Annotated in this window: 139 protein-coding genes, 7 tRNA genes, 2 rRNA genes and 1 riboswitch (2 of these 149 only partly in view); of the genes, 119 read left to right on the top strand and 29 right to left on the bottom strand. The window is 59.7% G+C overall.

The genetic code is table 11. The features are described 5' to 3' along the window. Together FFV09_RS03925 and rrf are read left to right on the top strand one after the other, a co-directional pair. Nucleotides 1-148, top strand: a 23S ribosomal RNA gene (locus FFV09_RS03925); it begins 2786 nt to the left of the window's first position. A gap of 212 nt (nucleotides 149-360) precedes the next feature. Further along, nucleotides 361-477: ribosomal RNA gene (gene rrf / locus FFV09_RS03920) — 5S ribosomal RNA — on the top strand. A 325-nt stretch (nucleotides 478-802) separates the two neighbouring features. Here the strand turns inward: rrf and FFV09_RS03915 are convergent. Further along, a complete protein-coding gene (locus FFV09_RS03915) occupies nucleotides 803-1783 on the bottom strand; it encodes a ketoacyl-ACP synthase III (protein ID WP_170314927.1) in 981 nt (326 codons plus the stop codon). Between the two features lie 215 nt (nucleotides 1784-1998). Here FFV09_RS03915 and FFV09_RS03910 point away from each other — a divergent pair, with 215 nt between their 5' ends. The 23 genes from FFV09_RS03910 (at nucleotide 1999) to FFV09_RS03800 (ending at nucleotide 21716) form a co-directional block, all read left to right on the top strand. Further along, on the top strand, nucleotides 1999-2868 hold the full coding sequence (locus tag FFV09_RS03910; RefSeq protein WP_141450320.1) for an NAD(P)-dependent oxidoreductase: 870 nt from the start codon (nucleotides 1999-2001) through the stop codon (nucleotides 2866-2868). Between the two features lie 290 nt (nucleotides 2869-3158). After that, nucleotides 3159-3230 (top strand) — tRNA-Glu (locus FFV09_RS03905). Nucleotides 3231-3236: 6 nt separating this feature from the next. After that, nucleotides 3237-3312: transfer RNA gene (locus tag FFV09_RS03900), tRNA-Val, on the top strand. A gap of 46 nt (nucleotides 3313-3358) precedes the next feature. Next, nucleotides 3359-3432: transfer RNA gene (locus FFV09_RS03895), tRNA-Met, on the top strand. 19 nt (nucleotides 3433-3451) lie between these two features. Next, nucleotides 3452-3527, top strand: a tRNA-Asp gene (locus tag FFV09_RS03890). A gap of 20 nt (nucleotides 3528-3547) precedes the next feature. After that, nucleotides 3548-3622, top strand: a tRNA-Gly gene (locus tag FFV09_RS03885). 9 nt (nucleotides 3623-3631) lie between these two features. Beyond that, a tRNA-Arg gene (locus FFV09_RS03880) sits at nucleotides 3632-3708 on the top strand. A gap of 305 nt (nucleotides 3709-4013) precedes the next feature. Further along, the gene (gene ruvC, locus FFV09_RS03875) at nucleotides 4014-4517 is read left to right on the top strand and encodes a crossover junction endodeoxyribonuclease RuvC (RefSeq protein ID WP_141446464.1); all 504 of its coding nucleotides are present in this window, start codon (nucleotides 4014-4016) and stop codon (nucleotides 4515-4517) included. Beyond that, nucleotides 4514-5134 carry a Holliday junction branch migration protein RuvA gene (ruvA, locus tag FFV09_RS03870; protein WP_141446463.1) on the top strand — a complete coding sequence of 207 codons (621 nt, stop codon included), beginning with the start codon at nucleotides 4514-4516 and terminating at the stop codon, nucleotides 5132-5134. Before ruvC ends, ruvA begins: the two co-directional genes overlap by 4 nt. Nucleotides 5135-5171: 37 nt before the next feature. After that, nucleotides 5172-6179 (top strand): Holliday junction branch migration DNA helicase RuvB, encoded by a 1008-nt coding sequence (gene ruvB / locus FFV09_RS03865; RefSeq protein WP_141446462.1) that lies wholly within the window; start codon nucleotides 5172-5174, stop codon nucleotides 6177-6179. Nucleotides 6180-6228: 49 nt separating this feature from the next. Then, entirely contained in the window at nucleotides 6229-8343 is a 2115-nt protein-coding gene (locus FFV09_RS03860) for a SpoIID/LytB domain-containing protein (RefSeq protein ID WP_170314926.1), read from the top strand. Nucleotides 8344-8350: 7 nt separating this feature from the next. After that, entirely contained in the window at nucleotides 8351-9385 is a 1035-nt protein-coding gene (gene queA, locus FFV09_RS03855) for a tRNA preQ1(34) S-adenosylmethionine ribosyltransferase-isomerase QueA (protein WP_141446460.1), read from the top strand. A 24-nt stretch (nucleotides 9386-9409) separates the two neighbouring features. After that, complete coding sequence (tgt, locus tag FFV09_RS03850; protein WP_141446459.1) at nucleotides 9410-10549, top strand: tRNA guanosine(34) transglycosylase Tgt; 1140 nt, start codon at nucleotides 9410-9412, stop codon at nucleotides 10547-10549. 61 nt (nucleotides 10550-10610) lie between these two features. Further along, nucleotides 10611-10940, top strand: coding sequence for a preprotein translocase subunit YajC (gene yajC / locus FFV09_RS03845; protein WP_141446458.1), 330 nt, complete (start codon nucleotides 10611-10613; stop codon nucleotides 10938-10940). Between the two features lie 276 nt (nucleotides 10941-11216). Next, entirely contained in the window at nucleotides 11217-12533 is a 1317-nt protein-coding gene (locus tag FFV09_RS03840) for an ArsB/NhaD family transporter (protein WP_141446457.1), read from the top strand. Nucleotides 12534-12672: 139 nt separating this feature from the next. Continuing rightward, on the top strand, nucleotides 12673-12960 hold the full coding sequence (locus FFV09_RS03835; protein ID WP_141446456.1) for a post-transcriptional regulator: 288 nt from the start codon (nucleotides 12673-12675) through the stop codon (nucleotides 12958-12960). Nucleotides 12961-13049: 89 nt separating this feature from the next. Then, nucleotides 13050-14582, top strand: coding sequence for a protein translocase subunit SecD (gene secD / locus FFV09_RS03830; protein WP_141446455.1), 1533 nt, complete (start codon nucleotides 13050-13052; stop codon nucleotides 14580-14582). A 61-nt stretch (nucleotides 14583-14643) separates the two neighbouring features. After that, nucleotides 14644-15501 (top strand): protein translocase subunit SecF, encoded by an 858-nt coding sequence (gene secF, locus FFV09_RS03825; protein ID WP_246098463.1) that lies wholly within the window; start codon nucleotides 14644-14646, stop codon nucleotides 15499-15501. Nucleotides 15502-15620: 119 nt separating this feature from the next. Beyond that, nucleotides 15621-16529 carry a cation diffusion facilitator family transporter gene (locus FFV09_RS03820; RefSeq protein ID WP_170314925.1) on the top strand — a complete coding sequence of 303 codons (909 nt, stop codon included), beginning with the start codon at nucleotides 15621-15623 and terminating at the stop codon, nucleotides 16527-16529. Nucleotides 16530-16694: 165 nt separating this feature from the next. Then, nucleotides 16695-19142: a single-stranded-DNA-specific exonuclease RecJ gene (gene recJ / locus FFV09_RS03815; RefSeq protein WP_141446452.1), complete on the top strand. Its 2448-nt coding sequence runs from the start codon at nucleotides 16695-16697 to the stop codon at nucleotides 19140-19142. A 61-nt stretch (nucleotides 19143-19203) separates the two neighbouring features. Beyond that, a complete protein-coding gene (locus tag FFV09_RS03810; RefSeq protein WP_141446451.1) occupies nucleotides 19204-19716 on the top strand; it encodes an adenine phosphoribosyltransferase in 513 nt (170 codons plus the stop codon). Nucleotides 19717-20001: 285 nt separating this feature from the next. Beyond that, a complete protein-coding gene (locus FFV09_RS03805) occupies nucleotides 20002-20499 on the top strand; it encodes a cation:proton antiporter regulatory subunit (RefSeq protein ID WP_141446450.1) in 498 nt (165 codons plus the stop codon). Further along, complete coding sequence (locus tag FFV09_RS03800; RefSeq protein WP_141446449.1) at nucleotides 20499-21716, top strand: cation:proton antiporter; 1218 nt, start codon at nucleotides 20499-20501, stop codon at nucleotides 21714-21716. Before FFV09_RS03805 ends, FFV09_RS03800 begins: the two co-directional genes overlap by 1 nt. Nucleotides 21717-21970: 254 nt before the next feature. Here FFV09_RS03800 and uraA read toward each other — a convergent pair whose 3' ends face one another. Then, on the bottom strand, nucleotides 21971-23293 hold the full coding sequence (gene uraA / locus FFV09_RS03795; protein ID WP_141446448.1) for a uracil permease: 1323 nt from the start codon (nucleotides 23291-23293) through the stop codon (nucleotides 21971-21973). Between the two features lie 405 nt (nucleotides 23294-23698). Between uraA and FFV09_RS03790 the strand changes: the two genes are divergently transcribed. The 8 genes from FFV09_RS03790 (at nucleotide 23699) to FFV09_RS03755 (ending at nucleotide 34700) form a co-directional block, all read left to right on the top strand. Further along, nucleotides 23699-25888, top strand: coding sequence for a RelA/SpoT family protein (locus FFV09_RS03790; RefSeq protein WP_141446447.1), 2190 nt, complete (start codon nucleotides 23699-23701; stop codon nucleotides 25886-25888). Between the two features lie 51 nt (nucleotides 25889-25939). Further along, on the top strand, nucleotides 25940-26383 hold the full coding sequence (gene dtd / locus FFV09_RS03785; RefSeq protein WP_141446446.1) for a D-aminoacyl-tRNA deacylase: 444 nt from the start codon (nucleotides 25940-25942) through the stop codon (nucleotides 26381-26383). Between the two features lie 153 nt (nucleotides 26384-26536). Continuing rightward, nucleotides 26537-27046, top strand: coding sequence for a type 1 glutamine amidotransferase domain-containing protein (locus tag FFV09_RS03780; RefSeq protein ID WP_141446445.1), 510 nt, complete (start codon nucleotides 26537-26539; stop codon nucleotides 27044-27046). 114 nt (nucleotides 27047-27160) lie between these two features. Continuing rightward, entirely contained in the window at nucleotides 27161-27622 is a 462-nt protein-coding gene (locus FFV09_RS03775) for a hypothetical protein (RefSeq protein WP_141446444.1), read from the top strand. Nucleotides 27623-28342: 720 nt separating this feature from the next. Next, complete coding sequence (gene hisS, locus FFV09_RS03770; protein ID WP_141446443.1) at nucleotides 28343-29602, top strand: histidine--tRNA ligase; 1260 nt, start codon at nucleotides 28343-28345, stop codon at nucleotides 29600-29602. A 68-nt stretch (nucleotides 29603-29670) separates the two neighbouring features. Next, nucleotides 29671-31470: an aspartate--tRNA ligase gene (gene aspS, locus FFV09_RS03765; protein ID WP_141450319.1), complete on the top strand. Its 1800-nt coding sequence runs from the start codon at nucleotides 29671-29673 to the stop codon at nucleotides 31468-31470. Between the two features lie 27 nt (nucleotides 31471-31497). Beyond that, nucleotides 31498-32265, top strand: a complete 768-nt coding sequence (locus FFV09_RS03760; RefSeq protein WP_141446442.1) for a tRNA threonylcarbamoyladenosine dehydratase — start codon at nucleotides 31498-31500, stop codon at nucleotides 32263-32265. Nucleotides 32266-32495: 230 nt separating this feature from the next. Next, nucleotides 32496-34700 (top strand): HelD family protein, encoded by a 2205-nt coding sequence (locus FFV09_RS03755; RefSeq protein WP_141446441.1) that lies wholly within the window; start codon nucleotides 32496-32498, stop codon nucleotides 34698-34700. A 122-nt stretch (nucleotides 34701-34822) separates the two neighbouring features. Here the strand turns inward: FFV09_RS03755 and FFV09_RS03750 are convergent, their stop codons facing one another. Continuing rightward, complete coding sequence (locus FFV09_RS03750; RefSeq protein ID WP_141446440.1) at nucleotides 34823-36637, bottom strand: sensor domain-containing diguanylate cyclase; 1815 nt, start codon at nucleotides 36635-36637, stop codon at nucleotides 34823-34825. Between the two features lie 274 nt (nucleotides 36638-36911). On the opposite strand from FFV09_RS03750, the gene FFV09_RS03745 reads away from it, so the two are divergent. Beyond that, nucleotides 36912-38228 (top strand): replication-associated recombination protein A, encoded by a 1317-nt coding sequence (locus tag FFV09_RS03745; protein WP_141446439.1) that lies wholly within the window; start codon nucleotides 36912-36914, stop codon nucleotides 38226-38228. Nucleotides 38229-38510: 282 nt separating this feature from the next. Further along, entirely contained in the window at nucleotides 38511-39647 is a 1137-nt protein-coding gene (locus FFV09_RS03740) for an LCP family protein (RefSeq protein ID WP_141446438.1), read from the top strand. Nucleotides 39648-39898: 251 nt separating this feature from the next. Here FFV09_RS03740 and mnmA read toward each other — a convergent pair whose 3' ends face one another. Continuing rightward, the gene (gene mnmA / locus FFV09_RS03735) at nucleotides 39899-41038 is read right to left on the bottom strand and encodes a tRNA 2-thiouridine(34) synthase MnmA (RefSeq protein WP_141446437.1); all 1140 of its coding nucleotides are present in this window, start codon (nucleotides 41036-41038) and stop codon (nucleotides 39899-39901) included. A gap of 436 nt (nucleotides 41039-41474) precedes the next feature. Here mnmA and cymR point away from each other — a divergent pair, with 436 nt between their 5' ends. The 12 genes from cymR (at nucleotide 41475) to FFV09_RS03675 (ending at nucleotide 54303) form a co-directional block, all read left to right on the top strand. Continuing rightward, complete coding sequence (gene cymR / locus FFV09_RS03730) at nucleotides 41475-41894, top strand: cysteine metabolism transcriptional regulator CymR (protein WP_141446436.1); 420 nt, start codon at nucleotides 41475-41477, stop codon at nucleotides 41892-41894. A 16-nt stretch (nucleotides 41895-41910) separates the two neighbouring features. After that, nucleotides 41911-43062 carry a cysteine desulfurase family protein gene (locus FFV09_RS03725; protein ID WP_141446435.1) on the top strand — a complete coding sequence of 384 codons (1152 nt, stop codon included), beginning with the start codon at nucleotides 41911-41913 and terminating at the stop codon, nucleotides 43060-43062. 172 nt (nucleotides 43063-43234) lie between these two features. Next, nucleotides 43235-43441 carry a hypothetical protein gene (locus FFV09_RS03720; protein WP_141446434.1) on the top strand — a complete coding sequence of 69 codons (207 nt, stop codon included), beginning with the start codon at nucleotides 43235-43237 and terminating at the stop codon, nucleotides 43439-43441. A 556-nt stretch (nucleotides 43442-43997) separates the two neighbouring features. Beyond that, the gene (alaS, locus tag FFV09_RS03715) at nucleotides 43998-46637 is read left to right on the top strand and encodes an alanine--tRNA ligase (protein WP_141446433.1); all 2640 of its coding nucleotides are present in this window, start codon (nucleotides 43998-44000) and stop codon (nucleotides 46635-46637) included. 136 nt (nucleotides 46638-46773) lie between these two features. Beyond that, complete coding sequence (locus FFV09_RS03710) at nucleotides 46774-47031, top strand: IreB family regulatory phosphoprotein (protein ID WP_141446432.1); 258 nt, start codon at nucleotides 46774-46776, stop codon at nucleotides 47029-47031. Between the two features lie 12 nt (nucleotides 47032-47043). Then, complete coding sequence (gene ruvX, locus FFV09_RS03705) at nucleotides 47044-47460, top strand: Holliday junction resolvase RuvX (protein WP_141446431.1); 417 nt, start codon at nucleotides 47044-47046, stop codon at nucleotides 47458-47460. A gap of 13 nt (nucleotides 47461-47473) precedes the next feature. Then, nucleotides 47474-47773, top strand: coding sequence for a DUF1292 domain-containing protein (locus FFV09_RS03700; protein ID WP_141446430.1), 300 nt, complete (start codon nucleotides 47474-47476; stop codon nucleotides 47771-47773). A gap of 5 nt (nucleotides 47774-47778) precedes the next feature. Continuing rightward, entirely contained in the window at nucleotides 47779-48087 is a 309-nt protein-coding gene (locus FFV09_RS03695; RefSeq protein ID WP_141446429.1) for a DUF1292 domain-containing protein, read from the top strand. Between the two features lie 126 nt (nucleotides 48088-48213). Further along, nucleotides 48214-49278 (top strand): endolytic transglycosylase MltG, encoded by a 1065-nt coding sequence (gene mltG, locus FFV09_RS03690; RefSeq protein WP_246098462.1) that lies wholly within the window; start codon nucleotides 48214-48216, stop codon nucleotides 49276-49278. A gap of 144 nt (nucleotides 49279-49422) precedes the next feature. Continuing rightward, on the top strand, nucleotides 49423-50355 hold the full coding sequence (locus FFV09_RS03685; protein WP_141446427.1) for a peptidase U32 family protein: 933 nt from the start codon (nucleotides 49423-49425) through the stop codon (nucleotides 50353-50355). Between the two features lie 22 nt (nucleotides 50356-50377). Next, nucleotides 50378-51697 carry a peptidase U32 family protein gene (locus FFV09_RS03680; RefSeq protein ID WP_141450318.1) on the top strand — a complete coding sequence of 440 codons (1320 nt, stop codon included), beginning with the start codon at nucleotides 50378-50380 and terminating at the stop codon, nucleotides 51695-51697. Nucleotides 51698-52173: 476 nt separating this feature from the next. Then, nucleotides 52174-54303, top strand: a complete 2130-nt coding sequence (locus FFV09_RS03675) for a methyl-accepting chemotaxis protein (protein ID WP_170314924.1) — start codon at nucleotides 52174-52176, stop codon at nucleotides 54301-54303. 92 nt (nucleotides 54304-54395) lie between these two features. Here FFV09_RS03675 and FFV09_RS03670 read toward each other — a convergent pair whose 3' ends face one another. Together FFV09_RS03670 and FFV09_RS03665 are read right to left on the bottom strand one after the other, a co-directional pair. Then, nucleotides 54396-56270, bottom strand: a complete 1875-nt coding sequence (locus FFV09_RS03670; RefSeq protein ID WP_141446425.1) for an IucA/IucC family protein — start codon at nucleotides 56268-56270, stop codon at nucleotides 54396-54398. A 96-nt stretch (nucleotides 56271-56366) separates the two neighbouring features. Next, on the bottom strand, nucleotides 56367-57647 hold the full coding sequence (locus FFV09_RS03665) for an MFS transporter (protein ID WP_141446424.1): 1281 nt from the start codon (nucleotides 57645-57647) through the stop codon (nucleotides 56367-56369). A 233-nt stretch (nucleotides 57648-57880) separates the two neighbouring features. On the opposite strand from FFV09_RS03665, the gene sbnA reads away from it, so the two are divergent. The 9 genes from sbnA to FFV09_RS03620 all read left to right on the top strand — a co-directional run bounded on the left by sbnA (nucleotide 57881) and on the right by FFV09_RS03620 (nucleotide 70135). Further along, nucleotides 57881-58897 (top strand): 2,3-diaminopropionate biosynthesis protein SbnA, encoded by a 1017-nt coding sequence (sbnA, locus tag FFV09_RS03660; RefSeq protein ID WP_141446423.1) that lies wholly within the window; start codon nucleotides 57881-57883, stop codon nucleotides 58895-58897. Nucleotides 58898-58953: 56 nt separating this feature from the next. Further along, nucleotides 58954-59973 carry a 2,3-diaminopropionate biosynthesis protein SbnB gene (sbnB, locus tag FFV09_RS03655; protein WP_141446422.1) on the top strand — a complete coding sequence of 340 codons (1020 nt, stop codon included), beginning with the start codon at nucleotides 58954-58956 and terminating at the stop codon, nucleotides 59971-59973. Nucleotides 59974-60056: 83 nt separating this feature from the next. Next, nucleotides 60057-61346, top strand: coding sequence for a type III PLP-dependent enzyme (locus FFV09_RS03650; protein ID WP_141446421.1), 1290 nt, complete (start codon nucleotides 60057-60059; stop codon nucleotides 61344-61346). 58 nt (nucleotides 61347-61404) lie between these two features. Then, a complete protein-coding gene (locus FFV09_RS03645) occupies nucleotides 61405-63255 on the top strand; it encodes an IucA/IucC family protein (protein WP_170314923.1) in 1851 nt (616 codons plus the stop codon). Next, nucleotides 63252-65240, top strand: coding sequence for an IucA/IucC family protein (locus FFV09_RS03640; RefSeq protein WP_141446419.1), 1989 nt, complete (start codon nucleotides 63252-63254; stop codon nucleotides 65238-65240). Before FFV09_RS03645 ends, FFV09_RS03640 begins: the two co-directional genes overlap by 4 nt. Before the next feature lie 119 nt (nucleotides 65241-65359). Continuing rightward, a complete protein-coding gene (locus FFV09_RS03635; RefSeq protein ID WP_141446418.1) occupies nucleotides 65360-66352 on the top strand; it encodes an ABC transporter substrate-binding protein in 993 nt (330 codons plus the stop codon). A gap of 151 nt (nucleotides 66353-66503) precedes the next feature. Next, a complete protein-coding gene (locus FFV09_RS03630) occupies nucleotides 66504-67496 on the top strand; it encodes a FecCD family ABC transporter permease (RefSeq protein ID WP_141446417.1) in 993 nt (330 codons plus the stop codon). Next, complete coding sequence (locus FFV09_RS03625) at nucleotides 67493-68497, top strand: FecCD family ABC transporter permease (protein WP_141446416.1); 1005 nt, start codon at nucleotides 67493-67495, stop codon at nucleotides 68495-68497. The genes FFV09_RS03630 and FFV09_RS03625 overlap by 4 nt, the downstream gene beginning before the upstream one ends. 42 nt (nucleotides 68498-68539) lie before the next feature. Continuing rightward, nucleotides 68540-70135 (top strand): helix-turn-helix domain-containing protein, encoded by a 1596-nt coding sequence (locus FFV09_RS03620; RefSeq protein WP_141446415.1) that lies wholly within the window; start codon nucleotides 68540-68542, stop codon nucleotides 70133-70135. A gap of 116 nt (nucleotides 70136-70251) precedes the next feature. Here the strand turns inward: FFV09_RS03620 and FFV09_RS03615 are convergent, their stop codons facing one another. Continuing rightward, nucleotides 70252-71844, bottom strand: coding sequence for a catalase (locus FFV09_RS03615; RefSeq protein ID WP_141446414.1), 1593 nt, complete (start codon nucleotides 71842-71844; stop codon nucleotides 70252-70254). Between the two features lie 310 nt (nucleotides 71845-72154). Here FFV09_RS03615 and FFV09_RS03610 point away from each other — a divergent pair, with 310 nt between their 5' ends. Further along, the gene (locus FFV09_RS03610; RefSeq protein WP_141446413.1) at nucleotides 72155-73606 is read left to right on the top strand and encodes a polysaccharide deacetylase family protein; all 1452 of its coding nucleotides are present in this window, start codon (nucleotides 72155-72157) and stop codon (nucleotides 73604-73606) included. 200 nt (nucleotides 73607-73806) lie between these two features. On the opposite strand, the gene ilvD is transcribed toward FFV09_RS03610, so the two are convergent. Then, the gene (gene ilvD, locus FFV09_RS03605; protein ID WP_141446412.1) at nucleotides 73807-75492 is read right to left on the bottom strand and encodes a dihydroxy-acid dehydratase; all 1686 of its coding nucleotides are present in this window, start codon (nucleotides 75490-75492) and stop codon (nucleotides 73807-73809) included. 328 nt (nucleotides 75493-75820) lie between these two features. After that, nucleotides 75821-76072, bottom strand: coding sequence for a KGG domain-containing protein (locus FFV09_RS03600; RefSeq protein WP_141446411.1), 252 nt, complete (start codon nucleotides 76070-76072; stop codon nucleotides 75821-75823). 25 nt (nucleotides 76073-76097) lie between these two features. Here FFV09_RS03600 and FFV09_RS23945 point away from each other — a divergent pair, with 25 nt between their 5' ends. The 6 genes from FFV09_RS23945 to mgrA all read left to right on the top strand — a co-directional run bounded on the left by FFV09_RS23945 (nucleotide 76098) and on the right by mgrA (nucleotide 81037). Beyond that, the gene (locus FFV09_RS23945; protein ID WP_141446410.1) at nucleotides 76098-76388 is read left to right on the top strand and encodes a hypothetical protein; all 291 of its coding nucleotides are present in this window, start codon (nucleotides 76098-76100) and stop codon (nucleotides 76386-76388) included. Nucleotides 76389-76444: 56 nt separating this feature from the next. Further along, a complete protein-coding gene (locus FFV09_RS03590) occupies nucleotides 76445-77113 on the top strand; it encodes a bifunctional 2-keto-4-hydroxyglutarate aldolase/2-keto-3-deoxy-6-phosphogluconate aldolase (RefSeq protein ID WP_141446409.1) in 669 nt (222 codons plus the stop codon). Nucleotides 77114-77283: 170 nt separating this feature from the next. After that, nucleotides 77284-78141: an alpha/beta fold hydrolase gene (locus FFV09_RS03585; protein WP_141446408.1), complete on the top strand. Its 858-nt coding sequence runs from the start codon at nucleotides 77284-77286 to the stop codon at nucleotides 78139-78141. A gap of 185 nt (nucleotides 78142-78326) precedes the next feature. Continuing rightward, on the top strand, nucleotides 78327-79100 hold the full coding sequence (locus tag FFV09_RS03580) for an HAD family hydrolase (RefSeq protein ID WP_141446407.1): 774 nt from the start codon (nucleotides 78327-78329) through the stop codon (nucleotides 79098-79100). Between the two features lie 83 nt (nucleotides 79101-79183). Continuing rightward, a complete protein-coding gene (locus FFV09_RS03575) occupies nucleotides 79184-79936 on the top strand; it encodes an NAD-dependent protein deacylase (RefSeq protein WP_141446406.1) in 753 nt (250 codons plus the stop codon). A 96-nt stretch (nucleotides 79937-80032) separates the two neighbouring features. Continuing rightward, nucleotides 80033-81037: an L-glyceraldehyde 3-phosphate reductase gene (gene mgrA, locus FFV09_RS03570; RefSeq protein WP_141446405.1), complete on the top strand. Its 1005-nt coding sequence runs from the start codon at nucleotides 80033-80035 to the stop codon at nucleotides 81035-81037. Nucleotides 81038-81552: 515 nt separating this feature from the next. On the opposite strand, the gene FFV09_RS03565 is transcribed toward mgrA, so the two are convergent. Further along, nucleotides 81553-82437 (bottom strand): AraC family transcriptional regulator, encoded by an 885-nt coding sequence (locus FFV09_RS03565; RefSeq protein ID WP_141446404.1) that lies wholly within the window; start codon nucleotides 82435-82437, stop codon nucleotides 81553-81555. A gap of 168 nt (nucleotides 82438-82605) precedes the next feature. On the opposite strand from FFV09_RS03565, the gene FFV09_RS03560 reads away from it, so the two are divergent. From FFV09_RS03560 to ptsP, 11 genes are all read left to right on the top strand, one after another. Beyond that, nucleotides 82606-83781: a galactokinase gene (locus tag FFV09_RS03560; RefSeq protein ID WP_141446403.1), complete on the top strand. Its 1176-nt coding sequence runs from the start codon at nucleotides 82606-82608 to the stop codon at nucleotides 83779-83781. Nucleotides 83782-83852: 71 nt separating this feature from the next. Further along, nucleotides 83853-84839: a UDP-glucose 4-epimerase GalE gene (gene galE / locus FFV09_RS03555; RefSeq protein ID WP_141446402.1), complete on the top strand. Its 987-nt coding sequence runs from the start codon at nucleotides 83853-83855 to the stop codon at nucleotides 84837-84839. A gap of 31 nt (nucleotides 84840-84870) precedes the next feature. Beyond that, complete coding sequence (locus FFV09_RS03550) at nucleotides 84871-86556, top strand: UDP-glucose--hexose-1-phosphate uridylyltransferase (protein WP_141446401.1); 1686 nt, start codon at nucleotides 84871-84873, stop codon at nucleotides 86554-86556. Between the two features lie 148 nt (nucleotides 86557-86704). Further along, nucleotides 86705-87868: an iron-containing alcohol dehydrogenase gene (locus tag FFV09_RS03545; RefSeq protein ID WP_141446400.1), complete on the top strand. Its 1164-nt coding sequence runs from the start codon at nucleotides 86705-86707 to the stop codon at nucleotides 87866-87868. A 313-nt stretch (nucleotides 87869-88181) separates the two neighbouring features. Beyond that, nucleotides 88182-88721 (top strand): NfeD family protein, encoded by a 540-nt coding sequence (locus tag FFV09_RS03540; protein ID WP_141446399.1) that lies wholly within the window; start codon nucleotides 88182-88184, stop codon nucleotides 88719-88721. Between the two features lies 1 nt (nucleotide 88722). Further along, nucleotides 88723-90297, top strand: a complete 1575-nt coding sequence (locus tag FFV09_RS03535) for a flotillin lipid rafts scaffold protein FloT (RefSeq protein ID WP_170314922.1) — start codon at nucleotides 88723-88725, stop codon at nucleotides 90295-90297. 251 nt (nucleotides 90298-90548) lie between these two features. Continuing rightward, nucleotides 90549-91400 carry a YitT family protein gene (locus FFV09_RS03530; RefSeq protein WP_141446398.1) on the top strand — a complete coding sequence of 284 codons (852 nt, stop codon included), beginning with the start codon at nucleotides 90549-90551 and terminating at the stop codon, nucleotides 91398-91400. 70 nt (nucleotides 91401-91470) lie between these two features. Further along, a complete protein-coding gene (gene glcT / locus FFV09_RS03525; RefSeq protein WP_141446397.1) occupies nucleotides 91471-92316 on the top strand; it encodes a glucose PTS transporter transcription antiterminator GlcT in 846 nt (281 codons plus the stop codon). A gap of 298 nt (nucleotides 92317-92614) precedes the next feature. Then, nucleotides 92615-94672 carry a glucose-specific PTS transporter subunit IIBC gene (gene ptsG / locus FFV09_RS03520; RefSeq protein ID WP_141446396.1) on the top strand — a complete coding sequence of 686 codons (2058 nt, stop codon included), beginning with the start codon at nucleotides 92615-92617 and terminating at the stop codon, nucleotides 94670-94672. A 114-nt stretch (nucleotides 94673-94786) separates the two neighbouring features. After that, nucleotides 94787-95062, top strand: coding sequence for an HPr family phosphocarrier protein (locus FFV09_RS03515; RefSeq protein WP_141446395.1), 276 nt, complete (start codon nucleotides 94787-94789; stop codon nucleotides 95060-95062). Then, nucleotides 95055-96767 (top strand): phosphoenolpyruvate--protein phosphotransferase, encoded by a 1713-nt coding sequence (ptsP, locus tag FFV09_RS03510; RefSeq protein WP_141446394.1) that lies wholly within the window; start codon nucleotides 95055-95057, stop codon nucleotides 96765-96767. Before FFV09_RS03515 ends, ptsP begins: the two co-directional genes overlap by 8 nt. A 209-nt stretch (nucleotides 96768-96976) precedes the next feature. Here the strand turns inward: ptsP and def are convergent, their stop codons facing one another. From def to gcvT, 4 genes are all read right to left on the bottom strand, one after another. Continuing rightward, nucleotides 96977-97576, bottom strand: a complete 600-nt coding sequence (gene def / locus FFV09_RS03505) for a peptide deformylase (protein WP_141446393.1) — start codon at nucleotides 97574-97576, stop codon at nucleotides 96977-96979. Between the two features lie 197 nt (nucleotides 97577-97773). Beyond that, nucleotides 97774-99282 (bottom strand): aminomethyl-transferring glycine dehydrogenase subunit GcvPB, encoded by a 1509-nt coding sequence (gene gcvPB, locus FFV09_RS03500; RefSeq protein WP_141446392.1) that lies wholly within the window; start codon nucleotides 99280-99282, stop codon nucleotides 97774-97776. Then, the gene (gcvPA, locus tag FFV09_RS03495) at nucleotides 99279-100634 is read right to left on the bottom strand and encodes an aminomethyl-transferring glycine dehydrogenase subunit GcvPA (protein WP_281288472.1); all 1356 of its coding nucleotides are present in this window, start codon (nucleotides 100632-100634) and stop codon (nucleotides 99279-99281) included. Before gcvPA ends, gcvPB begins: the two co-directional genes overlap by 4 nt. Then, on the bottom strand, nucleotides 100631-101803 hold the full coding sequence (gene gcvT, locus FFV09_RS03490; RefSeq protein WP_141446391.1) for a glycine cleavage system aminomethyltransferase GcvT: 1173 nt from the start codon (nucleotides 101801-101803) through the stop codon (nucleotides 100631-100633). The genes gcvPA and gcvT overlap by 4 nt, the downstream gene beginning before the upstream one ends. Before the next feature lie 257 nt (nucleotides 101804-102060). Next, a riboswitch (glycine riboswitch) is annotated at nucleotides 102061-102200 on the bottom strand. A gap of 244 nt (nucleotides 102201-102444) precedes the next feature. Between gcvT and gcvH the strand changes: the two genes are divergently transcribed. The 5 genes from gcvH (at nucleotide 102445) to pulA (ending at nucleotide 109125) form a co-directional block, all read left to right on the top strand. Then, a complete protein-coding gene (gene gcvH / locus FFV09_RS03485; RefSeq protein WP_141446390.1) occupies nucleotides 102445-102837 on the top strand; it encodes a glycine cleavage system protein GcvH in 393 nt (130 codons plus the stop codon). 6 nt (nucleotides 102838-102843) lie between these two features. Then, nucleotides 102844-103266, top strand: a complete 423-nt coding sequence (locus FFV09_RS03480) for an SMI1/KNR4 family protein (protein WP_141446389.1) — start codon at nucleotides 102844-102846, stop codon at nucleotides 103264-103266. Between the two features lie 141 nt (nucleotides 103267-103407). Beyond that, nucleotides 103408-104250 carry an SDR family oxidoreductase gene (locus tag FFV09_RS03475; protein WP_141446388.1) on the top strand — a complete coding sequence of 281 codons (843 nt, stop codon included), beginning with the start codon at nucleotides 103408-103410 and terminating at the stop codon, nucleotides 104248-104250. A gap of 190 nt (nucleotides 104251-104440) precedes the next feature. Further along, nucleotides 104441-105031: a GNAT family N-acetyltransferase gene (locus tag FFV09_RS03470; protein WP_246098461.1), complete on the top strand. Its 591-nt coding sequence runs from the start codon at nucleotides 104441-104443 to the stop codon at nucleotides 105029-105031. A gap of 221 nt (nucleotides 105032-105252) precedes the next feature. Continuing rightward, the gene (gene pulA, locus FFV09_RS03465) at nucleotides 105253-109125 is read left to right on the top strand and encodes a type I pullulanase (protein WP_246098460.1); all 3873 of its coding nucleotides are present in this window, start codon (nucleotides 105253-105255) and stop codon (nucleotides 109123-109125) included. 818 nt (nucleotides 109126-109943) lie between these two features. Here the strand turns inward: pulA and FFV09_RS03460 are convergent. Genes FFV09_RS03460 through FFV09_RS03450 form a run of 3 tightly spaced genes read right to left on the bottom strand, consistent with a single transcriptional unit; the run spans nucleotide 109944 to nucleotide 113040 of the window. Further along, nucleotides 109944-111038, bottom strand: a complete 1095-nt coding sequence (locus tag FFV09_RS03460; RefSeq protein WP_141446387.1) for a Gfo/Idh/MocA family protein — start codon at nucleotides 111036-111038, stop codon at nucleotides 109944-109946. Further along, nucleotides 111022-112038: a helix-turn-helix domain-containing protein gene (locus tag FFV09_RS03455; RefSeq protein WP_141446386.1), complete on the bottom strand. Its 1017-nt coding sequence runs from the start codon at nucleotides 112036-112038 to the stop codon at nucleotides 111022-111024. Before FFV09_RS03455 ends, FFV09_RS03460 begins: the two co-directional genes overlap by 17 nt. Continuing rightward, nucleotides 112039-113040 carry a Gfo/Idh/MocA family protein gene (locus FFV09_RS03450; RefSeq protein ID WP_141446385.1) on the bottom strand — a complete coding sequence of 334 codons (1002 nt, stop codon included), beginning with the start codon at nucleotides 113038-113040 and terminating at the stop codon, nucleotides 112039-112041. 272 nt (nucleotides 113041-113312) lie between these two features. Between FFV09_RS03450 and FFV09_RS03445 the strand changes: the two genes are divergently transcribed. Further along, the gene (locus FFV09_RS03445; RefSeq protein ID WP_141446384.1) at nucleotides 113313-115139 is read left to right on the top strand and encodes a glycoside hydrolase family 13 protein; all 1827 of its coding nucleotides are present in this window, start codon (nucleotides 113313-113315) and stop codon (nucleotides 115137-115139) included. A gap of 141 nt (nucleotides 115140-115280) precedes the next feature. Here FFV09_RS03445 and FFV09_RS03440 read toward each other — a convergent pair whose 3' ends face one another. Then, a complete protein-coding gene (locus FFV09_RS03440; RefSeq protein WP_202111955.1) occupies nucleotides 115281-115418 on the bottom strand; it encodes a DUF1540 domain-containing protein in 138 nt (45 codons plus the stop codon). A gap of 454 nt (nucleotides 115419-115872) precedes the next feature. Between FFV09_RS03440 and FFV09_RS03435 the strand changes: the two genes are divergently transcribed. After that, the gene (locus FFV09_RS03435) at nucleotides 115873-116658 is read left to right on the top strand and encodes an SDR family oxidoreductase (RefSeq protein WP_141446382.1); all 786 of its coding nucleotides are present in this window, start codon (nucleotides 115873-115875) and stop codon (nucleotides 116656-116658) included. Nucleotides 116659-116686: 28 nt separating this feature from the next. On the opposite strand, the gene FFV09_RS03430 is transcribed toward FFV09_RS03435, so the two are convergent. The 3 genes from FFV09_RS03430 to FFV09_RS03420 form a co-directional block, all read right to left on the bottom strand. Further along, entirely contained in the window at nucleotides 116687-117421 is a 735-nt protein-coding gene (locus FFV09_RS03430) for a YwaF family protein (RefSeq protein ID WP_141446381.1), read from the bottom strand. Nucleotides 117422-117605: 184 nt separating this feature from the next. After that, nucleotides 117606-117866: a helix-turn-helix domain-containing protein gene (locus FFV09_RS03425; protein WP_141446380.1), complete on the bottom strand. Its 261-nt coding sequence runs from the start codon at nucleotides 117864-117866 to the stop codon at nucleotides 117606-117608. A 120-nt stretch (nucleotides 117867-117986) separates the two neighbouring features. Next, nucleotides 117987-119060, bottom strand: coding sequence for a M42 family metallopeptidase (locus tag FFV09_RS03420; protein WP_141446379.1), 1074 nt, complete (start codon nucleotides 119058-119060; stop codon nucleotides 117987-117989). Between the two features lie 239 nt (nucleotides 119061-119299). On the opposite strand from FFV09_RS03420, the gene FFV09_RS03415 reads away from it, so the two are divergent. The 12 genes from FFV09_RS03415 to FFV09_RS03360 all read left to right on the top strand — a co-directional run bounded on the left by FFV09_RS03415 (nucleotide 119300) and on the right by FFV09_RS03360 (nucleotide 130202). Then, on the top strand, nucleotides 119300-120256 hold the full coding sequence (locus FFV09_RS03415) for an AAA family ATPase (protein ID WP_141446378.1): 957 nt from the start codon (nucleotides 119300-119302) through the stop codon (nucleotides 120254-120256). Between the two features lie 3 nt (nucleotides 120257-120259). Further along, nucleotides 120260-121519 carry a DUF58 domain-containing protein gene (locus FFV09_RS03410; RefSeq protein ID WP_141446377.1) on the top strand — a complete coding sequence of 420 codons (1260 nt, stop codon included), beginning with the start codon at nucleotides 120260-120262 and terminating at the stop codon, nucleotides 121517-121519. Next, the gene (locus FFV09_RS03405) at nucleotides 121516-123756 is read left to right on the top strand and encodes a transglutaminase TgpA family protein (RefSeq protein ID WP_141446376.1); all 2241 of its coding nucleotides are present in this window, start codon (nucleotides 121516-121518) and stop codon (nucleotides 123754-123756) included. Before FFV09_RS03410 ends, FFV09_RS03405 begins: the two co-directional genes overlap by 4 nt. A 110-nt stretch (nucleotides 123757-123866) precedes the next feature. Next, nucleotides 123867-124394 carry a YqeG family HAD IIIA-type phosphatase gene (locus FFV09_RS03400; RefSeq protein WP_141446375.1) on the top strand — a complete coding sequence of 176 codons (528 nt, stop codon included), beginning with the start codon at nucleotides 123867-123869 and terminating at the stop codon, nucleotides 124392-124394. Next, nucleotides 124391-125515: a ribosome biogenesis GTPase YqeH gene (gene yqeH, locus FFV09_RS03395; RefSeq protein WP_141446374.1), complete on the top strand. Its 1125-nt coding sequence runs from the start codon at nucleotides 124391-124393 to the stop codon at nucleotides 125513-125515. The genes FFV09_RS03400 and yqeH overlap by 4 nt, the downstream gene beginning before the upstream one ends. A gap of 30 nt (nucleotides 125516-125545) precedes the next feature. Then, nucleotides 125546-126391 carry a shikimate dehydrogenase gene (locus FFV09_RS03390; protein WP_141446373.1) on the top strand — a complete coding sequence of 282 codons (846 nt, stop codon included), beginning with the start codon at nucleotides 125546-125548 and terminating at the stop codon, nucleotides 126389-126391. Nucleotides 126392-126490: 99 nt separating this feature from the next. Further along, nucleotides 126491-126781, top strand: coding sequence for a ribosome assembly RNA-binding protein YhbY (yhbY, locus tag FFV09_RS03385; RefSeq protein WP_141446372.1), 291 nt, complete (start codon nucleotides 126491-126493; stop codon nucleotides 126779-126781). Nucleotides 126782-126836: 55 nt separating this feature from the next. Continuing rightward, nucleotides 126837-127439: a nicotinate-nucleotide adenylyltransferase gene (locus FFV09_RS03380; protein WP_141446371.1), complete on the top strand. Its 603-nt coding sequence runs from the start codon at nucleotides 126837-126839 to the stop codon at nucleotides 127437-127439. After that, nucleotides 127411-128031 carry a bis(5'-nucleosyl)-tetraphosphatase (symmetrical) YqeK gene (yqeK, locus tag FFV09_RS03375; RefSeq protein WP_141446370.1) on the top strand — a complete coding sequence of 207 codons (621 nt, stop codon included), beginning with the start codon at nucleotides 127411-127413 and terminating at the stop codon, nucleotides 128029-128031. The genes FFV09_RS03380 and yqeK overlap by 29 nt, the downstream gene beginning before the upstream one ends. Before the next feature lie 3 nt (nucleotides 128032-128034). Next, nucleotides 128035-128382 (top strand): ribosome silencing factor, encoded by a 348-nt coding sequence (rsfS, locus tag FFV09_RS03370; protein ID WP_141446369.1) that lies wholly within the window; start codon nucleotides 128035-128037, stop codon nucleotides 128380-128382. Next, nucleotides 128379-129323 (top strand): CvfB family protein, encoded by a 945-nt coding sequence (locus FFV09_RS03365; RefSeq protein WP_141446368.1) that lies wholly within the window; start codon nucleotides 128379-128381, stop codon nucleotides 129321-129323. Before rsfS ends, FFV09_RS03365 begins: the two co-directional genes overlap by 4 nt. A gap of 102 nt (nucleotides 129324-129425) precedes the next feature. Beyond that, nucleotides 129426-130202, top strand: coding sequence for a class I SAM-dependent DNA methyltransferase (locus tag FFV09_RS03360; RefSeq protein WP_141446367.1), 777 nt, complete (start codon nucleotides 129426-129428; stop codon nucleotides 130200-130202). Nucleotides 130203-130354: 152 nt separating this feature from the next. Here the strand turns inward: FFV09_RS03360 and FFV09_RS03355 are convergent, their stop codons facing one another. Next, entirely contained in the window at nucleotides 130355-130558 is a 204-nt protein-coding gene (locus FFV09_RS03355; RefSeq protein ID WP_141446366.1) for a DUF6199 family natural product biosynthesis protein, read from the bottom strand. 141 nt (nucleotides 130559-130699) lie between these two features. Then, a complete protein-coding gene (locus FFV09_RS03350; RefSeq protein ID WP_141446365.1) occupies nucleotides 130700-131563 on the bottom strand; it encodes an AraC family transcriptional regulator in 864 nt (287 codons plus the stop codon). A gap of 322 nt (nucleotides 131564-131885) precedes the next feature. Here FFV09_RS03350 and FFV09_RS03345 point away from each other — a divergent pair, with 322 nt between their 5' ends. The 3 genes from FFV09_RS03345 to FFV09_RS03335 all read left to right on the top strand — a co-directional run bounded on the left by FFV09_RS03345 (nucleotide 131886) and on the right by FFV09_RS03335 (nucleotide 135500). Beyond that, the gene (locus tag FFV09_RS03345) at nucleotides 131886-133505 is read left to right on the top strand and encodes an extracellular solute-binding protein (RefSeq protein ID WP_141446364.1); all 1620 of its coding nucleotides are present in this window, start codon (nucleotides 131886-131888) and stop codon (nucleotides 133503-133505) included. Nucleotides 133506-133580: 75 nt separating this feature from the next. Then, nucleotides 133581-134543, top strand: a complete 963-nt coding sequence (locus FFV09_RS03340) for an ABC transporter permease (RefSeq protein ID WP_141446363.1) — start codon at nucleotides 133581-133583, stop codon at nucleotides 134541-134543. A 36-nt stretch (nucleotides 134544-134579) separates the two neighbouring features. After that, complete coding sequence (locus FFV09_RS03335) at nucleotides 134580-135500, top strand: carbohydrate ABC transporter permease (protein ID WP_141446362.1); 921 nt, start codon at nucleotides 134580-134582, stop codon at nucleotides 135498-135500. A 121-nt stretch (nucleotides 135501-135621) separates the two neighbouring features. On the opposite strand, the gene FFV09_RS03330 is transcribed toward FFV09_RS03335, so the two are convergent. Beyond that, nucleotides 135622-136581, bottom strand: coding sequence for an ArsR/SmtB family transcription factor (locus tag FFV09_RS03330; RefSeq protein ID WP_141446361.1), 960 nt, complete (start codon nucleotides 136579-136581; stop codon nucleotides 135622-135624). 419 nt (nucleotides 136582-137000) lie between these two features. Between FFV09_RS03330 and FFV09_RS03325 the strand changes: the two genes are divergently transcribed. The 4 genes from FFV09_RS03325 to FFV09_RS03310 all read left to right on the top strand — a co-directional run bounded on the left by FFV09_RS03325 (nucleotide 137001) and on the right by FFV09_RS03310 (nucleotide 141273). Then, complete coding sequence (locus FFV09_RS03325) at nucleotides 137001-138332, top strand: ABC transporter substrate-binding protein (RefSeq protein WP_141450314.1); 1332 nt, start codon at nucleotides 137001-137003, stop codon at nucleotides 138330-138332. 132 nt (nucleotides 138333-138464) lie between these two features. After that, nucleotides 138465-139358: a carbohydrate ABC transporter permease gene (locus tag FFV09_RS03320; protein WP_141446360.1), complete on the top strand. Its 894-nt coding sequence runs from the start codon at nucleotides 138465-138467 to the stop codon at nucleotides 139356-139358. A gap of 25 nt (nucleotides 139359-139383) precedes the next feature. After that, a complete protein-coding gene (locus FFV09_RS03315; protein ID WP_141450313.1) occupies nucleotides 139384-140241 on the top strand; it encodes a carbohydrate ABC transporter permease in 858 nt (285 codons plus the stop codon). A 39-nt stretch (nucleotides 140242-140280) separates the two neighbouring features. After that, nucleotides 140281-141273, top strand: coding sequence for a glycoside hydrolase family 43 protein (locus tag FFV09_RS03310; protein ID WP_141446359.1), 993 nt, complete (start codon nucleotides 140281-140283; stop codon nucleotides 141271-141273). A gap of 336 nt (nucleotides 141274-141609) precedes the next feature. Here FFV09_RS03310 and FFV09_RS03305 read toward each other — a convergent pair whose 3' ends face one another. Both FFV09_RS03305 and FFV09_RS03300 read right to left on the bottom strand, forming a co-directional pair. Then, on the bottom strand, nucleotides 141610-144201 hold the full coding sequence (locus FFV09_RS03305; protein WP_141446358.1) for a beta-L-arabinofuranosidase domain-containing protein: 2592 nt from the start codon (nucleotides 144199-144201) through the stop codon (nucleotides 141610-141612). A gap of 449 nt (nucleotides 144202-144650) precedes the next feature. Next, nucleotides 144651-146648, bottom strand: coding sequence for a glycoside hydrolase family 127 protein (locus FFV09_RS03300; RefSeq protein WP_141446357.1), 1998 nt, complete (start codon nucleotides 146646-146648; stop codon nucleotides 144651-144653). 161 nt (nucleotides 146649-146809) lie between these two features. Here FFV09_RS03300 and FFV09_RS03295 point away from each other — a divergent pair, with 161 nt between their 5' ends. After that, nucleotides 146810-147688, top strand: a complete 879-nt coding sequence (locus FFV09_RS03295) for a helix-turn-helix transcriptional regulator (protein ID WP_141450312.1) — start codon at nucleotides 146810-146812, stop codon at nucleotides 147686-147688. 13 nt (nucleotides 147689-147701) lie between these two features. Here the strand turns inward: FFV09_RS03295 and FFV09_RS03290 are convergent, their stop codons facing one another. Beyond that, on the bottom strand, nucleotides 147702-148892 hold the full coding sequence (locus FFV09_RS03290; protein WP_246098459.1) for an ROK family protein: 1191 nt from the start codon (nucleotides 148890-148892) through the stop codon (nucleotides 147702-147704). A gap of 265 nt (nucleotides 148893-149157) precedes the next feature. Here FFV09_RS03290 and FFV09_RS03285 point away from each other — a divergent pair, with 265 nt between their 5' ends. From FFV09_RS03285 to FFV09_RS03220, 13 genes are all read left to right on the top strand, one after another. Next, nucleotides 149158-149799: a chromate transporter gene (locus tag FFV09_RS03285; protein WP_141446356.1), complete on the top strand. Its 642-nt coding sequence runs from the start codon at nucleotides 149158-149160 to the stop codon at nucleotides 149797-149799. Nucleotides 149800-149864: 65 nt separating this feature from the next. Then, a complete protein-coding gene (locus tag FFV09_RS03280; protein WP_141446355.1) occupies nucleotides 149865-150401 on the top strand; it encodes a chromate transporter in 537 nt (178 codons plus the stop codon). A gap of 206 nt (nucleotides 150402-150607) precedes the next feature. After that, complete coding sequence (locus FFV09_RS03275) at nucleotides 150608-151741, top strand: PP2C family protein-serine/threonine phosphatase (protein ID WP_141446354.1); 1134 nt, start codon at nucleotides 150608-150610, stop codon at nucleotides 151739-151741. A gap of 60 nt (nucleotides 151742-151801) precedes the next feature. Further along, entirely contained in the window at nucleotides 151802-153877 is a 2076-nt protein-coding gene (locus FFV09_RS03270) for a FapA family protein (protein WP_141446353.1), read from the top strand. Nucleotides 153878-153897: 20 nt separating this feature from the next. Further along, complete coding sequence (locus tag FFV09_RS03265; RefSeq protein WP_141446352.1) at nucleotides 153898-154209, top strand: STAS domain-containing protein; 312 nt, start codon at nucleotides 153898-153900, stop codon at nucleotides 154207-154209. 95 nt (nucleotides 154210-154304) lie between these two features. Further along, nucleotides 154305-156497 carry an HD domain-containing phosphohydrolase gene (locus tag FFV09_RS03260; RefSeq protein WP_170314920.1) on the top strand — a complete coding sequence of 731 codons (2193 nt, stop codon included), beginning with the start codon at nucleotides 154305-154307 and terminating at the stop codon, nucleotides 156495-156497. A gap of 262 nt (nucleotides 156498-156759) precedes the next feature. Next, a complete protein-coding gene (locus FFV09_RS03255) occupies nucleotides 156760-157287 on the top strand; it encodes a GNAT family N-acetyltransferase (protein ID WP_141446350.1) in 528 nt (175 codons plus the stop codon). A gap of 6 nt (nucleotides 157288-157293) precedes the next feature. Next, complete coding sequence (locus FFV09_RS03250) at nucleotides 157294-158163, top strand: transporter substrate-binding domain-containing protein (protein WP_170314919.1); 870 nt, start codon at nucleotides 157294-157296, stop codon at nucleotides 158161-158163. A gap of 70 nt (nucleotides 158164-158233) precedes the next feature. After that, nucleotides 158234-159016: an amino acid ABC transporter permease gene (locus FFV09_RS03245; RefSeq protein ID WP_141446349.1), complete on the top strand. Its 783-nt coding sequence runs from the start codon at nucleotides 158234-158236 to the stop codon at nucleotides 159014-159016. After that, a complete protein-coding gene (locus FFV09_RS03240) occupies nucleotides 159016-159726 on the top strand; it encodes an amino acid ABC transporter permease (protein ID WP_141446348.1) in 711 nt (236 codons plus the stop codon). The genes FFV09_RS03245 and FFV09_RS03240 overlap by 1 nt, the downstream gene beginning before the upstream one ends. Then, nucleotides 159723-160475 (top strand): amino acid ABC transporter ATP-binding protein, encoded by a 753-nt coding sequence (locus FFV09_RS03235; RefSeq protein WP_141446347.1) that lies wholly within the window; start codon nucleotides 159723-159725, stop codon nucleotides 160473-160475. Before FFV09_RS03240 ends, FFV09_RS03235 begins: the two co-directional genes overlap by 4 nt. A gap of 207 nt (nucleotides 160476-160682) precedes the next feature. Continuing rightward, nucleotides 160683-161846, top strand: a complete 1164-nt coding sequence (locus FFV09_RS03230; RefSeq protein ID WP_425472302.1) for an amidohydrolase — start codon at nucleotides 160683-160685, stop codon at nucleotides 161844-161846. A 328-nt stretch (nucleotides 161847-162174) separates the two neighbouring features. Next, complete coding sequence (locus FFV09_RS03220) at nucleotides 162175-162672, top strand: DinB family protein (RefSeq protein WP_141446344.1); 498 nt, start codon at nucleotides 162175-162177, stop codon at nucleotides 162670-162672. 84 nt (nucleotides 162673-162756) lie between these two features. Here FFV09_RS03220 and FFV09_RS03215 read toward each other — a convergent pair. Together FFV09_RS03215 and FFV09_RS03210 are read right to left on the bottom strand one after the other, a co-directional pair. Further along, nucleotides 162757-162830, bottom strand: a tRNA-Pro gene (locus FFV09_RS03215). Nucleotides 162831-163686: 856 nt separating this feature from the next. After that, nucleotides 163687-164640: a glycoside hydrolase family 43 protein gene (locus FFV09_RS03210; RefSeq protein ID WP_141446343.1), complete on the bottom strand. Its 954-nt coding sequence runs from the start codon at nucleotides 164638-164640 to the stop codon at nucleotides 163687-163689. 123 nt (nucleotides 164641-164763) lie between these two features. Between FFV09_RS03210 and FFV09_RS03205 the strand changes: the two genes are divergently transcribed. From FFV09_RS03205 to FFV09_RS03185, 5 genes are all read left to right on the top strand, one after another. Beyond that, entirely contained in the window at nucleotides 164764-165546 is a 783-nt protein-coding gene (locus FFV09_RS03205) for a helix-turn-helix domain-containing protein (RefSeq protein WP_141446342.1), read from the top strand. Between the two features lie 160 nt (nucleotides 165547-165706). After that, complete coding sequence (locus FFV09_RS03200) at nucleotides 165707-166783, top strand: LacI family DNA-binding transcriptional regulator (protein WP_342782084.1); 1077 nt, start codon at nucleotides 165707-165709, stop codon at nucleotides 166781-166783. Between the two features lie 292 nt (nucleotides 166784-167075). Beyond that, nucleotides 167076-168020: an ABC transporter permease gene (locus FFV09_RS03195; RefSeq protein WP_141450308.1), complete on the top strand. Its 945-nt coding sequence runs from the start codon at nucleotides 167076-167078 to the stop codon at nucleotides 168018-168020. Nucleotides 168021-168047: 27 nt separating this feature from the next. Continuing rightward, on the top strand, nucleotides 168048-168959 hold the full coding sequence (locus FFV09_RS03190) for a carbohydrate ABC transporter permease (RefSeq protein ID WP_141450307.1): 912 nt from the start codon (nucleotides 168048-168050) through the stop codon (nucleotides 168957-168959). 76 nt (nucleotides 168960-169035) lie between these two features. After that, nucleotides 169036-170314, top strand: partial view of an ABC transporter substrate-binding protein gene (locus FFV09_RS03185; RefSeq protein WP_141446341.1) — the 5' portion only. The gene runs 296 nt beyond the window's last position; the window shows 1279 of its 1575 coding nt (coding positions 1-1279); the start codon lies at nucleotides 169036-169038; the stop codon falls past the right edge of the window.

The following is a 170314-nucleotide window of genomic DNA, read 5'->3' as shown; positions in this document are numbered from 1 at the left end:
AGCATCTAAGCGTGAAGCCCCCCTCAAGATGAGATTTCCCACACGCAAGTGGTAAGACCCCTTGGAGACGACGAGGTAGATAGGCAGGAGGTCGAAGCGTAGCAATACGTGTAGCTGACCTGTACTAATCGGTCGAGGGCTTATCCTATAGACTGGCGCAGCCAGGCTCTTCGGAAGCCTCTGCTTCGGTTGAGCACACTGCGCAGGCAAACACTTCATGACGCGAAGTGGATCGTTTCGGATCCGGTTTTCAAGGTGCAAACCTTGAGTTACAAAACAGAGCTGATTTGAATTGCTCGTGCCCGAAGGGGTTCGGCAATCCAAATAAAAACCTGTTCCGGCTTACTTCGTAAGCCTAGGTTTGGTGGTGATGGCAGAGGGGTTCCACACGTTCCCATCTCGAACACGACCGTTAAGCCCTCTAGCGCCGATGGTACTTGGACCGCAGGGTCCTGGGAGAGTAGGAAGCCGCCAAGCCAAAGAGAAAAAGCCTTTACCACTTACTCGGTAAAGGCTTTTTTGTTGTTTAAAGAGTATTTCATCCCTTGCCCTTAATTTTGCGCCCTTGCAGCCGGCGAAGCCGCTGCCTCTTCCCTGCGGCGTATAACAGCCCGCTTGACCGTACAGCATTCCCGCTTGCCTCTCAAGCGCCTGGAGGGTTGAGAGGCCTTCTCCCACCCAGGAGCGGGCCCGTTTCGAACCGGAGCGCCTTTGTCCTTCCCCTTTTTCCACCAGATGCTTTAATTCCAATCGAGAAAAGGGGGAGGGCAACGAAGCGCAGGTCGAAACGGGCCCGCGGCCCTCACCATCGAACAACAAGCCCCAAATGGGTCAGTCCCGCTCCGAATCCGTACATCGCAAGCAGGTCGCCCCGTTTGACTTTGCCCGCGTCGATACCGAGCTGAAGAGCCAAAGGAATCGATGCGGCTGAAGTGTTTCCGTAATATTCGGCGCTTGTTAGCGTTTTGTCTTTGGTAAAGCCCGCTTTTTCGGAGATCGAATCGATCATTTTCAGGTTGGCGCTGTGGGGAATGAACCAGTCAACCGCCGGCGTGCCTTCCGGCAGGGAGGCATGCAGCTGTTGAACGCCTTCCGGAACGGTGCGAACGGCCCATTTGTACACTTCGCGTCCGTTTTGCACGACTTTCCCGTTGCCGTCCAAAGGCTGTCCGTTCAACGTATCGGACATACCGGCGCGGTACACATGCAGGCCTCCGCTCCCGTCGCTGCCCATGTGGGCCGCGAGAAAGGCGCCTTCTTCGCTGTATTCGACGACTGCCGCGCCGGCTCCGTCGCCGAACAGGATGCAGGTGCTGCGGTCGGTGTAATCGATCGTTTTGCTCATGCATTCTCCGGCTACGACGAGCACTTTGCGATGCATACGCGAGGTGATCATTCCGTTGGCCAGATGGAGCGCGTACGTAAAGCCGGTGCAGGCCGCGCTCAGATCCAGCGTACCGGCGTTGGGCAGCTTAAACGCATCCTGGATGAGGCAGGAGACGGTAGGAAAAGGGTAGTCGGGCGTTGTCGTGGCGGCCAACACCAGATCGACGCCTTCGAGCGCGCCCGGATAACGCCGCAGCAAATCTTCCACAGCTCTTATGCAGAGATGCGAAGTGAATTCGTCCTCGCCGGCGATCCGTCTTTCCCGAATGCCGGTTCGCTGAACGATCCATTCGTCGTTGGTCTCGACCAGCGCTTCCAGGTCGTCGTTGGTCAGTCTGCGCTCGGGAACGTAAGTGCCGAGAGCGGCGATGCGTGCAGTCGAATGAATTTGGGTCATTACGCAGGTCAGCTCCTTTAGCACTTTACATTAGTACCTGGTACTAATATAAAAGGGTTACCTATTTTTTGCAAGTTTTTAACGAAACAAATTTGCCGGGTATGCTAAAGTTGAGAAGAGGCGAAGCCGTTCGAGTCGGGCATTTCGCCGCAAGCTCGCTGCTGAGCGACATTTTATCGAGAAAGAAAGGGTGGATAGATTTGGATTCCGCAAAAATGATCGTCGGATTCGCCGGTATCGGAGTCATGGGCAAAAGCATGGCCGGCCATATTTTGGACAAAGGTTACGAGGTGCACGTGTACAATCGGACCCCGTCAAAAGCGCAGGAGCTGATTGACCGCGGGGCGGTCTGGCAGGATTCGCCGGGGCAGCTGGCTGCGGCTTGCGACGTGATCGTCACGATGCTCGGTTATCCGCAGGACGTGGAACAGGTCTATACGGGCGAGGACGGCCTGATTCCCCATGCCAAAGCAGGCAGCTACCTGATCGACATGACGACCTCCAGCCCGCTGCTCGCGCGCCGTCTGGCCGAGCAGGGACAAGGCAAAGGGCTGCATGTGCTGGACGCGCCGGTCTCCGGCGGAGACGTGGGCGCCAAGAATGCCAAACTGTCGATCATGGTCGGCGGGGAACAGGCGGATTTCGAAGCGGTGCTTCCGCTGTTGGAGATTCTCGGCAGCAATATCGTGCTTCAGGGAGGGCCGGGAGCCGGACAAAACACCAAGATGTGCAACCAGATCGCGATTGCGTCCAATATGATAGGCGTCACCGAAGCGATCGTATATGCCGAGAAGGCAGGGCTTGATCCGAAAAAGGTGCTGAAAAGTATCGAGACCGGAGCCGCCGGCAGTTTTTCGCTCAGCAATCTCGTGCCGCGTATGCTTGACGGCGACTTCGAGCCGGGGTTCTACGTCAAGCATTTCATTAAAGACATGGGCATCGCCCTCGAATCGGCCGCCGAGATGAAGCTGGAGCTGCCCGGCTTGAAGCTGGCGGAATCGCTTTACCGCAAGCTGGCCGATGCCGGTTATGCCGACAAAGGGACCCAGGCGCTGTACAAGCTGTGGGCCGATCCCAAGGACTGACCCTAGCGAGAAGAACGGATAGCATGCAATCGTTCGGATCGGGCTGTACAAACGGCCTGGAAAGCTCCCGGCAGACCGGGGGCTTTTTTTGCGCCGCAGCGTTTGGACAGGGCTGTATGACGGGTAAAAAAGGGCACGGCTGCAAGCTTTACAGAGGCGTTTTTAAATTCTTTTAAGTTTTTTATCAAAAAGGGTTGACGGTTCTAATGCCTGCATGGTATATTATTTCTTGTCGCCGCGGACGAAACGCTGAAACGAGCGAGACGCCTGCAGGAAGCGAATGACAATGAGGCCCGTTGGTCAAGGGGTTAAGACACCTCCCTTTCACGGAGGTAACAGGGGTTCGAATCCCCTACGGGTCATAACATGGAGGCTTAGCTCAGCTGGGAGAGCATCTGCCTTACAAGCAGAGGGTCGGGGGTTCGAGCCCCTCAGCCTCCACCATGAAGACTTTAGTGACGAAGTCGGATATAGTAAGTATACACTCTGACGCGGGGTGGAGCAGCTCGGTAGCTCGTCGGGCTCATAACCCGAAGGTCGCAGGTTCAAATCCTGCCCCCGCAATTGTTTCACCTTTTGGCCTGGAACCGTGGTGTAGGGGTTAACATGCCTGCCTGTCACGCAGGAGATCGCGGGTTCAAATCCCGTCGGTTCCGCCATTTTAATTAAATAATGTTTTGCGGACGTGGCTCAGCGGTAGAGCATCGCCTTGCCAAGGCGAGGGTCGCGGGTTCGATTCCCGTCGTCCGCTCCATTGTTTTTTGCGCCCTTAGCTCAGCTGGATAGAGCGTTTGACTACGAATCAAAAGGCCGGGAGTTCGAATCTCTCAGGGCGCGCCATTTTATTTTCAACAAGCGTCTTTTCTGACGCGGATAAGAAAGACTGCTTTTCAGGCGGAAATTTCCGGCTCGAAAGCAGTCTTTTTTTGTTGTGGTCTGAACGATCAAAGATTTTGCCGCCGGGATGCCGAAATTGAAGAAGCGGACTTCCTTTTTGGGTGTCTCCTTTTTTCATCTTTTGCTATAATGAAAAGACGGATACATATGTTCGGTGGAATGTATGGGCCGGACTGGACAAGACGCGCAGCGGATAGCCTGCAAGGCGATGCCGTCGTTTGCTTTTTCGGGGAAAAGGAGAGATCAACTTGCGGATATTGGGAATCGACCCGGGGATTGCGATCGTCGGCTTCGGATTTATCGACAAAGAGGGAAGCAAATGCGTTCCCGTTCAATACGGATGTATTCAGACCGAGGCGCACACGCCCGACGAAGAACGGCTGCTGCATGTCTACGAAGCGATGGTGCAGCTGATCGATAAATACAAACCGGACGAAGTGGCGTTCGAGAAACTGTTTTTCAACCGGAACGTGTCAACGGCGATGCCGGTCAGCCAGGCTCGCGGCGTGCTCATTTTGGCGGCGCATCAGAAAGGCCTGCCGATCGGCGAATACACACCGATGCAGGTGAAGCAGGCGATTGTCGGATACGGCAAAGCCGAAAAGCGGCAGGTACAGGAGATGGTACGCATGTTCCTCAAGCTGCAGGCCATTCCGAAGCCGGACGACGTGGCGGACGCTTTGGCGGTCGCCATCTGCCACGCGCATTCGTCCACACTAAATTCCAAACTGAATGAGGTATTGCGAAAATGATCGATTTTGTGCGAGGGCAAGTGGCTCATCTGGAAACGGAATATATCGTCGTGGACGTGCAGGGCGTCGGGTACCGGGTCTTTTGCCCGAACCCTTACGCTTTTGCCGCCAAGGGAGAAGAACCGGTAACGGTCTACACCCATCATAGCGTGCGGGAAGATGCCATTTTGCTGTACGGCTTTTCCACGCGGGAAGAACAAAAGCTGTTCCGCCGCCTGATCGAAGTATCGGGCATCGGACCGCGAGTCGCGTTGGGCATTTTGGCGGGGGGAACCCCGGAGAAAGTCGTCTCGGCGATCCAGCAGGAGAACCTCACGTTCCTGATCAAACTGCCGGGCATCGGGAAAAAGACGGCGCAGCGCATGGTGCTCGATCTCAAAGATCGGCTGGACGGATTCGCGGCGCCCGCGCTCGGCGGATTGTTCGACAACAACGCCGCGGCCGAAGCGGAACTCGACGGCGGCGGCTGGAGAGAAGCCCGCGAAGGTCTCGAAGCGCTCGGATATACGGAAGCGGAATTGGATAAAGTCTGGATGCACCTCAAAGAAGACCTGCAGCCGGGGGAACCGGTCGATCTGCTCATGAAACGGGCTTTGAAGGTTCTTTACAAAGGCTAAATGCGGTACAGTATAAACGGGGAGGAACGGTGGACTTATGGATGACCGGATCATATCGGCCAATCTGATGATGGAAGACCAGGCGGTGGAACTGAGTCTGCGTCCCCGCTATTTATCGGAATATATCGGTCAGAATCAGGTCAAGGAAAACCTGAAAGTATATATCGAAGCGGCCAAAATGCGGGGGGAAGCGCTCGATCACGTGCTGCTGTACGGACCTCCGGGACTCGGCAAAACGACGCTCGCGAACATTATCGCGAACGAGCTCGGCGTGAACCTGCGCACGACGTCGGGACCGGCGATCGAACGTCCCGGTGATTTGGCGGCGCTGCTGACGAATCTGCAGGAAGGCGACGTGCTGTTTATCGACGAGATTCACCGGCTGCACCGGACCGTCGAAGAAGTGATGTACCCGGCGATGGAAGATTCCGCGCTCGATATTATGATCGGCAAAGGTCCGAGCGCGCGTTCCGTGCGGCTCGATCTGCCGCCGTTCACGCTGATCGGCGCGACGACGCGCGCGGGACTGCTGTCCGCGCCGCTGCGCGATCGCTTCGGCGTCGTGAGCCGGCTCGAATTCTACGGCGTCGAAGACCTCGCCTTTATCGTCTCGCGCAACGCTGATACGCTGAACGTCGAGATCATCGGCGATGCGGCCGAAGAGATCGCGCTGCGCGCCCGGGGAACGCCGCGGATCGCGAACCGGCTGCTCAAGCGCGTGCGGGACTTCGCTCAGGTGCGCGGAGACGGGATTATTACGCCCGAGATCGCGGCCGAGGCGCTGTCGCGCTTGCAGGTCGATCCGCGCGGACTCGACAGCATCGACCATAAGATGCTGCGCTCGATGATTCAAAGTTTTCGCGGGGGACCGGTCGGGCTTGATACGATCGCCGCGACGATCGGCGAGGAGAGCCAGACCATCGAAGACGTGTATGAGCCTTATTTGCTGCAAAGCGGATTCATCCAGCGCACGCCGAGAGGCCGCGTTGTGACTGCCCAGGCTTACGCCCATCTGGGACTGCCGATGCCGGAAGACGGAAAATAATTCGCCTCGACCGATGAAGAGGCCCCGATCCACAAGGAGGAACGCAAGCATGATCAAGCAACGCTCGAACGCCAAGCCCCTCAAATGGGGGAAACCGCTGCTGGCAGCGGCCGTCGCCCTATCCTGCCTGCCGCTGAGCGCACCGGCCCATGCGGCCGAAGCCGATAACGCGGTACGGGTAGGATTGTTCCTGAATTTGGGGAGCACGTACAAGCAAACGACGCAGAAGATTACCCTTACGCCGGAAAGCACCGTGGCATTCGGACTGAGAACAGGCAACGGGTACGCCAAAGGGTTCTCGATCGCAGCCGGCAGCGCAGCGGCTTTCGCGCTTGACGGCGCCAAAGTCAAACTGGGCGAAAGCTCCGATCTTCAGGCGGTCTCTTCGGTTGCGTCCAAGCTGAAGTCCGGTTCCGACAAAGTGTCCGTCTACAAGATCAGCCGCGGCGGACGGGACGTGTATCAGCTGTACGCCGGTCCGTACGCAAGCGACAAAGCGGCAGCCGACGCGGCGGCGCGCCTGTCCGCTAGTCCGGCCGTCAAGGGGATCGCCGGACTCTCGCCCAAAGCGACCGGTTCCTTCTCGCTGAACGCGGGCAGTTACGCATCCCTCGGCGCAGCTGCCCCGGCGCTGCAAAAAGCGCTGGATGCCGGCTTGGACGGAGTCGTCGCCGTATCGAGCGACGCCGCCGGCAAAGCCGTCTACAGCGTCCGCATCGGCGAAGAAACGTCGTCGGCCGCTCTCGACGCGATCAAAGCCGCGGCTTCCGGCGCACTCGGCGGCGCGCTGCCGGCTGCGCCGGACTCCGCTTCGGCGTCGATCGCGCTGCGCAGCGACGCTACGGCGGGCCTTGCGGCCGGCACGGCTTCCCCGCTGTATCTGTTGACGCTCGGGGAAAAAGACCGGTTGTGGGTCGACGGCACGGCGGAGAGCGGCATCCGCGTCGAAGAGCGTTCGAAGCGTTCTTACCGCGGCGGCCTCGAAATCGGCGTCTACGGCAGCCAGCTGTACCTGGTGAACGAGCTGCCGATGGAGCAGTATCTCTATTCGGTCGTCGGTTCGGAAGTTCCGGCTTCGTGGCCGGCGGAATCGCTCAAGGCGCAGGCCGTGGCGGCGCGCAGCTACGCGACGGTGCAGACGCAGACGACGACCAAGTTCAAAGTGGCCGACGTCGTCGACTCCACGTTGAGCCAGGCGTATAACGGCATCGCTTCCGAGAGCAAGACGGTCAACGCGGCCGTCGACGCGACGAACGGCGAGATTCTCGAGCAGAACGGCAAGCCGGTCGAAGCGCTGTTTTCTTCCAATGCGGGCGGCGTCACTTCCGATCCGGTCGAAGTATGGAACAGCGGGGGCGGCAGCCTGTTCTCCAGCGTTCCGTCCGAATCGGACAGCGCGGCGGCGGCCAATCTCAAAAAATGGTATCACGTCGCCCTGGCCAACGGAACGGTCGGCTACGTGCGCGAAGATAACGTCAAAGACAAAGGGACCGACGCGACCGGCTTCCGCAAAATGACGGTGACGGCCCCGAGCACGAAAGTGCGTCCGCTGCCGATGATTCAGAGCAGCGTGTCGGAACTGTCGAAAATGAATCCGGGCGACGAAGCGCTCGTGCTGGAAGTCGTTAGCGAATCGAATACGTACGAATGGATTCGCGGGCCGTATACGTCGTCCCAACTGCTGACTTCGCTCAAAGGGCGCACGACGACGAAGCTGCCGACGACGATCCAGACGATTCAGGTCAGCCAGCGCGGCCCTTCGGGCCGGGCGACGGAAGTGAAAGTGAACGGTACCAAAGTCGACGTGAAATATCCGGACATGTTCCGGACCGCGTTCAGCGGGCTGCCGAGCACGCTGTTCGACGTCGTGTCGGCGGATGCCTACACGGCGATCACTTCGGCGACGGCTTCCGGCAGCTCAAGATCGGCGCAGCTCAAGATCGGCGCTTCCGCGAAAACGGGCACGATCAGCCGCAGCCTCGCGGCGGTCGGCAGCAATACGTCCGCGGTGACGTCGGGCACCGGATTCTTTTTCGTCGGCCGCGGCAACGGCCACGGTCTCGGCCTCTCCCAATGGGGAGCGAAAGGACTGGCCGACCAGGGACAAAGTTACGAAGACATCCTGCTTCGCTATTACAATAACGTAGAACTCGTTAAGGACTGAAGACTCCATGAATGTAGAAGATTACGATTTTGAACTGCCCGAGCGCCTGATCGCGCAGACGCCGCTCGCCGAGCGGTCGTCTTCGCGGCTGCTGACGCTGGACAAACGTACGGGCGAGATGGCGCATGCGCATTTTTACGATATATTGGACATGCTGCATCCGGGCGATACGCTGATCCTTAACGACACCCGCGTCATGCCGGCGCGCCTGCACGGGATCAAGCCGGAGACGGGAGCGCGGATCGAACTGCTGCTGCTCAAAAATATCGAAGGCGACCGGTGGGAGACGCTGGCGAAGCCCGGCAAAAAAGCGAAAGTCGGTTCGGTGCTGCGTTTCGGCGACGAACTGGAAGCGGTCGTGCTGGAAGAAGGCGATATGGGCGCCCGGATCATCGAGTTCCGTTATGAAGGCATCTTCCAGGAAATTCTCGACCGTCTCGGCGAAATGCCGCTTCCGCCTTATATCAAGGAACGGTTGGACGACCGGGAACGCTATCAGACGGTCTATGCCAAGCACGAAGGCTCGGCCGCGGCTCCGACGGCCGGCCTGCATTTTACCGAAGAACTGCTGGATCGGCTGCGCGCCAAAGGCGTGGAGATCGGCTTCGTGACGCTGCACGTGGGACTGGGCACTTTCCGTCCGGTCTCGGTGGAGAACGTCGAAGAACATGTCATGCACGAAGAATATTACGAACTTTCGGCGGAAACGGCCGAATTGATCAACCGGACCCGCGCACGCGGCGGCCGGGTGATCTCGGTCGGCACCACGTCGACGCGGACGCTCGAATCGGCGGCAAGGCGCACCCTGGACGACCAGGGACGCCTCGGCGCCGACAGCGGATGGACGCAGATCTTCCTGTATCCGGGCCAGGACTTCAAAATCGTCGACGCGCTCATCACGAATTTCCATCTGCCCAAGTCGACGCTTGTCATGCTCGTCAGCGCGCTTGCCGGACGGGACCGCGTACTTGCGGCCTACCGGGAAGCGGTAGAGCGGGAGTACCGCTTTTTCAGCTTCGGCGACGCCATGTTTATCTATTAAATTTTCTTGCAAAGGAACGATCCGATGACATCAGCAATCCGTTACGAACCTATCAAAACCTGCAAGCAGTCGGGCGCGCGGCTCGGCCGCGTGCACACGCCGCACGGCATCATCGATACGCCGACGTTCATGCCGGTCGGCACGTTGGCCACCGTCAAAACGATGAGCCCGGAAGAACTCAAGCAAATGGACGCGCACATCATTCTGAGCAACACGTATCACCTGTTCCTGCGTCCGGGACACGACATTATCCGCGAAGCCGGCGGCCTGCACAAATTCATGAATTGGGATCGCCCGATTCTGACGGACAGCGGCGGCTTCCAGGTGTTCAGCCTGGCGGAGATGCGCAAGATTACCGAAGAAGGCGTCAACTTCCGTTCCCACATTAACGGAGACAAGCTGTTCCTGTCGCCGGAAGTGGCGATGAACATTCAGAACGCGCTCGGTTCGGACATCATGATGGCGTTCGACGAATGCCCGCCTTACCCGGCGGAACATGCGTATCTCAAACGTTCGCTCGAACGGACGTCGAGATGGGCGGAACGCTGCCTCGAAGCTCATGCGCGTCCGCAGGATCAAGGCCTGTTCGCGATCGTTCAGGGCGGCATGCACGAAGATCTGCGGCGCCAGAGCGCGGCTGATTTGACTTCGATGGATTTCCCGGGGTATGCTATTGGTGGACTGAGTGTGGGAGAACCGAAACATCTGATGTATGAAGTGCTGGAGTATACGGTACCGCTGCTCCCGGCGAACAAACCCCGTTATTTGATGGGCGTCGGTTCGCCGGATGCTCTGCTCGAAGGCGCCATTCGCGGAGTCGACATGTTCGACTGCGTGCTGCCTACGCGCATAGCGCGTAACGGAACGACGATGACAAGCCAGGGCCGGGTAGTTGTACGCAATGCCCAGTACGCGAGAGACTTCGGTCCTCTCGATCCGAACTGCGATTGCTATACCTGCCGGAACTATTCCCGGGCGTACCTGCGTCACCTGATCAAGGCGGACGAGACGTTCGGCCTCCGGCTGACCACTTATCACAACCTCCACTTCCTGCTCGAATTGATGCGCGGCGTTCGGCAAGCGATCCGCGAAGACCGTCTGTTGGATTTCCGCGACGAATTTTTCGAGCAGTACGGCATGCACGCTAATGATAAAGGGTTCTAAACGCCCCACGGGTCCAGTACGATTCGTCGTACGGCCATTCGCACAATAAGGGGGATTCACCATGTTTCCATCTACAACGCTTACGGCTGCTGCCGGATCGGGCGGCGGACTGCTCATGACCATCGTGCCTTTCGTGTTCATGATCGCCATCTTCTACTTCCTGCTGATCCGTCCGCAGCAGAAAAAACAAAAACAGCGCAACGCCATGCTCGGCCAGCTCAAAAAAGGCGACAAGATCGTCACGATCGGCGGCCTGCACGGCACGATCCTCGAAATCACCAGCGATATCGCGGTCGTTCGCGTAAACGACGTCACGAAGCTGACTTTCGATCGCAGCGCGATCAGCCATGTCACGACTGCGGGTTCCGGCCTCAGCCTCGACAAAAAGTAAGCTAAGAAAAAAGTAAGTTAAGAGAAAAGTAAGCTAAGAAAAAAGTAAGCTTAATCGAACAAGGAAGCGCCGGCGGGGGTGGACCGCTTCGGCCTTTCCCCGCAGCTGCCGCCGAACGGATCACTCCGTTCTCCGGCAGTTTCTTTTTTTGAGAACCTTTAAATTGCCGGCCGGACCGAAACCTTCCCGCGCAGATACACTCTATATAGATAGCGGGACAAGATCGGGTCCGATCCAACCCGAGGCTCAAGGCAAAGCTCGAAAGGAAGTGAACGCATGATTTCCGCATTCGATACCGCATTTTGGCCGGTCTATACGGCGGCAGCCGTGTTCGCGATCGTCTATGTGCTGGTCGTAACGGAAAAGATAAACGGGAGTTTGGCGGCCGGTGTCGGCGCGCTTCTGCTGTTGGTCATGGGCATCGTCGACTGGAATGCCGCGCTGACGCATCATATTCTATGGAATGCCCTGCTGCTGCTTCTGGGCATGACCGTGACCGCAGCGGCGGCCGACCGCAGCGGAATCGTGCAGTTTGCGGCGCTCAAGCTGATCCGCTTGTGCCGCGGCAGCCTGCCGGCGATTCTGGCGGCGGTCACGCTGTCGGCCGCGGCTGCTTCCGCGCTGCTGGGCAGCGGTCCGGCCCTGCTGCTGCTCGCGCCGCTGATCCTGCGGCTCGGGCGCACGCTGCGGATCGGTCCGGTGCCGCTGCTGATCATGAGCGTGATCGCCTGCAATCTGGGCGGGATGACGACGCTTGTCGGCAGCGTGCCGAATATGATGATCGGTTCCGCCGCGGAGCTCGATACGCGGGCGTTCGCCGCGCACTTGTGGATCCCCGGGCTGTCGCTGCTGTTCGTGCATCTCGTGCTGCTGATGGTCATCTTTCGCCGGGAAATGCGCGGCGGAGCAAGCCGTAGAGCCGAGATTCAAGCGATGGAACCGTCGCTTGATGTGAGTGATCGTCCCCGGGCGCTGCTGTCGCTGGGCGTACTGATCCTGTTGGTCGCCGGACTGCTGGGGCAGGAGCATTTGCGCTTGAGCAGCGGAGCGATCGCCGTATACGCGGCCCTGCTCATGCTGCTCGTCAATGTGCGCTCCGCGGGCGAAGCCCGGCAGATCCGCGAACGGATGGATTTCAAAACGCCCGGCGTGCTGATCGGTTTCTACATATTGGCCGGCGGCCTGGTCGAGACGGGGATTACGGGCGAGATCGCGACGCGGCTATTGGAGCTGACGAACGAGAACAAATCGTTGACGGCGCTTGTGCTGTTCGCGGTGTCGGGTCTGCTGTCGGCCGTGCTCGACCCCGTTCCGCTGACGGCCGCGGCCATTCCGCTCGTGCAGACGATCGGGCTGCAAATGGAAGTGGTGCGGCCGTCCGATCTGAATCCGCTGTGGTGGGCGCTTGCGCTCGGCTGCGGCATCGGTTCGAGCGGTACGCTGGTCGGTTCGGTCGCGGGTGTACTGGCGGCGGGACTCGCGCAGAAAGAAGGATACCGCTTCTCCTATTTCTCCTACTTGGTCGTCGCGTTCCCGCTCACGCTGCTGGCGCTCGGGGCGGGAGGCTGGTATCTGTACGCTCATATCCTGTAAGGCCTGCGCTTCTTTTGCCCGTCTGCGGCAGGAAAGGGGAAGGTCGGCGTCGAAAGAAGCATAGACGCCGACCGCCCGAGTTCGGGCGCGGCAAGCGCGTATCCTGTTCGGCGAAAGACCGTACACAAGGAGGACATTCATGACAGACGAGCAGTTGAACCGGCAGGAGCCCCCGGCGGAAGAACTGACCGGAGAAGACTTGACGGAAGCCGTAATCGAGCTTTGCCGGCGCAAAGCCGACGAATTTCATTTCCTCGGATACGAACGGGCGACCTGGGAAGACGTGTGGCGCTGCGTCAATAAAAGGTATGCGGGCAAGGTCGATCCGCCGCTGCATCAGATCGTGAACGACATTCTGACGCTCCGTGTAGACGGGCTGATGAACCACCTAACGATGGCGGCGCTGAAAGAGGCTCCCTTTTCCTAAAGGAGAGTCTTTAATTTTGCTTCATTGACTCCATTTTCCGGCGTCGCTATAATGGGAATATTGAGAAAAAAGGGGGAACCAGAAACGGCATGAAGAGAATTGTCAGTTTCATTGTGATCGTGCTCGTCTCGATCGGGGTCATGGTCTGGAGTACGCCTAACCTGTTGAATTCGGTTCGACTGGGACTGGACTTAAAAGGCGGCTTCGAGATTCTGTACGAGGCGTCGCCAATGACGGGCGGAGCAGAAGTCACCCGAGAGTCCCTGACCGAAACGGCCAAGAGTCTTGAAAAACGCGTAGACGCCCTTGGGGGAAGCGAGCCCGAGATTACGACCGAAGGCACGAACCGGATCCGTCTCAGAATCGCCGGCGTCACGGACGAAATGGCCGTGAGGGAACGCATCAAAGAACCCGCCAACCTGACGTTCCGCAGTATGGGCAACGCTTCGGAGACCGGCGCGGCGGGTGACACCGGCGCGGCAGCCGAAGACGAAGCCGCTTTGGAAAAGACCGATCCCGCGGATGCGGCAGCCGGTACGGACAAAGCGGCTCCGGCCGAGGAAGACACGAAGACCGATGCCGCCGCAGGAACCGGTACGGACGAAACGACCGGTACCGACAAAGCGGCCGGCACGGACGAAACGACCGGTACCGACAAGGCAGCCGGTACGGACGAAGCGACGGGTACCGACAAAGCAGCCGGCACTGAGACCGACGCTGCGAAAGCCGATCCGTTCCAGGGGTACGACAAGATCGAGCTGACCGGCCAGGACTTCAAGCCGAACGGCGCTTCGGTCCAGTACACTTCGTTGAACGAACCGATGATTTCGATCGAACTCAACGACCCGGACAAGTTTGCGGAAGTGACCGGCAGATTGATCGGACAGCCTATGGCGATCTTCCTGGACGACGAACTGTTGTCGGCTCCGGTCGTGCGGGATCGCATCACCGGCGGAACGGCGCAAATCTCGGGTGATTATTCGCGCGAAGAAGCGCAGAACCTGCGTGATACGATCAACCTGGGCGCGCTGCCGCTGCAGCTGACCGAGAAATACTCCCAGAGCGTGGGAGCGACGCTCGGACAGATGTCGCTGGACCAGACGCTTCGGGCCGGCATCGTCGGTTCGATCATCATCTTGATCTTCATGATGTTCATGTACCGGATTCCGGGTCTGATTGCGGCATTCTGCCTGATCATTCATACATGGGGCACGATTCTGGTCTTTATCTGGGCCGATATTACGCTGACCCTCCCGGGCATCGCGGCCTTCATATTGGGGATCGGGATGGCAGTCGACGCCAACGTCATCACCTATGAACGGATCAAGGAAGAACTGCGCAGCGGAAAAAGCATTTTGTCGGCGTTCCGCGCCGGCAGCAAAAGTTCGTTCCGCACCGTCATGGATGCCCAGATTACAACCTTGATTGCAGGCGCCGTCATGTTCTGGCTCGGTACGGGATCGGTTCGGGGCTTCGCGCTCGTCCTGATGATCGATATCGTGACCAGCATCATTACGAACGTCTTCCTGTCCCGATTCCTGCTCTCTCTGCTCGTTAAGGCGAAATCCTTGAAGAAGCCGGGGTATTTCGGAGTGAAGGGGAGTGAAATTCGTGAGCTCTAAAAATCAATCGAACCATTCGAACTGGAATTTCAACTTTGTAAAAAAGAGCAAATTTTTCTATATGTTCTCTTTGATTGTGACGCTCGCCGGCATTATCAGTCTTTCGGTGTTCGGCTTGAACTACGGCGTCGATTTCCGTTCCGGCTCGAACGTGGATATTGCGGTATCCAAAGTCGTTAGCCAGGCAGAAGTCGAGAAAGTCGTCAGCGACGCCAAACTCGATGCGGAAGCGACCATTACCGCGGGCAGCGATCGCGTCAATATCCGTTTCCCGGAAGTGCTGACGGACGACCAGGTCAAATCTTTGCAATCCACATTCAACAGCCAGATCGATCCTAAAGCATCTTACGAAATCAACACGGTCGATACGGAAATGGCGAAGGAACTGGAGCGCAATGCGCTGCTGGCGATCGCCGTAGCCAGTATCGGCATCATGATTTACGTCACGATCCGTTTCGAGTGGCGCTTTGCCTTGTCGGCGATCGTGGCTCTGCTGCATGATGCTTTTCTCGTTATCAGCGTGTTCTCGATCCTGCGGCTTGAAGTCAACCTGACGTTCATCGTGGCGATCCTGACCATCATCGGTTTCTCGATCAACGATACGATCGTTATTTTTGACCGAATCCGGGAAAACCTGCGCTTTGCCAAAAAGCAGACGCGCGGCGATCTGGAAGAACTCGTCAACCGAAGCATTTCGCAGACGATGATCCGCTCGCTCGGTACCGTATTCACCGTCTTCATCGCGGCATTTGCCCTGCTCGTCATGGGCAGCGAGTCGATTCGCATGTTCTCGCTGGCGATGGTCATCGGCCTGCTGTTCGGTACGTATTCTTCGATCTTTATCGCAAGCCCGCTGTGGCTGGCGCTCAGAAGCAAGAAGAAGCCGTCCGCGGCCGCTCCATCCAAAGCGACGAACTAAGATTGTTACGGCAGTGCCGTAAAGCCGCGTCCCGTATTCGAGGCGCGGCTTTTCTTGTGTAACAGGCTCCGCACAGATCGGCGCGGCTGTGTCCGATTCAATACGAGAGGGGAATGCTTATGGCGGTCCGTCAACAACGCGGCGGGAAAGCTTCAGGTTGGACCGATGCCTGCATACTGGGTGCCGCGGCACTGATCAAAGGCATCGGGGGATGGATGGGAGGAAGCCCGGCGCTGCTGGCCGACGCGCTGAACTCCGCTTCCGACGCCGTGCGCAGCCCGCGCGGAGGAAAAGGCTTGTCGGTGCCGGTCGTGCGCATCCTGTTCGCCGCGCTGATTCTGGTCGGGGCGATCGAAGTATCGATTTCGGGCTTCGACGATCTGGCGGCCAGTGTACCGCAGTCACCCGGCGCGCGTGCGTTTGCCGCCTTTTTCGTCGCGGTGATCATCGGGCAGGGCCTATTCGTGCATCGCTATCGACGTCTCGCGGCCCAGGACCGTCCGGCGGCCCGCCGCTTCGCGGCCGAACACCGCTTTTCCCTGTACGCTTCGATGGTCGTGGCCGCGGGCATGGCGCTGTCGATCACGGGCAGCCTGTACGACAGGCCGCAGCTGATGTACGCGGATTCGGCGGCTTCGATTGCGGTCGCGTTCGTGGCGATCGTCAAAGCGCTTCGCCTGATGCTGCGGGTGCTGGAACAATCGCCGGCCGCGGTCAAAAAGGTCGAAGAAAATCCGAAGCCTTTTGTGGAAACGGTCCAGCGCGTTCGCGGCGTAATCGAAGTGCGCGAACTGACAGCGGTCCGGTCGCTGGAAACGGTCCGCATCGAGCTGGTGCTGAGCGTCAATCCGCGCATGACGGTCAAGGAAGCGGAAGAGATCGCCCAGCGGTCCCGCGATCTGCTCATGCACCGCTTCGTGCAGGTAATCGAAGTCGATGTGCGGGTCGAACCGTATCATACGGGTTATCCGTACAAGTCGAACGAAGAACTGCTCAGCAGCGGCGAAGAACCGACGATCGTGCAATGAATATTCAGCATCTATTCGAACGCGGAGCAATCCGCGTTTGTTCGATTTGAAGCCCGAACTGAATTCTGATTGAAGCCCGAACTGAAGTATGAACTGAAGCCCGAAGCCGGTCGGGGCTCTAACGCTATCGATATCTATTCAAAAAAAGAAAAGGCAGGTGAGCTTGTGCTGCATTCGCAATATCAATGGAAAATCGCAAGTCCGGAGCGCGAGGCGGTAAAGCGTCTCGGCGAAGAACTGAACCTGTCCCCGCTGCTGTCGTCGCTGCTCGCGAACCGGGGGTACACGGAGCCGGCATCGGCGGCCGAGTTCCTGGACGGAGACGAAGACTTGTCCGGGCTGCACGATCCGTATCTGCTGCACGGCATGCAGGCGGCGGTGCAGCGTATACGCGCCGCCCTGGACGGCGAAGAACGGATCTGGATCTACGGCGACTACGACGCCGACGGGGTGTCGAGCACCGCGCTCATGATCCGGCTGATGAAGCGGCTCGGCGCCGACTTCGGAACGTATATCCCGCATCGTTCCAAAGAAGGATACGGCCTGCACCGCCATGCGATCGACGAAGCGGCGGCCGAAGGCGTCAAGCTGATCGTGACCGTCGATACGGGGATCAGCGCCGTCGATCAGATCGCTTACGCGGCGGAGCTCGGCATCGACGTCGTCGTGACCGACCACCACGAACCGCCGGCCGTGCTGCCGCAGGCATTCGCCCTCGTCAATCCGAAGCTGCCGCTGTGCGAATATCCGTACAAAGGCCTGGCCGGAGTCGGGGTCGCGTTCAAGCTGGCCCATGCGCTTCTGGGAGAGGCGCCGGAGGAATGGATGGACCTGACGGCGATCGGCACGGTCGCGGATCTGATGCCGCTGACCGGCGAGAACCGGCTGCTCGTCTCGCGGGGCATCGAAGCGATGCGGCGAAATCCGTCGCCGGGCGTGGAAGCGCTGCTGGCTGTTGCCGGCAGCGCGCCGGACCAGCTGACTTCGGTCGGCATCGCGTTTGCGATCGCGCCGCGCATCAACGCGAGCGGCCGGCTGGATCACGCCAACCGCGCGGTCGACCTGCTCATTACCGAAGAGCGCGACCGGGCGGAACATCTGTCGTCCGTGCTGGATCTGCTTAACAAAGAGCGGCAGAAAAACGTCGAAGACATCGTCGGCGAAGCGGTCGTCCTGCTGGAGAAGAAAATCGCGGACGCGGGCGAGGTGCCGAACGTGATCGTGCTGGCGGGCGAAGGCTGGAACGTCGGCGTCGTCGGCATTGTAGCTTCCAAAATTCTCGAACGGTATTACCGTCCGACGATCATTCTCGGGATCGACGCGGACAAAGGAACGTGCAAAGGCTCCGCGCGTTCGATCGCCGGCTTCGACATCTACGAAGCGCTGCTGTCGGTTGAAGAGACGATGGACCATTTCGGCGGCCATCCCGCGGCGGCGGGCATGAGCCTGGGCAGCGGCCGGATCGGCGAGTTCGAAGCCGGGCTGAACGCTTACGCGGCGAACGTGCTGAAGCCGGAACATCTGGTGCCGGTCATCGAAGCGGAGACGGAGTGCTCGCTGGCCGATATTCCGCTGCCGGTCATCGAAGAACTGGACCGGATGGCTCCGTTTGGCATGAGCAACCCGACTCCCCAGCTCGTATTCCGGGGCGTCAAAGTGCAGCGCGTGCTGACGATGGGCAAGACGAACACGCATCTCAAACTCGTGGTCGAGCAGGACGGCTGCGTCGTCGAAGCGGTCGCCTTCGGCAAAGGTGCCCTGGCCGAGTACGTGGTCGAAGGCGACCGGCTCGATCTGCTGGCCGAACCGGGGATCAACGAATGGCGCGGCAGCCGCAAGCCGCAGCTGATGGTGCGCGATCTTGCGCTTCCGGCGTTCCAGGTATTCGATCGCCGCTCGGCGACGGCGTCGGCGGAAGACGTCGAACGCTTCCGCAAAAAAGCCGAATCCGTGCTTGCCTGCGGGCCGGATCAGATCGCGGCAGCCGTTCGGCCGGAGACGCTAAAAGTTTCGCATAAGACTCTGGCGCAACTGCCGGTTTGGCTGTATGATAAATATTCCGGGATTGAAGAAACGGAAAGCGGCCATGCGGAAGCGGACCCGGCCAAGACGCGCACGCTGTTCGTTCTGGATCTGCCGGACACGGCGGAACCGTTCGAACGGATGCTGGCGCAATTCCCAGCTCTGGAAAACATCGTGTTGATGTATCCGGCAGGCGGCCCTTCGGCCGAACGCCTGAGTGACCCGAGCCGGGAGCGGATCAAGACCATCTACGTCGAGCTGCGCAAAGCCGCGGCCGAGCCCGTGGACGGTCGGCAGTTGGTCCAGCGGCTGTGCCGGACGTCCGGCTGTTCGCCGCGCATGATTCGCATGACGCTGGACGTCTTCGAAGAACTGCGGTTCATCGTCCGGGCCGAAGGTTCCGTGACCGCGAATCCGAGCCCGCCCAAGGCGGCGCTCGATTCGGCCGCGGCCTATCGCACGCTGCAGGAAGCCGAAGCGCTGGAACGCCGGCTGCTCGGTCCGGGCGAGGACATCGGCATCTGGCTTGCGCAGCGGATGCAGGCGGTCCGTGCCGCAAATCCGGACGCGGCTTTATCTTTTTCGGTGTAAGAGGGCGGAAGCCGTTCTTTCGCCGTCCCATCCGGGAAACCAGACTTAGGAGGAGATTGATTTGGATTTTAACGAACATATTCGCGTGATTCCCGATTTTCCGAAACCGGGCATCAGCTTTAAAGACATCACGACCCTGCTCGGCAACGGACCGGCGTATCGCGAGGCGATCGACGCTCTGAAGAAACAGGTCGAACATCTGCAAATCGACCTGATCGCCGGACCGGAAGCACGCGGATTCGTCGTCGGCGCGCCGCTGGCTTACGCGCTCGGCGTCGGCTTCGTGCCGATTCGCAAAGTCGGCAAACTGCCTTACCAGACCGTTGAAATCGAATACGATCTCGAATACGGCAAAGACACGCTCGCTATGCATATCGACGCTGTCAAAGAAGGGCAAAACGTTCTGATCGCGGACGATCTGCTCGCGACCGGCGGCACGATCGCCACGTCCGTCAGCCTCGTTCGCCAGCTCGGCGGCAACGTTGTCGGCGCGGCTTTCCTGATCGAACTGGAAGAGCTGAACGGCCGCGGCCGCCTGGAAGACGTCGAAGTGTTCAACCTGATCAAAGGCTGATAAGCGTCCGCAAGCCGGCTCGATGTCGTTCCGATTTTATTAAATAAGAGCTTAAAGACCCGTTATTTGACATCCTGCGCAGCAAGCGGGAGCAAATGACGGGTTTTGTTTATGTTTAGTGCTTTTTAAGCCCAAAAGAACAAAAAACGAAAATAAATCGCCTTTTTTTGAAACCTTTTCGATTGCGGGCCGTAGAGTAGGGGGAGACTCGGAAAAAGAGCCTCTTTTCGTTTTGGGCGGTTCTTTTTACCCGGTCCGCATTTTACAGGTTAAGGAGGGGATACCATGTCCGTCATTAGAGAAACCGACCTTCCGGGAATCGGGCGTAAATTCCTGATCGACACCGAAGAAGGCGACCGCTTCATCGTGATTTTGCATGAAGACGGCAAGCGCGAACTGTTCTGTCCGTCGCCGGAGGATCCGGAGGAGTTGATGAGCGTCATGACGCTGACCGACACCGAAGCCCGCCAGTTGGGCGGCATCGTGGGCGGTATGAACTACCAGCCGACAGCGCTCGAGAAAGTCGAGCATACGCTGGACCAGCTGTCGATCGAATGGTACAAGCTCAAAAAAGGCATGAAAGCGATCGGGCGTTCGATCGGCGATTTGAAGATCCGGGAAAATACCGGAACGATCGTGATCGCGGCTATCGAAACGTCGCACAAGCAGACCGTAAGTCCGGGACCGGAATACGTGCTGGCCGAAGGCATGACGCTCGTCGTGGCCGGAGAACGCCAAAACATTCAGACGTTGAAAAGGATGCTGGAAGCAGGTGAGGCGTAATGGACCATATGGTATTCGAAGTCGGGATCGCGGTACTGCTTATCGCGCTCGCCGGGTTCCTGTCCGTTAAGCTCCGCTTCTCCGTCGTTCCGTTCTACATTCTCGCCGGCATGGCCGTCGGGCCGCATGCGCCGCATTTCGGGTTGATCGACCTGCGCTTTATCGAAAGCGCGGAGCTGATCAACTTCATGGGCCGGCTCGGCGTCATCTTCCTGCTGTTCTATCTGGGACTCGAATTTTCGGTCGGACGCCTGGCCAAAGCCGGCAAGTCGATCGCAATCGGCGGTTCCATTTATATCGGCATCAATTTCACGCTCGGACTGCTGTACGGCTTTATCTGCGGTTTTCCGATTCTCGAAACGCTCGTTATCGCGGGGGTTACGACCATTTCGTCCAGCGCCATCGTGGCCAAGGTTCTCGTCGACCTGAGACGGACGGCCAACCCGGAGACGGAAATGATTCTGGGCATCATCATGTTCGAGGACGTGTTCCTCGCCGTGTACCTGTCCATCTTGTCCGGTCTTCTGCTCAGCGGAGCGACCACGCTCGGCGGCATCCTGCTGTCCGCGGGCATCGCGCTCGGATACATGCTGCTCGTGCTGGTCGTCGGCAGACTGCTCGTGCCGGTGCTGAACAAACTGCTCGGCATTTCTTCGAACGAAGTCTTTTTGACGACGGTGTTCGCGATGCTGTTCCTCGTAGCCGGCTTCTCCGAAACGATCCACGTGGCGGAAGCGATCGGCGCCCTGCTCGTCGGCCTCGTATTGGCGGAGACGAAGCATATGCACCGGATCGAAAAAGCGATTCTGCCGTTCCGCGATTTCTTCGGCGCTTTGTTCTTCTTCAGCTTCGGCTTGACGATCGATCCGCTCAGCCTCAAAGGCAGCGCGGTATGGCTTGCGATCGGCGCGGTCATTCTGACGATCATCGGCAACTACACGGCGGGCATGCTGGCTGGGCGCACGGGCAATTTGTCGCCCAAAGCTTCGTCCAACGTCGGCTTAACGATCGTATCGCGCGGCGAATTTTCCATTATCATGGCGAATCTGGGCGCGGCCGGCGGATTGATGGCGATTCTTCAGCCTTTCGCGGCGATTTACGTTTTGATCCTGGCCGTACTCGGACCTTTCCTGACCAAGGAATCGGCGATGGTGCACAAGTTCGTCACGAAGATCATTCCGATGAAATCGAAGCCCGGCGGAGACAAGCTTCAGTAGAGGCAGACTGCAATAAAGACAAGCTTCAATAAAGGGAGGTTCGAATCGGAAGTTTGGCAAAAAGCGCTTAGGGCAGGTAAGGCCCAGCGTCACATGAATTATTTTCCTATAACATGGAGCGGCAGCGATTCTTCTCCACAACTCCGTATCATGGGAAAATAACTCGTGCAGCCTACACAAAAAAGGCCGTGTTCTCCTTCCTCGGAAGGGGCGCACGGCCTTTTTTCTTTTTTTACCCGACTTGCAGCGTTCGATTACAGATCCGGCGTTTTCGTTTCCGTCGAAGGCTCTTCTTTTTCGTTGGAAAGTCCGACCAGCACGATCAAGCGGAACACGACGTTCACGACGATGCCGACGATCGTCGCAAGCGCCATGCCCTTGAGCGAGACGCTGCCGATCGTAAGGGTGATGCCGCTGAGTCCGACGCCCAGAATGAGCGCGGCGAGCAGCATGTTGACCGATTTGGAGAAATCGACTTTTTGCTCGACCAGAATGCGCAGGCCCGATACGGCGATGACGCCGAACAGCAGCAGCGACACGCCGCCCATAACCGGTCCCGGGATGTTGGCGATTGCTGAGGAGAACGTGCCGGAGAACGACAGCAAGATGGCGATAACGGCCGCTCCGCCTACGACGAACACGGAGTAGACGCGCGTGAGTGCCATGACGCCGATATTCTCGCCGTACGTCGTGTTCGGCGTCGAGCCGACGAAGCCCGACAGGACGGTCGAGATGCCGTTGCCCAGCAGCGAACGGTGCAGGCCGGGATCTTTGGACAGGTCTTTGCCGACGATGTTGCTCGTGACCAGCAGGTGGCCGACATGCTCGACAATGACGACGAGCGCGGCCGGCAGAATGGTCAGGATCGCCGCAACGTCCCAACTCGGCGTCGTGAAGTCCGGCCAGGAGAGGAAGTCGGCCTGGGCCACGGCCGCCGTATTCACTTCGCCCATGAGGTAAGCGACGATATAGCCGACCGCGATACCGATCAGGATATGGATGATTTTCGGGAAGCCGCGGAACAGCACGGCTCCGAGCACGGTGACGCTCAGCGTGATGATCGAGATCCAGATCGCGTTGGCGTTGTAGGCGACGGCTCCGGTGACGGCGTCCTTCGTGCCGAGCAGGCCGGCCAGGTCCGCCGCGACCGGCAGCAGTTCAAGGCCGATCAGGGCGACGACGCAGCCCATGACGACGGGCGGGAACAGGAAGTCGATCCAGGCCGTGCCGGCGACTTTGACGAGCAGGGCGACGAGCACGAAGACGATCCCGATTACGATGAAGGCGCCCAGCGCTTTGGAGTAATTGTCCATGTGGTCGCCGGACCAGGCCAGCACGACGCCGACCGGGCCGAGAAACGCGAAGCTCGAACCGAGGTAAGCCGGAATCTTGCCTTTGCAGATCAGGATGTAGAGCAGGGTGCCGATCCCGTTCATCAGCAGGATGACGCTCGGGTCCACGCCGAACAGGTTCGGGACGAGGACGGTACTGCCGAACATGGCGAACAGATGCTGCAAACTGAGCAGCAGGCCCGGACCGAAGCCCGGCCTTTCGTTGACTTGAATTTCACGCTGCAAAGACGCTCACTCCTTAGGGCATAGGTTGGAGCCGCTCCGGTCGATCGGAGAGCGGCTCAAGGCGGATGAGAAAAACGGGTAACAATCCGGCATAAAGCGTAAGCCGAAGCGGCAAAATCCGTACGCGCTTGATCATCTTAACTAGATTATAGAGGTTTTTGTTTTTTTTCAATAACATTTTCGCCAAAATACGCAATAACTTTCGGGTTTAGCACATTTCCCGTCAAAAAGCCCGTCCCGTCCCGCAGCGATGAGCTTTTGGTGAAGAAAGCAACAATTTCCGTGCACGCATTGACGGCGATACACCTAAAAGGCATAATGAAAGGAAAACCCTATCGATACGCCTGAATGCGAATTCCGCAAGCAGGCTTCATTTTCTTATAGAAAGGAATCGGAAAGGACTCAATGGGCATTGAACGATTACTTGAAAAGGCGTCCGTTTATATCCGTGAATCGGACCTCCCCCGCATTCGGGAAGCCTACGAATTCGCCGATCAGGCCCATTCCGGGCAGGTCCGAAAATCCGGCGAGCCGTATATTCTGCACCCGCTGGCGGTTGCAGATATTGTCGTGGGCATGCAGATGGACACCACGTCTATCGAAGCGGCCCTCCTGCACGACGTAGTCGAAGATACGACCGTATCGCTCGACGAGATCCGCGAGCACTTCGGCGAGACGTGCGCCATGCTCGTCGACGGATTGACCAAGCTCGAACGAATCAAATTCCGATCCAAGGAAGAACAGCAGAACGAAAATTACCGCAAGATGTTTATCGCCATGGCGCAGGATATTCGCGTCATCGTGATCAAGCTGGCCGACCGGCTGCACAATATGCGCACGCTCAAGCACCAGTCGGAAGAAGGACAGCGGCGGATCGCCTACGAGACGCTGGAAATTTTCTGTCCCGTCGCCGACCGGCTCGGTATTTCGGCGATCAAATGGGAGATGGAAGATATCGCGCTGCGGTACCTGAATCCCCAGCAGTATTACCGGATCGCCAACCTGATGCACAAAAAGCGCGCCGAGCGCGAGCAGTTCATCTCCGACGTCATCGGACGGATCAACGAAAAGTTGGACGAAATGGGCGTGGAAGCCGATCTGTCGGGACGCCCGAAGCATATTTATAGCGTATACAAAAAAATGACGAGCAAAAACAAGCAGTTCAACGAAATTTACGATCTGCTGGCGATCCGCGTGCTCGTCGACAACGTCAAAGACTGTTACGCCACGCTCGGCATCATCCATACGCTGTGGAAGCCGATGCCCGGACGGTTCAAAGATTATATCGCCATGCCTAAAGCGAACATGTATCAATCGCTGCATACGACGGTCGTCGGCCCGAACGGGGAACCGACCGAAGTGCAGATCCGCACCTGGGACATGCACCGCACGGCGGAATTCGGCATCGCGGCCCACTGGGCCTACAAAGAAGGCACGACGGCGACAGGCGGCGGGATCGAGAACAAAATGCCGTTTTTCAAAGAAATCATCGAGCTGCAAAACGAAGCCAAAGACGCGTCGGAATTTGTCGAATCGCTCAAGATGGATTTCTTCTCCGATCTCGTCTTCGTGTTCACGCCCAAAGGACAGGTCATCGAGCTTCCGACCGGTTCGGGACCGCTCGATTTCGCTTACCGCATCCATACGGAAATCGGCAACCGGACGATCGGCTCCAAAGTGAACGGGCGGATCGTCCCGCTCGACCACAAACTCAAAACCGGCGATATCGTGGAGATTTTGACATCCAAACATTCGTACGGACCGAGTCAGGATTGGGTCAAAATCGCTCAATCCTCGCATGCGCGCAGTAAAATTAAACAGTGGTTTAAAAAAGAACGGCGCGAAGAAAATGTCGAAAAAGGCCGGGACGGTCTGGAGCGCGAGATCAAAAAGCTCGGGCTCGAAGTCTCGGAATGGCTGACCGACGACAAGCTGCTTGAAGTGGCCAACAAATTCGCGTTCAACGATACCGACGACATGCTGTCCGCGATCGGCTTCAACGGCATCACCGCTTCGCAGGTCATCACCCGACTGACGGAAAAATGGCGCCGCGAGCAGGAAGAAAGCAGCAACCATCTGGAATTGACCAACGAGGTGCGCGAAGTCAAAGCGGCCCCGGCGGACAAAGAGAAGAAGCGTCCGACCAACGGCGTCAAAGTCAAAGGTGCAAGCAATCTGCTCGTTCGCTTCGCGCGCTGCTGCAATCCGGTGCCGGGCGACGACATCGTCGGCTATATTACCCGCGGGCGCGGCGTGTCTGTCCACCGCTCCGACTGTACGAACATTCCGGGCGCGAACGACGGCCAGGAAGCGGCGCGCGTCATCGAAGTCGAATGGGAAGACGCGGTGGAATCGAACTTCAGCGTCGATATCGAGATTACGGGACTCGACCGCCGCGATTTCCTGAACGAAGTGCTGCAGGCCGTGTCGGAAAGCAAAACGAATATGACCGCCGTCTCGGGACGCGCGGACAAAAACAAAATGGCGCTGGTGCATATTACGATTCTGATCCGCAACACCGAGCATCTGCAATCGGTCGTGGAACGGATCAAGCGTGTGCGCGACGTGTACACGGTTCACCGGATCATGCAATAAACGGGCGGCGGCCTTCAGGCCGCGCCCGGTGAAGAAGGAGTTCGAGCTTCCATGAGACTCGTGATTCAACGCTGCAAACGGGCGTCCGTCGAAGTCGACGGGCAGGTCGTCGGCCGGATCGACGCGGGCTTGACGGTGCTCGTGGGCGTGACGGGCGACGATACGGAAAAAGACGCGCAGTACCTGGCCGACAAAACGGCCGGGCTGCGCATTTTCGAAGACGGGGACGGCCGGATGAACTACAGCGTCCAGGATATCGGCGGAGCGGTGTTGTCGGTGTCCCAGTTCACGCTGTACGGCGACTGCCGCAAAGGCCGGCGTCCCAACTTCATGGCCGCCGCGCGCCCGGAACCGGCGTTGGCGCTCTACGAAGCGTTCAACGAAGCGCTGCGGGCCAAAGGACTGACGGTCGAGACCGGCACGTTCGGCGCCATGATGGACGTCTCGCTCGTCAACTGGGGACCGGTCACGTTGATCGTCGACAGCCGCGATTGATCGCCTCAACATTGCAAGCCGCTTCGGCCGCCTTCACGGGCAGCCGGGGCGGCTTTTCTTTTTCGGCGTTTGTTTTGAATTCCAAGTCGGCAGGGTAATAAGAAAGCGAGAACAGCTTACATCACGGAGGATAGAGAGGAGTTCTGAACCGATATGAGTAAAGTCGCATTTTTGCTAGCCAACGAATTCGAAGATTCCGAAATGCAGGTTCCGTACGACGAGTTGAAAAAAGCCGGTCATACGGCGGATATCATCGGACTCCAGGCCGGAGAAACGGTCAAAGGCAAACTGGGAAAAGCCGAATATACGACGGACAAGGCGATCTCCGAAGCGAAAGCGTCGGACTACGACGCCGTCGTCATTCCGGGCGGTTCCTCGCCGGAGAATCTGCGCCTCGATCCGCATGTGCTCCAATTCGTCAAAGACGTGAACGCAGCGAAGAAGCCGATCGCGTCGATCTGCCACGGCCCGCAAATTTTGGCCAGCGCCGATCTGCTGCAAGGCCGCACGATCACTTCGTATCCGCCTCTGCAGGACGATATGGTCAATGCCGGCGCACAGTTCAAAGACGAAGAGGTCGTGGTGGACGGGAACTTCATTACGTCCCGCACACCGGATGACGAACCGGCCTTCGTACGCGAAATCCTGAAAGTGCTGTCCTGAAGGTTCGGTAAAGCCGGCTCTGCCGGTTTTGCTTCCTCATAGACTCCCAAGAATCCGACCCGACGGAACCACCGATCGTTTTGACGAATGCCCATTCCAAAGGAGGGAATTACAATGTCCAAACATATCCAAGCTTATTTCAAAACCGAAAGCGAAGCGGAAGGCGCAAGAATGAGTCTGATGACGTTCACCACCGAGCAGCTCGAAGTCGGAGAACTGCAGGGCGGCGTCGGATACGGCGGAAATAACGGCGGCACCGGACGCGTCGTCGTTCCATTGGTTCCATTGTCCGGCACGACGAACGCGGGCTTCAACGGCGGCGCAGTCGGTTCCGGCAGCGCGGGCAGCATGATCGGCGATCAGGCCGTTCCGGTTCCGGCCCACAGCGAGTCGGGCGATATCGGCGGTCAGCCGATCGACAAAAAGGACGTTGACGAAGACAATTATGATGACGCTTCCGACAAGGATCTGCGCGATTTGTCTTACACGCTTTCCGTCAAAGTCAAAGACGAAGACTACAAAGACGTCGTACGCAAGCTGCGCAACAACAACGGCTACGTGCACGTATACGATTGATCCGAGCTTCGCGGGCAAGTTGTCATACAACCGTAATGTACGGTTCATCTTTCCTTAACAAGAAGCGGTTATATTAAACGTATGACCCCCTTAGATATATTTGGAAGGCCCCAGGCATCTGCCTGAGGGCCCTTTTTTTGCGCACAGATTCACCAAGTAAGCGCAACCATGTGCAGGGAACCGATTTTGCGCAGACCAAACGGTTGACTTTAATCATGTACTTGATTACAATCATAAAATATAACAAGCGCAGTAAGTATTTTCTGGCCGGTCCGGCAGGAAGCTTGCGGCGAATATCAGGATTCGATGACGGGAAAAAGTAGTCCGATCCCAAGGCGCACAAGAGAGGAATTCCATGGCTGGAAGAATTCCGCGCGGCGGCCGGACCAAAGACCTCCCCGAGAACGCACGGCGAACGACGGAAAAAGCGGCGGATTTCGTATCCGGCTTCGCTTTTTGGAGTTCAAGTAGCCGATGCGCGAGATCAGGCGGGCGTTAACCGTCTTCAATGAAGCGGGTTGTGACTGTAAGGGATGCGGGGAATATCCGGCATGCCAAGCAGAAGACCCGAAATGTGGGTGGCACCACGGGAGATTCGTTTATACGGTCCCTCGTCCCTGTACTATGCGTAAGATAGCGGCATAGACGGCGGACGTGGGGCTTTTTGGTATGTTATAAAAAGAACCCGGACGCGCAGGCCGGAAAGGAAGGGAAAACAACATGGATTTTCAAAAGCCAAAAGGCACGCTCGATTTTCTGCCGGGTACGGTAGAAAAATGGCAGTACGTGGAGAATAAAGCCCGCGACTTGTCCAGACGTTTCAACTATCGCGAAATTCGCACGCCGATCTTCGAATACACGCAGCTGTTCCAGCGCGGCGTAGGCGAGACGACGGATATTGTGCAAAAAGAAATGTTCTCGTTCCAGGATATGGGAGGGCGCGGCATGACGCTGCGGCCGGAAGGTACGGCAGGCGTCGTGCGGGCCTACGTGGAGAACAAAATCTACGGCGAGCCCGACGTATCCAAGCTGTTCTACATCGGCCCGATGTTCCGCCAGGAACGGCCGCAGGCGGGACGCTACCGCCAGTTCCACCAATTCGGCATCGAAGCGATCGGCTCGGTCGATCCCGCGATCGACGCCGAAGTCATCGCGTTCGGCATGCAGTTCTTCGAAGACATCGGCCTCAAAGGCACGAGCGTCGAGATCAACTCGGTCGGCAACGCGGCGTCGCGCGCCGAGTATAACGAACGGCTGCTGGCGTTCCTCAATCCGATGCGCGATACGCTGTGCAAAGACTGCCAGAGCCGGATCGACCGCAATCCGCTGCGAGTGCTCGACTGCAAAGTCGATCAGGACAAGTTCACGGACGCGCCGTCGATCCTCGACAGCCTGGACGAAGAAAGCCGCGTGCACTTCGAAGCCGTGCAAAGCCATCTGGCGGCGATGGGCGTTCCGTACAAAATCAATCAGCGCCTCGTACGCGGACTCGATTATTACACGCTGACGGCGTTCGAGTTCAAAACGGAAAGCGGCATCGGCGCGATCGATACGATCGGCGGCGGCGGACGCTACAACAAGCTGGTCGCCGAAGTCGGCGGACCGGACCAGCCGGGCATCGGCATGGCGATCGGCATGGAACGCCTGCAGCTGCTGCTGGCGGACCAGCAGACGGAGATCGAAGCCGAACCGCCGCTGGACATTTACCTGATCGCCCTTGGCGACAAAGCCAATGCGGAGATCACGAAGCAGCTGCACAAGCTGCGCCGCCTCGGCTTCTCGGCCGAGCGGGATTACCAGGGCCGCAAGATGAAAGCCCAGATGAAGTCGGCCGACCGGCTGCAGGCGCGCTACACGGCGATCCTCGGCGACGACGAACTGGAACGCGGCGAGATTGCCGTCAAATCGATGGAGACGCGCGAGCAGGTCACGGTGCCGCTCGGCGAGCTGGAATCGGTGTTGAAATCGCGTACGACCTAGAATCACCCACACCCGGACAACGCCGGCTCCGGCCGGTCGTGTCCGAACCAAAGGAGAATGACCTTATGATGCTCAGAACTCATCACTGCGGACAGATCACTTCCGCGCAAATCGGCGAAACGGTTACATTGAACGGCTGGGTCCAGACCCGCCGCGACCTCGGGGGCGTCCTGTTCATCGATCTCCGCGACCGCAGCGGCATCGTGCAGGCCGTCTTCAACCCGGCTTACTCGGGCGAAGCGCTGCAAACGGCGGAACGCGTACGGACGGAATACGTCCTGGCCATCAAAGGCACAGTCGTCAAACGCGAAGAAGAGACGGTCAACAAAAACCTGCCGACCGGCGAACTTGAAGTGCGCGTAACCGAGATCGAAGTGCTGAACGCGGCCAAAACGACGCCTTTCTTCATCGAAGACGGCATCGAAGTCGACGAAGCGCTGCGCCTGAAATACCGCTACCTCGACCTGCGCCGCCCGGAAATGCAAAAGACGCTCATGCTGCGTTCGCAGTCGGCCAAAATCTTCCGCAACTATCTCGACGAACAGGGCTTCGTGGAAGTCGAAACGCCGATTCTGACCAAAAGCACGCCGGAAGGCGCGCGCGATTACCTCGTGCCGAGCCGCGTGCACGAAGGCGAATTCTTCGCCCTGCCGCAGTCGCCGCAGATCTTCAAGCAGCTGCTGATGGTCAGCGGCCTGGAACGCTATTACCAGATCGCGCGCTGTTTCCGCGACGAAGACCTTCGGGCCGACCGTCAGCCGGAATTCACGCAGGTCGACCTTGAGCTGTCGTTCGTCTCGCGCGACGAAATTCTCGGCCTGATCGAACAATTGATGGCGAAGCTGTTCCGCGAGACGATCGGCGTCGAAGTTCAATTGCCGTTCCAGCGTCTGACGCACGCGGAAGCGATGAGCAAATACGGCTCCGACAAGCCGGACCTGCGCTTCGGCATGGAACTGGTCGATGTCGGCGACATCGTCGAGACGAGCGAAGTCAAAGTGTTCGCTTCCGTGATCGGCAGCGGCGGGCAGGTCAAAGTGCTGAACGCCAAAGGCTGCGGCACGTGGACGCGCAAAGAGATCGACGATCTCGGTCCTTACGCCGCCCGTTACGGCGCGAAAGGCCTGGCCTGGATTCAGGTCAAGGAAGACGGCTTTAAAGGCCCGATCGTCAAGTTCATGAGCGAAGAAGTCATTCAGGCGCTGCGCGAGCGCACGGACGCCGAAGTGGGCGACCTGCTGCTGTTCTCCGCGGACAAAAAACAGGTCGTGGCCGACGTGCTCGGCGCGCTGCGTCTCAAAATCGGCCGTCAGCTCGGCCTGATCGACGACAGCATCTACAAATTCGCCTGGGTACTGGAATTCCCGCTGCTCAGCTACGACGAAGAATCGAAGCGCTACGTGGCGGAACACCATCCCTTCACCCGTCCGCTCGAAGAAGATCTGGAACTGTTCGAGACCGACCCGGGTGCGGTGCGCGCGCAGGCTTACGACCTCGTGCTGAACGGCTACGAAGTCGGCGGCGGTTCGCTGCGGATCTTCGAACACGACCTGCAGCAGAAAATGTTCAGACTGCTCGGCATTTCCGAAGAAACGGCGCAGGAGCAGTTCGGCTTCCTGCTGGACGCGTTCCAGTACGGCACGCCTCCGCACGGCGGCTTCGCGTTCGGCTTCGACCGCCTGGTCATGCTGCTCACGCAGCGCACGAACCTGCGCGAGACGATCGCGTTCCCGAAAACGGCAAGCGCGACCGACCTGCTGATGAACGCGCCGTCCGCGGTCGATCAGGGGCAGCTCGAACAGCTGCATATCAAGCTGGCTCCGAAACCGGCCAAAAAGCCGGCGGCAGCCGAAAGCGAACAAGCCTAAACGTACGCAGGAGGAGGTTGTTGGACGATGCTGCATGCTTTTTCCAGAACGGAACTCGCGATCGGCCCCGGCGGGCTCGAAGCGCTTAAAAACAGCACGGTAGCGGTACTCGGTATCGGCGGCGTCGGCGCCATGGCGGCCGAAGCGCTGGCCCGCTCCGGCGTGGGCACGCTGATCCTGATCGACAAAGACGTCGTGGACATTACGAACATCAATCGTCAGATCCATGCGCTGACGACGACGGTCGGCCAGCAGAAGACGGAACTGATGGCCGAGCGGGTCAAATTGATCAATCCCGACATCCGGACGATCGTGCTGAATATGTTTTACACGGAAGAAACGTACGAAACGCTGTTCGAACACCACATCGACTACGTGATCGACGCTTCCGACACGATCGTCTACAAGATCCATATTATCAAGGAGTGTCTCGAACGCGGCATTCCGATCATCTCCAGCATGGGCGCGGCGAACAAAATGGACCCGTCGCGCTTCCAGGTGGCGGACATTTCCAAAACGAAAATGGACCCGATCGCGCGGATCATCCGCAAAAAGCTGCGCAAAGAGAGCGGGATCAAAAAAGGGGTCAAAGTCGTCTTTTCGACCGAAAAGCCGATCAAGCCGCGCGCGGACGTGACCGAGCAGATCGCTCCGGCCGGCGCCAAGATCCGCAAAGCGAAGCAGCCTCCGGCCAGCAACGCTTTCGTGCCTCCGGTGGCCGGGCTGATCATGGTCAGCGAAGCCATCAAAGACCTGCTGATCATCGGCGGCCATCCGATGCTCGATCAGACTTAATTTCATACCGAATTCGTAAAAGGCGCTTCCGCCAGGAAGCGCCTTTTGCTGCGCGCGCCGAAAAAATTAAGGTGCTTTGCACGGGAATATGCTATGCTGGTAATCCTTTTGCATTTTCGTCCCCGAATCCGGCGGGCGAAAATGCCGATTGATTTCGGCATTTTGTGCGGCCAAGTTCGCCGGTTCGAGAGAACCTCTGTACAAAATGCTCATCTTAGGAGGTAACTGAAATGAGCGACAATCTTCAAAGTGCCTATCAAGAAGAGCAACACAAGCTGGATTCCGTTCTGCAAGAAATCGGAACGCAGCTTGCGCGCCTTCGGGCCGTGCCGGTCTATACCGGGCACGATTTTACCGAGCAGGTGCTTGAGGCGGGACGCGAAGAGCGCCGCCAACGGCTGATCAAGTCGGAACCCGAGCCGTATTTCGGACGGATGGACTTCGAGGAAGAAGGCCGCGCCGCGCCGGCGCCGCTCTATATCGGCAAGACCGGGCTCGACGGACGCGATCCCGCCAGTCTGCCGATCGTCGTCGATTGGCGGGCGCCGGTCGCGAGTTTGTTCTATTCGTTTACCGGGGGAGAAGAACGGGTCGAGTACGAAGCGCCGGAAGGGCTGATCGGAGGCGCGGTGCATCTCAAACGCAATATTATGGTGCGCCGCTCCGAACTCGAACGCGTCGTCGACACCTACACGCGCGGCGGCGAAGAACCGGCCGTCTCGGACGAGTTTTTGCTGTACCGGCTGGGCGAGAACAAAGACAACCGGCTGCGCGATATCGTCTCGACGATCCAGGCCGAGCAGGACCGGATCATCCGGGCGGAGAAAAACACGGCGCTGATCATTCAGGGCGTCGCGGGCAGCGGCAAGACGACTGTCGCGCTGCACCGGCTCGCGTTCCTGCTGTATCAGTACAAAGAGCAGGTATCGGCGGAGAAAATGATCATTTTCGCGCCGAACGGCATGTTCCTCGATTATATTTCCGGCGTCCTGCCGGAACTCGGCGTAGGCGATATCCAGCAGCGTACGTTCACCGATTGGGCGGTCAAACAGCTGGACGCGGAATCGATGCTGGCCGATCCGGCCGAGACGCTGGACTTCTGGTTCGGCCGCTCCGCCGGGGAAGCCCCGGGCGACGATGCGCCGGGACGTTTCAAAGGCTCGGACCTGTTCCGGGGCATGCTCGACGCCGCGGCGGCCGCGCTCGAAAGTTCCGGCGCGCCGGACCTTGAATTTTCGCCGTGGGAAGGCAAAGTGCTGCCGTACGAAACGATCCTGCACTGGTACGCGGACGAGTACAGGCATTATTCGGCGGCCGGCCGCAAAGAACGCGTGCTGGCGAGAATCCATCGCTGGATCGAAATGGAACTCAAGCCGGTCAAGCCGGAGACGCTGCGCAAAGAGTTCAAAAAGAAAGCGGCCCAGCGCGAAAAAGCGTACGCCAAAAAATGGCCCGATTTCAGTCCGCTGACGCTGTACAAGCAGATGTTCGGAGCAGCCAAAGACGCCCGCGGCATCCTGCCGCAGGAGAAGCTCGCCGGCATTCCCGCCGCCGTGCTGAAGTCGACGCGCAAAGATCTCAAAGAAAACCGGCTGCGCGAAGAAGACCTGCCGGCGCTGCTCTATTTGCATCTGCTGCTGAACGGGATCGAAGGGTCGGAACGGTTCGACCATATCGTCATCGACGAAGCGCAGGATTTTTCGCCGCTGCAGGTGACGGTGCTCGACCGGTTCGTGCGCGGCCATTCGTTCACCATTCTGGGCGATCTGTCGCAGGGCATCCATGCGTACAAAGGCGTGCAGGCATGGGAGGAAATGAGCGGTCTGTTCGGCACCGGGGAGACTTCGTATCACGCGCTGACGCGAAGCTACCGTTCGACGATGGAGATCATCGGGTTTGCCAATACGATTCTGGCCGGCGGCGTGGCGAACGCGATCGAAGCGGTGCCGGTGTTCCGGAGCGGCAACCCCGTGCGGCTGATCGATTTCGGGCTTGAAGCCGAAGCCGGCGATGCCGAAGCAGCCGGCGCGGCTGCCGCGTCCGCTGCGGCCAAAGCGCTGAGAGCGCTCTGGGGACGGGAGCACAAAACGGTGTCGCTGCTCACCCGGACGCAGTCGCAGGCCCGGGCACTGCATGCGGCGCTGCAGCCGGAGTTCCCCGAGCTGAACCTGATCGACGGCAGCATGACGCAGTACGAAGGCGGCTTGTCCGTGCTGCCGCTGCATCTGTCCAAAGGACTGGAATTCGACGCGGTCGTCGTTGCGGACGCGGGAGCGAGCCGGTACGGAGACAGCGAATGGGACGCCAAGATGCTGTACGTCGGCTGCACGCGGGCGCTGCACGAACTTTGGGTGCTGCACGGCGGCGCGACGCCGGCTTTTCTGGACGCTTCCGGCGAGTGGAGCGTACCCGGCTGGCCGGACGGCGAAGCTTGAGCGCTTCGGCCCGTCCTTGTTGACGCGTGACTTATCTTTTTAAAAAAGAGCAAAACAAAAGGACGGCCCGCGGGCCGTCCTTTTGCGTATAATCATGACCGGAGATCGCTCGCAACCGCGTCTCAGGCGGAATCGTTCAGATCTTCGCCGTGAATGCAGACCCGGTTGCGGCCCGCGGCTTTGGCCCGGTACAGCGCGGAATCGGCCGTGCGGATCAGCTCCTGCGCATTTTGCCGCGCCTGAAGCTCCGCGACGCCGAAGCTTGCGGTGACGACGTAATCCGGCGAAGGCGAATCGAATTCGATCAGCCTGCGCAGCCGTTCGGCGACGTCCGCCGCTTCTTCGATCGGCGTATCGGGCAGCAGCACGGCGAATTCTTCGCCTCCGAAGCGGACAGGCAGATCGCCGAAGCGGCTGTACGCCCGAAGCAGCAGGCCGATATGCTTCAGCACCGTATCGCCTTCCTGGTGGCCGCGGGTATCGTTGAGCCGTTTGAAATGGTCTACGTCCAGCAGAATCAGGCTGAGCGGGTGCGCGTTCGGATTGTGCTTGGGGAACGTCTCGTTATGCAGCTTGACGAGCGAATCTTCGAAATACCGGCGATTCCAGAGGCCGGTCAAGCCGTCGCGCATCGCGAGCGACTGGATCTGCCCGGTCTGCCGCACGTTCTCGATCGAGGTGACGATCAGCGGAACGAGCTTTTCCAGACGCTGCTTTTTGACCGCGGTAAAAAAGAAAGGCTGCGCGGACATCAGGTTCAGGACGCCGACGATCCGTTTGTCTTTGCGCAGCAGCAGTTGGACGGACGAGCGAATCCCGCTCCCGTACAGCCGGTCGGCCAGCTCGCCGCGGGGCCTGCGCATGTCCCAATCTTCATGCAGCACCGACACGCCGCCGCGGATCAGCTCCCATAACTGTGCCTGCTCGCCGGGCAGCAGCGCTTCTTTGGGTTTGAGGTGTTCGCCCTGCAGTACCGTTTTGAAATAAAAGCGCCGGTCCGCGTTTTGCATAATCAGGCTGACTTTGTCGCATTGAACGAGCGCGCGCATATGCACCAGCGTCTCCCGGTAGACGTCCTGCAGCGAAGCGGCCTGATTGAGCGCGTTGATCATTTTGTACGTGTCTTCGAGCTGCTCGCTTTCGCGCCGCATGTCTTCGCCCATCCGGTTGAAAGCGCCGACGAGCCGGCCCAATTCGCCGGAAGACGTATAATCGGTCCGTTCCGGCTCGCATCGGCTTCCTTCATAGAAGGAGATGGCGCGATCGAGCGCCGCCAGCGGATCGATCAACCTGCGAATATGTTTAATGATAAAGAAGACGTACAGGCCGAGCGCCAGCAGCGCGGCGGTGCCGGCCAGCGCAAGCGTCAGGCTGATCCGACTGAGCAGCCGTTCGCGTTCGAGATCGCGCTGTACGACGATGCGCGACAGGACGTCGTCGAATTCGGCGCTCAGCGCAAGAAACGCGGCCTCGTCGATTTTGAGCTGCGTCGCGCTGGCCGAGCGGCCCAGCAGCGATTGGTCAAACAAAGCCCGGATATGCCGGTTTTCCCAACGCTGAATATCGGACAGCAGCGACTCGATATCGGTTTCGAAAAGAGGCGTCAAAAAAGCGCGGTCCCGGAGATTTTGCACGAGCTGTTCGTAGTCCGCAGTGCCGCGGTTATACGCATCGAGAAACGACTGTTCGCCGGTCATGCTATAGCCGCGCTGGCCGCTTTCCTGCTCGACCAGCGCTTTTTCCAGCAGGTCGAGATTTTCGGTCAGCAGAGCCAGATCGCGAACCTGAAGGTAACTGCTTTTGATAAAATGGTTCTGAAACAGGTAGGCGCCCCCCAACAGCAGGGCGAATACGGCCAGGAAAGCGAGGCTGAACCGGACCAGCAGTGCGCCCAGCTTCGTTTCGTTTCGGTGCCGTTCACGGCTTGGCGAAATCATCTTCGTCACTCCCTCGGATTGGGCGGGTTTTGTGCGGAGTTACCCGATTCGGCGACCCGTCGTTGCATACAAAGCATATATCGGCAAATGGAAGCTAACTTGTAAGCGATTTTGCGCCAAAACGAACCTGCCGCTTCGATTCGGCGCCGAATGTTCGATTTTCGTGCGGGATCGTACGGAATTGGGCGTTTTTTGGAAGTTTGGAGACGGTTTTGATTTGCGTTCCGGGCAGATGCCCTCTATATTGGATAAAGAACGAAAGGACGTGACAAGCTTGGATCTGTTTTCTTACGGAGGCGACTCGGACGCGCAGACGGGCAGCGGCCTACTGGCCGACCGCATGCGACCGCTGACGCTGGACGAATATATCGGCCAGGAAGACATCGTTGGGCCGGGCAGGCTGCTGCGCCGCGCGATCGAGGCCGACAAAGTTGGTTCGATCGTGCTGTACGGACCGCCGGGATGCGGCAAGACGACGCTGGCCCACATCATATCGAATCATACGCAGGGCAAGTTCGTGCGCCTGAACGCGGTGGACGCCACGGTCAAGGACGTGCGCGAAGTCATCCGGCAGGCGGCCGACGACAAAGCGCTGCACGGCAGCAAGACAATCTTGTTCCTCGACGAAGTCCACCGCTTCAACAGCTCGCGCCAGGATGCCCTGCTGCCGGCGGTGGAGAAAGGCACGATCATCTTTATCGGCGCGACGACGGAGAATCCGTTTCACTACGTCAACGGAGCCCTCATGAGCCGCTCGACGCTGTTCCAGCTGGAGCCGCTCACGGCGGAGCATGCGTTGATCGCGATGCGCCGCGCGTTGGCCGACCCGCAGCGCGGTCTCGGCTACATGGACCTGCGCGCCGACGAAGAAGCGCTGGACCATATCGCGGCGATGTCGGGCGGCGATATCCGCCGCGCGCTCAACGCGCTGGAACTTGCGGCGCTGACCACGCCGCCCCAGCCGGACGGCAGCGTCGTCATCTCGCGCGAAGCGGCCGAAGAATCGGTGCGCCGCCCGATCGCGCGCGCCGACGAGTCGACGCAGTACGACGTCCTGTCGGCGTTCCACAAATCGATTCGCGGCTCCAGCGACGCCGCGCTGTACTGGTTCCTCTATGCCGTCGAGAAGCTCGGCATGGACCCGATGACGTTTATCCGCCGCCTGATCGCGGCGAGCAGCGAAGATATCGGGCTCGCCAACCCGCAGGCGATGGTGCAGGCCGTATCGGCGCTGGAAGCCTACCGCAACAACGGCTGGCCCGAAGCGAAGCTCAATATCGCCCAGGCGATCCTGTTCGCCGTCGAAAGCCCCAAGTCCAACGCCGTGTATACCGCGATTTCCCGGGCCGAAGCCGCGTTCGGCCGCACCGCGACGACGGAAGTTCCGCTTCATCTGCGGGACACCCATTACAAGGGAGCCGAGCAGCTCGGGCACGAAGGCTACAAATATCCGCACAACTTTCCGAATCATTACGTGGAGCAGGCGTATCTGCCCGCCGAACTGCAGGGTACCGTCTTTTACGAAGCGACCGAACAGGGCAACGAGTCGAAAATCCGCCTGAATCAACAGCGACGCCGCGATAAAGGCTGAACGGGGCGGCCAAACGGCCGGATCTCTCGAAATTTGCGCCGTACGGTCCGCAAACGCGATTCGTATGTTAGAATTGTCAGAACAATACGAAATGTAGTAATCTAAGAGATGTCTTGAACTTCGGGCACCCGCCCGAAGACGGTTTGCCCTGCACGCGCTTTTATTTTAGCTTCCATAAGGGATTATAAGGTCCGTAGTACGCTGACTGCGTTACAGGTTCGCAAGAGCCCGGTCAACGTGGCAAGCCGACGACTTTTGTGGAGAGAGAAAGGTACGAACAAAATGGATAAAAACCAGCCGGCCGAGGCTCGCGTTCTCACAAGAGCACAGAGGCATCGCAAGAAAAAGACGAAGAAAAACAAAGGCAGAGCCTGGCTGATCGCACTGGGCGTAGTGCTGGTGCTGGGGCTCGGAGGATTTATTTTCCGCAAAGAATTGATGGTGCTCGCGTTCGATACGTTCCTGGCCGATACCGTCAAAAACACGCTCGACGATTCTTTCGTTCCGCTGGATCAGCCGCCCAAAGGCGGAGGCGCGGAAGAACTGACCGTCGCCGAACTCACCAAAGAACCTTTTTCTGTGCTGCTGCTCGGAACCGACCAACGGGACGACGAACTGGCCCGGACCGATTCCATTATCTATTCGGTCGTACGGCCGGTGGACAACAAAGTGCTGCTGATCTCTATCCCGCGCGACTCCTACGTGGACATGGTCGGTACGCCGACGATCAAAGGCACGCGTTCGAAAACGAAAATCAATGCGGCTTACGCTTACGGCGGCGCGCAGATGAGCGTCGATACCGTGGAGGCGCTGCTTGACCACGACGTCGATTATTACGCGACGATCAACTTCAACGGACTGAAGGACGTCGTCAATGCGCTCGGAGGCGTGGAACTGCCGATTACCGAGACGATCGAGAACAAGCAGGCCGACCACGAGAAATTTACGATCGAAGCCAACAAGCCGATCTACGACGGGACGGAAGCGCTCAATTACGTCCGTTACCGCGAAGATTCGGACTTCAAGCGGACCGAGCGTCACCGCATCTTCCTCAAGCAGGTACTGGATCGGTTGAAAAGCGTCGAGAATCTGACCCAGATCCCGAAACTGATCGGGATTGCCGGACAGAACTTTAAGACGAACATGAATTCCGAATTCATGCTGTCGCTGGCCAAAACGGTCATTCTGAACGATTCGACGCCGACGATCAGCAGCCATATGCTCCAGGGCGAAGGCGTATCGCGCGATGCGTGGTATTACGAGCTGGACGACGAAGATCTGGAAGAAACGATCGAGTCGATCAACAAATGGCTCGACCCGAATTCCGCGCCGGCCGATCTGATCGTGGACGACACCGACGAAGGCGGCGATTCGCATACGGATCAGGAAGGCCAGCCTGCCGGAGACGTCGGCCAATAACGTCATCACGCAATAACGCCGCGTCCCGGCTTTGGCCCAGTGGACGATGAGTGCCGGCGCGAACGTCCCGCTTTATCGGCGGAGTGCTCACGCCGCGCCGTATAACGAAAAGCCCGCTTTTCCCCGTCAGACGGGGGAAGCGGGCTTTTTCGTTTTTTACACGATTCGTTTTTTATACGGTTCGCTTTTATGAGATTCGCTTTTACAAGGTACGCATGTTCGCGATTTTTGAATACCGCGCTGCATACCGCTTAAAGGCTGAGCGTTTGCTGCGGCTGTTCGGCCGGCACTTTCTCGACCGTCTCGATCGTTCCGCCGCCGAGGCAGACGTCGCCGTCGTAGAAGACGACCGCCTGGCCGGGCGTGATCGCTTTTTGGCGCTCGTCGAACGCCACATGGACCGAGCCGTCCGCAAGAGCGGTCAGCGTAACGCCCTGATCGGGCTGGCGGTAGCGGAATTTGGCTGTGCACGACTTCGGTCCCGCCGCCAGTTCGTCGCGTCCCGAAGCGAACGTCACGCCGCTTGCGACGAGCGCGGTAGAGTACAGGCTGTGGTGCTTGTCGCCCTGCACGACGTACAAAATATTGCGTTCGAGGTCTTTGTCGGCGACGAACCACGGTTCGCCGGAACCGGAGCCGCCGATGCCGAGACCCTGGCGCTGCCCGAGCGTGTAGTACATCAGCCCGTCGTGGCGGCCTTTCGATTCGCCGGTGGCGATATCGATCATCTCGCCGGACTTGGCCGGCAGGTAGCCGCTCAGAAATTCGCGGAAGTTGCGTTCGCCGATAAAGCAGACGCCGGTGCTGTCTTTTTTGCGCGCGGTGGCGAGGCCCGCTTCTTCGGCTATGCGGCGCACTTCCGGCTTCGGCAGATGGCCGATCGGGAACATCGTCTTGGACAGCTGGTACGGATTCAGCGCATTGAGGAAATACGTCTGGTCCTTGTTGGCGTCCACGCCGCGCAGCAGCTTGAATTCGCCGTCTTCTTCGACGACGCGGGCATAATGGCCGGTCGCGACGTAGTCGGCGCCGAGATCGAGCGCCTTGTTCAGGAACTCGCCGAACTTGATCTCGCGGTTGCACATGACGTCCGGATTCGGCGTGCGGCCGCGCTTGTATTCGTCGAGGAAGTACGTGAACACTTTATCGAAATATTCTTTTTCAAAATTGACCGTATAATAAGGGATGCCGATCTTCTCGCAGACCCGGCGCACGTCTTCGGCGTCGTCTTCCGCGGTGCAGTGGCCGAACTCGTCGGTATCGTCCCAGTTTTTCATAAAGATGCCGATTACGTCGTATCCCTGCTCCTTGAGCAGCAGCGCCGTGACCGAAGAGTCTACGCCTCCGGACATGCCGACGACGACCCGGGTCTCCTGTGGAGATTTATTCATGAATATCACCGTCTTCTATTGAGGTATGGGCAAAAATGGGGAAGGTGGGCAGATCAATAGACGCGCCCCGCGCGTCTGACTGCATTTTACCACAAAAACGGTCGCCTTACGACTGCCGCACGCTTTTTCCGCAGCGGCTATTTCCACCTTACGCGGACATTTTCCGTCTGTGCACGCATTGCGTAGTGCATCCGGTTCCGCGCCTTACGCGGACATTTTCCATCTGTACACGCATTGTGTAGTGCATCCGGTTCCGCGCCTTACGCGGACATTTTCCGTCTGTGCACGCATTGCGTAGTGCATCCGGTTCCGCGCCTTACGCGGACATTTTCCGTCTGTGCACGCATTGCGTAGTGCATCCGGCTCCGCGAGTATGGTACGATAGTCTGAGTATACACAGGCCATAACCCCGAATGAACCGAAAGAGGTGCCTCTATTGAAAATATCGACTAAAGGCCGTTACGGCTTGACCATTATGATGGAATTGGCAGGAAGATACGGCGAAGGCCCGACTTCCCTCAAAAGCATTGCCGAGAAAAATTCGCTGTCCGAACATTACCTGGAGCAGTTGATCGCGCCGCTCCGCAACGGTGGACTCGTCAAAAGTGTCCGCGGCGCCTACGGTGGCTACATTTTGTCGCGCGACCCGGACACGGTGACCGCCGGCGAGATCATCCGCGTGCTGGAAGGACCGATCTCCGTCGTGGACTTTACGGAAGAAGACGACCCGGCCAAGCGCGACCTGTGGAAAAGAATCCGCGACGCGATCGCCGACGTAATCGATTCGACGACGCTCGGCGAACTGATCACGTACCGCGAAAAAGGCGAGCCGGACAGTTACATGTTCTATATCTAACCGAGGTGAATCCAGCATGAACAAAATTTATATGGATCACGCCGCGTCGACGCCCGTGCATCCGCTCGTCGCCGAAGAGATGCTGCGGGTCATGACGGGCACGTACGGCAACGCGTCGAGCGTGCACGCGTTCGGGCGCGACGCCAAGCGGATCGTCAGTTCCGCGCGCGAGCAGATCGCCGCCGCGATCGGCGCCAAGCCGGCCGACCTCGTGTTTACGTCGGGCGGCACCGAGAGCGACAATGCCGCGCTGTTTGGCGCGGCTGCCGCGCGCGCGGAGCACGGACGGCATCTGCTCGTCTCCGAGGTCGAGCATCATGCGGTGCTGCATGCCGCGGAGAGCCTGGCGGAGCAGGGCTTCGAAGTGGAATACATTCCGGTCGATACGCTCGGACGCGTCAGCGTCGACTGGATTCGCGAACATACCCGCCCGGACACGGCGCTGATCAGCGTCATGCTCGCCAACAACGAAGTCGGCACGATCCAGCCGGTACGCGAGATCGGGGCGTTCGCGCGCGAGCGCGGCGTCTGGTTCCATACGGACGCCGTGCAGGCGCTCGGCTCGCTGCCGATTGATTGTGCGGACCTGAACGCCGACCTGATCAGCTTCTCCGCGCACAAGATCAACGGGCCGCAGGGAATCGGGGCGCTGTACGTGGCGCCGGGCATCAAGCTGCCGGCGCTGCTGCGCGGCGGCAACCAGGAACGCAAGCGCCGGGCGGGGACGGAGAACCTGGCCGGCATGGCGGGCTTCGCGGCGGCGGTCGAACTGGCCGTATCCGATCCGCAGGCGCGCCGGGCGCGGACGCTTGCGCTGCGCGCGCAGCTGCTGGACGGCCTGTCGGCGGCGATCGGCGAATCTTCTTTTGTAGTCAACGGCGATCCGGACCATCATCTGGACCATATCGTGAACGTCAGCTTTCCGGCGGTGGGGACCGAGACAATGCTGATGAACCTCGATATGGCCGGTATTGCGGTCGCCAGCGGATCGGCGTGTACGTCGGGGTCCCTTGAGACTTCGCATGTGCTGCGCGCCATGAATCTTCCTGAAAATGTTTTGAATTCCGCGATTCGATTCAGCTTCGGATTGGGTAATAATTCGGAGGAAATCGAGACGGTCGTCAAAACTATTGAAACGATTATGAACCGCGTACGTATGAAGCGTTGAGCGCTCCGCAAGGACGCTGTTCGCTCGGTAGGGCAGAGTTCTTCCGCCTTCATGCGGACACTGTTCGACGGGCCGATTGCCTGGGTCTTATCTTGTGAATAATCATTCAATCGGAAGAGATACGCATTTCTTCGCGACTTTCAAATAAGCGGACGGATAGGTGATCCCCATAATGAAATGTCCAAATTGCAGTTCCAAAGATATCGGCAAGATCGGCTCGCACCAGTTCTACTGCTGGAGCTGCTTTATCGAACTGACGGTCAATGGCGGCAGGATGTCGGTATTCCAGGTCGAAAAAGACGGTACGCTCAGCTCGCTGGACGATCTGTTCTGCCTGGAAGAAGCCGAGTCGTTGTCGCAGCTTCAGGCAACCTCCTAAAGCGGACTGCTTGCAGACGGCCGGACAGTCCGGCGCCGCGCCTTTACGGGCCGTGCGCCGGACTGTCCGGTTTTTTTGCGTGGAAAAAAGACCGGCATCTGCCCTTCGTCGAAGCGCCGCCGCGCCCGTCGCCTGTCCCTGCCGGGCTCGCGATCCGTCGGTGCATTGACAGAAAATCGGGCGCCCGATATACTGGGAAGGCATTGAAGATAACCGACAAATCGATGATGGAATGAAGTACGTCCCGAAGCGACGCCTTCTCAGCGAACAGGCTCCTTGCGCGATCCGCGCCTGGGTGGAAGAGCCTGGAAGGCCGACGGACCGAAAGCTGATTCCGGAGTGCCGCGAACTTTCGCCAAGCGAAGGCCGCGGCCGACTCGTCCCCGTTAACGGACTCAACGAGGCGATCGTTTTTTTCGCGGCTCCGCTTCTGCGACAGGCAGAAGGCAGCGCGGTACAAACGGTAACCAGGGTGGTACCGCGAGCAATCGTCCCTGAATTTTTTCAGGGGCGTTTTTTATGTTTTTTACTATTCCCAAACGGAGGTCTCCCAACCATGAACGCTAGTGAAATCCGCTCCAAATGGCTGCAATTTTTCGAACAAAAAGGCCATCACATCGAGCCGAGCGCTCCGCTCGTGCCGCACAACGATCCGTCCCTGCTGTGGATCAACGCCGGCATGGCGCCCCTGAAAGCTTACTTCGACGGCCGGGTCAAACCGGAAAATCCGAGAATCGCCAATTCGCAAAAGTGTATTCGCACGAACGATATCGAGAACGTGGGCAAAACCCGCCGCCACCATACGTTTTTCGAGATGCTGGGCAACTTCTCCATCGGGGACTATTTTAAGGAAGAAGCGATTACCTGGGCCTGGGAATTCCTGACCGGACCGGAATGGATCGGCTTCGATCCCGAGCGGATCAGCGTCACCGTGTACGCGGAAGACGAAGAAGCGTTCAAGCTCTGGAACGAAAAAGTCGGCCTGCCTGCGGAACGCATCATCAAGCTGGGCGACGAGAACTTCTGGGATATCGGCGAAGGCCCGTGCGGTCCGTGCAGCGAAATTTTCTACGACCGCGGCGACGCTTACGGCACGCTCGACCCGAACGATCCGGAGATGTACCCGGGCGGCGAAAACGAACGTTTCCTCGAAGTGTGGAATCTCGTCTTCTCGCAGTTCAACCATAACAAGGACGGCAGCTACACGCCGCTTCCGAACAAAAACATCGATACCGGTGCCGGTCTCGAACGTCTCGCTTCCATCTTGCAGGAAGTGAACTCCAACTTCGATACCGACCTGTTCCAGCCGATGATCCAGCGCACCGCCCAAATGGCCGGCATCCAGTACGGCGTGAGCGAAGAGCATGACGTAGCGCTCAAAGTGATCGCCGACCACGTGCGCACGGTGACGTTCGCCGTCGGCGACGGCGTGCAGCCTTCGAACGAAGGCCGCGGTTACGTCATCCGCCGCCTGCTGCGCCGCGCGGTCCGTTACGGACGCGTATTGGGACTCGACCGTCCGTTCCTGCACGAGCTGGTCGCCACGGTCGGCGACGTCATGGGCGTCTACTACAGCCAGGTTCTGGACAGCCGCGAACTGATCGAGCGCGTGATCCGTCTGGAAGAAGAACGGTTCCTCAAAACGCTGTCCGACGGTCTCGCGATTCTGACCGAGACGGCCGAGCGCGCCAAAGCGGCGGGCCAGAGCCTGATCGGCGGCGAAGACGCGTTCAAAATGTACGACACGTACGGCTTCCCGCTCGACCTGACCGAAGACTTCGCGCACGAGCACGGCATGACCGTCGATCGCGAAGGCTTCGAGGCGGCGATGCAGCAGCAGCGCACACGGGCACGCGAAGCGCACAAAAAAGGCGGCGGCATGAATATTCAGGGCGGCGCCTTGTCCGAACTGCAAGCCGGCAGCGAATTCGTCGGCTACGGCCAGACGTCCGTCGAAACCAAAATCGCCGTGCTGATCCGCGACGGCGAAGTCGTCGATTCGGTCGGCGAAGGCGATACGGCGCTGGTCGTGCTCGACCAAACGCCGTTCTACGCGGAAAGCGGCGGCCAGGTCAGCGACGTCGGCACGATCTCTTCGTTCACGGGCACGCTGAACGTCGAAGGATTGGTCAAAGCGCCGAGCGGCCAGCACGTGCACCAGGTCACGGTACAATCGGGCGAGCTGCATGTCGGCGACGAAGTCCGGGCGAGCGTGGAGCGCGATTCGCGCGCGGCGATCGAGAAAAACCATACCGCGACGCATCTGCTGCACAAAGCGCTCAAAGAAGTGCTCGGCACCCATGTCAATCAGGCGGGATCGCTCGTCGAGCCGCAGCGTCTGCGGTTCGACTTCTCCCACTTCGGCAGCATCACGCCGGAAGAACTGGCGGACGTGGAACGCCGCGTGAACGAGCAGATCTGGAGAGGCGTCAACGTCCAGATCGAACTCAAAGGCATCGAGGAAGCGAAAGCGATGGGCGCGATGGCGCTGTTCGGCGAAAAATACGGCGATATCGTACGCGTCGTCGAGATCGGCGATTACAGCCTTGAGCTGTGCGGCGGCTGCCACGTGCGCAACACGGCCGAGATCGGCCTGTTCAAGCTCGTGGGCGAGAGCGGGATCGGCTCCGGCGTACGCCGGATCGAAGCGCTGACCGGCCGCGGCGCGTATCTGTACCTCGACGGGCAGCTCGATCTGCTGAAGCAGTCGGCCGCGGCGCTCAAGACGCCGGTGACCGAAGTGCCGAAACGGATCGACGGCATGAACAAGCAGCTCAAAGACGCCGAGCGCGAGATCGAATCGCTGCGCGGCAAGCTGGGCGCGATCGAAGCGGGCCAACTGACGGACCGCGCGCGCACCGTGGGCGACGTGCAGGTGCTGGCCGAAGCGGTGTCGGCTTCGGGCATGGACGCGCTGCGTTCGCTCGCCGACGAACTGAAAACGAAGCTGCCGCAGGCGGTGCTCGTGCTCGGGGCGGTAGACGGCGAGAAAGTCAACTTCGTCGTGGCCGTTCCCCAGGAACTGACCAAGCGCGGGCTGCATGCCGGCAAGCTGGTCAAAGAAGCGGCTTCCGTCTGCGGCGGCGGCGGCGGCGGGCGCCCGGATATGGCGCAGGCCGGCGGCAAAGACGCGTCGAAGCTGCAGGAAGCGCTCGGAGCGGCCGTCTCCATGCTCGAACAATCGCTGAACGGCTGATCCGGATTGCCGATCTTCGCCCGATTGCCCGTTTCTTGATCGGGCGAAAGTGTGATATGATGAATAAGATACAATACTAAGGCGTCAAGGCGCGCCGCGCGCACGCGGATGCCTTGTGAAGCGAGGTGTAATCCTTATGGATTCCATGGACAAAACTGTAAAGTTCAACGTGAAGGGCGACGAAGAGACCTCCGCGCAGGAGATTCTGCTTACCGTGTACGACGCGCTTGTGGAAAAAGAGTACAATCCGATCAATCAGATTGTAGGCTACCTGCTGTCCGGCGATCCGGCTTACATCCCGAGACACAACAACGCACGAAGCCTGATTCGCAAAAAAGAGCGCGACGAGCTGATCGAAGAACTGGTTCGTTCTTATTTGTCCAAGCTTCGATAGGAGATACGAACAATGAAATTGCTGGGCCTCGATTATGGGGATCGCCGGATCGGCGTCGCGGTTAGCGACGTCTTCGGCTGGACCGCTCAAGGGATCGAAGTGGTCCAACGACGCGAAGACGATTCTCACCTGCGGCGCATCGCGGAACTCGCGGAGCTGCACGAGATCGGGGAAGTGGTCGTCGGTCTCCCCAAAAACATGAACGGCACGATCGGCCCGCGCGGCGAACTGTGCATCGAATTCGCCGAGTCGCTGCGCGAACGGCTGGGTCTGCCCGTTCACCTCTGGGATGAACGTCTGACGACGGTGTCCGCCGAGCGTACGCTGCTCGAAGCCGATGTCAGCCGCAAGAAGCGCAAGCAGGTCGTCGACAAAATTGCCGCGGGTCTGATCTTGCAAAATTATCTCGATTCCATATCAAACCGGTGAAAGGGTGACGGGCATGACAAATGATTCTAATCTCGTAGGCGAAGAGCCGGAAATTATCTATATCCCCGATGAAGAAGGCCAGGAAGAAGGCTTCGAAGTCATCATGAAGTTTGAAGTGGACGGTTCCGAGAGCAAGTACATGATGGTCGTTCCGCTCGATTCCGAAGACGAAGAGACGGACGAAGTGTACGCTTTCCGTTACGAAGAAGAGAACGACGATCTCAAGCTGTACGTGATCGAGGACGAAGCGGAGTGGCAGATCGTCGAAGAGACTTTCAATACGCTGGTTGCCGAACTGGACGGGGAGGAATAGAAGCGATGACGGAATTTTCCGCAAGTCAGGTCGTATACACGAACAAGCTGGAACAGGTGTACGGATTGGAAGTCGAGTTGATCGACGAGAATGCCGAATCGGTCACGTACCGGATCTTGAAAGAGTTCGAAGTGGGCGGCGGCGCTTACGCGGTTCTCCAGAACGAGACCGCCGGAGCCGAGGACGATGTGCAAATTCTCAAGATCGAGACTTCCCCGGAAGGCGAAGTTCAGCTGGCGACGATCGACGATGATGACGAGTGGGAAAACGTGGCCGAACTGTTCGACGAACTCACGTTCCCGGAAGAAATGTAAGGGAATCGGTAAAGCAAGCGGACCCGGCTAGCCTGGTCCGTTTTGCCGTGCGCAAAAATAAAAGACGACGGGATTTCCCGACAGGGAGTGCCCGCGATTCAAGTCCGACAAAGGATGTGCGCCGTAGTGATCCAAAAGAGAAAAAGATCGAAAGCCCCGCTCGTCCTGCTGTTGATCGTGCTGCTGCTGATCGCTTCGATTTCGACTTTCGTGTATGCCTCGATGCGTCCGGTGGCCTCTTCCGACGAGCCGGTCACGTTCGAAGTGGCCGAAGGCAGCGGAAGAGCGGAGATCGCCGATCGCCTGCAGGAGCAAGGGCTGATTCGCAGCGCCCTGTTGTATAAGGTATACCTCAAAATGGAAAAAGAAGGCGGAGCGTTCAAAGCCGGCACGTATCGGCTGCTGCCGGGTTCCGATTATGCCGCGGTTACGGCCGCGCTGAACGGAACCGGGGAAGTCGAACGCGAAGCGGTAGTCAAAGTGACGATTCCGGAAGGGCTGACGATCAAGCAGATCGCAGACCGCCTGAACGAGCTGGGCGGCTGGGATGCCAAGACTGTTCGCCAACTGGCGCGGGAACCGCAGAAATTCGCGGACGATCTGCCCGCCGGGATTCCGGCCGAAGCCGGCATCACCTATCCGCTCGAAGGGTATCTGTTTCCCGATACGTACGAGTTCGCCGCTTCCGCCACGGAAGAAGACGTCGTCCGCCGCCTCGTGCAGGAGACGAAGCGCAAGCTCGAATCGATCCCGAACTTCGACGCGCTGCTCAAAGAACGGGGATTGAGCGTGCATGAGCTGCTGACGCTGTCTTCGCTCGTGGAGCGGGAAGCCGTCGTCGATTCGGAGCGTCCGATCATCGCCGGCGTCATCTATAACCGGCTGAACGATCCGATGAAGCTGCAAATCGACGCGACGGTCCAATACGCGCTCGGCAAGCAGAAAGACCGGCTGCTGTATTCGGATCTCGAGATCGACAGTCCGTACAACACGTACAAATACGACGGCCTGCCGCCCGGTCCGATCGCGGCGCCAAGCCTCAAGTCGATCGAAGCCGCGCTGCAGCCGGAGAAGACCGATTATTTCTTCTACGTAACCAAAAAGGACGGGTCCGGCGAGCATCTGTTTGCCGAGACGTTCGCGCAGCACGAACAAAACATCGAAGCGAGCAAGGCCGGCGGTACTCCGTAAGGAAGACGTCGAGCCGCCTAGGCTTCATGGCCGGGCTCGCTTGAATGGAACGCAGCGAAAGTTCCGCATCATCGCAACAAAGGCCGCGCGTCTCTAAGCCAAGAGGACGCGGCGCAAACGAAGTCGAAGAAGGGAGTGGCCGTTTTGGGAAAAAAGCCCGAACTGTTGGCAACTTGCGGCACACTGGATGAATTGAAGGCGCTGGCGGAAGCCGGCTGCGACGCTTTTTTATTGGGGGAAGAACGATACGGCATGCGCCTGCCGGGGGAATTCACGCCGGAGATGATCGGGGAAGCGGTGAACTTCGCGCATCCGCGCGGTATCAAAATCTACGCGGCCGTCAACAATCTGATGGACAACGAGAAGCTGCCGCTTCTGCCGGAGTACTTGAAGCGTATGGGAGAGCTCGGCGTGGACGGCATCGAGTTCGGCGATCCGTCCGTGCTTATGCAGGCCCGAAGCCTGCTGCCGGGACTGCCGCTGCACTGGAACGCCGAGATGACGTCGACCAACCACGGGACGGCGAACTACTGGGGACGCCGGGGGGCGACCCGGGTCGTGCTCGCGCGCGAGCTGAACATGGACGAAGTGACCGGCATGATGCCGTCGCTCGAAGTGGAAGCCCAGGTGCAGGTGCACGGGATGACGAACATTTATCATTCCAAGCGCAGCCTCGTGCACAGCTACATGGCGAATCAGGGCCGGCCGGTCGAAGACGATAACGTCGGTCTGACCCGCGGTCTGTACCTGATCGAAGCGGAACGCCGCGACGAACGGTTCCCGATCTACGAAGACGCGAACGGCACGCATATTATGAGTTCGGGCGATATCTGCATTCTGGAAGATTTGCATCTGCTGATGGAGGCGGGCGTGCAGAGCTTCAAGATCGAAGGTATCCTGCAAAGCGCGGCGTACAACGTCGCGGCCGCCCGCGCCTATCGCCGGGCGATCGATTTGTTCGCCGAAGATCCGGCCGGGTACGCGTTCGACGAGACGTGGCTGGACGAGATTCGGGCGCTTCAGGACCCGGAGCGCGAGCTGTCGTTCGGATTTTTCTATAAGGAACAGGTGTATTGAGAAAGGGGATCGCATCGTGGAAATGACACAAACGCCGGTTCAGGCCAAGCCGCAGCACAAAGGCAAGCGGTACCGGCTGGACAAACCGGAGCTGCTGGCTCCGGCCGGCAATCTGGAAAAGTTGAAGTTCGCCGTGCATTACGGCGCGGATGCCGTCTATATCGGCGGGCAGAAATACGGCCTGCGCTCGGGCGCGGACAACTTCACTTTCGAAGAAATGAAGGAAGGCGTGGAGTTCGCCGCCAAATACGGCGCGAAAGTGTTCGTCGCCACGAATATTTACGCGCATGAAGAAGACCTGGACGGCATCGCCGAATACCTGCGCAATTTGCAGGAAGCGGGCATCGCCGCGATCATTACGGCCGATCCGATCATCGTGGAGACGGCCAAAACGGCGGCTCCGCGTATCGAAGTGCATCTGAGCACGCAGCAGTCGACGCTGAACTGGCAGGCGGTGCAGTTCTGGAAAGAAGAAGGACTGCCGCGCGTCGTGCTGGGCCGCGAGACAAGTCTCGAAGAGATCGCCGAGATCAAAAAGCATGTCGACGTCGAAATCGAATCGTTTGTACACGGCGCGATGTGTTCGTCGTATTCGGGGCGCTGCGTCCTGTCGAACCATTTTACCGACCGCGATTCCAACCGGGGCGGCTGCTGCCAGTCCTGCCGCTGGAAATACGACCTGTTCGAGAGTCCTTCCGCTGAAGGCGAATGGGTCTCCGAAGAACAGCAGGCCGAAGCCGGCGAAGGCAGTCCGCTGTTCCGTTCCGAAGACAATGCGTTCACGATGGGTTCCAAAGACCTGTGCATGCTGGGTTCTATTCCCGACCTGATCGAAGTCGGCATCGACAGCTTCAAGGTCGAAGGCCGAATGAAGTCGATCCATTACGTGGCGACCGTCATCAACGTCTATCGCCAGGCGATCGACGCGTACATGGCTGACCCGGAGCATTATGTGTTGAAGCCGGAGTGGATGGAAGAGCTGGGCAAAGCTGCCAACCGTCCGCTCAATACCGGTTTCTTCTATGATACGCCGGATCATGAAGACCATATTTACGAGCCGGAACAAAAATCGGTCCCTTACGACTTCGCCGGACTCGTGCTCGATTACGACGCAGCGACGGAGATGGCGACGATCCAGCAGCGCAACCATTTCAAACCCGGCACGGAGATCGAATTTTTCGGTCCCGGCGGCACGTTTTTCAAACAAACGGTCGGCACGATCTGGGACGAGGACGGCAATGAGCTCGACGCGGCCCGCCATCCGATGCAGCGCGTGAAGTTCAAAGTTGAGCGTCCGCTGCGTTATTTCGACATGATGCGCAAAAAGAACGTCAAAAAGTAGGAGACTTACGTCGTAGGTCTTGGGAAACCCTTCAATTCCTTCAAAGGAGTTGAAGGGTTTTCTTTTCATGTCAAATTTTTTTGGAAAAAGACTGATTTTGCTGTTCATTTTGCTTGCTTGGGCCGATAATAGAGATAACCAGCATTTTGTAATCCCGGGCTTTTTAAGAAGAAAGTAGGTACATAGGCAAGTGAGAGAGCGCTTTCTAAACTCCGGTGTTGCAGCGCTGATTCTAAAGACTGGCGGGTGGGAGCATGAGTATGATGAAGAAAAAAGGGGATAACGGGGGAAATCCGATCCTTGAATCGGAGAGCGGACAAGCGGAAGGAAAAGGGAAACCTTCGCTGAACCTTTTGAGAAAAAATAAAGAACCGAAAAAGGTCCGGGAGAAAAAGCCAAAGCTGCCGAAGGTCGTTCCGGGGACATTTAGAAATGGTTCTGAAGGTACTGGACGAAATGAGAACGCTTTAAAGGGTATGGCTGCGCGGCTGCTGCCCGGCCTCGGCTCGAAAAAAGGCGGCCGTTCCAATCTGCCGAAACGTTCCGCGCGCGAGTGGGGAAGCGCGATGGGCGGAGCGCTCAAAAACTGGCGCGTGCTCGATCCGGGCAAGTCGGTAGGCGTTCGCCTGTTTCTTATCTTCCTCGTGAGCATGGTCGTCTTCGTGTCTTCGCTCGGCATTTTCTCGTACGTCAAAGCCCGCGACACGATCAAGGCAAACGCCGCGACGGCCAACGAGCAGACGATTATCCAGACTTCGGAGAAGCTGGACATCATTTTGCAGCGCTACATGGATTCGTCGACGCAGATCTTTTTCAATCCGGAAATTCAGGACGCGATCAACAACTTGCAGCGGGCGACGAGCGATTTCGACCGTTTGCAGGCTTATCGCGAGATCAACGAATCGCTGAGCAATCAGGTTAACGTCACAAGCGGGCTGCAGTCGGTCTTCTTCCTGTCGACCGACGAAGCCTCGAACGATTTATTCACGGCGGGCAACCGCCTTCCGACGGCGGAAGAAATCCGCGGCACGGCCTGGTACAAAGAGCTGACGACGAGCAAGACGAACGTGAAGTGGATTCCGACCGACGTCGAACGCAGCAGTTATTCGCTGGTCCGGCTCATGTCCACGACGAACGGCAGCGGAGCGAAGTTCGTCATCGGCCTGCAGCTTGACGTCCAGACGCTGGAAGAACAGCTGGCCTCTGTCCAGTTCGGGGAAGGCAGCCATATCGAACTCGTCTCGGCCGACGGCACGAACGTCGCTTCCGACAAGGAAGGATCGGCGGGCCAGCCGAGCACTTACGTGTTCGACCAGGACCAGCTCGGCGAGAGCGGCAAGTTCGAAGCGAAGCAGTTCGGCACCACGGTGCTGGCCGCGTACAATACGATGGAGTCCTCCGGCTGGAAGCTGATCGGAACGGTTCCGGTCAAAGTGCTGCTCGAAGGCGCGTCCGGCATCCTGATCCTGATCGTGATTTTCGTTGCGGTGGCCGTGCTCGTGGCGATCGCGATCGGCATCTGGATGGTCCGTATGATCGGCCGTCCGCTCGGCCACCTCAAAGGCTTGATGCAGGAAGGCGCGACAGGCAATCTGAGCGTGCGCACCGATTACCGTTCGAGAGACGAGATCGGCGAACTGTCGACCGCGTTCAACCAGATGATGGACCGCATTACCGACCTCGTTCGCCAGACGACGGATACGGCGCAGCAGGTGCTTGATACGGCCGGCGAACTGGAGACCGCTTCGAAGCAGACGGCGTCTTCGGCCCGCGAGATCGCGATCGCGACGGAAGAAATCGCGAACGGAGCGTCGAGCCTGGCGCAGGAAGCGGAGAAGAGCACGGAGTTGACCGAGCGAATCGGCGAACGGATGGAAAACGTCGTCTCCGCCAACCGCGAAATGGACGCTTCGGCGCGGGAAGTCCAGACGGCGAGCCGTCAGGGAACGGTCCATCTGGACAAGCTGCTGACCCAGACCGGCAGCACGGAGAATATGGTGCGTTCGCTCGTGACGCGGGTCGACGCGCTCAAGGAAAGCACGGCTTCGGTCATGAAAGTGCTCGACGTCATGCAGAACATTACGAAGCAGACCAATATTCTGTCGCTGAACGCGACGATCGAAGCGGCCCGCGCGGGAGCGGCGGGGCAGGGCTTCATGGTCGTCGCCGGCGAAATCCGGCAGTTGGCCAGCCGTTCGCGCGAATCGATCGACATGGTCGGCGAGATTACCGACAATATCCAGTCCGAGATGGACGAGACGGTGCGTACGCTGTCGACCGTCTACCCGATGTTCCAGGAGCAGGTGCAGTCCGTGAAGCAGACGAGCGGCATCTTCGACTCGGTGCAGGATCAGATGCAGCAGTTCTCCGGCAAGCTGGACGGCGTAACAGCGTCGATCGGCGAACTGGGCAGTGCCCAGAAGACGATGGCCGAAGCGATGACGAGCGTCAGCGCCGTCGCCGAGCAGTCTTCCGCCACGTCGGAAGAAGTCGCTTCGCTCAGCAGCGAGCAGCAGAATGTCGGCGTGCGGTTGGTCGAACTGTCGGCCAAGCTCAGCAACGCTTCGAACGAATTGAAAGATTCGATTTCAAAATTCACGATCTGATCGGAGCGGGAATGAGTTCGTCGGATTAACCGTCCCGCAAGCCGGTTGAGTATAAGCAAAAAGCCTGTTCCTCCACGGAACAGGCTTTTTGCTTATCTTTTTTTCGGAAGGATCGGGTTCGGGATATCGACGTACAGCGGCGTCTCGCCGCGCTGGTGGAAGCGGCTGAGCAGATTGGCTTTGGCCGGCAGCGTCGGCGACGTCAACAGGTCGTGTGCGACGGCGCGAAGCCGCGCGTCCGAAGGGTCTTCGGCCAGCGTCGCAAGCGTCTGCCGCACGACGGTCCAGAAGAGAGGCTCCGCCTGCCCGGAATAATAAGCGAGCCGCTGCACCACGTGACTGAGATGATTGACGAAAAAGTAATATTTCAATCGGTGCAGCGCTTCTTCGCCCGAGTACAGGACGGGGCTGTCCGCGCGGACCAGCGTGCCGATCCAGCCGTGGCTCTGCGCAAGGGTGCGATCGACGCTGATGCCTTCCAGGTCGCGCACGAGCAGCGCCGAAGGCCGGCCGTTTTCGAGGCGCAGCATCGAATTTTGCACATGCGCTTCCAGGCTGATGCCGAACCGGGCATACAGCCGGAGGATCGGTACGATCGACACATCCGCATAGTCGCGGAACCAGCCGATCCAGCCGCTCCAGCCGCTCGCGTGGTTCCGGTCGCTTTCCGTGCCGGAGCGGCCTGCCGGCTGATCGGCCGGCTGATCGCGTCCAGAGGCGTCCGGCGTGTTCGGGCTGCCCGGGCCGCTTGTGCTGCGCCGGTTTTCGCGCACGGCGCGGAACAGCAGCGGCTCCGCTTCGCCGGGCAGCACTTCCAGCAGCGAAGCCAGCACGTACGGTACGCTGCGTGAAGAGTCCGACAGATCCGGCGCTTCGCGCACGATCATCGAAAAGCCGGACATGAGCGTCTCCCGCTCGGCCGCTTCCGTATCCGGAAGCGACAGCGTCCGGTAGCCGGTCTCCAGCAGGAGACCAAACCGCGGGGAATCGTTCTCCCGCTGCACGGCAGCCGCGATCCGGGAAGCGTCCAGCGTGCGAAGCAGCTGTTCTTCGCTGTTCTCGCGTATAAAATTGGTGATGCGAATATGCAGCGACAGCTTGTAGAAGCATTGTTCTGTCGGGTTCCATACGGTTCGGACCGAAGAAGTGGGCACGACCCGCGGGCCGATCGGGCCCAGATCGACAAGGTCGCCCGCGGCCAGCAGCCGCTGCACGCTGTCGAGCGAGCGAAGATAGCGGGCCTGCCAAGGATGGCAGGGAAGAATCCGGTACGGCCTGCCCCGCGGCGGCAGCAGCCGAGAAGCGGCTTCCCGCATTTCGGCGGGAACCCACGCCGCGTCGGGATCGCCGCCGCCGGCTTCGAGCCAGTCTTCGGCGATCAGTTCCGGGGCGGCGGCGAAGCCGTGCAGCGCGAAGTCGACGCCGTATTCCGGCGAATACGCGAGCGAATCGGAAGGGCTGAAGCCTTCCAGACTTTTGGGCGTGGGATGAAACGGATGGCCGCACAGAAGCGACTGCTCGGCGCGGCGGAAATCGAGCGCGGCCGGAGCGCCGGCAGGCGACGCATGCCGCAGATACGCGGTCATGCGATGCAGGCTGTTGCCGATCGCCTCTTCCAGTTGTCTCCGCTTCAAGTCGGCCGAAACGGGACCCAGCGCATTCGGGCCAAGCTGCGCGGCCGCCGCAATCTCGCTCAGCAGCCGCTCGATGACCTGCTCGAAAGCAAGCGGCTGCCAGTCGTCGACCGGCCGCGCTTCGATCTCGATCCCGTACAGCCGATCGCCGTATTCATGATGGCCGGCATCGGAACGATGCCGCAGCGTGCCGTAGATGCGCTGCCCGGTAGCGGGCAGCAAGGCCGCAAGCGACAGACCCGGCAGGGAAGGGTCGTCGATGAAGGGATCGGTCTGCCCCGTTTCGCGCAAATAGGCATTGAGAATCCGGGTTAGCGTCTCGCGCTGCGCCAAGGCGGAAGCGGCTTCGCCGGTCCCCGCGGATTCGGGGCGGACAAGCGGGCCGGACGCGGCATATGCGGCGTCTGTATGTTGAATATCGATAAGAATTCACCCTTTCTTCGTAGATTGGAGCGGCAGCCGTTCGGCGGCTTTTTTGGCGGCCGCCGAGCTCCGCGGGATCAGGAACAGGGCGGATAGCATGACCAGGCCCATCACGACGTAGACCGAAGACAGGCCCCATAAGCCGCCGATCCGCACGCCGAGCATCGGCCCGATCAGCTGGCCGGCCATCAACAGGCTGTTCGTCGCGCCGATCCGCACGCCGCGGTCGCGATCGCTCGAAGAGTCGAGCACTTGAAGCATGACGGTCTGCAGCAGTGCGCTGTAAGCAAACCCCTGCAGCAGGCGAACGACGATCAGCCAAGCCACGCCCAGCGGAACAGCATGTGCCAGAACGCATACGCCGCACAGCAGCCCGGCGAGCTTGAGATTGCGCTCGGGCGGCCGGCGGTCGTTGCGTTTGCCCCACCAGGAAGAGCCGAGCAGCTCGCCGACAGACGACATCGCCAGCAGCAGGCCGACGAACAAGACGGCATCGTCGGACGGAATCAGTTCCCGAACGTAAGGCGTGAACATCGTGAACGTCGCAAAATCGACCAGCTTGAACAGAATGCCGGCCAGCACGAGGCGGCCGATCATTGGGTGAGACAGAAGGGAGCGAAACGCATGCCCGATCCCGCCGCGGCCGTCGGTTTGCGCCGATAGGGCCGGCGGCCGCGATACCTGCGAAGAGTCAACCTGACGATCGCTTTGCTGCGCGTCGCCCAGCTTCCAGGCGGCCAGCAGCGCAAAAGCCAGCGTCAGAGCCGCGGTGAGGAACAGCAGCGGGCGGCTGCCCCATAAATGGACGCACAGACTGCCGAGCAGAGGCCCGGCAAGCAGTCCGGCCGCCGAAGCGCGTTCAAGCGTCCCCAGCGCCGAGCCCCGCCGATCGGCCGGAGCATGCGACCCGACAAAAGCGCTGCTGGCATCCGAAATGCCGCCGAACGCGCCCTGACAGAGACGGAACAGGAAAAATTGGAACGGAGTCTGGGCGAACCCCATCAACATCATGCTGAGAGCGAGCCCGACCAGCGCCCGCACCACCATCCATTTCCGGCTCCATCGATCACCGATTTTGCCCCATACAGGAGTCAGCAGCGCATACGACAGAGCGGGTGCCGACACCGACAGTCCGGTCCACAGCAGCACTTCCTGCGGGGTGCCCGCGTTCATTTCTTCCAGGTAATACGGAATGAACGGGCTGATCCCGGTCAATCCCGCGCTGGACAGAAAACGTCCGCCCGACAAGAGGCGCAGGCTGTTATTCCAGGCGGGCGAAGACTTCATGCAAGCGATTCACCTCCCCGATTTTGGCAACTTAAAATCCAAGTTCAACCAGATTATCAATAATGATTATCATTGTCAATTAAGCTTTTTTACAAATACATGCACGATATTTCACGGTTGACAGCGGGAAAAAAGCGATAGCATAATAGGGGCTGTATCCGAGGTGATATTGATAATCATTATCATGTAAAGCCTGCGGATACCTATTCGATTTGGAAAGCGGGTGCGTATTCATGGAACGAAATGCCGTGCAAGCGCAAGGTCAATCGCCCGGTGTCGCGGATTCTATTATCGATTGTATCGGCCATACTCCGCTGGTTCGGTTGAAGTCCCTGTTCGGCGAACGGGGAGCGTCCGTCTACGCGAAGCTGGAATTGATGAACCCCGGCGGAAGCATGAAAGACCGCTCTGCGCAGTACATTATCGAGCACGGGCTGCGCGACGGAACGATCAAGCCCCATACCCACGTCATCGAGAGCACTTCGGGCAATTTTGGGATCGGGCTGGCGCTCATGTGCAAAAAATACGGCCTGAAGTTTACGTGCGTGGTCGATCCGAAAATCACGTCCACCAATCTGCGCCTGATCGAATGTCTCGGCGCGAATATCGATCGGGTGACGGAAGCCGATGCGTACGGAAGCTATCTGCAATCGCGGATTCGGCGGGTGCAGGAGCTGTCCGCCCGCGATGCGAACGCGTATTGGGTGAATCAATACGCCAATCCGCTGAATTGGCAGGCGCATTATCACGGCGCCGGCGCGGAAATCGTCGAGCAGATGCGCGGGCGGATCGACGTGCTGGTGTGCGCGGTCAGCACGACCGGCAGCCTGCTCGGCATCTCGCGCCGGGTCAAGGAAGCCAATCCGCACGCCAAGATCGTGGCGGTCGACGCGGTCGGTTCCGTTATTTTCGGCACGCCGTCCGGACCGAGGGAGCTTCCGGGAATCGGGGCGAATCGCGTTCCCGAGCTGCTGCATCCGGCCGAGATCGATCAGGTCATCCATGTGGACGACCGGGAATCGGTCCGCGGCTGCTACAAGCTGCTGGATCGGGAAGGCATCTTTGCCGGCGGCTCGTCCGGTTCGCTTATTGCCGCGCTCGAGAAGCTTGTGCCTACGCTTGCGCCTTCGGCCAACGTCGTGACGCTGCTGCCGGACCGCGGAGAGCGGTATCTGGACAGCGTGTATAACGAACGCTGGGTGGAGAACCTGCCGGGAGGCCGGATCGCTTCCGCCGAAGCCGTCAACTGAATCCATGAGCCGACAGCCGACCGAATATTCATAGAAATCACAAGGGGGAACCGCACATGAGCGTCGTTCAAACGCACAGCCTGCTCTTTTTGAGCAAACAGGATATCGAAGACCTTGAAGGGCTTCGCTCCGATCTTTATGTCACAGCCGTTACCCGGGCGCTGGAGCTGCATGCCCGCCAAGAAACGGTACAGCCTTTAAAGCCTTATTTGCGCGTCGACGAAGAGAATGGACATATCGCCGACCGGATTATCGCCATGCCCGCCCACGTCGGCGGCGACGTCGCCATGAGCGGACTGAAATGGATCGGCAGCAAGCACGACAATCCGCAGAAACGGGACAAAGAGCGGGCCAGCGCCCTGATCATTCTCAATGATCCGGACAGCAATTACCCGGTCGCCGTCCTGGAAGGCAGCCTGATCAGCGGCATGCGCACGGCGGCCGTCACGGTGATCGGAGCCAAACATTTGGCCAGGCCGGGCTTCGGTACCGTTAGCGTGATCGGCTGCGGCGTAATCGCCAAAATGCAGATCGTCTCGCTGCTGGAGCAGTTCGAAACGATCGGCAAGCTGTACCTGTTCGACCTGAACGCCGAAGCTTCGAGCCGGTTGGCGGCGGAGATCGGGCTTCGTTTCCCGCAGGTGACGATCGAAATAGCGGAAACGTCCGAGCGTGCCGTCCGGGCAGCCGAAGTGCTGATTACGGCCACGGTCGCTTCAAGCCCGCATATTCCGTACGCCTGGATATCCAGAGGCACGTTCATCAGCAATATCTCGATCATGGATTTGCACAAAGACGTTTTCCTCGGAGCCGACAAAGTGGTCGTGGACGATTGGGATCAAGCGAATCGGGAGAAAAAAACGCTGCATCAGCTCGTGCAGGAAGGTTCTTTTTCCCGCGAACGGCTGCACGCCGAATTGGGCGAGATCGTCGCGGGCGACAAGCCCGGCCGCGAACATGCAGACGAGATCATCGTGCTGAACCCGATGGGGATGGCGATCGAAGACATCTCCAGCGCGGCGGAAGTGTACAAGCGGGCGCTCGCGCAGGGCAAAGGGACGCGGTTATGGATGTAAAACAACGGGATACGGGGCAGCGGGATACGGAACGACGAACGGAACGACGAAATGTGGAACGACGGGAGGCGGAACCACGGGACATGGAAACGTCGGATGCGCAACGACGGGAGGCGGAGTCGCGCAATCCGGAACAAACGGCGGCCCGCGATTCGTCGGCGCAGCAGCGGTCGGATGCCCGCGTGCGCGCCTGCGTGCGCGAACTGAAGCGGCCCGGCGAACCGCTGTGCGCTTATGTGCGCGATCTCGACCGGTTGGCGGAGCATGTCGGCGATCTGGTTCGCCGGCTGCCTGCCCGGACCGAGCTGTTCTATGCGATCAAAGCGAATTCCGAACAGGAAGTGCTGCGCGCTCTTGCTCCTGTTGTGCACGGCTTCGAAGTCGCTTCGTTGGGAGAAGTCGAGAAAGTGCGGGAAGTGTCCGCGGACATCCCGATCCTGTTCGGGGGACCCGGCAAGACGGAAGCCGAACTGGAAGGCGCGATCCGGCATGGCGTACGGCTTATTCACGTCGAGAGCCTGCATGAGCTGCGCAAGCTGGACGATCTGGCCGGCCGCCGCGGCGCGGCCGTGTCCGTGCTGCTGCGCATCAACCTCAAAGGTCCGCTGCCGCAGGCGACGCTTGCGATGGGCGGACGCCCGACCCAATTCGGAATCGACGAAAGCCTGCTTCCGCACGTCATGGAGCAGCTTCCGAAGCTGACGCATATTCGGGTGGAAGGGCTGCATTTCCATTCCCTGTCCAATAATCTGGACGCGGAGCAGCATGTGAAGCTGGTGGACTATTACTGCCGCTTCGCGCAGGAATGGGCGCAGCGGTACGGCTATCCGCTGCGGTATCTCAATGCCGGAGGCGGCATCGGCGTCCATTACGCGCAGCTCGAACGGCAGTTCGACGGCGCGCTGTTCGCCGGCGGACTGGCTTCCGTGCTGGAGCAGGCGCTGCCGCCGGAGACGACGCTGCTGTTTGAATGCGGACGGTACCTCACCGCTTCGAGCGGGTATTACGCCGCCGAAGTGCTGGACGTGAAAAGCAATCACGGCCGCAATTACGTCGTCGTGCGCGGCGGGACGCATCATTTCAGGCTGCCGTCGTCCTGGCAGCACAGCCATCCGTTCGAAGTGCTGCCGATCGACGAGTGGCCGCACGCCTACGGCCGGCCGGAGCTTCCGCCGAACGCGCCGTATACGGTCGTCGGCCAGCTCTGCACGCCCAAAGACGTATTGGCCAGCGACGTTTCGGCAGCCGAAAACGTCGGCGTCCGGGTAGGCGACGTGCTGCTGTTCCGGTATGCCGGCGCTTACGGCTGGGCGATTTCACATCACGATTTTCTGAGCCATCCGCATCCCGAGCATGTCTATTTACGGGAATGAAGAAGACGGACGGAGGAAGACGACGGACGAAAGTCCCTATATTTGGAGGAGGTGCGCGATGGACGGTTTGACAGCGGCGCTTGCCGGATCGGTGGAGATGACCGCCGTTCGGCGGCGCGTATTCCGGCAGCTGATCGAGTCTTTGCTCTACGAACAAATGATTCGGGACCCGATTATTACGGACGCGGCGGAGCGGGAATACACACTGGAAGGACAAACGGCGGAAGGGCAAGCGGTGCAGTACGTGTTCCGGGCCGCGCGAAAACAAAGTTTCGATCGTATCCGGCTGTCCGACCGGCCTGTGCTGCGGATCGGCGCGGAAGGGACGAACGAAGCGGAATCGGTCGCCCTGTTCGTGCACGAATTGTCCGCGCAGATCGGCGCGCCCGCGCATCTGCTGGCGCGTTTCGTGAACGAGCTGCAGCAGACGCTGTGGAAAGACGCCCAGTCCGCAGCCGAACCGGCAAGCCGGCTCGGTCCGTACGACAAGGACTATGACGGCTGGGAATCGGCGATGACCGAAGGTCATCCGTACCATCCGTGCTACAAATCGCGGATCGGTTTTACGCTGGCCGACAACCGGGCGTACGGACCGGAATTCAGCCCGGAATTCCAGCTGGTCTGGATCGCGATCCGGCATGACGCGGTGCGCCTGTCGACGTCAGCTTCGGTCGGCAGTTACGCGGCTTTTGTCCGGGAACAACTGGGTACCGCCGAAGCGCAGCGGATCGGCCGCCTGTTCGGCGCAGCGGCGCCGGGGGCGAGTCTGGAAGACTATGCGTGCGTGCCGGTGCATCCGTGGCAGTGGGAGCGGGTTCTCTCGACCGCCTGCCTCGATCAACTCTCGTCCGGACAACTGATCTTTCTCGGCCGGGCCGGAGACAGGTACCGTCCCCAGCAGTCGATCCGCACGCTGACCAATCTCGATCGGCCGGACCAACCTTACGTCAAGCTGCCGATGAATATCGTGAATACGTCTTCGGGCCGCATTTTGGCGCAGCATACGATTCTGAACGCGGCCCGCGTCTCCGACTGGATTGGCCGGATGGCGGAGGAAGATCCTTTTCTGCATACGGAACTTCGGCTGATCGTGCTGCGGGAAATCGTCGGCATCTCTTACGACCACCAGAAGCTGCCGGACCTGCTGGAGCAAAGCGTGTACGGTTCGCTGGGCGCGATCTGGCGCGAAAGCCTGCATCCGCATCTGACGGACGACGAAGCGGCGTTTCCGTTCAATATGCTGACCCGGCTGGAACGTTCGGGCGAGCCGACGATCGATCCGTGGATTCGGCAGCACGGAGCGGAGAATTGGTGCCGGCAGCTGATTGCCGTGGCGACGGCTCCGCTGCTGCATCTGCTCTATGCTTACGGGGCGGGTCTGGAATCGCATGCGCAGAACATGATTGTGATCGTCGAGCACGGGTGGCCGACCCGGATCGCGCTCAAAGATTTTCACGACGGCGTACGGTACTGTCCGTCTTTGCCGCATCCGTTCGGTTATCCGGGCGTCGATTATCCGCCGGCCAATCACCACGGGGTGAACCGCAATTCGTTTCTGGAAAAAGAACGTCCGGACGAAGTGAAAGATTTTATGCTGGATGCGCTGCTGTTTATCCATTTGACGGAACTGGCGTTTTTTGTAGAAAAACAGTACGGCTTGAGCGAAACGGATTGGTGGAGACTGGTGGCGGAAGCCGTGCTGGACTATCAGGCGCGCTTCCCGGAACGGAGCGAGCGGTATGCGCAGTTTGACGTTTTTTCGGCCGATATCGAAGTGGAGCAGTTGACCCGAAGACGCCTGCACGAAGGGCCGGGCGACTGCGTGCACCGCGCGGCCAATCCGCTGCATACACACAGGCCGGCACGGCCGGATCAAGCGCCACGGGCGGAAGGAGCGGGACTTGGATGAAGAAAAAGGAAAATCGGGAGCGCGATCGGTATGCCGAAGCGTTATCGTCGCCGCATGATGCCGCCGCGCGCAGACGCATATTCAAGCAGCTCGTCGAATCGCTGCTGTATGAAGGGATCGTCGAAGCGTCGGAAACGGCCGGGCCGGATGGATTGACGGTATGGACGCTGGCGGGACGCGACGCCGAAGGCCGGCCGGTCGCTTATCGCTGCACCGGCCGAGCGCATCTGACGTTCGGCCGGCTGCGCTTGACGGACGAACCGGTGCAGCGCGAAGGCCCCCGGCCGTCCGGCAGCGCGGAGCGCAGGCCGACAGCCGTGTCGGACGCCGGAGCGGCAGCCGCGCAGGCGGCGGACGAATCGGCTGCCGAATTGGCGGAGGAAGCCCGGCCCGCGGCGGAAGAAGCCCGGTCGATCGCTTTGTTTCTGCTGGAGATTACGTTGTCCGGCACGCCCGACCCGGCGAAACGGCTGTCTTTTATCCGGGAACTGGAACAGACGCTGCTCAACGATACGCTGGCCCGGCATTGGAACGCGGTCCGCTTCCGGCAAGGGCTGTCCGCCGCGCCGTCGGACGAAGATTGGGAGCAGCGGCTGATCGACGGGCATCCGTATCATCCGAGCTACAAATCGCGGATCGGGTTCCGGGTGGAAGACCAGCTGGCGTACGGCCCGGAATTCGGCGAGAGTATTCGGCCGATCTGGCTCGCCGTGCGCCGGGAGCGGCTGCGGTTCGGCTTCTCGGCCTCGCTCTCCGGCTCCGGCGGAGAAGAAGGCTGGATCGCGGATCAGTCGGGCGCAGCGGTCTATGCCGGATTCCGGCGCAAGCTGCGGCAGGCCGGCGCGGACGAACGCGATTACGGGATCGTGCCGGTCCATCCCTGGCAGTGGCGCAGCGTGATCTCTTCGGCGTTGGCGGACGAGATCCGGCAGGGCAGCGTGATTCTGCTAGGCGAAACGGACGATGTCTATACGGCGCAGCAGTCGATCCGCACGCTGGCCAACCGTTCGCGGCCGGAGGCGTATTCGCTGAAGCTGTCGCTCAGCATCGTCAATACGTCCACGAGCCGGGTCATTGCGCCGCATACGGCGCAAAATGCCCCGCTTATTACGGACTGGCTGCAGGGCCTCGCCAGCCGCGACGCCTATCTTCGCGACGAGCTGCGCCTCGTCCTGCTGGGCGAGATCGCCGGCGCGGCGTACGACAACGGCCATCTGTCCGATGAACAGAGAGCGGACGGCTACGGCGTCCTGTCGTGCATCTGGCGCGAGAGCGTGCAGCCGCGGCTGCAGGGCGGCGAAGCGTCCATGCCGTTCAACGGACTCTGCTGCGTAGATGCCGCAGGGCGGCCGTTTATCGACGCCTGGGTCCGGCGGCACGGGGCGGCGAACTGGTTGGAACAGCTGCTGAACGTATCGGTGCTGCCGATCATTCACTGGCTGTTCGCCCACGGGATCGCTTTCGAATCGCATGCGCAAAATATGCTGCTTATTCATGAAGAAGGCTGGCCCGTGCGGATCGCGCTCAAAGATTTTCACGACGGTATCCGCTTCAAGCCCGAACTGCTGGCGCAGCCGGAACGCTGTCCCGCCTTTGCGGACGTGCCGGCATACCACCGCCGGGTGAACCGCAATTCCTTTTTGGTCGCGGACGATCCGGCGGAGGTGCGGGACTTCGTGCACGATGCTTTTTTCTTTATCAATCTCGGGGAACTGGCGCTGTTTATGCACAAACATTACGGTCTGTCGGAGACTTGGTTCTGGACCGAAGTGCGCGCCGTTATCGCCTCGTACCAGCGCCGTTTCCCCGAGCACCGGGAGCGGTACGAGCTGCTGTCGCCGTTTGCGGCCACGATCGGCGTGGAACAGCTGACGAAGCGCAGAATGTACGCCGACGACGAACTCCATATGCACCAGGTGCCCAATCCGCTGGCCGAAGCCAGCCGCGAAAGCCGCGCCAAAACGGCTGTACCTACGCGTACGTAATCAAAAAGTATATGAGATCGAATTATTATTGCATGGACTAAGCAAGCATGATCGGGTATCTTTTTATTAATAATGAGAATCATTATTAGTTGAAGTTTACCGAGGAAAGAGGGGGCGCTATGTCTATTCAAAGCAAAAGACAGAAAAAAGGAACGTTTTTCTGGATGAATGCGGTGCTGTTGGCCGCTTTGGTCCTGCTTCTTGCCGGATGCGGCAATCCGGGGGCCGGCGCGGCCGATCCGGCCGCCGAAGCGAAGCCGCAGCAGGCGGCGGCCGAGACCGCCGATACGCGCAAGGTCAAGGATGCCTACGGCGAAGTGGAAGTGCCGGCGAATCCGGCAAGAATCGTCGTGCTGGACATCGGCGCGCTGGACAATTTGCTGCAAATGGGCGTGAAGCCGGTCGGGGCACCGTCCATTTTGGCGGCCGGCGATCCGTATCCGGCTTACCTGCCCGGCACGGACGGGATCGAGAATATCGGTTCGGTCAACGAACCGAATCTGGAAGCGATCGACGCGTTGAAGCCGGATCTCATCATCGGCAACAAAGATACGCATGACGCGATCCACGCGCAGTTGGCGCAGATCGCGCCGACCGTGTTCGTGGAGACGCTGGGCGTCACGTGGAAAGAAAACCTGCAGCTGCACGCGGATGCCGTCAACAAAAGCAAGGAAGGCGCCGAACTGCTGAGCGCCTATGAGCAGCGTGCCGCGAAGATGGGCGAAGCCCTGGCGGCGCAGCAGCCTACGGAAGTGTCGCTGATCCGTCCGCGCGAAGACAAAATCCAGATCTATTTGACCGAGACGTTCGCAGGCACGATTATGCGGGATGCCGGCGTCGTCCGTCCGGCGGCGCAGCAGGCCGCCGAATTTTCCAAAGACGTGACGGAAGAGCAGATCGCCGATCTCGACGGAGACGTCATCTTGTGGTTCGACCGGGAACCGGACGCTTTCGCGAAGCTGGAGCAGAGCGCACTGTTCGCAACGCTCAAAGCGGTGCAGGACAAACGCGTCTATCCGGTGAACTGGGAATACTGGCTGAGCGGACTCGGCATTCAGGCGGCGAACAAAGTGCTGGACGACCTGGATACGCACGTCGTTCATCCTTCGTAAGGCATCGTCCGCGGCCTACTGGCCGCAGATCGATTTCTCCGTCGGCCCGCCTTGCCAGGCGGGGGCCAAAGCTATAAGTCTGCCCGCGAATTGGGTCGTCCCCGCGACGATCCAATTTTTCTGCATGATCGGATTGGAAGGAGAGACCACCATGACAAAAAGTAGGGGATGGAGCCTGCTGGCGCTGCTCGCGGCGCTCACGGCGCTGGCGTTCGCCGGCAGCCTCACGCTTGGCATCGTGCCGGTTCCGCTGCGCTCGGTGCTGGACGCGTTCGGCGCGTTCGACGGTTCGCGCGAGCAGCTTATTATCCGGACGGTCCGGCTGCCGAGAGCCGTGATCGCCGTGATCGTGGGCAGCGCGCTTGCCGTGGCCGGCTGCTTGATGCAGGCGATCAGCCGCAACGCGCTGGCCGGGCCGGAGCTGTTTGGCATCAATTACGGCGCGGCGCTGACCGCCGTGCTGGCTTCGTTCTGGCTCGGCACTTCTTCGCTGCGGCTGTTCGCCGCTTCTTCGCTGCTCGGCGCGGCGTTTGCGGGCCTGCTCGTCTTGGGTCTCGGCGCGGCGAGACCATCCCTGTCCCCGGTCAAGCTGGTGTTGGCGGGATCGATGCTGAACCTGCTGTTCGCTTCGCTGACGCAGGGCATTTTGATCCTGAACGAACAGTCGCTGGACACGATGCGATTCTGGCTGGCCGGTTCGTTGACGGGCCGGGATATGGCACTGCTGCTGCAGGTGCTGCCTTACCTGCTTGTCGGTCTGCTGATCGCGCTCGTCTTGAGCCATCCGCTGAACGTGTTCAAGCTCGGCGAAGAAGTGGCCCGCAATCTGGGCCAGCGCATAGGCGCGATTCGGATCGCCGCTATCGCGGCGGTCGTGCTGCTGGCCGGCGGCGCCGTGGCGATCGCCGGACCGATCGGATTCGTCGGCCTGGCCGTGCCGCATATGGCGCGAAGCCTGACCGGCGGCGATTACCGCTGGGTCATTCCGTGCGCCGCGGCGCTCGGGGCGCTGCTGCTGCTCTCGGCCGATATCGCGGCCCGGTTCGTGCTGCCGGACCGGGAGATTCCGGTCGGCGTGGTCACGGCCTTTTTCGGGGCGCCGTTCCTGATCTATCTGGCCGGGCGCAAGGAGAAATCGCTATGAGGCCTCAGACGCGCAAGCGTACCGCGGCCGTAGGGATCGTGCTGATCGGACTGAACCTGGCCGTACTGGTAATGAGCGTCATGCTCGGCGAACGTTCCGTGCCGCCGCTCGAAGTGCTGCGCAGCCTGACCGGCTTCGGCGATCCGGAATACCGGTTCACGATCTTCGAACTCCGGCTGCCGCGCGTGCTGACCGGATTTCTGGCCGGCTGCGGTCTGGCGCTGGCCGGCGCCGTGCTGCAGGTCGTCACGCGCAATCCGCTGGCTTCGCCCGGCGTGATCGGCCTGAATGCGGGAGCCGCCGCCGCGGTCGTCACCGCTCTGGTGCTCGTTCCGTCCGTACCGCTGCGGGCGATGCCCTGGGTCGCTTTCGGCGGAGCGCTGCTCGCCGTCGGCCTCGTGTACGGCTTGTCCGTCCGCGGCAGGGGCGGCGATCCCACCACGCGCATCCTGCTGATCGGCGTCGGCATTTCGGCGATCGCCGGAGCGCTGATCACGTATCTGCTGACAGCCGGCCAAATTTTCCGCGTGTCCCAGGCGTCGATCTGGATGGCCGGCAGCCTGTACGGCCGAACGTGGGAACATTTCTGGCCGCTGCTGCCGTGGCTGCTTCTGCTGTTCGCGCTGCTGCTGAGCAAATCGGTCGCGCTCGATGCTTTCCTGCTCGATACCGAATCGACGGCGGGGCTTGGCGTCCGGCTGGAGCCGATGCGGATCGCCTTCCTGCTGATCAGCACGGGGTTGGCCGGTTCGGCCGTATCGATGGTAGGCACGATCGGTTTTGTCGGCCTGATGGCGCCCCATATGGCCCGAAGTCTGGTCGGCGTGCGAAGCTTCGTTCGCCTGCCCGCCGCGGCGCTGCTCGGCGGGTTGATCGTCATGTCGGCCGACCTGATCGGCAGGCAGCTGTTCGCCCCGCACGAAATTCCCGCCGGATTGATCACCGCCCTGGTCGGCGCGCCTTACATGCTGTATTTGCTGGTTGGCCGCAGATCGCTATAATGAACATAAACAGCAAGCCAATGAGAGGCGGTTGCCCGACGCATGACATCCCAGTTGAACGAAGCGCAGCGCATGTACCTGTTGTCGTGGGCCAGCAAGCGCAAGCTGCCCAGATCGGGACGGTCCGGGCAAATACGCATTTCCGCTTATTTGCTCGGCTTCGTCATTGAAGGAGAAGGCGTCATCCTGCTGGACGGCGTTCTGCACAAAATCAAGCCGTTCCAGCTGTATCTGCTCGTGCCCGGCATGGTGTTGGACATTCCCGAAGGAAGCGGCAGCTTCGATTATTACGTCGTCCGCTTCGAGCCGATGCGGCTGTCCCGGTCAAGCGGCCGGTGCGAGGGAGAGCTGCTGCCGATGCTGCTCGGTCCGCTGTCGCCCGGACTGCTGCCCGTGCACCGGCCGCAGTCCATGCTGCAGGCGTTCGAGCGGCTGCACGAGTCGGGCCGGCGGGAAGCGGCGCGGCATTCTTTTTCCGGCCGGCTTCAACTGGAGCAGCTGCTGCATGAACTGATGCGCAGCGATCCTCCGGCGGCCGCCGTCGACGAGCGGGTTCAGCGCAGCCTTGCTTATATGAATCTGCATTATAAGCAGAAGCTGAGCATCGAGCAGCTGGCCGAGACCGCGGGCGAGATGTCCGGCCCGGCGTTCTCGCGGTTGTTCCGGCACGAGACAGGGACGACGCCGATCGAATATTTGAACCGGGTCCGTATGGAACACGGCAAGCGGATGCTGAACGGCAAAGACGCCCGGGTCAAGGAAGTCGCGGCGGAGGTCGGGTTCCGCAGCGAATTTTATTTCAGCCGCATGTTCCAGCGGCGGGTCGGCGTATCGCCGTCGCTCTACATGAAGCGCGGCACGCTCAAGGTCGCGGTCGCTTCGTCGCTCAGCCTGCACGATCATCTGACGTCGATCGAGATCGAGCCCGTATGCACGGTCGACCTGTTCCGCTATCCCGGACAAAGCGACGACGAATACGCCGGGCGGCTTGCGGACCAGCTCAAGCGGCTGCGCGAAGCCAAGCCGGACCTGATCGTCGCGGACGAGTACCATGCCGAGTTCGAGGAAGAATTCAAGCGTACGGCCGCGCCGGTCTTCCTCGATTTCTCGGTCTGGGACTGGAAGCGCAATTTCGAGCAGATCGCCGAATTGGTAGGCCGGGAACGGGAAGCTTCGGAAATGCTGACCCGGTTGTACATACAGGCGGAGATTACGGGCCGGGAACTGCGCCGCGCGCTGGGCTCGGAGCGCCTGACGATGCTGCAGGTCAATCATCGCACCGTCGGTATTCAGGGGCGGGCGAACCATCCGCTGAACGAATTGGTATACGGCGAGCTGGCGCTGAAGCCGTGCACGCAGACTCCGCGCGAAGTCTGGCGTCTGGAGATGCCGCCCGAAGCGCTGCCCGTGCTGGAAGCGGAACATCTGTTTATCCATCAGCATCACGTGCTGGCCGGCAGCGCGGACCGCTACCGGGAGCTGACCGGGACGTCGGCCTGGTCGGCGGCGGAAGCGGTCAAGCAGGGCAACGTGTACGATATTCCGAACTGGTTCGCGATGAGCTGGACGCCGCTTGGCCGGCAGCGCATCATGAACGAACTCCGGCGAACGCTCGGCCGCGCGGACGATGCCCGATGAAGCCGCCCGGGTCGTTTGCGCGGAACACGCCAAAGAGCTTTGGACCACAAGTCCAAAGCTCTTTTTGGTGCGCCGATCGCCGATCGGGAACAGAGGAAGCCATGCAGGCGGCAGGCTCAGTAAGGGCCAGCTTCGCGGCCTTTTTCCTGCGACTGTTCGACGGCTTTGTGCGGATTCGCCTGACCGTCGGCCGACTCTTCGGACTTGGCGGAGACCAGTCCTTCGGAGACGCGTCTGCCGTAATCGGCGTCGGCCTGGGTGAAGTAATCGATCATCCGTTCCTGAATATCCGATTTGCACGTCGAGAGAGCGCCGACCAGATTGTCGATCAGTTCGTCGCGCTCCCAGTCTTCGAACGAGCGGTAGGTGTCGCCGGCCTGTCCGAAGTTGTTCGGACGGTCGATCGGGGCGCGGACCAGCTTCGCATGGTATTCCGGTTCATGGTCTTTGCCCGGCTTCGGCGCTTCCTTGAGGCCGCCCATGGACGACGGTTCGTAATTGACATGCGGATTCTGGCCCGGCGCGCGATCGACTTTGAACTGCATCTGTCCGCCGCTCTGATTGGTGGCGACATGCGTCTTGGGCGCGTTGATCGGCAGCTGCAAATAGTTCGCCCCGACGCGGTGGCGCTGCGTGTCGGAGTAGGAGAACGTGCGGCCCTGCAGCATTTTATCGTCCGAGAAGTCCAGCCCGTCGACCAGCACGCCCGTGCCGAACGCCGCCTGCTCGACTTCCGTGAAGTAATCTTCGGGATTGCGGTTCAGCGTCATTTTGCCGACCGGGAGAAACGGGAACTGCTCCGGCGGCCATAGCTTCGTGTCGTCGAGCGGATCGAAGTCCAGCTCCGGGTGCTCGCCGTCTTCCATGATCTGTACGCACAGCTCCCACTCCGGGTAGTCCCCCCGTTCGATCGCTTCGTACAGATCCAGCGTGGCATGGTTGAAGTTGGTGGACTGGATCTCGTTGGCTTCTTTTTGCTTCAGGTTCTTGATTCCCTGCTTCAGCGGTTCCCAGTGGTATTTGACCAACACGCCTTCGCCTTCCGTATTGACCCATTTGTACGTATTCACGCCAGAACCCTGCATCTGCCGATAGTTGGCGGGAATGCCCCACGGCGAGAACAGGAACGTGACCATATGGGTCGCTTCCGGACTGAGCGAGACGAAGTCGAAGAAGCGTTCCATGCTCTGCACATTGGTGAGCGGGTCCGGCTTGAACGCGTGCACCATATCCGGGAATTTCAGCGGGTCGCGGATAAAGAAAACTTTGAGGTTGTTGCCGACCAGATCCCAGTTGCCGTCTTCCGTATAGAACTTCGTGGCGAACCCGCGCGGATCGCGCAGCGTCTCCGGGGAATGTCCGCCGTGAATCACGCTCGAAAAGCGGACGAACACCGGCGTTTCCTTGCCTTCTTCCTGAAACAGCTTGGCGCGGGTATATTTCGATACCGGCTCGTCTCCGGCTGTGCCGTACGCGGTAAAGACGCCGTGCGCGCCCGCTCCGCGTGCGTGAACGACCCGTTCGGGGATACGTTCGCGGTCAAAGTGGGTAATCTTTTCCAGGAACTGATAGTTTTCCAGCGTCGTCGGTCCCCGGCTGCCTACCGTGCGCACGTTCTGGTTGTCGCGGACGGGATGTCCCTGGCGGGTCGTTAACGTCATGTCGTGTTCCTGTTCGGCGTCCTGATTCGGTTTTTGTTCGTCGGTCATGAGAAGTCCCCTTTCCATCGTTCGGATAATGGATGCGGCCTGTTCCAAAGACTTACAAATAATAGGGCATACGCAAACCATATACCCGGAGCGGCAGACGTTAAAACGGCAGGGGAGAGCCCTTCATGCAACCTTCATTCCGGGCTCGGCCAGCGCCGGGAAGGCGTATGGGGATAGTCCGTATTTGGGCATTGATTCGAGAAGGAGCTATGATAAAATAAAGTGATGGCATGAAGAGCAATAGACGAACCGGACTTTTGCTCGAATAGAGTGGCTCGAATTTATTTGGATGAAGAAACGGAGCGCGGAAATGGAAACGACTTTGCTGATATGGCTTTTTTACCTCTCTTCCTTTTATGCGTTCATTCCGGGGTTGATCAGCCGGATTTTCGGTTTCCGGGCTTTTCGCAAAGGGAAAAGCGGGACGGAACTCGCGCTGACGTTCGATGACGGACCGGACCCCCGTTACACGGCGCAGCTGCTCGATTTATTGAAACGATACGGGGCGAAAGCCACGTTTTTTGTTGTGGGTTCGCATGCGGCGCAGCACCCCGAACTGCTTCGCCGGATGCAGGCCGAAGGCCATGCCATCGGTATCCACAACTATGTCCACCGGACCAACTGGCTGATGCGGCCGGGTTCCGTGCGCAAGCAGGTGAACCGGACGAACGAAGTGATCGAGCGGGTCACCGGGCAGCGCGCCATTTATTATCGTCCGCCGTGGGGCATCGTGAACCTGTTCGACCTCGTCGGGCGGCATGAGCTGAAGCTGGTGCTCTGGTCGGGTATATTCGGCGACTGGCGCAAGCGCCTCGGCGAAGAACGGCTGCTCAAGCGGCTGCGCCGCAAAATGCGCGGCGGCGAAGTGCTCGTGCTGCACGACTGCGGCGCGACGCTCGGAGCGAACGACAAAGCGCCGGAAAATATGCTGCGCGCGCTGGAGCGTTTTCTGGAAGAAGCTTACGCCCAGGGACTCAGCAGCGTAACGATCGAACGGCTGATGGAAACGACGAAGAAAGCGGGTGTCAAAGAAATGGGCAAAATTTCTCCGCTCAAAAAAGGGCTGGTCGGCGCTTGGCTGCTGTACGAACGGGGCTTCCGCTTCATGTTCCGGCTGCAGGAAGCCGAGAACGCGCCGCTGTACCATTTCCGCAAAACACGCTACTCGGGCAAAACGCTTGATCTCGGCGAAGGGAGGCTGCTGAATGCCGGCGACGCGATCGTGGAGCTGCATTTTGACAACAAGATGCTGTTCGAGTTCGGCAGCCGTTCCCGCTCGGCGGTGCAGCTGGCGATTCTGATGATCCGGGGGACGGAACAAAGCTTCCCCGGCATCGCCGACCATATCCGCCGGGACCCGGATCTGCGCGAAGCCAAAGCGGTCTACGCGGTAAGCATGATCAACCGGGGACCGGAACAGTTCGGATTTCAGGTGCACGACCTGCCGGACGGACTGTTCGCGCGGGCGACCCGCCTGTACTTGAAGCTGCTGCTCTGGGCGATGCACCCGTCGGGCAGCGCGCGGCTGCAGGAACAGAGCGAATTCCTCGTGCCCAAGATCATGGTGATGCCGATGGAAGTGATGCTCACCCGCGATTTCAAAGCGGACAAACGCAAAAACCGCCGCACGGCCGCGCGCAGCGAGACCGGTCCCGCAGCGGTGGAACGGGAATCTGCGGCAGCGGCAGACGCGCAGCCGGAACCGGCCGCCGCGGCGGTCCGCTCCGACGGCACGCCCGCCGAAGCGGCCGCTTTGCGCTAACGGCCGCGCCGCGTCGATGCAGGCGGCCGCCGCAATCGCGCGGCCGCGCTTTACGCGTCTCGTAAGTATCGAAAAAGGACTTCGACATCCGCCTTGCGGCGGGAATCGAAGTCCTTTTTCGTCTGTCCGTATGTGTCTATCGGTATGTGTGCGGTATGCGCGTTACGCGGGCTTGTCCGCACGCGCAGCGAGTCCGGAAATCAAATCTTCATGATGCCGCCCATGCTGGCATTGGTGACCAGCTTGGAGTAGCGGGCGAGGTAACCGGTTTTCACTTTCGGTTCGAAGCCTTTCCAGTTCGCGCGGCGCGCGGCGAATTCTTCTTCGCTGATCTCCAGCTGGATCGTGCGGTTGTTCAGGTCCAGTTCGATCATGTCGCCTTCTTCGACGAAAGCGATCGGACCGCCTTCGGCCGCTTCCGGCGAGATATGGCCGATACTGATGCCGCGGGAGGCGCCGGAGAAGCGGCCGTCCGTGATCAGCCCGACTTTGGCGCCGAGCCCCATGCCGACGATTTGCGACGTCGGAGCGAGCATTTCCGGCATGCCGGGTCCGCCTTTGGGTCCTTCGTAGCGGATCACGACGACGTGGCCTTCCTGCACGCGGCCTTTGGCGATGCCTTCAAGCGCTTCTTCCTGCGAATCGAAGCAGATCGCCGGCCCTTTGTGGTAGCCGCCGACCGAAGCGTCGACCGCGCCAACCTTGATGATCGCGCCTTCCGGAGCCAGGTTGCCGAACAGGACGGCGAGGCCGCCGCGCTCGGAATGCGGGTTGTCGATCTTGTGGATGACTTCCGTGTTCTGGATCTCCTGGCCTTCCACGTTCTCGCGGATCGTTTTGCCCGTGACCGTGATCCGGTCCGCATGCAGCGCGCCCGGCTTCTTGAGCAGTTCGTTCAGCACGGCGCTGACGCCGCCGGCGTTATGCACGTCTTCGATATGCCAATCGGACGCCGGAGCCAGCTTGGCCAGATGCGGCACGCGGTTGGCCACTTCGTTGATGCGTTCGATCGGATATTCGATGCCGGCTTCCTGCGCGAGGGCGAGCGTGTGCAGCACGGTGTTCGTCGAACCGCCCATCGCCATATCGAGCGCGAACGCGTTGTCGATCGCTTCGACCGTCACGATATCGCGCGGCTTCAGGTCGAGTTTGATCAGTTCCATGAGCTGGGTCGCGGACTGGCGGACGAACTCGCGGCGTTCGGGAGCGACGGCCAGAATCGTGCCGTTGCCCGGCATGGCAAGGCCCAGCGCTTCGGCCAGACAGTTCATGGAGTTGGCCGTGAACATGCCCGAGCACGATCCGCAGGTCGGACAGCCGAACTGTTCGAGTTCCAGCAGCGTCTGGTCGTCGATCTTGCCGACCTGGTGCGCGCCGACGCCTTCGAAGACCGAAGTCAGCGAGATGGAGCGGCCGTTTTTGTCTTTGCCGGCTTTCATCGGTCCGCCGCTGACGAACAGCGTCGGGATGTTGACGCGCAGCGCGCCCATGAGCATGCCCGGCGTGATCTTGTCGCAGTTCGGGATGCAGACCATACCGTCGAACCAGTGCGCGGAGACGACCGTCTCGACGGAGTCGGCGATGATCTCGCGGCTGGGCAGGGAATAGCGCATGCCGATATGGCCCATGGCGATGCCGTCGTCGACACCGATCGTATTGAATTCGAACGGAACGCCGCCCGCTTCGCGGATCGCGTCTTTGACGATTTTGCCGAATTCCTGCAGATGCACATGACCCGGCACGATATCGATATACGAATTGCAGACCGCGATAAACGGTTTGCCGAAATCTTCTTCCTTGACGCCGGCTGCACGCAGCAGACTGCGGTGCGGCGCGCGGTCGAATCCTTTTTTGATCATATCGGAACGCATTTTTTTAGGTGCCATACTGTCTTTCCCCCCACAACGGTATATTGGCGCGCTGCTTTAGCGCGGTTAACGGCCAAAGCTTGCAGCGCAAAAAAAAGAAGCTAAATTTTCTAAATATTCTAACACAGGATGTCCTTTTTATCCAGCGTACAGAAACAAAATCGGACCGGGCGCTTGGAAGCCGGCGAAGGCCGGACCCGAACGGGGGGAATTCAGGCCCGGACATGCCGAAAAAGCGCGCCCAGGCGAAAGAGCCGAACACGCTGATCATACAAGGTTTCGGCTCTTTCGCTTGGCGCGCGCGAGGGAGTTGAAGGGTTGTTCGGCAAACCGCGTAGGCTGCGGATTACTTTTGTCCGCCTTTGCGGCCGATTTCCCGATAAAAATCTTTGTCGTGCGAGTTGGAAGTGGCTTCTCCGCCTTTGCGGCCGATTTCCTGGTAGAATTCCCGGCTGTGCGACTTGGCTGTAGCTTTGCCGCCCTTGCGTCCGATTTCCTGATAGAATTCCCGGCTGTGTTTCTTGGCCGTAGCTTCTCCACCCATACGTCCGGCTTCCTCGCGACTCATTTTCTTGTTGCTCGACTGACTGTTTGTCATCTCAATCACTCCTCAGTAGTTGTTATTGCCGCGTGCACAAACTATTTACCACCGCCTTTTTGCGATGAAACGCCGAGCAAGCTTCAAAAAGCCCCGTCTCGGGCCGGATTTCTTTCCAAATCCTTGCAGCGGCGCGGTCTGCGGCTATTTTCATTTTTTCGCAGATTTTCACCCTTTTTCGCTTTATCGCTTCGTTTTTTGCGAAAAGCAGGTTGTTATTGGTTCTTTTCCGTTTTTTGCATTGACACCGCAAAAGTGTTTGCCCCACAATGAAAGCGAGTACACGGCGGCGGAAAAACGTACCTGGCTTGCCTGAAAGAAGGTCGGCCGGACTGCCGCAAACGGACATAAGCGGAGAGGAATGAATCATTGATGAAAAAGATCAAAGTGCTGCAGCGTATCCTCGATTGCGGCGTCGTGGCAGTCCTGCGCGGGGATTCTCCCGATCAGGTCGTCGAAATGGCCGAGCAGGCGATTGCGGGCGGCGTCAAAGTCATCGAAGTCACGATGACCGTACCGAACGCGCTTCAAGCGATCGAGCGCCTGAGCGCCAAGTACAGCCCGGACGAGCCGATCGATTCGGACCGGTTCGCGGTCATTGGCGCGGGTACCGTGCTGGAGCCGCATACGGCGCGTATGGCTATCATGGCGGGTTCGCATTTTGTCGTCTCGCCTTCCCTGAACGAAGAGACGGTCAAGCTGTGCAACATGTACCGCATTCCGATCATGCCGGGCGTCGTCACAATCGCCGAGCTGCTCAAAGGGCTGGAATTGGGCGCCGACGTCATGAAACTTTTCCCGGGAAATATGTTCGATCCTTCGATCATCAAAACGTTCAAAGGACCGGTTCCGCAGGCCAATCTCATGCCGACAGGCGGCGTGTCCGTGTCCAACCTCGGCGAATGGATCGCGGCGGGTGCGGTGGCGGTCGGCATCGGTTCCGACCTGACCAGCGAAGCGCTGAAGACCGGCGACATGAACAAGGTGCGCGAGAAAGCGGCGCAGTACGCCGAAGCGTACCGTCAAGCGAAAAGTGTCTAAGCCGCGGGCTTCTCCAACAGAAGGAACATCCGCAAGCCCGCAAGCTTTTTCCGGATTCGGAAGGCGCGGGCTTTTTTTGTGTCGACTTTTCGGCAGGATGCTTTGCTGGGGAGGAGGCGTTTCTTTATAATGGGACGAGGACAGCCAACGAATCGTAAGGAGGACGTAAGATGTTAACGGGAGACAGATCGCCGATCCGGGCGTTCGAAAGCGGGAAACGAAAAGGAACGCCGAAACGAAGCGGGGGAGGGCCATACCGCAAAAAAAGAAAAAAGTGGCTGCCGATCCTGCTCGTGATCGTGCTGGTGCTGATCGCCGCGGCCGTCGTGTACGTCAGTACGCCTTACGGGCCTTCCGCGGAAGCGCGGGCGGCGCTGCAGGGCGACGATGTTGTAGCCGTATCGCAGACGGATGACTGGATCGAGTTCGAACCGATCGAGACGGAAGCGGCAGGCACGGTCAAGCAGCCGGGCGTCATTTTCTATCCGGGAGGCCGGGTGAAAGCGGAAGCTTACGCGGCGTTCGCCCGCGAACTGGCGGAGACCGGCCGGCATGTGTTTATTGCCAAAATGCCGCTGAATTTCGCTTTTCTTGGCCAAAATGAAGCGGGCAAAATAGTTGACGCTTATCCGGACGAGCGTTTCGTCATCGGCGGCCATTCGCTCGGCGGCCCGTTCGCGGCCCGGTATGCGGCGGAGCACAAGACTGACATCGCGGGTATCTTCTTCCTCGCTTCCTATGCGGAAAGCAAAGGCGACCTGTCCGGCACGTCGATGCCGGCGCTGTCGATTACCGCTTCGGGCGACGAAGTGCTGAACCGCGAAAGCTACGAGACCGGCCGGGCTTACCTGCCGGCCGACGCCCGGCACGAAGAGATCAAAGGCGGCAACCACGGCCAGTTCGGCAGCTACGGCGAGCAGGGCGGCGACGGTCCGGCTTCGATCTCCGGCGCGGAGCAGCGGGAGCAGACCGTGACGCTGCTCGCGGCGTGGCTGGACGGGATCAAGCCTGTGCAGGCGGCGAAATAACGCCATACTGAAATATCGACATGACGAGATCACGCGACTAATGAAATAACGCAACAACGGAATAACGAAATAATGAAAAGAAGAAGCGGCAGACGAACGAAGCCGGCGGACCCGGCTTGCGATCTACAGCCGTCGATTGGCGGATTTGTGTGTAAACGCAGTCCCGCCGGGAAGGAGGAACAGGCATGGCTTTTCTGACAGTCGGAGGCCGTACATTCGAGTGCGAAGCGCTCCTGTTCGACAAAGACGGCACGCTGCTCGATTTCATGGAATTGTGGGGCCGCTGGGCCGACGACCTGCTGCAGCAGACCGAAGCCGCGCTGCAAGCGGCGGGCGGCGGCTGGACAGGCAGCGCCGAACAGGCTTTCGGCGTCGTGTTGGGCCCGGACGGCCGGATCGCCGATTATGATCGCGGAGGGCCGCTTGCGCTTGCCACCGCGGAGGAACTGACCGGCGTGCTCGCCTGGCAGCTCTACGGAGCGGGCATGCCGTGGCATGACAGCGTGGACGCCGTACGCGGCTTTGCCGCGGCAGCGGAGGAGCGCCTTGCCCGCGAACGGCCGGTGCGGCCGCTGCCCGGCCTGGAGAGCCTGCTCCGCGAGGCGCGGCAGGCCGGGCTCAAGCTGGCCGTCGTGACGTCGGATACGACGGAAGCGGCGGTCCGGCATTTGCACTGGGCCGGGCTGGACGGCCTGTTCGATTCCGTCCACGGGCGGGACGGGGTCGACGCGGGCAAGCCGGCGCCCGATCTGGCCCTGCAGGCGTGCCGGAGTCTCGGCACGGAGCCGGGGCGCGCGATCGTGATCGGCGACGGCGGCGCCGATCTGGAGATGGCGCGCCGGGCGGGCGCCGCGCTGGCGATCGGGATCGCGCCGGGCGGCGGATCGCGCCTGCATCTGGCGGGGGCCGACGCCGTGATCGGCAGCTACGCCGAATTGGGGATCGTGCCCCGCGCCTGACTGGCATTTAGCGGCGAAGGACGCACGCAGGACGCGCAGGGCATATGGAAGACATCGATGCGAAGACGAAGGAGGAGAACAGGATGGTCCAAGATCAAGCGAAGATGTTGGCGGAGTGGATCGGGGAAGCGAAGCGGATCGTGTTTTTCGGCGGAGCCGGTACGTCGACCGAAAGCGGCATTCCCGATTTTCGGTCGGCGGGCGGACTGTACGAAAGCGGGGACGACGAGTTTCCCTACCCGCCGGAAGAAATGCTGAGCCGGGAATTTTTCGCCCGGCAGCCGGGTACGTTCTACGAGTTCTACCGCAAACGGATGGTGTACGAAGACGCGCAGCCGAACGACATGCATCGGTTGTTGGCGGAGCTTGAAGAGAGCGGCCAGCTTGGCGCGGTCATTACGCAAAATATCGACGGCCTGCATCAAAAAGCGGGCAGCGTCAACGTGCTGGAGCTGCACGGTTCCGTGCTGCGCAATACCTGCCTGTCGTGCGGAGCAACCTACGGGCTGGAAGCGGTCATGCACAGCGTCGGCATTCCCCGCTGCGCGGCGTGCGGCGGCATGCTCAAGCCGAACGTCGTGCTCTACGGCGAGATGCTGGAGACCAGCGTGCTAGAAGCCGCGGCGGCCGCGATCGAAGCGGCGGACCTGATGCTGGTCGGCGGCACTTCGCTGACCGTCCAGCCGGCGGCGAGCCTCGTCGGCATGTTCGACGGGGGCCGCCTGGCGCTGCTGAACCGGACGCCGACTCCGTACGACAGCCATGCCGACCTGCGCTTCACGGAACCGATGGGGACGATCGCGCAGAGCGTGCGCCAAGCGCTCGGATACGTGTGAAGACGGATAAGGAAAAGTTGTAATCGTTTTCTTGCCAAGCGGCACACCCGGCGATAAGATGGAAGCAAGTTCGAAACGAAAGGATGGAGACAAACGATGGAATACAAGGCGAGCGGAGAACGCTACGACCACATGAAATATAACCGCAGCGGGCGGTCGGGACTGAAGCTTCCCGCGATCTCGCTCGGATTATGGCATAATTTCGGCGGCGTCGACGCTTACGAGAACGGACGCGGCATCGTGCACCGCGCGTTCGATCTCGGCATTACGCATTTTGACCTGGCGAACAATTACGGACCGCCGCCGGGATCGGCCGAAGAAATGTTCGGCCGTATGCTGTCAACCGATCTTAGAGCTTACCGAGACGAACTGATCGTCTCGACCAAAGCCGGCTACCATATGTGGCCCGGCCCTTACGGCGAATGGGGTTCGCGCAAATATCTCGTGTCGAGCCTGGATCAGAGCCTCAAGCGGCTGGGGCTGGATTACGTCGATATTTTCTACCATCACCGCCCGGACCCCGATACGCCGCTCGAAGAAACGATGGGAGCGCTCGACCATATCGTTCGTTCCGGCAAAGCGCTGTACATAGGCGTGTCCAACTATTCGGCGGAACAGACCCGCGAAGCGGTCGCGATTCTCAAAGATCTCGGCACGCCGCTCACGATCCATCAGCCGAGCTATTCGATGATGAACCGCTGGATCGAGCACGGCCTGCAGGACGTGCTCGACGAGAGCGGCGTCGGCAGCATCGCGTTCAGCCCGCTGGCGCAGGGCCTGCTGACGAACAAATACCTGAACGGGATTCCGGAAGATTCTCGCGCGGCGAGCGCTTCCCCGTTCCTGAACCAGACGCAGATTACGCCGGAAGCGATGCGCCGCGTGCGCGCGCTCAACCAGATGGCGGTCGCGCGCGGGCAGAGCCTGGCCCAGTTCGCGCTGGCCTGGGTGCTGCGCGGCGAGCGCGTGACGTCCGTACTGATCGGCGCGAGCCGCGTCGGCCAGATCGAGGAAAATATCGAGACGCTGCAGCAGCTCGAATTTTCCGCCGAAGAACTGGAGCGGATCGAGAAGATCCTCAAAACGGAAACCGAACAGTAACAAGAGCCGGAACAAGAGGCGGCAGCGGGTAGGCGGCCAAGCCGACATCTTGCAAGAACATGAACGACCGCCGTATTCCGGCCAAATCAAAAGCGAAAACCCCGAATCTCCGCCATTTGCGCGGAAGATTCGGGGGTTTTGCCGTGCCGGGGAGCGCCGCTTCCGCCCGGACACGGTTTCGAACACCTGAAGCTCGTGCCCGTGCCTGTACCTGAGCCTATATCTGCATCTACGCTTGTACTTGCGCTTGTACCTGAGCTTATATCTGCACCTATGCTTTTATTTGCCCTTGTACCTACGTTTGTACCTGCACCAGCACCAGCACTTGTACCTGCGCCCTTATCTGCACGTACCCGAGCCTCCCCGGCGGCTTCAAGGCGGCCGCACGGCTTCATGCCGGCACGTTTCGCCTGTTCCAACCTCTTCCCGGCAAACCGTTTCTTGCCGGGCGAAGGTTCTGCCGCCGCGCTGCGGTTAATTTAGGGAGGGGGCTTTTGCGCGGCCAGCGAACGGATTCACGGCCGGCCGAGCACCGATTCCCGGTACGCGGTCGGAGACTGTCCGTGCAGCCGCTGGAACTGGCGCGAGAAATAGAGCGGGTCGGTCAGCCCGACCGAAGACGCGATCTGCTGGATCGACAGATCGGGCCGTTCGCGCAGCAGTCCGCGCGCTTTGTCGATACGCAGCCGCAGCAGGTAGGTGACCGGGGCGACGCCCGTATCCTGCTTGAACAGGCGCGACAGATAAGCCCGGTTGTACCCGAGGCTCTGGCACATGTCTTCGATCGAGACGGGATGGGCATACTGATCGGTCATGTAGCGGATCATCTGCTTGACCGCCAGACTGCCGGCCGTATCGGCGGCGGGCAGCGCCGAATCGCCGCGCACGACGTCTTCGGCCGCGGCCAGAATCAGGTACAGATAGCCGAGCGAAGCCAGATGCGCGCCCGCCCGTCTCGACCGGAACGATTCCAGCGTATCGGACAGCAGGCGCGGAATGTCCGATACGGCGGCCGGGCGGAATACGGGATGTTGGGGCGTCAGCCCCGCCGCGTGCACCGCTTCTTCGGCGAGCGGGCCGGCAAAAGAGATCCAGCGGTAGCGCCACGGATGCAGCGGATCGGCGGCGTAGCTGACGAGCCGGCCGGGCCGGATCAAAAACGCGTCGCCGGCTTCCAGCTCGTAAGGCTGCCCGTCGTGCACGAAGACGCCCCGGCCTTCTTCCACGATATGCAGCAGGAAATAATCGTAGATCTTCGGCCCGATCTTGTGTTCGGGCAGCGTCTGGCTCTCGCCGGCGAACAGGACGTACAGCATGCCTTTGTCGTCGTAGATCGGATTCGGCGCGACAGAGTAGGAGAAGGCGGGCGGCTGCGCGGCCGGGGGGTGGGTTACGGTCATGGACGTTCCTCGCTTTCCTGAATGCCAAGCTGGGTTCCAGTATAACCGCTGCCGGGATGAAAGTCATATAAGTCCATGCAGTCCGCACATCGGTGCATTATCAAGAAGAACGCTATCTTTTATACTTAGAGCACAGACAGACAAATCAACCCATGAGGTGATCGCACAGTGAATACCGAACAAATCAAGCAAATGTTTATGGAAAAATTCGGACCTTCCGACATCGAACCGCGCGTGTTCCATGCCCCGGGACGCGTGAACCTGATCGGCGAGCATATCGACTACAACGGCGGTTACGTGCTGCCGGCGGCGCTGGAATTCGGCACGACGCTCGTCATTCGCGAACGTGCCGACGGCCTGATCAGTCTCGCGTCGAGCAATCTGCCGGAAGAAGCGCAGATCAAGGTCGACGAGATCGGGCTGAACCGCACCGGAGCCTGGACCGACTATCCGGTCGGCGTCATGGTCGAGCTGGCGCAGCGCGGCTACCCGGTCTCCCGGGGCTTCGAACTGCTGTACCACGGCGAAATCCCGAACGGAGCCGGCCTCTCGTCGTCCGCTTCGATCGAAGTCGTCACCGGCTACGCGCTGCTGTCGATGGGCGGCTACGAGCGCGACACGGTCGAGATCGCCCTGCTGTCGCAGGCGGCGGAGAACAACTTCGTCGGCGTCAACTGCGGCATCATGGATCAGTTCGCGGTCGCCAACGGCAAACGGGACCATGCGATTCTGCTCATGTGCGACACGCTGGAATACAAGCACGTTCCTTTTCAGACGGGCAGCTACAAGCTTGTGATCGGCAATACGAACAAGCGCCGCGGTCTGGTCGACTCCAAATACAACGAGCGCCGGGAGCAGTGCACGCAAGCGCTGGAACGTCTCCGAAGCTGCAAAGCCGATCTCAACTACCTGGCCGAGCTGACGCCTTCGCAGTTCGAAGACTTCAAGTCCGCCCTGACCGACGAGACGGTGCGCAATCGCGCGCAGCACGTCATCGAAGAGAATGCCCGCGTGCTGGCTTCGGTCGAAGCGCTCACGGCGAACGATCTGCAGGAATTCGGCCGCCTGATGAACCTGTCCCATGACTCGCTGCGCGACCTGTACGAAGTGAGCTGCGAAGAACTCGACGTCATGGTCGAGGAAGCGCGCCGCATCCCGGGTACGCTCGGCGCACGCATGACCGGGGCGGGCTTCGGCGGCTGCACCGTATCGCTGGTCCACGAAGACGACGTGGAACGTTTCGTGGCCGAAGTCGGCGAACGGTACACGGCGCGCACCGGCCTCGAAGGCGAATTTTACGTCTGCGGCGTAGGCGAAGGCGTGGAAGAACTCGGCGCAAACTGATTTTCAGGGCAAGGACGGCAGCTCGGTTTTCTTTTCAAAAAAAACGTTTATCATCCAAGGAGGAATTAACAATGGCAATTTTGGTTACCGGCGGTGCCGGTTATATCGGTTCGCATACTGTGGCGGCTCTGCTCGAACGCGGCGAAGAAGTGGTGGTTATCGACAATTTGCAGACGGGTCATCGGGACGCGCTGCTGGGCGGCAAGCTGTACGAAGGCGATCTGCGCGACAAGGAACTGCTGAAGAAATTGTTTGCGGAAAATGAGATCGAAGGCGTCATCCATTTCGCGGCGAATTCGCTGGTCGGCGAAAGCATGGAAAATCCCGGCAAATACTACGACAACAATATGTACGGCACGCTCTGCCTGCTCGAAGCGATGAACGAGGCGAATGTGCGCCGGATCGTCTTCTCGTCCACGGCGGCGACTTACGGCGAACCGGAGAAGACGCCGATCGAAGAAACGGACCGCACCGAGCCGACGAACGTCTACGGCGAAACGAAGCTGATGATGGAACGCATGATCCGCTGGTACGATCGCGTGCTGAATGTCCGCTACGTCGCTCTGCGCTACTTTAACGCGGCCGGCGCGCATGACAGCGGCAAGATCGGCGAAGACCACCGTCCGGAGACGCATCTGATCCCGATCGTGCTGCAGACGGCGCTCGGACAGCGTTCGCACATTTCCGTCTTCGGCGAAGATTACCCGACGGAAGACGGCACCTGCGTGCGCGACTACCTGCATGTCAGCGACCTGGCGGATGCCCATCTGCGCGCAATCGACTATCTCAAAAACGACGGGGCGAGCGACGTGTTCAACCTCGGCAGCGGCAGCGGTTTCTCCGTGCGCGAGATCATCGAAACGGCGCGCCGCGTCACGGGCAAGGAAATTCCGGTCAAAACCGAACCGCGCCGCGCCGGCGACCCGGCGATCCTGATCGCTTCGTCGCACAAAGCGCGTACCGTGCTCGGCTGGAGCCCGGCGCGCGAAAATATCGAGACGATCATCTCCAGCGCCTGGAACTGGCACCAATCGCGTCCGGACGGCTATAACGACTAAAAAACGAGATCGATAACGGGGGCAGCCTTTTATGAGCGAACAGTTGAAAAACGGAGTACAGCAAGGAGCGGCGGGCGAACGTCCGGGCGACGTTCAGCCGTCCGGCAGCACGCGGCGCGCCGCCACGGGTTCGTCTGACGGACCCGTGTCCCGCGAAGAAGCGCTGCGGGCGATCGATCGCCTGACCGCGTTCTCGCTGCGGGAAGGGCTGCTGGAAGCGGCCGACGAAGATTACGGACGCAACCGGCTGCTGGAGCAGTTCGGATTCGACGAGCCTTACGCCGGCGGCGACGCGCCCGGCGAGGAACTGCCGGCAGGCCCGCAGCCGATGCTCGACGCGCTGATCGATTACGCGGCGCAGACCGGAATGATTCCGGAGAATACGGACACGCAGCGCGATCTGCTCGACAGCAAGCTGATGGGCCTGCTGCTCGCGCGCCCGTCGGAAGTGACCCGCGATTTCCTCGCGGCGGAGCAGGAAGGCGGCATCTCGGCGGCGACGGACCGTTTCTATAAATGGTGTATCGATTCCAACTATATCCGCATGGACCGGGTCGCCAAAAACCTCTATTGGACGCATGAGTCGGACTTCGGGCCGATCGAGATCACGATCAATCTGTCCAAGCCGGAGAAAACGTCGGAAGAGATCGCCCAGGCGCGGCTGCTGCCGCCTCCGGTCTACCCGAAATGCCAGCTCTGCCGCGAGAACGTCGGCTATGCGGGCCGGATCAACCATCCGGCGCGCCAGAACCTGCGTGTCATTCCGCTCACGCTGAACGACGAGCCGTGGCTGTTCCAGTATTCGCCTTACGTCTACTACAACGAACACTGCATCGTCCTGCACCGCGACCATGTGCCGATGAAGCTGACGAAGGACACGCTGCGCCGGCTGCTGCAGTTCACCGACCGGTTCCCGCATTATTTCCTCGGCTCGAACGCCGACCTGCCGATCGTCGGCGGTTCGATCCTGACGCACGACCATTTCCAGGGCGGCAAGCATACGTTCGCGATCGAACGCGCCGTGACCGAAGCGGTCTTCGCGCATGACCACTACCCGTCCGTGAAGCTGTCGATCGTCCGCTGGCCGATGTCGGTCGTGCGTTTGTCCGGCAGCGATCAGGGCGAACTGCTGGAAGCGGCGAACGACATTTACGAGACGTGGAAAACGTACAGCGACGCAAGCGTCGACGTGCTCGCGTCGAGCGACAAGAACGGCGAGAGCGTGCGGCATAACACGGTGACGCCGATCGTCCGCCGCCGCGAAGGCGCGTACGAGCTCGATCTGGTGCTGCGCAACAACCGGACGGACGAACGTCATCCGGAAGGCATTTTCCACCCGCACCGCGAAATGCACCATGTCAAAAAAGAAAATATCGGCCTGATCGAAGTGATGGGTCTGGCGATTCTGCCGGGTCGTCTCAAAGACGAACTGGACCAGATCGGCCGGATTCTCAGCGGCGATTCCGCGCTGCTGGCCGCGGCGGAGAGCGACGCTCATCATCCGCTTGCCCAGCATCTGCCGTGGGTGCGTTCGATGATCGAACGCGGCGGCTCCGCGCTGAGCCCCGAAGCGGCGCTCGACCTGATCCGCCTCGAAGTGGGCGCGAAGTTCACCGAGATTCTCGGCCATGCCGGCGTGTACAAGACCGACGCCGCGGGCCGCGAAGCGTTTTTCCGCTTCGTCGCAAGCTTCGGCTGGAAGCAGACAGACGCCTGATCGCCGGTCGTTCGCACCACGCGGACACCGCCGCAGCTTGAAGAAAAAGAGCGGCCGCATCGCACGATGCGGCCGCTCTTTTTGTTTTCGCGCGGACTTGGTATATAATCAATACATGCTTATCAAAAGAAAGGGGTAACACTCACTCATGAAATCTTTCACTTTCTATAATCCGACCCGTCTTATTTTCGGCAAAGGCCAACTGGAGCAGCTCAAAACACTCGTTCCGCAGTACGGCAAAAACATTCTGCTCGTCTACGGCGGAGGCAGCATCAAGCGCTCCGGCCTGTACGACAGCGTAACGGCCCTGCTGAAGGAGACCGGTTCGAACGTCGTGGAACTGGCAGGCGTCGAGCCGAACCCGCGTCTGTCGACGGTGCACAAAGGCGTCGATCTGTGCAAAAACGAAAACATCGACCTGATCCTCGCCGTCGGCGGCGGCAGCGTAATCGACTGCGCCAAAGCGATCGCGGTCGGCGCGAAATACGACGGCGACATGTGGGACTTCGCGGAACGCAAAGCGGTCGCCCAAGCCGGCCTGCCGCTCGGCGTCGTGCTGACGATGGCCGCGACCGGTTCCGAGATGAACAGCGGGTCCGTCATCACGAACGAAGAGACGATGGAGAAGCTCGGCTGGGGCAGCGCGCATTCGTTCCCGACGTTCTCGATTCTCGATCCGGAGTTCACGTATTCCCTGCCCAAAGACCAGACGGTCTACGGCGTGGTCGACATGATGTCGCACGTGCTGGAGACGTATTTCCATCTGGACAGCAATACGCCGGTACAGGACGGCTTCTGCGAGTCCGTGCTGCGCGCCGTGATCGAAGCGGGACCTGCGCTCGTCAACGATCTGGAGAACTACGAGCTGCGCGAGACCGTCATGTACAGCGGCACGATGGCGCTGAACGGCGTTCTGAGCATGGGCAGCACCGGCGACTGGGCGACGCATAACGTCGAGCACGCCGTATCCGCCATCTACGACATTCCGCACGGCGGCGGCCTGTCCATCCTGTTCCCGAACTGGATGAAGCACAGCCTGCATGTGGATCCGGAGCGCTTCAAGAAGCTCGCCGTCAACGTATTCGGCATCGACGCTTCCGGCAAATCCGCCGAAGAAGTCGGCCTCGAAGGCATCGAAGCGCTGAGAAGCTTCTGGAACTCGATCGGCGCGCCAAGCACGCTGGCCGATTACGAGATCGACGGCAGCCGTATCGAGGAAATGGCCGACAAAGCGATGAAGTTCGGCCCGTTCGGCAACTTCAACAAGCTGCAGCGCGAAGACGTCGTGGCGATCTACAAAGCTTCGCTGTAAGCGATCGTTTTGTAGCAGGAAGCCGCGACGAGAATCACAGCCCGGCCCGGAGGGATCTTTCCTTCGGACCGGGCTTTTTTTGCTTTTTTCGGGTTGGAGCCGCAGGAAAGCCGAGGTGCAGCAGGGTTGGGAATTTTAGCACAAGTATCTCGCTAGAAGGAGAATCATATATTTTTTTGCAAATATTGAAACCGAATTATCAATCAAACGTATGTAATCATAGACTTACCCGGAAAAGCCGTCGTCCGATCGACAAGGCTCGCGGTCCACTTTCCGGGTAGGGCACCTTCAATACGGAAGGAGGGAAACGCGTATGGAAGCGCTATATTTCGGTTGTCTGGCGGGAGGCGTCATGTTTGCGTTGATCAGCGTCGTGTTCGGGGACTGGATCGGCGACGCGCTGGGCGGAATATTCGATGCGGTGTCGTTCGAGTTCCTGCAGCCGATCGTGCTGGCCGGTATGGTGACCGTGTTCGGCGGGGCCGGCATTTTGATCGAACGGTATGCGGGACTGACGCCTGTGTTGAGCGTATCGGCTGCGGTGCTGTGCGCGCTGGCTTCCGGTCTGCTGCTCTATCTGGGCTACGTCAAGCCGATGCGGGGCAGCGAAAATTCCGTCGGATATTCGATGAAGGACCTGACGGGCCGGATCGGCGAAGTGACCGTACCCGTACCGGAAAAAGGCTACGGCGAAGTGCTGGTCGGCATGGGCGGCTCGGGCAATACGCTGCACACCGCATTCAGCTTCGACGGAGCGTGGATTCCGGCAGGGGTAAGGGTTGTCGTCATCGATATCGAAGACGGGACGCTGGGCGTCTGCGAACTCGAAAAAACGGAAAAGGGGTTGGAGTAAAATGAACATTTTTGATCAGGTGCCGGATTATCTGTTGATACCGGGCATCGTCATAGCCGTGCTGCTCGTACTGGGTCTCGCGTTTTGGGCCCGTTACAAGACGGTCAGCACGGATGAGGCGATGGTAGTGACCGGTTCGTTCCTCGGTGCGAAGAATATCGCCGACGACGAAGCCGGACGCAAAATCAAGATCGTACGCGGCGGGGGCGCTTTTATCCTGCCGATTTTCCAAAAAGCCGAATATCTGTCGCTGCTGTCGCACAAACTCGACGTGTCGACGCCGGAAGTGTACACCGAGCAGGGCGTTCCGGTTCTGGCCGACGGCGTGGCGATCATCAAGATCGGCAGCTCGACGGAAGACGTGGCGACGGCGGCCGAGCAGTATATGGGCAAGCCGATCGAATCGCTCAAATCGGAAGCCCAGGAAGTGCTCGAAGGCCATCTGCGGTCGATTCTCGGCTCCATGACCGTCGAAGAGATGTACCGCAACCGCGACCGTTTCGCGCAGGAAGTGCAAAGCGTCGCGGCCCGCGACCTCAAGAAGATGGGGCTGCAGATCGTCTCGTTCACGATCAAGGATGTGCGCGACAAGCACGGCTACCTCGAATCGCTGGGTAAGCCGCGGATCGCCGCGGTCAAGCGCGACGCCGAAATCGCCGAAGCCGAAGCGATCCGGGATTCCCGGATTCAGAAAGCCCGCGCCGAAGAAGAAGGGCAAAAAGCGGAGCTGATCCGGGATACAAACATTGCCGAAGGGCAAAAAGAAAAAGAATTGAAGGTTGCCGCATTCAAGCGCGATCAGGATACGGCCAAAGCCGACGCCGACCAGGCGTATCATATCCAGGAAGCGCGTGCCAAGCAGGTTGCGGTCGAAGAGCAGATGAGAGTCGAGCTGGTCCGCAAAGACCGCGAGATCGATCTGCAGGAAAAAGAAATCCAGATTCGCCAGAAGCATTACGATGCCGAAGTGAAGAAAAAGGCAGACGCCGACCGCTATGCGGTCGAAGTGGCCGCCGAAGCGGACAAAGCGCGCCGGATGCGCGAAGCCGATGCGCTTCAATATTCGATCGAAACGCAGGCCAAAGCGTCCGCCGAACAGAAGCGGCTCGACGGCATCGCTTCCGCCGACGCGGAACTTGCCCGCGGTACGGCCGACGCGGAAGTCATCCGCCTGCGCGGTGCGGCGGAAGCCGAAGCGAAGGAGAAGCTGGCGGAAGCGTTCAAGCATTACGGCGAAGCGGCGATTCTCGACGTCATCGTCAACATGCTGCCGGAACTTGCCGGCAAGATCGCCGAGCCGATCGCGTCTATCGACAAGATTACGGTCGTCGATACGGGCCGGGGCGAAGGCGGCGGCGCTTCGCGCGTCAGCGGCTACGTGACCGAGCTGATGGCGACCGCGCCGGAAATGCTCAAAAGCGTATCGGGGCTCGATCTGGAGCAGATGATCCAGAATCTGACCGGCGGCAAAGGGCCGAGCGAAGCGCAAATCGCAGCGAAGCTGGAAGCGGAGAAAGCGTCCAAATCGTCGGCTGTCGCGTTGGAAGAACGTCCGGCGGCAGACCGGAACGACTAAGCGAGGAGACCGGCCGCAGGCAGCGGGGAAGCCGCCCGGCGAGGCGGCGGAAACGGCGGCCGGTCGGGCTTGAATTACAGCGTTTTCGAATAAGTATGCAGGAAGGACCGAATTCCGCATTTTCCCCGGGAAAATGCAGGTTGACGGTCCTTTTTTGCATGGGATAGAATGAGGGGATTGCATGCGCGCCGGTCTGCCGCAAACGGGCGGCGCGGCGGGAGAAATGCCGGAAAAGGACGGGAATACGAACCATGGAAAAAAAGAGGGTAGCCAAAACGGCTGCGGATATCGCGTTTATAGCGCTCGGCGCGTTCATTTTTGCGTTGGCGGTCAATCTGTTCGTCATTCCGAACGACTTCGGCGAAGGCGGCGTGACCGGCGTGACGATTATTTTGTTTTACGCTTTTCAATGGTCTCCGGGCCTGGTCAACCTGATCATCAACTCGATTTTGCTGGTGGTCGGCTATCGCTTTTTGGATAAGAAAACGATTATTTATACAATCCTTGCGGTCGGCTTCAACTCGCTGTTTCTGCATTTGACCGAGAGCTGGGATATCCATTCCACGGAAAAGACGGTCAATGCGATCTTCGCCGGCATCTTCGCGGGTATCGGAATCGGCATGATCGTGCGCGTGGGCGGCACGACGGCCGGCACGGTCATTCTGGCCCGGCTGGCGAACAAATACCTGGACTGGAATATCAGCTACGGCCTGCTGTTCTTCGACGTCGTCGTCGCGGTCGCTTCGCTGCTCGTGATCCAAGTGGAGAACTTCATGTTCACGATCGTGTTGCTGTACGTCGGCACGAAGGTGATGGACTTCATTATCGAAGGCCTGAATCCGAAAAAGGCGGTCATGATCATCTCCAAGCACCAGCACATGATCGCCGAGCAGGTGAACACGATCATGGACCGCGGCGTCACGGTGCTGTCGGGCCACGGCTTTTACACAAAAGAAGCCAAGGAAGTGCTGTATATCGTCATCAGCAAGCAGGAAGTCTCCCAACTCAAAAAGATCGTGAAGCAGGCGGACAAAGACGCGTTCGTGACGATTCACGACGTGCGCGACGTGTTCGGCGAAGGGTTCGTGGACATCTCCAAGTAGGTTCGAATAAGCGTTTTTTCAAAATAACGGGGTTCCCGGGCCTCGCGGCCCGGAAACGAGAAGGAGCGGAATCAAGCGGATGCTGGTGTCCAAAGTATTGAACAACAATGTCATTATTGCGGACGATCCGCAGTACGGCGAAGTGGTCGCGATCGGAAAAGGGATCGGATTCGGACGGGCGGAGCGGGATTCGATCGAGCCGGAAGCGGCCGAGAAAATGTTTATTTTGCGCAGCCGGCGCGAGCAGGAGCAGTACAAGCAGCTGCTGCCGCAGGTCGACGAGAAGCTGATCGAAGTGATGAACGAAGCGATCCAGACGATCGGCGCGCGCAGCGCTTCGCCGCTCAACGAGCATATCCACGTCGCGCTGACCGACCATATCGCGTTTGCGCTCAAGCGGATCGAGCAGGGCATCATGTTCCAGAATCCGTTTCTGTACGAGACCAAAGAGATCTACCCGGAAGAATACGAGCTGGCCGAATACGTCGTGGGGCTGATCGAAGACCGGCTGGGCACGTCGCTCGGCCCCGACGAAGTCGGCTTCGTGGCGCTGCATATCCACAGCGCGATCACGAACCGGCCGATCGGCGAAGTGCGGGGACATTCGGAGCTGATCTCGGATCTGGTCGATCTGATCGAACAGAATATCGAAGGCGGCCTGAACCGGGGCAGCCTCGATTATTCGCGCCTGCTGACCCATCTGCGCTTCGCGATCGAACGGGTATGCCGCGGAGAGGAAGTCCGGTCCACCAACCGGCTGGAAGAACTGCTCGCGCGCGAGTACCCGGAGATGTATTCGCTCGCCTGGAAGCTGACCAAAGTGATGGAGAAAAGGCTGGGCCTGCCGGTATACAAAGCCGAATCCAGCTATTTGACCGTGCATCTGCAGCGTCTGGCCGACAAAGAAGCGTTATAAATTTTGGGTGTGAAAGGGCTTGCCAAGCTCTTGGCGCTTTGCTATAATGACCGACGTAAGCCAACTTAAAACGATCTTTGTAACGATGTGTCACTGATACGATCAGGCATGAATCGATACGGAGAATAAAACGCATACTCTTGAACAGGACCGATCTATACCCGGGGGTCCGTGCAGGAGAGTATTCCTTTTATTTTTCGTGCGTTCATGCCTTTTTTGCGTCTTCCGAAGGCACTTTCGTTCGGGATCGGTCGAAAACAAAGAAAATCAAATACACAACAAGAGGAGTTGCGCATCGATGTTCAAGAAATTGTTTGGACTTTTGCAGCGGGTCGGCAAAGCGGTCATGCTGCCCGTCGCCATCCTGCCTGCGGCAGGTCTGCTGCTGGCGATCGGCACGCTGCTGGTCAGCCCCGACTTCCTGGAACTGGCTCCCATGCTGGACGTCCAGTGGGTACAGTCGGTAGCGACCGTATTGATGAAGGCGGGCGACATCGTCTTCGCCAATCTGCCGCTGCTGTTCGCGGTCGGCGTCGCCGTCGGCTTGTGTGACGGCGAAGGCGTCGCGGGCCTCGCGGCTATCGTCGGCTTCCTGATCATGAACGTGACGCTTGGCGTCGTCGTCGGCGTAACGCCGGCGCTGACCAGCGAAGCGGGTCTCGGCTATGCGAGCGTGCTCGGCATTCCGACGTTATCGACCGGGGTGTTCGGCGGTATCATTATCGGTATATTGGCCGCGGCCATGTACAAGCGGTTCTTCCGGATCGAACTGCCGTCGTATCTCGGCTTCTTCGCCGGCAAACGTTTCGTTCCGATCATGACGGCCGCGATGTCGATTCTGGTCGGCCTGCTGCTCGTCATCATCTGGCCTCCGATCCAGCACGGCCTGAACTCGCTGTCGAACGTCATGATCAACGGCAACCCGACGCTGTCGGCGTTCGTCTTCGGCGTCATCGAACGTTCGTTGATCCCGTTCGGCCTGCATCACATTTTCTACTCGCCTTTCTGGTACGAATTCGGCGAATACGTCAACAAAGCGGGCGAAGTGTTCCGCGGCGACCAACGGATCTTCATGGCGCAGATGCGCGACGGCGTCAAATTCACGTCCGGCATGTTCATGACCGGCAAATTCCCGTTCATGATGTTCGGCCTTCCGGCTGCGGCATTGGCGATCTACCATGAAGCCCGTCCGGAACACAAGAAGTACGTAGCCGGCATTATGGGTTCCGCGGCGCTGACTTCGTTCCTGACCGGTATTACCGAGCCGCTGGAATTCTCGTTCCTGTTCGTGGCTCCGATCCTGTTCGGTATTCACGTTATCTTCGCGGGTCTGTCGTTCATGACGATGCAGCTGCTCGACGTGCATATCGGCATGACGTTCTCCGGCGGCCTGATCGACTTCCTGCTGTTCGGGGTACTGCAGAACCGTACGCCGTGGTGGAACGTCATCATCGTCGGCCTCGTGCTGGCGGTCATCTACTACTTCGGATTCCGCTTCGCGATCCGCAAGTTCAACCTCAAGACGCCGGGCCGCGAAGAACCGACCGAAGAGTCGGCGAACGCTTCGGCGAGCAAAGGCACGGCCGGCGAACTGCCGCAGAACATCTTGTCGGCGCTCGGCGGACGCGAGAACATCTCCAACCTGGACGCCTGCATCACGCGTCTTCGCGTTCAGGTCAACAACGTCGGCAGCGTCGACAAAGACCGCCTGAAGACGCTCGGCGCCGCAGGCGTGCTGGAAGTCGGCAACAACATCCAGGCAATCTTCGGCACCCGTTCCGATACGATCAAATCGCAGATCCAGGACATCATGTCCGGCCGCACGCCGGTCGAAGCGCCGGCCGCGGCCGTGGAACTTCCCGAGAAAAACGCAGATGCCGCCCAAGCGGTGGACGTGCTGAACGAAGAAATGATCGTGTCGCCGGCCAACGGCGAACTGCAGGACATTTCCAACGTACCCGATCCGGTCTTCTCGCAGCGCATGACGGGCGACGGATTCGCGGTGCTGCCTTCGGACGGAAATATCGTGTCGCCGGTCAACGGAACGATCTTCAACGTGTTCCCGAGCAAGCATGCGATCGGTATCATGTCGGAAGGCGGCAAAGAAATTCTGGTCCATATCGGCGTCAATACCGTTAAACTTAAAGGCCAAGGGTTTAATGTATTGGTAGCGGAGGGCGATGCCGTCATGGCCGGACAGCCGATTCTCGAAGTCGACCTGGCTTACGTGCAGGAACATGCCCCTTCGATCATGACTCCGGTTATCTTCTCCAACCTGCCGGAAGGCGCCAAGGTTACCCTGCTCAAGAGCGGCACGGTCAAAGCGGGAGAAGAAAACATCGTTTCGATCAAGTAATCGAGCAAAAAGAAGTCAAACGTGCAAAAAGTAGGCAAGCGTGCAAAATGCAAGCAGGTAAGCTATAATAAGTATGGTTACTTTAAAAACAGAAGACATTGGAGGAATTCAATCATGGAAAAAACATTCAACATCGTAGACGAAGACGGTATCCACGCTCGCCCGGCAACGGCGCTTGTCAATACGGCTAACAAATTCAAATCGACGGAATCGTTCGCGGAAGCCAACGGCAAACGCGTTACGCTGAAATCGATTCTGGGCGTTCTGTCCCTCGGTCTGGAAAAAGGATCGACGCTGACACTGATCACGCAGGGCGAAGAAGAAGGCGCGGCTCTCCAGGCTCTGGAAGACGTTATGGTCGGAGAAGGTCTGGGCGAAGTCAATGCTTAATATTTCCGGAATCGCGGCTTCGGCCGGCATCGCTATCGCTAAAGCGTTTCGCCTGGAGCATCCGGATTATACCGTAACGCAAAAAACGGTTAAAAATGCTGAAGCGGAAATCGCCAAACTCGACGACGCGCTTGCGAAATCGCAAGTCGAGCTTGAGCGGATCAAAGAACGTACGCTTCAGGAACTCGGTGCCCAAAAAGCGGAGATCTTCGAATCGCATCTGCTGATTCTGAACGATCCCGAGCTGATCAGCCCGGTCAAAGACATGATCACGAACGATCAGGTCAATGCCGACTACGCGCTCAACGAGACGTCCAAACAGTTCGTTTCCATGTTCGAGAACATGAAGAGCGTGTATCTGCAGGAACGCGCAGCCGACATGAAGGACGTGACCAAGCGCATCTTGGGCCATCTCCTCGGTCTGAACGTGCAGAACCCTGCGGAGATCAGCGAAGAAGTGATCGTCATCTCCGAAGACCTTACGCCTTCGGATACGGCGCAGCTGAACCGCAAATACGTCAAAGGCTTCACGACGAACATCGGCGGACGCACATCCCACTCGGCCATCATGGCCCGCTCGCTCGAAATTCCGGCCGTAGTCGGAACGAAGAACGTGCTGGAGCAGGTAGAGCCGGGCGATCTCGTCATCGTCGACGGTCTCGAAGGCCAGATCATCGTGAATCCGAGCGATGAAGTGGTAGCCGAATATCGCGACAAGCAGGTCAAATACGACGAGCAGCGCGCCGAATGGCGCAAGCTGCGCGAAGAGCCGACCGTATCGACCGACGGCGTCCACGTCGAACTGGCAGCCAACATCGGCACGCCGAACGACGTGGCCGGCGTGATCGATAACGGCGGCGAAGCGGTCGGTCTGTACCGGACCGAATTCCTGTACATGGGCCGCGACAAGCTTCCGTCCGAAGACGTGCAGTACAACGCATACAAGACCGTGCTGGAGAAAATGGCCGGCAAGCCGGTCGTCGTCCGTACGCTCGACATCGGCGGCGACAAGGAACTGCCTTATCTCGATCTGCCGAAAGAGATGAATCCGTTCCTCGGCTTCCGCGCGATCCGGTTGTGCCTGGATCGTCAGGACATCTTCCGCACCCAGCTCAGAGCGCTGCTGCGCGCAAGCGTACACGGCGATCTGCGCATCATGTTCCCGATGATCGCGACACTCGTCGAGTTCCGGGACGCGAAGGCGCTGCTTGAAGAAGAACGCGCGAACCTGATCGGCGAAGGCGTAGCCGTCGCCGACCATATCCAGCTCGGCATCATGGTCGAAATTCCTTCGACCGCCGTACTGGCCGACCAATTCGCGAAGGAAGTCGATTTCTTCAGCATCGGCACCAATGACCTGATCCAGTACACGATGGCCGCGGACCGTATGAACGAACGCGTCTCGTACCTGTATCAGCCCTACAACCCCGCTATTTTGCGCCTGGTTGACATGGTTATCAAAGCGGCGCACAAAGAAGGCAAATGGGCCGGCATGTGCGGCGAAATGGCCGGCGATTCCGTCGCTATTCCGCTGCTGCTCGGTCTTGGCCTCGACGAATTCAGCATGAGCGCCACGTCCATCCTGCCGGCGCGCAGCCAGATCTCCAAATTGTCCCGTGCGGACATGCAGGAACTGGCCGCGAAGGCACTGGAATGCGGCACGGCTGAAGAAGTCGTCGCTCTTGTCGAAGCGATCCAAGTCTAACGATCGTTTTCACGTATTTCGTACCATTCGTTCGATCCGCAAGATCTCTGTTGCTCCGGCGTGTTCGCCGAGCATCTTGGCACGCCGAAGCTGCGTCCGTCCGGTTCCCTGTGGGAGCCGGATTTTTTTGTTTGCCGCGGAAATATCCGCAAGCTTGTTTATTTTTCCGCAAAAAAAGAACCGGCAGACTTCTGCCGGTTCCCCGCCGCTTACCACAGGCTCTGAATATTTACGCCTTTGGGCTCCGCCTGCGGATCGCTTTCGTTAATATGGTCGTAGAACATGACCCCGTTCAGGTGATCCAGTTCATGCTGCATGACGATCGCGGGATAGCCTTTGAGCTTCAGCAGCACTTCCTTGCCGTTCTCGTCGTACGCTTTGAGCTTGATCTTCTCGTAGCGCGGCACGATGCCTTCGACCGGACGGTCGACGGACAGGCAGCCTTCGCCGTCCGGCAAATACGTCATCGCCGCCGAATGGCTGACGATTTTCGGATTGAACAGCTTATGGGCGTACAGCGTCGGATTCTCTTCTTCGTCTTCCATGATGTCTGTGAACAGCACGGCGAACATGCGGCGGTCGAGGCCAACCTGGTTGGCGGAGATGCCGACGCCGGCGCGCAGGCCGTATTGCTCGGCCAGTTCGTCGTCCTGGCTTTCTTCGAGATAACGCATCATGGCGTCCATCGCGTTGCGGTCCGCATCGGAGAGCGGGAATTTCACTTCCGCTACCTTGCGGCGCAAAATGTCATGACCTTCGCGGACGATATCGTCCATGGTGATTCGGTAACCTTTATCTGTGAGTGACATAATCGTGAGATCCCTCGGCTTCCTCAAAATGTGTTGGGGTGAAACGGAAAAGGCCGCCGGCTTTGCGTCTTGGACGCAACAGGCGGACCTTCTTCTATTATGAAGCGGGGCGTGGCAAAAGAAAAGCCGCTTTTCCGGAAAAGTCCGGAAAGCGGCGGGGGAGAAAGGGATATACACACGCAGGATTCGGGATCGGCTTAGCTGCAGGCGCAGTTCAACACCGGTTTGCGCGCGGCGTTCGTCTCGTCGAGACGGGTAACCGGTGTCGTGTACGGCGCATTCAGCAGCAGTTCCGGATTTTCCTCGGCTTCGCGGGCGATCCGGATCATCGTGTCGATAAATCCGTCGAGCGTTTCTTTGCTTTCCGTCTCGGTCGGCTCGATCATGATGCACTCTTCGACGTTGAGCGGGAAATAGATGGTCGGCGGGTGATACCCGAAATCGAGCAGCCGCTTGGCGACGTCCAGCGTGCGCACGCCGTATTTTTTCAGGCCGCTGCCGCTCATGACGAATTCGTGTTTGCACGGGCCGGCGAACGGCACTTCGTAATGGTCTTTGAGGCGGGCCATCATGTAGTTGGCGTTGAGCACGGCGCATTCGGAGACGCGGCGCAGGCCGTCCGGGCCGTATGTGCGGATATAGGCGTACGCGCGCACGAGAATGCCGAAGTTGCCGTAATACGCTTTGACGCGGCCGATCGAAGTCGGCGACGCGGCGGCAAAATCGTACGAGCCGTCTTCGAGCTTCTCGACGACCGGAGCCGGCAGGTACGGGATCAGGATCGACTTGACGCCGACCGGACCCGCGCCGGGACCGCCGCCGCCGTGCGGCGTGCTCATCGTTTTGTGCAAGTTGAGATGCACGACGTCGAAGCCCATGTCGCCCGGGCGGGTAATGCCCATGATCGCGTTGGAGTTGGCGCCGTCGTAATAGAGCAGGCCGCCCGCTTCGTGCACGATCTGCGCGATTTCGACGATTTGTTCTTCGAACAGTCCGAGCGTGCTCGGATTGGTCAGCATGAGAGCGGCCGTGTCGGAACCGACGGCGGCGCGCAGCGTGTCGAGATCGACCATGCCTTTGGCGTTCGACGGAATGGTCACCGTCTCGAAGCCGGCCACGGTCGCGCTCGCCGGATTGGTGCCGTGCGAAGAGTCCGGCACGATTACTTTGGTGCGCTGATGTTCGCCGCGTTCTTCATGATAGCTGCGGATCATCATCAGGCCCGCCCATTCGCCGTGCGCGCCGGCGGCCGGCTGGAGCGTAACGGCGTCCATGCCGGTCAGCGCGGCCAGGTCATTCTGGAGCGTGTACATCAGCTCAAGCGCGCCCTGCGCGCTCGACACCGGCTGATACGGGTGGATCTTGGCGAAGCCGGCGTAGCGGGCCACGTCTTCGTTGATCTTCGGATTGTATTTCATCGTGCAGGAGCCGAGCGGATAGAAGCCGTTGTCCACGCCGAAGTTGCGGCGGGACAATCCCGTGTAATGGCGGATCACGTCGACTTCGTACACTTCCGGCAGAGCGGCGGCATCGCTGCGCTTGAATTCGGCCGGGAGCCAGTCCGCGGCTTCTTCTTCGCTGACCGGCACGTCGCAGTCCGGCAGCGAATAGGCGACGCGGCCGGGGGTGCTGAGTTCGAAAATCAGGGCGCAATCTTCTTTGGCGTCGAGGCCTGTCGGCGTCGTCAGATCGAGGCTCGTGTTCATAGACTTCCCTCCAAAATTTCCGCGAAGCGGTCGATGTCTTCCTTGGAACGTCTTTCGGTGACGGCGATCAGCAGGGCGCTGCCCAGTTCCGGATACTCGCGCGACAGGTTATAGCCGCCGATGAAGCCTTCTTCCAGCAGCTTTTCGTTCAGGGCGTCGATATCTGTGCCTTCCGGCAGCTTCAGCACGAACTCGTTGAAGAACGGCGAAGTGAAAGCGGGCTCCACGTCATGGATCGAACCGAGCTGCTTGGCGGCGTAATGGGCTTTTTTGAGATTCAGGTCGCAGACGTCGATCATGCCCTGGCGGCCCATAACGGACAGGTAGACCGAAGCGGACAAAGCGAGCAGCGCCTGATTGGAGCAGATGTTCGACGTCGCTTTGTCGCGGCGGATATGCTGCTCGCGCGCCTGAAGCGTCAGCACGAAGCCGCGCTTGCCGTTTTTGTCGGTCGTCTGGCCCACGATCCGGCCGGGAATTTTGCGCATAAGCGCTTTGGAGACGGCGAAGTAGCCGCAGGTCGGTCCGCCGTACGAACCGGAGATGCCGAGCGGCTGCGCGTCGCCGACCGTGATGTCCGCACCGAGCCGGCCCGGCGCTTCCAGCAGGCCGAGCGACAGCGGGTTCGCGCTGACGACCAGCAGTCCTTTTTGCGCATGGACGAGTTCGCCGATACTTTTGACGTTTTCCACAGCGCCGAAGAAGTTCGGCGACTGGACGAGTACCGCCGCAGTATCGTCGTCGATCATGTTTTCCAGCTGCTTCAGGTCGGTCACGCCGTTCTCGAAGCCGGCTTCAACCACTTCGATGCCGAGTCCGTACGCGTACGTGCGCACGACCGCCCGGGTCTCCGGATGCACCGTGCTCGCAATAATGATCTTTTTGCGTTTGGTGGCGCCGCTTGCGAGCGAAGCCGCTTCGGCCATCGCCGTCGCGCCGTCGTACATGCTGGCATTGGCGACTTCCATGCCGGTCAGCTCGCAGATGTACGATTGGAACTCGAAGATCGCCTGCAGTTCGCCCTGGCTCACTTCCGGTTGGTACGGCGTGTAGGCCGTATAAAATTCCGAGCGCGAGATGACGTGGTTGATGACGACCGGAACCTGGTGATCGTACAGCCCGGCTCCGAGGAAGCTGGCGTAGCGGTCGCTGTCGGCATTTTTGCCGGCGAGCTGCGTCATATGGCGCAGCAGCGCCGCTTCGTCCAGAGCGCCGGACATCGGCAGCGTGCCTTCGTAACGGACGTTTTTCGGAATGTCGACGAACAGGTCCTCCATGCTCTGCGCGCCTACGGCGGCGAGCATGTCGCGTTCGTTCTGCTCGGTCATCGGAATATAACGGTGCTTTTTCAAGGCGTATTCACTCCTTTTTCGGATGGGGCGTTGTCGGACGGGCTATGTTGAATAAGCGCTTTGTGCGCCGGGGTGTTTTTGTAAAAAGGAGCTTTGACGACTTCGGCCTGCAGCTTCTTGCCGCGGATCTCGACTTCGATCTTCGTGCCGATCGCCGCGAATTCCGCGTCGATCAGCGCCAGCGCCAGATTGCGTTTGAGCGTCGGCGACTGCGTGCCGGTCGTCACTTCGCCGATCCGGCGTCCTGCGGCGAAGACGGGGTAATGCGAGCGCGCGATGCCGCGGTCGATCATCTCCAGGCCGACGAGCTTGCGCGGCACGCCGGCTTCTTTCTGGGCGGCCAGCGCTGCGCGGCCGATGAAGTCGCTTTTGCCGAGCTTGACGAAGTAGCCGAGGCCGGCTTCAAGCGGCGTGATGTCCGCCGACAGCTCCTGCCCGTACAGCGGCAGCTTGGCTTCGAAGCGCAGCGTGTCGCGGGCGCCGAGCCCGCACGGCAGCAGCCCGAACGGTTCGCCGGCGGCGATCAGATCGCGCCAGATTGCCCCGGCGGATTCGGGAGCGGCGTAGATCTCGAATCCGTCTTCGCCGGTATAGCCGGTGCGGGACACATAAGCCGCCGGGCCTTCGAACGCGTTCGTCGCGATGAAATGGAACGGCTTGAGCTCGTCGAGCGCCGGCTCGGCGCACACCTGCTTGAGAATTTCCAGCGAAGCCGGACCTTGCAGCGCGATCAGCGCGGTGCCTTCCGAAGCGTCGCGGAATTCGACCGATTCGGGCAGATGCGACTGGATCCACTGCGCGTCTTTGTCGATATTACCGGCATTGACGACGAGCATATACTGTTCTGCGCCGATCCGGTAGACGAGCAGATCGTCCACGACGCCTCCGTTTTCGTAACACATGAACGTATAGACCGCTTGCCCGTCTGCCAGCGATCGAATATCGCCGGTCGTAAGGACCGATAGGAAGTCTTCGACGCCTTCGCCGCTGAGCATGAATTCGCCCATATGCGAGACGTCGAACAATCCCGCACGTTCTCGCACGGCTTCGTGTTCTTTTTGAATGCCGAAGAACTGAACGGGCAGGTCCCAGCCGCCGAAATCGATGCAGCGGGGTTCGCCGGTCTCCGCATACAGCGGGTAGAGCGGGGTACGCTTGAGAGAAGTCATCGTGTAAGAGTCTCCTTCGGAAATCGGATTTGGTGTTGGATGGCGCGAAAAAGGACAGGTCCCCAAAGACCGGCTCTTTAGGTCGCCGAAGCGAAAAAAGGGCCTGATCGAAAGGGCTCTGTCCTTGATACCTGAGAGTTACCCCGCCGCCGAATTCCGATCAAGTGCGATCGGGACATGCAGCAGGTTTCCCCTTGGGTGATCCGCCTGCGGTCCGGGTTCGAAAATTCCGGCTGCGCGGATGCTCTCCAGAGTGGCGTCCGGCACAGGTCCTTTTGCCTGAGAGATTCACCGCTTGACGCGAGGTCCATAGACCTTGCTCCAATGTTCGGTTTACTCCTTCGGCGGCACCCGCAAAGCCATTCTCGCTTCCGGTGCTCTCTCCCTATGCTTTCACTCGCCTATGCGTCAATCGTCGAACGTTCGTGTTTTGCCAAATGCGGATCAAATGCTTTATCCTAATTATTAAGGGATGCGGCACCCCGTTGTCAACAAAACTTTACGTAGTCCAAAAAATATTGTGAGGAACATTGACACGTCAAATAGGCTGCCGTAAGCTAAAAGCATTGAAAATTCCCGAACAACGCAAAGAGCACATCAGCCGAATGTTCGGCAATACACCGAAATGGAGCGAACTTACAATGAGCGAAGTCAAAGCGGGTTTGTACTATACCAAAGATCACGAATGGGTGGAAAAGCTGGAAAACGGCAATCTGCGTCTGGGCATTACCGATTTTGCGCAGCATCAACTGGGCGATATCGTGTTCGTCGAACTGCCGGAAGCCGGCGCGGCGGTTGAAGCGGAAGGCAGTATCGGTTCGATCGAATCGGTCAAAACGGTCTCCGACCTGTTCTGTCCGGTCGGCGGCACGATCGCGGCGGTCAACGGCGCGCTTGAGACCGAACCGGAACTCGTCAACGGCGCACCGTACGGCGAAGGCTGGATGATCGAAATCGAGCCGGACGGCGCGGCGGAAGGGCTGCTTGCCGGTCTGCTGACGCCCGAGCAGTACGAAGCCGAGCAGGCCGACTGATTCGGGATGACAACCCCGATAAGGCTGGAAGAAAGCGAAGCGCCGATCTCGGCCGCCGATCTGGACGCGCTGGAGCGGCGGTTCGGCTTTGCGTTCCCGCTTTCTTTTAGGACGCAATATTTGAAGTTCAACGGAGGCTACCTGCCGGAAGAGCGGATGGAGCGGCAGCGGATGGCTTTCGGCGGGTTCGAACCGATCCGATACAGCACTCTGCCGGCGGAGACGCTGTATCTCGATCTGCTGGAAGCTTTCCCGCAGCTGGAAGGTCTGTTTCCGTTCGCGCACGATCAGGGAGGCAGTTCGTTTCTGATCGCGCTCGGCGAACGTGCCGACTTGGGCCGGATCTATATTTGGCTCATGGACGGCGAAGAACTGCTGCCTGTCGCCGATTCGTTCGACGAGTTCGTCGACCTGCTGTGGGGAGAGTAGCCAAGGTTTGAAGCCTGCGCGGCGGTCGCGGGCTTTTTTGTCGTTTATCCAATTGTCACGGACCGGCGCCCTGGTTTATGATGGACAGTAAGCGAACACCGTTCCGACACAAACTGGAGAAGTGCGAAGGAGGCGAACGGATTGACGGACAAAACGGCGCTCGTAACGGGAGCGAATTCGGGCATGGGCTTGGCGACTTCCGCCGGTCTGGTCCAAAAAGGGTATCGCGTGCTTATGGCATGCCGCAGCCGGGAACGCGGGGAAGAAGCGCTGGCGCGGATTGGGCAGTCCGGAGGACCCGGCTCGGCGGAACTTGTGCTGTGCGATCTGGCCGATCTGGCTTCGATCCGCCGCTTTGCCGACGACGTGCACGGGCGTATTTCGTCGCTCGACGTGCTGATCAACAACGCGGGCGTCGTCAGCCCCAAGCGGCAGGAGACGAAGGACGGCTTCGAGCTTGCGCTCGGCGTCAATCATCTGGGCCATTTTCTGGCGACGAATCTGCTGCTGGACCTGATCAAGCCGGCCGAAGGCCGGATTGTCGTCGTGGCGTCCGGCGCGTACAAGGCGGGGCGTATCCATTTCGAAGATCCGCATCTGCGGGACGGATACAATGTGGTCAAATCGTACGGCCAGTCCAAGCTTGCGAATATCCTGTTCGCGCGCGAGCTGGCGCTGCGCCTGTATGCGGACGGCGTCGCCGTCAACTCGCTGCATCCGGGAGCCGTGCTGACGCAGCTCGGCGTCAACCGCGGAACAGGCTTCGGGCAGGGCGTGTATCGGGCGCTCGGGCGGATGCCTTCGTTCCAGACGCCGGAAGAAGGCGCTTCGACGGCCGTTTATTTGGCGGACAGCCCGGAAGTGGAAGGCATTTCGCGGGAATACTTTTACCGGAGCCGCCCCAATCGTCTGGACCGCAAAGCGGAAGACGACGAGACGGCCGCGCGCCTGTGGGCCTGGAGCGAGCACGAAGTCGGTCTGTGAAAATCGGCCCGCGGCATGGAGGCTAACGTTGATTCTGACGTCGAGCGGTGCAGCGGGTGTCCAGTTACGCACAACGGTTCTTCGGAGCAAACGGGGTGCAGCCAAGCCAAGCCAAGCAAAGTCCAAACGGGGGAAGTCCAAATTTTGACGGCCGATTCCGATCGGCCCATACGACGATGGGGGAAAAGACATGACGACATCCAAAGAAGCGGCATCCGGTCAACCGGCATCCGATCCAACAGCAGCCAAGTTAGCGGCAGTTGACCCGCAATCATCCGGCCCGGTGCCGGCGATCGAACTGGCCGCGTTCGAAGACCTGCCGGCCATCGTGGACATTTACAATTCGACGATAGCGGGACGCATGGTGACGGCCGATCTCGAACCGATCACGGTCGAGAGCCGCCACGCCTGGTTCGAAGAGCACGAGCCGGCCCGGCGCCCGCTCTGGGTCATGCGGCGCGACGGCCGCGTCGCGGCGTGGATCAGCCTGCAATCGTTCTACGGCCGTCCCGCTTATGACGCCACCGCCGAAGTGAGCATTTACGTCGACGAGGCGCTGCGCGGCACCGGAGCCGGCAGCCGCCTGCTGGAGAAAGCGATCGCGGAAAGTCCGGCGCTCGGCGTGAATACGCTGCTCGGCTTCGTGTTCGGACATAATGTGCCGAGCTTGAGACTGCTGCAAAAATACGGGTTCGAATCGTGGGGCAATCTGCCGCGCGTGGCCGTATTGGACGGAGTGGAACGGGATCTCGTCATTTTGGGGCTGCGCCTCAACCCGTAACGGCGGTCCGAAGACCGCGGCAAAAGAACGGAGTGTCGACGACACTCCGTTTTTTCATAGGCGCAGGAGGTTTTTTTTAGGCAAAAAGTGTAGAAAAAGTGCGTCCGTTAGGCGATTTGCGTCCAATATAACTAGGAAGCCGGGCGGCGTGCGCAGCCGCTGCGCCGCATGCCCGCAATATCGCATGGACAAACAAGATTTTGGAGCGAGGGGGAAGGGATATGACCGATATGCTGAACTTTAACGATACGCTGGACTGTCCCGATTTCGAAGCTTATCCCTACGGGGATTTGGGACTGACGTTTTCGCCGCAGTACTGCACGTTCAAGGTGTGGGTGCCCGGCGCGGAACAGGTGCGGATCGCGATTTACGAAGACGCGGGCACGTACGGAGCCGACGGGCGGGTGACCGACCATTCCGGCGGACGCGAACTGACGATGGAAGAAGACGAGTACGGGGTATGGAGCATCGTCGTGCCGGGCGATCTCGAAGGACATTATTACCTCTATCACATTACGTACAAAATCGGCGAACACGAGAACAGCCGGTACGTGGTCGATCCGTACGCCAAAGCTTCGTCGGCCAACGGCCAGCGCGGCGCGATCGTCAACATGAAGCGTACCGATCCCGAGAATTGGGAGAACGATCTTCGCCCGCCGCTTCGGCATGCGGTCGATTCGGTCGTCTACGAGCTGCATGTGCGGGACTTTTCTTCTTCGGAAGACGCGAAGATGAACCATTCCGGCCAGTATCTGGCGTTTGCCGAGAGCGGCATCCGGACCCGTGAAGGCCGCAAGATCGGGATCGACCATCTGGAAGAACTGGGCGTGACGCACGTCCATCTGCTGCCCGTGTACGATTACTGCACGCTCAACGAATGCGACGTGACGCCCGATGCGTACAACTGGGGGTACGATCCGCAAAACTACAACGTGCCGGAAGGTTCGTATTCGTCCGACCCGCACAATCCGGAAGCCCGGATCCGCGAGTTGAAAAAGATGGTACAGGCGCTGCATGCCCGGGGCATCCGCGTCGTCGTGGACGTCGTGTTCAACCATACGTTTTCGGTCGAAGACGGGCCGTTCGATCCGGTGGTGCCGGGCTATTATTACCGGTTCAACAAATACGGGCAGCTCAGCAACGGTTCCGGCGTCGGCAACGAACTGGCGACCGAACGCCCGATGGTGCGCAAATACATTCTCGATTCGCTGCTGTACTGGGCGGAAGAATACCATATCGACGGGTTCCGGTTCGACCTGATGGGCCTGATCGACACGACGACGATGCGCACGGTCGCGTCGGTGCTGCACGAGAAAGTCGATCCGACGATTCTGATCTACGGCGAGCCGTGGACCGCGCTGGATTCGCCGCTGCGCGAGCTGACGCTCAAAGGGTCCCAGCAGGGCGGAGGCTTCGCCGTGTTCAACGACAACTTCCGCAACGCGCTCAAAGGCGACGGCGACGGCTGGGGAACCGGCTTTATCAGCGGCGCGCCCGGCAAGGAAGGCGAGGTTGCGCAGGGACTGCGCGGATCGGTCCACGATTTCGCGGCGGAACCGGCGGAGAGCGTCAATTACGTCACTGCGCATGACAACCTGATTCTGTGGGACAAGCTGGTCAAGTCGCGCGGACAGTGGGAAGCGGCGGGGCTGATCGAATTCGACAACGGCAAGCCGGCGTCGGGCCAGACGGCGGCCGAAGCGGTCGCGGCCTGCGATCCGCACCGTATGCTCGGCGAAGATCCGCTGGAACATGATCTGGTCAAAAGACAGCTGCTCGCCTACGGGCTCGTGCTCACTTCGCAGGGCATTCCGTTTATCAGCGCGGGCGACGAGCTGCTGCGCAGCAAATTCGGCGACCATAACAGCTATCGCAGCCCGGACGCGGTCAACGCGATCCGCTGGAACAACAAAGACCGGTTCTATCCGGTCACGGATTATATCCGGGGACTGATCGAGCTGAGACGCTCGCACCGGGCGTTCCGCCTCAAGACGCGCGGCGATATCGAAAAACATATGGACGTGTTCCGCATGCACGGCGGAGTGGTCGGCTTTACGCTGAACGACCATGCCGGCGGCGACTTGTGGCGGACGATCGCCGTTGTGCACAACGCGACGGAATCGGAGCAGGGCATCGAACTGCCGGCGCGCGGACGGCCGTGGAAGATCGTCGTCGACGGACGCCGGGCCGGCACGCAGGTGCTGGGCGAGACGGGCGATTACATAAGCGTGCCGCCGCTGTCGAGCCTGGTGCTGTACGACGAAGAAGACGATTACGTGCCGGAGCCGGCGCAGCTCGAATGGGAAAACATGCCGGGCGTTGTCCAGCCCGGCGAGAAAGTGTTCCTGCACGCGACCGTGCGGGATCAGCGCGGGCGCCGCATGCCCGAAGTGCCGGTCTCGTACCTGTCTTCCGATCCCGAGAAGATCATCATCCGGCGCGACGGTTCGGCCTGGACGATCGGGCAGGGCCGGGCGCTGATCACCGCGGTCTGCGGCGATATGCAGAGCAGCACGGCGATTCTGATCGAGCGCCGCACGCTGCACCAGCTCGGCATCGCCATGGAAGACGAAGTGCGCCGCCTGTACGTCGGGCGCAGCCTCAAGCTGCGGGCCGAACCGAAAGATCCGTTCGGCAACCCGATGTCCGCTTCGCGCCTGGAATGGCGTTCGAGCGATGTCGGCATCGCGACCGTCAATCAGGCCGGCCGCGTAACGGGCATGCGCCCGGGCCGCGCGGTTATCTCGGTGTCCGGCGACGGCGTGCAGGCGCAGCTGGCGCTGAAAGTGCGCGAATATACGCCGCGCAAGCTCATTCTGGAATACGAGCGCGAAGATCTCGATTACGCGGGCTGGAATCTGTGGATGTGGGGCGCTTCCTTCGGCAGCCGGCGCGTCGATTTCCTCGGCGAGCAGGGCGGCGTGGCGTCGGTGCTGCTGGAAGTGGCACCCGATGCTGCGAGCCTCGGCTTTATCGTCCGGCATGAAGAATGGGAGAAAAAAGACATCGCCGCCGACCGCTACATCGACCTCGGCGTCATTACCGGAGGCTGGGTCCGCATCCGGATTCGCAGCGGCGAATTCCGCGTCTCCGCCGAAGCGCTGAACGAAGCCGATATTCCGGCGGAGCAGGAGAAGTTCGAGCGCTGGCAGCTCGAAGCCGACGAGCGCGCGGAGCAGGCGGCCCGAGCGGCCGAAGCTGCGGAAGCGGCGGCGGATCGCGAATCGGATAGCGAAGTGGGCGGAGACGGAGATGAAGTCGGCGAGGCGACTGGATACGGCGACGCGACCGGAGACCGGGTTGAAGACGCGGGCGGAGATGAAGTCGGCGAGGCGACTGGAGACCGGGTTGAAGACGCGGGCGGAGATGAAGTCGGCGAGGCGACTGGAGACCGGGTTGAAGACGCGGGCGGAGATGGAGTCGGCGAGGCGACTGGAGACCGGGTTGAAGACACGGGCGGAGATGGCGAAGCGGGAACCGGCGATGCAGCCGGGGAGAGCGGAGATTTCGGCCGGGCCAAGGAGGGCGAACAGGCGGACTGGGTTGAAGGCGCTGATCGAACCGAAGCGGCCGAACAGGCGGATTGGGTCGAAGAGGTGGATCAGGCTGAGGATGGTGAACAGTCGGATTGGGTCGAAGAGGCCGATTGGACGGACGAGGCCGAACAGGCAGGTCGGATCGAAGGCGCGGATCGGACCGAACAAGCCGAATCGGCGGATCTGACTGAAGATCCGGCTCGGGCTGACGAGCACGGCTCGACCGGGCCGAATGTCGAAGGCGCGGAAGCGGCCTCGGCAGATCCGCACGTCACGGATGCAGCGGCCGAAGCGGAAGCCCAGTTCGCTCGGGTCTCCGAAGCCGAACTGTCGTCTGTTCAGGCCGACGAAGGCTACAGCGAACCGGCACAGCCGAGCGCGGCCGGCTCCGATCACGCCGACGGCGAAGGCGCGCAGCGCCGGGCTTCGCAGCAGCCGGAGTCCGAACACACTGCCGGTGAAGGGGAACGCCCTGCAGCCGACGAACAGGCCGGCGAAGGCGCGAATGACGGCACCGAAGCGCCAAAAGACGGCCAAGACCGCGGCGCAGGCATCTAAGCGGCGGCCGGAGAGCTGCCCGACAGGCGGCGTTCCAAATATCGAACAACCCGACTCTCCATATGGAGAGTCGGGTTTTTTTGGCGTATTCCGTAACGAAGAAGATCGCACAGGGCTGCGACGTTACGCAAACTTCGGCAGCCCGATCACGTTCCGTGCGAAGACGGCCTGATCGAGCGTGAAGTCTTTGTCTGATCTCCTCAATCTTGATCCGCAGCAGCAATAACTGCGTAAATCCACTTATTTTCGCTCAAAAGCCGCCCGGATCGAAAATAACTGCACAGATCCACTTATTTTGCGGAAAAAAGAGCTTTTCGCTGCCCGAGCGATGAAATAACTGCTCTCTCGCAGTTATTTCTCGCGGCGTAGGCGGCCCGAAGAAAATAACTGCCCTCACGCAGTTATTTCTCACAGTACTAGCGGACGGAAGAAATTAGCTGCTCCCACGCATCTATTTCTCGTGTCTGTTTGGAAAAGAACACGTGCAAGTACAAAATTTGCCTACACCCACTTTAGAATTGGGAAATCCGCCCTTAGATAATCTTCTTTTTACACAATCGTCTAATAATGAAAAAACAAGAAGCAGGCTCTTCCAAAGAGCCTGCTTCTTGTTTGCCTATAAACCGTGCCTGTCGCGCTACTCGCGCCGCCGAGTCCCCGTGCTTGTCGCGTCCCCCGCGCTGCCACGTCCCCGTGCCTGTCGCGCTACCCGCGCCGCCACGTCCCCGTGCCTGTCGCGCCACCCGCGCCGCCGCGTCCCCGTGCCTGTCGCGCCACCCGCGCCGCCGCGTCCCCAGTCCCGCCGCTTCAGCAGGCCTTTACCCTTCCGACTCGTCAAAATACACCGCTTTGCCCGTACGGGCCGATTCGTAGATCGCTTCCAAAATTTCCGAGACGACGCACGCCTGTTCCGGCGTGACCGTCGGCGTCAGGTCGTGCTGGATCGCTTCGATCCAGCGGAACATTTCCACGTCGGCATCGCTTTGCGCGCTGCCTTCGTAGAAGGCTGCGCCGCCGGCGGAGAGGTCGACTTCCTTCGTGTACAGTCGGCCGAATTCTTCGCCGTTGATGCGCAGGCCATTCTTCATGTCCGCGCCGCCTTCGCTGCCGCTCAGGCTGCATTTGGCTTCGTCCACGTCGAGCGAGTTCAGCGCCCAGCTGGATTCCAGCGTGACCGTCGCGCCGTTCTCCATGACGATCATGCCGAACGCCGAATCTTCGACCTTGAATTCGGCCGGGTTCCACGGTCCCCAGGCGTTGGCCGCGTTCTCGCGTTGGGACAGCTCGTGGTACTTCGTGCCGAGCACGACTTTGGGCTTGTAATTGTCCATCATCCACAGCGTCAGGTCGAGCGCGTGGGTGCCGATATCGATCAGCGGGCCGCCGCCCTGCTTCTCTTCGTCGAGGAATACGCCCCAGGTCGGAACCGCGCGGCGGCGGATCGCGTGGGCTTTGGCGTAGTAGATATGGCCGAGCGTGCCGGCTTCGCACGCTTTTTTCAGATGCTGGCTGTCCGGGCGGAACCGGTTATTGTAGCCGATCGTCAGCTTTTTGCCGCTGCGCTCCGCCGCCTGTACCATGCGGCGCGCTTCGGCGGCCGTTTTGGCCATCGGTTTTTCGCACATGACGTGCTTGTCCGCTTCGAGCGCGGCGATCGAGATCGTCGCATGCGATTCGTTCGGCGTCAGGACGTGCACGATATCGATCGAAGCGTCGCGCAGCAGTTCGGCGTAATCGGTATAGACGGCGGCGCCTTCGGCTCCGTATCGGGATGCCGCTTCGGCTGCGCGTTCCGGCACCAGATCGCAGAAAGCGACCAGTTCGACGTTGTTCAATTTGCTCAGGCTCGGCAGATGTTTGCCGTTGGCGATTCCGCCGCAGCCGACGATGCCGATTTTATACGTTTGGCTCATAGATATTCACCTCGTTTGGGGAGTGGTCGATCTGTCCGGGCGGCGTGTCGGCGGGATGCCGGTGCAGCTCGGATTGCTTGGCTTTGCGGTAGACGGACGGGGACGACCCCATTCGTTTGCGAAAAACGGTATGCAGGTAAGCGGCGGTCGAGAAGCCTTCGAGTTCCGCGATCCGCTCGATCGACAAGCTGCCGGTCCGCAGCCGGTCGCAGACGGCCTGAAGACGGATGTCTTCCAGCACGCGGCTGAACGGCCGCTCGCGATCGACGCCGCGGAAAATGCGCTGCAGCTGCCGCGGGCTGAGATCCAGCTTCTCCGCGACGTCTTCCAACCGCAGGCCGGACGTGTAATTCGCTTCCATGTAGCGGACAGCGTAATCGTAACGGTAAGCCGCCATGTCGCGGCTGGGCGCTTCCGTGCCGGTATCGCCGGAATCGTACGCCTGAATCGTTTTGAGCAGAATGCCGATCACCTGCATGCGGATATCGGTATAATAGCCGATCCGTTTGCTCTCGCACGCTTCGTACGCCTGCAGGAAGCACGGCATGGCGCCGTGGCTGTCGGCGGCGGGACGCAGCGGCAGCGCATTGAGCTTCTGCATGCATTCTTCGGCTTCCGCCGCTTCCCACGGATCGACGGAAGGATTGGGCCGGCGCACGATATCGACGTGCAGGCACAGCTCGTCCATCGCCTGGGCGCCGTCGGCTTCCTGATAATGCATGACGCCCGGCCCGGTCAGATACAGCAGCCCTTCCGACAGCGAGTGCGGCTGGTCGCCGAGAATGACCCGGCCCGCTCCGCGCGGAATGAAATGGAACTCGTACGTCGAATGATTATGGAAATTGATGATGCGCCCCGGCTCGAACGACGTCAGATGGAAGCGCAGCACGCGGATTTCGTAATGGCCCCAATGGACCGCAATATCAAGCCGCTCCAGAATGTCCCCTTTGTCGAACATGGCTTCGTAAGGGAACCCGGCGCGCGCGAAACGTACTGTCATCTACAGATCCAGCTCCCTCGGCGACACGACGCGTTTTTCGCGCGCGGAACGGTTGGAAGCTTCCATCAGCGAAGAGAGTTCGACGGCCGCGGCCATGTTTTCCGCAGCGGTCGTACCGGTCTGAATATGCCGCACCCACTGCTCGAAAGCGCTCTCCCGATTCGGCGGCAGAATCTGCTCGGTCCAGTCGGCAAGACTCTCGTCGCGTTTGGAACGAAGCAGCAGCTTGCTGTCTGGCGTGCCGTACAGAAGCGTCCCTTCCGTGCCGTGCACTTCGATCGTGAACGGCGAATGCGCGTTGACGAAGCCCGCTTCGACCGAAGCGATCGCGCCGGAGGCCGTGAACAGCGTCGCCAGGGCATTGTCTTCGACTTCGCGGTCCGTGACATAGCCGAAGTTTGCGCTGACGCCGGTGACCGGTTCGCCGAGGAACAGGGCGGACAGGTACATCGGGTGGCAGCCGAGATCGATCAGCGCGCCTCCGCCGCACTGCCGGGCATCGTAGAAGTGTTCGGGCAGCCAGCCGGCCAGCGCCCCGTCGTGGGAGAGCCGCACCCGCACGTACGTGACCCGGCCGAGCAGCCCGCGTTCGAGGATGTCCGAGATCGCAAGCGTGTAGCCGTCGTTCAGGCGCGGCAGCGAGACGGTCAATTTGACGCCGGCACGTTCGATTTCGGCCACGATGTCCGCTGTCTCCGCCGCGGTCGTCGCAATGACTTTTTCCGTAAACACATGCTTGCCCGCCCGCGCCGCCGCGACGATCACTTCTTTGTGGCGGTTCGTCGGCGCGTCGACGATCACCGCGTCCACGCTGCCGGAAGACAGCATGTCTTCAAGCGTCTCGTAATAAGGCACGCCGAGTTTCTCGGCCGCTTCGCGTCCGCGCTGCGGCACTTCGTCCCAGACGGCCGTTATTTCCGTATCGCCGTGTTCTTGAGCCTGACCGATATAATCCCAGGCGTGCACGTGCCAGAGACTGGCTTTGCCTATGCGAATCGTCAATGTGTCGTCCTCCTGTAATCCGTATCTAAAATTCTGACATTTCCCTCCTTAAAATAGCATAGCGTTCTTCCGAATTCACTAAAACGTCGCGACATTTCCTGTTCAATATCGCGACATGAATTTCGAACCGCGGCGCAAACCGCGATCGCTGCCGTGCCTTTTGTTTAAAGTCGCGCGTTTGCGGTTATCCCCTAAAGGTAGGTACTTGGACACAAGCAGCCCGGCCCGGACGTCTATGCAGGCGGCAGGCCGCGGCAAGAAGGAGGAGCGCGATGGAGTCGCAGCAGCAAAAACGAACAGGGGAACGCGAACAGCCGGGCAGCGGCGATGACTGGAAGGAAAGCGTGCTGTACCAGCTGTATCCGCCAAGCTTCAAAGACAGCGACGGCGACGGCTGGGGCGATCTCGGCGGCATGCTGGAAAAAGTAGATTATTTGGCGGAACTCGGCGTCGGCGCCGTCTGGATCGGACCGGTATGCGATTCGCCGATGGAAGACAACGGCTACGATATTCGCGATTACTATAAGATTCACGACGCGTACGGCACGATGGAGCAGCTCGAAGAATTGATCGCCAAGCTGCACGAGCGCGACATCCGGCTGATTATGGACATGGTCATCAACCATACGTCGGACGAACATCCGTGGTTCGAAGCGTCCCGGTCGTCTATCGACAATCCGTATCGTGATTACTATATCTGGAAGCCGCCGGGCGAAGACGGAGGACCACCGAACAACTGGCGTTCCTTCTCCGAAGAATCGGCCTGGGAGCTCGACGAAGCGACGGGCGAATACTACCTGCATATTTTCGATAAAAAACAGCCCGACCTGAATTGGGAAAACGCGGACATGCGCCGCGATCTGTACGAAATGATCCGCTTCTGGCTCGACAAAGGCGTGGACGGGTTCCGGTTGGACGCGATCAACATGATTTCGAAAGACCCGTCTTTTCCGAATGCGCCGGAAGAAGCCCGTCACCCGAGAGGGCAGCAGTTTTACAAAAACGGTCCGCGTATTCACGAGATGCTGCGCGAGCTGCACGAAGAGACGTTCGGCCGGTATCCGGGCACGCTGTCGCTCGGCGAAGCGCCGACGGTCACGATGGACGAAGTCGTCCGCTACACGGCGCCGGAGCGGCGCGAAATGGATATGGTGCTTCAGATGGAGCTGATCCGGCTGGGCAAAGATTTCGGCAATCCGTGGAAAATCGATCCCGATTGGTCGCCCGTGACGCTCAAGGAGAGCGTCGTCCGCTGGCACGCGGAAGTGTTCGGGCAGGGCGCGTACGCCACTTACCTGAACACGCACGACCATCCGCGCATGATCGGGACTTTGTTCGGCGGCGCGGCCGGGAAGTCCGAAGCGCAGGCCGGCGACCTGAACCAGGCGGCGGCCAAAGCGATCGGCACGTTCCTGCATACGCTGCCCGGCACCCCGCTCGTGTATCAGGGCGAAGAACTGGGCATGCCGAACGCCAATTACGGCTCGCCGGACGATTATCGCGACAAAGCGACGGTCGCCGCGTACAAGCGGCGCACGGACGAAGGCGAAGCGCCGGAAGACGTACTGCGCAGCCTGCATGCGCGCAGCCGGGACGGCGCGCGTTCGCCGATGCACTGGACCGGCGGCGAGCGGCGCGGATTCACGACCGGCACGCCGTGGATTCCGCTGTCGCCGGACGGGGTCGAAGCGAACGCGGAAGACGAACGCGCCGACCGGAATTCCGTGTTCCACCATTACCGCCGGCTGATCGAACTGCGCAAGCAGTCTCCCGTGCCGGCGCACGGCGACCTGACGATGCTTCCGCTGGAAGACGACTGGATCTTCGCCTATATCCGCGAAGCGGAAGGGGAGCGCTGGATGATGCTGGTCAATTTCTCGGCCGAGCCCCGGGAATGCCCGGTCAACGCCGAATGGGCCAGACTCGCCGAAGCGGGCGAGCTGCTGCTCGGCAGCGCTCCGGCGCATGCGGGCAGCGCCGGGGCAGGCGCTCCGTTCCGGCTGAGCGCGGGCCAATACCGGCTGCATCTGCTGCCGTACCAATCGGCCGTATACCGGCTGGACGGCGACCGCGCCGACGCGGCGCCGGAACCGCTGTAAGCGCAGCAGCCGATTGTCCCGATCGCGGATTCCGATCGCGCATTCCGTATCCATACGCAAAAAAAGCGGTCCCCGGTAAGGGGACCGCTTTTTCGTATGGCGTGCAGGCGATGAACAGCTGCGTTCGGTCAGAGACTTGAATTACGCGGTCTGCTTTTCTTCGAACGTCGTGCATTCCGCCGTGTGGTCGGGAGCGAAGACGACTTCGATCTTCTCGGCTGTGCAGGTGTTGTCGTCCCAGTTGGTGCAATCCGAAACTTGGCATTTGATATCAGACATGATGATAACCTCCGTTTATATTGGTTTTTTTGCTGCGAACCGTCTGTCAGGGCAACAAATCTTGTAAAACCAATATAACACGAATAAGCGGGTCCGCAACCCGCGTTTTTAAAAAAATATGAATATTATTTATAAAAAACGCTCGGAATGTTCGGTTTTAGTGAGGATGATAGTCATTGTCTGGATAATGAATTTCATTGTCAAGATAATGAGAGTCACTCTCGGGAGAATGAGACTCAGTCTCAAACTGCTCTTTTTAATTTAGCACATCGTTTTGGAATGTTCAACCGTAAACCGCGGATTCGGAAAACATTTTCGGTTTTGTGTTTTCGAAGCGGTTTCACGGAAAAGCGGGGCGGTTACGCAATAGATAATGGAAAACAAATCCATGCAGCAAGTCCATACAGCAAATCGATCCAGCCCAATACGAATGGAACCGAGGAGGAGACGCAGCATGACGACAAAAGCATTGGCAGGCAAAGTGGCGGTAGTAACGGGAGCGGGTTCGGGGATCGGCAAAGCGAGCGCGATTCGCTTCGCGCAGGAAGGGGCCAGAGTGGCCGTTCTGGAGCTGACGTCGGATACGGCGCAGGAGACGAAGCGGGAGATCGAGCAGGCCGGCGGCGAAGCGCTTGTGCTGGAATGCGACGTGTCGGACCCGGAATCGGTACGCCGGGCAATCGGAGAAGTCGGCGCGGCCTGGGGACGCATCGACGTCGTGTTCGCCAACGCCGGCATCAACGGAGCGGCGGCCCCGATCGAGACGATGGAGATCGAAGACTGGAACAAGACGCTCGAGACCAATCTGCGCGGCACGTTCGCCACGGTCAAATACGCTATTCCTTTTTTGAAAAAAGAAGGAGGCAGCGTCGTGATCACAAGCTCGATCAACGGCAACCGCGACTTTTCCGGCACCGGCTTCGCGGCGTATTCGTCTTCCAAAGCCGGACAGGTCGCTTTTGCCAAAATGGCGGCGCTTGAGCTCGGCCGGTACAAAATCCGGGTCAACGTTATCTGCCCGGGCGCAATCGACACGAATATCGGCAAAAATACGTTCCCGAGCGACGACCTGCAAGAAATCGCGATTCCGGTCGAATATCCGGAAGGCAGCCATCCACTCAAAGGCAAACCGGGCAAGCCGGAAGAAGTCGCCAAGCTCGTGCTGTTCCTCGCTTCCGACGAGTCTTCGCATGTCAGCGGCACCGAGATCTACGTCGACGGCGCGGAATCGCTGCTCTGATCACGGCGTGCATCGCGGCTCCGAAGCGTCAGCCCCGTCCGCGCCGCAGCGCATCCGGAATAACGAAGAAGATCAGGTGCAGCGTCGTGAACGTAAGCAGCGCGAGCAGTTCTTCCGCGATCAGATACAGCGGATAGTCGCCGAACAGGTCGAGCACCGACGGCGTGTCCGGCTTGCCGCGCAAAAACATGTAATTGGCGCCGAGCAGCCCGTCGAGCACGTAGACGGCAAGCGCGATGGCGTTCAGTGACAGCATAGCCGTCAGCACCGTTCTCCACGTCGCGTGGAAACGCTCGATCCAGACTATGTACAGCGCGGACAAGATAATGGCTGCATGGGCTACGAAAAATTGCACGAAGCGAAAATGCGGATAAGCGTACGCCAGGTTCGGCGTGATCAGTGCCTGCAGCGCGCCGCCGATCCCGGCGAAAAAGAGTAGTCCGGCCAGAAACCGGCTGCGCGTAATCAGCATGAGGATCGCGGCAAGCAGCATCAGGCTGCACAGCTCAAGCGGCAGCGTGAAGCGGGCGTTCCAGGCGTCCTGCGTCACATACCAGATATGTAGGGATATTTCGGACGCCGCAAGCGCGGCCAGCAGCGCAAGGCGCAGGCCGAGCGTCAGCCGGGGACTTGAGCGAATACGCCGGCGGAAGGCGAACAGCAGCGAAGCTGCGAGTACGAACAGTGCCAGCGCGAGCAGATGGGCGGGCGCGAACGCGGCAAACGGCTCGGAGCCGGAAGAAGAGAAAAAAGCAGCGGACACTTGGACAGCCTCCATTTCTGAACGAATGATGCAGCTCTTGATTTGATCTTCGGGGATTGCCGGACATTCGTCAATGGCCGACCGCACACAGAGTTCGCCATGCACGCCAAAAAGCGGCATTCCCGGCAGCCTTTCGGCTCAAATTCGGGGATGCCGCTTTTTGCGCATGAAACGGTCGAACGACTCATCCAACGCTCTGGGCGCTCAGCTCGTTTTCAACGAATTCCTGCTCCATAAAAGCATCTTCACGTCTACCTCTGTGGTCAATTAGACCTAGTTCACCTTCAGCCTTATATTTACGCATCCAGATCTTTAGACGATTGAGATCGTAAATGCCGAGCTCTTTCGCCACCTGCTTTTTTGTCATTCCGTCCATACGCATTTGAACGGCTCTAAGCTTCGTTTCATAGCTGTACTTGCAAAATGTTTGTCCCTTAGTTGCCACTAAAACCACCCCTTAAGACTTATATCGGACGGTGGATGTTTTTTCTGATGGTTTTGACAGCGAAAAGGGAAAAATATTTTTTGGCGCTATATTTCGGCCGGAGCGTCGACAGAAACGAAGTCAGGCACGTTCGATGATCGTGTTCATCGTCGTGCGATCGAGGCCTTTGACGAGGCGCACGAGCAGTTCTTTGGCCGCTGCGTAGTCGTCGGTATGAATGATCGACGAAGACGTATGGATATAGCGTCCGCAGATGCCGATGACGGTCGAAGGGACGCCGATTCCGCTCAGATGCACCTGGCCGGCGTCGGTGCCGCCCGGGGAAATAAACGGCTGGACTTTGACCTTGTGGGTGGATGCCGTATCCTGCACGTATTCAAGCAGGCCGCGGTGCGTGATCATCGTCGGATCGAAAATGCGCAGCAGCGCGCCTTCGCCGAGATGGCCGAACAGGCTGCGGTCGCCCGTCATATCATTCGCCGCGCTGCAATCGAGCGCGAAGAAGATGTCCGGCTGGATCAGGTTGGCCGCCGTTCTGGCGCCGCGCAGCCCGACTTCTTCCTGCACGGTAGCGCCGCTGTAGACCGTATTCGGCAGCTGCTCGCCCTGCAGTTCCTTGAGCAGTTCGATAGCGAGGCCCACGCCGTAGCGGTTGTCCCACGCTTTGGCCATAATTTTCTTCGGATTGGACAGCGGGGTGAAATCGCAGATCGGCAGCACCTGCTGGCCGACCTTGATGCCGAAGCTTTCCGCTTCCGCGCGGTCGTCGGCGCCGAGGTCGATATACATCGACTTGAGGTCCGCCGGACGGTTCGCTTCCGCTTCGCCGAGCAGATGCTTCGGCGTCGAGCCGACGACGCCGGTAACGGGACCGTTTTCGGTGATGATCTGCAACCGCTGCCCGAGCACGACCTGGCTCCACCAGCCGCCGAGCGGCTGGAAGCGCACGAGGCCGGTCGGCGTAATGCCGTTGACGAGGAAGCCGACTTCGTCGAAGTGTCCGGCAACCATGACTTTCGGTCCGTCTTCCTGGCCGCGCATAACGCCGAACAAACTGCCGATCCGGTCCTGGACGAACTCCTGCGTATACGCCGACAGCTTCTCCTTGACGAGGGCGCGCAGTTCGCGCTCAAATCCCGGAGCCGCCGGGAATTCCGTTAGTTCTTTGAATAAAGCCAAGGTTTCGTTATTCATGTTCGCACTCTCCATTCTTGAATATGACCGCGGGAACGCCGTGCCCGCTCTTCCTTATAAGTATGCAGGCTCAGGCAGCAATTGTCACGACTGCCGGCATAATCCCGTTTTTTCCAGCCGGATATGTGCGTTCGGTGCTTCGATCATGTACAATATACTAGCGTACCTTTTCAGAAGCATCTTACTTTTTGAAAAACGGTTTGCGCGTCCGTAGGAGAATGACTTAGGAGGTTGTCCACATGTCCGTAAGTTCCGAATCCATGCAGATCGTTACCGCCGTAAGATCCAATCTTGAGACTTGCATATTAGGGAAAACCTTTGAAATAAAATTGTTGATGACCGCTCTGCTCGCCGGGGGACACGTGCTGATCGAAGACGTGCCCGGCACGGGCAAAACGCAGCTGATCAAAGCGCTGGCCCGTTCGATGGAAGGCGTCTACCGCCGCGTGCAGTGCAACCCCGACCTGCTGCCGACCGACATCACCGGCGTATCGATCTACCATCCGCGCGAAGAGCGGTTCCAGTTCCGTCCGGGTCCGATCATGTCGCATATTTTGCTCGCCGACGAGATCAACCGCGCCACGACCAAGACGCAGTCCGCGCTGCTCGAAGCGATGGAAGAACGCAGCGTGACGGTCGACGGGGAGACGCATCCGCTGCCGCATCCGTTCATGCTGTGCGCCACGCAGAATCCGATCGATTTCGAAGGCACGTACGTGCTGCCGGAAGCCCAGCTCGACCGCTTCATGATGAAGCTGCATATGGGTTATCCCGATCTGGAGACGGAGAAAAGCCTGATCAGCGCCAACCGGATCGGCCAGCCGGCCGACCAGCTGCATGCGGTGACCGACATGGCGCAGATCGCCGCTATCCAGCGCGAAGTGCGCGACGTGCATATGAGCGAAGCCGTCACGTCGTATATGCTCGGCATCATCCGCGCCACGCGCGAACATCCGTCCGTGCTGCTGGGCGCAAGCCCGCGCGCTTCGATTTCGTTCGCTCTGGCGGCCAAAGCGTACGCCTTCATTAACGAACGCGATTTCGTGCTGCCCGACGATATCAAGGAATTGGCGCCTTTCGTGCTGCCGCACCGCGTTCTGATCCGTCCGGAAGCCCGTCTCGACAGCCTGAACGCCGAATCGCTGATTCGCAATCTGCTGGCCGCCAGCAGCGTTCCGGTATCGATGGGACGCTAACGCATGCGGGAAATCTGGAGCCTTTTCAAGCCCAAGCTGTCTCCCGCCAAAATGTCGATGCTGATCTCGGTCTGGATGTGCTGCCTGTTCTACCTGCTGTTCCAGGGCGGCAAAACGTCGGTCATGCTGTTCGCGATGGTCACGCTGTTCGGTCTGTACCTGCTGTTCGGCGGCCTTAACGGCATCGGCCGGACGCGGGGAGAACGCAGCTTCTCGGGCGACGTGGGCGAATGGGGCGGCGTGCTGCACGCCGGCGACCAGATCCGGGTCCGGCTGCGGCTGGAAATCCCCGGATTTCTGCCTCTGCCGTACGTCATCGTGCGCGAGACGCTCAAACGCCACAGCGGAGAAACGTGGTCGTTCGAAGAAAGTCTCGTGCCGGGCATGAACGGCCGGGGCGAACTGCTGTTTCAGACGCCGCCGCTCGAACGCGGCCGGTACGCTTTTTCGGAGACGGAATGCGTCACCGAAGACATTTTCGGCCTGATCGAGCATCGCGGCGCTTTCTCGGCCCGCGGCGAATTCCGCGTCCGGCCGCGCACGGCCCCAATCGCCAAATGGCAGCTGCTCGACCGCCGCAACCGGCTGCTCGGGCCGCAGTCGGTCGGCAATGTGTCCGGCCGCGAGACCAATCAGGTCGGCGGCGTGCGCGACTACGTCTACGGCGACCGGATCTCGCGTATCCACTGGAACGCGACCGCCCGGACCGGAGAATGGAAATCGAAAGAATTCGAATACGAATCGATTCCCAAAACGATGCTCGTGCTCGACACGTTCGAAGAACATTATCGCTCCCCGAGACAATTCGAAACGGCCGTCTCGACAGCCGCTTCGATTTTGGAATACGGCGGGCGCGAATCGATTCCGATCGGATTGTGCTCGCTCGGCAGCGAAGTGCGCGTGTTCGAGCCGGGGCAGGGCCGTTCCAAGCTGCACGAGATGATGGATCATCTGGTCGACCTGGACTCGAAGGGCAGCGGCTCGCTGCTCTCTTCGCTGGAGTCCGCCCGGAGCCGTCTCCCGAGAGGAGCGGTTCTGGTGCTCGTGACGCCGCTGTCCGAAGGACCGGTCACGGAACTGATGCGCTTCGCGCAGACGCACCAGATGAGTTTTTGCCAGGTTCAAATTACGGAGGCTCCGGCCAAAGAAAGCGAAGCCGCGTCGAAGCAGTGGGTGTCTTCGCTGCGTGCCAAAGGAGTCGCCGCTTACCGCGTCGGCAGCCTGGATGAGCTGCCGTCCGTTTTGGAAGGAGGCATTAGATGAAGAAATGGGCCGAATCGTTCAAGTCGTCCTGGTATACGGCGGTCGCTGCCGTCTGGCTGATGATCTTCGCCCTGCAATGGTTGACGTATACGCGCACCCTGTGGTTTGACGAGACCAATGCTCTCGTGCTGGCCGTGCTGGCCACGGTAGCCGTGATCCACGTGCTGCTGCCGAACGTTTCCTGGTTCAGGCTCGGGCTGAAGGCGATCGCTTTCGTCGTCGTCATGTACAGCGTGCTGCGCCGCTACGGCGTATTCGAACCGACCGGAACGCTGGCGTCAAGAGCGGAGCAGTTCTCCGCGGCCATGTTCCCGTACGTCTGGTTCGCCCTGATTGCCTGGCTGCTGTTCGAATTTTGTATTCGCGCGGTGAACAGCCAGCGGCGGATTTTGATTTTCGCTTTTCTGAACATCGTGCCGATGGCGGCGCTGGATTCGTTCACGGTCGTCAGCTTGTGGAAACAGGTGGCGTGGATCGTCTTCGCGACGATGGGCTGGCTGGTGTGCGATCACTTCCGCCGCTTCCAGACCCGTTTTCCCAGAGGCTGGACCGCGATCCGCCGCAATCCGTTCAAGCTGCTGATCAACACCGCGGTCGTGTTCTCGCTCGTGATTCTGGCCGGCATCAACATGCCGTTCGTGCAGCCGATCCTGACCGATCCGTACACGGCCTGGAGACAGATCCAGGGCACGTCGACCACGGCGTTCAACGGAAACGGCCTGCTGCAAAACCAGGCTTCGTCTTCCGGTTACAGCCGGGAAGACGGCCAGCTCGGCGGCGGGTTCAATTTCGACTATACGCCGGTCATGACTATCGAATCGACGGAGCGCAGCTACTGGCGCGGCGAGACGCGCATGACGTATACCGGCAGCGGCTGGGATGCCGACAGCGGTTGGGGATCGCTCGACGAAGTGGCCCGCGACCGCGAACTCGAAGCGGAAGAAGAAGCGCCGCTGACGCCGACCCAGACCGTGCGCCAGCGCGTTACCATGCAGTCCGATTCGACGTATCCCGTTCTGTTCGGGGCGTATTCCATCAACCGGGTGGAGAACGTCGATATCGAAAACGGCGAATCGCGCATGCAGTGGAAGCCCGAACAGGGCGAGCTGCATTGGCAGGAGCGCGCCGGCCGCGGCGCGACGATCTATCCGAAGACGTATACGATCACGTCGGAAGTGCCGATCGTGCCGGTAGACGCCCTGCAGAAGGCGACTTATACCCAGCTGTATCCGGACGGCGTCGATCCGCGTTACGTGCAGGTTCCGCGCGGATTCCCGCAGCGCGTCACGGATCTCGCTTCGGAAGTGACCTCTTCGGGCAAGACGCCGTACGAGAAAGTGTATTTGCTGCAGCAGCATTTGCAGCAAAACTACCTGTATACGAACAACCCGACGCTGTCGCGCCGCCAAAGCGACGACTTCGTCGAAGGATTCCTGTTCGATATCAAAGAAGGCTACTGCGATTATTTCTCGACCGCGATGGTCATGATGGCCCGTTCGCAGGGGATTCCGGCCCGCTGGGTCAAAGGCTATGCGCCCGGCAATTCGACGGGCGAGATTCCCGAGCGCTTCAGCGAGAACAGCGCCGAGTATGAAGTCACGAACGCCAACGCCCATTCGTGGGCGGAAGTGTATTTCGGCGATTACGGCTGGGTGCCGGTCGAAGCGACCAGAGGCTTCAGCATGCCGCTGCTGCAAGACTCGGCCGCGCCGGATCAACCCGATCCGGTGGAAGAGCCGGAACAGCAGCCGGAAGAAGAGGAAGAAGAAGTGCTGCCGGCCGATGCGGCCGCGCCGACGGATTCCGATTCGCCGCTCGTACCGATCATCGTGACGGCCGCTGCGGTTATCGTTGCCGCCTGGGGCGCGTTCCTGCTCTGGGTACGCCGCCGTTCGATCTACTTCTTCGTGATGGGCCTGCGCATGGGCGGCCCGCTGACGTCCGATCAGAAAATCGTGCTGGAAATGGAACGTTTCCTGCGCTTCCTCGGCCGCAAAGGCATGAAGCGCGAACAACACGAGACGCTGCGCGAATCGCTTGCGCGCTGGGAACGCAAAGTGACCGGGGCGGAAGCCGTCACGGCGCCGATCCTGGCCCTGTTCGAGAAAGCCCGGTACAGCCCCGAGCGGATTACGGACGACGAATGGGCCGAAATGCAGCGCCTGACGTCGGAGCTCAAGAAGAACTGGAAAGGGTACTATCCGGTTACGCCGCCGCTGCCTCAATCCAATAGCTGACGCGAAGCGTTCGCTGTGATATAGTTTGAACTTAAAGACTAAAAAGGCTATCCCCGAACGAAGCCTCGCTGCCGTGCGGGGGTGGAGTCTTTCGAAGAGGTGACAAGACGTTGTTTCAAACACTGCTGCCCAAGCTTCAAGTCGATACGGTATTCGATATCGACCTGGAAGATTTGTATAAGCGCGGCTATCGCGGCATCGTGACCGACCTGGACAACACGCTGGTCGGCGCCAAAGCCCCGAACGCCACGCCCGAACTGATCGCCTGGTTTGCGAAAGTGAAAGAGCTCGGTTTTCAACTGGTGATCGTATCCAACAATAATATGAACCGCGTGTCCGTATTCGCTACGCCGCTCGATATTCGTTTCGTGCATGCGGCCCGCAAGCCGTCCCATGCTCCGTTTCGCAAAGCGATGGAGCTGATGAAGCTCAGCGAGAAGCAGACGATCGTCGTCGGCGACCAGCTGCTTACCGACGTGCTCGGCGGCAACCGGCTGGGCCTGTACACCGTATTGGTGCTGCCGATCGCGATCGGCGACGAAGGCTGGCGCACCCGGTTCAACCGCAGGGTCGAACGCGTCGCGATCGGACGCCTGCGCAAAATGGGCAAATGGCTCGAGGAGGAAAAGAAGAAATGACGGAAAGACTCGAAGGCTCGGCCGTCGTCCGCTGCAGCGGATGCGGAGCCGCGCTTCAAACGGAAGACCCGGCGGGACTGGGCTATATTCCGCAGTTGAAGGAAGAAGGCGCGCAGATCTGCCGCCGCTGCTTCCGGATCAAAAATTACAACGAAGTGGCTTCGGTTGCGGTCAACCAGGACGAGTTCCTGCGCATGCTCAGCCAGATCGGCGACCGCAAGGCGCTGGTGATCCACATCGTGGACCTGTTCGACTTTGACGGCAGCATCATTACCGGACTGCAGCGCTTTGTCGGCAGCAATCCGGTTATTCTCGCGGTCAACAAAATCGACCTGCTGCCGAAAGTGACGAACTGGAACAAAGTGCGCAACTGGGTGCAGAAGCAGGCGAAGGAAGCCGGTCTCAAGACCGAAGAGATCGTGCTGTGCAGCGCCAAAAAAAATCTGGGCTTCGATCGTCTGCTTCAGGAAGTCGCTGATCGCCGCGGCGATCGCGACGTCTATGTCGTCGGCGCGACGAACGTGGGCAAGTCCACGCTCATTAACCGCCTAATTACCGACTACAGCGATCTCGACGAAGAGTTGACGACGTCCCGGTATCCGGGCACGACGCTCGATATGGTCAATATCCCGCTCGACGACGGCAAATACATCGTCGATACGCCGGGGATTGTCTACCCGTCCCGCTACACGGAACTGGTGACGCCGGGCGATATGGTCAAGATCATGCCCGAGAAGCCGCTCAAGCCGGCCGTGTACCAGCTCAACGAAGGCCAGACGCTGTTTATCGGCGGACTGGCGCGGTTCGACTTCGTCGAAGGCGAACGCCAATCGTTCACTTTCTATACGAGCGGAGCGCTCAAGCTGCACCGGACGAAGCTCGGCCGCGCCGATGAGCTGTACGCCGATCATCTGGGCGAGCTGCTGACGCCGCCGTCGCTCGAAAGCGGGCAGAATATCCCGGCCTGGACGCGGCACGAATTCCGCATTCCCAAAGGCGGCGCCCAGGATCTGTTCATCTCCGGTCTCGGCTGGATCAAAGCGAACGGGGAGAGCGGCGCCAAAGCGGCCGTTCACGCGCCGAAAGGCGTAAAAGTCATTATGCGCGGTTCGCTGGTCTGACGACCGGCGCGCGTTCGGGAGGAATAAGCCGTGAATCGACAGCGTGCGCTCAAGCTTGGCGTGATCGGAGATCCGATCGCGCATTCCAAATCCCCGGCGATGCATAACGCCGCGCTGCGGGAACTGGGCCTCGAAGGCGAGTACGCGGCGATCCATGTGACGCCGCAGCGGCTCGGGGACATGATCCGTTCCGTGCGCGAAGACGGCTACCGGGGCATCAACGTGACGATCCCGCACAAGGAAAACGTCATGCCCTACCTCGACGAGCTGGGCGAAGACGCCCGGCGGATCGGCGCGGTCAACACGATCGTGAACGAGAACGGCCGGTTGATCGGCCGCAATACGGACGGGATCGGGTATGTCCGCTCCCTGAAGGAAGAGGCGGCGGCCGAATTGACGGGCCGCCGCATCGTCGTGATCGGGGCGGGCGGCGCCGCAAGAGGCATCGTGCATGCGCTCGCGGCCGAAGCGCCGGACCGGATCACGCTGCTGAACCGGACGACGCAGCGGGCCGAAGAACTGGCGCGCGAGTGGAGCGACCTGATCGACCTGGTCGCGCTGCCGGCGGACCGTGCGGCGCAGGCGCTCGAAAGCGCGGATCTCGTCATTAACACGACGTCGGTCGGGATGCATCCGCACGTGGACGGACTGCCGCTCGATCCCGCGCTTCTGCGCGGGACGGAAATCGTCAGCGACCTGATCTACAACCCGCTGGAGACGCGCCTGCTGCGCCTTGCGCGCGAGCGCGGCTGCCGGACGCACGGCGGACTCGGCATGTTCGTCTACCAGGGCGCTTATGCGCTGGAATATTGGACGGGCGTGCCGGCACCGGTCTCTGCCATGCGCCGCGCGGTGCTGGCAAGCATGGAGATTTGACGCAAAATGGGTAAAGAATGAATAAGAACGGCCGTCCGCCTTGGGGGCGAACCCCGCCGTGCGGGCGGCATTTTCCAAAAAGAGGAGTTTATCAAACTTATGCTGACAGGCAAACAAAAACGTTATTTGCGCTCCGAGGCGCATCATCTGAACGCGATCTTCCAGATCGGCAAAGGCGGATTCAACGATCAGCTCGTTCGGCATATCAACGAAGCGATCGAGACCCGCGAACTGCTCAAAATCACGGTGCTCAAAAACTGCGACGAAGAGCCGAAGGAACTCGGATCGAAACTGGCCGAAGCCGCGGAAGCGGAATTGGTACAGGTTATCGGCCGCACGATCGTGCTGTACAAAGAATCGAAAGAAAACAAGCAAATCGTACTGCCGTAATCCGGCGGCGCCGCGAATGCGGCGGCCTTGAAGCGAAGCGGAGGAGTGAAAGATTGTGAAGATCGGAATCATGGGCGGAACGTTCGACCCGATCCATATCGGGCATTTGGTCGCCGCCGAGACGGCGCGCGAGGCGCTTGGCCTGGACGAAGTCTGGTTCATGCCGTCCCATATCCCTCCGCACAAAGCCGAAGCCGGCTTCTCGGGCGAGGAACGGCTGCATATGGTGGAGCTCGCCATCGGCACGCAGCCGGCGTTCCGGACGCTCGATATCGAGCTTCGGCGCGGAGGCGTCTCTTATTCGGCGGATACGATGGGCGAGCTTGTGGCGAAATATCCGCACGCGTCTTTTCATTTCATCGTCGGCACGGATATGGTCAACTACTTGCCCAAGTGGGAACGGATCGAAAAGCTGGCTCTGCTGACCCGCTTCGCGGCCGTCGGCCGGGCCGGGTACAAGCTCGATACGTCGGGACTCGACGCGCTCGTCGCGGAGCGGATCGACCATGTCGACATGCCGCAGCTCGAAATTTCTTCGACGGAAATCCGCGACCGGCTCAAGAAAGGCGTGTCCGCGCGCTATCTTGTGCCCGATAACGTCTACGATTATTTGCGGAGGAGCGATGCGCATGCGGTACACGCGCCAGGAACTGATTGATCGCGTCTCGGCGCAGATGCCGGCGCGCAGATGGCAGCATACGCTCGGCGTCATGCACTCGGCGATCGAACTTGCCGAGCGCTACGGCGCCGATCCCGCCCGGGCGGAGCTTGCCGCCATCATTCACGACGTGGCCAAATATTGGCCCGTCCAGCGCCAGTCGGCGGTCATCGCCGAGAACGGCATGAACGCCGATCTGCTGAATTACGACGCGCCGATGTGGCATTCGGAAGTGGGCGCCTACGTGGCGGAACACGAATACGGCATCGAAGACCGCGAAGTGATCGACGCGATCCGGTATCACACCTCCGGCCGCGAAGGCATGACCCTGCTCGACAAAGTGGTCTGCCTGGCCGATTATATCGAGCCGGGACGCGATTTTCCGGGCGTGGAACTGATCCGCGAAAAAGCGCGTCTCAGCTTGGAAGAAGGACTGGTCGCCGGATTCGACTCCACGCTGCGTGTGTTGGTCGAACGGGGACAAACGATATTTCCGACAACGGTACTGGCCCGCAACGATCTGATTCGCCAGCTCGCGCAGCGCGAGTCGGCGCGGCAGAACAAGCCGGTATCCGAAAAAAAGGGAGGCTAACGAATGAGTGTAAAACCAAAAGAACTGCTTCATCTCGCGATGGAGGCCGCAGCGGAGAAAAAGGCGATGAACGTCGTGGCTCTGGACTTGACCGGCATCTCGATGGTCGCCGATTATTTCGTGGTATGCCACGGTAATTCCGATACGCAGGTTCAGGCGATCGCGGCGGAAGTGCGCAAGCACGCTATTGACGCCGGCGCGCCTATTCGCGGCATCGAAGGCATGGATTCGGCACGTTGGGTGCTGATGGATCTCGGCGACGTCGTCGTGCATATTTTCCACCGCGACGAACGCGAATATTACAATATCGAGCGCGTCTGGTCGGACGCCAAAGTGGTGACGACGGTATGAGTCTCGAAGCGGGTACGATCGTTACGCTGAAGGTGGCCCGTGAAGTGTCTCCGCACGGATTTTTCATGACCGACGGCGTGAACGAAGTGCTGCTGCCCTACACGGAGCGCACCGGCAATATGAAATTCCGCAACGGCCAGGACACCGAGGTGTTTATTCACCACGACTCCGAAGACCGTCTGATCGCCACGATGAAAAGACCGCTGCTGACGTTCGGCGAGATCGGCGCGCTGGAAGTCGCGGATATTCATCCGCGGCTCGGCTGCTTCCTCGAAATGGGTCTCGGCCGCCAGCTGCTGCTTCCGAAGCGCGAGCTGCCGGAAACGCCGGAACTGCAGCCGGAGATCGGCGACCGCGTCTTCGTGCGCATGGACCGTGACAAGCAGGGACGTCTGCTCGCCCGCGCCTCGGGCGAGGAAGAACTGTCGCCGCTGTGCTTCCAGGCACCGGAATCGTGGAAAAACCAATGGATGAAAGCGACGGTCTACCGTCCGTTGCAGATGGGCACGTTCGTCGTCGTCGACGGCGGCGTTCTGGGCTTCGGCGCGCTGGGCCTTATCCATTCGACGGAACGTCCGCGGCCGCTGCGCCTGGGCGAAGTGATCGACGTCCGCGTCGCGCGCGTGCGCGAAGAAGACGGCCGCGTCAATCTGTCGATGGCCAAGCCCAAAGAAATCGGCATGGACGAAGACGCGGAGCGGATTCTGGAATTCATGCGCGGCCGCGACGGCGGCGCGATGCCTTATTCCGACAGCACGGCGCCGGACATCATCAAGCTGCGCTTCGGCATCAGCAAGTCGGCGTTCAAGCGGGCGCTTGGCCGCCTGATGAAGAACGGGCTGATCGAGCAGGACGACAACTGGACGCGCCTCAAGCAGACGGGCGACGAAGCCATTAATGAGAAGCCTTCCAATGAAAAGTCTTCCGGCCCGCAGCAGTAAGGTCTGTGCAGGCGAGAGGCATTGATCGACCACGGCTCTTTTCCGGGTAGGAAAAGAGCCGTTTTTTTGCGGGAAAAATAAAAGGGTAAAGGGGCAAGTGACATGTCTTACGGAAAATTCGCTTACGTCTACGACGAGCTGATGCAGGATATGCCTTATGCCAAATGGAAAAGATTCGCGCTCGAAGTGTGGGAGAAGCACGGACAGCCCGGCGAAGTCGTCGAACTGGGCTGCGGTACCGGCACGCTGACGACGATGCTGGCCGAAGAAGGGTATCGCCTGACGGGAATCGACCTGTCGGAAGACATGCTGGCGGTCGCGCGCGGCAAAGCGGACGAACGTCCGCCGCTGCAAGGGCTGCTGCGCAGCGGAAGCCTGCAGTTCGTGCGGCAGGACATGACGGAGTGGGCGGCGCCGGCGCCGGTCGATTCGGTCATCTCGTTCTGCGACTGCCTGAATTACCTGACCGAGCCGGAGCAGGTCGAAGCGGCGTTCCGCGCGACGTACGCCGGGCTGAAGCCGGGCGGGACGTTCCTGTTCGACGTGCATCATCCGAACACGCTGCGCCGCTACGAGGAAGAGCAGCCGTTCGTGCTCGACGAAGAAGGGGTGTCCTATATTTGGACGTGCGGACTTGACGAAGAGCGGACAGAGATCGAGCATCATCTGCGCATCTTCGTGCGGCGAAGCGGCGGCGGAGCCTCTTCGGACGTCTACGACCGCTTCGACGAAGTGCATGTCGAGCGGGCGTACGAGCCGCAGTGGCTGCGCGAAGCGCTGCTGCGTGCCGGCTTCTCCGGCGCGGAATTTTATGCCGACTTCGAATGGGAAGCGCCGGGGGAAGACACGGTGCGGCTGTTCGGCGTCGCGATCAAATAAAATGATCAAATAAAATGATCAAATAAAGCGATCAAATGAGGAACAGCCCCGGATCGGCAAAAAACGGATCTCCCGGTAGACGGGAGATCCGTTTTTTTTTGGCTTGTCGGCGCAGGGGACAGTGGAATCGGACTTGTGCCGGGAACTTTCGTTCACAGCCCGTTGATCAGCAGCATCAGCGCGGCCAGCAGGGCCGCCATACCGGCCAGCCGGCTCAGCGTGACCGGAGCCGGGGGCGTCTGCGCTTCGGCCGCGCGATCTTCGCGATTGCCTTCGTATCGGCTGCGCCATATCCAGTGCGGAGCCAGGACGTTTACCGCCCCGATCGCGACCAGCGCAAGAAAAAGCAGGAACATGATGATGACCAACCCCTTTCCGCATACCCTTGTCTTACGTATACGCGCCGCAAGCCGGGAAGTTTTTGTCGCTTCGCTTGGTTGCGCGACATTTTGCGGGAAAAAGGTCGATCAAGTGTCCGCTTCAAGCGGACCTGCCGATCATTCGTAGAACAGCAGCCTTTTGGCATACGCGTTGCGGAAATCGCTTGGCGTCAGTCCCACGATTTTTTTAAACGCTTTCATGAAATTATGCGAGTCGCTGTAGCCGAGCTTGACCGACACCTCGCTAATATTCTGGTTCGTGTCGGTCAGCAGAAATTTGGCGAGTTCCATCTTTTGCTGCAAAATATACTGCTTGAGCGACACGCCGGCGATCGAAGAAAACAGATGCGACAAATATTTCTCGTTGTAGCCGAACAGCTGCGCGATCTGCGACACTTTGACGGTCTCGCCGCGGCTCCATTTGATATAGTCGACGATGTCGTGGTAGAGCTGTTCCTGCCGGGTTTTTTTGATCGAACCGAGACTTGTTTCCGTATGGAACAGCTGGCTGTACAGTTCGCACAAAATGACGGTGGACATGTAATCGTTGAGCGTCGACGTGCTGTAGCTGCGCACGGAATCCTGCAGCTGCTTCATCATGACGATCATTTTCTCCAAGCTTTTGACTTTGCCGTAGCGAGGCAGGACGATCTTCGGCTCCTGCTTGTCCGGCAGTTTGCACTCCGAATCGACGATCCGGACCGTCTGTTCCCTGGCCGAGAAATGCAGCCAGTAAAAGCTGCAGGCCGATCCTTTGTAGCCGTACTGCTCGGTCGACGGCGGCAGCAGCAAATATTCGCCTTCGGCGACGTCGAAGCGCTGTTTGCCGTCCGCAAGATGCAGCACGCCTTCGGTGACCACCATCAGTTCGTAGTCGGTCAGCGTGCGGCTCAAGTGTATCCAGTTGGCGTCGGGAGCGACGAATTTTCCGGTAATCGCAAGCTCTACGGGAGTGTCGATGGCCAGTTCGTACGCAATCATCAACGCGGCCTCCTTTTCTGATTTGTTCTTTTACGAATGATTAGGGTTAAGACAAAGCTATCATAAAACCCCTAATCGTGCCAAATTGTTTTTATCCGAAAGCTGACTTTTTGACACTTATTCTAACTTTAAGCTATTTTTTAGTATGCAAAATACGATTAATCTAAGAGCATCAAATCGATTTGTAAGCGGATTCAAACTACGCGCATACCGCTTCCACCACTCAAAGGGGATCGGAACGGCAGCAGGGAAAAGTGTCATACATACAGCCTTTACCGCTTTCCCGCTGCATCCGGCATTCAGAAAACGGAGGAGATTCAATATGAAAAAAAGTATGGCGATGATGGCGGTCCTGACGCTCGGCGCGGGACTGCTCGCAGGCTGCGGCGGTTCGGAAGAAGGCAGCGGAGACAGCGGGCAGACGACGCCGGACGGCAAGGTCAAGCTGACGGCGATCATGACCAAGCACCCGCTGACCCAGGAATTTTCCAAAATGAAATGGCTGCAGGAAGCGCAGGAGCGGGCCGGCGTCGAGATCGAATGGCAGGAAGTCAGCGCGGACTGGGGCCAGAAAAAAGGGGCGCTGCTCGCGGGCGGTGACGTGCCCGACCTGATCATCGGCCCGAATGCGATCACCGACGCGGATTACGCGCAGTTCCCCGGGCTGTTCGAAGACCTGACGCCGCTGCTGGACACGAACGCGCCGAATATCAAGAAGATGTTCGAAGAGAAACCGGAGACCAAAGCGATCTCGACCCAACTGGACGGGAAAATCTACGGCCTGCCGAAGTATCAGCGGTTCTGGCCCGAGACGACGACGCGGCAGTTCATTAACAAGCAGTGGCTCGACAATCTGGGCCTGCAAGAACCGACGAACTGGGATGAACTGTACGACGTGCTGCTCGCGTTCAAGGAACAGGACGCCAACGGCAACGGAGACGCCAACGACGAGATTCCGATGGACTTCGCGCCGAGCGGAACAGGCGGGTTCGGTCCGTTCATGCCGACGGTGCTGCTCGGCAGCCAGGGCATCACGCTCACCGACACGAGCGGGCAGGGCTATTTCGTGGAAGACGGTAAGGTCAAAAACTTTTTCGTCGACGAGCGCTACAAAGACCTGGTCGCTTTTTTGCACAAATGTTACGCGGCCGGCCTGATCAACAAGGAAGTGTTCACGCAGGACTACACGAAGTACCAGTCGGTGGCCCGCGGCAGCGGAGACACGGCGGCTGTCGGCTTCACATGGGGCTGGGAAGTGACCGACCGTTTCGGCAACGCGCTGGCGCCGCAGTACGAGTCGATCGCGCCGCTTAAAGAGAGCGCTTCCTCGACCGATCCGGTGTCCTGGTCGTACGATTACAATTCGCTGAACTACGGCGTGAACATGGTCTCGCTCGCTTCGACGTCGAAGAACAAGGAAGCGGCCGTGAAGTTCATCAACGAACTGTACGATCCGGAAGTGAGCATGCAGGTGCTGTTCGGCTCGCTCGGCACGAATATCAAAGACAACGGCGACGACACGTACGAAGTGCTGCCTCCGGAAGACGCCGCGATGGACCCGGGCACGTGGAAATGGACGACGACCTGGGCCGACAACGGTCCGATGTATATCTCCGATGCGCTCAAGCTCAAGCTCGGCACGGACATGCAGTCGGTCGGCAAGCAGACGGAACCGCTCAAAGCGGCGCTGGAAAACGTCGACAAGGACCAGGACGTGCTGCCGAGCCTGTTTATCAAATACAGTGTCGAAGACAATAACGCGATGACGTTGAACAACACGGCGATGCTGTCGCTCACGCTGTCCAAATGGGCGGAATGGATTACCAAAGGCGGCGTCGAAGACCAATGGGCCGGCTACGCCGAAGACGTCAAAAAAACCGGCATCGAGCGCAATATCGAAATTATGCAAAAATATTACGACGAGTATATGAGCCAAAATTAATCGTTTGCGGCGGAGAAGCCGTTTTCGCGCCGAGCGAAAGCGGCTCCCCCATTCGCGAAAGGAGCGGATAGGCGGATGGTTCCCAAAAATCCCTACGAAAATCCAGTCAACCTGAGAGCGTACAAACGCAAAAAGCCGACGGTCCTCAATACGTTCAGACGGGACTATCAGCTGTGGATCATGATTTTTCCGGCGATCGCCGTCATTTTCGTGTTCAATTACATTCCGATGTACGGCATTCAGCTTGCGTTCCGCGATTACAATTTTGCCAAAGGGCTGACAGGCGGCGAATGGCGCGGACTGTTTTATTTCAAGCAGTTTTTCGAGAGTTACCAGTTCGCGGATTTGATGAAAAACACGATTGTAATCAGTCTGTCCACCGTCGTGCTCAGCTTCCCGGCACCGATCATCCTGGCGCTGCTGATCAATCAGCTGCGGTGGAAACGGGCCAAAAAAGCGCTGCAAACGACCGTCTACCTGCCGCACTTTATTTCGATCGTCGTCATGGTCGGCCTGCTGAACGTGCTGCTGTCGCCGAACTCCGGCGTGATCGGCCACCTGCTGCAATCGCTTGGCCTCGGCGACGTCAATCTGATCGGTTCCACCTCGACGTTCGTGCCCGTATATGTCATCTCCGAGATCTGGCAGCACTGCGGCTGGAACAGCATCATCTATCTGGCGGCGCTCTCGACCGTCGATCCGCAGCTGTACGACGCGTCGAAGATCGACGGGGCCAGCCGCTGGCAGACGATCCGCAATATCGAGATTCCGGCGCTGATTCCGACGATCATCATCTTGTTCGTGCTTAGCATGGGCAGCGTGCTCAGTACCGGCTTCGAGAAAATATTCCTGATGCAGAACTCGCTGAACCTTCCCGTATCGGAAGTCATCGCGACGTATGTGTACAAGATCGGGATCGTGAGCAACCAATTCAGCTATTCGGCGGCGATCGGGCTGTTCAATACGCTGATCAATTTCTTCTTCCTGTACACCATGAACCTGGTAGCCAGAAGAACGTCGGAGACCAGCCTGTGGTAACGCCGGCAGGCCGGGGACGAAAGGAGCGGAATCACCATGCAGCTTGCGCATAAAAAACAAAAAGAAGTCGTGCATAAACGAAGCCCCGGCGAGTGGGTGTTCGACGCGGTCGTGCTGACGATCTGTCTGCTGATCTTCCTCAGTATCGTCTATCCGCTGTATTTTGTCGTCATCGCTTCGATCAGCAATTCGACGCTCGTCTCGACAGGGCAGGTGACGATTTTTCCGAAAGACATCAGCTTTTTCGGCTACACGGAAATCTTCAAAGACCAGCGGATCTGGACCGGCTACGGCAACACGATCCTGTATACGGTGCTCGGGACGGCGGTAAACCTGCTGTTCACGCTGCCGGCGGCCTACGTGCTGTCCCGGCACGAGTTCCGCGCCCGGCGCTTTATCATGTTCGCGTTCGTCGTCACGCTGTTTTTCGGCGGCGGGCTGATTCCGACTTACCTGCTGATGAAAGACCTGAACATGCTCAACACGATCTGGGTGTTCATCCTGCCGTTCAGCGTGAACGTGTACAACCTGATCATTGCGCGGTCCTTTTTCGAAAGTTCGATCCCGAAAGAGCTGTACGAAGCGGCGGCGATGGACGGCTGCTCGCACTTCCGGTATTTCGGTTCGGTCGTGCTGCCGCTGTCCAAAGCGATCGTGTCGGTCATCGGGCTGTATTACCTGGTCGCGCACTGGAACGATTTCTTCACGGGCCTGATCTATATTCGCAGCAACGATCTTCAGCCGCTGCAAATCGTACTGCGCGACATTTTGCTGTCCAACCAGGTGTTCTCCCAGGGCGCCGGTGCCGGCGGAGCGTCGGGCGGCTATGCCCAGCAGTATGCCGACCAGGTCAAATACGGCGTCATTATCGTCTCGACGCTGCCGATCCTGCTCGTGTATCCGTTCCTGCAAAAGTATTTCGACAAAGGCGTCATGATCGGCTCGGTCAAAGGCTGACCGAAGCTGCCGCGGCGGCGTTGAAGCCTGCAAAGTGCACGACGAAGAGGCCGGATCTCCGGCCTCTTCGTCGTGCAGGCTTGATTGTACGTGAAGCTTCGTCTGCGCCAACCCGGCGCCGTCAGGTCGCCGAAGCCGCGGCGGGAGATTCTTCGGCCGGCGCTTCGCTGTCGTGCACGTCGTACAGCACGCGCGCGAGCAGATGTTGGGCGTAATTGCCGAAATGCCGGCCGAACAGCGTCAGGCCGCGCTTGTTCAGCGGTCCTTCGGTGACGGCCATACGGAAAGTGAGTTCGCTCCGGTAATCGAGCCGGATATCGGCCAGCGTCACGTCCGAGATGCGGCAGCCGTCGACGAAGCTGCCTTCGCCGTTGACGCGGATCAGCTTGAGCATGCCGTACTGGTTAAGATGCGGCGGCCACCAATCGGGATTGAATGTGCCGCGCACGTCGCCGTAATCGCCGGGGCTCGTCCAGGTCCCGATCGGAATGCCATTGAGCGAAAAATCGATGTCCGACGGATAAAAATCGTTATAGCCGGGCGCCTCCGAAGCGATCTCCATCGAAAACTGGATCTCGCGGAAGCTGTGGTTGGCTTTGAGGTAATTCGGAATCCGGTATTCCACGAAGCCTTCGGCCAGCCAGATAATCTCGGCGTGGATCCGCTGGGGATCGGCAAAATAGCGCGGGTCGTCGAAATCGCCGATGATGCTGTCCTTGGTCGCGAGGCCGCACGTCGGGACCGCTTTGTAGTCGCTGTAATGCCCGACCTGAAGCTCGACTTCGTACAGATTGTCGGCTTCCTTGCTGCGCAGGTCGACCATGAGTTTGTCTTTGTTCAGGTAACACAGCTTCTGCAGGCCGTGCTTGCCGCCCGCCGTCCGGATCTCGATCAGTCCGCAGTCTTCGAGCTTTTTGATATGCGGGGTGATCGCGCCGTTGCTCAGTTTGAGCTTTTTGGCCAGTTCGTTCAGGTTCAGTTCGCCGTGGCGCGCCAGCAGTTCGAGGATTTGTATGCGGATTTCCGAGCTTAACGCTTTAAAGATATCGATGCCGTTCATCAGCTCTTTGATGTAGATCATGTCGGTTCCCACTTTCCCAAGTTGTCCTGAAACGGTTCACTAGTTTAGATCATTATAAACATAAAGCACGAAAAAAAGGAATTCGGACCCTGTCGAAAGGAAAAAGATACATTTGGAAGCAGAAATATACGCAAAACAGGCATTTAATTATAGATTTATCTAAACTAAAATAAAAAGTACCCCGTTTTCGGATATTAATCTGAAAACGCTACTGCAAAGCCTTTCCTATAGGATTTTCGTTCGCGAACGTTTTGAAACTTGTAGTTTACAACGGGGGATTCCTATGTTATTTTATTCCTGCAAGCGTATACATTCAATCATTGATTAATCGTTTTGGATTTATCTAAAACAAAGGGGGATCAACAGAGAAGCGTATTTGCGTTACATATTCTTATTATTCGGGAGGGTCAAAAAAGATGATGAAAAAAGGATGGATCCTGTTAACGCTGTGCGCGCTGCTGCTCGTGATGTCGGGCTGCGGCAATACGCCGAGCAGCGCGTCGTCGGGCGAGAAGTCGGTCATCGACGCGGGAGCGGGCGAAGGCGCCACCGAGCTGTCCTATTGGACGTTCGTCGAACTGCACGGCAAGCATTTCGAGAAGATGCTCGAAAAGTGGAACAAGGAAAACGCCGACCGCCAGATCAAGCTCAACGTTACGGTCATGCCTTACGACGATATGCACAACAAGCTGTCGATCGCGCTGCAGACCGGCACGGGCGCGCCGGACATCGCCGATATCGAGCTCGGCAAATTCCCCGATTTCCTCAAAGGCACCCCGCAGCTTGAACCGCTGAACGACGTTATCGATCCTTACCGCGACACCATCGTCAAATCCCGTATCGATATCTATACCAAAGACGGACAAAATTACGGCATTCCGACCCACGTCGGCGCTTCGGTCGCTTTTTACAATACCGAAATTCTGGATGAAGCCGGCGTCGACTACACGAAGATCGAGACATGGGACGATTTCAAAAAAGCCGGCCAGCAGGTCTACGAAAAAACCGGCAAATACATGGGCACCGCCGACACGAGCGCGCCGTGGCAAGAATCGATGCTGCTGGCCCAGCAGGGTTCCGATTACACGGATGCCGACGGCAAGCCGCAGGTGAACACACCGGAGATGGCCAAAGCGCTTAAGATGCTCAAAGACCTTCAGGCCAGCAACGTCATCGCGACGATCGCCGGCGGACAGCCGGATACGGAAGAAGCTTACGGCGAATACAACTCCGGCAATTACGCTACCGCTTTCATGCCGCTGTGGATGATGTCCCGCTTTACGAACTACATGCCGGACCTCGCAGGCAAGATCGCGATCGCGCCGATTCCCGTGTTCGAAAAAGGCATGCCGCGTTCGGTCGGCGGCGGCGGAACAGGCACGGTCGTGACCAAGACGGCCAAAGACGTACAGCTCGCCAAAGACTTCCTCGCCTTCGCCAAACTGTCCGAAGACGCGAACATCGAAATCTGGAACACGCTCGGCTTCGATCCGGTCAACATGAAAGTGTGGGACATGAAAGAAGTGACGCATAACCCGGACAACGAATTCGTGAAATATTTCAAAAACAATCCGTTCGACGTGTTGAACGAGATTCGCGACGAAATCAAATTCGTCAAATCGGTACCCGCTTCCCCGACGATCAACAACGTATTCAGTACCGTAACGCTGAATGAGATTTTCGAAGACGACAAAGACATCGAACAGGCGCTGAACGATGCCCAGGCGCAGATCGAGCAGGAACTTCAATAGACCGCTTACCGATCCGCATGCAGCTGAACAAGCCTGCAAGCCGCGTTTTCCATTCTAACGAGCTCCCGCCTGCCGCGAAAGATTTCCTTTTGCGCGGAGGCGGGGTTCTCTATTCAAAGAAGGTGCCGAGAAATGATCAAACGATTCCTGTACTCGCAAAAAGTCGCTCCCTACGTGTTCGTAATGCCGTTCATTCTGGTATTCCTGGTCTTCTGGGTATATCCGCTCGGCAGTTCGTTCACGATGAGCTTCCAGAAGCTGTCGCTCGGACAGGAAGCGCAGTGGATAGGACTGGACAATTATACGAAGCTGCTCGGCGATACGATCTTCCTCAAAGCGGTCATGAACAGCGCCGTGTACATGCTCTGCACGCTGCTGATCCTTATTCCGCTGCCGATGCTGCTGGCGGTACTGATCAACAACAAATTCATGTGGGGCCGCGAATTTTTCAAATCGTCGCTGTTTTTCCCCGCGCTGACTTCGGTCGTCGTGGCCGGCACGATCTTCCGCCTCATGTTCGGGGAAATGGACGGATCGCTGATCAACAGCTTCCTCGGCCTGTTCGGCATCGAACCGGTCAAGTTCCTCAAAGGGCAGGTGACCGGCTTTATCGCGCTGCTGGCGCTTGCGACGTGGCGCTGGCTCGGTGTGAATATCCTGTATTTCCTGTCGGGACTCAAAAGCATACCGGAAGATTATTACGAAGCCGCTTCGATCGACGGCGCTTCGGCGTGGCAGAAATTCCGCATGATCACGATGCCGCTGCTCAAGCCGACGACGATCTACGTGCTGACGATCAGCATCTACGCGGGACTTGCGATGTTTATCGAAAGTCTGATGATCTGGAACGGCAACAATTCTCCGAAAAATATCGGTCTGACGATCGTCGGCTATTTGTATCGCCAAGGGATCGAGAAAAGCAATCTCGGTTACGCGGCGGCGGTCGGCATCGTGCTGCTGGTGCTGGCGATGACGATCAACATGATCCAGCTCGCCTTCTCCGGACTGTTCAAGAAGGAGGATTAAGATGAAGAAAGAGACGACGCTCAAAATGAACGAACGCTCGGGCCTGTCGGTCAAAAAAGACATTCCGCTCAAAATTTTGCTGTTCGTTCTGTTTACGCTGCTGTGCGGAGTGATCCTGATTCCTTTTTACGCGATCGCGCTTGCTTCGTTCAAGCCCGGCGAAGAGCTGATCCGCTACGGCCTGAATCTGAAGTTCGATTTGTCGGTCATGAGCTTCGACAATTATACCTATCTGTTTACGGGCGACCATTCGTATTTTATCTGGTTTTTCAATTCGCTGCTGCTGACGGTCGTTCAGGTGGCACTTACGCTGATCGTCAGCGCGACGGTCGCCTACGGCTTTTCCGCCTATGAATTCAAAGGCAAAAACTTTTTGTTCATCTGCGTGCTGCTGATCATGATGGTGCCGTTCGAAATTTTGCTGCTTCCGCTGTACACCCTCATCTTCAACCTCAAGCTGATGAATACGTATTCGGCGATCATTTTGCCCGGTATCGCGAGCGCGGCGACGATCTTCTTTTTCCGGCAGTATTTGAGCGGCATTCCGAAAGAGATCATCGCGGCGGGCCGCGTCGACGGAGCGAGCGAATACGGCATCTACTGGAGATTGATCCTGCCGATCATGAAGCCTTCGTTCGCGGCGATGGCGATCCTGAACGGAATGAACAGCTGGAACAATTTCCTCTGGCCGTTCATGGTGCTGAGCGACGAACGCAAATATACGCTGCCGATCGGACTCAAGACGCTGCTGACGCCGTATGGCAACAACTACGATCTGCTGATCGTCGGTTCGTTTTTCTCGATCATCCCGATTTTCCTGCTGTTCGTCGCCTTCCAGAAATATTTCATCGACGGCATGACGGCCGGCGCGGTCAAAGGCTGAGCACGATCCCTATTCAAGGACACAAGGAGAGACATGGACATGGACGAGACGAAAAGGTACAGCAATCCCCTGATCGAGCAGCGGGCCGACCCGTATATTCACAAGCACGACGACGGCTATTACTATTTTACCGCTTCGGTGCCGGAATACGATCGACTCGAACTCAGACGGGCCCGGACGATCGAAGGGCTGCGGACAGCAGAGCCCGTCGTAATCTGGACCAAACGGCAAAGCGGACCGATGAGCGCCAACATCTGGGCTCCCGAGCTGCACCGGATCGACGGCAAATGGTATATGTATTTCGCGGCGGCGCATACGACGGAGACGAACGAAGGACTGTTCGATCACCGGATGTACGTGCTGGAAAATGCGTCGGATAACCCGCTCGAAGGAACGTGGACAGAAAAAGGCCAGATGATCACTGCCTGGGAATCGTTCGCGCTGGATGCGACGTCGTTCGAGCACCGGGGCAAACGTTATTACGTATGGGCACAGCAGGACCCGAACATTCCCGGCAATTCGAATCTGTACCTGTCGGAGATGGAGAACGGCTGGACGCTCAAAGGTCCGCAGATCATGATCAGCACGCCGCAGCATGACTGGGAAAAGATCGGCTTTTCGGTCAATGAAGGCGCGGCGGTCTTGAAGCACGGAGGCCGGATATGGATCACGTTCTCGGGCAGCGCGACGGACCATCATTACTGTATGGGCCTGCTGTTCGCGGACGAAGACGCCGATCTGCTGTCGCCGGCTGCATGGACGAAGCTGGACCGTCCCGTCTTCGCGACCAGCGAGGAGAACGGGCAGTACGGGCCGGGCCACAACTGCTTTACGACCGGCGAGGGCGGCGAACCGCTGCTCGTCTACCACGCCCGGAGTTACAAAGACATCCAGGGCGATCCGCTGTACGATCCGAACCGCCATGCGCGCGTCAAAGCTTTCGGCTGGACGGAAGACGGGCTGCCGGACTTCGGCGTGCCGGAAGCGGATACGGCGGCGGCTCCGGCTGCGGAGATCGGCAGCGACCGGTAAGCGGGGTACGGGCATCGAGCCGCGGAAGTCTGCAACCGGAAAAGTAATCGGAAAAGGGATAGAATCGGAAACCCGAATAAGGATCGGAAACGGGATGAAATCGGAAAACGGAATAGAACCCGGAAAACGGAATAGAAATCGGAAAACGAACAGGTGAAAAAGCGCTTTGCCCTTGATCGGGCAAAGCGCTTTTTGTGTGCGGAATCAGGGGTGCAGGGAACGGGCGGAGCCAAGCAGAGCCGGATCGGACCCGCTGCGGCCGGGAAAGCGTGCAGCCGGGGAAGATTCCGGCCGGCTTAGGCGGGTGCACAGCGGCGGGCGGCAAAGGGACGGACTTCAGTTGGTGTCCGCCTTCACGATTTCGATGACGTAATCGCGGGCTGCCGTATGATCTTCGGCTTTGGACGTCAGGCGCAGCGTCGTGCGGGCGCCGCCGAGCTTGACCGTGCGGCGCATCGTGTCTTCGATCAGTACGCCGCTTTCGTACACGAGGCCGTTTCTGCGGCTCGGCACGGCGAGGTACTCGGCCGTCTCCGACTCCGCCGGCAGATGCAGCGCGTAGCGCATACGCGCCGGTTCGAACGGCGGTTCGAGCGTGCCGGCACTGAATTCAAGCCGCCGCAGCGAAGCTTCGGTGTCGAACGGAATCAGGACGCGCAGGATGCCGAAAATGCCTGTCTCTTCGCCGGCGACGCGGAAGATCACGTCGAGCGTATCGCGCTCGCCGATCAGGTCCGCCGGCAGCGGATAGCGATGCGTATGGAACCCGCGTTCGACGTCGGACGCCGGGACGCCTTCGAAGAGCAGCGTTCCGCCGGCTTCGATCGTGATCGGCCGGTCGCCGCGGTGACCGGAGAAAAACGTCGCTTCCAGCACCTGCTCTTCGCGCGGACGCACCGACAGCGTATAGCCGAACCAGCCGCCCGTCTCGGCGCGGCGGGTCGTGCTGCCGTCCCAGACGTCGACGAACGTCCGCTCGCCGCGGACTTTATGCTCCAGCTCGTACTGGTCGTTGCCGACCGGCAGGCTGTCGACGGTCCGGTCTTCCACGCGGCTGCTGCGCTTCGCGTCCAGAATATGCCGCTGCATCTCCGGCGAATCGGCTTCGACGATGCGCCAGTAGATGCCGTAGCGCTCGCCGTGCCGCTTGTAATGCGGCGTGAACGTCAAGTGCTCGTCTTCGTCCGTGCCGCGCAGGACGAATTCGAGATCTTCGCCGCGCCGTTCCCAGCGCGAAGCGAAAGAGCGCAGCCATTCGTCGGGGCTGCCGGGTACCGTCAGGAAGTCCTTGACGAGCATAGGCCTCGTCGGCACGCTCACCGCCACGCCGGTGGCGGACTCGGCCATGTCTTCCTGGCCGAGTCCCGCGCTGAGCACGAGCGGGCCGTACTTGAACGCGACGGCATGCGGCGCGTCGGGCAGGCCGACCGCGCGCAGCGTCATCGGCAGGCGCAGCTCGACCTCGTCGCCGTCGCTCCAGACGCGGTCGACGACGGCGAAGCCGCCGTGCGACTGGATATCCAGTCGTTCGCCGTTGAGCGTCAGCTCGGCCTCGCCGGCCAGCCAGGCCGGCAGGCGGAAGCGCAGCGACACCCGGCCGGACTGCGGGCGGGTCAGGGATACGGCGAAGGACGCCGTATCGCCTTCCGGCAGGGCGGAGCGCTGGAGCAGCTTCAGGCCGAACGCCTCGGCGTCCAGTTCCGAGGAGACATACTGGTGGACGAAGATGCCGTCCGCGGCCTGGAAGTACAAGCTGTCGTTCAGCTTGGTGAAGCTCTCCATGCCGGTACCGGTGCAGCACCAGAAATGGTCGAACGGAGAACTGTACACTTTGAAATAGCCGGTCGCCATCGGCTGGAAATACATCGTCATGCCGGTATGCGGATGCTGCGACGAGAGGATCGCGTTCAGGAACGTATTTTCGTAGAAATCGGCGTATTTGACGTCGCCGCTCAGCTTGAACAGCTCGCGCGACAGCTTGAGCATATTGTACGTGTTGCACGTCTCGGCCGTGAAGTTGGAACGTTCGCGGTCCAGCAGGTCCGGCTCGCCGAAATGTTCCCATTCGCTGTTGCCGCCCGTAATATAGCTGTGATGGTGCACGACCATCTCCCAGAAACGTTCCGCCGCTTCGAGATAGAAGCGTTCGCTCTCGCCGAGCGTGCGATAGCGGTTCAGGGCGCCGAGAAATTTCGGGATGGTCGTGTTCGCGTGCTTGCCGCGCAAAATGTCGCGGCCTTCGCGGATCGGACCGAACAGCGTCTCTTCGTCGAAGAGGTGCGCGGCTTCGACATGCGCCGTCTGGCCCGTCAGCCGGTACAGGTCGTAGAGGCAGTCGTTCATCCCGCCGTATTCGACGGCCAGTACGGCCAAGCGGATCTCCGGCGTCCATGCCAGCGCCCGGCCGGCGATCCAGTCGCCGAGCTTCGCAGCGAGCGCCAGCGCGCGTTCACTGCCGGCATATTCGAACGCGGCCGTCAGCCCCGCGACGATCTTGTGCATCGTGTACCACGGCACCCAGGCCGGCTGCCGGCGTTCGATCCGGTCGAACAGCTCTTCGGGAAAAGCGGACAGGTACCCGTTCTCGAACTGGCATTCGGCGAGTCCGGCGATCAGCGTCTCCAACCGCTCATGCAGTTCGGGATCGCCGGAGCTTGCGCACGCCTGGGCCAGCGATTTGAGGTAATGGCCGAGCGTATGGCCGCGAATCTCGGTGCTTTCCCAGCCGGGATAGGGCTCGGCGAGCGGCGCAAGGCCGCGCGTCTCGCGGAACCCGGCCAGCAGCCGGTCCGGCTCGTACTGCCGCAAATAGCGGACTTCGTTGGCAAAAGCATTTTGCAAATAAGGATCGTTGATCCGTACGCGATCAAGCGGGTAATCGTTCAGCAGCGCTGCGGGCGCGGAAAAGGCGGAAAATTCGGTTGGCATGGCAGTTCTCCTCGTTGGGCAGGATGGATGTAGAATGGATAGGCCTGGGCCGGATGTAGGGATACATGGATAGAAGAGGATACATGGATACGTGCAGCATAGAGGAAGCCGGATCGGCATCGTTATCGGTATCTGTATCGGGCCAGCTTCTCTTAGATCCAGCTTAGCGGGAGCGGACAGTCCGGTAAATGGTCCAACGTTCGAATGAGTGTCAAAACGTTAGGCAAGGAACAAGCGAGACCAGCATGGGAAAAAGACAAAACAGGCAGGAGAGGCGCAGCTGCGCATTTCCTGCCTGTTTGGCTTGAAAGGTGTTCGGTAAGGAACTTGCATACAGGTGTCAAAACGTCAGGTTATGCTCGAATACGGAAAAGAATGCCGGAAAGAAAGTGGGAAGCGATCCGCCGCGTTCAATCCGATGTCTTAATCCGACGTCTTAATCCGACGTCTTAATCCGACGTCGTCAACCAGACCGCCATCTCGCCCGTGCCGCGGTTGCCCCACAGATAATAAGGCACGGCCGTCAGGCGGACCGGCTCCAGGCGGGGAGGGACGGTGCCGTACAGGGCGGCCTTCTCTTCGCCTGCGTCCGGCGAGACGGTCACGCTGCGCAGCGCCTGCGTCTCGACGGCAATCGCGCCGCCGGGCAGATCGTCGGCGCCGCGCTCCGAGAATACGGCCGTCTGCGGCAGCCGCAGCGAAGAGATCGGCTCGCCGTTGTCAATGCTCTCCGCGCAGTAGACCAACGGCCCGCGCTGGATCGCCGCTTTGTGCGCATCGGCTCTGACCCGTGCGTCGGCGTAGACGAGCACGGTCGACATCCGCAGCGAGACGGTAACGACGTCGCCGTCGGCCCATTCGCGGCGCAGAATCAGATAGCCGTGCTCAAGATCTTCGCGCGAGAAGGAGACCGGCTCGCCGTTGACGGCTGCCGTCATGTCCGGGCTCCACGACGGCACGCGCAGTCCGAGCGCGAACTCGCCCGCCCGATCCGCGGCGATCTCGAACGAGACGTCGCCGCTCCACGGCAGCGCCGCCTGCTGCTTGATCCGCACCTGCGCGCCGCCAAGTTCGGCGGACAGCTCGCTGCCGATATACAAGTTGGTGTACAGCGTGTCGCCGTGCTGCGTATAGATATAGCGGCCAAGCGACGTCAGCAGCCGCGCCACGTTCGGCGGGCAGCAGGCGCAGCCGAACCAGGCCTGGCGTTCGGACTTGACGTGATGCTTGCCCGGATTGTGGGCGCACGCCTGCGGCCACACTTCCAGCGGATTGACGTAGAAATAATGTTTGCCGTCCTGCGCCATCGAGCCGAGCACGTTGTTGTACAGCGCGCGTTCCATCACGTCGGCATATTCGGACTTCGGCTCCAGCAGCAGCATGCGCTGGGCGAAGAAGATCAGGCCGATCGCCGCGCACGTCTCGGCGTAGACCGTATCGTTCGGCAGGTCGTAATCGAACGTGAACGCTTCGCCGTGATGGGTCGAGCCGATCCCGCCGATCACGTACATCTGCGTGCGCGTCACGTTATGCCAGAGCCGGATGCAGGCCTGCCGCAATTGTTCGTCGTCGGTCAACCGGGCCAGATCGGCCATCGCCGTATACATATAGACGGCCCGAACGGCATGTCCGACCGCTTCGGACTGTTCGCGCACCGGCTTGTGCGCCTGGAAATACGACAGGTCGAGATTTTGCCGCACATTCGGTTCGAAATGGCCGCGGCGGCCGCGGCTTTTCCATTCCTCGCGCAGGAAGTTCGGTTCCCGGCCGCGTTCGTTAATGAAGAAAGCCGCAAGCTTCAAATAGCGTTCTTCGCCGGTCAGCTTGTACAGCTTCACGAGCGCAAGTTCGATCTCCTGGTGGCCGTCGTAGCCGCGCAGCTTGCCTTCTTCGGGGCCGAATACCGTTTCGACATGGTCGATCATGCGCTGCATGATCCGCAGCAGCTTGTCTTTGCCGGTCGCTTCGTAATAAGCGACCGCCGCTTCGATCATATGTCCGGCGCAGTACAATTCGTGGCAGTCGGTCAGGTTGGTCCAGCGTTTGCCCGGTTCCTTGATCGTAAAATACGTATTCAGGTAACCGTCCGGCTGCTGGGCCGCGCCGATCAGGTCGATCAATTCGTCGGCGCGGCGTTCGAGCTCGGCATCGCGCCGGATTTGCAGCGAGTAGCCGACCGCTTCGAGCCATTTGGCCACGTCGCTGTCCTGGAATACCCAGCCGACGAATGCCCCTTCCGCCTGCCCGGCGGCGATGCGGAAATTGCGGACGGCGCCGCTCGGCTCCGCGCCCGGAGCGCGGTCGTGCAGCGCTTCATATTGGTAAGGAATAACGACGTTTTGTACCCGCTCGGTATAATCGGACCAAAACGGATCGCTGAGGGTGACGCCTGCCGGAACGGCAGCGGCGGAAGCCGCCCGTTCGGACGGGTTCGGGATCGGGGACATAGGGGTTCTTCCTTTCGCTTATCGGATTTAGGTCTGTACAACGTTATTATATGCCTTAGAATCAAAGGAGACGATTAAGGAAAGCGCCCGGATTCTTGTCGGATTTCACACTCAATGAAAGCGTTACCCAAAAACGGAACGGAAGAAGGGGAAGAAGAGTGATGCAGCAGGGAGAATCGGTCATTTATTTGGCGGCGCCGCCGTTTCCGTATTTTATGGAATGCGGCCGCAGCTTGTACGAACCGGGGGAGAGCCACCCGAATCGCCGTGATCTGGGCATGTTCGATCTTATTCTCGTGGAACGGGGCACGCTGTTTGTCGGGGAAGAGCATCGGCACTGGGACGTGCGGGCGGGGAACGCGCTGCTGCTGCTGCCGGACCGTTATCATTACGCGGTCCGGCCCTGCGAGGAGCTCACGAGTTTTGTCTGGATTCATTTTCGCGCGCTCGGCCAGTGGGGCGCCGCGGACGAAGGCGGCGAGCCGGCTTTTGCCGACCGGGACGGGCATATGGGCCGCTTCGCGACGGCGCCGTACACGATCCGGCTGCCCCAGCTGGGCATGCTGCCCGGCGCGCCGGGCGGCAGCGGCGAAGGGGAGCAGCTGCTGCGGCTGGAAGAACGCAGCCTGTCCGGCGCGGTCTGGGAACGCCAGCGGCTGTTCGAACAGCTGCTGCGTTCGCTCGACCTGCGCCGCCGCGATCCTTCGGGCAGCCCGGCGGAGAGTATCGCCGAACGGACCGAGAGCTATATCCGGGCCCATTACGCCGAGCCGCTGACCGGGACGGCGCTGTCCGAAGCGCTGCATTTTCATTACAATTACTTGACGCGCTGCATGAAACGGGTGAACGGCTTGACGCCGATGGAATATCTGGAAGAATGCCGGCTCGAACAAGCCCGGCTGCTGCTGCTGCGGACCGAGCATCCGATCGCGTCCGTCGCCGAACGGGTCGGCTTCGAGACGGCGCCGTATTTCTCGCGCCGTTTCTCCGAACGGTTCGGCGTCTCGCCGCTGCGCTTTCGCCAGCGGCACCGGCGCTGAGCGGGAAGCCGCGTCAGACGGTCCATTCCTGCAGCAGCATGAAAGCGGCGCCTGCCGCGACCGCGTTTTCTTTCAGCTCCGCCAAAGAAAAGGCGGGGCTGTATTCATGTCCGCTGACGATATTTTTGAGCGCGGTCGCTACGGCCGTCTCGTACACGAGCGGATGCGCTTCGATCAGCGGCCCGCCGAGCACGACGACGTCGGGATGCAGCACGTTGATCAGATTGGCGAGTCCGATGCCGAGATAAGCGGCCGCTTCGTCGAATTGTTCCTTCACCAGCGCGTCGTCGGCTTCGAGCGCTTCCGTCAGATCGGCAAACGTGACCGTGTCCGGATGCCGGCCGGCGAGCAGGCTGGGACGGCCGATTTTGAGCTGGGTCCGTACCCGGTTCTCCAGTGCGCGTACCGAGACGAACGCTTCCCACGCGCCGTGGTTGCCGCGTCCTTCGAAGCGCGGCCCGTCCGTGGCGATGATCATCTGTCCGACGGCGCCTTCGGCGTCCGCCGCGCCGCGGATCAACCGTCCGTCGGACATCATCGCCGCCCGCAGGCCGACGCCGGCATGCACATAGAGCAGATGCCGGGGGCTTTGGCCGCGCAGCGCCCAATGTTCGCCGAGCAGCGCCGTATTCGATCCGTTGTCGAGCCGCGCCGGGAGGCGCAGGCGCCGCTCCAGCAGCTCGCAGATCGGCACTTCGTCCCAGCCGGCGGCCGGGAAAAATTCGGGGCTGCGAATCAGGCCCCGCTCCCGGTCGAGCGGTCCGACCGCGCCGACCCCGATGCCGAGCAGGCTGCCGGGCTGCAGGCCGTGCTGCGCCAGAAAGCGTTCCGTTTCGACGCCGACGCGTTCCGTCAAGCGTTCCGGCGTCGTGTCCGCATCCATTTTCCAGCGGATGGACGAGAGCGGATTGAGCTGCATATCGTACAGGCCGAGCGTCGAATAGATGCGGGAAATTTCCAGTCCGAGCAAATAGCGGTACGTAGGATTGGCCTGGAACAGGATCGGCTTGCGTCCGCCGGTGGAAGTGCCGAGTCCCGATACCCGGATGATGTCCTGGTCGGTCAGGTCGTCGAGCAGGCGGGTCATGCTGCTGCTGGTCAGCGCGAAGTCCCGCATCAGTTCGGCTTTGGAGACAGGGCCGAGCTCCAGAATGCGTTGGTAAACGTCTTTGCGAATCGAAGTTTGAGCACGGGCGATCGTCAATCGAATCTCTCCATTTCCGAGTATGTAGGTAGGTTATTCTTCAGTATAAAGGAGCCTTCCGCTTATTTCTACTTTCTGCACAAAAAACATAGGAATACTCGACTTATATTCGGTTTGGTAATTAGTCATCTTTATTTTATCAATATACGGCTTTTTGAGTGATTTTCACACCTTTTTTCAGTTATTTTACCTCAACTTAAATTCATAATGAGAAAATGTGTTATACTGGACAAGTTGAATATGAGGCGAGAAAGGAGCCTGTCCCATGAACTTGACGGCGGGAACGAAAAGCCGGCTGCGGCAGGTCCCGGCCATTTTTGTCGCGTTTCTCAAAATCGGACCGTCCACGTTCGGCGGAGGCTACGCAATGATTGCGACGATCGAACGCGAAATCGTGGAACGCCGGGGCTGGATGCGCCGGGAAGAGATGAGCGACATGGTGTCGGTAGCGGGTTCGGCGCCGGGCGGCGTGGCGGTGAACTCGGCGGCTTTTGTCGGCTACCGGCTCGGCGGCGTCGCCGGAGCGGCCGCGGCGGTGCTCGGCATCACGCTGCCGACGCTTGCGATCGTGCTGGCGCTCAGTCTGCTGTACGCTTTTTTTCGGGAAAATCCGAAAGTGGAAGCGGCGCTCAAAGGCGTGCATGCGGCGGTGACCGCGCTGATCCTGCTGGCAGCATGGAAAATGGCCAAAACGTCGCTGTTCGACGCGGTAACGTTCGGCATCGCGGCCGCGGCGCTCGCGCTGCTGCTGCTGACGAATCTGCATTCGCTCTGGCTGATCGCGGGCGGACCGGCTGTCGGCCTGGCCGCGACGCTGTATCGGCGGCATGCCGGCGCGCAGGCACGCACGGAACCGAAACGGAGCGTCGAAGAACCGGAAGCGATGCTGCCGGAATACTATATCTGATCCGGATACGCGGTCTATAGGCTATTTACGCGCTATCCCTACTATAGGAAGGCAGGAGAAACGTTATGCTGTGGGAGCTGTTCGCCCTTTTTTTCAAAGTGGGCTGTATGGCCTTCGGCGGAGGCTACGCGGTCATGAGCCTGATCCAGCGGGAAACGGCGGAACGGGGCTGGATCGATACGCCCGCGTTTCGCGAAATCGGCTCGCTGTCGGGCATGGCACCCGGGTCGATCGCGACGAACAGCGCGACGCTGATCGGATACGCGCAGGCGGGACCGGCGGGCGCGATCGCGGCGACGCTCGGCATCGTGCTGCCGTCGCTGCTGCTCGTCGTCGTGCTGACCGCCTTTTTCGTGCGGCTGCATGACAAACTCGGCGTCAAAGCGGTCTTCTACGGGCTGCGCCCGGTCGTCGTCGCGCTCATTGTGTATGCGGGCATCCATTTCGGGTTCGGCGGCCTGACCGCGCAGACGCTGCTCGGCTGGCCGACGATCGGCATGCTGCTGATCGGAGCGGGCGGGCTGATCGCGCTCGTCAAATGGAAGCTGCACCCGCTTGCGGTCATTTTGCTTTCCGCCGCGGCCGGAATCGTCCTGTTTTGAACAAGGCTTTGCTTATCCGGACATCCGTTCGGAAGCGGAGCCTTTTTTGTGTGGAACGTCTGGAAATTTTTTTAAAAAAAGAATGGGTCTCCCGCATCTTAACAATCGCCGGTTCGTCGTCGATGATATAACTAACCCTGTTTAGGCTTGATCCCGAACGTGGGGCAGGCGATCGACCACGATGATTCGCGCGAAGGAGACACGCCATGAGCCTATTGATCGTCGACGACTCGATGATGAACCTCGCCTATTTCAAGCAGGTGCTGTCGGAAGCCGGTTACTCGGGCATCGAGACGGCCGCTTCCGCGGAGGAAGCGCTTGGACGGCTCGGCATGAGCCACGGACGCGTACCGCGCAAAGCGGCCGCGTTCGACCTGATTTTACTCGATATCGTCATGCCGGACATGGACGGAATCGAAGCGTGCCGCCTGATCAAGGACTGCCCCGCGTACGTCGATCTGCCGATCATTTTCCTGACCGGGGACCGAAGGCATTTCAAGGAAGCGTTCGGAGCCGGCGGCATGGATTTTATCGAAAAAGGAGCGCCGGAATACGAACTGCTCGCGCGCGTGCAGTCGGCGATCCGGCTCAAAAAAGAGACCGATATCCGCAAAGCCCGGGAGATCGGCCTGCTCAAGGAACTGCAGCTGGCGAAGCGGGTCCAGAAAACGGTGCTGCCGCCGCCGATGATCGAGCCGAGCATCGAGATCCACGCCCAGTATATCCAGTCGGACGAAGTGTCCGGCGATATGTTCTACTGGACGCGGATCGACGAACATCGCTGCGGGGTCATGCTGATCGACGTGGCCGGGCACGGTTTGTCTTCGGCGCTGATCAGCATGTCGGTCCGCTCGCTGCTCGACGGCATGGTCAAGCGCCTGTCGGAACCGGAAGAAGTGTGCCAGGAATTGAACAAGCAGATCTGCAGCCTGTTCGGCGGCAGCCGCGGCTCGATTTACCTGACCGCGATCTACCTGCTGATCGATCAGCAGGCGCGGGAGATTCGTTACTTCAACGCGGGACATCCGCCGGGGCTCTTTTTCCCGTCGGATCGTCAGGCGCATTACATGGAACATACCGGCGTGCCGCTGGGCATCCGCAAATCGATCGGCCGCGGCAGCGGCGTGTGCCGCTACGACGGGCCCGGCAAGATCGTGCTGTACACCGACGGCCTCGTCGAGACGCCGCGGGAGTCGATCCGAGACGGCATCGGCCGGTTGGAAGAGTACGCGTCCCGTTTTCGTTATCTGCCGAACGACCGTTTTACCGAAAAGCTCGCGGTGCTGGGACAAGGCAAAAAAGACGATGTGTGCATCGTATCCATTCAATTGAACGAATAACGTCATCGAACGGATGGAACGGGCGGAAGCCAAGATGCGGCGGGAAAGGAAGGAAAGCCGATGGAACGATCGATTATTACGCGAGCCAAAAGCGCCGAACTTGCAGTCGGGGAAGCGCTTAAATTGTTGTCGGTGCCGCGCGAGTCCGTGCAGATCGAAATATTGGAACCGGGCGGCCGCGGGGTGTTGGGGCTCGGAGGACGGCTTGCGGTCGTCAAAGTGACCGTGATGGACGAAGCGCGGCGCACGGAGAATACCGGGCCGGAACCCGGCGGCGAAGCTTCCGGCTTGCGGGAAGCGCCCGGCCTGCCTGGGCAAGAGCGACTGCCGGGTGAAGCCGGGGAAGCAGGCTTGAGCGGTACCGGTTCGGAAGCGGCCGGCGAGCCGGTCAGTGGCATCGGGATCGAAAACGGCCTTTTCCGCGTTCGCGTGCTGGGCGGAAAGCTGCCTGTGCTGATCCCGCCTGCCGGCGCGGTGCTCCTTCGGGGCGGCGTACCGGTCGAAGAACGGGTGTCCGTCGCGGCCGAAGACCGACTGGAACTCGACCCGTCGCCGCGGATCGAAGCGCCTGTCTGGCGCATCGAATTCGACGAAGCGTGTCTGCGCGCCGACCTGTACGTACGTCCCGGCTTCGAGAGCCGGTACGAACTGCTCGACTGCCAGGATCAGTCGCCGCTGACCGTGCCGGTCAAGGAGCATCGGACGCCGCTGCGCATCGAGCCGGCCGAAGTTGCGGCCCGGCTGCGGGAACTCGGCGTCGTCTACGGCATTCGCGCCGAAGCGATCGCGCAGGGCTGCGCTGCGGCGCAGCCGGGCGTGTTCGTCATCGCCGAAGGAACGCCGGCCGTTCAAGGCGCGGACGGCCGGTTCGAGACGAACTTCGAGACCGAGACGAAGCGGCTCAGCCCGCAGAGCCGCGAAGACGGCACGATCGACTACCGGGAGATCGTCGAATTTCCGACCGTGACCGAAGGGCAGGTGCTCGTGCGGACGCTGCCGGCGAAGCCGGGGCGCCCGGGGCGCGACCTGCTGGATCGTCCGATCGAGCCGCGCGCGGTCCATTCGATCGAACTTGCGGCCGGCGAAGGCGTCTCGATTACGGAAGACGGGCGCCGCGCAGTATCGACGCGTCCGGGCATGCCCAAGCTCAAGCAGCAGGGCTTCCGCGTCCATCTGTCGGTGCTGCCCAAATTGTCGCATCGGGGCGACGTCGATCTCAAATCGGGCAATATCCGGTTTCGGGGCGATGTTGAAATATCCGGCGGCGTCCAAAACGGCATGAAAGTGGAAGCGTTCGGCAGCATCACGGTTCGGGGCGCGGTCGGATCGGCGTCGCTTGACGCCGCGTATTCGCTGATCGCGTCCGGCAGCCTGATCGGGGCGCGGGTCAATATCGGCAAGCGCGACGAGTTTGCCGACCAGGCCGAACCGCTGCTGCTGGAGATCGCTTCGCAGATGCATATGCTGCAGGCGGCGATCGACCAGCTCGGCCAGACGGCCGCGTTCAAGCTGAACGACCTGCAGCGGACCGGGCTCGGCACGCTGCTGAGCGTGCTGCTGCGCGGCAAGTTCAAAGCGCTGCACGCGGTGCTGCTGCGCTTCTCCGAACAGGCCGCCAGAAACGAAGCGCAGCTTGACGAAGAATGGCGGGACTATGCCGAACGCCTCAAGTTCGGGTTTCTCGACCTGCGGCAGGGCGGATTCCGCGACGGCGAAGCGATGAACGCTTTCCGCCTGCGGACGCTCGAATTGTACGAGTCGGTCTGCGGGCCGGAAGACCGGCCGGTGTTCGCGGATTTCCAATATGCGCAGAACAGCCATATCTACTGCGGCGGGAACGTCCGCGCGGCGAAAGGCAGCTACAATACGACGATCTACTGCCAGGGCGTGCTGGACTGCGGCGGAACGCTGCGGGGCGGCGTATACTTCGCCGGCAAAGGGATCAACGTCAAGGAAGTCGGCGCGATGGGCGGCGTGGCGACGAAGCTTCAGGTGCTGGAGCAATCTTCGATCCGCGCCGGCCGGGTGATGGAAGGCACGGTCGTGCAGATCGGCCGGCGTTCGTTCCAATTCGTCGAAGCGGCCTCGAACGTGCATGCGCGGCTCGGTCCGGCGGGCGAAATGCTTTTATTTTGATCGACAACAGGAGGAACGTCATGTTTGCTTACCGGATTCATAAAAGCGAGGACGAAGCCGTCGTCATCTTCGAGGGCGACCTCGATATCGAAAGCGGCGACGTACTGGAAGAAGATATTTTGCCCGTCGTGTCCGAATACCCGAACGTGCTGCTGAATTTCGGCGAAGTGTACTTCGTCGATTCGTCGGGGATCGGCTTGATTATCCGCACGGTGGACGAGCTGCGCGAAGGCGGACGTTCCGTGAAGATCCGCGACGTGCGCCCCGAAGTGATGGAAGTGTTCGAACTGCTGCAAATCCGCGAAATTCTCGGCGAAGAAGTGTTCGATTAAGCGGCCGGGAAGATCGTAACCGATCGAAGCTTCAAGCGCTGCCGCCGCAAGGCGCGAGCCTGCCCGTCCATCTCCCAGGAAAGGAACCGATGAGCTTGAATCAATTACCGAACGCGACAAACGGCAAAAACGACGTTCCTTATCCGTTCTGGGCGCTGGCCGGCTTTCTCTACGGGGCGATCCTCGCCGTCGGAGCCGGGCACGTGGAGTGGGCTTTCGTGCTGCCGATTCTGCTTCTGACGCTGCTGCTCGATCTGTTCCCGATCCGGCTGCTCAGCGGAGACGAATTCGGCGCGGGCCTGATCGGCTTTTTGGCGCTGCTGATCGGCTTCGGCCCGTATACCGCACTGCTCGGCGTGTTCATGAGCTGCCTGGCGAACGAAGCGCGGCAGGCGGGCTTCCGCGCCGGCGGATTCGATCCTGTCCGCTGGCTGTCGCGGCTGGCCGTCTATACGCTCAGCACTTGCGGTGCCGCGCTTGCGCTCGCCGGACTGCACCAGGTCTGGCCGGGCGCTTCGCCCTACGTGCAGGCGGCCGCCGCGGCGCTGGCGTTCAAAGCGGTCAAGCTGCCGCTCGATTCCGGCATGCGCAAGATGCTGACCGGCATCGAGCTGCTGGCCGGAATCCGCGGTCGGCTCAAAGAAACGCGGGTGCCGATCCTGCTCTGCATCCTCGTCATCCCGCATTTTCTCGGCATGCTGTCGCGAAGCGACATGTTCTACGAGCTGGCCTACACGGGACTGCTGCTCGTGTTCGTGCTGTATTTTTCCAGCGTATACGGCAGGGAAGCCGCCGGCTGGCGGCGCACGTTCGAGCGGTTCAGCCTGCTGTTCGAATCCCGCCTGTCGCCCGCGCTGGAAGGACACGGCATCCGCACCGGCGTCATCGCCGACCATCTGCTGGACCGCCTGTCCTACCCGCGCGACAAAAAACGGATGCTCGTGCGGATCGCGATCCAGCACGATATCGGCAAATCGACGCTGCCCGCTTACCTGTTCAATAAGCGCGGAGCGCTGTCGCTGTCCGAAGAAGACGAGTACCGTTCCCACAGCGAAAAAGGAGCCGACATTATCTTCACGCTGACCGAAGACGAACGCGCGGCGAAGTGGGTGCGGCATCATCACGAGCGCTGGGACGGCAAAGGCTTTCCCGGCGGCTTGAAAGGGCGTGACATTCCGTACGAATCCCGCGTCCTGTCGCTGTGCAGCCGGATCGACCATCTGCTGCGGCGCGAACCGGGCGACGAAGAAGTGTGCGCCCTCGTGCGCAAGCAGGCCGGGCGGGAGATCGACCCCGAACTGGCGGCGGTCGTCGACCTTGCGCTGGTGCAGGAACTGCGCGAGAGACTTGCGCTGCGGGGCGCGGAAGCATCGCCTGCATCCGCGCCGCCGGAACCTCGCGCCGGGGCGATCAAGCCTGTCGGGACAGACCTGTCCTCGCCGGACGAACAAGGTTCCTACGTCGGCGCTAGCATGCAGGTCAAGCTGTCGTCCGACGGGCTGCTGTACGGGCTTGAGGAACCGGAGCTCGAAGCGCCGGTGATCCGTCTGGCACGCCGCGCCGAGGCGGAGCAGACCGCGTTCTACGAACTGCTGCCGTGCGGGGAGCGCACGTACGAAGCGCATTTCGACCCGGAGCACGGCGAGGTGCGGATCATGCTGACCGATATTACGCCGGCGATCGCTTACCGCGAGCGGCTGCAGCGGGAGACGCTGCGCTCTTACCGGGAGATGATGTGCGCGCTGTCGGGCGGCAAAGTCACGCTGTGCCCGGCCGAAGAAGAGCTGCTCGCACGTCTGGGCGAGCGCCTCGACGCCTGGACGGTAGCCGCGCGCTCCGACGTCGGACGCAGCCGGGACCTGGCGGCGAGCTTTATGCCGCAGGGTGATCCGAAGCGACTCATGCAGGTCAAGCTTGCCGTGTCCGAGGCGTCGACCAACCTGCTCAAGCACGCGCTGGGCGGCAAGGTGAGCGTGTTCGCGCACGAAGGCGCCCTGCAGGTGCTCGTACGCGACGAAGGTTCGGGCATCGCGCTGCACGAACTGCCGAAAACGTTTGTCGGGTCCGGGTACAGCAGCAAGCGGTCGCTTGGCCGCGGATTTGGCGTCATGTACGCTTCAGCCGACCGGATGTTTCTGCATACGGATGCGAGCGGCACGCAGCTGCTGCTCGAATTCGACGGCATGCGGGAGCTGGGAGTAGAGGATGGAAGCTCGGCTGCGCTGCCTGCGGCCGTTTCTTCGCTTGGGGAAGCGGCCGCCGCTCCTCTGGGCGCGGAGCGGAACTGACGGCAGGGTCGTGTAAGCGGGCGGGCAGAATCAGGGGAAGGCGGGCGATGAGCCCGCCTTTTTGGCGTGCGCGCACAGCGGTTTGCCGGGCTTGACGACAACCCTTGCGGCTGCGGGGATCGCAGCGGACGCTTATCAATGTTTTGTATAAGACTATCGAAAAAGTTGATTAGCCGGATGCCGACGCAGGTGATACAGTTATCAACAATCAATTCCGACTAAACAAATCGGGGATGTAAAAATTAAAATGGAGGTGCCGACCATGAGTGAAGTTTACCGCAGAGCCGAAGCCCGGGACGCGGAGCGGCTGGCCGACCTGACGTACCGCGCTTACGAACTGATTCGCGAGTTGGGCCTGCATTGGCCTGCTGCCCATGCAGACGTGCCGCTGGTGCTGCAAAACATCGAGGAGAACGAATGCTACCTGCTGGAAGCGGACGGCGTGCCGGTCGCTACGCTGACGCTGTCCACGAACGGGGAGAGCAAAGCGATCACCGAGCTGCCGTTTTTCAAATGGTTCGCGACCGATCCCGACGTGTCGGGCCGGGGCTACGGAGGCCGGCTGATCGACTGGGTCGAACGCGAGATCGTGCTGGGCAAGCACGGGCACCGCGAGGTGACGCTGGCGACGGCGGAGAAACATCCGTGGCTCGTCGAGATGTACGAACGCCGGGGCTACACACGCATTTTGGAGATCGACGCCAAAAACGGGGACGGCCTCATGTACCTGTTTCGCAAAAATATTGCCGACTCCCGCTATTCCGACGACTATGCCATCCAAAGGAGCTAATCGAACATGAAAACACGGACGAAAATACGGACAAGCCTGCCAAACAAACAACAAGGGTGGATCGCGGCCGCGCTCGGCCTCATGATCGTCGTATCGGGATGCGGCGCGGGCGGGGAACCGACCGCGCAGGCTTCGGGCGGCGCGGAGCCGCAAGCGGGCGTCCAGACGATCGTGGTCGGCACGTGCACGGCGTTCCCGCAGGTCTGCTTTCTCGACGAGAACGGCAAGCTGACCGGCTTCGACGTGGAACTGCTGCGCAAGATCGACGAACGGCTGCCGGAGTACGCGTTCGAGTTTCAGACGATGGATTTCGGCAACCTGCTGCTGAGTCTGGAGACGAACAAGATCGACCTCGTCGCGCACGTCATGGAGAAGAACCCGGAGCGCGAGCAGAAATACGCGTTCAGTTCGGAGCCGTACGCGCATTGGCGCAACCGGATCGTCGTCGCCAAGACGAACGAGACGATTAAGACGCTCGACGATCTGCAGGGCAAAAAAGTGCTGACCAGCGCCACGAGCGCCGAAGCGCAAATCGTTGAGAACTACAACAAGGAACACGACGCCAAAATCGATATCGTGTATCAGAGCGGCCAGGCGAACGATACGGTCAGCCAGCTCGTGTCCGGGCGCGTCGACGCGACTATCGCGGCCGATTTCGTCGTGCCGGTCATCGATCCGACAGGCAAGCTGAAGCAGGTGGGCGAAGAATTGACGTCGGACGACGTCTTGTACGTGCTGCGAAAAGGCGACGCCGATTCCGCGAAGCTGTCCGCAGCGATCGACGGCGCGGTCAAGCAGCTCAAAGAGGACGGCACGTTAAGCGACTTGAGCGTCGAATGGCTCGGCAGCGACGTGACGGCCGACCACGCCAAATGAAGCGTACGCTTCCGACTTCCGTCGAACCGGTCTACCTATTCTATCCGGCATTCGGGAAAGGAGACTTGCGATGAGCGCGCCTTTTGAGATCGGCTACGTCTTTTCGTTTCTGCCGAAGCTGATCGATACGCTGGGCGTTACGCTCCTGATCGTAGCCGGCTCGCTGTTGACGGGGCTTGCGGCCGGATTCCTGGTCGCCCTGCCCCGCCTGTACAAAATTCCGGTACTGCGCAATCTGTCCGGTTTGTACTTGTCTTTTTTTCGCGGAACACCGATCCTGATTCAGCTGTTTCTGTTCTATTACGGACTGCCGGAGCTGCTGAAGCCGCTCGGCCTCGACCTTACGCGCACGCCGGTGCTGTTCTTCGTCATTCTCGTCTACGGGCTGCACACCGGCGCTTATGCGGCGGAAATGATTCGCGCGTCGGTCGAAGCGGTGGACCGCGGGCAGGTCGAAGCCGCTTACGCGTCGGGCATGACGGCGTATCAGGCGTTTGCCCGGATTGTCCTGCCGCAGGCGCTCGCGATCGCGGTGCCGGTCTTCTCGAATCTGGTCATTGCGCTGCTCAAAGACACGTCGCTTGCTTTTACACTCGGGGTGATGGAGATGACCGGCAAAGCGCAGACGCTCGGCACGCTGACGCAGCATTTTTTCGAGACGTATATCGCGCTGGCCCTGATCTATCTCGTAATCAGCTTCACGCTCGAAAAAGGGCTGTCGGCTGCCGAACGCCGCTTGAAGCGGCATGAAGTGCGCGAAGAAGCGCCGGTTCGCCGGTTCGGCCGCAGAGGCAAAGGGTCGTACCGCGCCGTACTGGCCGAGATCGACGCCGGAAAAGGAGGACAAATCTGATGCAGCTTGATCCTTCGTTTATTTGGACCGCTTTTTGGCAGCTGCTCGGGGCGATCCCGACAACGCTGTCGATTACGGCCGTATCGGTGCTGCTTGGCTTCGGGATCGGCACGGCGACCGCGCTCGTTCGCCTGTACCGGATTCCGGTGCTGGCGCAGCTTGCGTCCGCTTACGTCACGTTTATTCGCGGCACGCCGATGCTGACCCATCTGCTGCTCATTTATTTCGGGCTGCCGATGCTGATCGACGGAGCGGCCGAAACGTTCGGCTGGAGCTTCCGCTCGGTGTCGATTCCGATGATCGGCTTCGCCTACCTGTCGTTTTCGATCACGGCGGGCGCGTACATGTCCGAAGTGGTGCGGGCGGGGCTGCTTGCGGTCGACCGGGGTCAGATGGAAGCGGCGTATTCCGTCGGCTTGACGACGGTGCAGACGCTGCGGCGTATCCTGTTCCCGCAGGCGCTGGCGGCGGCGCTGCCGAATCTGGCCAACTCCGTCATCGGCATGCTGCACGGTTCGACGCTCGCTTTTGCCGTATCGGTCGTCGATATTAATGCCAAAGCGCAGATCGTCGCGTCGACGAACTGGAAGTTTTTCGAAGCGTATTTGGCAGCCGCGTTGATCTTCTGGGGACTTACGGTGCTGATCGAGCGCGTCGCGGCAATGATCGAGAAGCGGGTAGGCGCTTATAATCGGGGAGGTGTCGCATGATCGAATTAAGCCATATTTCCAAATCGTTCGGGCGCCAGGAAGTGCTGCGGGACATCAGCCTGAGCGTCAAGACGGGCGAGGTGGTCGTCATTCTCGGGCCGAGCGGATCGGGCAAAACGACTTTGCTGCGCTGCGTGAACTATTTGGAAAAACCGTTCGGCGGCACCATCGCGGTCGGGGATTTCCGGCTGGACTGCTCGCAGGCCAAACGCGGCGATATCCTGAAGCTGCGACGCAAAACGGCGATGGTGTTCCAGCAGTACAATCTGTTTCGCCACAAAACGGCATTGGAGAACGTGATGGAGGCACTGCTCGTCGTCAAAAGAATGCCGGCCGCCGAGGCGCGCGCCCGAAGCGCGGCGCTGCTCGACAAAGTCGGCCTCGGCGACAAGCTGAACGAGTACCCGAGCCGCCTGTCCGGCGGCCAGCAGCAGCGCGTCGGCATCGCCCGGGCGCTTGCGCTCGAACCGGAAGTGATCCTGTTCGACGAGCCGACGTCCGCGCTCGATCCCGAACGGGTCGGCGAAGTGCTGGAAGTCATCCGCGATATCGCCCGCGAAGGCATCACGATGATCGTCGTGACGCACGAGATGGGCTTTGCGCGCGACGTCGCCAATCGCGTCGTGTTTATGGACGGCGGCGTTATCGTCGAGGAAGGTACGCCGGACGACGTATTCCAGCGTCCGCGCGAAGAACGGACCAGGCAGTTTCTGCGCCGCATCACGCCGCAGGCGAACTGGGTCATCTGAAGGCTGCGCAGCCTTCAGATGACCCAGCCAAGTTCAGCCAAGTTCAGCCAAGTTCAGCCCAGCCCGCTCCAAAGACGCGTTCTCTCGTACTTGTATCCGCCGACTTGGCCTATTTTACGACCTCACAGACAGGAGGCTTCGCCGATGACCCGCCGTACCCAAACTGTATCGCATCTCGCCGCGGAAGGCTCTTATCCCGTCGGCAAATTGTCTGGGCGCTCCGCGTCTTCGGGCGTGCTGACGCCGGAAGAATGGATCGCGATCCGGCGCCATCTGCACCAACGCCCGGAATTGTCGGGCGAAGAATACGAGACGACCGATTATTTGCGCGCGAAGCTTGCGCGGATCGGCGTCCGCCTCGTCGAGACCGGGCTGAAGACCGGCTTGATCGCCGAGATCGGCAGCGGGGCAGGTCCGATCGTCGCGCTGCGCGCCGATATCGACGCGCTGCCGATCGAAGAAGCGACGGGCCTGCCGTACGCTTCGATCCATCCGGGCAGGATGCATGCCTGCGGGCATGATTTTCATGCCGCGGCGCTGATCGGCGCGGCGCAGCGCCTCAAGCTGCGCGAGGCGGAGCTGCCGGGCACTGTCCGGCTGCTGTTTCAGCCCGACGAAGAACGGGCCAAAGGCGCGCAGCAGCTTATCGCGGCCGGCGCGCTGGAAGGCGTCGGCGCCGTGATCGGCCAGCATAACAAGCCGGATCTGCCGGTCGGTACGGTCGGGATCGCGGCCGGCCCGATCATGGCGGCTTCGGACGGCTTCACGGTGACCGTCAAAGGGACGGCGACGCATGCGGCCGTGCCGGAAGCCGGCATCGATCCGATCGTGACGGCCGCGCATCTGGTGACGGCGCTCCAGACGATTACCGGCCGCAGTATCAGCGCACAGGATCGCGCGGTCGTCAGCGTGACGCAGCTTCACGCCGGCAATACGTGGAACGTCATTCCCGATACGGCCCTGCTGCACGGCACGATCCGTTCGTTCGACGAGTCCGTGCATGCCCGGATCAAGGCGCGCTTCGCGGAGATAGCCGGCGGCGTAGCCGCCGCGTTCGGCGCGGAAGCTTCCGTCCGCTGGAGCGGCGGGCCTCCGCCGGTCGTGAACGACGCGGAACTTGCCGAACTGGCCCGGGCCTGCGCCGACAGGCTCGGCCTGCACGTCGCGAGCGGCATTACTTCGCCGGCCAGCGAAGATTTTGCTTTTTACCAGCAAAAAGTGCCCGGTCTGTTCTTGTTCGTCGGGACGTCGGGCAGTCAGGAATGGCATCACCCGGCGTTCGAGCTGGACGACTCGGCGCTGCCCGATGCCGCCGCCCTGCTGGCCGATCTGGCGCTCGGGGCGTTGGCCCGACTGTCGGACAAGCAGTAAGGGAGTTTCTTTAGGTGAATACATCAATATGTGAAAAATTCATAAAAGAAAATCAGGAGTGTAATCCGAATAAGCAATTCCTGCTAGCATAACCCAAACCCAAACCCAAACCCAAACCCAAACCCAAACCCAAACCCAAACCCAAACCCAAACCCAAACCCAAACCCAAACCCAAACCCAAACCCAAACCCAAACCCAAACCCAAACCCAAACCCAAACCCAAACCCAAACCCAAACCCAAACCCAAACCAAACCCAAACCAAACCAAACCCAAACCCAAACCCTAATAGTGTAAACCAAATTCAAAGTCGCGAGGAGGAAGTTCCTGATGAGCGAAAAAATCGTGGCCGACGTGCTCGGCACCTCTCCCCGGTTGAGGCAGGCCGTCGAAGGGCTGGACGAAACGGCTCTCCACTGGAAAGCGGCGCCGGACCGCTGGAGCGTGGCCGAAGTGCTCGGCCATCTGACCGACCATTCCGTCGTCGTATCGTTCCGCATTCGCGCCGTGCTGGCGGGATCGACGGAGAGACTGCCGGCGCTTGCCCAGGATGCCTGGGTAGACGGGCAGCGGACGAACGAAAGTTCCGCGGCCGGCATTTTGGAAGATTTCGAAGCGCTGCTGCGGTATAACACCCGGCTGCTGGCCCGGCTTCAACCGCACGAATGGGCGAAAAGCGGCGTGAACGCCCAGGGCACAACGGTCAGCGTCGCCGATATCGCGCGCGGCTTTGCGGCTCACGTCGAGCGGCATCTCGGTCAAATCGACCGCATCCGACAAGCGCGGGCGGAAGCGAACGAAGGCGTACGGCCGGAAGTTTCTTCCTAGACAGGCAGGGCGGAGCGGAGACGCAAACAGACACGCAAAAACACCCGGTCGCCAAGGCGACCGGGTGTTTAAGTATAACTTAGATCGGGATGACACGATTTGAACATGCGACCCCCTGGTCCCAAACCAGGTGCTCTACCAAGCTGAGCTACATCCCGTAACAATTATTTCCTACAGCAATAGATTATACGCGCTTCTAATTTAGCTGTCAACTATTTATGTGAAAAAAATTTAATAAGCTTTAATGAGCCTTAATGAGCTTTAACGCGGGCAGGCAGTGTTTGTTATTTCGAGCGTTCTCTCCAAAATAACGGTGAGGAAACGGTTGCTTCACTCTGCTATGGCTGTATTGATCGAAATAGCTGCGTGAGAGCAGTTATTTCAGTCTGCTTATGCTTTCGAGCCAAATAAGTGCGTGAGGGCAGTTATTTTACTCCGCCTATAGCTGCCGATCGAAATAAGTGCGTGAGAGCAGTTATTTTGCCTGATAGATACGGAAAAACCCGTTTTCCTGGCAATTAAGTGTCGCTACGCAATTATTTGCGATTCTGACGGCTTTTTGCTCAAAATAAGTGTCATCAGGACGTTAATTCGGTCGACCCCTTGCGAGATGCGAGATGCGAGATGCGAGATGCGAGATGCGAGATGCGAGATGCGAGATGCGAGATGCGAGATGCGAGATGCGAGATGCGAGATGCGAGGTAAAGGTGTAAAGGTGTAAAGATATAAAAGTGTAAAAGTGTAAAAGTGTAAAAGTGTAAAGGTGTAAAGGTGTAAAGGTGTAAAGGTGTAAAGGTGTAAGGATGTACAGCTGTAAGAGTGTGCGGATATGAAGATATGGGAGTATAAGGTTTTAAGAGTATCAAACTATAAGATTGCACGATACTCTAACTTTCGCGATTCGCCGAGTTTGTCTGCGCCGCGATCTGCGCCGCGAATCGACAAAAGCCGGAAGAGTTATCTTCCGGCTTTTTCGACCTTACCCATCTACCCCATCTACCCCATCTACCCCATCTACCCATCCACAAGCCCCGCACCATAATACTCCTTGATCCGCGCATATTCCTCCTGCGTAATCCCTAACACCGTGCCGTGCTTGAAGCCGTACGGGAAGCTGAAGTCGGCGTCGGAACGGATAAAGCGTCCGTCGGCGAGGCTGTCCGCGATAAACGGGACGTAGCCCTGGCCGTCGCCTTCGACGCCGTAGAAGTCGAGCATGAGGCACCATTTGCCGTCGCGGAGCCGGAAAGCGGTCGGCGCTTCGTACACGCCCTGCTCAAGCTTCGCCATTTCTTCGTCAAAAGCATCATTGCGCACATAGTCGTCTCCCGTCAGCGAAGCTCCTTTTTCCAGGATCAGCGTCTCGGGATTTTTTTCGCTTTTGAGGAAGCGGTAGAAATAGCCGTCTTCTTCGTAGATCGCCGAATCGATAATGCCGCTGTCCGCTTTGCGGTGCAGCAGCTTCGGTGCGGTGAACTGCTCGAAGTCCCGGGTGCGGGAGTAGTAGATCGCTTTCGGCCCGTAGCCGTTGGACGCGTGCGAAGAAGACCAGTGGACGACGTAGTCGCCCTGCTGCGGATCGCGAATGATGTCGGGCGCCCACAGGCAGCCGAAATCGTCGTCGCCGAGTTCGATCAGCCGCTGCTCCGACCAATGCACGAGATCGTCCGACGACCAGAGCGACAGATTACGGCTTCCGCCGGTGCCGATATTGGCCCAATCTCCTTCGTATTTGCCGTGAAAAGAGTTCGCCAGGCTGAGGTCGGTCGCGAGAATATGGAATTTGCCTTCGTCCGTGCGCACGATCGTGTGGTCGCGGACGCCTTTTTCCCCGAGTCTGCTCTCAAGCACCGGCTGTCCGCCATTCACCGTGTCCCAATGAAAGCCGTCCGTGCTGAGCGCAAAATAGACCTGCTCGCCGTCCGGCGTCTTTTTTTCCTTGAAATGCACGAATAGGTAAGCGTCCAAAATAGTTTCCTCGCCTTCGTCGAATATCTGTTTACCATAACCGTTTGCCGAAAAGGGAAACAATGAATTATAATGGCTAAAAACTGACGGATCGTGCTGGATCGGAGACGGAGGAGGGAAGAGATGATACGGCTGGTGAACTGCGGCTGCCGCTTTACGCACCGCGAAGGGATCTGGATCGAACGCCCGCACGGCGCGGGCAATTATGCGTTCGTCTTTTTTCGCACGCGGGCCGAAGTGACGGTGAACGGCCGGGCGTCTCAGGCGGAGCGCAGCTCGTATATTCTGTTCTCGCCGGATACGCCGCACGCGTACCGCGATCTGGAACGGCCGTACGTCAACGACTGGTTTCACTGCGAAGGCGGCGGGGTCGGGGAGCTGCTGCATCGGCTCGGCCTGCCGACGGACCGTCTGCTGTCCGCTCCCGATCCGGCGCTCGTGCCGAGGCATATTTTGGAGCTGCAAAACGCCGGGCGGGAAGAAGGACCGTTTTGTGCGGAGATCGCCGAACTCGAACTGCGCAGCCTGCTGACCAAGCTTGCCGCCGCGCTCGTGCGCCCGGCTCCGCCGGCCCGGACGCTGCGCTACGCGGACTCGCTGTCGCGGCTGCGGGCGGATCTGTACGGTTCGCCGGACGCGCGGGTATCGGTGGAGGAGCTGGCGGCGAAGGTCAGCTTGAGCAAGTCGCATTTTCAGCATTTGTACAAAGAGACGTTCGGCTGTTCGGTCGTCACCGACATGATCCGCGGCCGCGTGGAATACGCCAAATACCTGCTGCTCAGCACGCGGCTGCCGGTCGGGGAGATCGGCAGGCTGTGCGGCTACGAGAACGAGACCCATTTCATGCGGCAGTTCAAGCAGTTTGCCGGCACGACGCCGGGCGCCTGCCGCAAAGGATCGGGCTGAACCGGCGCTCGCCGTTCCTGTTGAACGCTGCTGCCGATACCGTTATCGGCAGCATGGCTGTCCGACCTTCTTTTTCGTTGCTTCCGGCCAGGTGGGGGCGTATAATCGAACGCATAATGAAACCCGTTTCACAAACACAAATTTCCCAGGGGAAAGAGGAATGCAGATGCGACCGGTGACCGTCTACGATATCGCCAGAGAAGCGAATGTGTCCGTAGCAACCGTATCCCGAGTGCTCAACAATACCGCGCCCGTCAAAAAAGAAACGAGGGAACGGATCGTCGCGCTCATGCACAAGCATCAGTTTCAGCCGAACGCACTGGCTCGCAGCCTGTCGCGCAAAGAAACGGGCATGATCGGATTCATCTTGCCGGACATCACGAATCCTTTTTTCCCCGAAGTGTTATCCGGGTTCGACTACGAAGCGCGCAAGCTTGGTTATACGTATTTCCTGTGCGATACGATCTCCACGAACGAAGAAAACGAGCGGCAGTACGATCGCCAGTACGAGCGCGAATCACAGTATTTGAATCTGCTGATGGAAAAGCAGGTCGACGGCATCGTCATGATCGGCGGGCGCGTCGATCTGGCCAAACCGGGCAGCGAACTGGAGCGCGAAGTGGAAGAAGCGTCCAAGCGGGTGCCCGTGCTGCTGCTCAACGGCAATCTGCCGCAGACGAAGCTGAACCGGATCTCCGCCGACCAGAAGCTGGGCGCGCAGCTCGCGGTGCAGCATCTGATCGATCTCGGGCACCGGGACATCGCGGCGATCGGCGGTTACGCCAAGATGACGAACACGCAGCAGCGGCTGCTCGGATTCCGCACGGCGATGAAGGAAGCGGGTCTGCCCGTGCGCAAGGAATGGATACTGACCGAAGGCTTTTCCGTAGAAAAAGGGCGGGAATTCGCGTCGAGGCTGCTCGGGGCGAAGCGGCGCCCGTCGGCTATTTTCTGCATGAACGACCTGCTCGCGATCGGGGCGCTGAAAGCGGCGCACCGCGTCGGTCTCGGCGTGCCGGAAGAACTGTCCATCGTCGGCTACGACGATATTCCGCAGGCGACTTACAGCATCCCGGAACTGACGACCGTCTCGCTCCAGTCGCAGGAGATCGGCCGCCAGGCCGCGCGAACGCTCGACAAAATGATCGCCGGCAAAAAAGTGCCGCGGCTGCAATCGATCATGCCGGAGCTGGTCGTGCGGGAGACGACGGCGCCTTATACGGGGCCGCCGCTGTAAATCTTTTTTCACAAAAAATATTGACAAGAGCAGGAACAGGGATTATTCTGATGTCAAAAGAGAGCGATTACATTTTGTTTCGAAATGAAACGGGTTTCATAAAAATAGGCAGTGGGACAGGGAGCTATCCGGGAATATCGCTTTAACTCGTATGTTGTGTATGAGAAGACGCATAAACCTGATTGGATAGGTCCCTTTTTACAGCTACAAAAATGTAATCGGTTTCATTCGAGTTCCGTGCCGTCGACCAGAGAAGGAGGGGATTGCATTGTCCGTATTGACCGAGAAAGAAATGAGCGTGGAACTTGCCAACAAACGGGCGGGCTCCTGGTGGAAAAAGCTCAAAAACAACCGTACGCTGCTGATCATGTGTGTGCCGGCTCTCGTCTTTTTCATCGTGTTCGCGTATCTGCCGATGCCGGGGCTGTACCTGGCCTTTATCAAGTACAACTACTCGGACGGCATATTCAACAGCCCGTTCGTCGGATTCGAGAACTTCCGCTTCCTCGTCATCACCGGGGACTTGTGGAAGCTCACCTTCAACACCGTCGCGTACAACCTGGCGTTTATCCTGCTGGGCAACGTGCTGCAGATCGCGGTGGCGGTGCTGCTCAACGAACTCACAGGCAAATGGTTCAAAAAGATTTCCCAGACGCTCATGTTCCTGCCCCATTTCATCTCCGCCGTCCTGATCGGCCTGATCGCCTACAACATCCTCAGCTACGACTACGGCCTGCTCAACGGCATTCTGCAAGCGCTCGGCATGGAACCGGTCAAAGTCTACTCGACGCCGAACGCCTGGCCGTTCATCATCGTGCTCACCTACCTCTGGCAGGCGACCGGTTACGGCTCCATCATCTACTTCGCCGCCATTATGGGACTCGACAACGAAGTGGTGGAAGCGTCCGAGATCGACGGAGCGAACGCGTTCCAGCGGATTCGCTACATCGTCCTCCCGTGGCTCAAACCGACGTTCATCATCCTGCTGCTGTTCTCGCTCGGCGGCGTGCTCAAAGGCAACTTCGGCCTGATCTACAATCTGGTCGGAGCCAACAACACGGCGCTGTACGCCACGACCGACATTATCGAGACGTATGTGTTCCGTTCCCTGATGACCAACTTCAACTTCTCGCTGGGCAGCGCGGTCAGCTTGTACCAGTCGTTGTTCGGCTTCGCGATCGTACTGACGGCCAACTGGCTCGTACGCAAGCTGTCGCCGGAAAATTCACTCTTTTAAAAAAAGGAGGGGCCTCTTATGGGCGTTATGGATGAAGAAAGAATCCGCACCCGCAAAACGACCGATCGCAGCAGTATCCTCATTCGCGCCATCAGTTATGTGTGTATCGGCGGCTTCGCGCTATGCTGCCTGCTGCCGTTCCTGCTCGTGCTCGGCACTTCGTTCACTTCCGAAGCCGCGGTCAAGCAGAGCGGATTCAACTTTTGGCCAAAAGAATTCAGTACGTTCGCTTACCGGATCGTGCTCGAAAATCCGGCGCAGATTCTCGGTTCCTACCTGGTCACGATCGGCATTACCGTCGTCGGCACCGCGGCCGGCCTGCTGATCGTGGCGATGACCGGCTACGCGCTGCAGCGTCCGGACTTTATTTTCCGCAACAAAATCTCGTTCTTCATCTACTTCACGACGCTGTTCTCCGGCGGGCTCGTCCCGTTCTACCTGCTGATCACCCAGTATTTGCATCTCAAAGACAATTATCTGGCCGTTCTGCTGCCGGGGCTGCTCAGCCCGTTCCTGATCATCATGATGAAAAGCTTCGTCCGCTCCATCCCGCATGCGATTACCGAATCGGCCAAAATCGACGGCGCCGGCGATTTCACGATCTTCGTCAAGCTGATCCTGCCGATGACGACGCCGGCGCTGGCTACAATCGGATTGTTTATCGCTCTGGGCTACTGGAACGAATGGTACAATTCCATGCTGTTCCTCTCGTCGGACATGGAGTACAGGCCGCTGCAGCTGTATCTGTACAACGTGGTCACCAAAGCGGACGCGATCCGCAACTCCGCCGCCGCGTCGAACGTACCGCTCAGCGATGTCCCGATCGAGACGATGAAAATGGCGATCGCGGTCATCGCGACAGGGCCGGTCATTCTGTTCTACCCGTTCGTGCAGCGTTACTTCATCAAGGGCATTACGGTAGGCGCGGTCAAAGGCTGATCGCTTCCCGTTTCATACGTAGGCCAACCGATTTGAAGATTTGGCACCGACCAAAATATTCAGAGGGGGTATACAGATGTTGAGATGGAAAAAAAGCATGGCACTGCTGATGTCCGCAATGCTGGTCGTATTGACGGCATGCGGAGGCGGGAGCGGAGGCGGCGGGACGAGCGCTTCGGGCGGAACGAAAGCCGACGGCACGCCCGATACGTCGAAGTTCGTGAAGATCAGCTACGTCGTCCTCGGCGACAAGCCGCAGAACGGGCAGTTCGAAGCCGTCATGGATAAAGTGAACGTGATCATGAAAGAAAAAATCAATGCCGAACTGGAATGGAAATGGGTCGAATGGGCGGATTGGCAGACCAAATACAATCTGCTGCTCGCTTCCGGCGAACCGGTCGACCTGATCACGATCGGCACCGACTGGCTCGACACATGGGCCAACGCGCAGCGCGGAGCGTTCATGAACCTGGACGAACTGCTGCCGACCTACGCGCCGGAGACGTGGAAATCGATTCCGGAAGAAGACTGGAACGAAAGCAAATACAACGACAAGATCGTCCTGATCCCGGAGAACGATTACACGCAGTGGGTCAACCACGGGTTCTTCTACCGCGGCGACTGGGCCAAAGCGGCCGGCTTGAACGAGCCGATCACCAACTGGGAACAGATCGGCGAGTATCTCCAATACGTCAAAGACAACAAACCGGACGTCGTGCCGTGGGATATGGCTTCGGGCGCGATGACATGGGGCGGCTACGTCGATTCCTACACGGACAATCTCGGCCTGCCGATCTCGACCGGCTATATGCCGATCTTCACCGCCGTCTCGAACGACGAGAAATATACGGTCGCGGAACCGGTGTTCAGCGACACGCTGCTCGATTACACCAAGCTGATGAAAGAATGGGCCGACAAAGGGTTCTGGCGCGAAGATGCGCTGAACAACAAAAACGATAACCGCGTTGCGCTCAAAGCCGGCCTGTCCGGCATGGACCAGCATCACACCCAGACGTTCTCGGGTCTGCGGGTGGAGATGGACAAAGCGCAGCCGGGTTCGGAGCTGCAAATGTTCGCCTTCAACACGACGGGCGGCAAAAACCTGATGGAACTGTCGATCACGCACGGCGGCACGTCGCTCGGCGCGCACAGCAAAAATCCGGAACGCGCCCTCATGGCGTACGACCTGATCCGCAACAACGAAGAGATCTACCATCTGCTGAACTATGGCATCGAAGGCGTGCAGTACGAACTCAAAGACGGCAAACGGACCCGTCCGGCCGGCTACGAAGAAGCGCGTGACCAGTTCTACTCCGACTTCTGGGGCGGCCGCGTCGACAAGTTCGAAATTCCGA

The sequence above is a fragment of the Saccharibacillus brassicae genome (genome assembly GCF_006542275.1).
GTDB lineage: Bacteria > Bacillota > Bacilli > Paenibacillales > Paenibacillaceae > Saccharibacillus > Saccharibacillus brassicae.
The sequence above is the reverse complement of the archived record's forward strand: the minus strand, read 5'-3'. Positions and strand labels throughout refer to the sequence as shown.

What these genes read in the sequence shown, in the direction of transcription:
- FFV09_RS03285 (WP_141446356.1), top strand. Translation starts at nt 149,158, where the DNA reads ATGAACTTGACGGCGGGAACGAAAAGCCGGCTGCGGCAGGTCCCGGCC.
- FFV09_RS03585 (WP_141446408.1), top strand. Translation starts at nt 77,284, where the DNA reads ATGTTAACGGGAGACAGATCGCCGATCCGGGCGTTCGAAAGCGGGAAA.
- FFV09_RS03410 (WP_141446377.1), top strand. Translation starts at nt 120,260, where the DNA reads ATGCGGGAAATCTGGAGCCTTTTCAAGCCCAAGCTGTCTCCCGCCAAA.
- FFV09_RS03365 (WP_141446368.1), top strand. Translation starts at nt 128,379, where the DNA reads ATGAGTCTCGAAGCGGGTACGATCGTTACGCTGAAGGTGGCCCGTGAA.
- FFV09_RS03650 (WP_141446421.1), top strand. Translation starts at nt 60,057, where the DNA reads ATGGAAACGTCGGATGCGCAACGACGGGAGGCGGAGTCGCGCAATCCG.
- tgt (WP_141446459.1), top strand. Translation starts at nt 9,410, where the DNA reads ATGACATCAGCAATCCGTTACGAACCTATCAAAACCTGCAAGCAGTCG.
- FFV09_RS03270 (WP_141446353.1), top strand. Translation starts at nt 151,802, where the DNA reads ATGGAACGATCGATTATTACGCGAGCCAAAAGCGCCGAACTTGCAGTC.
- FFV09_RS03265 (WP_141446352.1), top strand. Translation starts at nt 153,898, where the DNA reads ATGTTTGCTTACCGGATTCATAAAAGCGAGGACGAAGCCGTCGTCATC.
- FFV09_RS03530 (WP_141446398.1), top strand. Translation starts at nt 90,549, where the DNA reads ATGGAAAAAAAGAGGGTAGCCAAAACGGCTGCGGATATCGCGTTTATA.
- FFV09_RS03455 (WP_141446386.1), bottom strand. Translation starts at nt 112,038, where the DNA reads ATGACAGTACGTTTCGCGCGCGCCGGGTTCCCTTACGAAGCCATGTTC.
- FFV09_RS03330 (WP_141446361.1), bottom strand. Translation starts at nt 136,581, where the DNA reads ATGATCTACATCAAAGAGCTGATGAACGGCATCGATATCTTTAAAGCG.
- yqeK (WP_141446370.1), top strand. Translation starts at nt 127,411, where the DNA reads ATGCGGTACACGCGCCAGGAACTGATTGATCGCGTCTCGGCGCAGATG.
- FFV09_RS03675 (WP_170314924.1), top strand. Translation starts at nt 52,174, where the DNA reads ATGGCTGCGCGGCTGCTGCCCGGCCTCGGCTCGAAAAAAGGCGGCCGT.
- FFV09_RS03615 (WP_141446414.1), bottom strand. Translation starts at nt 71,844, where the DNA reads ATGACCGACGAACAAAAACCGAATCAGGACGCCGAACAGGAACACGAC.
- FFV09_RS03190 (WP_141450307.1), top strand. Translation starts at nt 168,048, where the DNA reads ATGGATGAAGAAAGAATCCGCACCCGCAAAACGACCGATCGCAGCAGT.
- FFV09_RS03840 (WP_141446457.1), top strand. Translation starts at nt 11,217, where the DNA reads ATGATTTCCGCATTCGATACCGCATTTTGGCCGGTCTATACGGCGGCA.
- FFV09_RS03725 (WP_141446435.1), top strand. Translation starts at nt 41,911, where the DNA reads ATGAACAAAATTTATATGGATCACGCCGCGTCGACGCCCGTGCATCCG.
- FFV09_RS03740 (WP_141446438.1), top strand. Translation starts at nt 38,511, where the DNA reads ATGGATAAAAACCAGCCGGCCGAGGCTCGCGTTCTCACAAGAGCACAG.
- FFV09_RS03275 (WP_141446354.1), top strand. Translation starts at nt 150,608, where the DNA reads ATGAGCCTATTGATCGTCGACGACTCGATGATGAACCTCGCCTATTTC.
- sbnB (WP_141446422.1), top strand. Translation starts at nt 58,954, where the DNA reads ATGAGCGTCGTTCAAACGCACAGCCTGCTCTTTTTGAGCAAACAGGAT.
- FFV09_RS03710 (WP_141446432.1), top strand. Translation starts at nt 46,774, where the DNA reads ATGGATTCCATGGACAAAACTGTAAAGTTCAACGTGAAGGGCGACGAA.
- FFV09_RS03550 (WP_141446401.1), top strand. Translation starts at nt 84,871, where the DNA reads ATGAGCGAACAGTTGAAAAACGGAGTACAGCAAGGAGCGGCGGGCGAA.
- FFV09_RS03205 (WP_141446342.1), top strand. Translation starts at nt 164,764, where the DNA reads ATGATACGGCTGGTGAACTGCGGCTGCCGCTTTACGCACCGCGAAGGG.
- FFV09_RS03780 (WP_141446445.1), top strand. Translation starts at nt 26,537, where the DNA reads ATGAGTAAAGTCGCATTTTTGCTAGCCAACGAATTCGAAGATTCCGAA.
- ruvB (WP_141446462.1), top strand. Translation starts at nt 5,172, where the DNA reads ATGGATGACCGGATCATATCGGCCAATCTGATGATGGAAGACCAGGCG.
- FFV09_RS03350 (WP_141446365.1), bottom strand. Translation starts at nt 131,563, where the DNA reads ATGATTGCGTACGAACTGGCCATCGACACTCCCGTAGAGCTTGCGATT.
- gcvH (WP_141446390.1), top strand. Translation starts at nt 102,445, where the DNA reads ATGAGCGAAGTCAAAGCGGGTTTGTACTATACCAAAGATCACGAATGG.
- FFV09_RS03680 (WP_141450318.1), top strand. Translation starts at nt 50,378, where the DNA reads ATGACACAAACGCCGGTTCAGGCCAAGCCGCAGCACAAAGGCAAGCGG.
- gcvT (WP_141446391.1), bottom strand. Translation starts at nt 101,803, where the DNA reads ATGACTTCTCTCAAGCGTACCCCGCTCTACCCGCTGTATGCGGAGACC.
- FFV09_RS03540 (WP_141446399.1), top strand. Translation starts at nt 88,182, where the DNA reads ATGGAAGCGCTATATTTCGGTTGTCTGGCGGGAGGCGTCATGTTTGCG.
- FFV09_RS03835 (WP_141446456.1), top strand. Translation starts at nt 12,673, where the DNA reads ATGACAGACGAGCAGTTGAACCGGCAGGAGCCCCCGGCGGAAGAACTG.
- FFV09_RS03255 (WP_141446350.1), top strand. Translation starts at nt 156,760, where the DNA reads ATGAGTGAAGTTTACCGCAGAGCCGAAGCCCGGGACGCGGAGCGGCTG.
- FFV09_RS03250 (WP_170314919.1), top strand. Translation starts at nt 157,294, where the DNA reads ATGAAAACACGGACGAAAATACGGACAAGCCTGCCAAACAAACAACAA.
- FFV09_RS03535 (WP_170314922.1), top strand. Translation starts at nt 88,723, where the DNA reads ATGAACATTTTTGATCAGGTGCCGGATTATCTGTTGATACCGGGCATC.
- FFV09_RS03610 (WP_141446413.1), top strand. Translation starts at nt 72,155, where the DNA reads ATGGAAACGACTTTGCTGATATGGCTTTTTTACCTCTCTTCCTTTTAT.
- FFV09_RS03310 (WP_141446359.1), top strand. Translation starts at nt 140,281, where the DNA reads ATGGACGAGACGAAAAGGTACAGCAATCCCCTGATCGAGCAGCGGGCC.
- FFV09_RS03755 (WP_141446441.1), top strand. Translation starts at nt 32,496, where the DNA reads ATGAGCGACAATCTTCAAAGTGCCTATCAAGAAGAGCAACACAAGCTG.
- FFV09_RS03820 (WP_170314925.1), top strand. Translation starts at nt 15,621, where the DNA reads ATGGCGGTCCGTCAACAACGCGGCGGGAAAGCTTCAGGTTGGACCGAT.
- FFV09_RS03470 (WP_246098461.1), top strand. Translation starts at nt 104,441, where the DNA reads ATGACGACATCCAAAGAAGCGGCATCCGGTCAACCGGCATCCGATCCA.
- FFV09_RS03720 (WP_141446434.1), top strand. Translation starts at nt 43,235, where the DNA reads ATGAAATGTCCAAATTGCAGTTCCAAAGATATCGGCAAGATCGGCTCG.
- FFV09_RS03280 (WP_141446355.1), top strand. Translation starts at nt 149,865, where the DNA reads ATGCTGTGGGAGCTGTTCGCCCTTTTTTTCAAAGTGGGCTGTATGGCC.
- FFV09_RS03220 (WP_141446344.1), top strand. Translation starts at nt 162,175, where the DNA reads ATGAGCGAAAAAATCGTGGCCGACGTGCTCGGCACCTCTCCCCGGTTG.
- yajC (WP_141446458.1), top strand. Translation starts at nt 10,611, where the DNA reads ATGTTTCCATCTACAACGCTTACGGCTGCTGCCGGATCGGGCGGCGGA.
- ilvD (WP_141446412.1), bottom strand. Translation starts at nt 75,492, where the DNA reads ATGGCACCTAAAAAAATGCGTTCCGATATGATCAAAAAAGGATTCGAC.
- FFV09_RS03640 (WP_141446419.1), top strand. Translation starts at nt 63,252, where the DNA reads ATGAAGAAAAAGGAAAATCGGGAGCGCGATCGGTATGCCGAAGCGTTA.
- FFV09_RS03460 (WP_141446387.1), bottom strand. Translation starts at nt 111,038, where the DNA reads ATGAGCCAAACGTATAAAATCGGCATCGTCGGCTGCGGCGGAATCGCC.
- FFV09_RS03590 (WP_141446409.1), top strand. Translation starts at nt 76,445, where the DNA reads ATGAAAAAGATCAAAGTGCTGCAGCGTATCCTCGATTGCGGCGTCGTG.
- FFV09_RS03345 (WP_141446364.1), top strand. Translation starts at nt 131,886, where the DNA reads ATGAAAAAAAGTATGGCGATGATGGCGGTCCTGACGCTCGGCGCGGGA.
- ptsG (WP_141446396.1), top strand. Translation starts at nt 92,615, where the DNA reads ATGTTCAAGAAATTGTTTGGACTTTTGCAGCGGGTCGGCAAAGCGGTC.
- FFV09_RS03315 (WP_141450313.1), top strand. Translation starts at nt 139,384, where the DNA reads ATGAACGAACGCTCGGGCCTGTCGGTCAAAAAAGACATTCCGCTCAAA.
- FFV09_RS03700 (WP_141446430.1), top strand. Translation starts at nt 47,474, where the DNA reads ATGACAAATGATTCTAATCTCGTAGGCGAAGAGCCGGAAATTATCTAT.
- secD (WP_141446455.1), top strand. Translation starts at nt 13,050, where the DNA reads ATGAAGAGAATTGTCAGTTTCATTGTGATCGTGCTCGTCTCGATCGGG.
- FFV09_RS03295 (WP_141450312.1), top strand. Translation starts at nt 146,810, where the DNA reads ATGCAGCAGGGAGAATCGGTCATTTATTTGGCGGCGCCGCCGTTTCCG.
- FFV09_RS03355 (WP_141446366.1), bottom strand. Translation starts at nt 130,558, where the DNA reads ATGTTCCTGCTTTTTCTTGCGCTGGTCGCGATCGGGGCGGTAAACGTC.
- FFV09_RS03240 (WP_141446348.1), top strand. Translation starts at nt 159,016, where the DNA reads ATGCAGCTTGATCCTTCGTTTATTTGGACCGCTTTTTGGCAGCTGCTC.
- FFV09_RS03325 (WP_141450314.1), top strand. Translation starts at nt 137,001, where the DNA reads ATGAAAAAAGGATGGATCCTGTTAACGCTGTGCGCGCTGCTGCTCGTG.
- FFV09_RS03515 (WP_141446395.1), top strand. Translation starts at nt 94,787, where the DNA reads ATGGAAAAAACATTCAACATCGTAGACGAAGACGGTATCCACGCTCGC.
- FFV09_RS03800 (WP_141446449.1), top strand. Translation starts at nt 20,499, where the DNA reads ATGGACCATATGGTATTCGAAGTCGGGATCGCGGTACTGCTTATCGCG.
- rsfS (WP_141446369.1), top strand. Translation starts at nt 128,035, where the DNA reads ATGAGTGTAAAACCAAAAGAACTGCTTCATCTCGCGATGGAGGCCGCA.
- secF (WP_246098463.1), top strand. Translation starts at nt 14,644, where the DNA reads ATGTTCTCTTTGATTGTGACGCTCGCCGGCATTATCAGTCTTTCGGTG.
- dtd (WP_141446446.1), top strand. Translation starts at nt 25,940, where the DNA reads ATGAGACTCGTGATTCAACGCTGCAAACGGGCGTCCGTCGAAGTCGAC.
- FFV09_RS03340 (WP_141446363.1), top strand. Translation starts at nt 133,581, where the DNA reads ATGGTTCCCAAAAATCCCTACGAAAATCCAGTCAACCTGAGAGCGTAC.
- FFV09_RS03575 (WP_141446406.1), top strand. Translation starts at nt 79,184, where the DNA reads ATGGTCCAAGATCAAGCGAAGATGTTGGCGGAGTGGATCGGGGAAGCG.
- FFV09_RS03415 (WP_141446378.1), top strand. Translation starts at nt 119,300, where the DNA reads ATGTCCGTAAGTTCCGAATCCATGCAGATCGTTACCGCCGTAAGATCC.
- aspS (WP_141450319.1), top strand. Translation starts at nt 29,671, where the DNA reads ATGCTCAGAACTCATCACTGCGGACAGATCACTTCCGCGCAAATCGGC.
- queA (WP_141446460.1), top strand. Translation starts at nt 8,351, where the DNA reads ATGAATGTAGAAGATTACGATTTTGAACTGCCCGAGCGCCTGATCGCG.
- FFV09_RS03445 (WP_141446384.1), top strand. Translation starts at nt 113,313, where the DNA reads ATGGAGTCGCAGCAGCAAAAACGAACAGGGGAACGCGAACAGCCGGGC.
- FFV09_RS03760 (WP_141446442.1), top strand. Translation starts at nt 31,498, where the DNA reads ATGCTGCATGCTTTTTCCAGAACGGAACTCGCGATCGGCCCCGGCGGG.
- FFV09_RS03360 (WP_141446367.1), top strand. Translation starts at nt 129,426, where the DNA reads ATGTCTTACGGAAAATTCGCTTACGTCTACGACGAGCTGATGCAGGAT.
- sbnA (WP_141446423.1), top strand. Translation starts at nt 57,881, where the DNA reads ATGGAACGAAATGCCGTGCAAGCGCAAGGTCAATCGCCCGGTGTCGCG.
- FFV09_RS03915 (WP_170314927.1), bottom strand. Translation starts at nt 1,783, where the DNA reads ATGACCCAAATTCATTCGACTGCACGCATCGCCGCTCTCGGCACTTAC.
- FFV09_RS03625 (WP_141446416.1), top strand. Translation starts at nt 67,493, where the DNA reads ATGAGGCCTCAGACGCGCAAGCGTACCGCGGCCGTAGGGATCGTGCTG.
- FFV09_RS03620 (WP_141446415.1), top strand. Translation starts at nt 68,540, where the DNA reads ATGACATCCCAGTTGAACGAAGCGCAGCGCATGTACCTGTTGTCGTGG.
- ruvX (WP_141446431.1), top strand. Translation starts at nt 47,044, where the DNA reads ATGAAATTGCTGGGCCTCGATTATGGGGATCGCCGGATCGGCGTCGCG.
- FFV09_RS03805 (WP_141446450.1), top strand. Translation starts at nt 20,002, where the DNA reads ATGTCCGTCATTAGAGAAACCGACCTTCCGGGAATCGGGCGTAAATTC.
- ruvA (WP_141446463.1), top strand. Translation starts at nt 4,514, where the DNA reads ATGATCGATTTTGTGCGAGGGCAAGTGGCTCATCTGGAAACGGAATAT.
- FFV09_RS03630 (WP_141446417.1), top strand. Translation starts at nt 66,504, where the DNA reads ATGACAAAAAGTAGGGGATGGAGCCTGCTGGCGCTGCTCGCGGCGCTC.
- FFV09_RS03695 (WP_141446429.1), top strand. Translation starts at nt 47,779, where the DNA reads ATGACGGAATTTTCCGCAAGTCAGGTCGTATACACGAACAAGCTGGAA.
- gcvPB (WP_141446392.1), bottom strand. Translation starts at nt 99,282, where the DNA reads ATGAACACGAGCCTCGATCTGACGACGCCGACAGGCCTCGACGCCAAA.
- FFV09_RS03545 (WP_141446400.1), top strand. Translation starts at nt 86,705, where the DNA reads ATGAAATCTTTCACTTTCTATAATCCGACCCGTCTTATTTTCGGCAAA.
- FFV09_RS03305 (WP_141446358.1), bottom strand. Translation starts at nt 144,201, where the DNA reads ATGCCAACCGAATTTTCCGCCTTTTCCGCGCCCGCAGCGCTGCTGAAC.
- FFV09_RS03580 (WP_141446407.1), top strand. Translation starts at nt 78,327, where the DNA reads ATGGCTTTTCTGACAGTCGGAGGCCGTACATTCGAGTGCGAAGCGCTC.
- FFV09_RS03645 (WP_170314923.1), top strand. Translation starts at nt 61,405, where the DNA reads ATGGACGGTTTGACAGCGGCGCTTGCCGGATCGGTGGAGATGACCGCC.
- FFV09_RS03480 (WP_141446389.1), top strand. Translation starts at nt 102,844, where the DNA reads ATGACAACCCCGATAAGGCTGGAAGAAAGCGAAGCGCCGATCTCGGCC.
- FFV09_RS03405 (WP_141446376.1), top strand. Translation starts at nt 121,516, where the DNA reads ATGAAGAAATGGGCCGAATCGTTCAAGTCGTCCTGGTATACGGCGGTC.
- FFV09_RS03300 (WP_141446357.1), bottom strand. Translation starts at nt 146,648, where the DNA reads ATGTCCCCGATCCCGAACCCGTCCGAACGGGCGGCTTCCGCCGCTGCC.
- ptsP (WP_141446394.1), top strand. Translation starts at nt 95,055, where the DNA reads ATGCTTAATATTTCCGGAATCGCGGCTTCGGCCGGCATCGCTATCGCT.
- yqeH (WP_141446374.1), top strand. Translation starts at nt 124,391, where the DNA reads ATGACGGAAAGACTCGAAGGCTCGGCCGTCGTCCGCTGCAGCGGATGC.
- pulA (WP_246098460.1), top strand. Translation starts at nt 105,253, where the DNA reads ATGACCGATATGCTGAACTTTAACGATACGCTGGACTGTCCCGATTTC.
- alaS (WP_141446433.1), top strand. Translation starts at nt 43,998, where the DNA reads ATGAACGCTAGTGAAATCCGCTCCAAATGGCTGCAATTTTTCGAACAA.
- FFV09_RS03635 (WP_141446418.1), top strand. Translation starts at nt 65,360, where the DNA reads ATGTCTATTCAAAGCAAAAGACAGAAAAAAGGAACGTTTTTCTGGATG.
- FFV09_RS03335 (WP_141446362.1), top strand. Translation starts at nt 134,580, where the DNA reads ATGCAGCTTGCGCATAAAAAACAAAAAGAAGTCGTGCATAAACGAAGC.
- mnmA (WP_141446437.1), bottom strand. Translation starts at nt 41,038, where the DNA reads ATGAATAAATCTCCACAGGAGACCCGGGTCGTCGTCGGCATGTCCGGA.
- FFV09_RS03440 (WP_202111955.1), bottom strand. Translation starts at nt 115,418, where the DNA reads ATGTCTGATATCAAATGCCAAGTTTCGGATTGCACCAACTGGGACGAC.
- def (WP_141446393.1), bottom strand. Translation starts at nt 97,576, where the DNA reads ATGTCACTCACAGATAAAGGTTACCGAATCACCATGGACGATATCGTC.
- FFV09_RS03860 (WP_170314926.1), top strand. Translation starts at nt 6,229, where the DNA reads ATGATCAAGCAACGCTCGAACGCCAAGCCCCTCAAATGGGGGAAACCG.
- mgrA (WP_141446405.1), top strand. Translation starts at nt 80,033, where the DNA reads ATGGAATACAAGGCGAGCGGAGAACGCTACGACCACATGAAATATAAC.
- FFV09_RS03910 (WP_141450320.1), top strand. Translation starts at nt 1,999, where the DNA reads ATGATCGTCGGATTCGCCGGTATCGGAGTCATGGGCAAAAGCATGGCC.
- galE (WP_141446402.1), top strand. Translation starts at nt 83,853, where the DNA reads ATGGCAATTTTGGTTACCGGCGGTGCCGGTTATATCGGTTCGCATACT.
- FFV09_RS03435 (WP_141446382.1), top strand. Translation starts at nt 115,873, where the DNA reads ATGACGACAAAAGCATTGGCAGGCAAAGTGGCGGTAGTAACGGGAGCG.
- FFV09_RS03420 (WP_141446379.1), bottom strand. Translation starts at nt 119,060, where the DNA reads ATGAATAACGAAACCTTGGCTTTATTCAAAGAACTAACGGAATTCCCG.
- hisS (WP_141446443.1), top strand. Translation starts at nt 28,343, where the DNA reads ATGGATTTTCAAAAGCCAAAAGGCACGCTCGATTTTCTGCCGGGTACG.
- FFV09_RS03245 (WP_141446349.1), top strand. Translation starts at nt 158,234, where the DNA reads ATGAGCGCGCCTTTTGAGATCGGCTACGTCTTTTCGTTTCTGCCGAAG.
- FFV09_RS03790 (WP_141446447.1), top strand. Translation starts at nt 23,699, where the DNA reads ATGGGCATTGAACGATTACTTGAAAAGGCGTCCGTTTATATCCGTGAA.
- FFV09_RS03195 (WP_141450308.1), top strand. Translation starts at nt 167,076, where the DNA reads ATGAGCGTGGAACTTGCCAACAAACGGGCGGGCTCCTGGTGGAAAAAG.
- FFV09_RS03200 (WP_342782084.1), top strand. Translation starts at nt 165,707, where the DNA reads ATGCAGATGCGACCGGTGACCGTCTACGATATCGCCAGAGAAGCGAAT.
- FFV09_RS03600 (WP_141446411.1), bottom strand. Translation starts at nt 76,072, where the DNA reads ATGACAAACAGTCAGTCGAGCAACAAGAAAATGAGTCGCGAGGAAGCC.
- FFV09_RS03235 (WP_141446347.1), top strand. Translation starts at nt 159,723, where the DNA reads ATGATCGAATTAAGCCATATTTCCAAATCGTTCGGGCGCCAGGAAGTG.
- FFV09_RS03565 (WP_141446404.1), bottom strand. Translation starts at nt 82,437, where the DNA reads ATGACCGTAACCCACCCCCCGGCCGCGCAGCCGCCCGCCTTCTCCTAC.
- FFV09_RS03750 (WP_141446440.1), bottom strand. Translation starts at nt 36,637, where the DNA reads ATGATTTCGCCAAGCCGTGAACGGCACCGAAACGAAACGAAGCTGGGC.
- FFV09_RS03320 (WP_141446360.1), top strand. Translation starts at nt 138,465, where the DNA reads ATGATCAAACGATTCCTGTACTCGCAAAAAGTCGCTCCCTACGTGTTC.
- FFV09_RS03665 (WP_141446424.1), bottom strand. Translation starts at nt 57,647, where the DNA reads ATGAAGTCTTCGCCCGCCTGGAATAACAGCCTGCGCCTCTTGTCGGGC.
- yhbY (WP_141446372.1), top strand. Translation starts at nt 126,491, where the DNA reads ATGCTGACAGGCAAACAAAAACGTTATTTGCGCTCCGAGGCGCATCAT.
- FFV09_RS03775 (WP_141446444.1), top strand. Translation starts at nt 27,161, where the DNA reads ATGTCCAAACATATCCAAGCTTATTTCAAAACCGAAAGCGAAGCGGAA.